The sequence below is a fragment of the uncultured Tenacibaculum sp. genome, from assembly GCF_947502995.1.
Taxonomy (GTDB): Bacteria; Bacteroidota; Bacteroidia; order Flavobacteriales; family Flavobacteriaceae; genus Polaribacter.
In genome coordinates, this window is sequence record NZ_CANNBW010000006.1 from 1 (window position 1) to 191,641 (window position 191,641).

At 29.9% G+C, this 191,641-nt stretch carries 189 protein-coding genes, 3 tRNA genes, 1 pseudogene and 1 riboswitch; of the genes and pseudogenes, 130 read left to right on the forward strand and 63 right to left on the reverse strand.

The features are described 5' to 3' along the window. Positions 1-650: 650 nt before the first annotated feature. From rpsH to Q1A46_RS05950, 17 genes are all read left to right on the forward strand, one after another. Positions 651-1,049: a 30S ribosomal protein S8 gene (gene rpsH, locus Q1A46_RS05870; protein WP_299675231.1), complete on the forward strand. Its 399-nt coding sequence runs from the start codon at positions 651-653 to the stop codon at positions 1,047-1,049. A gap of 17 nt (positions 1,050-1,066) precedes the next feature. Then, positions 1,067-1,612, forward strand: a complete 546-nt coding sequence (gene rplF, locus Q1A46_RS05875; RefSeq protein ID WP_299675232.1) for a 50S ribosomal protein L6 — start codon at positions 1,067-1,069, stop codon at positions 1,610-1,612. A 10-nt stretch (positions 1,613-1,622) separates the two neighbouring features. Then, positions 1,623-1,973 carry a 50S ribosomal protein L18 gene (rplR, locus tag Q1A46_RS05880; RefSeq protein ID WP_299675233.1) on the forward strand — a complete coding sequence of 117 codons (351 nt, stop codon included), beginning with the start codon at positions 1,623-1,625 and terminating at the stop codon, positions 1,971-1,973. Between the two features lie 11 nt (positions 1,974-1,984). Continuing rightward, the gene (rpsE, locus tag Q1A46_RS05885) at positions 1,985-2,506 is read left to right on the forward strand and encodes a 30S ribosomal protein S5 (protein ID WP_373456499.1); all 522 of its coding nucleotides are present in this window, start codon (positions 1,985-1,987) and stop codon (positions 2,504-2,506) included. An 11-nt stretch (positions 2,507-2,517) separates the two neighbouring features. Next, positions 2,518-2,700, forward strand: a complete 183-nt coding sequence (gene rpmD / locus Q1A46_RS05890) for a 50S ribosomal protein L30 (RefSeq protein WP_095074011.1) — start codon at positions 2,518-2,520, stop codon at positions 2,698-2,700. Between the two features lie 13 nt (positions 2,701-2,713). Continuing rightward, positions 2,714-3,163 carry a 50S ribosomal protein L15 gene (gene rplO, locus Q1A46_RS05895; RefSeq protein ID WP_299675234.1) on the forward strand — a complete coding sequence of 150 codons (450 nt, stop codon included), beginning with the start codon at positions 2,714-2,716 and terminating at the stop codon, positions 3,161-3,163. Positions 3,164-3,176: 13 nt separating this feature from the next. After that, on the forward strand, positions 3,177-4,499 hold the full coding sequence (gene secY, locus Q1A46_RS05900; RefSeq protein ID WP_299675235.1) for a preprotein translocase subunit SecY: 1,323 nt from the start codon (positions 3,177-3,179) through the stop codon (positions 4,497-4,499). A gap of 2 nt (positions 4,500-4,501) precedes the next feature. Further along, positions 4,502-4,717: a translation initiation factor IF-1 gene (infA, locus tag Q1A46_RS05905; RefSeq protein WP_068206835.1), complete on the forward strand. Its 216-nt coding sequence runs from the start codon at positions 4,502-4,504 to the stop codon at positions 4,715-4,717. A gap of 12 nt (positions 4,718-4,729) precedes the next feature. Continuing rightward, positions 4,730-4,846, forward strand: a complete 117-nt coding sequence (gene ykgO, locus Q1A46_RS05910) for a type B 50S ribosomal protein L36 (RefSeq protein WP_010181906.1) — start codon at positions 4,730-4,732, stop codon at positions 4,844-4,846. Between the two features lie 2 nt (positions 4,847-4,848). Next, a complete protein-coding gene (gene rpsM, locus Q1A46_RS05915; protein WP_095074007.1) occupies positions 4,849-5,214 on the forward strand; it encodes a 30S ribosomal protein S13 in 366 nt (121 codons plus the stop codon). 35 nt (positions 5,215-5,249) lie between these two features. Beyond that, a complete protein-coding gene (gene rpsK, locus Q1A46_RS05920) occupies positions 5,250-5,636 on the forward strand; it encodes a 30S ribosomal protein S11 (RefSeq protein WP_095074006.1) in 387 nt (128 codons plus the stop codon). A gap of 78 nt (positions 5,637-5,714) precedes the next feature. Beyond that, positions 5,715-6,320: a 30S ribosomal protein S4 gene (gene rpsD / locus Q1A46_RS05925; protein WP_095074004.1), complete on the forward strand. Its 606-nt coding sequence runs from the start codon at positions 5,715-5,717 to the stop codon at positions 6,318-6,320. A 104-nt stretch (positions 6,321-6,424) separates the two neighbouring features. Next, on the forward strand, positions 6,425-7,417 hold the full coding sequence (locus Q1A46_RS05930; RefSeq protein ID WP_299627460.1) for a DNA-directed RNA polymerase subunit alpha: 993 nt from the start codon (positions 6,425-6,427) through the stop codon (positions 7,415-7,417). 71 nt (positions 7,418-7,488) lie between these two features. Beyond that, on the forward strand, positions 7,489-7,989 hold the full coding sequence (gene rplQ / locus Q1A46_RS05935; RefSeq protein WP_299675236.1) for a 50S ribosomal protein L17: 501 nt from the start codon (positions 7,489-7,491) through the stop codon (positions 7,987-7,989). Positions 7,990-8,079: 90 nt separating this feature from the next. Then, positions 8,080-8,745: a hypothetical protein gene (locus Q1A46_RS05940; protein ID WP_299675238.1), complete on the forward strand. Its 666-nt coding sequence runs from the start codon at positions 8,080-8,082 to the stop codon at positions 8,743-8,745. A 250-nt stretch (positions 8,746-8,995) separates the two neighbouring features. After that, the gene (gene carA / locus Q1A46_RS05945; protein ID WP_299675240.1) at positions 8,996-10,102 is read left to right on the forward strand and encodes a glutamine-hydrolyzing carbamoyl-phosphate synthase small subunit; all 1,107 of its coding nucleotides are present in this window, start codon (positions 8,996-8,998) and stop codon (positions 10,100-10,102) included. Between the two features lie 7 nt (positions 10,103-10,109). Then, a complete protein-coding gene (locus tag Q1A46_RS05950; protein ID WP_299675242.1) occupies positions 10,110-10,523 on the forward strand; it encodes a DUF1330 domain-containing protein in 414 nt (137 codons plus the stop codon). A 63-nt stretch (positions 10,524-10,586) separates the two neighbouring features. Here the strand turns inward: Q1A46_RS05950 and Q1A46_RS05955 are convergent, their stop codons facing one another. Further along, positions 10,587-10,970, reverse strand: coding sequence for a hypothetical protein (locus Q1A46_RS05955; protein ID WP_299675244.1), 384 nt, complete (start codon positions 10,968-10,970; stop codon positions 10,587-10,589). A 442-nt stretch (positions 10,971-11,412) separates the two neighbouring features. On the opposite strand from Q1A46_RS05955, the gene eno reads away from it, so the two are divergent. The 3 genes from eno (at position 11,413) to Q1A46_RS05970 (ending at position 15,273) form a co-directional block, all read left to right on the forward strand. Next, positions 11,413-12,699 (forward strand): phosphopyruvate hydratase, encoded by a 1,287-nt coding sequence (gene eno / locus Q1A46_RS05960; RefSeq protein WP_299675246.1) that lies wholly within the window; start codon positions 11,413-11,415, stop codon positions 12,697-12,699. Between the two features lie 309 nt (positions 12,700-13,008). After that, positions 13,009-14,295, forward strand: coding sequence for a citrate synthase (locus Q1A46_RS05965; protein WP_299675248.1), 1,287 nt, complete (start codon positions 13,009-13,011; stop codon positions 14,293-14,295). 63 nt (positions 14,296-14,358) lie between these two features. Beyond that, positions 14,359-15,273 carry a dimethylarginine dimethylaminohydrolase family protein gene (locus Q1A46_RS05970; protein WP_299675250.1) on the forward strand — a complete coding sequence of 305 codons (915 nt, stop codon included), beginning with the start codon at positions 14,359-14,361 and terminating at the stop codon, positions 15,271-15,273. A 63-nt stretch (positions 15,274-15,336) separates the two neighbouring features. Here the strand turns inward: Q1A46_RS05970 and Q1A46_RS05975 are convergent, their stop codons facing one another. Continuing rightward, positions 15,337-15,630 (reverse strand): hypothetical protein, encoded by a 294-nt coding sequence (locus Q1A46_RS05975; protein ID WP_299675252.1) that lies wholly within the window; start codon positions 15,628-15,630, stop codon positions 15,337-15,339. A 163-nt stretch (positions 15,631-15,793) separates the two neighbouring features. Then, positions 15,794-15,888, forward strand: a riboswitch (TPP riboswitch). A gap of 60 nt (positions 15,889-15,948) precedes the next feature. Between Q1A46_RS05975 and thiS the strand changes: the two genes are divergently transcribed. The 14 genes from thiS to Q1A46_RS06045 all read left to right on the forward strand — a co-directional run bounded on the left by thiS (position 15,949) and on the right by Q1A46_RS06045 (position 32,109). Then, on the forward strand, positions 15,949-16,152 hold the full coding sequence (gene thiS / locus Q1A46_RS05980) for a sulfur carrier protein ThiS (RefSeq protein WP_299675254.1): 204 nt from the start codon (positions 15,949-15,951) through the stop codon (positions 16,150-16,152). A 28-nt stretch (positions 16,153-16,180) separates the two neighbouring features. Next, complete coding sequence (gene thiC, locus Q1A46_RS05985) at positions 16,181-18,040, forward strand: phosphomethylpyrimidine synthase ThiC (protein WP_299675256.1); 1,860 nt, start codon at positions 16,181-16,183, stop codon at positions 18,038-18,040. Between the two features lie 61 nt (positions 18,041-18,101). After that, positions 18,102-18,692: a thiamine phosphate synthase gene (locus tag Q1A46_RS05990; protein ID WP_299675259.1), complete on the forward strand. Its 591-nt coding sequence runs from the start codon at positions 18,102-18,104 to the stop codon at positions 18,690-18,692. Between the two features lie 108 nt (positions 18,693-18,800). Beyond that, positions 18,801-19,553: a hydroxymethylpyrimidine/phosphomethylpyrimidine kinase gene (locus Q1A46_RS05995; RefSeq protein ID WP_299675262.1), complete on the forward strand. Its 753-nt coding sequence runs from the start codon at positions 18,801-18,803 to the stop codon at positions 19,551-19,553. Positions 19,554-19,558: 5 nt separating this feature from the next. Continuing rightward, complete coding sequence (thiE, locus tag Q1A46_RS06000) at positions 19,559-20,209, forward strand: thiamine phosphate synthase (RefSeq protein WP_299675265.1); 651 nt, start codon at positions 19,559-19,561, stop codon at positions 20,207-20,209. A gap of 9 nt (positions 20,210-20,218) precedes the next feature. Then, entirely contained in the window at positions 20,219-20,986 is a 768-nt protein-coding gene (locus Q1A46_RS06005; protein WP_373456500.1) for a thiazole synthase, read from the forward strand. A gap of 34 nt (positions 20,987-21,020) precedes the next feature. Next, complete coding sequence (locus tag Q1A46_RS06010) at positions 21,021-21,371, forward strand: four helix bundle protein (protein WP_299675268.1); 351 nt, start codon at positions 21,021-21,023, stop codon at positions 21,369-21,371. Then, positions 21,368-22,516, forward strand: coding sequence for a 2-iminoacetate synthase ThiH (gene thiH / locus Q1A46_RS06015; protein WP_299675271.1), 1,149 nt, complete (start codon positions 21,368-21,370; stop codon positions 22,514-22,516). Before Q1A46_RS06010 ends, thiH begins: the two co-directional genes overlap by 4 nt. Positions 22,517-22,583: 67 nt before the next feature. After that, the gene (locus Q1A46_RS06020) at positions 22,584-23,669 is read left to right on the forward strand and encodes a serine hydrolase (RefSeq protein WP_299675274.1); all 1,086 of its coding nucleotides are present in this window, start codon (positions 22,584-22,586) and stop codon (positions 23,667-23,669) included. 22 nt (positions 23,670-23,691) lie between these two features. Then, positions 23,692-24,573: an alpha/beta hydrolase fold domain-containing protein gene (locus Q1A46_RS06025; RefSeq protein ID WP_299675277.1), complete on the forward strand. Its 882-nt coding sequence runs from the start codon at positions 23,692-23,694 to the stop codon at positions 24,571-24,573. Beyond that, positions 24,573-25,622, forward strand: coding sequence for a molybdopterin-synthase adenylyltransferase MoeB (moeB, locus tag Q1A46_RS06030; protein ID WP_299675280.1), 1,050 nt, complete (start codon positions 24,573-24,575; stop codon positions 25,620-25,622). Before Q1A46_RS06025 ends, moeB begins: the two co-directional genes overlap by 1 nt. Positions 25,623-25,704: 82 nt before the next feature. Then, complete coding sequence (locus Q1A46_RS06035) at positions 25,705-28,716, forward strand: WGR domain-containing protein (RefSeq protein ID WP_299675283.1); 3,012 nt, start codon at positions 25,705-25,707, stop codon at positions 28,714-28,716. Between the two features lie 7 nt (positions 28,717-28,723). After that, positions 28,724-30,349 carry an SWIM zinc finger family protein gene (locus Q1A46_RS06040; RefSeq protein ID WP_299675286.1) on the forward strand — a complete coding sequence of 542 codons (1,626 nt, stop codon included), beginning with the start codon at positions 28,724-28,726 and terminating at the stop codon, positions 30,347-30,349. 260 nt (positions 30,350-30,609) lie between these two features. Continuing rightward, positions 30,610-32,109, forward strand: a complete 1,500-nt coding sequence (locus tag Q1A46_RS06045) for a reverse transcriptase family protein (RefSeq protein WP_299675288.1) — start codon at positions 30,610-30,612, stop codon at positions 32,107-32,109. Between the two features lie 9 nt (positions 32,110-32,118). Here Q1A46_RS06045 and Q1A46_RS06050 read toward each other — a convergent pair whose 3' ends face one another. Next, positions 32,119-32,475 (reverse strand): hypothetical protein, encoded by a 357-nt coding sequence (locus tag Q1A46_RS06050; protein WP_299675291.1) that lies wholly within the window; start codon positions 32,473-32,475, stop codon positions 32,119-32,121. Between the two features lie 165 nt (positions 32,476-32,640). Here Q1A46_RS06050 and Q1A46_RS06055 point away from each other — a divergent pair, with 165 nt between their 5' ends. The 6 genes from Q1A46_RS06055 (at position 32,641) to Q1A46_RS06080 (ending at position 35,855) form a co-directional block, all read left to right on the forward strand. Next, entirely contained in the window at positions 32,641-32,928 is a 288-nt protein-coding gene (locus Q1A46_RS06055) for a hypothetical protein (protein WP_299675293.1), read from the forward strand. A 32-nt stretch (positions 32,929-32,960) separates the two neighbouring features. After that, on the forward strand, positions 32,961-33,896 hold the full coding sequence (gene ctlX / locus Q1A46_RS06060; RefSeq protein ID WP_299675297.1) for a citrulline utilization hydrolase CtlX: 936 nt from the start codon (positions 32,961-32,963) through the stop codon (positions 33,894-33,896). Between the two features lie 127 nt (positions 33,897-34,023). After that, a complete protein-coding gene (locus Q1A46_RS06065) occupies positions 34,024-34,374 on the forward strand; it encodes a hypothetical protein (RefSeq protein ID WP_299675300.1) in 351 nt (116 codons plus the stop codon). A gap of 133 nt (positions 34,375-34,507) precedes the next feature. Further along, positions 34,508-34,864, forward strand: a complete 357-nt coding sequence (locus Q1A46_RS06070) for a hypothetical protein (RefSeq protein WP_299675303.1) — start codon at positions 34,508-34,510, stop codon at positions 34,862-34,864. A 161-nt stretch (positions 34,865-35,025) separates the two neighbouring features. Next, a complete protein-coding gene (locus Q1A46_RS06075) occupies positions 35,026-35,322 on the forward strand; it encodes a hypothetical protein (protein WP_299675306.1) in 297 nt (98 codons plus the stop codon). A gap of 197 nt (positions 35,323-35,519) precedes the next feature. After that, positions 35,520-35,855, forward strand: coding sequence for a hypothetical protein (locus Q1A46_RS06080; RefSeq protein WP_299675309.1), 336 nt, complete (start codon positions 35,520-35,522; stop codon positions 35,853-35,855). Positions 35,856-35,883: 28 nt separating this feature from the next. Here the strand turns inward: Q1A46_RS06080 and pafA are convergent, their stop codons facing one another. Further along, positions 35,884-37,536: an alkaline phosphatase PafA gene (pafA, locus tag Q1A46_RS06085; RefSeq protein ID WP_299675312.1), complete on the reverse strand. Its 1,653-nt coding sequence runs from the start codon at positions 37,534-37,536 to the stop codon at positions 35,884-35,886. A 143-nt stretch (positions 37,537-37,679) separates the two neighbouring features. On the opposite strand from pafA, the gene Q1A46_RS06090 reads away from it, so the two are divergent. The 4 genes from Q1A46_RS06090 (at position 37,680) to Q1A46_RS06105 (ending at position 39,499) form a co-directional block, all read left to right on the forward strand. Continuing rightward, positions 37,680-38,420 (forward strand): ABC transporter permease, encoded by a 741-nt coding sequence (locus tag Q1A46_RS06090; protein WP_299675316.1) that lies wholly within the window; start codon positions 37,680-37,682, stop codon positions 38,418-38,420. 2 nt (positions 38,421-38,422) lie between these two features. After that, on the forward strand, positions 38,423-39,187 hold the full coding sequence (locus Q1A46_RS06095; protein ID WP_299675319.1) for an ABC transporter ATP-binding protein: 765 nt from the start codon (positions 38,423-38,425) through the stop codon (positions 39,185-39,187). Between the two features lie 114 nt (positions 39,188-39,301). Next, positions 39,302-39,374 (forward strand) — tRNA-Lys (locus tag Q1A46_RS06100). 42 nt (positions 39,375-39,416) lie between these two features. Then, positions 39,417-39,499: transfer RNA gene (locus Q1A46_RS06105), tRNA-Tyr, on the forward strand. Between the two features lie 287 nt (positions 39,500-39,786). Here Q1A46_RS06105 and Q1A46_RS06110 read toward each other — a convergent pair. Genes Q1A46_RS06110 through Q1A46_RS06120 form a run of 3 tightly spaced genes read right to left on the reverse strand, consistent with a single transcriptional unit; the run spans position 39,787 to position 41,936 of the window. Continuing rightward, complete coding sequence (locus Q1A46_RS06110; protein ID WP_299675322.1) at positions 39,787-40,974, reverse strand: ATP-binding protein; 1,188 nt, start codon at positions 40,972-40,974, stop codon at positions 39,787-39,789. Then, a complete protein-coding gene (locus tag Q1A46_RS06115) occupies positions 40,971-41,510 on the reverse strand; it encodes a heme NO-binding domain-containing protein (RefSeq protein WP_299675325.1) in 540 nt (179 codons plus the stop codon). Before Q1A46_RS06115 ends, Q1A46_RS06110 begins: the two co-directional genes overlap by 4 nt. A 3-nt stretch (positions 41,511-41,513) precedes the next feature. Continuing rightward, positions 41,514-41,936 (reverse strand): response regulator, encoded by a 423-nt coding sequence (locus Q1A46_RS06120; protein WP_299675328.1) that lies wholly within the window; start codon positions 41,934-41,936, stop codon positions 41,514-41,516. A gap of 198 nt (positions 41,937-42,134) precedes the next feature. Between Q1A46_RS06120 and Q1A46_RS06125 the strand changes: the two genes are divergently transcribed. Then, positions 42,135-43,571, forward strand: a complete 1,437-nt coding sequence (locus Q1A46_RS06125) for a DUF389 domain-containing protein (RefSeq protein WP_299675331.1) — start codon at positions 42,135-42,137, stop codon at positions 43,569-43,571. A 56-nt stretch (positions 43,572-43,627) separates the two neighbouring features. Here Q1A46_RS06125 and Q1A46_RS06130 read toward each other — a convergent pair whose 3' ends face one another. The 4 genes from Q1A46_RS06130 to Q1A46_RS06145 form a co-directional block, all read right to left on the reverse strand. After that, complete coding sequence (locus tag Q1A46_RS06130) at positions 43,628-44,254, reverse strand: hypothetical protein (protein WP_299675334.1); 627 nt, start codon at positions 44,252-44,254, stop codon at positions 43,628-43,630. A gap of 11 nt (positions 44,255-44,265) precedes the next feature. Next, positions 44,266-44,688, reverse strand: coding sequence for a DUF2141 domain-containing protein (locus tag Q1A46_RS06135; RefSeq protein ID WP_299675337.1), 423 nt, complete (start codon positions 44,686-44,688; stop codon positions 44,266-44,268). Positions 44,689-44,821: 133 nt separating this feature from the next. Next, the gene (locus Q1A46_RS06140; RefSeq protein WP_299675340.1) at positions 44,822-46,978 is read right to left on the reverse strand and encodes a TonB-dependent receptor; all 2,157 of its coding nucleotides are present in this window, start codon (positions 46,976-46,978) and stop codon (positions 44,822-44,824) included. A 96-nt stretch (positions 46,979-47,074) separates the two neighbouring features. Beyond that, the gene (locus Q1A46_RS06145) at positions 47,075-47,983 is read right to left on the reverse strand and encodes a GyrI-like domain-containing protein (RefSeq protein ID WP_299675343.1); all 909 of its coding nucleotides are present in this window, start codon (positions 47,981-47,983) and stop codon (positions 47,075-47,077) included. Positions 47,984-48,069: 86 nt separating this feature from the next. On the opposite strand from Q1A46_RS06145, the gene pdxH reads away from it, so the two are divergent. The 17 genes from pdxH to moaA all read left to right on the forward strand — a co-directional run bounded on the left by pdxH (position 48,070) and on the right by moaA (position 63,928). Next, on the forward strand, positions 48,070-48,717 hold the full coding sequence (pdxH, locus tag Q1A46_RS06150; protein WP_299675346.1) for a pyridoxamine 5'-phosphate oxidase: 648 nt from the start codon (positions 48,070-48,072) through the stop codon (positions 48,715-48,717). Between the two features lie 30 nt (positions 48,718-48,747). Continuing rightward, positions 48,748-49,236 (forward strand): histidine phosphatase family protein, encoded by a 489-nt coding sequence (locus tag Q1A46_RS06155; protein WP_299675348.1) that lies wholly within the window; start codon positions 48,748-48,750, stop codon positions 49,234-49,236. Between the two features lie 12 nt (positions 49,237-49,248). Beyond that, a complete protein-coding gene (locus Q1A46_RS06160; RefSeq protein ID WP_299675351.1) occupies positions 49,249-50,142 on the forward strand; it encodes a Ppx/GppA phosphatase family protein in 894 nt (297 codons plus the stop codon). A gap of 119 nt (positions 50,143-50,261) precedes the next feature. After that, a complete protein-coding gene (locus Q1A46_RS06165; protein ID WP_299675354.1) occupies positions 50,262-52,349 on the forward strand; it encodes an OmpA family protein in 2,088 nt (695 codons plus the stop codon). Between the two features lie 147 nt (positions 52,350-52,496). Continuing rightward, complete coding sequence (locus Q1A46_RS06170; RefSeq protein ID WP_299675357.1) at positions 52,497-53,327, forward strand: AraC family transcriptional regulator; 831 nt, start codon at positions 52,497-52,499, stop codon at positions 53,325-53,327. Between the two features lie 113 nt (positions 53,328-53,440). Further along, entirely contained in the window at positions 53,441-54,058 is a 618-nt protein-coding gene (locus tag Q1A46_RS06175; protein WP_299675360.1) for a hypothetical protein, read from the forward strand. Between the two features lie 5 nt (positions 54,059-54,063). After that, positions 54,064-54,543: a (2Fe-2S)-binding protein gene (locus tag Q1A46_RS06180; RefSeq protein WP_299675363.1), complete on the forward strand. Its 480-nt coding sequence runs from the start codon at positions 54,064-54,066 to the stop codon at positions 54,541-54,543. Between the two features lie 4 nt (positions 54,544-54,547). After that, a complete protein-coding gene (locus Q1A46_RS06185; protein ID WP_299675366.1) occupies positions 54,548-56,695 on the forward strand; it encodes a molybdopterin cofactor-binding domain-containing protein in 2,148 nt (715 codons plus the stop codon). Between the two features lie 65 nt (positions 56,696-56,760). Beyond that, complete coding sequence (locus Q1A46_RS06190; protein ID WP_299675369.1) at positions 56,761-57,777, forward strand: XdhC family protein; 1,017 nt, start codon at positions 56,761-56,763, stop codon at positions 57,775-57,777. Between the two features lie 3 nt (positions 57,778-57,780). Then, positions 57,781-58,359 (forward strand): nucleotidyltransferase family protein, encoded by a 579-nt coding sequence (locus tag Q1A46_RS06195; RefSeq protein WP_299675372.1) that lies wholly within the window; start codon positions 57,781-57,783, stop codon positions 58,357-58,359. Continuing rightward, positions 58,356-59,528, forward strand: a complete 1,173-nt coding sequence (glp, locus tag Q1A46_RS06200) for a gephyrin-like molybdotransferase Glp (RefSeq protein WP_299675375.1) — start codon at positions 58,356-58,358, stop codon at positions 59,526-59,528. The genes Q1A46_RS06195 and glp overlap by 4 nt, the downstream gene beginning before the upstream one ends. A 3-nt stretch (positions 59,529-59,531) precedes the next feature. After that, on the forward strand, positions 59,532-60,278 hold the full coding sequence (locus Q1A46_RS06205; RefSeq protein WP_299675378.1) for a sulfite exporter TauE/SafE family protein: 747 nt from the start codon (positions 59,532-59,534) through the stop codon (positions 60,276-60,278). Positions 60,279-60,282: 4 nt separating this feature from the next. Then, complete coding sequence (locus tag Q1A46_RS06210; protein ID WP_299675381.1) at positions 60,283-60,516, forward strand: MoaD/ThiS family protein; 234 nt, start codon at positions 60,283-60,285, stop codon at positions 60,514-60,516. A gap of 12 nt (positions 60,517-60,528) precedes the next feature. Beyond that, complete coding sequence (locus Q1A46_RS06215) at positions 60,529-61,497, forward strand: hypothetical protein (protein WP_299675384.1); 969 nt, start codon at positions 60,529-60,531, stop codon at positions 61,495-61,497. A gap of 18 nt (positions 61,498-61,515) precedes the next feature. Continuing rightward, positions 61,516-61,950, forward strand: coding sequence for a molybdenum cofactor biosynthesis protein MoaE (locus Q1A46_RS06220; RefSeq protein WP_299675387.1), 435 nt, complete (start codon positions 61,516-61,518; stop codon positions 61,948-61,950). A 65-nt stretch (positions 61,951-62,015) separates the two neighbouring features. After that, a complete protein-coding gene (moaCB, locus tag Q1A46_RS06225; RefSeq protein WP_299675390.1) occupies positions 62,016-62,924 on the forward strand; it encodes a bifunctional molybdenum cofactor biosynthesis protein MoaC/MoaB in 909 nt (302 codons plus the stop codon). After that, positions 62,924-63,928 carry a GTP 3',8-cyclase MoaA gene (gene moaA / locus Q1A46_RS06230; RefSeq protein ID WP_299675393.1) on the forward strand — a complete coding sequence of 335 codons (1,005 nt, stop codon included), beginning with the start codon at positions 62,924-62,926 and terminating at the stop codon, positions 63,926-63,928. The genes moaCB and moaA overlap by 1 nt, the downstream gene beginning before the upstream one ends. Before the next feature lie 9 nt (positions 63,929-63,937). On the opposite strand, the gene Q1A46_RS06235 is transcribed toward moaA, so the two are convergent. Together Q1A46_RS06235 and Q1A46_RS06240 are read right to left on the reverse strand one after the other, a co-directional pair. Next, positions 63,938-64,858, reverse strand: coding sequence for an OmpA family protein (locus Q1A46_RS06235; RefSeq protein WP_299675396.1), 921 nt, complete (start codon positions 64,856-64,858; stop codon positions 63,938-63,940). A gap of 127 nt (positions 64,859-64,985) precedes the next feature. Then, positions 64,986-65,070: transfer RNA gene (locus tag Q1A46_RS06240), tRNA-Ser, on the reverse strand. A 307-nt stretch (positions 65,071-65,377) separates the two neighbouring features. Between Q1A46_RS06240 and aroC the strand changes: the two genes are divergently transcribed. Then, positions 65,378-66,439 carry a chorismate synthase gene (gene aroC, locus Q1A46_RS06245; RefSeq protein ID WP_299675399.1) on the forward strand — a complete coding sequence of 354 codons (1,062 nt, stop codon included), beginning with the start codon at positions 65,378-65,380 and terminating at the stop codon, positions 66,437-66,439. Between the two features lie 18 nt (positions 66,440-66,457). Next, the gene (locus tag Q1A46_RS06250) at positions 66,458-67,534 is read left to right on the forward strand and encodes a hypothetical protein (RefSeq protein WP_299675402.1); all 1,077 of its coding nucleotides are present in this window, start codon (positions 66,458-66,460) and stop codon (positions 67,532-67,534) included. Positions 67,535-67,606: 72 nt separating this feature from the next. On the opposite strand, the gene Q1A46_RS06255 is transcribed toward Q1A46_RS06250, so the two are convergent. Both Q1A46_RS06255 and Q1A46_RS06260 read right to left on the reverse strand, forming a co-directional pair. Then, on the reverse strand, positions 67,607-68,326 hold the full coding sequence (locus Q1A46_RS06255; protein ID WP_299675404.1) for a LytTR family DNA-binding domain-containing protein: 720 nt from the start codon (positions 68,324-68,326) through the stop codon (positions 67,607-67,609). 17 nt (positions 68,327-68,343) lie between these two features. Further along, entirely contained in the window at positions 68,344-69,438 is a 1,095-nt protein-coding gene (locus Q1A46_RS06260; RefSeq protein WP_299675407.1) for a sensor histidine kinase, read from the reverse strand. Between the two features lie 210 nt (positions 69,439-69,648). On the opposite strand from Q1A46_RS06260, the gene Q1A46_RS06265 reads away from it, so the two are divergent. Continuing rightward, positions 69,649-71,964: an outer membrane beta-barrel family protein gene (locus tag Q1A46_RS06265; protein WP_299675410.1), complete on the forward strand. Its 2,316-nt coding sequence runs from the start codon at positions 69,649-69,651 to the stop codon at positions 71,962-71,964. Between the two features lie 132 nt (positions 71,965-72,096). Next, positions 72,097-73,160 (forward strand): annotated as a pseudogene (locus Q1A46_RS06270) (PA0069 family radical SAM protein). Positions 73,161-73,221: 61 nt separating this feature from the next. Here the strand turns inward: Q1A46_RS06270 and Q1A46_RS06275 are convergent. Further along, the gene (locus Q1A46_RS06275; protein ID WP_299675413.1) at positions 73,222-74,082 is read right to left on the reverse strand and encodes a hypothetical protein; all 861 of its coding nucleotides are present in this window, start codon (positions 74,080-74,082) and stop codon (positions 73,222-73,224) included. A 23-nt stretch (positions 74,083-74,105) separates the two neighbouring features. Next, positions 74,106-74,792 carry an Ig-like domain-containing protein gene (locus Q1A46_RS06280; RefSeq protein ID WP_299675416.1) on the reverse strand — a complete coding sequence of 229 codons (687 nt, stop codon included), beginning with the start codon at positions 74,790-74,792 and terminating at the stop codon, positions 74,106-74,108. 301 nt (positions 74,793-75,093) lie between these two features. On the opposite strand from Q1A46_RS06280, the gene Q1A46_RS06285 reads away from it, so the two are divergent. The 3 genes from Q1A46_RS06285 (at position 75,094) to Q1A46_RS06295 (ending at position 78,673) form a co-directional block, all read left to right on the forward strand. After that, entirely contained in the window at positions 75,094-75,999 is a 906-nt protein-coding gene (locus Q1A46_RS06285; RefSeq protein ID WP_299675419.1) for a helix-turn-helix domain-containing protein, read from the forward strand. A gap of 93 nt (positions 76,000-76,092) precedes the next feature. Beyond that, on the forward strand, positions 76,093-76,518 hold the full coding sequence (locus Q1A46_RS06290; RefSeq protein ID WP_299675422.1) for a nuclear transport factor 2 family protein: 426 nt from the start codon (positions 76,093-76,095) through the stop codon (positions 76,516-76,518). 1 nt (position 76,519) lies between these two features. After that, entirely contained in the window at positions 76,520-78,673 is a 2,154-nt protein-coding gene (locus tag Q1A46_RS06295) for a DUF5916 domain-containing protein (RefSeq protein WP_299675425.1), read from the forward strand. A gap of 69 nt (positions 78,674-78,742) precedes the next feature. On the opposite strand, the gene Q1A46_RS06300 is transcribed toward Q1A46_RS06295, so the two are convergent. The 8 genes from Q1A46_RS06300 to Q1A46_RS06335 all read right to left on the reverse strand — a co-directional run bounded on the left by Q1A46_RS06300 (position 78,743) and on the right by Q1A46_RS06335 (position 86,344). Continuing rightward, a complete protein-coding gene (locus tag Q1A46_RS06300) occupies positions 78,743-80,380 on the reverse strand; it encodes a pyruvate dehydrogenase complex dihydrolipoamide acetyltransferase (protein WP_299675428.1) in 1,638 nt (545 codons plus the stop codon). Positions 80,381-80,405: 25 nt separating this feature from the next. Beyond that, positions 80,406-81,395, reverse strand: coding sequence for a pyruvate dehydrogenase (acetyl-transferring) E1 component subunit alpha (gene pdhA, locus Q1A46_RS06305; protein ID WP_299675431.1), 990 nt, complete (start codon positions 81,393-81,395; stop codon positions 80,406-80,408). 113 nt (positions 81,396-81,508) lie between these two features. Further along, positions 81,509-82,177, reverse strand: coding sequence for a hypothetical protein (locus tag Q1A46_RS06310; protein WP_299675434.1), 669 nt, complete (start codon positions 82,175-82,177; stop codon positions 81,509-81,511). 65 nt (positions 82,178-82,242) lie between these two features. Continuing rightward, complete coding sequence (locus Q1A46_RS06315) at positions 82,243-82,911, reverse strand: M15 family metallopeptidase (RefSeq protein WP_299675437.1); 669 nt, start codon at positions 82,909-82,911, stop codon at positions 82,243-82,245. Between the two features lie 96 nt (positions 82,912-83,007). Next, the gene (locus Q1A46_RS06320; RefSeq protein WP_299675440.1) at positions 83,008-83,538 is read right to left on the reverse strand and encodes a nuclear transport factor 2 family protein; all 531 of its coding nucleotides are present in this window, start codon (positions 83,536-83,538) and stop codon (positions 83,008-83,010) included. Between the two features lie 30 nt (positions 83,539-83,568). Next, positions 83,569-85,560 carry a PspC domain-containing protein gene (locus tag Q1A46_RS06325; protein WP_299675443.1) on the reverse strand — a complete coding sequence of 664 codons (1,992 nt, stop codon included), beginning with the start codon at positions 85,558-85,560 and terminating at the stop codon, positions 83,569-83,571. Further along, complete coding sequence (locus Q1A46_RS06330) at positions 85,553-85,897, reverse strand: PadR family transcriptional regulator (protein WP_095073895.1); 345 nt, start codon at positions 85,895-85,897, stop codon at positions 85,553-85,555. Before Q1A46_RS06330 ends, Q1A46_RS06325 begins: the two co-directional genes overlap by 8 nt. Positions 85,898-85,909: 12 nt before the next feature. Next, a complete protein-coding gene (locus tag Q1A46_RS06335) occupies positions 85,910-86,344 on the reverse strand; it encodes a DUF4870 domain-containing protein (RefSeq protein ID WP_299675449.1) in 435 nt (144 codons plus the stop codon). Between the two features lie 163 nt (positions 86,345-86,507). Here Q1A46_RS06335 and Q1A46_RS06340 point away from each other — a divergent pair, with 163 nt between their 5' ends. Further along, the gene (locus tag Q1A46_RS06340; protein WP_299675452.1) at positions 86,508-86,963 is read left to right on the forward strand and encodes a DUF4442 domain-containing protein; all 456 of its coding nucleotides are present in this window, start codon (positions 86,508-86,510) and stop codon (positions 86,961-86,963) included. 43 nt (positions 86,964-87,006) lie between these two features. Next, positions 87,007-87,810 carry a TIGR00266 family protein gene (locus Q1A46_RS06345; RefSeq protein ID WP_299675455.1) on the forward strand — a complete coding sequence of 268 codons (804 nt, stop codon included), beginning with the start codon at positions 87,007-87,009 and terminating at the stop codon, positions 87,808-87,810. Between the two features lie 60 nt (positions 87,811-87,870). On the opposite strand, the gene Q1A46_RS06350 is transcribed toward Q1A46_RS06345, so the two are convergent. Then, on the reverse strand, positions 87,871-89,262 hold the full coding sequence (locus tag Q1A46_RS06350; protein ID WP_299675458.1) for a TlpA disulfide reductase family protein: 1,392 nt from the start codon (positions 89,260-89,262) through the stop codon (positions 87,871-87,873). 85 nt (positions 89,263-89,347) lie between these two features. Continuing rightward, the gene (locus Q1A46_RS06355; RefSeq protein ID WP_299675461.1) at positions 89,348-90,739 is read right to left on the reverse strand and encodes a TlpA disulfide reductase family protein; all 1,392 of its coding nucleotides are present in this window, start codon (positions 90,737-90,739) and stop codon (positions 89,348-89,350) included. Positions 90,740-90,983: 244 nt separating this feature from the next. Here Q1A46_RS06355 and Q1A46_RS06360 point away from each other — a divergent pair, with 244 nt between their 5' ends. Then, entirely contained in the window at positions 90,984-91,787 is an 804-nt protein-coding gene (locus Q1A46_RS06360; RefSeq protein ID WP_299675464.1) for an SDR family oxidoreductase, read from the forward strand. 2 nt (positions 91,788-91,789) lie between these two features. Here Q1A46_RS06360 and Q1A46_RS06365 read toward each other — a convergent pair whose 3' ends face one another. After that, the gene (locus Q1A46_RS06365; RefSeq protein ID WP_299675467.1) at positions 91,790-92,596 is read right to left on the reverse strand and encodes an HAD family hydrolase; all 807 of its coding nucleotides are present in this window, start codon (positions 92,594-92,596) and stop codon (positions 91,790-91,792) included. Between the two features lie 384 nt (positions 92,597-92,980). Here Q1A46_RS06365 and fsa point away from each other — a divergent pair, with 384 nt between their 5' ends. The 4 genes from fsa (at position 92,981) to Q1A46_RS06385 (ending at position 96,566) form a co-directional block, all read left to right on the forward strand. Continuing rightward, entirely contained in the window at positions 92,981-93,634 is a 654-nt protein-coding gene (gene fsa / locus Q1A46_RS06370) for a fructose-6-phosphate aldolase (protein WP_299675470.1), read from the forward strand. Between the two features lie 78 nt (positions 93,635-93,712). Continuing rightward, positions 93,713-95,371: a 2-succinyl-5-enolpyruvyl-6-hydroxy-3-cyclohexene-1-carboxylic-acid synthase gene (gene menD, locus Q1A46_RS06375; protein WP_299675473.1), complete on the forward strand. Its 1,659-nt coding sequence runs from the start codon at positions 93,713-93,715 to the stop codon at positions 95,369-95,371. Next, complete coding sequence (locus tag Q1A46_RS06380) at positions 95,371-95,790, forward strand: DNA-binding protein (RefSeq protein ID WP_299675476.1); 420 nt, start codon at positions 95,371-95,373, stop codon at positions 95,788-95,790. The genes menD and Q1A46_RS06380 overlap by 1 nt, the downstream gene beginning before the upstream one ends. 11 nt (positions 95,791-95,801) lie before the next feature. Beyond that, positions 95,802-96,566, forward strand: coding sequence for a transporter (locus Q1A46_RS06385; RefSeq protein WP_299675479.1), 765 nt, complete (start codon positions 95,802-95,804; stop codon positions 96,564-96,566). Positions 96,567-96,642: 76 nt separating this feature from the next. Here Q1A46_RS06385 and Q1A46_RS06390 read toward each other — a convergent pair whose 3' ends face one another. After that, the gene (locus tag Q1A46_RS06390) at positions 96,643-97,914 is read right to left on the reverse strand and encodes an alpha/beta hydrolase (RefSeq protein WP_299675482.1); all 1,272 of its coding nucleotides are present in this window, start codon (positions 97,912-97,914) and stop codon (positions 96,643-96,645) included. Positions 97,915-98,000: 86 nt separating this feature from the next. On the opposite strand from Q1A46_RS06390, the gene Q1A46_RS06395 reads away from it, so the two are divergent. The 6 genes from Q1A46_RS06395 to Q1A46_RS06420 all read left to right on the forward strand — a co-directional run bounded on the left by Q1A46_RS06395 (position 98,001) and on the right by Q1A46_RS06420 (position 109,064). Continuing rightward, positions 98,001-98,840, forward strand: a complete 840-nt coding sequence (locus tag Q1A46_RS06395) for a 1,4-dihydroxy-2-naphthoyl-CoA synthase (RefSeq protein WP_095073879.1) — start codon at positions 98,001-98,003, stop codon at positions 98,838-98,840. Between the two features lie 114 nt (positions 98,841-98,954). Further along, positions 98,955-99,611 carry a hypothetical protein gene (locus tag Q1A46_RS06400; protein ID WP_299675487.1) on the forward strand — a complete coding sequence of 219 codons (657 nt, stop codon included), beginning with the start codon at positions 98,955-98,957 and terminating at the stop codon, positions 99,609-99,611. Between the two features lie 32 nt (positions 99,612-99,643). Further along, complete coding sequence (gene purU, locus Q1A46_RS06405) at positions 99,644-100,513, forward strand: formyltetrahydrofolate deformylase (RefSeq protein WP_299675490.1); 870 nt, start codon at positions 99,644-99,646, stop codon at positions 100,511-100,513. A 30-nt stretch (positions 100,514-100,543) separates the two neighbouring features. Beyond that, positions 100,544-101,152, forward strand: coding sequence for a fumarylacetoacetate hydrolase family protein (locus Q1A46_RS06410; RefSeq protein ID WP_299675492.1), 609 nt, complete (start codon positions 100,544-100,546; stop codon positions 101,150-101,152). Beyond that, positions 101,149-101,475: a hypothetical protein gene (locus Q1A46_RS06415; RefSeq protein ID WP_299675495.1), complete on the forward strand. Its 327-nt coding sequence runs from the start codon at positions 101,149-101,151 to the stop codon at positions 101,473-101,475. The genes Q1A46_RS06410 and Q1A46_RS06415 overlap by 4 nt, the downstream gene beginning before the upstream one ends. A 173-nt stretch (positions 101,476-101,648) precedes the next feature. Next, positions 101,649-109,064, forward strand: coding sequence for a T9SS type A sorting domain-containing protein (locus Q1A46_RS06420; RefSeq protein ID WP_299675499.1), 7,416 nt, complete (start codon positions 101,649-101,651; stop codon positions 109,062-109,064). Positions 109,065-109,130: 66 nt separating this feature from the next. Here the strand turns inward: Q1A46_RS06420 and Q1A46_RS06425 are convergent, their stop codons facing one another. Further along, positions 109,131-110,105, reverse strand: a complete 975-nt coding sequence (locus Q1A46_RS06425) for an NAD-dependent epimerase/dehydratase family protein (protein ID WP_299675502.1) — start codon at positions 110,103-110,105, stop codon at positions 109,131-109,133. Further along, positions 110,105-110,890, reverse strand: coding sequence for an SDR family oxidoreductase (locus Q1A46_RS06430; RefSeq protein ID WP_299675504.1), 786 nt, complete (start codon positions 110,888-110,890; stop codon positions 110,105-110,107). The genes Q1A46_RS06425 and Q1A46_RS06430 overlap by 1 nt, the downstream gene beginning before the upstream one ends. A gap of 218 nt (positions 110,891-111,108) precedes the next feature. On the opposite strand from Q1A46_RS06430, the gene Q1A46_RS06435 reads away from it, so the two are divergent. The 5 genes from Q1A46_RS06435 to ftsY all read left to right on the forward strand — a co-directional run bounded on the left by Q1A46_RS06435 (position 111,109) and on the right by ftsY (position 114,183). Beyond that, a complete protein-coding gene (locus tag Q1A46_RS06435) occupies positions 111,109-112,350 on the forward strand; it encodes a competence/damage-inducible protein A (protein ID WP_299675507.1) in 1,242 nt (413 codons plus the stop codon). 87 nt (positions 112,351-112,437) lie between these two features. Next, entirely contained in the window at positions 112,438-112,677 is a 240-nt protein-coding gene (gene rpmB, locus Q1A46_RS06440) for a 50S ribosomal protein L28 (protein ID WP_075344434.1), read from the forward strand. 26 nt (positions 112,678-112,703) lie between these two features. Further along, on the forward strand, positions 112,704-112,886 hold the full coding sequence (gene rpmG, locus Q1A46_RS06445) for a 50S ribosomal protein L33 (RefSeq protein ID WP_013070733.1): 183 nt from the start codon (positions 112,704-112,706) through the stop codon (positions 112,884-112,886). A gap of 7 nt (positions 112,887-112,893) precedes the next feature. Continuing rightward, positions 112,894-113,046, forward strand: coding sequence for a DUF4295 domain-containing protein (locus Q1A46_RS06450; protein WP_095073862.1), 153 nt, complete (start codon positions 112,894-112,896; stop codon positions 113,044-113,046). A gap of 183 nt (positions 113,047-113,229) precedes the next feature. Then, the gene (ftsY, locus tag Q1A46_RS06455) at positions 113,230-114,183 is read left to right on the forward strand and encodes a signal recognition particle-docking protein FtsY (protein WP_299675514.1); all 954 of its coding nucleotides are present in this window, start codon (positions 113,230-113,232) and stop codon (positions 114,181-114,183) included. 62 nt (positions 114,184-114,245) lie between these two features. Here ftsY and Q1A46_RS06460 read toward each other — a convergent pair whose 3' ends face one another. The 3 genes from Q1A46_RS06460 to Q1A46_RS06470 all read right to left on the reverse strand — a co-directional run bounded on the left by Q1A46_RS06460 (position 114,246) and on the right by Q1A46_RS06470 (position 117,399). Further along, positions 114,246-115,619: a serine hydrolase gene (locus Q1A46_RS06460; protein WP_299675517.1), complete on the reverse strand. Its 1,374-nt coding sequence runs from the start codon at positions 115,617-115,619 to the stop codon at positions 114,246-114,248. Between the two features lie 99 nt (positions 115,620-115,718). After that, complete coding sequence (locus Q1A46_RS06465) at positions 115,719-116,504, reverse strand: LytTR family DNA-binding domain-containing protein (protein ID WP_299675520.1); 786 nt, start codon at positions 116,502-116,504, stop codon at positions 115,719-115,721. Next, positions 116,497-117,399 (reverse strand): SH3 domain-containing protein, encoded by a 903-nt coding sequence (locus Q1A46_RS06470; RefSeq protein ID WP_299675523.1) that lies wholly within the window; start codon positions 117,397-117,399, stop codon positions 116,497-116,499. The genes Q1A46_RS06465 and Q1A46_RS06470 overlap by 8 nt, the downstream gene beginning before the upstream one ends. A 116-nt stretch (positions 117,400-117,515) precedes the next feature. Between Q1A46_RS06470 and Q1A46_RS06475 the strand changes: the two genes are divergently transcribed. From Q1A46_RS06475 to Q1A46_RS06495, 5 genes are all read left to right on the forward strand, one after another. Continuing rightward, the gene (locus Q1A46_RS06475; protein WP_299675526.1) at positions 117,516-119,153 is read left to right on the forward strand and encodes an amidase family protein; all 1,638 of its coding nucleotides are present in this window, start codon (positions 117,516-117,518) and stop codon (positions 119,151-119,153) included. A 48-nt stretch (positions 119,154-119,201) separates the two neighbouring features. Further along, positions 119,202-120,557, forward strand: a complete 1,356-nt coding sequence (gene rimO / locus Q1A46_RS06480) for a 30S ribosomal protein S12 methylthiotransferase RimO (RefSeq protein WP_299675529.1) — start codon at positions 119,202-119,204, stop codon at positions 120,555-120,557. Positions 120,558-120,610: 53 nt separating this feature from the next. Next, positions 120,611-121,345: a diphthine--ammonia ligase gene (locus Q1A46_RS06485; protein WP_299675532.1), complete on the forward strand. Its 735-nt coding sequence runs from the start codon at positions 120,611-120,613 to the stop codon at positions 121,343-121,345. Positions 121,346-121,497: 152 nt separating this feature from the next. Continuing rightward, positions 121,498-123,723 carry a hypothetical protein gene (locus Q1A46_RS06490; RefSeq protein WP_299675535.1) on the forward strand — a complete coding sequence of 742 codons (2,226 nt, stop codon included), beginning with the start codon at positions 121,498-121,500 and terminating at the stop codon, positions 123,721-123,723. A gap of 179 nt (positions 123,724-123,902) precedes the next feature. Continuing rightward, positions 123,903-124,424 carry a hypothetical protein gene (locus tag Q1A46_RS06495; protein WP_299675538.1) on the forward strand — a complete coding sequence of 174 codons (522 nt, stop codon included), beginning with the start codon at positions 123,903-123,905 and terminating at the stop codon, positions 124,422-124,424. A 111-nt stretch (positions 124,425-124,535) separates the two neighbouring features. On the opposite strand, the gene Q1A46_RS06500 is transcribed toward Q1A46_RS06495, so the two are convergent. The 6 genes from Q1A46_RS06500 to Q1A46_RS06525 are packed head-to-tail and all read right to left on the reverse strand — an operon-like array spanning position 124,536 to position 131,268. Continuing rightward, complete coding sequence (locus tag Q1A46_RS06500; RefSeq protein ID WP_299675541.1) at positions 124,536-125,105, reverse strand: PAS domain-containing protein; 570 nt, start codon at positions 125,103-125,105, stop codon at positions 124,536-124,538. 52 nt (positions 125,106-125,157) lie between these two features. Next, entirely contained in the window at positions 125,158-127,629 is a 2,472-nt protein-coding gene (locus Q1A46_RS06505; RefSeq protein ID WP_299675544.1) for a M14 metallopeptidase family protein, read from the reverse strand. A gap of 47 nt (positions 127,630-127,676) precedes the next feature. Further along, a complete protein-coding gene (locus tag Q1A46_RS06510; protein ID WP_299675547.1) occupies positions 127,677-128,441 on the reverse strand; it encodes a TIGR02757 family protein in 765 nt (254 codons plus the stop codon). Between the two features lie 8 nt (positions 128,442-128,449). Further along, on the reverse strand, positions 128,450-129,001 hold the full coding sequence (locus Q1A46_RS06515) for a CPBP family intramembrane glutamic endopeptidase (RefSeq protein ID WP_299675550.1): 552 nt from the start codon (positions 128,999-129,001) through the stop codon (positions 128,450-128,452). Between the two features lie 53 nt (positions 129,002-129,054). Next, positions 129,055-130,539 (reverse strand): S10 family peptidase, encoded by a 1,485-nt coding sequence (locus tag Q1A46_RS06520; protein WP_299675553.1) that lies wholly within the window; start codon positions 130,537-130,539, stop codon positions 129,055-129,057. Between the two features lie 15 nt (positions 130,540-130,554). Next, entirely contained in the window at positions 130,555-131,268 is a 714-nt protein-coding gene (locus Q1A46_RS06525) for a DUF3667 domain-containing protein (RefSeq protein WP_299675556.1), read from the reverse strand. Between the two features lie 211 nt (positions 131,269-131,479). On the opposite strand from Q1A46_RS06525, the gene Q1A46_RS06530 reads away from it, so the two are divergent. The 4 genes from Q1A46_RS06530 (at position 131,480) to Q1A46_RS06545 (ending at position 135,412) form a co-directional block, all read left to right on the forward strand. Then, complete coding sequence (locus tag Q1A46_RS06530) at positions 131,480-132,088, forward strand: hypothetical protein (RefSeq protein WP_299675559.1); 609 nt, start codon at positions 131,480-131,482, stop codon at positions 132,086-132,088. A gap of 78 nt (positions 132,089-132,166) precedes the next feature. After that, positions 132,167-133,900, forward strand: a complete 1,734-nt coding sequence (locus Q1A46_RS06535) for a tetratricopeptide repeat-containing sensor histidine kinase (RefSeq protein ID WP_299675561.1) — start codon at positions 132,167-132,169, stop codon at positions 133,898-133,900. Further along, positions 133,900-134,649 (forward strand): LytTR family DNA-binding domain-containing protein, encoded by a 750-nt coding sequence (locus Q1A46_RS06540; protein WP_299675564.1) that lies wholly within the window; start codon positions 133,900-133,902, stop codon positions 134,647-134,649. Before Q1A46_RS06535 ends, Q1A46_RS06540 begins: the two co-directional genes overlap by 1 nt. A 301-nt stretch (positions 134,650-134,950) precedes the next feature. After that, positions 134,951-135,412, forward strand: a complete 462-nt coding sequence (locus tag Q1A46_RS06545) for an AidA/PixA family protein (protein WP_299675567.1) — start codon at positions 134,951-134,953, stop codon at positions 135,410-135,412. A gap of 113 nt (positions 135,413-135,525) precedes the next feature. On the opposite strand, the gene Q1A46_RS06550 is transcribed toward Q1A46_RS06545, so the two are convergent. From Q1A46_RS06550 to Q1A46_RS06565, 4 genes are all read right to left on the reverse strand, one after another. Further along, entirely contained in the window at positions 135,526-135,924 is a 399-nt protein-coding gene (locus Q1A46_RS06550; RefSeq protein WP_299675570.1) for a heme-binding protein, read from the reverse strand. A 103-nt stretch (positions 135,925-136,027) separates the two neighbouring features. Beyond that, entirely contained in the window at positions 136,028-136,861 is an 834-nt protein-coding gene (locus Q1A46_RS06555; RefSeq protein WP_299675573.1) for an AraC family transcriptional regulator, read from the reverse strand. A gap of 34 nt (positions 136,862-136,895) precedes the next feature. Continuing rightward, on the reverse strand, positions 136,896-137,558 hold the full coding sequence (locus Q1A46_RS06560; RefSeq protein ID WP_299675576.1) for an ABC transporter ATP-binding protein: 663 nt from the start codon (positions 137,556-137,558) through the stop codon (positions 136,896-136,898). Between the two features lie 88 nt (positions 137,559-137,646). Next, on the reverse strand, positions 137,647-140,145 hold the full coding sequence (locus Q1A46_RS06565) for a DUF5916 domain-containing protein (protein WP_299675579.1): 2,499 nt from the start codon (positions 140,143-140,145) through the stop codon (positions 137,647-137,649). A gap of 268 nt (positions 140,146-140,413) precedes the next feature. Between Q1A46_RS06565 and sucC the strand changes: the two genes are divergently transcribed. The 3 genes from sucC to Q1A46_RS06580 all read left to right on the forward strand — a co-directional run bounded on the left by sucC (position 140,414) and on the right by Q1A46_RS06580 (position 143,492). Further along, positions 140,414-141,610 carry an ADP-forming succinate--CoA ligase subunit beta gene (sucC, locus tag Q1A46_RS06570; RefSeq protein WP_299675582.1) on the forward strand — a complete coding sequence of 399 codons (1,197 nt, stop codon included), beginning with the start codon at positions 140,414-140,416 and terminating at the stop codon, positions 141,608-141,610. Positions 141,611-142,000: 390 nt separating this feature from the next. Continuing rightward, positions 142,001-142,345 carry a hypothetical protein gene (locus tag Q1A46_RS06575; protein ID WP_299675585.1) on the forward strand — a complete coding sequence of 115 codons (345 nt, stop codon included), beginning with the start codon at positions 142,001-142,003 and terminating at the stop codon, positions 142,343-142,345. Positions 142,346-143,144: 799 nt separating this feature from the next. After that, positions 143,145-143,492, forward strand: coding sequence for a hypothetical protein (locus Q1A46_RS06580; protein ID WP_299675588.1), 348 nt, complete (start codon positions 143,145-143,147; stop codon positions 143,490-143,492). Between the two features lie 54 nt (positions 143,493-143,546). Here the strand turns inward: Q1A46_RS06580 and Q1A46_RS06585 are convergent, their stop codons facing one another. The 8 genes from Q1A46_RS06585 to Q1A46_RS06620 all read right to left on the reverse strand — a co-directional run bounded on the left by Q1A46_RS06585 (position 143,547) and on the right by Q1A46_RS06620 (position 156,273). After that, positions 143,547-144,380: a hypothetical protein gene (locus tag Q1A46_RS06585; protein WP_299675591.1), complete on the reverse strand. Its 834-nt coding sequence runs from the start codon at positions 144,378-144,380 to the stop codon at positions 143,547-143,549. Continuing rightward, a complete protein-coding gene (locus tag Q1A46_RS06590; protein ID WP_299675594.1) occupies positions 144,350-145,168 on the reverse strand; it encodes a hypothetical protein in 819 nt (272 codons plus the stop codon). Before Q1A46_RS06590 ends, Q1A46_RS06585 begins: the two co-directional genes overlap by 31 nt. Positions 145,169-145,270: 102 nt before the next feature. Then, positions 145,271-147,262 (reverse strand): excinuclease ABC subunit UvrB, encoded by a 1,992-nt coding sequence (gene uvrB / locus Q1A46_RS06595; protein WP_299675597.1) that lies wholly within the window; start codon positions 147,260-147,262, stop codon positions 145,271-145,273. 56 nt (positions 147,263-147,318) lie between these two features. Next, positions 147,319-150,240 (reverse strand): T9SS type B sorting domain-containing protein, encoded by a 2,922-nt coding sequence (locus Q1A46_RS06600; RefSeq protein WP_299675600.1) that lies wholly within the window; start codon positions 150,238-150,240, stop codon positions 147,319-147,321. Positions 150,241-150,340: 100 nt separating this feature from the next. After that, the gene (locus tag Q1A46_RS06605; protein WP_299675603.1) at positions 150,341-153,850 is read right to left on the reverse strand and encodes a T9SS type B sorting domain-containing protein; all 3,510 of its coding nucleotides are present in this window, start codon (positions 153,848-153,850) and stop codon (positions 150,341-150,343) included. Between the two features lie 45 nt (positions 153,851-153,895). After that, a complete protein-coding gene (locus Q1A46_RS06610; RefSeq protein ID WP_299675606.1) occupies positions 153,896-154,744 on the reverse strand; it encodes an ABC transporter permease in 849 nt (282 codons plus the stop codon). A gap of 10 nt (positions 154,745-154,754) precedes the next feature. Then, positions 154,755-155,651 (reverse strand): ATP-binding cassette domain-containing protein, encoded by an 897-nt coding sequence (locus Q1A46_RS06615; protein ID WP_299675608.1) that lies wholly within the window; start codon positions 155,649-155,651, stop codon positions 154,755-154,757. Between the two features lie 121 nt (positions 155,652-155,772). Continuing rightward, positions 155,773-156,273 (reverse strand): hypothetical protein, encoded by a 501-nt coding sequence (locus tag Q1A46_RS06620; protein ID WP_299675610.1) that lies wholly within the window; start codon positions 156,271-156,273, stop codon positions 155,773-155,775. 73 nt (positions 156,274-156,346) lie between these two features. On the opposite strand from Q1A46_RS06620, the gene Q1A46_RS06625 reads away from it, so the two are divergent. Genes Q1A46_RS06625 through Q1A46_RS06635 form a run of 3 tightly spaced genes read left to right on the forward strand, consistent with a single transcriptional unit; the run spans position 156,347 to position 158,668 of the window. Beyond that, on the forward strand, positions 156,347-156,763 hold the full coding sequence (locus Q1A46_RS06625) for a PaaI family thioesterase (RefSeq protein ID WP_299675612.1): 417 nt from the start codon (positions 156,347-156,349) through the stop codon (positions 156,761-156,763). A gap of 7 nt (positions 156,764-156,770) precedes the next feature. Then, the gene (locus tag Q1A46_RS06630) at positions 156,771-157,616 is read left to right on the forward strand and encodes an alpha/beta fold hydrolase (protein WP_299675614.1); all 846 of its coding nucleotides are present in this window, start codon (positions 156,771-156,773) and stop codon (positions 157,614-157,616) included. Further along, complete coding sequence (locus Q1A46_RS06635; RefSeq protein ID WP_299675617.1) at positions 157,613-158,668, forward strand: isochorismate synthase; 1,056 nt, start codon at positions 157,613-157,615, stop codon at positions 158,666-158,668. Before Q1A46_RS06630 ends, Q1A46_RS06635 begins: the two co-directional genes overlap by 4 nt. 76 nt (positions 158,669-158,744) lie before the next feature. Here Q1A46_RS06635 and Q1A46_RS06640 read toward each other — a convergent pair whose 3' ends face one another. Beyond that, a complete protein-coding gene (locus Q1A46_RS06640; protein ID WP_299675620.1) occupies positions 158,745-159,104 on the reverse strand; it encodes a PUR family DNA/RNA-binding protein in 360 nt (119 codons plus the stop codon). A gap of 80 nt (positions 159,105-159,184) precedes the next feature. Next, a complete protein-coding gene (locus Q1A46_RS06645; protein WP_299675623.1) occupies positions 159,185-160,939 on the reverse strand; it encodes an ABC transporter ATP-binding protein in 1,755 nt (584 codons plus the stop codon). Between the two features lie 177 nt (positions 160,940-161,116). Here Q1A46_RS06645 and Q1A46_RS06650 point away from each other — a divergent pair, with 177 nt between their 5' ends. The 12 genes from Q1A46_RS06650 to Q1A46_RS06705 all read left to right on the forward strand — a co-directional run bounded on the left by Q1A46_RS06650 (position 161,117) and on the right by Q1A46_RS06705 (position 170,663). Continuing rightward, positions 161,117-162,217 (forward strand): Glu/Leu/Phe/Val dehydrogenase, encoded by a 1,101-nt coding sequence (locus tag Q1A46_RS06650; RefSeq protein WP_299675626.1) that lies wholly within the window; start codon positions 161,117-161,119, stop codon positions 162,215-162,217. A gap of 75 nt (positions 162,218-162,292) precedes the next feature. Beyond that, the gene (gene nusB, locus Q1A46_RS06655) at positions 162,293-163,231 is read left to right on the forward strand and encodes a transcription antitermination factor NusB (protein WP_299675629.1); all 939 of its coding nucleotides are present in this window, start codon (positions 162,293-162,295) and stop codon (positions 163,229-163,231) included. 41 nt (positions 163,232-163,272) lie between these two features. Further along, positions 163,273-163,737 carry a DUF1573 domain-containing protein gene (locus tag Q1A46_RS06660; RefSeq protein ID WP_299675632.1) on the forward strand — a complete coding sequence of 155 codons (465 nt, stop codon included), beginning with the start codon at positions 163,273-163,275 and terminating at the stop codon, positions 163,735-163,737. A 1-nt stretch (position 163,738) separates the two neighbouring features. After that, the gene (yajC, locus tag Q1A46_RS06665) at positions 163,739-164,050 is read left to right on the forward strand and encodes a preprotein translocase subunit YajC (protein ID WP_299675635.1); all 312 of its coding nucleotides are present in this window, start codon (positions 163,739-163,741) and stop codon (positions 164,048-164,050) included. An 83-nt stretch (positions 164,051-164,133) separates the two neighbouring features. Continuing rightward, positions 164,134-165,069: a YbbR-like domain-containing protein gene (locus Q1A46_RS06670; RefSeq protein WP_299675638.1), complete on the forward strand. Its 936-nt coding sequence runs from the start codon at positions 164,134-164,136 to the stop codon at positions 165,067-165,069. Positions 165,070-165,071: 2 nt separating this feature from the next. After that, entirely contained in the window at positions 165,072-165,653 is a 582-nt protein-coding gene (coaE, locus tag Q1A46_RS06675) for a dephospho-CoA kinase (protein ID WP_299675641.1), read from the forward strand. Between the two features lie 153 nt (positions 165,654-165,806). Continuing rightward, positions 165,807-167,339: a sensor histidine kinase KdpD gene (locus Q1A46_RS06680; RefSeq protein WP_299675644.1), complete on the forward strand. Its 1,533-nt coding sequence runs from the start codon at positions 165,807-165,809 to the stop codon at positions 167,337-167,339. Positions 167,340-167,353: 14 nt separating this feature from the next. Further along, a complete protein-coding gene (locus tag Q1A46_RS06685; protein WP_299675647.1) occupies positions 167,354-168,055 on the forward strand; it encodes a response regulator transcription factor in 702 nt (233 codons plus the stop codon). 83 nt (positions 168,056-168,138) lie between these two features. Beyond that, on the forward strand, positions 168,139-168,759 hold the full coding sequence (locus Q1A46_RS06690; RefSeq protein WP_299675650.1) for an L-threonylcarbamoyladenylate synthase: 621 nt from the start codon (positions 168,139-168,141) through the stop codon (positions 168,757-168,759). After that, positions 168,749-169,447, forward strand: coding sequence for a ceramidase domain-containing protein (locus Q1A46_RS06695; RefSeq protein WP_299675653.1), 699 nt, complete (start codon positions 168,749-168,751; stop codon positions 169,445-169,447). Before Q1A46_RS06690 ends, Q1A46_RS06695 begins: the two co-directional genes overlap by 11 nt. Further along, on the forward strand, positions 169,440-170,162 hold the full coding sequence (locus Q1A46_RS06700; protein ID WP_299675656.1) for a YafY family protein: 723 nt from the start codon (positions 169,440-169,442) through the stop codon (positions 170,160-170,162). The genes Q1A46_RS06695 and Q1A46_RS06700 overlap by 8 nt, the downstream gene beginning before the upstream one ends. 42 nt (positions 170,163-170,204) lie before the next feature. Next, on the forward strand, positions 170,205-170,663 hold the full coding sequence (locus tag Q1A46_RS06705) for a GyrI-like domain-containing protein (protein ID WP_299675659.1): 459 nt from the start codon (positions 170,205-170,207) through the stop codon (positions 170,661-170,663). 29 nt (positions 170,664-170,692) lie between these two features. Here Q1A46_RS06705 and Q1A46_RS06710 read toward each other — a convergent pair whose 3' ends face one another. Then, a complete protein-coding gene (locus tag Q1A46_RS06710) occupies positions 170,693-171,691 on the reverse strand; it encodes a glycosyltransferase family 2 protein (protein WP_299675732.1) in 999 nt (332 codons plus the stop codon). 250 nt (positions 171,692-171,941) lie between these two features. On the opposite strand from Q1A46_RS06710, the gene Q1A46_RS06715 reads away from it, so the two are divergent. Further along, positions 171,942-172,655: a response regulator transcription factor gene (locus Q1A46_RS06715; RefSeq protein WP_299675661.1), complete on the forward strand. Its 714-nt coding sequence runs from the start codon at positions 171,942-171,944 to the stop codon at positions 172,653-172,655. Here Q1A46_RS06715 and Q1A46_RS06720 read toward each other — a convergent pair. Next, positions 172,652-173,098, reverse strand: a complete 447-nt coding sequence (locus tag Q1A46_RS06720) for a type I restriction enzyme HsdR N-terminal domain-containing protein (protein ID WP_299675663.1) — start codon at positions 173,096-173,098, stop codon at positions 172,652-172,654. The two genes, Q1A46_RS06715 and Q1A46_RS06720, sit on opposite strands and share 4 nt — an antisense overlap. 45 nt (positions 173,099-173,143) lie before the next feature. On the opposite strand from Q1A46_RS06720, the gene holA reads away from it, so the two are divergent. Both holA and Q1A46_RS06730 read left to right on the forward strand, forming a co-directional pair. Continuing rightward, a complete protein-coding gene (gene holA / locus Q1A46_RS06725; protein WP_299675665.1) occupies positions 173,144-174,145 on the forward strand; it encodes a DNA polymerase III subunit delta in 1,002 nt (333 codons plus the stop codon). Positions 174,146-174,159: 14 nt separating this feature from the next. Next, entirely contained in the window at positions 174,160-174,612 is a 453-nt protein-coding gene (locus tag Q1A46_RS06730) for a DUF1569 domain-containing protein (RefSeq protein WP_299675667.1), read from the forward strand. On the opposite strand, the gene Q1A46_RS06735 is transcribed toward Q1A46_RS06730, so the two are convergent. Further along, positions 174,613-174,858, reverse strand: a complete 246-nt coding sequence (locus Q1A46_RS06735) for a hypothetical protein (protein ID WP_299675670.1) — start codon at positions 174,856-174,858, stop codon at positions 174,613-174,615. Between the two features lie 171 nt (positions 174,859-175,029). On the opposite strand from Q1A46_RS06735, the gene Q1A46_RS06740 reads away from it, so the two are divergent. Next, a complete protein-coding gene (locus tag Q1A46_RS06740; protein WP_299675673.1) occupies positions 175,030-175,839 on the forward strand; it encodes a DNA alkylation repair protein in 810 nt (269 codons plus the stop codon). A gap of 2 nt (positions 175,840-175,841) precedes the next feature. Here the strand turns inward: Q1A46_RS06740 and Q1A46_RS06745 are convergent, their stop codons facing one another. From Q1A46_RS06745 to Q1A46_RS06765, 5 genes are all read right to left on the reverse strand, one after another. Then, positions 175,842-176,204 carry a DUF1304 domain-containing protein gene (locus Q1A46_RS06745; protein ID WP_299675676.1) on the reverse strand — a complete coding sequence of 121 codons (363 nt, stop codon included), beginning with the start codon at positions 176,202-176,204 and terminating at the stop codon, positions 175,842-175,844. Positions 176,205-176,265: 61 nt separating this feature from the next. Further along, positions 176,266-177,315 (reverse strand): M28 family metallopeptidase, encoded by a 1,050-nt coding sequence (locus tag Q1A46_RS06750; protein ID WP_299675679.1) that lies wholly within the window; start codon positions 177,313-177,315, stop codon positions 176,266-176,268. A 69-nt stretch (positions 177,316-177,384) separates the two neighbouring features. Next, entirely contained in the window at positions 177,385-178,182 is a 798-nt protein-coding gene (locus tag Q1A46_RS06755; RefSeq protein WP_299675682.1) for an ABC transporter ATP-binding protein, read from the reverse strand. A gap of 1 nt (position 178,183) precedes the next feature. After that, a complete protein-coding gene (locus tag Q1A46_RS06760) occupies positions 178,184-179,215 on the reverse strand; it encodes an iron ABC transporter permease (RefSeq protein WP_299675685.1) in 1,032 nt (343 codons plus the stop codon). Continuing rightward, positions 179,216-179,794, reverse strand: a complete 579-nt coding sequence (locus tag Q1A46_RS06765; protein ID WP_299675688.1) for a non-canonical purine NTP diphosphatase — start codon at positions 179,792-179,794, stop codon at positions 179,216-179,218. It lies immediately after the preceding gene. Between the two features lie 176 nt (positions 179,795-179,970). Between Q1A46_RS06765 and Q1A46_RS06770 the strand changes: the two genes are divergently transcribed. After that, entirely contained in the window at positions 179,971-180,501 is a 531-nt protein-coding gene (locus Q1A46_RS06770; protein WP_299675691.1) for a helix-turn-helix domain-containing protein, read from the forward strand. Between the two features lie 108 nt (positions 180,502-180,609). Beyond that, positions 180,610-180,834, forward strand: a complete 225-nt coding sequence (locus tag Q1A46_RS06775) for a hypothetical protein (protein ID WP_299675694.1) — start codon at positions 180,610-180,612, stop codon at positions 180,832-180,834. Positions 180,835-180,905: 71 nt separating this feature from the next. Here Q1A46_RS06775 and rlmH read toward each other — a convergent pair whose 3' ends face one another. Further along, on the reverse strand, positions 180,906-181,379 hold the full coding sequence (rlmH, locus tag Q1A46_RS06780) for a 23S rRNA (pseudouridine(1915)-N(3))-methyltransferase RlmH (RefSeq protein ID WP_299675697.1): 474 nt from the start codon (positions 181,377-181,379) through the stop codon (positions 180,906-180,908). 123 nt (positions 181,380-181,502) lie between these two features. On the opposite strand from rlmH, the gene Q1A46_RS06785 reads away from it, so the two are divergent. From Q1A46_RS06785 to folE, 10 genes are all read left to right on the forward strand, one after another. Beyond that, on the forward strand, positions 181,503-182,882 hold the full coding sequence (locus Q1A46_RS06785; protein WP_299675699.1) for a glycoside hydrolase family 71/99-like protein: 1,380 nt from the start codon (positions 181,503-181,505) through the stop codon (positions 182,880-182,882). An 80-nt stretch (positions 182,883-182,962) separates the two neighbouring features. Further along, positions 182,963-183,823: a carboxylating nicotinate-nucleotide diphosphorylase gene (gene nadC, locus Q1A46_RS06790; protein ID WP_299675702.1), complete on the forward strand. Its 861-nt coding sequence runs from the start codon at positions 182,963-182,965 to the stop codon at positions 183,821-183,823. 3 nt (positions 183,824-183,826) lie between these two features. After that, positions 183,827-184,447 (forward strand): CatB-related O-acetyltransferase, encoded by a 621-nt coding sequence (locus Q1A46_RS06795; protein WP_299675705.1) that lies wholly within the window; start codon positions 183,827-183,829, stop codon positions 184,445-184,447. 9 nt (positions 184,448-184,456) lie between these two features. Then, complete coding sequence (locus Q1A46_RS06800) at positions 184,457-186,565, forward strand: M3 family metallopeptidase (protein ID WP_373456504.1); 2,109 nt, start codon at positions 184,457-184,459, stop codon at positions 186,563-186,565. Positions 186,566-186,657: 92 nt separating this feature from the next. Then, on the forward strand, positions 186,658-187,065 hold the full coding sequence (locus Q1A46_RS06805; protein WP_299675707.1) for a hypothetical protein: 408 nt from the start codon (positions 186,658-186,660) through the stop codon (positions 187,063-187,065). Beyond that, entirely contained in the window at positions 187,046-187,642 is a 597-nt protein-coding gene (locus Q1A46_RS06810) for a pentapeptide repeat-containing protein (RefSeq protein ID WP_299675710.1), read from the forward strand. The genes Q1A46_RS06805 and Q1A46_RS06810 overlap by 20 nt, the downstream gene beginning before the upstream one ends. A gap of 70 nt (positions 187,643-187,712) precedes the next feature. After that, positions 187,713-188,087: a hypothetical protein gene (locus Q1A46_RS06815; protein ID WP_299675713.1), complete on the forward strand. Its 375-nt coding sequence runs from the start codon at positions 187,713-187,715 to the stop codon at positions 188,085-188,087. A gap of 19 nt (positions 188,088-188,106) precedes the next feature. After that, positions 188,107-189,036 (forward strand): YihY/virulence factor BrkB family protein, encoded by a 930-nt coding sequence (locus Q1A46_RS06820; RefSeq protein WP_299675716.1) that lies wholly within the window; start codon positions 188,107-188,109, stop codon positions 189,034-189,036. Between the two features lie 69 nt (positions 189,037-189,105). Then, entirely contained in the window at positions 189,106-190,767 is a 1,662-nt protein-coding gene (gene hisS, locus Q1A46_RS06825; protein WP_299675719.1) for a histidine--tRNA ligase, read from the forward strand. Positions 190,768-190,815: 48 nt separating this feature from the next. Continuing rightward, positions 190,816-191,505: a GTP cyclohydrolase I FolE gene (folE, locus tag Q1A46_RS06830; RefSeq protein ID WP_299675722.1), complete on the forward strand. Its 690-nt coding sequence runs from the start codon at positions 190,816-190,818 to the stop codon at positions 191,503-191,505. Positions 191,506-191,641: the final 136 nt, after the last annotated feature.

A 191,641-nucleotide genomic window follows, 5' to 3' on the forward strand; every position in this document is an offset into this window, starting at 1 on the left:
AGAGAAGTTAAGCCCATTAGCGCCGATGGTACTGCCACTGGTGGGAGAGTAGGTCGTCGCCTTTCTTTTAAACAAAATCCGATTAGAATTATCTAATCGGATTTTTTTATATACAATATCTACTTAAAAAAATATTAAAACCAATATTAACTTATTATCTCTAGCATATAAAATAGTTTTTAACCCATTTTATAATGTCTTTTGAGTAAAAACACTTAAACTGACTGTAACTACTCTTAAAAACTATTATACTTCTATAAAACGCATATCAATATCATTACTAGTCTAAAGTCTATACCTAGAACAATTATAAAAGAATAATTATCTGAATTTTTTTCGTTTTTTATATGATTAAGTGTAATTGTATGTTGATCAGTTATTTGTTTTCTTTGTTGTGGAATTGTTTTTCAATCTATATAATGATTCTTAAATAAGCTTTTAAAACATCAATAAATTAATAGTCAAACTGATAATTAAAAAATCTCTTTTTTTTTAGAAAACTTTATGTATATTTGCACACTGTTTTTACAGGGTAAATTATGTCTTGTAATTACTTAATTAAATATTTTTAACTGGTTTCAGGTTTAATAGTTACGTTTTCGTAGGGACAATAGAAGCTATTAAAAACCAAAACCACAAATTAATTCAATATGTATACAGATCCAATCGCGGATTTTCTTACTCGAGTGAGAAATGCTATTTCAGCTGGTCACAGAGTTGTAGAAGTTCCTGCTTCTAAGTTGAAGAAGGAAATGACCAAGATTTTGTTTGATCAAGGTTACATTTTAAGTTATCAATTTAACGATGATTCAGTTCAAGGATCTATCAAGATAGCTTTAAAGTATGATCGTTTAACAAAAGAACCGGTTATCAGAAAAATTCAGAGAGTATCTACACCAGGTTTACGTAGGTATGTAGGTGCAAAAGAAATGCCAAGAGTTTTAAATGGACTAGGTATTGCAATCGTATCAACTTCTAAAGGTGTGATGACAAACAAGAAAGCACGCCAAGAGAATGTTGGTGGAGAAGTACTTTGTTACGTTTACTAATTTAAACATTTTGTAAGATGAGTAGAATAGGTAAAAGCCCAATCACATTGCCACAAGGTGTTGAAGTTAAAGTAAACGATAACGTGGTTACAGTAAAAGGTAAGTTAGGAGAGTTAAGTCAAAAATTAACTTCTGATATTACTTTAAAGATTGAAGATGGAACTTTAACATTAGAAAGGCCATCAGATAGTAAAGAACATAAAGCTGCACACGGTTTATATCGAGCTTTAATCAATAACATGGTTGAAGGTGTTAGTAAAGGTTATACTAAGGAATTAGAGTTAGTAGGAGTAGGTTATAGAGCATCTAATCAAGGACAAAAATTAGACTTAGCTTTAGGATTTTCTCATAACATTGTTTTAGAGTTAGCACCAGAGGTGAAGATTGAGACAGTATCTGAAAAAGGTAAAAATCCAATCGTAAAATTAACTTCTCACGATAAGCAATTAGTTGGTCAGGTAGCAGCAAAGATTCGTTCTTTCCGTAAACCAGAACCATATAAAGGTAAAGGAGTTAAGTTTGTTGGTGAAGTAATTAGAAGAAAAGCAGGTAAATCTGCATAATATTAGTGTTATGGCATTATCAAAACTTGAAAGAAGACAACGTATAAAGTATAGAATTAGAAAAGATATTACTGGAACAGCTGTTAAACCAAGGTTGTCGGTTTTCAGAAGTAATAAAGAAATCTATGCTCAAATAATTAATGATGTAGACGGTGTTACATTAGCATCTGCTTCATCAAGAGATAAAGAAATTGCATCTGGTTCTAAAGCAGAATCTGCTGCTGCAGTTGGGAAAGCAATCGCTGAAAAAGCTGTAAAAGCAGGAATTGAATCTATTGCTTTTGATAGAAATGGTTACTTATACCATGGACGTGTGAAAGTATTAGCTGATTCTGCAAGAGAAGCTGGTTTAAAATTTTAAGAAATTATATTATGTTAGGATATAAAAACGCAGAAAGAGTAAAACCAAGCGGATTAGAGCTTGTTGATAGATTAGTAGGAGTACAACGTGTTACTAAGGTTACTAAAGGAGGTAGAGCATTTGGTTTTTCTGCTATAGTAGTAGTAGGTGATGGTAAAAATGTTGTAGGACATGGATTAGGTAAGTCTAAAGATGTTTCTTCCGCAATAGCTAAAGCTGTTGAAGATGCAAAGAAAAATTTAGTTCGTATCCCACTTTTAAATGGAACTTTACCTCACGAACAAAAGGGTAAGTTTGGTGGAGCAAAAGTGTTCCTTAAACCAGCTTCAAATGGTACCGGAGTTATTGCTGGTGGTGCTGTGCGTGCGGTATTAGAATCAGTAGGAGTACATGATGTATTATCTAAGTCTCAAGGATCATCAAATCCTCACAATGTAGTAAAAGCAACTTTTGATGCCTTATTACAATTACGTAGTGCAGAGACTGTAGCTAGACAAAGAGGTATTTCTTTAGATAAAGTTTTTAACGGTTAAAAATTAAGACGATGAGTAAGATTAGAGTTACACAAGTAAAAAGTCAAATAGGTCGCCTTAAGAATCAAAAGAGAACGTTAGAGGCGTTAGGATTAAAAAGAATTAATCATACTGTTGAGCACGACGCGTCTGCTACAATTTTAGGAATGGTTAATAAAGTTCAACACTTAGTTTCTGTAGAAGAAATTAAATAAGAAGATAATTAAAATGGGTTTACATAACTTAAAACCAGCAGCTGGATCAACTAAGAGTGGAAAGAGAATCGCTCGTGGTGAAGGATCTGGACATGGTGGTACCTCTACAAGAGGACATAAAGGAGCTAAATCTCGTTCTGGATACTCTCGTAAAATAGGATTTGAAGGAGGTCAAATGCCACTTCAAAGACGTGTGCCTAAGTTTGGATTCACTAACATTAACCGTAAGGAATATGTTGGAGTTAACTTAGATAGATTACAAGAGTTAGTAGATAACGGTAGAATTACTGATACAGTAAATATGGAAGTTTTAGTTCAAAACAGATTAGCACGTAAAAATGATCTTGTAAAGATTTTAGGACGTGGTGAATTAAAAGCTAAATTAAATATTACTGTACACAAATTTACTGCAACAGCAAAAGCGGCTATCGAAGCAGCTGGAGGTGAAGCAGTAACTTTATAATCCCTGTTAAAAGATGAAGTTTATAAACACTTTAAGAGACATTTTTAAGATTGAAGAGTTAAAAGATAAGTTACTTTTAACTATAGGTTTAATCGCTGTATATCGATTTATGGCTGCAGTTCCTTTACCAGGAATTGATCCAACTCAGTTAGCAGCTTTAAAAGATCAAGCAGGAGGTGGACTCTTAGGTTTATTAAATGCATTTACAGGAGGGGCATTTGCTAGAGCATCTGTAATGGCGCTTGGTATTATGCCTTACATTTCTGCATCGATTGTAGTTCAGTTAATGGGAATAGCTGTTCCTTATTTACAAAAGCTACAAAAAGATGGAGAGAGTGGACGTAAGAAAATTACACAAATTACTCGTTGGTTGACAATACTAATTACTTTAGTACAAGGGCCAACATATATTACGGCAATTAAAACTCAATTTGGGTTACCAGAATCTGCTTTCTTAGTTGGTGGTGCTACTTTTTGGGTTTCATCAATGATTTTATTAACCGCAGGTACAATTTTCGCTATGTGGTTAGGTGAAAGAATTACAGATAAAGGAGTTGGTAATGGTATCTCTCTTTTGATTACTGTAGGTATCATCGCAAACTTCCCAGCAGCTTTTATGCAAGAGTTTATTGCTAAAACTACTAACGCTGGAGGTGGTGGTATAATGATGATTTTAATTGAAGTATTAGTGTGGTTTGTTGTAATATTATTAACTGTATTACTTGTTACAGCAGTTCGTAAGATTGCTGTTCAATATGCTAGAAGAACAGCTATAGCAGACATTAAAGATGTTGAAGGAGCTAGACAATATATTCCTTTAAAGTTAAATGCTGCTGGTGTAATGCCAATCATCTTCGCGCAAGCAATCATGTTTTTACCTATGACTTTAGGTCAGAAGTATCCAACTTTAGCTAGTTTGGCTGATATTAACGGATTATGGTATAATGTAATCTTTGCGTTATTAATTATAATATTCAGTTATTTCTACACAGCGATAACTATACCAACAAATAAAATGGCAGAAGATTTAAAGAGAAGTAATGGTTTTGTTCCAGGATATAAGCCTGGAGAAGAAACAGCAAATCATTTAGATTCTGTTTTATCTAAAATTACTTTTCCTGGATCTTTATTTTTAGCAGGTTTATCAATTTTACCAGCTATAGCAACTAAGTTTGGAATTACTCAAAACTGGGCGTTATTTTATGGAGGTACTTCATTAATAATTATGGTAGGTGTTGCAATAGATACTATTCAGCAAATCAATTCATATTTATTAAACAGTCGTTATGACGGTTTAATGAAAACAGGTAATACTAATAGAAAATCATTAAAGTAATTATGGCTAAACAACCAGCAATTCAACAAGACGGAACGATTACGGAAGCATTATCAAATGCGATGTTTCGTGTAGAATTAGAAAATGGACATATTGTTACAGCACACATTTCAGGGAAAATGCGTATGCATTATATCAAACTTTTACCTGGAGATAAGGTGAAGTTAGAAATGAGTCCTTATGATTTAACTAAGGCAAGAATTACTTACAGATATTAAAAAAACACACTGATGAAAGTAAGAGCATCATTAAAGAAAAGAAGTGCCGACTGTAAAATTGTACGCAGAAAAGGCAGACTATATGTAATTAACAAAAAGAATCCTAGATTTAAACAAAGACAAGGTTAGTTATGGCAAGAATCGCAGGTATTGATATTCCAAAGAATAAGAGAGGTGTAATCGCTTTAACATACATCTTTGGTATAGGAAAAAGCAGAGCTAAAGAAGTTTTAGCAGAAGCAAAAATTGACGAAAGCATTAAAGTTCAAGATTGGAACGATGATCAAATTGCAGCTATTCGTGAGCAAGTAGGAAAGTACACTATTGAGGGTGAATTACGTTCTGAAGTTCAATTAAACATCAAACGTTTAATGGATATCGGTTGTCAAAGAGGAATCCGTCACAGATTAGGATTGCCTTTAAGAGGACAAAGAACTAAGAACAACTCTCGTACTAGAAAAGGTAAGAGAAAAACTGTAGCAAACAAGAAAAAATAATCACTAGATTATTTTTACTAAACTAGTAAAGAATCATGGCAAAATCTAAAGTAACTAAGAAACGTAAAGTAGTAATTGAGTCTACAGGTGAGGCTCATATCACTGCATCGTTCAATAACATTATCATCTCTTTAACTAATAAAAAGGGAGATGTAATTTCATGGTCTTCTGCAGGTAAGATGGGATTTAGAGGGTCTAAGAAAAATACACCTTATGCAGCTCAGTTAGCTGCTGAGAACTGTGCTGAAGTTGCTAAAGAAGCAGGTTTACGCAAAGTAAAAGTGTATGTTAAAGGACCAGGTAATGGTAGAGAATCAGCTATCAGATCTATCCATAATTCAGGTATTGAGGTTACAGAAATTATTGATGTAACTCCAATTCCACACAATGGATGTCGTCCACCTAAAAGAAGAAGAGTATAATTATATTTTAACAAAGTAGGAAATTTGATTGTCGAAGGAGTACGCCTTAATTCACAATCCCTACTTAAATTTTAAGAAATGGCAAGATATACAGGACCAAAAACTAAAATCGCTCGTAAATTCGGTGAAGCGATCTTCGGAGACGATAAAAATTTCGAAAAAAGAAACTATCCTCCAGGGCAACATGGTAATGCTAAACGTAGAGGGAAAAAATCAGAATATGCAGTTCAGTTAATGGAAAAGCAAAAAGCTAAGTATACTTATGGTATCTTAGAGCGTCAATTCCGTAACTTATTCAAAAAAGCTCAAGCTTCTGGTGGTATTACAGGTGAGGTTTTATTACAATTATGTGAATCTCGTTTAGATAATACTGTTTACCGTTTAGGAATTTCTAATTCTCGTAGAGGAGCTCGTCAATTAGTATCTCACCGTCACATTACTGTAAATGGAAATATTGTAAATATTCCTTCTTACAGATTAAAAGCTGGAGATGTTGTTGCAGTAAGAGAGAAATCTAAATCTTTAGATGCTATCGAAAATGCATTAGCTTCAAATAGCGCAGTATACGAGTGGTTAACTTGGAATGCAGAGCAAAAATCTGGAACTTTTGTAAAAGCTCCAGAAAGATTACAGATTCCTGAAAACATTAAGGAGCAGTTAATCGTAGAATTATATTCTAAATAATAAATTAATTATAACCATATTGGTGTCCAGCCAAAGGGTCCGTTTGTTCTTCTTCAAACTTACGGACCGCGCAACTGGGTAACAATTAAAACGAAGAAAAATAAATGGCGATTTTAAATTTTCAAAAGCCCGATAAAGTAATCATGATCGAATCTACTGATTTTAAAGGTAGATTTGAATTCAGACCATTAGAACCAGGTTTTGGTTTAACTGTTGGTAATGCTTTAAGACGAGTATTATTATCATCTTTAGAAGGATTTGCAATCACATCTTTAAGAGTTGATGGAGTAGAGCACGAGTTTTCAACTATAACTGGTGTTGTAGAAGATGTAACTGAAATGATCTTAAATTTAAAGCAAGTTCGTTTCAAAAAGCAAATCGAAGAATCAGATAGAGAAACAGTTACTATTGCAATCTCAGGTCAAGAGCAGTTAACTGCTGGTGATTTACAGAAATTTATTTCTGGTTTTCAAGTATTAAATCCAGATTTAGTAATCTGTAATATGGATAAATCTGTAAAGATTAATGCAGAGATTACAATTGAAAAAGGTAGAGGATTTGTACCAGCTGAAGAAAACAAGAAATCAGGAGCTCCATTAGGAACAATTTTTACTGATTCAATCTTTACACCAATTAAAAATGTAAAGTATGCAGTTGAAAATTTCCGTGTTGAGCAAAAAACTGATTACGAAAAATTAGTTTTCGATATTGATACAGATGGATCTATCAATCCAAAAGATGCTTTAACAGAGGCTGCTAAGATTTTAATCCACCACTTTATGTTATTCTCTGATGAAAGAATAACTTTAGAGGCAGATGAAATCGCACAAACTGAATCTTACGATGAAGAGTCACTTCATATGCGTCAGTTATTAAAGACGAAATTAGTAGATATGGATTTATCTGTTCGTGCTTTAAACTGTTTAAAAGCAGCAGAAGTAGATACATTAGGAGATTTAGTATCATTCAACAAGAGTGATTTAATGAAGTTCAGAAACTTTGGTAAAAAATCATTAACAGAATTAGAAGAGTTAGTGAACAATAAAGGCTTAAGTTTCGGAATGGATTTATCAAAGTATAAATTAGATAGAGATTAAATTAATCAAGGTTTGCATATTTTGCTCCTCTAAAGTGAGTTGAGCAAGATGTTAATCTAAAACTAAACGTCATGAGACACGGAAAAAAAGTTAACCATTTAGGTAGAAAAACAGCGCATAGAAAAGCTATGTTAGCTAATATGGCATGTTCTTTAATCGAGCATAAGCGTATTAACACTACTGAAGCAAAGGCAAAAGCATTACGTAAGTTTGTTGAGCCTTTAATAACTAAAGCTAAAGCTGAAAATAACGGTACAGAAGAAAAAAATATGCACAATCGTCGTGTAGTATTTAGTTACTTAAGAAATAAGTATGCTGTTACTGAGTTATTCAAAGAAGTAGCTGTTAAAGTTGGAGATAGACCTGGAGGTTATGTTAGAATTATCAAGTTAGGAAATCGTTTAGGAGATAACGCTCCTATGGCAATGGTAGAATTAGTTGATTACAACGAATTATACAACCCTAATGGTAAGAAAGCTAAGAAGACAACTCGTCGTAGTCGTCGTGGTGGTGCTAAAAAAGCAGAATCAACACCAGTAGCAGATGTTGAAGCTTCACAAGAAGAAGAATAAGATGTCTGGTGATTTGAAATAATATAAAAGGATAAACTACTAAGTTTATCCTTTTTTTTATATATTATTGAAAATTAAAAAATTAATCTTATGAAAAAACTAATCTTCATTTTATCAATCTTTGTTTTTAAATATGTTTATTCTCAAAATTTACCATCTTTAGAAATTTTATCTCCAAGCAATCAACTTACCAATCAGGTAAGCAGCAAAGGAGATAATAATGGAGATCCTATAAAAGGAAGTGTTTATTTAAAAGAGAATTGGACAAACAAACTATCAGTAAAAAGTAACACAGGTAAAATTTATGAGTTCGACAATACAAACTTTAATGTAAAAGAAAATTTATTTGTCGTAAATAAAGGTTCTCAATCTTTTTTCAAAGTTGATGATTCCAAAGCAAAAGAGATATACCTAAATGGAATTCAATTTGTAAAGGTAAATGGAACTTACTATGAAGTTATTGCTGTAGTTAACAATTCAATGATTGTAAAGTTTCATGAATTAACAGTTTTAGAAGGACAAGTAAATCCTTTTTCAAAAGAAAAAGTAGGAGATGATAAGTATAAAATTAATAGTACTTATCATATTGTCCAAAATAATACAGTTGATAAATTTAAATTGAAATCAAAAAAGGTTTTAAGTTTAATGAATGAAGATAAAGTGAAGCAAGTAAAAAAATATGCTAAAGATAATTCTCTATCATTCAAAAAAGAAAATGAGCTAAGAAAGATTATTAAGTTCTATACTTCAATATAATAATTGATTAATATTTTTGCAGACCAAATAAATAATTGAATTTGAATTTAGAGTTAACATATAATTATCAACAACAAAAAGAAAAAAATAATATTAAAGAAAGCAATAAACAGTTATTACTTTTTTTAAAAAAGAAAGGTATTTTAATTAATTTATTAATAAAATATTGTAAAATTTAAATTTTTATAAAAAGGATTAACAATTGTGTTTGTCCTTTTTTTTTAAACTATTTTTGACAAACTTTTTTAACATGAAATACACAACTAGAAAGAAAGCTCTTGTTTTATTAGCAGATGGAACAATTTTTTACGGTAAATCTATTGGTATAGAAGGAACAGTTACTGGAGAAATTTGTTTTAACACAGGAATGACAGGTTATCAAGAGATTTTTACTGATCCTTCTTATTACGGACAATTAATGGTAGCAACGAATGCTCACATAGGAAACTATGGAGTTAATGACGAGGAAGTTGAGTCTGAAGGAATCAAAATTTCTGGATTAATTTGTAGAAACTTTAGCTTTGAGCATTCAAGAGTAGATTCAGATGGTAACTTAAAAGATTGGTTTGAGAAACATAATTTAGTTGCAATTTCTGATGTAGATACAAGAGCGTTAGTGTCTTATATTAGAGAGAATGGAGCTATGAATGCGATCATTTCAACAGATGTAGATAACATCGATAAACTTAAAGAAGAATTAGCCGGTGTTCCTAATATGGAAGGATTAGAGTTAGCTTCTAAAGTTTCAACAAAAGAACCATATTTCGTAGGAGATGAAAACGCTTCAATTAAGATCGCAGCTTTAGATATTGGAATTAAAAAGAATATTTTAAGAAATTTAGCTAAGAGAGATGCTTATATTAAAGTGTTTCCTTACAACGCTAAATTTTCAGATTTACAAGATTGGAATCCAGATGGATATTTCATATCAAACGGTCCTGGAGATCCAGAACCTTTAGTAGACGCACAAAACGTAGCAAAAGAGATAATAGAAAAGAATTTGCCATTATTCGGTATTTGTTTAGGACACCAGGTTATTGCTTTAGCTAATGGTATTTCAACCTATAAAATGCATAATGGGCATAGAGGTATCAATCATCCAGTGAAAAACTTAATTACGAGTAAAGGTGAAATTACTTCTCAAAACCATGGTTTTGCTATCAATAGAGAAGAAACTGAAGCACATGCAGATGTAGAAATTACTCATGTTCACTTGAATGATAATACTGTAGCAGGTATTAAGATGAAAAGCAAGAATGTATTTTCAGTTCAATATCACCCAGAAGCTAGCCCTGGACCACACGATTCAGAATATCTATTTGATCAATTTATAGAGAATATTAAAAAAGTTAAGTAATTGTTTAATGAGAAGGTATGTAGAAGTAACTCAAGAATCAGGTAAAGAGTTTTTCAAGAACTATCAAAGTAAAGGAAGAATTGTTATGCTGAATCTTTTGAAATTTAAAGATGTTGCTGATTATACCGATTTGGAAACAATTAAACCAGATAAAGAAATTTCAGGTAAAGAAGCGTATGAGTTATACATGACTCATACGCTTCCTTGCATTAAGAAATACGGAAGTGAAGTTTTATTCAAAGGAAATAGTGGAGACTTTGTTATTGGACCTACAGAAGAAAACTGGGATTATGTACTTTTAGTAGCACATGAGTCTGTAGAAACATTTATGAAATTTGCTCAAGACAAAGAGTATTTGAAAACTGCAGGTCATAGAAAAGCAGCTTTATTAGATTCAAGATTGTTACCAATTCAGAACTAAAATCTTTATAAAAAAAACAAGATTTTTTCAAATCTTGTTTTTCATTCGATAAGATATTATCGATTATTTATCCTTTTTGTTCTGATCAGTAGGTTTGATATCTCTAAATACATCAGATAAGCCACAATCACCAGAAGTTAAACATTGATTTTGATTACTTGTGTTCTTATCTTGTAAGTATGCTTGATATCCAAGAGTCCAACCTTGTCTTAAACCATTACGGTAAGCAGCAAGATATTCTGGTCCGCCATGAATTCCACCAACAGTGTAACTATTAATTAGAGTTAAAGTCTTTTGATAGTATTTGCTATTGTTTGCTTTACCGAAATTGTAACCATCATTAAACCCTTTTTCATAAGCTTCATGTAAACTAGCTGATTGAGCTTCAGCTGTTCCATTTGATAAGTAAATGCTAAGACACATTAATAAATAAATAAATTTTTTCATAATTGAATTTTTATAATTAATAATAATTTGTTGTTTGATTATTTAACCTCCCTTTTTATTGATTAAGTAATCTTCGACAAAACAACGTCTTTGTTAGAAATCTTGAAACACAAAAATGATAAGTGTCATAAATTAATTGATTAAAATATCAAATGACATGATAAAGTGTAGAAATAAGATTATAATTTAAATATGGAATTAAGATGACCTTTTTTAGGCTAGATGTATTTTTTGAATGAAAAAAACTACACGAAAAGGATAGGAGTTGTTTGTTTTATTTTTGAATATAAAGGAACAGATTTACTAATATTATCTATTGTTTTAGATAATTAGTACTAAATTTGGAGAGTAAAACGATTTCGTAAAAATTAAGTAAAAATCAACTTTAAAAACTGTAGCATTTGTAAATTAGCTACAGCCAAAATAACTAAAAATATAAAAGATGAGTATTATTATCAACATCCACGCACGTCAAATTTTCGATTCTAGAGGAAATCCTACAGTAGAAGTAGATGTAACTACTGAAAACGGAGTGTTAGGTAGAGCAGCTGTACCTTCTGGAGCTTCAACAGGAGAACATGAAGCAGTTGAGTTACGTGATGGAGGAGATGATTATATGGGTAAAGGTGTTGCAAAAGCTGTTGAAAATGTAAACACTATTATAGCTCAAGAATTATTAGGAGTTTCTGTTTTCGAACAAAACTTAATTGATAAAATGATGATTGATTTAGATGGTACGCCAAATAAATCTAACTTAGGAGCTAATGCAATCTTAGGAGTTTCTTTAGCTGTTGCAAAAGCAGCTGCTAACGAATTAGGAATGCCTTTATATAGATATGTTGGAGGAGTAAGCGCAAATACTTTACCAGTTCCAATGATGAATATTATCAATGGAGGTTCGCATTCAGATGCACCAATTGCTTTTCAAGAATTTATGGTAATGCCTGTAAAAGCTGAAAGTTTTACTCATGCAATGAAAATGGGATCTGAAATTTTTCATAACTTAAAGAAAGTATTACATAGTAGAAATTTATCTACTGCAGTTGGAGATGAAGGAGGGTTTGCACCAACTTTAGAAGGAACTGAAGATGCTTTAGATACAATTGCGTTAGCAGTTAAAAATGCTGGTTATAAGTTAGGTGATGAAATCATGATTGCTTTAGATTGTGCTTCTGCTGAGTTTTATGTAGACGGTAAATACGATTATACAAAATTTGAAGGAGATAAAGGACAAGTTCGAACTAGTAAAGAGCAAGCAGATTATTTAGCTGAGTTAACAGAAAAGTATCCTATTATTTCTATCGAAGATGGAATGGATGAAAATGATTGGGATGGATGGAAATATTTAACTGAAAAAGTTGGAGATAAAGTTCAATTAGTTGGAGATGATTTATTTGTTACTAACGTAGAGCGTTTATCTAGAGGTATTGAAAACGGTATTGCTAACTCAATTTTAATTAAAGTAAATCAAATTGGTACTTTAACAGAAACTATTGCAGCTGTTAACATGGCACATAATGCAGGATATACATCTGTAATGAGTCACCGTTCTGGAGAAACTGAAGATAATACAATTGCAGATTTAGCTGTAGCATTAAATACAGGACAAATTAAAACTGGTTCTGCTTCAAGATCAGATCGTATGGCTAAATACAATCAGTTATTAAGAATTGAAGAGCAATTAGATGATGTGGCTTATTATCCACAAACAAAAGCTTTTAAGATTTAAAAAAATCAAATTATATATTTAAAAGTCTCGATTTATCGAGGCTTTTTTTTTGTTTAAAATTTATATTAAAATTGGTTAACCAATTTTGGTTTTCTATCAATAATATCATTATTTATTACGATAATTTTAACGTAATGTTTTTAAAGAATACTAGACTAAAAAACAACGCACGATCTATTTTTTAGTGAAAAAACAAATAAACTAAAGTTATTATTTAGATATCTAAAATCTATCGATGAAGATTTTTTAAATACTTTAAAAAATGGTATCTTCGTGCATCATTTCAATTATTAATAAATTAAATAGAAAATGTCAGAAATAGCGAAATTACAAATTGGCGAAAACACCTACGAATTTCCGTTAGTAAAAGGAACGGAAGATGAAGTTGCAATAGATATTAAAACCTTAAGAGGAGCTACAGGAGGAATTATTACTATAGATCCAGGTTTTAAGAATACAGGTTCTTGTCAAAGTGCTATTACATTTTTAAATGGAGAAGAAGGTGTGTTAAGATATAGAGGGTACTCAATTGAAGAATTAGCTGAAAAAGCTGATTTCTTAGAAGTAGCTTACTTATTAATTTTTGGAGAATTACCAACGCAAGAACAATTAGATAAATTCTACAACGACATCTTAGATAATGCAATTGTAGATGATGATGTTAAAAAGATTATAGATGCATTTCCAAAGAATGCTCACCCAATGGGATTATTATCTTCTTTAACTTCTGCTTTAACTGCATTTAATCCTTCTTCTGTAAATGTTGATTCTGAAGAAGAAATGTATAACGCTATAGTTAAGATTATGGGTAAATTCCCAGTGTTAGTATCTTGGTCTATGCGTAAAATTAAAGGTTTACCATTAAACTATGGTTCTCGTAAATTAGGTTATGTTGAAAACATTATGAAAATGATGTTTGAAAAGCCAAATGAAGAGTACGAAATAAATCCAATCGTTAAAGATGCTTTAGACAAATTATTAATCTTACATGCAGATCACGAACAAAACTGTTCTACTTCTACAGTAAGAGTAGTAGGTTCTTCTCATGCTGGATTATTTGCCTCTATATCTGCAGGGATTTCTGCACTTTGGGGACCATTACACGGTGGAGCTAACCAAGCAGTTTTAGAAATGTTAGAAGCTATAAAAGCTGATGGTGGAGACACGAAAAAATACATGGCTAAAGCTAAGGATAAAGAAGATCCATTCCGTTTAATGGGATTCGGACACAGAGTATATAAAAACTTCGATCCAAGAGCAAAAATCATCAAGGTTGCTGCAGATGAAGTATTAGATGATTTAGGAGTTGAAGATCCAGTATTAGATATTGCTAAAGGTTTAGAGCAAGAAGCATTAAGTGACGATTACTTCGTGAAAAGAAAATTATATCCTAATGTAGATTTCTATTCAGGTATTATTTACAGAGCAATGGATATCCCAGTAGAAATGTTTACAGTAATGTTTGCTTTAGGTCGTTTGCCAGGATGGATTGCTCAATGGAGAGAAATGCGTTTACGTAAAGAGCCGATTGGTCGTCCTCGTCAAGTTTATACTGGTGAGAATTACCGTCCTTTTGTAAAAATCAATAAAAGATAACAACAATTAAAATGATATAATGTCATTCTGAAGTTTTACTCAGAATGACATTTTTTTTGCTATATGTTACAACTAAATGTAAAAAACGAAACCTCTAGGTTAAGAGCTGTAGTTTTAGGAACTGCAGAAAGTAATGGTCCAATTCCTAAGGCAGAAGACTGTTATGATCCTAAAAGTAAACAACATGTTTTAGCCGGAACTTATCCAGCAGAAAAAGATATGGTCATAGAAATGGAAGCAGTAGCTGAAGTTTTTAAAAAATATGATGTTCAAGTTTTTCGTCCAGAAGTAATTAAAGATTATAATCAGATTTTTTCAAGAGATATTGCTTTTGTAATCGATGATAAATTAGTGAAAGCCAATATACTTCCTGATAGAGATCGTGAATATGAAGCAATTCAGCATGTTGTAGCTCAAATCGATCCAGATAATGTGATTGAGTTACCAGAAGAATGCCATGTTGAAGGTGGGGATGTAATGCCGTGGAATGATTATATTTTTATAGGGACATATTCAGGTTCAGATTATTCAGATTACATTACAGCAAGAACAAATACAGATGCTGTTATTGCTTTGCAAGAATTATTTCCAGATAAAATTGTAAAAGCATTTGAGTTAAGAAAATCAAATACAGATCCTAAAGAAAACGCATTACATTTAGATTGCTGTTTTCAGCCTATAGGAAAAGATAAAGCAATTCTACATAAAAATGGATTCTTGGTAGAAAAAGAATACGAATGGTTGGTAGATTATTTTGGAAAAGACAATGTTTTTGAAATTTCTAAAGAAGAAATGTATAATATGAATAGTAATGTTTTTTCTATATCTGAGGATGTAATTATTTCAGAAAAGAATTTTACTAGGTTAAACACATGGTTACGAGAAAAAGGTTTTACTGTAGAAGAGGTGCCTTATGGTGAAATAGCAAAACAAGAAGGACTTTTACGTTGTTCTACCTTACCTTTAATAAGAGACTAGAAAAATAAATAGTTATAAAATTAAAAAGCCAATTAGAAACTTCTAATTGGCTTTTTTTTAAAATTATAATTTTGTAATTCCAGTAATATGAGGTTCACCTTGTCCTGGTAAAGGTTGGAAAATCTCAACAATAGCTTCCCATTGAATTGGTTCTGGACCAGGTAATGTCGCTTCACACTTAAAACGATAGTTCATCCCAGCTACTACTTGAGTAGATACAGATTGTGGAGTATATTTTACACCTACAAAACCAGCTAATGCTTCATCGAATACTTTTTTATCCTCAGCAGTTACAGGTCCATAAGGAGTCCATCCTCCTACTAATGTTTTTTCGCTTGTTGCAGTTTGATTTGACATGATATTTATGATTTAAGGTTTATGATACTTTAAAGTTCAATAAAGAATTGAGTGAAAAATAGAAGAATACCATTAGAGTTTGAAATTGAGGTATAAGTGTTATAATAAGAGGTAAGAGTTTTTAAAATTATTAAGTTGAAGAATAAAGCCTTATATTTGTCCTAATAAACTTTAGGAGTAGCTAGTTTACTAGTTTGAGAAATATCCTTAGAACCTGATTTGGTTAACACCAACGTAGGGAAAAGTTATCTTAACTTTAGTATACACTTATATATGTGTATATCTTCTATTTCTAGAGTTTACTTTAATTAGTTTTATATGATAACTGTAAAAGTAAACGACACAAACAAAATATTTTCAAAAGAAACCACTATAGATAGAATGATTGAAACGTTACAAATTCAATCAAATGGAATTGCTATAGCTATAAACAATTCAATTATAAAAAAGTCTGATTGGGAAAATCATATTTTATCAGATAACGATAATGTATTAATTATTAGGTCTACTCAAGGCGGATAAACTAACAATAAAACAAACACCTTTCACAATGAAGAAAAAAGATACGGCTCCAAAGCAAGATGGAATTACAAGGAAACCTTTTCCAAATTCTACAAAGATTTATGTAAAAGGTAAATTACATCCTCAAATTAACGTTGCAATGCGTGAAATTTCATTGAGTGATACTGTAGATTCAATGACTAAAGCTCGTACTCCAAATGAACCAGTAACTGTTTATGATACTTCAGGACCATATACTGATCCAGAAAAAGAAATAAACATTCATAACGGTTTAGAGCGTATTCGTGAGCAATGGATTTTAGACAGAAGAAATGTTGAACAATTAGATAAATTCAGTTCAGAATATTGTAACGAGCGTTTAAATGATAAAAGTTTAGATCATTTACGATTTAATCATTTAAATAAGCCGTATAAAGCTAAGGAAGGAAAAAATGTAACACAGTTACATTATGCAAAGCAAGGAATGATTACTCCTGAAATGGAATATGTAGCAATTCGTGAAAATCAGCGTATTGATGAAATGACACGTTTAGCGAAACAACATCCAGGTCAAGATTTCGGTGCTAGTATTCCAGAAAAAATTACTCCAGAATTTGTAAGAGAAGAAATCGCTAGAGGTAGAGCTGTAATTCCTTCAAATATAAATCATCCAGAAGCAGAACCTATGATTTTAGGTCGTAACTTCTTAGTGAAAATCAATGCAAATATTGGTAACTCAGCAACAACATCTTCAATCGAAGAAGAAGTAGAAAAAGCTGTTTGGGCTTGTCGTTGGGGAGCAGATAATATTATGGATTTATCTACAGGAAAAAACATTCACGAAACACGTGAGTGGATTATCCGTAATTCACCAGTACCAATTGGAACTGTACCAATTTATCAAGCATTAGAAAAAGTAAATGGTGTTGCAGAAGATTTAACATGGGAAATTTTTAGAGATACATTAATTGAACAAGCTGAACAAGGAGTAGATTATTTTACAATTCACGCTGGAGTTCGTTTGGCTTATGTTCCAATGACTGCAAAACGTATTACAGGAATTGTTTCTCGTGGAGGTTCAATTATGGCAAAATGGTGTTTAGCACATCATAAAGAAAGTTTCTTGTACACACATTTCGAAAAGATTTGTGAAATTATGAAAGCTTACGATGTGGCATTCTCATTAGGAGACGGTTTACGTCCAGGTTGTATTGCAGATGCAAATGACGAAGCTCAGTTTGCTGAATTAGAAACTTTAGGTGAGTTAACTAAAATCGCTTGGAAACACGAAGTACAGTGTTTCATAGAAGGTCCAGGTCACGTACCAATGCACATGATTAAAGCAAATATGGATAAGCAATTAGAAGCTTGTGGAGAAGCTCCTTTTTATACATTAGGACCATTAACTACTGATATTGCTCCAGGTTACGATCATATTACTTCAGGAATTGGAGCAGCAATGATTGGTTGGTATGGTACTGCAATGTTATGTTATGTAACACCAAAAGAGCATTTAGGTTTACCAAACAAAGATGATGTAAGAACTGGAGTTGTTACATATAAATTAGCTGCGCATGCTGCTGACTTAGCGAAAGGACATCCAGGAGCACAACATAGAGATGATGCGTTAAGTAAAGCTCGTTTTGAATTCCGTTGGGAAGATCAGTTTAACTTAAGTTTAGATCCAGAACTGGCTAGAGAATATCACGACGAAACGTTACCAGCTGAAGGAGCTAAAATTGCACACTTCTGTTCTATGTGCGGACCGAAATTCTGTTCAATGAAGATTTCTCAAGAAGTTAGAGATTATGCTGCTCAAAAAGATTTAGAAGCTGAAAATGCAATTGCAGAAGGAATGAAAGAAAAATCTGAAGAGTTCAAACAAAAAGGTTCAGAAGTATACTTATAAAATAATAAACAATTATCAGTGATCTATTTCAGGTCACTGATAATTTTACAGATTACTGAAAATGCTAATAGTTCTTACTTCAGAAAAGGAGATACAAAATGAAGCAGCACTTTTAAATCAATTGTTTGAAAATGGTTTAGAAGTATTGCATTTAAGAAAACCTTCTTTTGATACAGAAGGATATCGAAATTTATTAAAAGAAATCAATCCAGAGTACTATCAAAAAATTATGATACATCAGTTTCATGATTTATGTGCAGAGTTTGTATTGAAAGGAGTTCATATTCAAGAGCAACCTAGATTAAATTTAGGTGAAAAACTAGAGGGTTATGTTTCCTTATACATGTCTGAGGGTTTTAAAGTAAGTAGTTCTTTTCATGAACCAGAGGTTTTAGATGCTTGCGAAATCAGTTTTGATTATCACTTATTGAGTCCAGTTTTTTCTTCAATATCTAAAAAAGGATACGAAGGAAGAGGTTTTGATGTAAATCATATCGAAAAAACAATCATAGGAATGGGAGGAGTAAATGCAAATACAATTCCTAAAGTATTAGAACTAGGTTATAAAGGTATTGGTGTGCTTGGTGGTGTTTGGAATACAGAAGATCCTATAAAAAGTTTTGAAGAAATCAAACGTCATTACGAAGTGTAGAAGTAAATATAGTCAACCTGAACTTGTTTTAGGTTCTCATTATTGATACTTATGAGATTCTGAAATAAATTCAGAATGACAAATAATCTCAAATAAAAGTTTATAAACTTGAAACAACGCCCATACATATTAACAATTGCAGGTTTTGATCCATCAAACGGAGCAGGCTTAACAGCTGATGTAAAAACATTTGAGCAATTAAAGTGTTACGGATTATCAGTTTGTACTGCCAACACAATTCAAAATGATAAAGATTTTCTGAAATGTGATTGGATTGATATTGAAACTATTTTGGAACAAATTCAAGTTTTGTTTGATCGTTTTTTGATTGCTACTGTTAAGATTGGGATAGTTGAAGATTGGCAAAAATTATCTAAAATTATAGATACGGTTTTACAATTAAATCCAGACACTAAAATTGTTTTAGACCCAGTTTTAAAATCATCCACAGGTTTTGTGTTTCAAAATGATTTCAGTGAAAGTGATTTCGATAAAATTTTAGATAAAATCTATTTAATTACTCCAAATTATCAAGAGATTCAAAATCTATATCAAGACAAAATGATTGAAGAAACGATACATCATATTCAGTCGAAAACTCACGTATTTTTAAAAGGAGGACATCATCCTGAAAAGATAGGAGTAGATTATTTATATACAAACGAAGGAAAAATACATCCTTTCAATCCTAAAAAAGGAATTAAAATATTCGAAAAGCATGGAAGTGGTTGTGTGTTATCTTCAGCAATTGCAAGTTACATTGCTTTAAAATTTCCGTTAGTAAAATCATGTTTTAAAGGAAAACGTTACATCGAAAAAGTATTGAGTTCTAACAAAACATTATTAGGATATCACAACTAAAATAAATGATAAGTAAATTACAATATATATCACAAGGAGAAACTCCTGAAGCACATTTACAAAATATTCAAAGTGCTTGTACAGCTGGAGCAGAATGGATACAACTTCGTTTAAAAAATGAAACAGAAGCGGTTATTCTAGAAACTGCTAAAAAAGCAAGAGAGATTACGAGTCATTTTCAAACAAGATTAATTATTAATGATCATTATAAAGTTGCAGAAGAAGTAAAAGCAGATGGAGTTCATTTAGGAAAGACAGATGCTTGTCCGGCTGAAGTGAGAAAATACTTAGGAAACTTATTTATCATAGGAGGTACTGCAAATACTTTAGAAGATTGTAAAACTTTACTTGAAAAGAAAGTAGATTATATCGGTTTAGGACCTTTTAGATATACAACTACAAAGAAAAATTTAAGCCCGACTTTAGGTCTAGCTGGTTATCAAGTACTTTTAGAGGAATTAAATACTGAAACTCCAGTAATAGCTATTGGGGGAATTGTTTTAGAAGATGTATCGGCATTGTTAGAAACGAATATCCATGGTATAGCAGTATCAGGAGAAATAACTAAAGATTTTAATTCCATTTCAAAATTTCATCAAATTTTAAAAGCAGGAAGTTCACAAGAGCAAGTTTTTAAATTAGATACAAACAACTAACTAATTATTATGAGTTCATTACAAATAGCAGATAAAACATTTACATCACGTTTGTTTACAGGAACAGGAAAATTTAGTTCTTCAGAATTAATGCGTGATGCTTTATTAGAAAGTGAAAGTGAATTAGTAACTGTAGCGCTTAAAAGAGTTGATGTGCAAAATGAAGAAGATGATATTTTAACACATTTAAATCATCAACGAATCAATTTATTACCAAATACTTCAGGAGTAAGAAATGCAAAAGAAGCAGTTTTTGCAGCTGAATTATCTAGAGAAGCTTTAGAAACAAACTGGGTGAAATTAGAAATACATCCAGATCCAAAATATTTATTACCAGATCCTATAGAAACATTAAAAGCAGCTGAAGAGTTAGTGAAAAAAGGATTTGTTGTGATGCCTTACATTCATGCAGATCCTGTTTTATGTAAGCGATTAGAAGAGGTAGGAACACAATGTGTAATGCCATTAGGAGCCCCAATTGGAAGTAATAAAGGATTAAAAACGTTAGAGTTTTTAGAGATTATTGTAGAACAATCTAATATTCCTGTAGTTGTAGATGCAGGAATCGGTTCACCTTCACATGCGGCTCATGCCATGGAAGTTGGAGCAGATGCAGTTTTGGTAAATACAGCAATAGCAGTTTCTCAAAACCCGGTAGTAATGGCAAAAGCTTTTAAGATGGCGGTTGAAGCTGGTAGAATAGCTTACGAAGCAAAATTAGCTCCAGTAAAAAAACATGCAGAAGCAAGTAGCCCATTAACTTCGTTTTTGAGTTAGTCTTGGCTTCTAGCTGTTAGCTATTTGAGTTATTATGAGAAATTATAAAAACCTTGAGGTTTGGAAAAAATCTCACCAACTTGCTTTAAAAGTTTATGAGGTAACTAAAATGTTTTCTTCAGAAGAAAAGTTTGGAATTATCTCTCAACTTAGAAGAGCATCATTGTCCATACCAACAAATTTAGTTGAAGGAGCTAGTAGAAATTCTGAAAAAGAATTTGCCTATTTTATAAATATTGCCTCTGGTTCGTCAGCCGAAGTAGAATACTTATTAGAGTTCTCAAAATCTATAGCATACCTATCAGTTGAAGATTTTGATATTTTAAGTAAAGAGGTGATTATAATTAGAAAAATGTTGAACTCTCTTTATCAAAAACTAAAATGATACAAAAAGAAACAACTAAGAACCAAAAGCCAAAAGCCAAAAGCTTTGAAAATATATTTGATAATTACGACTGGGATTCGGTAATGAAAGACATTCTTTCTAAATCATCTCTTGATGTAGAAAGAGCTTTGGCTTCAGATAAAAGAGATTTAGAAGATTTTAAAGCTTTAATCTCACCAGCTGCAAAACCTTATATTGAGCAAATGGCTCAGTTGAGTAATCAGTTAACCAAAAAACGTTTCGGAAATACAATTCAAATGTATGCTCCGATGTATTTAAGTAACGAATGCCAGAATATTTGCACGTATTGCGGATTCAGTCTAACGAATAAAATTCCTAGGCGAACGTTAACAGATGCTGAGATTTTAAAAGAAATTGAATTCTTAAAAAATAAAGGTTACGATCATATTTTATTAGTTACAGGAGAAGCGAATCGTACTGTTGGAGTAGATTATATTAATAATGCAATTCAATTAATAAAGCCACATTTTTCGAATATTACTATTGAAGTGCAACCTTTAGATCAAGATGAATATGAGTTATTGATAGAAAATGGATTGTATGCGGTTTTAGTATATCAAGAAACATATCATAGAGAAGAATATAAAAAACATCATCCGAAAGGAAAGAAATCTAATTTCTCTTACCGATTAGACACACCTGATCGTTTGGGAAAAGCAGGAGTTCATAAAATCGGACTAGGAGCTTTATTCGGATTAGAAGATTGGAGAGCAGATAGCTTTTTTACGGCATTACATTTAAAATATTTACAAAAGACATACTGGAAAACAAAATATTCCATTTCTTTTCCAAGATTACGACCGCATTCTGGAGGATTAGAACCTAAAGTAGAAATGACAGATGCTGATTTAGTACAGTTAATTTGTGCGTATCGTTTATTTGATGAAGATGTAGAATTATCTATTTCTACTCGTGAAAATGAAATCTTCAGAAATCATATTGTACAATTAGGAATTACTTCTATGAGTGCAGAATCGAAAACAAATCCTGGTGGATACGCTGTTGAACCTCAGTCTTTAGAACAGTTCGAGATTTCAGATGAACGTAGTACAGAAGAGATAACTACTATGCTAAAAGATCAAGGGTTGGAAGTTGTATGGAAAGATTGGGAACATTTTAGTTAATCACTACAATATTATTAATGATAAAATGTTTCTAAATTAGCTAACTATTCTTAAATCCCCATAAGTAATGAGAAAACTAATAACAATATTGTGTTTATCCATTAGTTTGTTGTTTACAAGCTGTAATAAAGCAGGAATCACATTTGGTGACACAAACTACTTTCCCCTAAATGATGATAGTGAATGGGAAACAGTTTCACCTGAAAGTTTAGGTTGGAATACTTCAGAAGTCCCAGATTTATATTCTTTTTTAGAAGATTCTGATACAAGAGCACTTATCGTTTTAAAAGAAGGTAAAATAGTTTTTGAAGAATATTGGGGAACTAATTTTGAAAATACAGGTCCCTTCACAAGAGAATCTAAATGGTATTGGGCTTCGGCAGGAAAAACATTAACAGCAAGTTTAGTTGGAATTGCTCAAGGTGAAGGTTTACTAACAGTTTCTGATAAAACCTCTGATTATTTAGGAGTAGGTTGGACGAGTTTAGAACCAGAAAAAGAAAGGTTGGTTACAATTAAAAATCAATTAACGATGACTACAGGTTTTAGCACTAGCGTTAATTTAAATTGTTATACTCCACAATGTTTTAGGTACAGAGTAGATGCAGGTAAACAATGGTTTTATCATACAGGAACTTCAACAGTTTTAAAGAATGTAATCGAAAGTGCTTCTGGACTTAATTATAATGATTTTACAGATCAAAAACTTGAAGCCATAACTGGTATGAGTGGAGAGTGGATAGAAGAAGATGATAGAAATATATACTGGAGTACTGCTAGAGATGCTGCTCGTTTTGGTTTGTTGTTGTCAGCCAAAGGTACTTGGAGAGGTAATACAATTCTTAGTGGTATTTTCTTTCATGAAATGACAAATACTTCTCAAGATATTAATGAGTCTTACGGATATTTAACTTGGTTAAATGGAAAGTCCTCGATAGTTTTTCCAGGTGTACAAACAATTACAATACGTCCGCTTTCAACTGAAGCTCCTGAAGATACTTTTGCAGCTTTAGGTAAAAATGGCCAAACAATAGCAGTTGTACCAAGCGAAAATATTGTAATAGTACGATTTGGAGATGAACCTAATCAAGGTCAGTTATCTGTAAATTATTTCAACGATCTTTGGGAGAAAGTGAATAAGATTATCAATTAACAAGAATAAAAACAATTCATAAATGCTAAGAAATCTTACTTTTTTAATTATTCGATTGATGGGAATCAAAAAGATATTTTCAAAGAATCCTGTTGATTATAAAAAGTTAAGAAAGTCAGATAGAAAATTACCACCTAAAAGTTTATCAAAAAAGTTTTTAGTTGAGAGTTTAGATTTAGATGATAATAAGGTTTATAAAATAAAAAAGCCGAATACCACCAGTAAGGATTTAATAATTTTTATACATGGAGGTGCTTTTATTTCTGGCCCAGCTGAACATCATTGGAATGCTATAGAAAAAATAGTAAAGCATACAGGCAAAGAATTATGGTTAATAGATTATCCTAAAGCCCCAGAATATAACATTCATCAAATTTGTCAAAACATAGATTGGGTTTACGAGTTTGCAACTCAAACTTTGGCTTTATCTGAAAATATTACTTTGATAGGAGATTCAGTTGGAGGGAATTTAATTATGACTTTAACGCAAAGGCTTCTAGAAAAGAAAAAAGAAATTCCTAAACAATTAATTTTAATTACTCCGGTTTTTGATGCGAGTATGTCAAACCCTGAAATAGAAAGCATAGCTGAAAAAGATCCAATGTTAAATGTATCGGGAATACTTTCTGCAAAAGAGATGTGTGCAAATGGTTTAGATTTAAAAGACAAAATCATTTCTCCTTTATATGGAACGTTTAAAGGATTTCCTAAAACAGAGATTTATATTGGAGCATATGATATTATGTATCCAGATGCAAAAATTGGAGTTCAGAAAATGCAAGAAGAAGAGGTAGATGTAAAACTTATAGATGGAGCTAAAATGCCTCATATTTATCCGTTACTACCAGTTTTACCACAAGCAAAAAAAGCTTTACAACAAATTATTGAAAGTATAAAAGAGTAATGCTAACTAGAGAAGAACAAAAACAATATAACCGTCATCTTATTTTAGAAGAAATAGGAGAAGAAGGACAAATAAAATTAAAACAAGCTAAAGTTTTAGTCATTGGGGCTGGAGGTTTAGGCTGTCCTGTTTTACAATATTTAACAGCCGCAGGAATTGGAACAATTGGTGTTATTGATGATGATGTTGTAGATCAAACCAATTTGCAGCGTCAGATTTTGTATACTATTGAAGACGTTGGAAAATCTAAAGCTGAAACAGCTGCAAATCGATTATCAAAATTAAATCCTTTTATCAATTTTAAGATATATAAAGAGCAGTTAACAAAGCATAATGCGATTGAGTTATTCGAGAAATATGATATTATTGTAGATGGGAGTGATAATTTTCATACTCGATATTTATCCAATGACGTTGCTGTAATTACCAACAAACCTTTAGTTTATGGATCTATCTTTAAGTTTGAAGGTCAAGTAAGTGTTTTTAACTATAAAGGAAGTGCAACATATAGGTGTTTATATCCGACTCCACCAAACCCAAAAGATGTTCCTAATTGTTCTGAAATTGGTGTTTTAGGAGTTTTACCAGGAATTATAGGAAGCTTACAAGCAAATGAAGTGCTTAAAATGATTATTGGTTTAGGTGAGGTACTTGCAAATAAATTATTAGTGTTAGACGTTTTGTCGATGCGTCAATTAGTGTTGAACTACAGTAAAACTGAGAGATCTGAAGTAACTATTTTAGATGAAAATTATGAAGCATTTTGTGGAGTTACGATTATTGAAGACGAAATAACTCTTGAAGATTTGAATCAGAATCTAACAAAATACAATTTGTTAGATGTACGTGAAAATTGGGAACGTGAACAGCATCATATTGGCGGGCAACATATTCCATTAGGAGAATTACCTAATCGTTTTTCTGAAATCGATACATCTAAACCACTAGTTGTGTATTGTAAATCAGGAATGCGTAGTGCCAGAGCTATCGATTTTTTACAAGAGCAAGAATTACAAGGAAACTTTATTAATTTGAAGAATGGACTTTAAAAAAATGAATTAATTTCTATTCCAGAAAAGTCTTAATCATACGAATGGATTTTATATATTTAAACTCCAAAAAATGTAAGACTTGAAATTAATTAAACAAAAAACGCTATACTTCTCAGAAGGAAAGTCAGATAAAGTTTATGAGGTAGATTTATGTGAAAGCCAAGAATTGTTCGTGGTTAATTTCAGATATGGTAGAAGAGGTGCAAACTTAAGAGAAGGTACAAAAACTGTTTTTCCTGTGTCTCTAGAAGAAGCAGAAAGTATTTTTTCTAAATTAGTTGAGAGTAAAGAAAAAAAAGGATATTCAGAAGATTTAGGAACTATTAAAGAAGTTCATAAAGAAGAGAATACAATACAAAAGGATACGATTCTTAAGTATCTTAAACAAGCCTTGTCAGGAACTTATACTCGAAGTTGGAAAGTTTCAAAAATAATTTCTCGAACTACAGTACTTCAAATTAAAGAAGCAGTTCCGTTAGTAAGTCAATTTATCACATCAAAAGATGAATTTGAACAGTATAATGCAATAGCGGCTTTAAGTCATTTCGAGGTTTCCGAATACACATCAACGATTTTAAAAGTATTAAAAGAAAAGAAATTTCAAACAATAACAGGAAGAATAGCTAGTGCATATATTCTGAAATTTGGAAGCGCTTCTGAAAAAGAAGAACTTCATGAACTAGTTAAAGAGTATATCACTTCAGAACAAATTCAAAATTTACCTATGCAACTTTTAGGTGAAAAACCTAGGGATCCAATGTTATTGTATTATGCATATTTATTTTCTTACAAAGAAACTGCTTACCGAGAACAATTATATTCAATTGTAGAGCAGTTACCATTAAAGGTAAATATATTTAAGTCTATTAGATATATGTACAGAACTTCAGTAATTACTGAAGACGCGATGTTCTTTGGATTATTATCGAAACGAATGGCAGTAAGCAACGCGGGTTATACATCGGATTATTTTTATGTAGGAAATCAATGGGTTTCTGCTCAAGAAGAAAAACAAAAGAAAAACCCAGGAGTTGCCTTTTCAGGAAAAACGAAGCAATACTTTATTAAGAATAGTTACAAGAAAATATATAATTTAAGTATTGCAAAAAAAGAAAGTTATGTGAAATTCGCGACGGGAATGCTATGTGCATTAAATGATGATAATGATCGTGTTAGTGAAAGAGTAGATTATAACTATAATTACAATTCAGAAACTAGACGTTACGAAACAGTGAAGAGTTTTTATCCAGCGTATTCTAACTACTTAGGATTAATGTATGTGTTGTATGGAAATTCAAATAGATTTAGTGATCAACATCAAATCTTTTTTTCAGAAGAAGAAAAAAACACAGCTTCCAGAGAAGAAATTTTCCCTGAATTATGGAATGATAAACCAGAAGAGGTTTTATATATTTTAGCGAATGCTAAAAGTACTATTGCTATTAATTTTGCATTACGTATAATTAATGATAATCCGAATTTCTTAAATTCAATTTCCAATGAAAATTTATTAAAATTGTTACAGCATTCTCAAGAGGAAGTATTAAATCTAATAACTTCTTTTTTAGAAGAAAAATATAAAGAAGATAAGCCTGAAAACGTAATATTAATTAATTTATTAAAGTCTAAAAATAATAAAGCAATAACACTAGCTTTAGGCTGGTTACAGAAATTTGAAACTACATATTTGTCCGATGTTACTTTTATAGTAGAGTTATTACATACAGATGAGGTAAGAGTAATTAATTATTTATCTGAATTATTTATTGAAACAGTGAAGTATGAAAATAAGATTGCATTAGCTTCATTAAGTGCTTTATTTGCAATACCATCAAATTTCTCATATTTATTTTTAAATCAGATAAATGAATTAATAGGGAATACTAAATTCGGAACATTAATTGAAAATATAACTAAAGAGAAAATTATAGAATTAGCAAGTTCTAGTTCAATTTCTAATAAACTCTTTGCAATCAATTTAGCTAAACACGCTAATGTTTCTGTTTACGAATTGTTTAAAGATACTTATAGCGAGTATATTATATCAGATGATTCAGCTTTAAGAAAAGTAGGAGTAGAAATTCTAGCACACTTTCCGGATGTCTTTTTATTAGAAAATAAACAGCATTTAGTAATGTATTGTTTTTCTGAATATGAAGAAATAAGAAAAGCTATTCAACCAAGTATACATAAGCTTGTAAAATTAGATGGCGTATTCAAAAAAAGTTTATTAAATCAGTTGCTTTTACAGATCTCAGAAGCAGAAGTGTATGAAGGAATTCATCAAAATAGTTATGAGTTATTAATTGATATTTATGGTGAAGATTTAAAAGAGCTTTCAAAGAAGCAGTTAATAGAGTTAGTCTTATCTAAATATGAATTTGCTCAGAAATTAGGAACTCCTTTGTTTCAAAAAAGAGTGTCGTTAAGTACTTTAGAAATGAATGAAGTAATCCGTCTTTCAGATAGCGATGTAATTGCTGTTAGAAAGTTGATGTATGAATATTTCGAAAAAAATATTCCAAGAATTAATTATGAGTTAGAAACTTCATTAAAAATATTTAATTCTAATTGGGAAGATGTTGTAGTATGGGCATGTGATTATTTCGATAAACATATAGATACTAAAAATTGGACAGTAGATATGTTGGTTTATGTATGTGATCATGTTAAAGAACGTGTGCAATCTTTTGGAAGAAGTTTAATAACTAAACATTTTTCAGAAGAAAAAGGATTGCCTCTATTATTGAAATTACAAGAACATCCAACTAAAGAAATGCAATTCTTTGTAACGAACTATTTAAAAGAATACGCAACAGATAATGTTCCAGTAATTTTAAAGTTAGAAAGTTATTTTAAGACAACGTTGTTTTATATCAATACTAACAGGTCAACTAAAACAAGAGTTTATTCTTTTTTAGAACAGGAATCTAAAAAATATAAAGAAGTTGCTTTAATGTCGATTCGTATTTTGACATCTGTTTTAGGGTCTAAAACAATTACAGACAGAGATTATATCTTAGATATTTTGTTAATGATAACGGAGACTTATAACGACATAGAAGTTCCGCTAATAATAAAAGAAATTTAGAAAAAGAATGAAGTTTAATTTTAAATATAGCGGTAATAGTTCTGTTCAGAATAATGCTTCGTCAACAGGAGTAAGTTTTGCTCCAGATGTGTTAAGAGATCCAACTTATTTTGTAGGTACTCTAGATAAGAAAATTCCTTTTAGAGAAGCTATTTCAGCTTTACATCACGTCGTTACAGCAGATTTTAATTTTCAGCCTAAAGATAATACCGAATATTTGGCATGGTTAAAAAGTAAAGAGGATATATGGGTAGCAGAAGCTTCTGCAAATTTGGTTTCTGTAAAGGAAGAAATAAAGAATTTACAAGAGCAACTAAAAGAATTACGTTCTAAACGAGATGTAATTACTAAACCGTATTACGAAGCACAACGAAAATATTTTAAATATTTATTTGTAAGAGACTATGCAGCTTGGTTTGTGTTAGATCCTGTGATTACTGTTCATCCAGATCAAATTTTCTTTGAGTGTTTTAGTAAAGATGAATCGGTTTATGGAAAGTTATCTTGTGGCTATGATGTATTTAATTCGATAAGTGATTTTAAATGCGGAACAACAAACATTGACTATTCCAAGAAATTATATAATGAATTTCAAAAAATAAGAACATATAAAGAAACAAACTTTAAAGTAGATCCTGGAGGATTTGATGTGCAAACGACAGGTGAAACCGCTTACAGAGAAGTAAAAATAGATTTACCAGATAGCTGGGTAAGAGGATTTTTACAGGTAAGTACTGCAATGACGAATGATAAAGTAACTTTTGATTTGCATCCTATAGATATAACTAATTTTATATCAGTTTTAAAAAGACATAAAGAGAAAACAGGACCAAGAGCTATAAAATATGTTTTAGAGCCAGGTAAACCAATTGTGGCAGTTTTTGAACCGTGGAATATTGAGATTGTATGTTCTCAGTCTATATATACAGGTAATGAAAAACATGAAATAAGAGTTTGGGGAAGAAGAAGAATAACATTACTTGAGCGTTTACTACCTATTACAAACAAGTTTACTGTTCACTTGTTAGGAACAGGTATGCCTTCTTTTTACATAGCACATTTAACTAATGAAATGTATTTTACATTAGGATTATCAGGTTGGACGGCTAACGATTGGACAAAATCTACAAGTCTAGATTTACTTTCTCCTAGGCAGAAAGTGTCAGCAACCACTATGCAAAGTATTTATTTAGCTTTACGTAAAGATTGGTTTAATACATCTCAGAAATTAACTGAAAATTTAGGAATAGATAAATTTTCAGTTCAACAGGCGTTACAAACTTTTACACAAGCTGGAAAAATCGTTTATGATTTAAAAAATCAGGTTTACCGAATTAGAGAACTTAAAAGAGATGGAATAAATATTGAGGAACTTCGTTTTTCAAGTGAAATTGATAAAGAGGCATACCGATTAATGGAATCAGGAGCTGTTAAAAATTTAAAAGTAGAAGAAAATAGAAAAATTAAAATAACAGCTACTGTTGATAATCGTTACGATACTAAAGTTATTATTAATAATGACTTACAAATAGAGGACGCTTCATGTACATGTAGTTTTTACTGCAAAAATAAGATGACAAAAGGACCTTGTGAGCATATTTTAGCTACAAGAATAACATTTGATAAAGATTAATTAATATATTTAAACCTTGGTAGTAATAAGATAAAAACCTTGCAACCCGATTGGTGTATCGCCAATCTTGCACACAGATACCGAACGCGTCACTGACTCGAACTTAACTTGTGAAATAGGTACTATAGTACCATTTCCGGTTATACTTCTGCGAAGTGAAATAGTACTATAGTACCTATTTCACTGGAGTTGTTCAATTCAGTCTTTAGAATCGTACGAAGGGAAACTAAAAAATACATCTTATTGCTACCTTTTTGTTTATGAATAATTCAGCTACGAGAAAACAAGAGATTTACGATAAAATCAAAGAATCATCGAAAGATGAATATATACTTTCTGAAATGAAACGTTTAGGTTTTTGGAAAGAAGGAAGTGTAGATTTTGAAAAAGTGAATGCGTTTTTAAAAGAAGAAAGAGAGCTTTCTAATAAACTTCATAAGTTAACCAGAGAACAAAAAAATCTTACAGATACTGAAGCTTTTATTGCTAGAAAGCATTCAGAACGAAAGAAACTGTCTAAAGAAAGACAAAAGGAAACTAAGTTAAGAAGAGAAGAGTTAAGGAGAGCAAAAGCTGAAAAGTGGAAACAAACCAAAGAAGAGGATATTATTTATTTGGGAAAAGGTTTTTCTCATCAATTAAATCATACTGATTCAAATATTGATAGGCTTAATAAGAATGGATTACCATTATACAGCTCGGTTAAAGATTTAGCCAAGGCTATGGGGATTTCTGTTAATGAACTTAGATTTTTAGCTTTTTCGAGAAAGAATTCAAAAATTTCACATTACAAGAGATTTAAAGTAGCTAAAAAAACAGGAGGCTTCAGGTTAATTTCTGCTCCAATGCCTCGTTTAAAAAAGGCGCAACACTTTATTTTAGAAAATATTTTAAATAAAGTAACGGTACATGAAAAAGCTCACGGATGTGTCCAAAAAAGATCAATAGTTAGTAATGCGGCTTTACATGTGAATAAAGCAGTAGTTATAAATCAAGATCTTCAAAACTTTTTTCCATCAGTAACATATAATAGAATTAAGGGAGTATATAAATCGTTAGGATATTCAGAACAATTATCTGTTGTTTTTGCATTATTATGTTCAGAACCAAAAATATTAGATATTAGTTTGCTTGGGGAAAATTATTACACGCAACGAGGCGATCGTTACCTTCCTCAAGGTTCTCCATGTAGTCCAGCTATAACTAATATTTTATGTAAAAAACTAGATTTTAGATTAGACGGACTAGCAAAAAAATATGGTTTCACTTTTTCTCGTTATGTAGATGACATTACGTTTTCAGGTGATCTTGAACAATTTCCAAATATCACAGCAGTTTTAAAATATTCTAAAAAAATAATTAGAGAAGAGAATTTTAAATTACATCCCGATAAACTTAGAGTGATGAAACAAAATCAGAGACAAGAAGTAACTGGTATTGTTGTAAATGAAAAAATAAATATTAATAAAAAATCTTTAAAAAGATTTAGAGCTTTATTATTTCAAATTGAAAATGAAGGTTTAGAGGGGAAAACTTGGAATGGTGGAGCAAATGTTCTTGCTGAAATAGATGGTTTCGCAAATTATGTTTATCAGGTAGATAAGTTGAAAGGGGAAGTTTATAAAGAAAGAGTCAAAAATATTTTAAATAAATATGAATATAAAGAACAACATAAAGCCAAGTTTGTAAAAGAGAAAAAAGATTCTAGATCTAAAATTGGAAGTATTTTTAAGAAGATAAGTTCTTTTTTTAAAAAGTAATCGATTAAGTTAGTCCAAACGAATAGTATCTTTTATCCTAAAACAACGTTCAGAACCTAAAAAAAATGGATTTCCAAATTCCTCAGACCAAAATCCATCTAATATATCTTTCGTTAAGCATCGATATACTACTACACCTTTATAAGTAGAGGAGTCATTCCCTTCGTATTCAAAATTTATAACTAAGATATTGTCTTTAAAAAATCCGATTCCTTTTTGTTTTTGATCGTTGTTGATTGTCCAATCTGCTAAAATCTGTTGATAATCATTTAATTTTAAAGTTAAAATACCTTTATAAGTTGAATCACTATCATTTTGATTTGAACCAATAATAGAAAAATTCCCAACAAGATCTTTTACAGTCATATTTATTGAATAAAATAGATGACAAATATAACGACCTATATTTAGATCTGTTTAAAGAGTGTTTATCCCCTTTTATGGGTGTAAAACTGCAATTAATCTTTAACATATGTTAATTCTATGTAAAAAAAGCTATATTCAAACGTAAATAAATCTAAAGTTGATATTATGGCTAAAAACATTTACTTCTCGTTATTTTTTATTGCATTTAGTGTATCAACTTTATTTGCTCAAAATGGAGACAAAAAACAAATTAAGAATAGAAATAATATTTCAGATTCTATTAGGCCAGAATATGTTTTAAAAATTAAGTTAAAAAAAGTTCCTAATAGTAAAAAAGTAGTAATTACTTCAATAAAATATGAAAAGAGGCAATCTCAGATATTTAAATTACTGTTAGCCCAAAAAGAAAGAATAAAAGAATTAGAAAAGAAAAATAACGTATACCAGCAGTAGATTAAAAAACTAAAAGAATTACTTTTGCTGGCATGAAACAAACTACCAATACGATTCTAATGATTCGTCCTATTGGTTTTAGGATGAACGAACAAACGGCAGTAAATAACTATTATCAAAAGGTATTAGATAATGTTTTGCCGTCTACAGTTAACGCAAAAGCACAACAAGAGTTCGATAATTATGTAGAGAAATTAAGAAGTTACGGAGTTAACGTAATTGTTGTTTCTGATACTGACGATTCAGACACACCAGATTCTATATTTCCTAATAACTGGATATCTTTTCATCAAGATGGAACAGTAGCCTTGTATCCAATGTTTGCTGAAAATAGAAGATTAGAGAGAAGGGAAGATATATTAGAGATTCTTGAGGAACAAGGATTTGTGATCGAAAATGTTGTTGATTACACTTCTGCAGAAGAAGAGCAAGTGTTTTTAGAAGGAACAGGAAGCTTATTGTTAGATAGGGTGAATAAAAAAGCATATTGTGCTTTATCACCTAGGGCAGATGAAGAATTGTTTATAGAGTTTTGTGAAGATTTTGAGTATACACCAGTGGTATTTACAGCAAATCAAACGGTAAACAATGAAAGAAAAGCAATTTATCATACTAATGTTATGATGTGTTTAGCTGAAACCTTTGCTGTGATTTGTTTAGCTTCTATAGATGATAAGAAAGAAAGAAAAAATGTCGTTAAACATTTAAAGGAAGATGGAAAAGAAGTAATAGACATTACAGAAGCTCAAGTGAATAATTTTGCTGGAAACATGTTGCAAGTAAAAGGGAAAGATGATGAAAGATTTTTAGTAATGAGTCAAGCAGCTTTTGATTGTTTAACTAAAGATCAAGTAAACAAAATAGAAAAACATTGCAAAATTATATCTAGTTCTTTAGATGTAATTGAAGGCTGTGGAGGCGGAAGTGCCAGATGTATGATGGCAGAAGTTTTCTTACCAAAACAATAAACAAACAAAAATCCGCTTTAATAGCGGATTTTCTTTTTCAGTAGATGTTAATTTTAGTGTATTTCAGATATTAATGTGACTTATGAATAAAAATGGTGTCATAATAGTGTAATTAAAATTTATAACTATGACTCTAAAAATAAAATTAATACCAGTTTTAATGTTTTCATTATTAATAGGAATGAAAACTGTAGCTGCTCAAAAAGTTGTAGTTAAAAATGGAGTAGAATACTTAGAAAAGGAAGATGTATCAGAAGATTTAAGTTCTATAGAAGCACCTAGTCAAACATTACATATTAAAGTAAAGAAAAAGAAAAACAAAAAAGTGATTAGTTCTGCTACTATTGAAAGTATTAAGAAAGTATCACAAAAAAGAAAAACAGTATTACGATTTAGAAAAAAAAGAGTAGTTAAGTCATCTAAATGCTATAAAGAGACTGAAAACAACTGTAAATCAATGAAAAAGAAAGCTGAATAATTTAAAAGAGTTCGTTTATAGGTCTTTTTTTTAATTTGAACCATTCATCGATACAATAGTGCGCTTTATCGATATTTACTTTTTTTAAGGCGATTTTTTTCGTAATTTAGATGTATCCCCAAATTAATGAATTATGTATGCTAAAAATCCCCTGTTATTAGTAGTAATCATTTTACTATTTATAAATTCCCAAGAAGCTTTTTCTCAAAAAAAAGTAGTAGTTAAACATGGCGTAGAATACCTTGAAGATTCAGAAGAAGATGGAGGTTTAAACTCGATCACAGCACCTTCTAATACAGTTACAGTAAAGGGAAAAGCCAAAAAGAGTAAGAAATTAAGTAAGGAGGCATTAGCTATTAAAAAGTTAAGTAAAGCTTCACTTAAAAAGAAAAAATTAAGGTTTAGAAATAAGAGAAAATCCGATGCAAATAAATGTGTCAAAGATGAAAAAAAGAAGCAATGCGATTCATCTAAACCGAAGAAAAAATAAATCAAAAGCTACCATAAGGTAGCTTTTTTTATTTAACGGGGTCTATTTAAGATGAAAATTAATACCATTCACCGATACTAAATTTCCATTCATCGATCTTGCTGTAATCTGCTAGAAACTTAAAGTTACATTTAAGTATGTGAAACAATAATCAAAGAAAGATGAGAAGAAAACTACATTTCAGAAAGATCGTACTAATTTTAACTTTAAGTATTGGAGTTGGTAATGCGCAAAAAATAATCCAAGAAAATGGATTGGAGTATTTACAAGATAAAACTCAAGAAAGTATTAATAGTGTCGATCGACCTTCTTTCGTGATGAATGTTAAGATAAAAAAAGTAAAACATGGTACAAAAGACGTTCTAGTCAAAATTGAAAATATATACGAGCGAAAGAATGAAAAAGTATCACTCAGATATAGAAAAAAAAGACAGTCCAATTTAAAAGATAAAAAATAACAAACCAAAATATTCTTAAAAACCACCTAAATGGTGGTTTTTTTATTGTGCTAAATCCATTGATTTTGTTAGGACTAGATGATTGGTATAAGAAAAATTTATTCTTTTTTGTAAAGTTATTGAGAATTATGAGACTATTATAATAAGCATGCTGATATTAAATAATTAGAAGTTTAACCAGATAAAAGTTAATTATTATGAACTCAAAAATTAAAAATATACTAATTCCCCTAGCAGTAGTATTAGTTTTAGGTATTCAGCAATCGAAGGCACAAAAAGTAACTAAAAGTAATGGGGTAGAATACATAGAAGAGAATTCTACAGATGATTTAAGTACAATTAAATTCCCTGAAAAAAAGACTGTCAAGTCAAAAAAGATTACTAAGAACAAAAAGGTAAATAAAAATATAAGAACAATAGCAGATCTACAAAGAATCGTACAAAATAAAAAACGATTAAGATTCAGAAATAAAAGAAGAACAGAAAATAAATGTTACAGTCACACAGATGAAACTTGTACTACAAAAGAATAAAAAAGAGCACCCTTGGGTACTCTTTTTTTTATTTTAATGCTTTCTCAATAACCTTTCCTGTCGATCCATTTGGAAATTCAATTCTTAACAAATTAGAAATCGTAGGTGCAATATCAATCACTTCAAAATACTCTTTAGAATTTCCGTTTGAGATTCCGTTTCCATAAAATATAATAGGAACATGAGTGTCATATGAGTAACCAGAACCATGAGTAGATCCCTTCTTTGGATATATAATTGTAGAAGGATTTGGAATTAACAAAACATCTCCCGAAAATTTCTGGTTATACCCATTTTGTAAATGACTTAAAATACCAGAGTTAAATTGAGTGTTTTGCAAAGTTGAAGCCGTAATAGATTTATAAATTCCTTTGTAATTAATCACATTTTCACTAATCACTTCTGCTACTTCTTTTACAGTTAGTTTTTTCTTTTCGATATTTTCTTTGTTAAGGAATATCTGAAAATTAGATATATTTTCAATGAAATCGTTAGACTTAAAATATTTCTTAGTAATATCATTTACGTAGTCTAGAAGTTTTTTTCCGCTTAAATAATTTGCAGGAATTTTCACTGATTTTAAATAGTTAGGAACTTGAACTGCGGCATGATCTGCAGTTAAGAAAACAGTATAATTATCTTTACCTACTTTTTCATCTAAAAATATTAATAAACTCTCTAGTTCTTTATCAAATCTAAGATATGTGTCTTCAATTTCTTTTGAATCAACTCCGAACTGATGTCCAACATAATCTGTAGAAGAATAACTTAAGGCTAAGAAATCAGTGTGTTTACCTTGTCCTAATTTTTCTCCAATAATGGCAGCTTTAGCAAAGTCAGTAGTTAAAGAGTTTCCAGCAGGGATAGCTTTTATAATGCTATAATTGTTGTTTTTACTTCTTAAGTTCGGAATGTCATGAGGAAAAACAGGGCGCCCTTCTCCCTTAAAAGTTTTTTCAAAATTATTATCGTCAGCAATACTTTCAGTATAAGTACTAATATCATAAAGAGTTTCCCAAGGTTGTTTTAAATATTCATCAGCTTTACCAGAAGTATTAAAATCAGTAACCCATTTTGGTAATTCATTCATGTAAAAAGAAGAGGTAATCCATTCACCTTTACTACCACCATCAAACCAATATGCTGCATTAGCAGTATGTCCGGCAGGTAAAATAGCAGAACGATCTTTAATACCAATTCCTATAGTTTTACCCTGCATATTTTGAGCTAATCGTAATTGATCAGTAACAGTTGTAGTTAGCATTCTGTATGGAGATTTTTTACCTCCATCACCATCGTTACCAACAGTTTTATAATTACTGTCATCAACACAATAAATCGATTTTTTTTCAAATTTATCGTACCAGTTGTTACCAATAATTCCATGATTATTAGGAGTTGTACCTGTGTAAACAGAAGTATGTCCAACAGCTGTATATGTAGGAATATAATTAAAATGGGCATTTTCTAAGGAGAATCCATTATTAACTAATCTTTTAAACCCACCGTTGCCATATTTACTTTCAAAACGAGTTAAATAATCGTAACGCATTTGATCCACAATAATACCTATAACCAATTTAGATTTATTAGTTGAATTATCTTTTTGTTTTTCTTTTTGATTACAACTAAAAAACAGAATAGATAATGAAAATATAATAGGTTTTAAATAATAATTCATTGTTTAAATTTTGAAAAGCAAAATTAAATAATTCATTAATAAAAATAGAGCTTTAACTAGGCGTGTTAATGATTTTTTAATCTTAGAGTATAATTTATACAAATGAATATTCTTTAGTACATTAGCAAAATAAATTGTATTAGATGAATTATATCGAGCATGTTGGTAAGTATTTTATGATGCTTGGTCAGGTTTTTAGAGCTCCACAAAAGTTTCGAGTTTTTTGGGAGGCTTTGTTTAGGGAAATTGAAGAGTTAGGATTAAAATCTATAGGTATAATTGCATTTATATCTTTCTTCATAGGTGGAGTAATAGCCTTACAAACAGCTTTAAATATTAGTGATCCTTTAATTCCGAAAATGTTAATTGGTTTTGCTACTAAAAGATCTGTTATTTTGGAGTTTGCTCCAACTTTTTGTTCTATCATTTTAGCAGGAAAAGTAGGTTCTTATATTACTTCAAGTATTGGAACAATGCGTGTTACAGAACAAATTGACGCATTAGAAATAATGGGAGTTAATTCTTTAAATTATTTAGTATTGCCTAAGTTGTTAGCAACAATCTTCTTTTATCCTTTTTTAGTGATTTTAGGTATGTTTTTAGCCATATTTGGAGGATGGGTAGCAGGAAAGGCTACAAATATGTTTTTTGTTGAAGATTACATTATGGGAATTCAGTTTGATTTTGATCCTTACTTAGTCGTATATGCATTAATAAAGACAATTGTTTTTGCATTTATAATAGCTACAGTTCCATCATATCACGGTTATTACGTAAAGGGAGGTTCTTTAGAAGTAGGAAAAGCAAGTACCCAATCTGTAGTTTGGACTATCGTAGTAATAGTTGTTTGTAACTATTTCTTAACTCAAATGTTGCTTACATAGTTATGATTAAAGTGAATGATATACATAAAAGCTTTGGTGAAGCTAAAGTTTTAAAAGGAATTTCGACTTCTTTTGAACCAGGAATGACGAATTTAATAATTGGTCAAAGTGGAGCAGGTAAAACAGTTTTTTTAAAAAGTTTATTAGGACTTCATACACCTGAAAAAGGAACTATAGTGTACAATGGTCAAATTAATACAGAAATGACTATTGATGATAAGAGAGAGTTTAGAAAAGAGTTAGGAATGGTTTTTCAAGGAAGTGCTTTGTTCGATTCTTTAAATGTAGAAGAGAATGTAATGTTTCCGTTGAAAATGTTTACAAAACAAACTTTAGACGAAATGTTAGAACGAGTAAATTTCGTACTAAAAAGAGTAGATTTAGAAAATTCTAATATGAAATTTCCTGCAGAGCTTTCTGGAGGAATGCAAAAAAGAGTTGCTATAGCAAGAGCAATAGTAATGAACCCAAAGTACCTTTTTTGTGATGAACCAAATTCTGGTTTAGATCCAAGCACTTCAATATTGATTGATAATTTAATTAAAGAGATTACAGAAGAGTATCAAATTACAACGGTAATTAATACACATGATATGAATTCCGTTATGGAAATAGGTGATAAAATTGTTTTCTTGAAGAATGGATTGAAAGCATGGGAGGGTAGTAGTAAAGAGATTTTTAAAACAGATAATAAGGCAGTAGTAGACTTTGTTTACTCTTCTAATTTATTTAAGAAGGTAAGACAAGCATATTTAAACGATAGTTAATCTTTTGGTTTTTAAACAGATGCTTTTTTAGGTGAAAAAAAAGATTTATTTTTTTGAAAATATGTTTGGTGGAATTAAAAAAGCTTTATATATTTGCAACCGCTAAGAAAAAATGACCGGGTAGCTCAGTTGGTAGAGCATCTCCCTTTTAAGGAGAGGGTCCTGGGTTCGAGCCCCAGCCCGGTCACAATAAAGCTTCCTTTTGGGAGGCTTTTTCTTTGAAAATTTTGGGGAGATTCCAGAGCGGCCAAATGGGACGGACTGTAACTCCGTTGTCTTTCGACTTCGCAGGTTCGAATCCTGCTCTCCCCACTACATTTATACTTTAATTAGGGGATTTTTATTAAGGGCGTTTAACTTGAGGGAGTTGGGCGTTTTTTTTTACTGCAACTTTTAAAATCTCTATTTTCTTCATTTGAATTATAAAAAGAACAGTTTTTTACAGGTGTACAAGTTGAGTTGATATAAGCTTTTTAAAGGCGATTAATTTGTAGAATTTATGTTGTTTAAAGGTTTTGTATACTCTTATTAAAAGGTTGCTGAGAAGTTTTAATCTTAAGATTAAGGCTGATGAAAACCGAAAAAAAGTGAAATTTATATTATTTAGGAAGTAAAACTATAAATGTAGCTCCATGTCCATATTCAGATTCTACCCAAATTTTACCTTTATATAAAGCGATAATCTTAGTTACAATAGCTAATCCAATACCTGTAGAATTATGATGATCATCTAGAGTTTGAAAGATGTCGAAAATCTTTTTATGATATTTTTCTTTTATTCCCTTACCGTTGTCTTGAATTCTAAATTCCCAATTATCACCTTTGTCTTGGTAACTAACAGTTACTAATCCGTCTTCTTCTTTAGCATATTTAACAGCATTGCTAATTAAGTTTTGGAAGAGTTGGTGTAATCTAAACTTATCACCACGAATTGTAGGTAATTTCTCTGGAACATGTATTTTAACATGAGAAGGTACGTGAATAGTTTCTGTGATATCGCTAACTACAAAATCTAAATCAACCTGTCGTTCAGAGCGTTCTACTTTGTCAACACCAGCATATTTCAAAATACCATTAATTAAGTGATCCATTTTGTCGATTTTCTTAATTAATAGTTGGAAGTTTTTTTCTATATCTTCATCTTTTATTAAATGACTTAAATCTTCATGAAGCCAAGTAACCAAAGTATTCATACTTCGCAGTGGTGCTTTTAAATCATGAGAAACTACATGTGCAAAATCATTAAGCTCTTTGTTACTAATGGTTAAATGATTTAAAAGCTCTTCACGTTCTTTTTGAGCAATTAAATCTTCGGTGATATCCCTTACTATACCATGAGCAAAAACAGGTTCGCCTTCATCATTATAAACCAAACTAGAATTTATCTCAATCCATCTTATTTCTTTTTTTCTGTTGTATATTCTAGCTCTAAAGTTTCTAAAAGTTCCTTTTTCTAAAAGTGTAGCATATGATTCCATAGCATACTCTACATCTTCCTTGTATAAAGTACTAGTAACATTAAAAGTGTCGTTGTAACCAAAAAAAGCTTGAGAAGCATCATTCATTTTTAAAACATTACCATATAAATCCATTAAGATGTAGGGATCTACAATAGTTTTAAAAAGGCTTTCTAAATGAATTTCTTTTTCATTAAGAACATTTCTTAAGTTTTGATTAGTTTGATAGAGTTCTAAAGATTTGTCTTCAAGAATTTTTTCAGCAGCTTTTCTAGCTTGTCTTTCTCTATTAAGAGCTTTTTCTAAAAGCGCTATTTTGGCCTCACTCATTTCTTTAAGATTTCAAATCGTACCTCAGAACCATCTTCTTTGATTAGTTCATGCTTAATTTCACAATTTTGCCCATAATGAGCAAAGCTCTTTTCCATAAGTCCGTGTGCAAATGTGTAAAGAGATCTTGAAGATCGATAGATTAAAACTAATTTTTCGTCAGTTTGTTCTATTGTTTCAAATTGTGGTAATTCTGCATCTGGGTATAATTTTCTAACCTGTACATGAATGTGCTCTTCTATTGAAGATAATAATTCGATTGGTCCTTTGTAAGATTTTAAAATAGAGCCATAGTTGCTTGCTAATGCATCAAAAAAATGAAGCCCATAAACTTTAAGAAGATCATTAGGAGCTATTTTTGTTACATTGCTTAAGTTGGTGAGTAAAGATACCATTTCAGTAAATTTATAAGTACCAACTGAGGTGTAAACACCGTTTGACTCTAATTCAGATTCATCAATAATTTGTTGAACTGTTTCAAGACCAAATTTAGATTCTACCAAATCTAAGAATTCTGTAAATACGATTCCTTTCATAATTTAACTGACTAATTCACTACTAGTCCAATAATCGAGCATAGTAGAGATGTTTTTGCTGTAATCTTCGTAACGGATAGGTTTTAGAATGTAACCTGCTATACCAAGTTCATAACATCTTTTAAGATCCTGCATGTTGTCAGAGCTGGAAAGAATTATAATAGGAATATATTTTAATCGTTCATCAGATTTTAATATTTCCAAAAATTCTATTCCATTCATTTTTGGCATATTCAAATCTAAAAAAATGAGTTGAGATAATGAAGAACTTTTTAATTTCTCTAATGCATCTTCACCATTAGTAGCTTGCGTAACTTGTGTTGGATGTTCACTTTGCCTACAAACTCTAGTGAATTTCATTCTCTCTACTTCGTCATCATCTATAAATAAGATATTTAATTTTTTCATTATCATCACGGGAATCATTAATTACATCTGCAAAATAGAAAAAATGCTACTTAAAGAGCTTTAGATTATGTTTAATGAGGATTTAAGTTAGATTATTGGTTAATTACTGTAGATGAATGTTTTTTAAAATACTTTAATTAACAAGTGTAAGTATATAAGGTACATATAAAATAATTCATCTTTTTGTATCTTTCGACCAAAAAACAGAATATAGGCATGGATGAAAATAAGCAAGAAGAAAATATCGATAAGTCGAAAGAGGCTGTAAAACAAGATGCTAAAGGTTTGTGGGTGAGTTTTAAAACTTTTATACATGAGCTTTTAGATTTTAAACATGATACAGATCAAGAAGCTACAATTGAAGCTATAAAAGGAGATATACCTTTTAAAGGTGCAACAGCTTGGATTTTAATTTGTTCCATTTTTGTTGCATCAATTGGTTTAAATGCGAATTCTACCGCAGTGGTAATTGGAGCCATGTTAATATCTCCTTTAATGGGGCCAATTTTAGGAGTTGGAATGTCATTGGCTATAAATGACATTGATACACTAAAAAAATCGTTAGTAAACTTGGCTACAATGATTGTGCTGAGTTTAATAACTGCTTTCTTTTTCTTTTTTATTTTTCCATTAAAAGAAGATACATCTGAACTAATGGGGCGTGTAAAGCCAGATATTCGTGATGTGTTAATTGCGTTCTTTGGAGGTTTAGCTTTAATTATAGCAAGAACTAAAAAAGGAACTATAGCTTCAGTAATATTTGGAGTAGCAATTGCTACAGCATTAATGCCACCTTTGTGTACTGCAGGTTATGGTTTGGCTATTGGTAATATCGATTATTTCTTAGGAGCCATGTATTTATTTACTATTAATGCGATTTTTATTGCTTTAGCAACTTTTATTGTGTTAAAGTTATTAGGTTTTACTATGATTCGTTATGTAAACTCTAAAAAGAGAAAACGTGTTGCTCAAATTGCTTCTTTAATAGCTTTATTAGTAATGGTACCTGCAGTTATGACATTTTTAAAAGTGTATAAGGATACTGTTTTAGATGCTAGTTTTAATAAATACATTAAGAAAGAAGTTACAGATAATGATAATTTATGGTTAAATGGAGAACCTAAAAAGGATGATGATTTAAAAGAAATTAGACTTAGGTTTAATGGGGAAATAGCTCCTGCTGTAGAAACAAACTTAAAATTGAAAGTTAAAGATTACGATAAAATTTCTGATTATGAAGTTTTTGTTATTGGAAATAAATCGAGAAGTATAGATGATATTTCTAAATCTTTAGAAAGAGCATATAATAACTTAGATCAGAAAGATTATGTTATTAATGGGTTACAAGATAAGATTAAGGAATTGGAAAATGAAATTTCTGGATTAACATCTACTATAGAAAAAGCAGATAAAAGTAGTATTCCTTTTAGTAAGATTGCTGGTGGAGCAAAGCTTAGATTTAATGATATTCAGGAAATTCGTTTTTCTAAAGTATTATCAACAAAAGATTTTATTAAAATCGATACACTTCCAGAGGCTACTGTAATTTGGAGTAGCAAGTTGAAAAAAGATTATGTAGCCAAAAAAGAAATCGAATTAAAGAAATGGTTACAGAAGGAGATGAAGTTAGATACTTTAATTATTAAGAAATAAAAAAATAGATTATATGTAATTAAAAAGAGCATTCGTTAGAATGCTCTTTTTTGTTTTTATTTATTTTGATTACAATTTTTTAAAATTTCTTCGGCTCTTTCTTTGCCATATTTAGGATAGTACTTAGGTAATTCTTCTTTTTCAAATAAGGCTAAAGCTTTTTCAACATCTTTACAATACGGATCTATAGGTTGACCGAAAAACTTTGCACTTCCCATATCCCATTCAGCCTTTCCTAATATAACTCTAGGATTTTTTGGAGCTAATTTTAAAGCTTCATTATATAAAACCGCATTTTTACCAGATAAAGTCATTCCATATTTTTGTCCATCAAAAGCAATGTAAGCTGTATTTAATAAAGCTTGATTAATCATAATTTCAGGATTTTTAGGAGAAATACTTTTGGCGATATCTAAAAACTCTTGTGCTCTTTTTAATTTAGAGTTTAGTTTGGCTTCATCTTTTAAACCAAAGCTTCCTAGTATTTCAATAGTTGCCACATAGTAAGAAGGTAACCATTCATTTTGTTCAGCTTTGGCTATTCTCTCAAATAATTGAGATGCTTGATCATTTTTTTTCGCTCCCCAAAGTTCGAAAGCTTTTTGCATTCCTTTATCGTATTTCGATTGACTAAAAATTGAAACTGATACAGTTAATAAGAATAAAGTGATTATTTTTTTCATGATAAGCGTTTTTATTTTATAGTAATAGCTAAAGAAATATTTTTATCGACAGTGAATTGTGCATCTTTATATTTTGGAGGTCCAAAAAATCCTTTGGCATCATTAGAAATCCCTATAGGTTCTTTTGGAATACCAAATATTTTAGTGTCCATTTTTTTATTATCATTTTCATCATGAAAAGCAGAAATTGCATAATTTCCTGCTTTAATGTTTTTAAAAACGGCTGTAGCTTTCTTATCACTTATTTTTACGATTTCACCTTTCATAGGTGTTTTTAAGAAAGTATCTTCAGAGTCATACAGAGCAATGTATAAATCACCTTTGTCTGATTTCATTCCAGAAAAATCAATAGTAATAGAATATGTTTCTTGTGCTAAAATGCTTGAAAAAGTGCTTAACACGAATACGAAAAGGAGTAAAATAAGTCTTTGCATAGTTTTAAGATTTAAATTCATTTCAAATATCTTTCGATTTATTTTTATTTAATCAAAATTCTTACCGAGTTGTTATTTTTAGTTACCGAATTGTGATTAGATTATTGTTATTTATAGTTTGCTGATAATCATATTAAAGATTATCTAGCTGATTACTCTTGTTATCGTCACTAATAGACCAGAAAAATCCGATAAAAAAGAATTGATCTGCTGTAGGTCTCAATGCTTGTCTTTCAAAAGTTCCGTTCATGTTCGGTTGGTTACTGTAATTATATCCAAAAACGTTTTCTGTTCCTAAAACATTGTTTACAGATATGTATAATATCTTTTGTTGGCTAATCAAGTAAGCGGCGTTTAAACTTACGGAATTATAATTCTTAGTTTTTTCATTTAAAAAACCGATTTTATTAGGATTTGTATATGTTCTACCGGTTGCAAATCTGTAAGAAACACCAAGTTGAGTTTTCCAAGAATCAACCCAATATTTACCAACTACAGAAGCATTGTGTGATGATGCAAAATTTGGAGTTGCCCTAGTAGGAAAATTTCTATGATCTCTTTCCGTGTCTAAATAAGAGTACGATACCCAGTAATCTAAGTTTTTAATATTTTTATTATCTCTCCAGAAAATATCTACACCTTTTGCAAAACCATCTCCATTATTATCAAAATTAGAAGAAGGAGAAGCAAACTGATCGTCGAATTTAACTAAGTCATCATATTGTTTGTAGTAAGCTTCAATTCTAAATTGTTGCTTGTCTTTCATAAATTGATAGTTAGCAATGTAGTGTGTCGCATTTTCAGGATTTAAATCGGTAGAAAATTTTAAATATTCACTTCTCGGATTCTGGTAAAACTTACCGTAAGCAAAAGAGAATTGAGATTTAGCTCCTGATTTATAGGCTAAAGAAGCTCTTGGAGAAAACGTCATTTGATCAGAAAACTCATTGTTTTCGGCTCTAAGTCCAACTTTAGCTGCTAGTTTTTTAGAAAAGAAAATATCTGTTTCCGCAAATGTTCCAAAAATGTTATTATTGAATCCGTAGTTAAAAGAGTTGGTGTTATTTAGTGTGAACTTTTCTTTAAAGTTTGTGATAAAATATTCAGAACCAAAGTTTAGTTTTATACGACTAGAAAAACGTTTAGAAACTTTTACTTTAAAGTGAGCAGAATTTTCTTGATCATCTATCAGATTATCTTGTAAAGTAAAATCAGTATTTTCATTAGTATAACTCATTCCTCCAGAAATAGACCATCTGCTTCCTAAACGTTGTTTGTATGAACCATTAAAGTAAAGGTTGGTGTTTTGTAAAGCAAAATTGAAACCGTTAGCGAAGTTAATATCCTCTTGAATCACATCTAAATTAGAATAGTTAAAAGCACTATAAAGTTTTAATAATCCATCTTCATTTGGTTGATAGCGATATACCATTTCACCACTTGCACCTTCAAAAGGTTTATTCCATTCTTCTCTTCCCGGAAATGCAATTTGGTAAGGAGCTAAGTTGATATAAGAAGTATTTATACTGAAAGAGTTTTTACCCCAAATTTGAGTATTTCCAATTCCAGCACCAACTGTCATTAATTGGATTTCAGTTTTTTCTTGATCTGGTTGATCAATAGTATTTAAAGTAAGTACGCTCGATAACGCTTGTCCGTATTCAGCAGAATAACCACCAGTAGAAAAAGTCATTCCTTTAAAAAGAAAAGGAGAAAAACGTCCTCTAGTTGGAACATTACTAGATGTTGGAACAAAAGGATTAAAAACTCGAATTCCATCAATAAACATTTGAGTTTCATTTGCGTCACCACCTCGAACAAACAATCTACCATCTTCGTCATTAGCTGAGGTTCCTGGTAATGTTTGAAAAGCTCCAACAACATCACCTAAAGCACTTGCTGTGGTAACAATATCTAAAGGTTTTAAAGCTACAGCTCTTGCTTTTTCTCCAGCATCAAAACTTCCTGCATTAATTACAACTGCATCTAAAGTATTAACATCTTCTCTAAGTTTTATCATTAAATTATTTAGTTTACTTAACACGGCTGTTTTATAAAAAGTTTCAAAAGAGATAAATGAAACTATTATGGTTTGTGTTCCTTCTTCAGAAGTTGTAAAGCTGTATTTTCCATTTTCATCGGTAGAAGCTCCGTCATAAGTTCCGTCTAAATATACATTTGCTCCAGGGATTGGATTTCCTTTGGTGTCTATAACTTTACCAGAAATTTCTACTTGAGCAAAAGTTACAAAGCTCATTAAAAGAGAAAAAATAAATAGTTTGGTTTTCATGTCGTTTTTTTATTTGATGACACAAAGGTGTGTTTGTATTCTTCTTTTTCATAAAAAGAAATACCGAGTTGTAAAAAAAATAAGCTGAACTGTTTTTTAGAGTACAGGAATATAAATAGTAGTATTACATTTTTTTTGAGGATGCGTATTAAAGTCGTTATGATAAATATCAAAAGGATCTAATTCACTGTTAATTTTATATCCTTTATTAAAAATCCAAACGAAAATACCTTCCCACATGTTAGGAAGTTCATCTATTCCTAATTCAAAATTAGCTTCAATATATTTTCCTGAAGGAATAGTTCGAGTATTTATATCAGAAGTGTCAATGTTAATTCCATCTAAACTAATACAAGCACTAACTTTTAGCTTATCAGGTTCAGTGATTTTTGGACTATCATGATAAATTGACATAATTTGATGTTCCCCATTCATTAAGTTTCTAGGGTAAGCCCACTGGAGCAGTTTTTGAAATGCAGTTCCTAAATTTTCAAAAGGTCCTATATGCGGAATATAAGCTACATCAATATCGTTAATGAAAACAGTATCTATTTTTTTAGCGTTACGATCAATAAATTGTAAATGTTCATTCATATTACAAATGTATTGTTCAAGTTGAGTTTCTATTTTACCATTCTTGCTCTCTGTTTTGCAAATCTTGCTAAATCTACTCGAGCTGCTTTCTTGAAATTGTTTAGGACTCATCCCGTAAAACTTTTTGAAGGTTCTAGAGAATGAGGATATTGAACTAAAGCCTGAAGAAAAAGCAATTTCAGAAATACTTTTGTCTGGTTTGTGAAGCAAATAATCAGCAGATTTTTCAATACGTTTTCTAACAATAAAATTATTAAAAGTCTCGCCTGTTATAGCTTTAAAAATACGATGAAAATGGAAAGGAGAAAAATGAGCTTTAGAGGCTACATCTTCTAACAAAAGTTTGGTGCTGCTATTTTCCTCTATGTATTGAATAGCTTTATAAATTCTTACCGCAATATCGTTATTCATACCTTTTGTTTTCAGATCAACAAATGTATACTATTTATAAAGAACTCGTATTTATATTGTATTTTTACAAAGCTAAAAAAATACAAATGTCACAAGATTTAAGCGATTACAGAAAGTCGTATGAGAAATCAGAATTGTTAGAATCTAATTGTCCAGAAAACCCTATAGAATTGTTTAGAGATTGGTTTTTAGTAGCAAATGATTCTGAATTAGTAGATGAAGCTAATGCAATGAGTATTGCGTCAATCGGTTTAGATGGTTTTCCAAAAACTAGAGTTGTTCTATTAAAAAAATATACACACGAAGGTTTTATTTTTTATACCAATTATAATTCTGAAAAAGGAAAGGCAATAGCAGAAAATGGAAGTGTTTGTTTGTCGTTTTTTTGGGCAGGATTAGAGCGACAAATTATCATAAAAGGAACAGCAGAAAAAATCGCAGAGAACTTATCTGATGGATATTTTGAGTCTAGACCAGATGGAAGTAAGTTAGGAGCTTGGGCGTCTAATCAGAGTGAAGTAGTTGCAGATAGAAAAGTGTTGTCAGATAATCTTGCTGAATTTGAGGAGAAGTTTAAAAACAAAGAAATACCAAGGCCAGATCATTGGGGAGGTTTTATCGTGAAGCCAATTTCAATAGAGTTTTGGCAAGGACGTCCTAACAGACTTCACGATAGAATTCGTTACGAATTACAAAAAGATTTTAACTGGAAGCTTGAACGTTTAGCTCCGTAATACTATATTTGAACATTCTTTTTTAGTTGAATGAAAACAATTTACATAGTTCGTCATGCTAAATCATCGTGGAAATACACAAGTGTAAAAGACCACGATAGACCGCTAAAAGAAAGAGGAATTAATGATGCTCATTTAGTTTCTAAATATTTAGCGAAAAATATTCAAAGGCCAGATGTGTTTATTTCTAGTAGTGCAAATAGAGCATTACAAACAGGAATAATTTTTTGTGAAAACTTTGGATATCCTATGGCTAATCTGAAAATTAGCAAACAACTCTACAGTTTTAGTGATGGCTATCTTGTGAAAACAGTAAAAGCATTAGATGATAGCTTTGATAGTGCAATTATTTTTAGTCACGATCATGGTATAAATACTTTTGTAAATAAGTTTGGAAGTAAGCCTATAGCTCATGTAACTACTTGTGGTGTTGTAGGTATTCAGTTTAAAGAAAAACATTGGAAAAATATTAAAAAAGGAATCACAGTTCTTGTTGAGTTTCCTAAATATCATAAATAAAACGAATCACTTTTGAAGATAAGGAAATACGCCGCCATTGATATAGGTTCGAATGCAGTAAGATTGCTGGTAGCGAATGTAATAGAAGATAAAAAGAAAGAACCTAAATTTAAAAAATCATCTTTAGTAAGAGTTCCTATTCGTTTAGGAGCAGATGCTTTTGTTGAAGGAAGTATCTCTGATAATAACATCGATCGAATGTTAGATGCCATGAAAGCTTTTAAATTATTAATGAAAGTTCATGGTGTTGAAAAATATAAAGCGTGTGCAACTTCAGCAATGCGAGAAGCTTCTAATAGTGAAGAAATAGTTGAAAAGATTTTTAGAAAAACAGGTATTGAAATAGATGTAATTAATGGAGCTAAAGAAGCTGCAATTATCTCTTCAACAGATTTAAAACATCTAATAAATTCTGATGAAACTTATTTATATGTAGATGTTGGTGGGGGTAGTACTGAGCTTACTATTTTCTCTGAAGGAAAAATTATTAATTCCAAATCATTTAAAATAGGTACTGTTCGTTTAATAAACAATTCAAAAGAAAAAAATAAAAAGATTTTTGGTAAGGTAGAAGAATGGATTACAAAGCATACTAAAGATTATAAAAGAATTTCTTTAATAGGTTCTGGTGGAAATATCAATAAGATTTTTAAAATGTCCGGTTTAGATGCTGGCCGACCAATCTCATACATTTATTTAAATGCACAATTTGAATACTTAAAAAAGATGACTTATGAGGAAAGAATCTCTGAATTAAGTTTGAATCCCGATCGTGCAGATGTAATCGTACCAGCTACAAAAATTTATCTTTCTGCAATGAAATGGAGTGGGGCAAGAAGAATTTTTGTGCCAAAAATAGGGCTCTCAGATGGTATAGTTAAGAGTTTGTATTTTAATAAGTTGTAATTTTATTTAACAAGTCTTTAACAGTTCGTAAATTTGTTTATATTTGTTAAGCATGTGACTTTTCCCCCGAAATAGTGTCACAAAAATGCTAAGTAATCAAAAAACAAATTTTATCCATTATGAAAAGACTTATGTTATCTGGTGCTTTAATAGCAATCGGATTTACGGTATCTGCTCAGGATCTACCAACGAATGCAGAACCAGGGAAGTGTTACGTAAGATGTAAAACTCCTGAAGTTTGGAAAAACGAAGATGTAACAATTGAAGTAGCGCCTGCTTACAAAAGAATTGTTACTTATCCAGCAAAGTATAAAACTGTTACAGAACGAGTACTCGTAGATGAAGGAGGGGAGAGATTAGTAGTTGTTCCAGCTAGATACGAAACGCAAAACTTTACTGTAGTTACTAAAGAAGCATCTAAGCGTTTAGAAAAAACGTTAGGTAGGCCTTCTGTTGAAAATGTTTCTGTAGTTACAAAAGAAGCTTCAAAGCGTTTGGAAGTTATTCCTGCAAAATATGAAATGCGTGATGTTGTAGTAACAGTTAAAGAAGGATACAAGAGATTAATTAATGTACCAGCTAAGTTTGAAACTCGTGATGAGGTAATAACTGTAAAAGAAGCTAGTCAGCGTTTAGTTGTTGTTCCAGCAAAAATGAAAACCATTACAGAAGAAGTTGTTGTTAAGGAAGCTAGTAAGCGTTTGGTAACAGTTCCTGCAAAGTATGAAATGCGCGATGTTGTAGTAACTGTTAAAGAAGCTTCTAAAAGAGTAGAAGTAGTGCCTGCTCAATATGAAATGCGTGATGTTACTGTTGTTGTAAAAGAAGCGAGTAAACGATTAGAAGTTCTTCCTGCTACTTTTGGAAAAGAAGTAGTTTCTTACAAGAAAAGAGAATATGGTAATAAATTAAGAGTTGTTCCAGCTTCATTTTCTAAGGATAGCGAAGTTATCGAGGTAAGAGCAAAATCAGCAAAATGGCAAATGAGTGAAAGAGCGCCAGACTGTACTTCATCAGATCCTAACGATTGTCGTTATTGGTGTTATAAAGAAGTGCCAGCTCAGTTTACTACAGTTGATAAAACTGTTTTGTCTGCAGATGCTTCGGTTGTTACAACAGCAACATGTAATGATGCTACAACTCCAGGAGGTTGTGGAAATGCAACTTATGTAAAAAGAGTAATGAAAACTCCACCAACTACAAGAACTATTGATATTCCAGAAGTAACAAAAGTAGTTAAGAAACGAGTAATGGTAACTCCACCAAGTACCAGGGAAATTGATATTCCTGCTGTAACAAAAGTAGTTAAGAAGCGAGTAATGGTAACTCCACCAACAACAAGAGAAATTGAAATTCCTGAAGTTAGAGAAACGATAAAGAAAACAGTTGTTGATGTACCAGCGTCAAAAAGAATTGTAGATATCCCTGCTGTAACAAAAGTGGTTAAGAAAACAGTAATGGTAACTCCTCCAACTACGAGAGAAGTAGATGTGCCAGCAATTACAAAAGTTGTTAAAAAGCGAGTGATGGTAACTCCACCAACAACAAGAGAAATTGATATTCCTGAAGTAAGAACTACAGTAAAGAAAACTATCCCTGCTGTTCAAGGTACAAGAGAGATCGAAATTCCAGAGGTAACTGCTACATTAAAAAGAACTGTAATGGCTACGCCTCCATCTACTAGAACAGTAAAAATTGATGAGAAATATGCAACAATTAAGAAAACTGTTTTAGAAAAAGATGCTTATTCTGAAGAAAAATCAGTAAGTGCTAAATATAAAACAGTAACAAAAGAAGTTTTAGTTTCTAAAGGAGGATTAACAACTTGGAGAGAAGTTGAATGTAAATTAGTAAATAATACTCCATTACCAATTAATTGGAATTTAGGAAGTGCGACTTTAACATCTGGAGCTAAAAGAATTATCGATGCACGTTTATTACCGATCTTAAAAGATGGTGTAGCAGTAGCTATTGAATCTCATACAGATGCTAGAGGATCAAAAACAAGTAATCAATCTTTATCAGAAAGAAGAGCACAAGCAGTAGTGAATTATTTAGTTTCTAAAGGAATTAATCCAAGTAAATTAACAGCTAATGGTTATGGAGAAGCTAGATTAACAAACAGATGTAAAGATGGAGTTTCTTGTACAGAACGTGAGCATGCAGCAAACAGAAGAACAACTTTTAGAGTTATTGATCAGAAATAATCAATAGGTCTAACATAAATATCTAACAAAAATCAAGAAAAGTCCGAGTGAAAGCTCGGGCTTTTTAATTTTATATGATTTCTAGATAAGTTTTATTTTGAGTTTTTTAGACAAGTTTTAAAATGATAATGTTTGTAAGTTTGAGATATGGATGAGCATAGAATTAAATATATACAATGCGGAGATTTACAAATAGCAGCGTCGTGTGAAACGAATTGTGAACGGAAAACAGAAGTTTATCACCCAAGTACTTTGTTGTTGTATACGCAAAAAGGGAATTTGCATATTACAACAAAAGATCAATCTTATATAATTGCATCAGGTGAATATGCGGTATTAAAAAAATATACAGAAGCTACGATGTTTAAAACTTGGTCTGAAGAAGAAGGAGAAGCGAAAACATATGGATTTGGTTTAACTAATGAATTCTTAGAACGTGTAATTTCTGAAATATCATTACCGAATAAAAAGAGTTTGTCAGAAAGCTTTTTCAAGTTAAAAGCAACTAAGAAACTCGATGCTTTAATGAAGTCGATAATTCTACATGTAGATACAAATGATGAGTTGGATAAAAAAATAGTAGAACAGAAAACATTAGAAGCTTTAAAAGCATTGGCAGAAGCAGATGTTAAAATATTAGAAATTTTTCATGAGTTTTCAATAAAGCAACAAGGAGATTTAGAAAAGTTAATGAAACATAATTTTTTATATAAAATTCCTTTAAAAGTTTTAGCAGTCCAATCAGGAAGAAGTTTGTCTACATTCAATAGAGATTTTAAAAAGTTGTTCAATGATACACCTCATAATTGGATTAAAAAACAAAGACTTTACTTTGCAAAAAAGATGATGGAAGAACATAAAATGAGACCTTCCCATGTGTATCTAGAATCTGGATTTGAAGATTTAGCTCATTTTAGTAAAGCCTTTAAAAAACAGTTTGATACAACTCCAAGAGATTTTTATAAGTCGATTCTTTAATTTGACTTTTTTATACAACTAATTAAAAATCAAATTGTTTAACTTTATAGGAGTTTGTTTTTTTCCTAAAAAGAAGTGAATCAATATCATTACTAACTAAACCTTATAACTTTATGAACAAAAGAATATTACTTTCTTTGTTGGTGTACTTACTTGTTTTGTTTGTGCTTTATCCTAAAAGTAAAACCAGCGAGATTTATTTACCTGTAAAAGAAAAAACAGTAACAGAAGATTCAGATAAAAATTTTCATTTAATGATGGATGTGTTAACACATAAACGATGTGTGAATTGTCATCCTAATGATAATATTCCTAAACAAGGAGAAGATAGTCATCCACATTATTTCGGAATGTCAAGGGGAGAGAATAATTTAGGTTACGATGCTACAAAATGTACTACGTGTCATCAATCAGAAAATAATGATTATTCCGGTGTGCCAGGAGCTCCTGAATGGAGTTTAGCACTAGCTTCCATGAAATGGGAAGGATTAGATAGATATGAAATAGCTGAATCAATGTTAGACCCTAAAAGGAATGGAGGAAGAACCACAGATGAAACAATGCATCATTTAACAGAGCATGAGTTGGTTTTGTGGGCTTGGAATCCAGGAGTAAATGCAAATGGAGAGCCAAGAGAAAAACCACCTGTTTCTAAAGAAAAATACATTAAAGCTGTAAAACAATGGTTTGAAGATGGTGCAGTAATACCAGAAAACCCTAGTAAAAAGTAAAACGTATGAAAAAAATTTCTTTTACAATAAATGATAAACCTGTTGAGGTTGAAATTTTAGATGAAAATACACCTTTGCTTTGGGTAGTTCGAGATAATTTGAATTTAAAAGGAACAAAATTTGGCTGTGGGAAAGCAGCTTGTGGGGCTTGTACTTTACATGTTGATGGCGAAGCTGTAAGGTCGTGTTCTTTTGCGGTAAAATATGTGCAAGGGAAAAAAGTAACAACTATTGAAGGTTTAGGAACTCCTGAAACCCCTCATCCAGTTCAAGAAGCTTGGATTCAAGAGGTTGTTCCTCAGTGTGGTTATTGTCAACCAGGTTTTATGATGGCGACAGCAGCTTTGTTAGAAAAGAATGCGAGTCCAACTGATGAAGATATCGACAATAATATTATCAATATATGTAGATGTGGAACTTATTATAGAATGCGAAAAGCAATTCATAAAGCAGCAGCATTAAAGAATAAATCTCTAAATATTTAAGATCATGAGTAAAAAAGTATCACGTCGTAAATTTTTAGTAAGAGGAGGTTTAGGAACTTTAGGAGTATTAGCTGTTGGAACTTATGTATTCAGAAATCCAATTCGTCGATCAATTTTAGAAATGGCAGAAACCATGGCTCCAACCTATATGGGAAGTGGAACTGAAGTTGAATTGTGGTTTGAGTTAACAAAAGACAATAAAGTTATATTTCATAGTCCTAAGGTAGAAATGGGACAAGGTTCATTTACGAGTTTTGCTCAGATGATTGCTGATGAAATGGATGTGAGTATAAATCAGGTTATCGTAGTTGGAGCAGCAACAAAAACAGGAATTATAGATGCAATGAGTACTGGAGGAAGTTTATCAGTTGGAGGTTTATGGAAACCTTTACGAGAACTTTCTGCAACAATGCGTGGAATGTTAAAAATTGAAGCTGCAAAAAAGTTAGGAATTGATATCGCAAATTTATCCACAAAAGAAGGTATGGTTTCAGGAGACGGAAAAACTATGACTTATGCTGAAGTTGCAGGTGGAATTACAAAATGGGAAGTTTCAGATACTCCAGAATTAAAACCTACAAAGTCCTATAAATTTATAGGAAAGCCAGTTAAAAGAATTGACTTAAACGCTAAGGTTTTTGGTGAGCCAATTTTTGGTTTAGATGCTGAAATGCCAGATATGCTTTATGCTACTGTGGTTCGATCGAGTTTAGTTGGAGCTAAATTTATGAGCGCAAATATTACCGAAGCTGAAAAAATGCCTGGAGTTGTGAAGATTGTTCAGATGAATGATTGGGTTGGAGTCATTGCTGAAACATATCCGCAAGCTTTATTAGCAAAACAAAAGTTGGAAGTAGAATGGACTAGCGATAAAACTTGGACAGAAGAAGATATTAGAGATCTGCTCAAAGTTGGCAATGGTAATAAAATGATAACGCAAAGTAAAGGTAGTTTTTTAGAAAATGAAGATGATGCGGTTACTATGGAGTTTACAAGTCCTTTAGGAGCTCACGCGCAAATTGAACCTAACGGAGCTTTAGCACATTATGATAAAGATGGAAATGTAACTGTAATTTTATCAACTCAAGTAATTGGAGTTACACAAAAACAAATAGCGGAATCATTAAAAATTGATAAAGAAAAAATTAATGTTATTCCAACGTATTTAGGGGGAGGTTTCGGTAGAAGATTAAATACAGTTCATGCTGTACAAGCTGTTCAAATGTCTAAAGCTGTTGGTAAACCTGTGAAATATATTTTTACTAGAAAAGAAGAGTTTCAACACGATACTTTTCGTCCACCTACACATCATATCTTAAAAGGAAAGTTGAATAGTCAAGGTCTGTTAGATAGTTTAGAGCATCATTATGCCAGCGGAGATGTAGCAATAAATTCTGTAATCATGCCAGATGCTTTGCATACGATATTAGGTTCAGATGTTGGAGCGATGAGAGGTGGGAATATTATGTATGATAAAGTTCCCAATAGAAATGTTGTACAATGGCATACAACTTTACCGTTTGCAACGAGTTGGTGGAGAAGTTTAGGATTGCTAGCGAATACTTTTGCTATTGAAAGTTTTATTGATGAAATGGCAATGAAAGCTGGGAAAAATCCTGTTGATTTTCGTGTGGGAATGTTAAGTGGTGAAGGAACTTCTAAAAGAATAAAAGATGTAATTCAACTTGCGGCTTCTAAAGGTAATTATAAAGATAAACCTGAAAATGGAATGGCAATGGGATTTGCAGCTTCTGTAGATAGTAATTCTCCTGCAGCTCATGTTGTAGAGGTGTCAATTGTTAATAATGAAATTAAAGTTCATAAAGTAACTTGTGCTTTCGATTGTGGTTTAGTGGTGAATCCAGATCAAGTAAAAGCACAATGTGAAGGTTCAATAATTATGGGTATTAGTGGTTCAATGCATGAGAAGATGACATTGAAAGATGGAGAACTATATCCAACAATTTATGGACCTTATGATATGGCTTTAATGAAAAATTCACCAAAAGAAATCGATGTACATTTTATTCAAGGAGCTGATATTCCATTACCTGTTGGTGAACCTCCAATGGGGCCAATAGCTGCTGCAGTTGCAAATGCAGTTAAAAGATTGACTGGTAAAAGACTAACAGATTTGCCATTAAAATTATAATTACTTTTTTCTGTCTGATGCCAAAGAAATTGAGAAGTTAAATTTATAATGCGTAATTTAACGACATGACACATGAATTTGTAGACATAGTAAAACAAGCTGTACTTCATCAAAAAAAAGGGTTGAAAAATGTATTGGCAACTGTAGTTCATTTAGAAGGTTCTTCTTACAGAAAACCAGGTGTTCGAATGCTGATTTGTGAAGACGGAAAAATGATCGGAGCAGTTAGTGGAGGTTGTGTAGAAAAAGAGGTGAAGCTAAGAGCCCAGTCTGTTTTTAAAGATGGAATAGCTAAAGTTATTACTTATGATGGACGATATCGTTTGGGTTGTGAGGGAATATTGTACATTTTAATCGAACCTTTTCATGTTTCAAATGATTTTATCAATGATTTTGAGAAACGTTTATCAGATAGAGAAGAGTTTGCAATTCATTCTTCTTTTGTAGCTGAAGATGAGGCTAAAGGAGATTATGGAAGTGCTATTACTTTTCAAAATGATAAACAATATACGTTTAATGAAAAGTTGGAGTTCTCAAATGATTTACAGAAGTTTTCTCAGAAACTAAAACCACTAACAAAATTATTAATTGTTGGAGGAGAGCATGATGCTGTAAAATTAACATCAGTGTCTAGTTTGTTAGGTTGGGAAGTTGATGTGATTACTTCAATTAAAGATCCAAAATCTAAAACTGATTTTCCTGGAGCAAATACAGTAACTGCAAGTACTCCGGAAATCGTTGATTTAACTATAGATTCTGATACAGTTGTAGTATTAATGACGCATAATTATGTTCAAGATTTAAAATATTTATTGAAAATAATAAATTTCAATCCGATGTATATTGGGATTTTAGGTTCTACAAAAAGAAGAGATCAGTTAGAAAATGACTTGTTTCATTACAAAGAAGACGTGTCCGAAGAATTATTAGATAAAATTTATAGTCCAGCAGGATTGCATATCGGAGCAATAACTCCAGAAGAAATTGCAGTCTCAATTGTTGCTGAAATTTTAGCAGTAATTCGAAAAAAAGAACCGTATTCTTTACGTAAAATAAAAGGAAAAATCCATCTTCAGAAGTAAGATATGAAAATAGCAATGCTAGTTTTAGCAGCAGGGAAAGCTTCTCGAATGGGAAGTGTAAAACAATTACTTCCATATAAAAATAGCTCAATACTAGGAACAGTTTTAGAAAGTAGTATTAAGGTTTTTAATTCAGAAGATATTTATGTTGTTTTAGGTGCAAATGCTCAAACTATAAAAGAAAGCTTACGAAACTACACTGTAAACTATATAATTAATGAAGGTTTTGCTTCAGGATTAAGTTCAAGTATTTATTCAGGAGTAACAAAACTTTCAAATTACGACGCTATTTTAATTGCTTTAGGAGATCAGCCTAAAATTGATGTCACCTACATCAACGAAATGGTAACTTTATATCAGAAAAATAAAGAATGTATTGTTGCTTCTAGATACGATGATTTTAATGGTGTGCCTGCAATTTTTCCTAAAACATTCTATCCTAAACTCTTAAATTTAACTGGTGATAAAGGCGCAAAACAATTGTTAAATTCTGAGTTAAATTTTATAAAAACAGTAGCTTCTTCAGGAAAATTACTCGATATTGATACACCTGAAGATTACCAAAAATTAATCAACCCATGATTTCAGTTTCTGAAGCAATTCAACATATAGAAAATTACTGTCAGCCCAATAAAATTATAGAAAAACCAATACAAGAAGTGTTAGGTTTAGTTTTAGCGGAAGCTATAGTTTCTCCAATTAATATGCCTCCGTTCAAGCAATCTTCAATGGATGGATATGCATTTATTCATAATGAAATATCAAGTTTTACTGTAGTTGGCGAGGTTCAGGCGGGTGATTCAAAAAATGTAGTATTACAAGAAGGTGAAGCTGTACGAATTTTTACAGGAGCTAGAGTTCCTGATCAAGCGGATACTGTTGTAATGCAAGAGCATACAAGTGTTGAAGGAGATCAACTAACAATTGATAAATTACCTGTAAAATCTTCTAATGTAAGACCATTAGGAGAACAAATAAAAACAGGAGCAATAGCTTTAGAAGAAGGAGTAGTTTTAAACGAAGCGGCAATTGGATTTATAGCTGGTTTAGGATTAAGTACAGTAAAAGTTTATCAGAAACCTAAAGTTAGTATTTTAATAACAGGAAACGAGTTAAAAGCTGTTGGAGAAGTCTTAGAAGAAGGTCAAGTATACGACAGTAATTCGATTACTTTAAAATTAGCTTTGCATAGATTAGGAATCGATGAAGTTGAAATTATAAAAGTTGAAGATACATTTGAAGCAACAAAAACAGCAATTAAAAATCAGTTAGATTTTGCTGATGTTATTTTAGTTTCAGGAGGAATTTCTGTTGGAGATTATGATTTTGTAAAACGCGGGTTGGAAGAGAATAATGTGTCGGAAGTTTTTTATAAAGTAAATCAAAAACCAGGAAAGCCTTTGTGGTTCGGACAAAAAGAAGAGAAATTAGTTTTTGCTTTACCGGGAAATCCAGCTTCTAGTTTAAGTTGTTTTTACTCTTATGTGCTTCCGGTGATAAAAGCACAATTAGGTTATAAAAATTATCATTTGCCAAGAAGTACAGCTATAGCAGCAAGTGATATTAAAAACGCTTTTGGTAAAACTTTATTCTTAAAAGGAATAATAGAAAACGAACAGGCAACGCAATTAACAGGTCAAGCTTCTTCAATGTTAAAGTCTTTTGCTGTCGCAAATGGTTTATTGATCGTTCCAGAAGATGTACAAGAAATAAAAAAAGGAGAAGAAATTACATACATAAAATTTAGTTAATCGATGGAAGTATTGCAGCTAGAAGTATTAGTTCCATTTTTATTAATTCTCGTTGTAGTTGCTTTTTTATATGCAAGTGTCGGCCATGGAGGAGCAAGTGGTTATTTAGCATTAATGGCTTTATTTACTTTTCCTGCTTTATTTATGAAACCAATAGCTTTAGTACTTAATATTTTTGTTTCTGGAGTGTCGTTTTGGTTTTTCAGAAAGCATCAACATTTCAAGTGGAAGTTGTTTTATCCGTTTGCAATTAGTTCCATTCCTGCAGCTTTTATTGGTGGTTATATCTCAGTGAATGCTGGTTTTTATAAAAAAATACTAGGCTTTTTTCTGATTTTCGCAATTCTTAAGATGTTAAATGTATTTGGAGGTGAAAAGGAAGAACTAAAAGAGAATAATTTAGTAATTTCACTATTAATAGGAGCTTGTATCGGACTTTTTTCAGGTATGATTGGTATTGGAGGAGGTATAATTTTAAGTCCGGTTATTGTGCTTTTAGCATGGGGAAATATGAAACAAGCAGCTGCAGTTTCAGCCTTATTTATTTTTGTGAATTCAATTTCAGGATTAATAGGTTTTACCATAAATGAAGGAATAGTTCCGTCGGAGGTTTTATACTTTATTCCGGTGGCATTAATTGGTGGAAGTTTAGGTGCTATTTATGGAAGTAAAAAGTATTCTATGAATACGTTGAAATATGTGTTGGCAGGAGTATTAACAATAGCAGCTGTAAAATTATTTTTAGTGTAAGAAAATGAATGTTATTTATTTTGGAAAAATAGCTGATGTTGCAAATAAATCGTCAGAAAATATTAGTTTGAAGGAGAATTCAATAGCTAGCTTAATTGATTTTTTACAAGAAAAATATCAATTAGCATTAGATGATATGCAAATTGCTGTTAATCATAATTTAGTTTCAAAATCTGATGAATTGATATTGAAAGAAACAGATGAGGTAGCAATTTTATCAGCTTTTGCAGGAGGTTAAAATATTGTCAAGATGAGGAGTATAGTAATAGTTTTTGTGTTTTTAATTTATGCTTGTGGAGGTAAGCAATTGAAAAAAGAACTTGTTTCTGAAGATGGAACAATAAAAGATACTATTGTTATTAAAGATACAATCTCACAGGTCGAAACTGTCGTAAAAGAACAAAAAGAGGTAGCGCCTAATAAATTGATAATAACAGATTCAAAATCAATTTATATTAGTCTGCTTACAAAAATAGCTGAAGGAAAAGATTATTATTTACCAGTAAGCTTTAAACCTTTGGTTTCAGATATAAAACAAGAAGATTTTCATAACAATTATACTGATTACACATGTGATTTGATCCTGAAAAATATAGAATATACTAGATATAAAATTGAAGATTCTGTTGCGGATAAATATTTTGAAATTAGTAATCTGAATTCAATTTTAGTTTTTGATGAAAATCAAAATATATTAGATACACTGCATTTGAAAAATTACGAATACTTTTCAGATCAATTAGAAAGTCAGGTCATCGCAACGTACAAAGCTACAGAGAAAGTAAAAGAAGATAAAGAATATGTTTGTATGACTGTAAATGACTTTGTGAAAAAGAATAGTTTTCGGTTTATAAAAGATAGTATTTATTTAAAAGCTACATTAAAGGAAAACAGATTTAAACCGACAGATGTATATGCACATTATAAAATGATAAAGGCTAAGGATACTATTTCCTTTTTGTCTTTTGGTCAGTATAAAGGAGAAACTGCAAAACATGCATTTTATCTATTTAGAAATAAAGAACCTTTAGATTCTATAATTAATAAAAACCTGATTTCTAAAATAATTTCTGTACCAACAACGCTTAATGAAGAAAATATATTTGTAACGCATCAATTTATTCCAGATACAGATGCGTTTTGGATGTCGGTAATTGGAATTGATATTGTAGCAAACACATTAACACAGTACGAAAGAAATAGAGTGTTTTTAAGATAAGTGAAGAATAATAAGAAAATGAAGAAAAAAACAGTTTTCATAGAAGGACAAATTACTTCTGAATTTATTGCTAATGCGATAGCTAAGCATCAAGTAAAAACTCAAATAGGCGCTCATAATATCTTTTTAGGTCAAATAAGAAAAGATGTTGTGGAGGATAAAACCGTCAGTGCAATAGAGTTTACTTGTTATCAAGAAATGGCAGAGCAAAAACTACATGAAATCAGAGAAGAAGCCTTTGAAAAGTTTGATTTAACGTGTATGCATACGTATCACAGTTTAGGAAAAGTAAATGTAGGAGAAGTGTGTTTCTTTGTTTTTGTTTCGGCGCCACATAGACCTCATGTTTATGAAGCAACAGAGTATATTGTAAATAGAATAAAATCTGAAGTTCCAATATTTGGAAAAGAGCTTTTCGAAGACGAATCGTATCAATGGAAAACAAATGTTTAATCTTAATTAAAGCTTAATTTATGTCAGTTCGAGCGGAGTCGAGAACTAAGCATTAAATATTAACAATGGTAGATATTACACATAAATCAAATACATTAAGAATAGCAACAGCGCAAGCAATTGTAAAGGTGAGTTTACAAGCTACAATAGATGCTATTCAAAATGATACTGTTCCTAAAGGAAATGTTTTTGCAATGAGTAAAGCAGCAGGTTTACTTGGTGTAAAAAAAACACCTGAATTATTACCAGATTGCCATCCAATGCCAATTGAGTTTACTGGTATTACTTATGAAATAGAAGGATTAAATGTTGTTGTAAAAGTTACAGTAAAAACGATTTATAAAACAGGAGTAGAAGTTGAAGCAATGCACGGAGCGAGTGTAGTTGCTTTAAATATGTATGATATGTTAAAGCCTATTGATAAAGGAGTTGAAATACATGCAATAAAATTACTTCAGAAAAAAGGAGGAAAAACATCTTATCCAGTAAGAGATGTTTCAGAAGTAAAAGCTGCAGTTATTGTGTGCTCAGATACTATTTCTCAAGGAAAAGGTGAAGATAAATCAGGAAAGCTAATCAAAGAGAAATTGGAAGGTTATCAAGTAACTACAAAAGAAGTAGAAGTTGTTCCAGATGATTTTGATACAATTCAACAAAGGGTTTTAGCTTTAAAAGAAGAATATAGCTTAATTGTATTAACAGGCGGAACAGGTTTGTCGGTACGTGATACAACACCTGAAGCAATTTTACCTTTGTTGGATAAAAGAATCGTAGGAGCAGAAGAGACTATTCGAAGATACGGACAAGAACGTATGCCTTATGCAATGTTATCTAGAAGTGTTGTAGGAACAATTAATAATAGTTGTTTAGTATTAGCACTTCCAGGATCAAGCAAGGGAGTTGTAGAAAGTTTAGATGCGGTTTTTCCACATTTATTTCATAGTTATAAAGTATTAACAGGAGAGCGTCATTAATGAATCAGAGACAAAATATACTAACAGATACTTTTGGAAGGCATCATAATTATTTACGAATTTCACTTACTGAAAAGTGTAATTTACGTTGTACTTACTGTATGCCAGAAAGTGGAGTAGTATTGTCTCCTAGAAATCAAATCATGACGGCTGCTGAAGTTATCGATATTGCAACATTGTTTGTGCAACATGGAGTAACTAAAATTAGATTGACAGGTGGAGAACCTTTATTGAGAAAAGATTTTGAAGAAATTATTTCTGGACTCTCTAAATTACCTATTGAGCTTTCGATGACTACAAATGCAATTCTAGTGGATAGAAATATTGAGGTGTTAAAAAAGTCATTGTTAAAAACAATCAATGTAAGTTTAGATACTTTACACCCTGAAAAGTTCAATACAATAACAAAGCGAGATCAATTTAAAAAAGCTTTTGAAAATACACAGTTATTATTAGACGAAGGTTTTAATGTAAAACTGAATGTTGTGTTGTTAAAAGGTTTTAATGATAATGAAATTATCGATTTCGTAGAGTTTACGAAAGATAGAGCAATTTCAGTCCGTTTTATAGAGTTTATGCCTTTCGACGGAAATAGATGGGATAAATCTAAATTAGTAAGTTATAATGAGCTTTTAAATCAGGTAGAATCTAAGTTTTCGAAAAATGCTGTTATTCCTTTACCTCATGAGGATAATTTTACAGCTAGAAATTTTAAAATTGATACTTATCAAGGTAGTTTTGGAATCATTTCTTCAGTAACGAATCCGTTTTGCGATGTTTGTAATCGTATCCGATTAACAGCAAATGGAAAATTAAAGAATTGTCTATTTTCTACTTCAGAAACAGATTTATTAAGTACATACAGAGCGGGAATTTCTATTGAGCCAATAATTCAAAGCGCAATTCTTAAAAAGAAAGCAGTTCGTTCTGGAATGACAGATAGCAAAGATTTTGAAAACTTAACCAACCATAACAACCGAAGTATGATTACTATAGGTGGTTAAGTATACTTTTTAATTTATAGAAACCGTAGCACGTCTATTTTTCTGTCTTCCTGCTTCAGTTTTATTACTTGCTATAGGTGAACTTTCGCCCTTAGAAGTAGTTTTCACCTTGTTTTCAGATATTCCACTTCTAATAATATAATCTTTTAAGAAATTAGCTCTTTTCAAACCTAAGGTTAAATTACTATCTGTAGATCCAGTATTGTCTGTATGTCCAGTAATTAAACAATTAGAATTGTCAACTTTATCCAAATATGTAGATATATTCACAATTTTTATTCTTTGTTCAGATGTAAATTCAGAGTGTAATCTTCCAGAATCGAATTCTAAGACTAAAGGATTGTCTTCGATTTCTTTCATTATTTTTTCTATAAGTTTACTGTAATCTTTAGATTTTCCAACGCTAAACTTAATAGGTTTTTTCATAACGTTATTATTATCAACTTCAAGGTCGTCATTCACTTCAGAATAAATATCAATTAGTTTTGTAGGTATTCCACGAGAAAACATGTAGTTTTTGATTTTTACAGCACGTGCCAATCCAATATTCGGAAAAATAGAATTATTCGTTTCGTCACTCATATAATATCCTGTAATTGATAAAGCTTTTTTGTTTTCAGGTTGAACCACGAAATCTTTTAATTCACTAAGTTCAGTGTCTAGCCCAGTCATGAAAGAAGGAGAAAAATCCATGCTAGATTTTTTGAATTTAATATTATCAAAAGAAAAATTAATATTGCCGTTTTCATCAATATTTCCAAAAGATAATTTTGGAGTTTCTTCTTTTGTAGGTTCAGGCTTTGGTGTAGGTTGAACTATCGTTTCCTGTAAATCATCTGTGTTTGTGGTACAACAATATTTCCAACTTAAAAATGTACCTAGAATAATTGTTATTAAAATACCTAATAGATAAATTGCTTTTTTTGACATTTTGTTTCTTGATTTATAAAGTTCGTAATAGGGGAGTTACAGTTCTTTAGAAACAAAAAAAGAAGAAAGTCACATTAAGAGAAGTATATAAAAACAAAAAAGCTTCAAGTTTCCTTGAAGCTTTTCGCGGTGAAAGAGGGATTCGAACCCCCGGACCTGTTACAGTCAATGGTTTTCAAGACCACCGCATTCGACCACTCTGCCATTTCACCAGACCGAAAACGTTTAACCGTTTTGCGGGTGCAAATATAAGAACCTTTTTTAATTAGAGAAAATAAAATCTAACTTTTTTGAAAAGTATTTTTAAATAAAATTATAAATAATTTACTTTCAGTTTTTTAATTGGTGAAAATTTTTGACCTTTTTTTAGCTGACAAAGTGTTTCTCTAGAATAAGACTTAGAAATTAATTAAAAATGCTAGTCTAAAATTATGCAGTCAATAATAATTCTCATTTTTCTGAGTGCTTCTTCTTCTCGATTTAAGTGAAATAGTTACCTTCGTTTCAAAATTAGAAAGTATGTTTAATTCCTTTGGAAATATATTACGAGTATCTACTTTCGGAGAATCACATGGAGTAGCAATTGGAGGAGTTATCGATGGTTTTCCTGCTGGAGTAACAATTGATTTTGATGCTGTTCAAAAAGAATTAGATCGTCGTAAACCAGGTCAGTCAAAAATCGTAACACAACGTAAAGAACCAGATACTGTAGAGTTTTTATCTGGAATTTTTGATGGTAAAAGTACAGGTATGCCTATTGGTTTTGTGATTAAAAACACAAATCAAAAAAGTAAAGACTATAATCATAATACAAATGTGTATAGACCTTCACATGCCGATTATACATACGATAAAAAATATGGAATAAGAGATTATAGAGGTGGAGGTAGAACTTCTGCTAGAGAAACTGCAAACTGGGTAGTTGCTGGAGCTTTAGCAAAACAATTACTTGCACATATTTCTATTAACGCATTTACATCTTCTGTAGGAAATATATTTATTGATAAACCTTATCAGGATTTAGATTTCTCTAAAACAGAATCTAATATTGTTCGTTGTCCAGATGAAAAATCTGCCGAGCAAATGATCGAAAAGATTAAAGAAATTAGAAAAGCAGGTGATACAATCGGAGGAACAATTACTTGTGTTGCTCAAAATGTACCAGTTGGTTTAGGGGAACCAATTTTCCATAAACTTCATGCAGAGTTAGGAAAGGCAATGTTGTCTATCAATGCTGTTAAAGGATTTGAGTTTGGTAGTGGTTTCTGCGGAGCAAAAATGCAAGGTTCTGAGCATAATGATATTTTTAATCCAGATGGAACTACACAGTCAAATTTATCTGGTGGAATTCAAGGAGGGATTTCAAATGGAATGGATATTTATTTCAGAGTAGCATTTAAACCAGTGGCTACAATAATGCAAAATCAGCAAACAATTAATTCTGAAGGTGAAGCAACAGAAATACAAGGAAAAGGAAGACACGATCCTTGTGTTGTGCCAAGAGCGGTACCTGTAGTTGAAGCTTTAACAGCTTTAGTTTTAGCAGATTTTTACCTGATGGATAAAACGAGGAAAATTTAATAATAAACGAGAGATAAAATGAGAAGAGGTATTTTTTTAATACTGTTAACAACAGTAATGAATGTTGTAGCGCAAAAAAATATTAAGGGTAAATTAGAGGAGTTAAAAGAATTAAAGTCAAGAGCTTTAGTAGTTGCTATTTTTGAAGAAGATAAAGATTATACTGAAAGACTAGCGAAAAAAATATCAAAAGCAAAAAAAGAAAAAAAGAAAGAAAAATTACAAAGAGAGTTGAGTGGATATGTAGATCATATCAATTATTTTAATAAAACAATTAAAGAGGTTATTCCAGAATATTGGAAGTTGAATTCAATTGAGGATGTTAAATATCTTACGGGTAAAGAAATTGAAGAACTAAGAAAAGAGAAAAATACTGATTATGCGATCTTAGATTTAAGAGAGGATGAAGTAGTTACTACTGATGCTTTTGGGAGATTTTTTGACCTGAATGTTAATGCAGTTACTTATGGATTTTCTGAGAAAAAGAGAAGAAAATCTGTTTATAATAACTATTTTATAAATACTAATTATAATCTTCCAGAGAAATATAAAGGTCAACAAGAAGAGTATGTAGAAGCGCTAAAGAGAGAGAAAGAAGGTAAAGAGAAAATTTTAAGTAAAGAGAATATAGTTTGTACACTTACTTTAATTCAGAACCATATTAATAAAGCTATAGAGTTAAACAAGAAAATTTCTTTTGAAGATTTTGCTTTAGAACAAGTACAAAATAACTGTTCGGAGTTAAAAGGAAAAAAAGTATTGTTTCAATCAGCAATAGTACACGGTAAAATACTAGATCAATTAAAAGAATTTTATAGTTTAGGAGAAATTGAACTTGTTTCTTCAGAAAGAATTGCTGAAGCTTTGAATAATAATGAAGATGTTATTATAGGTTTTCCAATTATAAAAAGATTAGTAAAAATGAAAGGAAGTTTTGGGCCAGTAGGTTCTGTAACGGTTAGACCTATGGATAATAAGGCTTTAATGAATGCTAAAACTAAAGAGTTTGTTGGTTTGGTAAAACATTCTGGCTTATTAGCGTTTAGAGATTTTAGAAAAAAGGATTTTCAAAAGCTAAATAACCAATGTGAATAAAAGTATTATTTACATTGTCTTTTTTAAAAAGAAATCTCAATACGTTTAAATGCATTGAGATTTTTTTTACCCTTAATTTTTTAATTGTTGTAAGAACGAAATAGTATTTTCTTTATAACTAATTCCGATAGGAATTTCTACAGCATTTACTTCAATATCATGAGAAGTAAATGCTGTTATTTTTTTAGTATTTATCAAATACGAACGATGAACTCTTAAGAACGATTTGGTATCTAATTTTTTCTCAATCTCACTTATACGATGCTTAGCTACAATACGTTTATCATCTTCTAAGTGAAAACGAACATAATCTTTTAAGCTTTCGATATAAATAATTTGTTCAGTGAAAACTTTATGATGCTTATTTCCTGATTTGATAATCAAAAAATCATGCTCTTCATTAATTATATTAAAAGTTGTTTCATTGTTAGTTGTGATATGATAACGTGTAAATTTTTCTACAGCTTTAAAAAAACGTTCAAAAGTGATGGGTTTTAATAAGTAATCTAATACTTCTAAATCGTAACTCTCAATAGCATAATCGCGATACGCAGTCGTCAATATTGTTTTTGGTGGATTCTTTAAACTTTTTAAAAAATCAATACCAGTTAAGTTCGGCATGTTTATGTCTAAAAAAAGTAAATCAACAGCAGTGGTATGTATAATTTCGAAAGCTTTTATAGCACTATTGCAAGTTGCAACGATTTCTAAAGAATCAACTTTAGCAATATGATTTTCTATGAGCTTTATAGCCAAAGGCTCGTCGTCAACAATAACACATTTGTAAGACATATGCTTTTCTTTTGCAATTATTTTTTAATGATTAAAGTAACTGTGAATAACGATTTCGATGGTTCGTTACTAATTTCTAAAGAATATTGCGAACCATAAATTAAAGATAATTGTTTTTTAATATTGATTAATCCTAATGGTTTTCGTGTTTTAACTTTTTCGGAATTAGTAATGGAATTCGAAATTGTAAAAATTAGCTGATCTTCTGTACTTTGTAAATCGATATGTATTTCTGGAGCTGTACTATTTGATTTTTCTCCGTGTTTAAAAGCATTTTCAACTAATGATAATAAAACTAACGGAGGGATCGTATTTGAAGCTTGTAAATCTTTAGTAAACGATATTTGTAAGTCGTCGTTATAACGAAGTTTTTCTAGTGTAATATAGTTTTCAATTAGTGAAATTTCATTTTCTAAAGAAACTAGTTCATCATCACTTTTAAATAATACAAAATCTAACATTTCAGAAAGTTTTGCAATTGCATTAGAAGTGTATGGTGAGTTCATTACGGATAATGAATAAATATTATTTAAAGTATTAAATAAGAAATGCGGATTTAATTGACCTTTTAGTGTTTTTAATTCTAAGTTGACTTTTTCCTTATCTATTTCAAGTTGATTTCTTCTTTTTTCCTCGCTTTCAAAATGATATTTTACAGCAGTAAAAATAAAACTAATATAAACTAAAGTAGGAATGTAATTAGGTATTAGGTATTTAGGAGTTTGAATAATTTCTAAAAGAGATTCCTTATGAAATGGAGGTTGTCTGTAAATTTCTTCGATGATTTGAACTGTGTATAATCGATACATAACAGCCATTACGTATATAATTGCTATAAATAAAAGTATACCTGAAACGTATTTTTGCTTTTTAATGAATTTTTCAAAACAGATGTAAACTATTAAGTACGATGTAATAATTGCTGGAATATCACTAAGTATAGAAGTTAAAGGAATTAATTCTTCATAGATAGGATATTTTTCTCCTTTATGTGATCCTGCAGCTATATCTCTAATTAGATTAAAAATGATAAAAACACTCCAAAATATTAAGTGTTTTACAATTCTATTTGACTTTATATAGTTTGCGATTTTATCAAAGAAGTCTACCATATCTCAAAAATACTCAATTGCCTATTTATCCAGTAAAGAATCGATGAATTCGTGCTTTTTACGCCTAAATGTGATTTTTTCTCTCCTGAATTTATGTTTTTGTAGTAAACTTTTAAGTCGTCGACTTTTCCTTAGTGTCTGTCTATTTTATGATTTATCAGTGTGAAAAGTGATGATTTTTATCTCTCAATTTTAATTATAAAATAAAATATGAGGGTAATTATCTTATGTGCTTTGTTACTTAATATTTGCGTTTTTAGTCAAGTAACAGTAAAAGGAAAAGTAGTAGACAAGAAAACGAAACAACCGTTAGAGTTCGCAACAATTATTGTTATGAAATCAAAATCGGAAAAATTTATAACTGGAACTTCAGCTGATGAGAAAGGAGAATTTTCTGTAGAAGTGAAACCTGATATATATGATATTAAAATAGATTTTGTTGGGTTTAAACCAATAACTATAAAATTTAAAAAGATTGAAAAAGTTGAAGATTTAGGAGTATTGTTTTTAGAAGAAAATAGTACGCAGTTAGAAGAGGTAGAAATTAGAACAGAACGATCTACAACAGAATATAAATTAGATAAACGAATATTTAATGTTGGAAAAGATTTAATAGCAAAAGGAGGAAACGCTAAAGATATTTTAAATAATGTTCCGTCTGTGAATGTTGATTTAGATGGAGCGGTTAGTTTACGTGGAAACGCAAATGTTCGTATTTTAATTAATGGAAAACCTTCTGTGTTAACTTCTAACAACGGATTGGAACAATTACCAGCTTCTACAATAGAGAGAGTAGAAGTAATTACGAATCCGTCTGCTCGTTATGATGCCGAAGGAACGGCTGGAATTTTAAACATTATTTTAAAGAAAAATAAGATAGGAGGTTTTAGTAGTTCTTTACAATTAACAACAGGAGAACCTGCAAATCATGGAATAAATTATAATGTAAATTATAAGAAAGAAACATTTAATGTTTTTGCAAATGCGAGATATAACTTACAAGAGTTTGAATATGAAGGATCAATTTTTCGAGAGAATTTCGATGTAAACGGACCAACATCATTCTTAGATTTAGAAAGAAATACCTTGTTTAGAAGAAATGTATTCAATTTGTATGTGGGAAGTGATATTTATTTCAATAAACAAAACACAACTACATTTAGCTATTTTCTAAGAAGTAATGTCAGTAAACGTTTTGTAGATTTTAAGTTCGATTTTTTTGATTCAGATAAGAATTTACAAAACTCAATTTTAAATAGAGAAAACTATAGAGAACCTCAAAATTTTAGTAGAATTGAATTTAATCATGTGAAAAAGTTTGCTAAAAAAGGACAGCAACTTACTATCGATGTTCAATACGATTTTTGGGATGATGATGAGAATGAATTTGTTGAAGAAGATATTAATGGTAATTCACCAAACATATTACAGAGTAGAGATATAGAAAGTAGTAAAGATCTATTGTTTCAAGCTGATTTTAAATTGCCTTTACAACCAAAAACACATTTAGAATTAGGAATTAAAGGTGAAATAAGAGATATTGATAGCGATTATAAGGTTTGGGATAATGGTGTTTTGATTGACAGTTTGGATAACCTTTTAAAGTATAAAGAACGAATTTATGCTGCTTATGTTCAATATGGAAATAGAAAAAATAAACTTCAATATTTATTAGGTATACGAGGAGAATACACAAATACTTCTAGTACAGATAGGAAGAATGTTTTTGAAACAGATAAACGTTATTCTAATTTATTTCCAACGGTTCACCTGACTTATAATTTTAATGAAAGAACAAATCTTCAATTAAGTTACAGTAAAAGAATTAGAAGACCTCGTTTTTGGCAATTGAATCCTTTCGGCGGAATTGCAGATCGAAGAAATATTCGTGTGGGAAATCCAGATTTAAATCCAATGTTTACAGATGCTTTCGATGTCGGTTTTCTAAAGAAATGGAAAGGTTTTACGATCAATCCGTTTGTGTATTATCAATATACAACGCAGTTATTCGAAACTTTAGTGAGTGCTAATAGCGATGGAGCAATTATCAGTAAACAAATTAATTCTGGAACAGAGCACAGAGTAGGAGCTGAGTTAGGAATTCAATATGCGGCTTTTTCTTGGTGGCGATTAATGGGAGAAATCAATTATTTCAGCTTTCAACAGCAAGGTTTATTCGATGTAAATGATAATGCGTGGACAGCTAAGTTGAATTCAAGAATGAAATTACCTGCGGTTACAATTCAAACCAATTTAAATTATCAAGGAGAACGTGCTTCTGGTCAAATTATAACTGAACCGATTTTTGTTGCTGATTTAGGTTTAAGTAAAGACTTTTGGAACGATAAAATTTCGGTGACTGCGAATATTCAAAATATTTTTAATTCTAGAGTACAAACGCAAACCATTTCTGGCGCTGATTACACTATTTTAAATGAAAGAGCTTTACTCGGACCTCAATTTAGACTTAATGTTACGTATCGTTTCAACAGAAATAAAAAAGATAGAGATCGTTTACCTAATTAATTCAAACATATTTTTGTTAAATTTGTAATATTAAAGAATGGTTTCGGTTTCTTGTCGAGGTTGTATTGAGGAGTTTTTACATCTTTTTCTCAATAAAGATCATTCCATGTGAATTTAATTAAAGTAATTTTTATGGATTATATCAAAGGAAGAGGTGCGCAACATAATACTCATAATAAGTTTTTACAACATAGTCACGAGGTTTTAGATGACTTCTTAAATTATTGTGCTGCTGAAAATGAAGATGCAGACCAGAACAAAACTACATATTTAGAGATTTTTCCAAAAACCATTGTGAATAAAGTAACAAGTCCAGATATCGGAGCTTCATTTTCAATGAATCCTTATCAAGGTTGTGAACATGGTTGTATCTATTGTTATGCAAGAAATTCTCATGAATACTGGGGTATTCAGCTGGATTAGATTTTGAAAGAAAGATTTTATACAAAAAGAATGCAGCAGAGTTACTTGAGAAAAAATTAAGAGGAAGAAATTGGGAAGCGATTCCGATTATGCTTTCTGGAAATACAGATTGTTATCAGCCAATTGAGAAAAAACTAGAAATTACAAGAGAAATATTAAAAGTGTTATTAAAGTTAAAACATCCGGTAGGTATAATTACGAAGAATGCTTTAATACTTCGAGATTTAGATATTTTAAAAGAATTAGCTTTTTTGAATTTATTAAAAGTGAATATTTCGATCACGTCTTTATCTGAACAAACGAGACGTATTTTAGAGCCTAGAACCACAACAATTAAAAAACGATTAGATACAGTTAAAATATTGTCTGAGAATAATATTCCTGTTAATGTTATGATGGCGCCAATTATTCCTGCAATTAATAATCATGAAATTTTACCATTGGTAAAAAAAGTAAGTGACTTAGGGGCGAAATCAGTTGCTTATACTGTAGTGAGATTAAACGGAGCAATTGGTGAGATTTTTAAAAAATGGGTTGAAAAAACGTATCCAGACAGAGCAGAGAAAATATTACATCAAATAGAAGATTGTCATAACGGAACTTTAAATGAATCGCGTTACAGAGTGCGAATGAAAGGTGAAGGGAAGTTTGCAGAACAAATAGCAATGCAGTTTAAATTGGCAAGAAAATTATACTTGAAAGATAAAACTATACCAGAATTTGATTGTACAATTTTTGATAAGTTTCAATCGAATCAAATGTCGTTGTTTTAATTAATAAAATAAAAAGCCTTCCTAAAATACAGGAAGGCTTTTTACGTATGATGAAAATGGTTTACTTAATGTCTAAAAATATTCCTCCTGAAAAAGAAGGGCTTGCGGCAATTATTTTTCCGTCGAAAGCAGAGTCAAAACCTAAAGAAACTCCTAGTTTTTTAGTGATATAATACGCAGCTTCAAAGCCGAAACTACTGAATTCGATATTATTTGCGAAAATACTACCATTACTATTTACAGCACTTAATGTTCCGTTGTTAAATGATTTTACAACATTTAATCGAGTAATTACCCATAATTTAGAGTCAAGAAAATTAATTCCAGCTTCTAGTCCGGTTCTAAATTCATCAGAAAAACCTTCAGTTCTATTATTAAACCCTAAATAAGATTTAGCATAAAAAGGTAAATCTCCTAATGTAGAACTGTATCCTAAATGTGTAGATAAATATTGGTTGAATTCGCCATCTCCATTTTGGTAACTTCCATCACTTCCTCCAGCATCTTCACCAGTGGGTAAACCAAGAATTAATTTTACAGAAGCTGCCCATTTTCCTTTTTTATAAAATCCGTAGTTAATACCTAGATCTACATCTCCAAAAGAAGTTACAGATTCTCCTGGTTGTATAGTTCCTCCATTAGTTCCAGAAATTTGATTGTTCTGAGAAGAAACAGCAACAAAAGGAACGTAAGCTAGAATATCTATTTTATCAGTAATACCATATTCGGCATAAATGTTTGTATTAAATTGTGTTCTTGTTGCGTTAGGATCAATTGCTCCAGTATCTGTGTAATGTTGATCGTATTGTAAATACCAAGCAGATAATTTATAATAACCATTTCCTTTTCCTTTACTCCATTGAGCGTGAATTGTATTTCCTAAAGAAAAAGTAATAACGAATAGTAAAATATATTTTTTCATTGTTTTTGTTTCTTGTTAAATGATTATTGAATTTCAGCTTCTCCTACTTTTACACTAAAAGGTTTACACCAGTATAGAATATGAGAAAAATCGTTTATACCAGTGTCTTCTATGATGTATGTATGTGCGCCATTGAATACTCTAACTGCTTGAATTTCTTTCGCATTATTTACAGTATTCGGATTGTTTGTTAGGTAAATATATAATCCTGGTAAGCTAGATGAAGCTCTATAATTATCATTTATAACAAGTTCTAAATTATTTGTATTAGGTATTTCACGTAGTGTAAAAGTTCCTTCTAATACATAACTACTAGTAGTTCTTATGGTTCCTGTTTTTTCTTGAGTAGTGTTATTGTCCACCTGATCCATAGTTACAGTAACTACTATTTCATCGGTAATTGTTTCACCTTCTTCAGAAACAATAGAGGCCATAATAGTTGCTTGTCCTTGAGCTACAGCTGTAACTAATCCAGAGTTAGAAACTGTTGCAATCATTTCATTTGAGCTCGACCAAGTAATATTTGTTGTGACAGTTTTACCAACATTATCTGTGTATTTTGTTGTTAATTGAAAAGTGTCGTTTAACGTAATTTCAGTAATTGGATTTGTAATGCTAAAAGATGCATCAACTCGATCGTTAATAATATCGTCTTGTACACAGCTTTGTAATAAAAAGATAGATAGGAGTAAAATGGACAGTTGTTTCATTATTTCATATTTAATATTGAGCTATTTGTCGATAGAAATATGAAAGATTTACAAAGAATTAAAAATTAAATTTGAAGTAATGTGAAAAATAAAGCCGTTATAGTAGATATAAATAGTTAGAATCATTTTTTATTTTAGTTGAAAATTTTGTTAGAAGATTATGTTTGATAACCAAGTGTTGTTTTTTATTTGTGGCTTAGGAGTATTTAATGGTTTTCTTGTCGCATTTTATTTCCTTTTTTTTAATCGAGAAAAAAGAACACAGAATCTATTATTTGGTTTATTAGTTCAGTTTCTTAGTATGAGAATTGGTAAATCTTTATACGTGATTTTTACACCAAGAGAAGAACGAAATATTACCTTAATACAAATCGGTTTGTCGGCTTGTTTTTTAATTGGAGTGAGCCTTTTTTACTACACAAAATCATCATTAGAAAATAGAAAAGAGTTTCCCTTAAAGTGGAAATTGAACTTCGTTTTTTTAGCTTCAGTAATTATTATTTTAGGGTTCAATTACCCTTACGAAAATGCTCAAAAATTATGGAGTATGTACATTGTGTATTTCATTTATGCTGTCTGGGGGATTTATGTGTTAGCAACAGGTTTTATTCTAAAAGATACATTTAAAAAGTTATTAAATAAATCTGAAAATTGTACCACTTCCGAACTTTGGTTAATCTGGGTTTATGTAGCTAATCTATTAATTTTTGTAGCGTACTTAATAGGAATGTTTTATTTATATCTAATTGGTACAATTACATTTTCAATTGTTTTTTATGTATTACTGATTTTCTTCTTATCAAAGAAAAATAGAGAAGAAATTTTTAAAGATATTCCAGAGAAATATGCATCAAAAAAAATTATAGAGACAGAAGCAAAAGGTTTGTTAGAAAAGTTAAATGAACTAATTATTGCTCAAGATTTATATAAAGATACTAATGTGAAAATCTCAGATGTGGCAAAAGGAATCAATATTACACCGCATAAATTATCGCAATTATTAAATGATAACTTAGGAAAAAGCTTTGCGGCTTACATGAATGAGTATAGAATTGAAGAAGCTAAAAAATTACTACAAGAACGAACAGAATTAACACTTGAAGCAATAGGTTTTGAAGCTGGATTTTCTTCTAAATCAAATTTTTACGCGACCTTTAAAAAAGTAGTCGGATTAACTCCATTACAATTCCAAAAACAGTTTTTATAGTCTAGTTTTATAATTCTGGACACCTGAATTATAAAAAATCATCTTATTAAAAAAGTCTTTCAAGAGTTTTGAATCAAATTTAAATTCAAAATTATGAAACGAACTTTATTAGTATGTGCATTTATTTTATCTCAAGTTTTATTAGGTCAATCAGAGTTTGGTAATCTAGAAAAAACACTTCAAAATTATATCAAAGGAAGCTCGTATAACGAATTAGATATTTTAAAAAGTGCTTTTGCTGAAAATGCAACTTTATACTTAACAACAAGAGACGGATTTAAAAGATTTACTCCAGAAGAATATGCTGGTTTTTTCAAGAATCGTAAGAAGGGAGAATTTAACGGTCGTGTAGGTAAAGTATTATCAATTGATATTATAAAAGATATCGCTTTTGCAAAGGTTGAAATTGCAGGACCAGATAGAAAATGGGTTTACATAGATTTATTCTTGTTGAAAAAAGTTAACGAGAACTGGCAAATTATTAGTAAAACGGCTACAAAAGTAAACGACAGTAAGTAGTATGAAAATAATTAAAGTTGTTGTTCTTTTTCTTGTCTGTCTAGTTGGTTATGCTCAAAATTCGTCAATTCCATTTAAAGCTGTTGCTATTGAGATAGATGGAAAGTTGAATGAAGAGGTTTGGAAAACAATTCCAACGCATACAAACTTTCATAATCTTTTACCAACAGATGAAGGTTTAGCTAAGAATCAAACAGAAGTTAAAATATATCACGATGGAGAGTTTCTATATATAGGAGCTGTATATCACGATACAACTTCTAAACAACAAGTAAGTTCTTTAAAAAGAGATGTTTCTATAGGTATAAGTGATGCTTTTGTAATGGTTTTAGATACACAACATCAACAACAAAACGGAAATTTATTTGCTGTTAATACTTACGGTACACAAGTAGATGCTTTGGTTGAGCGAAATGAAACGGGCTATGGTTTAAATTTTAGTTGGAATGCAGTTTGGAGAACCAAAACATCGGTTATTCGAAATGACAAAGTTTATGAAATTGCTATTCCTTTTAAAGCCCTAAATTTTGATAAAGAGAATACGATATTTGGAGTTCAATTTTATGTAAGAGATATAAAAAATAACTCATGGACGATACTTACTGATTTAAGTAGAAATTATCCAACATTTGATTTGCGTTTCACAGAAGCCTTTACTTTGGAAAAAGTGCCCGAAACGATTCGTTCTCGATTTGCAGTTTCTCCTTCTGTAACTGTGAATTATCAAAATGTTGATAGTGATGAAGAAACTATGTTTAGGCCGAGTTTAGATGTGCAATATAATGTATCTTCTTCTTTAAAGTTAGATGCTACAATCAATCCAGATTTTTCTCAGATCGATGTAGATCAGCAAGTGACTAATCTATCTCGTTTTTCAGTTTTTTTTCCAGAACGAAGAAACTTCTTTTTAGAGAATGCAGATTTATTTTCAAACCTGGGAACATCAGATGTGAATCCGTTTTATTCTAGAAAAATAGGAGCTGAGAATGAAATTCAATTCGGATTAAAACTATCTGGAAATATAGCTCAAAAAACTAGAGTAGGAGTAATGAACGTTCAAACAGATAAGAATGAAAATATTAATGCTCAAAATTACACAGTTTTAGTTGGAGAACAGCAAATGTTAAAGCAATTATCTGCGACAGCTTTTCTTATAAATAGGCAAGAAACTGCTGGATTTAATTTTGTTGATGATTACAATCGCGTAACAGGAGTTAATTTGAATTTCAAATCGGATAATAAAAAATGGATTGGATTAGCGAATATGGCAATGAGTTTCAATGATGATATTTCAGGAGAAAACAAATTTTTTAATGTCGGAATTGATTATAACGACAGAGGGTTACAAGGAGGTTTTTCTATAAAAAATGTTCAAGATAATTATCTAACTGATGTAGGTTTTACACCAAGATTGTTTACTTACGATGCTATAAATGATTTGCTAGTTAGAGAAGGTTATTATCAAACTTCAAGTAGCTTACAATACACTAAGTTTTATGATGAATCTAAAAACTTGAACTCTATTCGATATGTGAATTATGTTAATGATACTTATTTTGATATAGATGGAAGTTTAAATCAAATGAGTCATTTTTTGAATTCTGCTGTATTTTTTAAAGATTTTTCAGCAGTATACTATGTGCTAAATTATGATGATATTGATCTGAAATATGGTTTTGATATTCTGGGGAACGGTAATGCAATCTCGCCTGATAATTATCAAAACTGGAATGTAAAAGTTGGATATAATTCTGCAAATAATCAACAATTTCGTTATCGAGTAAATATTCAAAAAGGAAAGTTTTATGGAGGAGATAAAGTTTCAGGAGGAGTATATCTGAATTATCAATTATTGCCTTTTGCAAACTTAGAATTATCACATGATGTAAATTCTATTGATTTGCATGAATTAGGAAAAGAAGTATTTCATTTGAATCGATTCACAGGTCAGATTTTTTTCAATAATCGTTTGAATTGGACGACTTATGTTCAATACAATAATCAACAAAATAACTTTAATGTGAATAGTAGATTACAATGGGAATACAAACCATTAAGTTATGTTTATCTGGTGGTCACCGATAACTTCGATGATAATTTTAATCGAACGAATTGGGGAGTTGCTTTTAAAATGAATTACCGATTTGATTTTTAATTAATATTAGGAACAAAAAAACTCGAAGAATTTTCTTCGAGTTTTTTTATATATGTGTTTAAAAACTAGTTACACTAACATGGTAACAGGGTTTTCAATAAACGTTTTTAATGTCTGTAAGAATTGAGCTCCTACAGCACCATCAACAGTTCTGTGATCACAAGCTAAAGTCAGCATCATTGTATTACCAACAACAATTTGTCCATCTTTCACTACTGGTTTTTGAACAATAGCTCCAACAGATAAAATCGCTGAGTTTGGTTGATTAATGATTGAAGTAAAGCTCTCAATACCAAACATACCTAAGTTAGATACTGTAAACGTACTACCTTGCATTTCGTTTGGCTTAATCTTTTTACTTCTAGCTTTTCCTGCTAAATCTTTAACGCTTGCTCCAATTTGAGTTAATGTTAAAGCATCTGTGTGTTTCACTACAGGTACAACTAAACCTTCATCTACAGCAACGGCAACACCAACATGAATATGACTGTGGTATTTCGTTACATTTTCTTCCCAAGAAGTATTTACTTGAGGATGTTTTCTTAATGCCATTGCACATGCTTTAACTACCATATCGTTGAATGATACTTTTACATCTGGAATAGCATTTATAGTTTTACGAGAAGCGATTGCATTATCCATATCTACTTCAATATTTAAGTAGAAGTGAGGAGCAGAGAATTTAGAGTTACCTAAACTTCTAGCAATAGCTTTACGCATCTGAGAATTCTTAACGTCTTCAGTTTTTTCTTCACCAGCTATAGCAAAACTCGTAACTTGAGGAGCTGCTGATGGAGTAGAAGCTGTAGCAGTTGACTGAGGTGCAGCAGAAGGAGTGTAGTTTTCTACATCTTTCTTTACAATTCTACCATTTTCACCAGAACCTTTTACATCTGCTAAATTGATTCCTTTATCCTTAGCTATTTTTTTAGCTAAAGGAGAAGCAAAAATTCTACCTCCAGTATTTGTGTTAGTATTTTCTACAGCTTTTGGAGTAGTTGAAGTAGTTTCTGAAACAGGCTTACTTTCTTCTTTTTTTTCTTCTGCACTGGGAGTGGCTGTAGCAACTCCGCCATTTTTATGAGCTTCAATAACAGCAGATACATCAGTACCTTCATTTCCGATAATAGCTAAAAGACTATCTACAGGAGCACTGTTACCTTCTTCTATACCAATATATAATAATGTACCTTCATAGAAAGATTCAAATTCCATTGTAGCTTTATCAGTTTCGATTTCAGCTAAAATGTCACCTTCTTCAACTTTATCACCTACGCTTTTTAACCAAGATGCTACAGTACCTTCTACCATAGTATCACTTAATCGAGGCATAGTAACAACCTGAACTCCTTCAGCAATTGCAGTTGAATTATTATTAGTGCTAGCAGTTTCTTCTTTTTTTGGAGCTTCTTTAGCTTCCTCAACTTTAGGAGTTGATTTTCCGTTTAATAAAGCAGAAACGTCTTCACCTTCTTCACCAATAATTGCTAATAAAGTATCTACAGGTGCGCTGTCTCCTTCTTGAACTCCAATATGTAATAAAGTTCCTTCATGGAAAGATTCAAATTCCATTGTCGCTTTATCAGTTTCAATTTCAGCAAGAATATCTCCTTCTTCTATTTTATCACCAACTTTTTTTAACCAAGAAGCTACTACTCCTTCTTCCATTGTGTCGCTTAAGCGAGGCATATTTACGATTGTTGCCATTTGTACTTAGTTTTGTTGGTTATTATTATTTAATGAAAGGGTAATCTTCTTGTTCGTAAACTACATCGTGTAAAATATTAAGTTCTGGGAATGGAGATTCTTCAGCGAATTTTTCACATTCTTTCACCATTTCTTTAACTTCTTTATTTACAGCATCGATTTCTTCATCGGTAGCATACTTCTTTTCTTTAATGATATCTAATACTTGTGTAATAGGATCAATTTTACGGTACTCTTCAACTTCATCTTTTGTACGATAATGTTGAGCATCTGACATAGAGTGACCTCTATATCTATATGTTTTCATTTCTAAGAAAGTAGGTCCTTCACCTTTTCTTGCTCTTTGGATAGCTTCATCAACAGCTTCAGCAACTTTAACAGGATTCATTCCATCAACAGGTCCACAAGGCATTTCGTAACCTAAACCTAATTTCCAAATATCTTCATGGTTTGCCGTTCTTTCAACAGAAGTTCCCATAGCATAACCATTATTTTCACAAATAAAGATTACTGGTAATTTCCAGTTCATTGCCATATTGAAAGTTTCATGTAATGAACCTTGACGAGCAGCTCCATCTCCAAAATAACATAAAGTAACAGCATCACTATTGTGGTATTTATCTCCAAAAGCAATTCCTGCTCCTAAAGGAATTTGTCCACCTACAATTCCGTGACCTCCGTAAAACCTGAATTCTTTAGAAAAAATATGCATAGAACCACCTAAACCTTGAGATGTTCCTGTAGCTTTTCCATATAACTCAGCCATTACCCTTTTTGGATCTACACCCATTCCAATAGGTTGAACGTGATTACGATAAGCAGTAATCATTTTGTCTTTAGTTAAATCCATCGCATGTAAAGCTCCAGCTAAAACTGCTTCTTGCCCATTGTATAAGTGTAAAAAACCTCTTACTTTTTGTTGGATGTATACTGCTGCTAATTTGTCTTCAAATTTTCTCCAAAATAGCATGTCTTTATACCAATCAAGATAGGTTTCTTTAGTTATTTTTTTCATTCTGAATGTTGTTTGTTTCTAGTTGCTTAATATAAATGCAAGAACAAAAATAACTGTTTTTTGTAGAATAAAAAACGCAATAAGTATGATTTATCTCAAACGTTTTCGCTGAGTTATTTGCTTTTAGCAACTACAAGTGTGGCTTTAGCGCCTGTTGCTAGATTCCATTCGTTAGAAGAAAGGACCATTCCTGCATCGTTAAAAACCTTAAAAGCTGCAGTATTTGGGCCAGAAGCCCCTTGATTAAGAGCTACAATTTTGATTTTATTTACACCTTCTTCTAAAGGAATATTGAAAGATTGATAACTCTGTTTTAAAGTTAAATTTGTTATTACAGGAATATCATTTACATAAATACTTACTCTATCTCCATCAGGATATTGATGATCTCGGCAAATAATATTTACAGTTTTTGAATTGGTAGTAATACTTCCTAAATCTTGATCAATTACGGGATATGTAAATTGACCATTTATTCTTTGGAAGTTTTTTAAATATCTTTCTTCAGCTATTTTAGCTTTAGTTAAAATACCTTTGTTTTTTAGATCTTCTTCTGCTTTTTCTCTTTTTTTCTTTTTTTGTAATTCGTCATTAGCCTTTTTAAATCCATCATTATTACCAAAGCCTAAAGATTTTGGTTTGGTTACTTTTTTAGCAGGAGCTGCAACAATTCCGATAGATGTACCTTTTTTTGTACCGCTAGTACTTCCGTCAACTTGAGCTAAAACACAAAATGAATTAGTCAATAAAGAAAAAATAAAAATGTTTAATAGTAATCGCATAATAAACAAGTTATCGCAAAGATAGTGCCGATTTGTTGAATTTAGTCGATAAGAAATGTTAATTCTTACTTAATTGGAAAATCGAAGTAGGTTTTAGGAAAAGGTTCATTACGTAAAGTAAAATGCCACCATTCATATGAGTAAGGTTTAAATCCATTAGCTAACATAACATTACGTAGTAACATCCTGTTTTCTTTTTGTTTTTTAGTAATGTTTTTATAAAAAACATGAGAAACCTTTCCAAAGAAATCATAAGGTCCACCCATGTCTAGTTCTTTATTAGTTTTTAAATTAACAATAGTTAAATCTATTGAACTTCCTCTAGAGTGACCAGATCTACTTGAAATATAACCTAATTTAAAAAGATTACGTTTGTTTAATTTTGGATAAAATTGTTGTTTGGTAAGAGTGTCTTTTGGAGTTCTTGCCCATCTACCAAAATGATTTACTGCGCGTTGTGGTCTGTAAGCATCGAAAATTTTTAAACTAAGCCCTTTTTTTATAAGTTGATCTTGAACTTTTTTTAATGCAAGTGCAGCTTTTGTAGAGGTAATTAATATTGGTTCTTCATATCCTTCTACAGAAGTACCAACAAAATTGTTAGTGTAACAGTAGCGTAATTCTTGTTGGATGCTAGGAGCAATATCTTTTATGTAAGAAAAACCCTTTGGAAGTTCTTGAGTAAAAAGAATTAATGATGTCCAATAATAAAAGAATGTAAAAATTTTCTTCATGTAGTAAAATTAAGAAAAGAAACAAAAAAGCCAAAGCTCTTTAAAGCTTTGGCAAAGTAAACCAAGTATTAGTTTAGAAGTTAGCTAACCGATAAACTAATTTTGTACAGGAAGATGATTGTAGCTTAAAACTCGTTTCAGCTTCCATATGTTGTTATTTAGAATCCATACATGGGTAAATAATGCAGACCCTGTAGGTATGAGTTTGTTATTCTTTTTTATATGAAATGTATGTTTGCCTTTTTGAATGGCACCATATAATTTTCCGTTTTTTGTTAAAGGATATACTTTTATACTATTATCAACTAATTTTCTTATTGGTTTTTCGTTTTTGTTTCCGCAAATATTTTTTTGAACAGACTTGAAAAAATCTTCTCGATTTTCAATACCACCTAAATCATGATAAAACTCAAAATCTTGGTCGATAATATCATCTAACTTTTGTAATTCACATTTGTTAAATGTACGTTCGAAAATTATACTGTCTTTACTTTTTAAAGTTTTAAATAGTTCCGAGTTCCGATCAACTTGAGCATTTACAAACAAAGTTGATAATAGAGACCAAATTAATAAAACTATTTTCCAAAATAGGTCTCCTTTAAAGAAAAAGTCGAAAAGTTCTTTCATAGTTAGTTATTTTTTGAGTTAGCTTATCAATTACCAGATTTTAAATGCTAAAATTCCTTCATCTTCATCATAATTTCTAAGGAAACCTTTAGGGATATTTGATAAAGTTCCATTTGTAATTTTTAATTCGCCTTTATGTCCATCATTACAATCTATTTTTAAGGTGATTCTTTTGATTTTATCTTCTGAATCAAATAGAGGATCGTAAATGTCGATATCAATATTCTTTTTGTCTTTAAACCAGTTTATTAAACGGTTTAATTGTTTTTCAGTTGTTTGTTTGCTGATGATGAATTCTGCTTTTACATCGTTTATTGTGCTATCGAATAAAAAGGTTAATTCATCATCGTTGTTGTCGTCATTATTTTCGTCGTTGTCGTCTTTAAAACGCGAAGGAGCATCTTCCTGTTTTGTAGATTCACAATCTGTACATTCTAGTCCTTCTTTTGTCATTTTAAAATGATGACTTCCCATATTTCTATCATAAATATCTTGAGTGTTTTCTATTTCGTATAAAAACTTTCTCGAAGATTTTTCAAAGAAAAGAGTAGTGCCTTCAGGAATATAAAGTGTTAAGTATACTTCTTCTCTCTTCCAAATATTTTTATAGTCAGATAAGAAATAAGCGTCAAAAACAATTTTGTTATTCTCTAAATCAAACTTATAAATAATGTTTTCTGCATTCTTTATAGCTAATCTCTTCTTTCTTCCTTCAGATTCTTTTTTAATTTCAATGTAAGCTTCATTTGTTTCGCTCTTTTCAACATCAATTTTAATGTTGTTAGAGTATTTCATCTTTTTATCATCAACATAAACCTCTTTAGAGTTTCTTCTTCTTTCTAAATTATGTAGGTAGTAAATGTCATTATCATTTTGAACTCCTATTTTTAAAGGAGAAGTAGCATTATATTGAATATTCTTTTTACTAGCTTTAATTCCTGTTCTTGCTCTTGAAGTTGCGTATTCTATTCCCGAAAATCCAACAATAAGTAATGCGGCTAACCAAATACCGAATAAACTTAATGAAGTAGTTGTGTTAATTCTTTTAATATTAGGAGAAAGAATTCTTAAACCTAAAATTAATAACGCGAAAAATGGAACAGCTACAACAATTAAACCGAAGACAGTTAATAACCATTTAGGAAAAACTGAATCATAAAAGAAAGGTGGAGCATCTACAAAATCACCTTCAAATCCTAATATTTCCAAACTACTTATAGAAAATAGAGCAAATAATAAAGAAACTAGAGTTATACTAGAAATAAATACAAGTAAAGCACCAATGAACTTTCCAAAAACTTTAAAAAGTGAGGATAGAATTTTTCCTACAGTATCCAGAAAATCTTGCAGACCAGATTTGGTATTTGTGCGTAATTTCTCATAATCAGCACTAGAAATCTTGTCTGTGAGCTCATTGGCACCATCTTTTAGCTTCGTAGAGAGGAATTCAAACTCGTTACGAATTTTTTTTTCAATGCTATCGATATTCACAGGCTCGCCTTCCATCTGTAATTTCTCGCTTGTTGTCTTAGCTTCAGGTAATAAAACCCATAATAAAATGTAAGCTAAAACTCCAACTCCAGTTGTTACTGCTGCTAGAATAAATGCTAAACGAATCCAAATGATATCAACATTTACATAATGTGCGATACCAGAAGCTACACCACCTAAAAATTTACTATCGCCATCTCTGAATAATTTCTTATTGGTGTTTCTTTTTCTAGTGTATGTATAGTTTTCGTTATACGACTCTTCAGCTTCCGTGTAATCTTCAGGTTGTCCCATTATAGCAATAACTTCATCAATATCACCTTCATTAACTACTTGTCTCGCGTCAGTAATTCTTTCTGATAACAATTCGCTAATTCTAGCTTCAATATCTGCTATAATTTCATTTTTTCCTTGAGGATCATCGCTTAACGATCTGGATATGGCATCCAAATAACGTTTTAATTTTTGGTAGGCATTTTCATCTATATGGAAGAAGAATCCACCTAAGTTTATATTGATAGTCTTATTCATCTGATGTTGATTTTGTACTTGTTACTTGATTTACTGCATTTACTAAATTATTCCACGTTTTATCGAGTTCCTTTAAAAACATATTACCGTTTTCGGTTAATACATAATATTTTCTTGGAGGTCCAGATGTAGATTCTTCCCATCTGTACGATAAAAGTCCAGCGTTCTTAAGCCTTGTTAGTAGCGGGTAAATTGTACCTTCTACTACAATCATTTCTGCACTTTTCAATGTTTCTAAGATTTCTGAAGTATATGCGTCTCCTTTTTGTAAAATGGAAAGTATGCAATACTCCAAAACTCCCTTTCGCATCTGTGCTTTTGTATTTTCTATCTTCATTAATAAGGGATGTTATTTTATAAATTTTATAATAAATGGATACTTGTAATGTTCTCCATTATTTGCTTTCATTGAAGCTATAATTACCAAGGCAATTTTAATAAGCGACACAATTCCTACGATAGAGAAAATTCCGAAGAAACTGAAAAAATCACCATTAAAGCTAATTTGGTTACCAAAGTCGACATGATCGAATCTGTCTAATATTCTAAAAATGTTTCTCATGAAAAACGTGAAAAAAGAAGCACTTAGAATAAAAAGATATAGACCAAAACTAATATTAAAATTCACCGCTTCTTTACCATGTTCATCTAAAAACTGACTTCTGTCTTTTTGTGCTTGCCACAAAATAAGAGGAGTAATAATACTTCCTAAAGGAAATAAATATCCTGCGAAAGATGAAATGTGTATCAAAAAAGCATTAGTGTTTTCGTTCTGATTTTTCATAATAAAATGATTTATATAATACTTTACATTGCAAATATATATCTAAAAAAAGGTATTATGCAATACATAGTACTGTAATTTAACATAATTTAACATTTTTTAAGTGATTTTATGATAATAATTAAGAAATAAAAAGACTTAAATTGCGATTAAATACATTTTTATGAAGTTTACACCTAGAAAAATTAATCTTTACTTATTATATAAATTGCCTTCTGCTTTTATTACAGGTATACGAGTAAAAACAATATCTGATAAAAATGCAGTCATCACAGTAAAACATAAATGGATTAATCAAAACCCATTTAAATCTATGTTTTGGGCAATACAAGGAATGGCAGCTGAATTTTCAACAGGTATTTTGATGGTAAAAAGTATTAAAGATTCTGGTGAGCGTATTTCTATGTTGGTAACTAATATGAACGCTACTTTTACTAAAAAAGCGACTGGTAGAATTATATTCGAGTGTAATCAAGGAGAATTAATTCAAAAAAAAATACAAGAAGCTATTGAAACTAAAGAAGGGCAAACAATAATTTTAACTTCAGAAGGATTTAATGAAGATGGAGTTTCTGTATCTAAATTTGATTTTGAATGGAGTATTAAAGTAAAATCGTAACAAATAGAAATGTTTTTAGTCTAATCAAATAAAAATAGAATTTATGTTTTTAAAAAATGCTCACGAAATAGATTATCGCATTTTTGGTGAGGAAATGCAATTTGTAGAAATAGAACTTGATCCAGAAGAAGGAGTAGTAGCAGAAAGCGGGAGTTTTATGATGATGGATTCAGGAATTAAAATGAACACTATTTTTGGAGATGGATCAAATCAAGAAAAGGGTTTGTTGGGGAAAATTTTCTCAGCAGGTAAAAGAATATTAACAGGAGAAAGTTTGTTTATGACTGTTTTTACCAATGAAGGTCATGGAAAAAAACAGGTATCATTTGCTTCGCCTTATCCAGGAAAAATCATTCCTATAGACTTAACTCAGTTTGGAGGTAAGTTTATCTGTCAGAAAGATTCGTTTTTATGTGCAGCTAAAGGAGTGTCTATTGGTATAGAATTTTCGAAAAAATTAGGAAGAGGTCTGTTTGGTGGAGAAGGTTTTATTATGCAAAAGATGGAAGGTGATGGTTTGGGTTTTATACATGCAGGTGGAACTATGGCTAAAAAAGAATTGCAACCAGGTGAAGTTTTAAAAGTAGATACAGGTTGTATTGTTGGTTTTACACAGAATGTAGATTATGATATAGAATTTGTAGGTGGAATTAAAAACACAATTTTTGGAGGAGAAGGTTTGTTCTTTGCAACACTAAGAGGTCCGGGTACAGTTTATATTCAATCTTTACCTTTTAGTAGATTAGCAGGAAGGGTTCTTTCTTCTATTCCTGGTGGAGGAAAGAGTAAGGGAGAAGGAAGTATTTTAGGAGGAATTGGAGATTTATTAGATGGAGATAATTATTAGAAATAAAAAGAAATAAAATTAAAAAAGGTATAAACTTAGTTTATACCTTTTTTAATTTTATTATTTAACATTTAACTTATTGAGTAAGTCTTCTAATTTATTCCCTTCGCTAGGTCTAGGGGCGTTAGCTGTTACAATTTTTCCATCTGGGTCAATCAAGATAAATCGAGGTAATCCTTTAATCAAATAATCATTTGTAAACTTAAAGTCTTCTTTAGTTTCACCAGCAAATAGTTGCATTCCTCCAAGTTCTCTATCTTTTATAATAGATTCCCATTTCTTTTTATCTTCTTTTTTGTCTACACTAATACTTATAAATTCAATATTTGTACCATGATATTTTTGTTCTAATCTTTTTAAAAGTGGAATTTCTCTTTTACAGATGCCGCACCAGGTAGCCCAAATATCAATGTATTTATATTTGCCATTACCAATTAAATCATCCAGAGAAGTTGTTCCTCCGTTATAGTTAACTAAATTTTCAAACTTAGGTGAAATCTCTCCTTTAGCAGTAAGTTTTAGCTTGTTGTATATTTTGGTAATTTCCTTTTTATTTTCTTCGTTAGTAGAGTAAAGCATATACTTTTTATAATACTCATTTAAATTATCAACTCTATAGATAATTTCTTTTGCAGCATTATGTAGTAAGTCATTTTTTACTAAAGTGTCAAAAACTTCAACATGTATAGTTTCTAGGTAAGCTAAATTGAAATCTCTTTTTTTAGATTTTCTTTCATTTGCTTTTTTTTCTAAAAGTTCTTTTACAAGTAAACGATATGACAAGGAGTTTGTGTAATCATCGTTTTTATTGATGTCTATTTCTTCTACCAATTCAGAAGGGAAATATTCTGAGACAACAAATTTGTTATTACCATAAAGCATTCTATGATAAGGTTGATAATTTTTAATGTTACGAACAAATTCGTAGTGAATATTTCTTTTTTCTTTAATAAAATATTCTTTAGGCAGTTTAGAACTCAAGGCTAAATCATCTAAAGCAGATTTGTATTTATCCATTTTACTAAGAAATTCATTCTCGTCTAAAGAGAATAATTTCTCTGCACTTCCAAGAATAAAGCTATGCTTTTTAATTTTCTTGGTTAGATAGTTGTTTATACTTTCATTTTTGCCATTAAATACTGGGTCTTTTAATCGCATTTTAGCATCTATAATCAAGTCTAGATCATCAAAACTAGATAAATACATATTGACGATTCGCTGGTTTACTTGAAGTTTGTAATGTCCAGGTTTTATGTTTCTTAAAGTATCAGAAAAGCTGTTGGTTTTTTTGTGAAAGCGAATGCTTTTGTCATAGTTATAGCCAGAAAGTTTTATTTTCCTTTTTTTGAAGTTTTCTACTTTACCAGATAATACTAAATAATCTTTTGGTTTTTCTTGTTTGCAACTTGTAAGAAAAACTAATACACCTAATAGGCAATGTTGGAATTTCATACTTTTTTTAATTTTAGGGGTGTTTCTTTAGGAAAAAAAAAGAGTTATGATATCATAACTCTTTTTATCTTATGTTGTCAATTACTTAAATTCCTAAGTCTTCAAATAATTCGTTAAGTTCTTCACTACGGCTAGGTCTAGGAGCGTTAGCTGTTACGATTTTTCCATCAGGATCAATTAAAATGAATCTAGGTAATCCTTTAATTAAATAATCTTTTGTGAACTGTAACTCTTCCTGGGTTTTTCCAGCAAAAAGTTGAACACCACTCATTTCTCTATCCTTAATAGTTTGTTTCCACTTTTCTTTACTAGCAGGTCTATCAACACTTAAGCTAACAAACTCAATGTTTTTTCCATGGAATTGTTGCTCGAATCTTTTTAATAATGGAATTTCTTTTTTACAGAAACCACACCAAGTAGCCCAAACATCAATGTAAACGTATTTACCTTTACCGATTAAATCATCTAGAGAAGTAGTTCCTCCATTATAATTCTCTAAATTGTTAAACTTAGGAGAAGGTTGTCCTTTAGCAGTTAATTTTAACTTGTTATAAAGATCTCCTATCTCAGCTTTATTTTTAGCGTTAGTAGAATAACTATTATATTTTCTGTAGTATTCTTTTAAGTTAATAGTAGTAGTGATTTGCTTCTCTGCAGCTTTGTGTAATAAATCATTTTTAATTAATGTGTCATTAATTTCTGTATGAACAGATTCTAAATATGATAAATCAAAATCACCATCATTTCTATTTTTCTTATTGGTAACATCATCTAATCTAGCTTTAATTAAATCTCTGTAAGGCTTAGAGTGAACATAATCTCCACTATTGTTTAAATCAATGTCCATAGGAATATCCATTGGGAATTGATTAGAGACTTCAAACTCTTCATCTCCATATAATATTCTATGGAAACCTTGGTAGTTCTTAATAGCTAGAGCAAATTCGTAATTAATGTTTCTTAACTCCTTGTCTAAATAATCAGCAGGAAGTTGAGCAGCATTAGCTAAATCTTCAAGTGTAGATTTATATTCGTCCATTTTGCTTAAAAACTCTTCTTCGTTCATAGAGAAAAGTTTGTTAGCATTTCCTAATACAACACCTAACTTCTTAGCTTTTTCAGTAATGTAGTTATTGATGTTAGCAGTAGGTCCTTCAAAAACAGGATCTTTTGTTCTTTTTTTTGCGTCAACAATTAATTTTAAATCATCAATTGAGCTTAAATATACTTGAACAGGTCTTTTTCCAATTTTTAAAATGTAATGACCAGGAGTAATATTTGTTAAAGTGTCAAGAAAAGTTTTCGTCTTTCTGTCGAAGCGAATTTTCTTTTCAAAATTATGACCAGTAAGTTCAATCGTACGTTTTCTAAAATTATCAACTTCACCAGAAAGCACTAAGAAATCTTTAGGCTTTTCTTTTTTCTCACAAGAAACTACAAGTGAGATCGCGAATAGTATAAGCAACAATTTTTTCATAATTATAAAATTTACTTTATAGGGAATAATTAAATTACGTGTTTCAACACCGAAAGTACCTAATTTTTAAAAGACCTCAAAATCTTTCAGGGAAAAATTTGGAAAAAATACAATGATTGCGGACTTTTGATCAGTAAAATCAATCAAAAACACCTTTTCTTCTGAAAAAGAGTTAAATATTTGTAAATAAGAATGTTTTGTTTTTTTAGAGGAATGTTAGTTTTAAAACATTCAATTTCCGAATATGAAAAAAGTGGTTTTTATCACAGGAGCATCTTCAGGTATAGGAAGAGCTATTGGAGAATATCTTAATGAAAAAGGATGCATCGTTTATGGGACATCCAGAAACCCAGATCGTATTAAAGATTCAAAATTTCCTTTAGTAGCATTAGATGTCTTAAAATCTGAAACTGTTTTTTCAGCTGTACAAGAGGTTGTAAATAAAGAGGGGCGAGTAGATGTTTTAATTAATAATGCAGGAAAAGGTATTATGGGAGCTATGGAAGATATTTCTATAGAAGAAGTTGAAAACGGATTTGACACAAATTTTTTAGGACCAATTCGTGTAATGAAGGCTGTTTTACCGTTTATGAGAAAACAAAATAGAGGTTTAATCATTAACATAACATCTTTAGCAGGATATTCTGGATTACCTTTCAGAAGTATTTATTCTTCGAGCAAAGGGGCTTTAGAATTATTAACAGAATCTGTCAGCATGGAGGTCAAAAATTTTGGTGTAAACGTAGTTAGTGTAGCTCCTGGTAGTTTTGCTACAAATATTGCTTCAGGAAGATATTACACTCCAGTTTTAGAAGATTCTGCCTACAAAGAAGCTTACGGTAAGAATTTAAAAGTGAGTGATGAATATGTAAATCAGGGGCTTGATCCGTTGGTTATGGCAAAAGCAATTCATAAAATAATTTTAACGAAAAAACCAAAACTTCATTACAAAGTTGGTGCTTTTATGGAGCGTTTTTCAGTAGTTTTAAAAAGAGCTTTACCAGATAGGATTTACGAAAAACTAATTATGAATCATTATAAGTTATAAGTCTATTTTTCTTTTAATTCAAGTAGTTGTTTTAAAATAGATTCTACACCAAAATTATTATTGCTTTTTGTAGAAAAATTAGCTGTTTCTTTTACTTGAGGATGCGCATTTTCCATGGCATAACTAAAATGAGCTCTTTTCAACATTTCAAGGTCGTTGTTGTAATCACCGAAAACTAAAGTTTCTTCGTATGAAATATCATATTCTTTTTGAATTAATGCTACAGCATGACCTTTGTTTGCTTTCATCTCAGAAATATCAACCCAATGATTTGCAGAGACTTTAACTTTGAAGTTTTCTTCTAAATGTTTTAGATGAGGATACAAAAACTGTTCGGTGCTAACTTCGTGGTAAATAGCTACTTTATAAACAGGTTCGTTTATATCATTAACAGAATTAATGGCATCGTAATTTTTATAAAATTCAGCTAGAAGTTTTATTAATTCAGGATTGCTACTAGTGGTGAATGCTTTGTCTTTTGTGCAAAAAACAGGATGTGCTTCAGGTAGTGTTTTTAATAATTTATCAATCATTAATGAATTAGAAGTTTCCATAGCTGTTGATAGTAAGGTTTTATCTTTCTTTACAGCCAAACCTCCGTTTTCAGCCACTATAATAATGTCGTTTTCAATTTTAGCTAACTTATCTTTCATGCTATATAAAGGCCTTCCACTCGCAGCAGTAAATAAGATATTATGTTTTTTAATTTTATTAAATAACTCAAAAAACAAATCACTTACTTCATGATTAGAGTTTAAAAGCGTTCCGTCTAAATCTGTAACAATTAGTTTAACATTTGATAAGTCCATAAAAAAGAATTAAGCGATAAAAATAAGTGTTGATAAATGTAAAGAACTAATTCTTGTGTTAACTAATCACTAACTTATTTTTTTTGAAAGAAAAATTACTTTTAACCATTATACTATGTTAAAAAAAAGGTTCAATCATTTTTGTAACATTTATTTCACATTTCAAATAAAGAAAAGCAATAATTTTGCAATTAATATTTGAATTAGTGATCCTCCTTATTACGAACAAGCAGCTTTTATGTATGGCTGTTTGTTCTTGTTTGTCGTATTTCTTTCCATATTAATTATCCTAAAATAATTCTTATAACTTTATTATAAATAGGTTTAGAGAAATCGTTTAAAGTTGTAGTTTTGCGCGAAACACAACTGTAAAACAAAAGATCGATGAAATTTTTTATAGATACGGCAAATTTAGATCAAATTCGTGAAGCTCAGGCTTTAGGTATTTTAGATGGAGTTACAACAAATCCTTCATTAATGGCAAAAGAAGGAATCACAGGAGAAGAAAATATTAAAAATCATTATAAGGCAATTTGTGAGATTGTTGATGGTGATGTTTCTGCTGAAGTAATCGCTACAGATTTTGAAGGAATGGTTAAAGAAGGTGAAGCTTTAGCTGCTTTACACTCTCAAATTGTTGTAAAATTACCAATGATTGCTGATGGAGTAAAAGCATGTAAGTATTTTTCTGATAAAGGAATTAAAACAAATGTAACGTTAGTGTTTTCTGCAGGTCAAGCTTTATTAGCTGCTAAGGCAGGTGCAACTTATGTATCACCATTTATTGGACGTTTAGATGATATTTCTACAGATGGATTAAACTTAATTGCTGAAATTCGTCAGATTTATGATAACTACATGTTTGAAACTGAAATTTTAGCTGCTTCTGTACGTCATACAATGCATGTAATCGATTGTGCTAAAATTGGAGCTGATGTAATGACAGGACCATTAAAAGCTATTGAAGGATTATTAAATCATCCTTTAACAACTATTGGTTTAGAAAAGTTTTTAGCAGACTACAAAAAAGGAAACTAAATAATAATTAGTATAAATAATTAAGAAGTCCACACATATTGTGTGGATTTTCTTTTTTAGTAATACTTTTGCAGACTAATGTATCCAGAAAAACAACTTGCACAGTTAGTAATTAAAGCTTGTCAATTTTATGATGTTGACAAGGTTGTGATTTCTCCAGGTTCGAGAAACGCACCATTAACAATCGGGTTTTCAAATGTTGGTGAAATTGAAGTATATAGTATTGTAGATGAACGTTGCGCAGCTTTTTTTGCTTTAGGAATGGCGCAGCAAACACACAAACCTGTGGCTATAATTTGTACTTCTGGGTCTGCTTTATTGAATTATTATCCAGCAATTGCTGAAGCTTTTTACAGTAGAATTCCTTTGTTGGTAATTTCTGCAGATAGACCTAAACATCTTATTGATATTGGAGATGGGCAAACAATTCGTCAAGAAAACGTATTCAAGAATCACATTTTATATTCAGCAAATCTTATTGAAGATGAAAGCAAATTAGAATATAATAAAGCAGAAGTAGAAAAAGCTATTTTTACTTGTGTTTCAGAAAGTGGGCCAACACATATTAATGTGCCTTTTAATGAGCCGATTTACAACACGATTGAAGCTTTATCAGATTTTGAGTTTAACACAAAGCTTAAAAATCCAGATGAAAATCATATTAAATTAGATACAGAAATCGTTGATGTTTGGAATGCTGCGGAAAAGAAGTTGATTTTAATCGGAGTGAATTTTCCAGATGAAAAGCTTCAAGAATTATTGAATTATTTTATAGAAGATGCTTCTATTTTAGTTTTTACAGAAACTACTTCAAATATTAATCATCCAAGATTTATTAATTCAATAGATCAATTAATTACCAAGTTAGGAGTAGAAGAGTTTACAGATTTACAACCAGATTTATTAATTACTTTGGGAGGAATGGTAATCTCTAAAAGAATAAAACAATTTTTAAGAAAATACCAACCTAAGCATCATTGGCATATAGACAAGTTTGTGAAAATGGATACTTATTTCTGTTTAACCAAGCATATCAAAGAAAAGCCAGTAGATTTTTTTGAAGTTATAAAAACTAAAGTAATCATCAATAAATTTAGTAATTATCAAAAAAGATGGGTTCAAGAGAAAATGCAACGACAAATTGCGCATCAGAATTTTACTGTTGAAACTGAATATTCAGACTTTAGAGTTTTTAAAAATATTTTAGAAACGCTACCTGACTTTTCCCAAGTTCAAGTAAGTAATAGTGCGGTTATACGTTACATGCAATTGTACGATGTAAATCCTACTTTAAAGGTGTTTTGTAATAGAGGTACAAGTGGTATTGATGGAAGTACATCAACAGCGATTGGAGCTTCGGTGGTAGAAAATAATAATACGGTTTTAGTTACAGGAGATTTAAGTTTTTTCTACGATAGCAATGCATTGTGGAATAATTACATTCCTTCAAATTTTAGAATTATTTTGATTAACAATTCAGGTGGAGGAATTTTTAAAATTATACCTGGACCACAATCTACAAATGCATTACGATATTTTGAAACACCGCATAGTTTAACAGCAGAGCATTTGGCTAAAATGTATAACTTAGAGTACTCTAACGCTTCGTCATTAAATGGTGTGGAGAGTGAGTTAAATAGTTTTTATGAGAAAAGTGAAAAACCTAAGGTTTTGGAAATTTTCACACCATCTGATAAAAACGATACAATATTAAAATCATATTTTAAAAATTTATAATGGAATTACAGGAAGGAGATAAAGTAGATTTAATTATCGGAGTTCAAACAGACCTTGGGTATACAGTTTTAATTAATGAATCTTATGAAGGCTTGTTATATAATAATGAAGTTTTTTCTGATGTAGAAGAAGGAATGAAAACTTTTGGTTACATAAAAAAGATTAGAGAGGATGAAAAAATCGATGTCTCTCTTAGACCTCAGGGGGTTAAAAATGTAATTGATGAAGATGTAGAAAAAGTATTAAGAAAGCTTGAAGAAAAAGGGGAGTTAATGTTAACGGACAAAAGTTCTCCAGAGGCAATTAAGTTTCGTTTACAAATGAGTAAAAAGGCATTTAAAAGAGCAGTTGGAAGCTTGTATAAACAACGAAAAATTCAGATTTTTGAAGACCGAATAGAATTAATAAAAAAGAAATAAATTTTACTGCTATGAAAAAAATTGTCTTAACGATTGCAATGTTGTTTACATTGTCAATTACCTACGCGCAATTTCAAGAAAATATAGATTCAGGAAGACCAGGGAATGCAATTAGTGTTTTTACTGTTGGGAAAAATATTGGCCAAGTAGAATTAGGTTTAGATTATGCTAATAATATAGATGTATTCTCTTCTAGTCCTTTTTTAAGATACGGAATTACTGAAAAAGTGGAGATAAATGGAGGTCTGAGCTACGATTTTTCAAATTCTAATCTATTGTCATATAATTTAGGTGCTAAATTCAATATTTTTGAAGGAGATACAATGATGCCTTCTTCGGCATTCTTCATAAATTTTAATTTTCCTAACAATAGCATAACAAACTCTTCTGGAACAGCTTTATTTATTTTTAATCATAAATTTTATAATGGTTTAAATATTACAGCAAATTTGGGGGTAAATATAGATTTGGAAACTACAACAAGTGTCGGAGAAGATGGAGATGGAAACCCAAAAACAAGTGAAGTGGTACAATATCAAGGTTTGTATACATTAAACTTTTCTTATGGATTAAATGAAAAATGGACGGTTTTTATTGAGCCTTATGGGAGTTATGATAAGTTTAGTGAAACTGATTTTAATTTAAGTGTAAATACAGGAGCTTCTTATTTACTAAATAAAAATCTTTTAATTGATTTTCTTGTGGGGCATGGAATAAGTACAAATAAATATTTAACTGTAAGCACGGGAGTTTCTTGGAGAATACCAACGAAGTAAAGATATCTTATAATCAAATAAAAAAGGAGAGTAATTAATTACTCTCCTTTTTTTATTACTACATTAAAACAACAAGTTATTTATTGTCTTCATTATTATCGTCTTCTTCGTTGTTGTCCTCTTCTTCTTGGTCTTCTTGAGGTTCATCTTCTAAAGGTAATGATTCTTCTTTTGGTGCGTTCTTCATCATACTTTCTATGCGAATTATATTTTCATAAAAAGCTTCAGCGTTAGGGTCTGAAAGTTCCATTTTTCCATAAGCTTCTTTATAATAGAATAATGCCTGTTCGTAATTTTTTCCTGTCTCATGAAATTTTCCTACGTAGTATTCTCCTAAGTGAGATTCAGGATGTTTAATCATTACAAAGTCTCCAAGAACTCTTAAATAATCACCATCTAATTTATCTATTACGATGCCTTCAATAGCGTAAATATCTTCGAAGCGAACATTTAAATTTGTTCCATATAAATACTCAATATCTAAGTATTTTTTTTCTAAATATTTAATAGCATCTAAAGGTTCTAAATCTTTAATTTTCTCTTCGTATTCTTGTTTTGATATTCTTGGATATAACCCGAAAATATTAGTAAAAGCATCAGGTAAAGCTTTTACTAATGCTGTTGGTTTATTAGCTTCATCTTTAAAATCATTAAAAGCAATATGAAGTTTTTCTGTTTTTAAAGTTTCTAAACCTGTTTTTAATTGTTCATGTAAATCTTTACGTTCTTTTTTCTCGTATGGATTCGAACTTACATACAGGTAAAATTGATTATCAATTTCATCTAAACGTTTCAAATCAAAAGTACTCATCAAGCGAAGTGTTTGATCGGTCAGTCGAGGAGAAATAGAAACGTAAGCATTAAAAATTGGATTTTTCTCTTTCAAATAATGAAGTAAAAAGTTACCAGCATCTTGATCTCCTACAATTGTTAGGTAAGGAGAAGTTCTATAATTTGCTTCTAAATAAGGAATCAGTTCTTTTTTGATGTAGTTGTAAAACTTTTTCGCATTAGAGGTTAAGTTTCCGCTCTTAGTAACTACAGAAACATCTTGGTTTTTTCTTGAGTCTACATCTAAACCAACAACAATTTGTTTCGGTGTTAAATCTGCATTAGCATATATTTTAGAGTTACCAACATAAATGTCAAAAAGGTAATCGTCATCTAAAACAATTGCAATAGGATATTTTCTAATCGTATCACGATCATGTTCTTCAGGAACATATAATTTAATATTGCGATCTCTATTAAACTCCACAGAATTTACCTTTTTATTTGTAATTCCTTGTGAGAAAATAGTGAGATTTATAAATAAGATAGTTAATACAAGTAAATTTTTAATCGACATATTTTGTGTTTCTTGTTTAGTACTGAACTACTAAACTATAATTATAGTATTTTTGCTTTCCTAAATAACGAATTTTTTTTCAAATTATGATGCACATCGACTGGAAAACTGCAAAAGAATATACAGATATCACGTATAAGAAACATAACGGTGTGGCTAGAATTGCTTTTAACAGACCAAATGTTAGAAATGCTTTCAGACCACATACTACAGCTGAATTATTAGATGCTTTTAGAGATGCTCACGAAGATACATCGATTGGTGTTGTTTTATTATCTGCTGAAGGTCCGTCTACTAAAGATGGAATTTGGAGCTTTTGTTCAGGAGGAGATCAAAAGGCAAGAGGTCATCAAGGTTATGTTGGACAAGATGGTTATCATCGTTTAAATATTCTTGAAGTTCAAAGATTAATTCGTTTTATGCCAAAAGCGGTAATTGCTGTTGTTCCTGGTTGGGCAGTTGGTGGAGGACATAGTCTTCATGTAACTTGTGATTTAACTTTAGCAAGTAAAGAGCATGCTATTTTTAAACAAACAGATGCTGATGTAACATCTTTTGATGGAGGTTACGGATCTGCTTACTTAGCAAAAATGGTAGGGCAGAAAAAAGCAAGAGAAATTTTCTTTTTAGGAAGAAATTATTCTGCTCAAGAAGCTTATGAAATGGGAATGGTAAATGCAGTGATTCCTCACGATGAATTAGAATCAACAGCTTATGAGTGGGCTCAAGAAATTTTAGCAAAATCACCAACATCAATCAAAATGTTAAAGTTTGCTATGAATTTAACAGATGATGGAATGGTTGGGCAACAAGTTTTTGCTGGAGAAGCAACTCGTTTAGCTTACATGACAGATGAAGCTAAGGAAGGAAGAGATGCGTTCTTAGAAAAAAGAAAGCCAAGTTTTGAGAAAAAATGGATTCCATAGTAGATAGAATTTTAGGAGAATAACAATTCATCCTTTATTTTAATCAATTCGGTAATAAAAAAATCTTAATTGTTTTTTCTTCAGTTAAGTTTGATAAAAATTAATCAAACAATAATGGAAGGAACAATTAAGATTTTTATTTATATACACGCTTTTTTTGGTGGTTTGGGTTTAATATCTGGTTTAGGTAGTATTCTTGTAAAAAAAGGAAATACCAATCATAAGAAATTAGGAAAACTTTTTTCAATTAGCATGATTACAAGTTGTTTAATTTCTTTAGTGATTGCATGCCTTCCTAATCACGAAAATCCTTTTCTCTTTTTAATTGGTTTGTTTACTGTGTATTTGGTAGTTTCTGGTAAATTGATGTTGTCTTTCAAATCTAAGACTAAAGAAAAAGCAAACACTTTAGATAAAACAGTGTCCGCTTTCATGTTAATTATTTCTACTGGTATGATTTTATTTGGTACTTATGGATTATTAACTGTTGGAAACGGATTTCTATTATTTGTGTTTTTTGGTGGCTTTGGAGTGTCGTTATCTATCGGAGACTTTTTATTCTTCAGAAAGTTTGAAAAGATTAGAAATAACGGATGGTTGTCTAATCATGTAAGCAAAATGGTTGGAGCATTTATTGCTTCTGTAACTGCTTTTATTGTCGCAGGAATTGGATTAGGAAGTTTTGTTTTTTGGATTGTTCCAACAATAATCGGATCATTTTATATTGCATATTGGAAAAGGAAATTAAAAATAGTAGAGAAAAGAAAATAGAAATTAATAATTTTGAGGAATAATTATTTCTGATGAAATCGCAAATAGTAACATTCCTAATTAAATGTCCTGATCAAAAAGGACTTGTCGCAAAGTTTACTTCATTTTTCTATGAAGAAGGTTTTAATATTTTAAGTTGTCAACAGTATGTAAATGGAATTGCAGATCGTTATTATATGCGTATTCGTTTAGATGCTGAAGATGCTGGGATTTCTAAAAAAGATCTAGAAAATAAATTTTCTAATCTAGCGAAAGTTTTAGATTGTACATGGTCGGTTCATTACGATAGTGAAAAACAAAATGTCGCAATATTAGTTTCTCATACAAGTCATTGTTTATATGATTTGTTAGAAAGACAAAGAGAAGGAACAATCGATTGTAATATCAGTTTAATTATTAGTAATCATAATAAGTTAAAACCGATAGCTGATATGTTCGGTGTGCCTTATTATCATTTGCCAATTACAAAAGAAACAAAGGCTGAACAAGAAGCGCAAGTAACTCAATTATTATCTGAACATAATGTAGATTTAATTGTTATGGCGCGTTATATGCAAATTCTTTCTGAAGACTTTATTAATCAATATCCACAGCGAATTATTAATATTCATCATTCTTTTTTACCAGCTTTCCAAGGAGCAAATCCTTACAGAAGAGCATATGAAAGAGGTGTGAAATTAATTGGTGCTACTGCACATTATGCAACGGTTGATTTAGATGAAGGGCCAATTATAGAACAAGATGTTGAAAGAATTACTCATGAGAGTACTCCGAAAACACTAAAGCAAATTGGAGCAGATGTTGAACGTTTAGTTTTGGCAAAGGCTGTAAAGTGTCATTTACAACATCAAATCATTGTTTCAGATAACAGAGCTATTGTTTTTCCAGAATCTGGAGAATAATATTTATATAAAATTAAGTAAAGAAACCACATGAAAATAATTTGTATTGGTAGAAATTATGCAAAGCATATAGAAGAATTAGCGAATGAAAAACCTGAAAGTCCAGTGATTTTTTTAAAGCCAGATTCTGCAATACTTCCTAAAAACATCCCTTTTTTTATACCTCCATTTTCTAATGAGATTCATTACGAAGTAGAGGTTTTAGTAAAAATTAATAAAGTAGGAAAACATATTTCATCAAAATTTGCTCATAAATATTATGATACTGTTGGTTTAGGGATAGATTTTACAGCCAGAGATGTTCAGGCTGTATGTAAAGAAAAAGGATTGCCATGGGAAAAAGCAAAAGCATTTGACGGAAGTGCAATTGTAGGACAGTTTTTTCCAAAAGAAGATTTCGATTTAGAAAATTTATCATTCCAATTACAAAAGAATGAAGAAGTTGTTCAAGATGGAAATACATCATCAATGTTGTGGAAGATCGATGAATTAATTGCATATGTTTCTCAATATTTCACATTGAAAAAAGGGGATCTAATTTTTACCGGAACTCCAGCAGGAGTTGGAAAAGTTGAAGAAAACGATATTTTAACGGGTATTATAGATGGAAAACAATCATTTCAAATTAAAGTAAAATGAGTTTAATAACCATTTTATTAATCATAATTCTAATAACTATAGGTTGGGCTTTTTATAGGCTTGCTAAGAAGTATGAAAAAAATAAATGGGTTTATACTTTAGTTGGTGTTATAGCTTTTGTAGGGGTAGTTCTTGTTAACGCTGTTTTATATGCTTTTTTTAGCGTGATTTCAAATAATATAGATATTGAAACACATCGATTTATTGCCTTTTTAGTAGGGGTTTTAACTTCAATCTTATTGCATTTTGTTTTAGAGAAAAAATGGTTGAAAGGAAAAAATGTAGAAGCGGAAGAAGCTATAAATGAGATAGGTGAAAGTTAACTCAAACATTAGTATTTTTTTTATTCTAAACTTTAAGATTAAATAGTTTTTTTGTTGTTAACAAAAACTTTAAATAAGATTAGTTGTTTCTTTTCAATTTTATGTTAGATTTGTCTCGCTAATCAAAAAAAAATGCTATGTTAAAAAACTGCTACGTTTTTTTATTCGCCCTTATGGCGAACTTTTCTGTATTTTGTCAAAATCCAGATCAAATCGTTAATATTCCAGATCCTGTTTTTAAAGAATTTTTAGTCTATAACCATGATGTAAATGGAGATGGAGAAATACAATATGGTGAAGCCTATTTATTTACAGGTGAAATAGATATTTCAAGACGCGAAAGGATTACAGATCTAACAGGTTTAGAAGCTTTTGAAAATATAACAAAACTTAATTGTGATTTTAACGATATAGAATATCTCGATAAAGTACTTTTCAATTTAAAAAAATTAGAAGTTTTAAAATGTTCTCACAATTCTCGTCTAAAGAGTTTAGATGTTAGTAAGAACATTAATTTAAAATTATTGTACTGTGGTGGAGGTTACCTTTCACATCTAGATTTATCCAAAAACTTATTGTTGGAAGAGTTCGCTTTAGATAACAATAAAGATATGGATTGGGTGAATTTAAAAAATGGAAATAACTCAAATTTAAGAGCCTCATTTTATACTACAGATATAGGGTGTATACAACAAGATAGAGAAGAAAGATATAGTCATTGGCAGTTTTCTTCTAGTTTTAAGGGAACATTTTCTGCCAATTGTGATGCTAATTTGCATATTCCTGATCCTATTTTCAAAACTTTCTTAGTAGGAAATAATTTAATTAATCTTAATGGTGATTCTGAAATTCAAAAAAATGAAGCAGAATCGTATACAGGAGAATTACTACTTGATGGTTTAGGTATAAGTGACTTAACAGGCGTTGAATATTTTTATAATATAAGGACGTTGTCTTGCGCAAATAATTCTATCTCTATTCTAAATGTCGATAATAATATACTACTGGAAAAGCTTAATTGTAGTAATAACACAATTGGGTATTTAGATATATCAAAGAACATATTATTGAAAGAATTAAATTGTGAAAATAATGCGTTAGTATTTTTAAACTTAAAAAATGGTGCAAATTCTGAAATAGAGAGGGGTAAAATAACTATAGCACCTAATGATCTTTTATCGTGTGTGGCTGTAGATAATGTTCAGGAATTTAGTGATATACATAGAGGTAGTTTGGTGAATTTAAATGCAAGTTTAAATGAGGAGTCATGTATAGGTAAGGGAGATTTTATAGATATACCAGATGTAAGTTTTAAGTCAGCTTTATTAAATATTCCAGAGATAAATTTAAATGGAGATGATGAAATTCAAATTTTAGAATCGAAGTACTATGAAGGTTCAATTAATGTAAATAATAAAAATATTGAAAATTTAGACGGTATAGAATCATTCAGATATTTAAAAGAACTTTATTGTATTGGAAACAAAATCAAAAAAATAAATGTTGAACATAATGAATATCTAGAAGTTTTGTCTTGTGGAAATAATGAATTAGAAAATTTAGATTTATCTAAAAATACGTCATTAACTACGGTTTATTGTGCAAATAATAAACTATTAAGACTAAATATGAAGAATGGAAAAAACGGACAAATTGACGCTAGGTTTAATAGTTTTGGTAATCCAAATTTAACCTGTATTCAAGTGGATAGTCCTGATTATGTAGAAAGTTTAGGTTGGGTTAAAGATAGTACTTCAAGTTTTAATTCGACATGTGATTATAATGATTTAATAGTTTCTATTCCTGATCCAATTTTTAAGAATGCACTTGTTACAGATGACAGCGTTAATCTTAACGGAGATTCTGAAATTCAATTAGTAGAAGCGGAACAAGTATCAAGTTTAGGTGTGAGTGACTTAGGTATACAGGAACTTACAGGTATAGAAGATTTTATCAACTTAAAAGTCTTGAATTGTAGTGGTAATGAATTAACGTCTTTAGATCTGTCTGAAAACAGGAAATTAGAATATTTAAATTGTTCAAACAATAAACTAGATTTTATTAATATTAAAAATAGGAATAACGAAAAATTAAAGGATAATGATGTTGATTTTTCAGGTAATGAAACATACGCTTGTATTCAAGTTGATAATAGAGAATATGCTGTAAGCGAATGGCGATTGAAGAAAGATAGAGGAGCAGTTTTTAGTATTGATTGTGTAGATACAAGACTTGTAGTTAATATTCCAGATGATGAATTTAAAAGGATTCTATTGATAAATAATGAAATAAACACCAATAATGATCATGAAATACAAGTTAGTGAAGCTTTAGTTTTTGCTGGAGAAATAAATACATTTAGTAATGGAATATCTGACTTAACAGGAATAGAAGCTTTCGAAAAAATAACAGGTCTAAAATGTAAAAATAATAATTTGACTAGTTTAGATATTTCAAACAATAAAGAATTAATTAATTTAGAATGTACGGGGAATGAATTAATATATATAAATCTTTCAGAAAACTTAAAGCTAGAAAGGTTACTTGTAGATGACAATAATTTACAAACTTTAGATATATCTAATAATACTGAATTAACTAGTTTAGATTGTTCAAAAAATGAGTTGACTTCAATCAATATAACTGGAAATTTAAAATTAGAAGAATTATTTGCTAATAATAATAATTTGCAGACTATAGATACTTCTGCGAATACATCACTATCAATTTTTAGTTGTATATCTAATGAAATAGATGAATTAAATCTAACTAATAATACTTCTTTATTAGGATTTAGTTGTGAAGGAAATAACCTAACTACTTTAGATGTAAGTAACAATTTGAATTTAAGAATTCTTTATTGCAGTAATAATGAATTGACAGATTTAGATGTATCACAAAATACAGCGTTAGTAGAATTACTTTCAAGATCGAATAAGTTAGAATCATTAAACCTTAAAAACGGGAATAATGCTAATTTTACGAATATGAACGTTACTGGTAATTTGGATCTTACCTGTATCCAAGTAGATAGTAAAACGTATTCAGATAATACTTGGAGTACTTTAAAAGATGTAACAGCAGAATATAGAGAAGATTGTAACATTTCTTCGGATGCTGTTGTAATTATACCAGATGCTAACTTTAAAGATTTTTTAGTTAGTAATACAGCTATAAATACAAATGGAGATGGAGAAATTCAAGTTGCTGAAGCAAAAGTATATTCAGGAACAATAGATGTGTCAGATTCTAGAATCACAAATTTACAGGGAATAGAGTATTTTACAGAAATAACAAACTTAAACTGTAGTAGAAATGATTTAACAGAATTAAATGTTACTCAGAATACTAAACTTATTAATTTAAACTGTAGCTCAAATGATATTTTAACACTTGATATAACTGAAAATCATGTTTTAGAAAATTTAAATTGTAGTTCTAATATATTAATAGGTTTATACTTGTATAAACGAACTGCATCTGGTGCATCAACTAACAATTCTTTAGTATCAGTTGATTGTAGTTCAAATGAGTTATCTAGTTTAGATATTTCTTATAATGCTTCTCTAGAAAATTTAACATGTAGTTATAATAAGCTAGAGAGTTTAGATGTGTCTCGAAATAATCAGCTTAAATTTTTGAATTGCTTTTCAAATAAATTAGAACAGATTTCTTTGTCTAATAACTCATTATTAGAAGAATTGTATAGTGGATCAAATAACTTAACAAGCATAAATGTTTCAGCTAATACTTCGTTAGTTAAGTTAAATTTGAAGAAGAATAAATTACAACTTTTAGATGTTTCTAACAATTTATCATTAGTAAGTTTAGGATGTGATGAAAACGAATTGTCTAGTTTAGATCTCTCTAAAAACTCTAAACTAATTAATTTAGATTGTAGAAGTAATAATTTAGTCACTCTAAATGTTAAAAATGGCAATAATGTAAATTTTGAAAAGTTTAGAGCTGAGTCAAATTCAGAATTAACTTGTATACAAGTAGATGATGTAACAGTGGTTACTAATGATGTAATATGGCGTAAAGATTCTTCGGCTACATTTAATGAAAATTGCGGAACATCATCTGAAGATGTTGTTTACATACCAGATGCAAATTTCAAAACGTATTTATTAGGAAATACAGCTATTAATACAAATGGGGATGATGAAATTCAGGTAAGTGAAGCAAAAATATTTGATGGAAGAATCGATTGTTCTTCTTTAAATATTAATGATTTAACAGGAGTAGAAGCTTTTGTTGCTTTAAAAACTTTATGGTGTAGAAATAATCAAATAACTGATTTAGATATATCAAATAATGTAAACTTAGATGGTTTAGATGTTTCTGATAATGAATTAACCAATTTGGATGTTTCTAAAAATACAATTTTAAGATTTTTAAATTGTAGTGAAAATAAATTAACAGATTTAAATGTATCTAATAGTTCAATAAAAACAATAGATTGTTCAGATAATTCATTAACGAATTTGAATACTAATAATGCAAGTGCTTTAGAACATATTACATGTTATAAAAATAAGTTAACTAGTTTAGATTTATCTACTAACGAACCGTTGTATGCTCTTTATTGTTTTTTCAATAGATTAGAATCTTTAGATTTATCTAATAATCCTAATATGAAGTACCTTAATTGTTCGTATAATAAAACTACACTTACTAGTTTAAATTTAGCGAATGGTAATAATACAAATATCGATACTTCATCAAGTATAACAGGTTTCTTTGATGCTACTAATAATGATAAATTAACTTGTATACAGGTTGATGATGTAACCTATAGTTCTGAAAATTGGACAAATATTGATAGTAGAGCAAGTTTTAGTGAAAACTGTAATATCTCTTCAGAGGATGTTGTTTATATACCTGATACTAATTTTAAAGAATGTTTATTGGCAAATACAGCTATAAACACCAATAATGATGATGAAATCCAAGTTTCTGAGGCATTGGCTTTCACTGGAGAAATTTCTTGTAATAATAGTGATGTATCAGATGCTACAGGATTAGAAGCTTTTGTTAACGTATGGAGTATTAATATGTCAGGTAATAATCTAACAATTCTGAATGTTTCTGCTCATAAAAGTTTACAATATTTGTATTGTGAATCTAATAGCATAGAATATTTATTTTTAGATAATAATTTAGACTTAGTAGGATTGTTCTGTGATTTTAATAGGCTGACTCATTTAGATTTGTCAAAAAATGTAAAGCTAAATACTATTTTCTGTACGAATAACGAATTAGAAAGTTTAAATATTAAAAATGGAAATAATGATTATAATAGTGATGGCTATCACTTTACGGATAATCCTAATTTAACTTGTATTCAGGTAGATGATAAAGTAGGTGCGGATAATGCAGAATTTTGGTTTAAAGATGCAACTGCAACATATAGTGAAGACTGTGGTGTATCATCAAGCGATATCGTTTACATACCGGATACAAATTTCAAATCAGTTTTATTGGCAGACTCAAATATTAATGCAAATGGAGATGACGAAATTCAAGTTAGCGAAGCATTAGGTTATAATGGAACTATAAAATGTTCTTCTAAAGAAATTGTCGATTTAACAGGGATTGAAGCTTTTGAGAATATTACAGAATTAGATTGTAAGTTTAATGATATTGAGACTATCAATTTATCAAAAAACACAAAATTAGAAATTCTAGATTGTAGCCAGAATGAATTACGTAATATCGATGTTCGAAATAATACACTTCTAGAAAGATTAACTGTTGGAGATAATGAAATATCAATATTAGATGTGTCAAATAACTCACGTTTAACTTGGTTGTCTTGTGGTAGTAGTAAATTAACAAGTCTTGATGTTTCTAATAATTTAGAGTTAAGAACATTATTGTGTTTAGGAAATGAGTTGACAACTTTAGATGTAAGTAAAAACTTAGAATTAGAAGGATTGTACTGTGGAATTAATAAGTTAACAAGTTTAAATGTTACTAATAATACAAAGCTAAGAAGTCTATCATTCTTATTAAACGAGGTTAAAACAATAGATTTATCAAAAAATATCGATTTAACAGATGTTGATTGTTCTAACAATCAGTTGAGAGGTTTAGATTTATCTAATAGTCCTGAGTTAAATAGTATTAGATGTAATGATAATCGATTAAGAAGTTTAAATGTTAGAAATGGAAATAATACAAACTTCTTTGATTTTTCTATAGATTTTACAAGAAACCCAGATTTAACGTGTATAGAAGTTGATGATAAAGCGTATTCAGATGATGTTTGGGCGACATACAAAGATGAATCTGCAAGTTATAGTGAAGACTGTGGAGAAACTCCAGAAGAAGTAATTTACATACCAGATGCTAATTTTAAATCAGTTTTGTTAGCAGATCCAAATATTAATACAAATGGAGATGAAGAAATTCAAATTAGTGAAGCGATAAATTACAGTGGAGAAATCGATTGTCGTGACAAAAGTATAAAAGATTTAACTGGAGTTGAAGAATTCGTTAACCTGAGTCTGTTAGATTGTAGTAACAATGAAGTAGAAAGCATAAATGTTTCAATGCTTAAAAAATTGGAAGGTTTATATGCGGCCAATAATCAACTTACAAGTTTAGATTTACGAAATGGTAACAACTACAATTTTTCAGGTGTAGATTTTATAGATAATCCGAATCTAAGATGTATTCAGGTAGATGATAAAGATTTTTCTAATGATGTTTGGTCTTCTTTAAAAGATAGCACAGCATTTTATAGTGAAAACTGTAGTGCAGATCCAGAAAATATAGTTTACATTCCAGATGAAAATTTTAAAAACTTTTTATTGAATAATAATTTTATAAATACAAATGGAGATAATGAAATTCAATATACTGAAGCGATAGCATATAAAGCAGCTATCTTTTGTCCATCAAGATCAATTGAAGATTTAACAGGTTTAGAAGCTTTTACAGAAGCTAAAGGGGTGTTTTGTTATGATAATAATATTAGTGTTTTAGATGTTTCTAAGAATACGAAACTTACTGAATTATGGTGTAGCGGGAATCCAATTTCTGAATTAGACCTTTCTAATAATCCATTAATTTTTGGTTTAAGGTGTCAGAACAATAAAATAACAAGTTTAGATCTTTCTAATAACCCAGAGTTAGTTTATGTAATTGCAAGAAATAATGAGTTAACAACTGTAGATCTTAAAAATGGAAATAATAGTAAATTAACAGGAGATGTGGCTTTAGAAGGAAATCCAAATTTACTATGTATTCAAGTAGATGACGTTACGGTTTCAACTCGCTCTAACTGGGTAAAAGATGATACCGCAGTTTATAGTGAAAATTGTGATGCTACATCTGGAGTTGATGAAGAATTCAGTAATGAGATTTCAATTTATCCTAATCCAGTAAAAAATAAAGTAATTGTTTCTTTAAAAAATAATACAGAAAAGGTTCAGTTTAAAATATATACTCTTTTAGGAAATGAAGTTTTAATTACAGAAAATAAATCTATTGATGTTTCAAATCTTTCAAAAGGAATTTATATACTAAAAATTGTAACAGAAAATAATAAAGTAGGCGTAAAAAGATTTGTAAAAAAATAATTGTCTGCTACTGTAATAAAAAAAAAGACTAAGAGTTTATATTCTTAGTCTTTTTTTTGTTGTTATTTAAAGTAATTTAAACCATTCGATGGCTTCTGAAATTCCGTTTTCAATTGGGTTTTGTTCAAGTTTTAATTCTTCTTTAGCTTTTTGATTCGAATAATAATTATTCACACAAAGTGTTTGAACGTTAGTTAAGGAAATATCTGTCTTAACTTTAAAAAAACGTAATAAATTTCCGAAGTAACCAATACCATATAATAAAAACTTAGGAATCTTTACATAAGATGATTTTTGTTCGAGTTGGAGTGTAACCTTTTTATAAAATTCCTTGTAACTTAAGTTTTCTCCACATAAAATATAATTCTCACAATGTTTACCTAAATCTATAGCTTTAACAACGGCATTAGCGGCGTCGGTTACATTAATAAAACTTTTTCCTCCAGGAGGGTAAAAAATAATTTTTTTATTGTGTGCACTTAAAACTAATCGTCCAGAACTAGGTTTTGTGTCATAAGATCCAATCATAAAAGTTGGATTTAACGTTACAAGTTTTGTTTCAGAATTATCTTTTGCAAGTTGAAGAATCCTTTCTTGTCCTTCTAGTTTACTTTTTGCATATAATGATTTAGAAAAAGGAAAGCGAATAGATTTCTTTTCATTACCCAAATCATTCAAACTTCCAAAACCAAAACAATTGGCTGTACTTATATATATAAAGGTTTTAATATTATGCTGTAACGCTTTTTTATATAATGTCTCTGTAGCTGTCGCATTTACGTTTTTGTATACGTTATAATCTATAATGTCTTGTCCAGTAAGAGCAGCTGCATGAATAATACAATCAATTTCAGGTAAAAGAGATTCAAAAGATTCGCTTTTGGTAATATCGCCAATATGAAGTTTTAAGTTTTCATGAGCAGGTAAAGCAAAACTTTTCTCATTTCGTAATAAACCAATAACATGATATTTTTTTTCCAGTAAAACTGCGATAATATTTGTAGCTAATAAACCATTAGCACCAGTAACTAAAACTTTCATTAGGCTTGAATTTCTTTTCTCATGGCATTACTTAACATCTTTATTTTAGTGTTAGATGGTAAAACGCTTAAAATAAATTTACTAATTCTGTTTAATCGACCAGGAACAACACGTCTTTTACCTTTAAACATTCTAGAAATACTCATTCTTGCAATTTCGTCAAGTTCAACTACACCAAGATTTACAAATTTACTTTGACTCTCAATTCGAGAAGTAACTTCATCATTTGTTTTCATCGGTCCAGGATACACAACAGTAACCGAAACATTTTTGTCTTTTAATTCTTCTCTAAGTCCCATAGAAAAATGATCGATAAATTTTTTAGATGCAGGGTACACCGTTTTATATCCCATCGGACTAAAAGCTGCCATACTAGAAATATTCATAATATATCCTTCTTTACTTTCGATTAAATTAGGAAGTAAAAGTTTTGTCAACATTGAAGTTGATGTTACATTCAGTTGAATAATTTTTTCAATATATTCTAAAGAAACTTCAGTAATACGTTTCGAACCACCACTTCCGGCGTTATTAATAAGGATAGATACTTTATAATTATTAGCCCATTCACCAAGCGCTATAACATTGCTTTTTTCTGTCATGTCTGCTTCAAAATAATCAACAGTAACATTAAAATCGTTAGCTATTCTTTTAGAAGTGTCACTTAAATTTTCATTAGGAAGCGCAGCTAAAAGCAGATTGAATTTTTGTTTAGCTAGTTCTTCAGCTAATGCCAAACCTAGTCCCTGACTAGCTCCCGTAATTAAAGCAAAGTTGTTTTTCATTATTGGTTTTTCAGAAAAGACTATTCACATCACATTCAGTTACATTACTACTTATGATTTTTAATCATTTTTTACAAAACGTTTAGAAAATATGTGAGTATTTTTGTCTTTGGTTGATTGCAAATGTATTCTTGAAATGTTTTCGAAACAAGAAAACAACTAAGTTTAATAAATAATTAGGATACAATTTGCTGAAAATCAAAAATAGAATAAGACATATGAAAGCAGAAATCATCACAATTGGAGATGAAATCTTAATAGGACAGATAGTAGATACAAACTCACAGTGGATAGGTAAGGAGTTAAATAAGATTGGAGTATCGGTATATCAAATTTCATCAATTCAAGATGAAAAAGAACATATATTGAATGCATTAAAAGAAGCTCAAGATAGAGTAGATATCGTCATCATAACAGGAGGATTAGGTCCAACCAAAGATGATATTACTAAAAAAACAATAGCTGAATACTTTAATGATCATGAAATAGTAGAATATCCTGAAGTTATAGAAAACATCAAGAGATTATTTAAAAAGGTGAATCATCCTTTTAATGAAGTGCAAAAGTACCAAGCACATTTACCATCAAAAGCGACGTTGCTCCCAAATAGATACGGAACAGCTCCAGGAATGTGGTTTTATGAAAGTGAAACTGTATTTGTTTCGTTACCAGGAGTACCTTATGAAATGAAAGGATTAATGACTCATGAAGTTTTACCTCGAATTCAAGAAAAGTTTGAATTACCACATATATTACACAAGACAATTCAAACCTATGGACAAGGAGAAAGTGTAATTGCTGAAAAAATTGAAGATTTCGAGAATAATTTACCCAATCATATAAAGTTAGCATATCTGCCATCTTTCGGAAAAGTAAGGTTACGATTAAGTGCTAAAGGAAATGATATTGATTTTGTAACTAAAACTTTAAATGAAGAAGTAAAAAAGCTATCGGTTTTAATTTCAGATATTGTTGTTGGGCTAGATGAAGGATTAACAATTGAAAAATTAGTAGGAAATTCTTTAAAGGAAAAAAATAAAACAATTGGAACAGCAGAAAGTATGACAGGAGGTAAGATAGCCTCGTCTTTAATTTCAGTACCTGGTTCTTCAGCATATTTTAAAGGTAGTTTCGTGGTGTATTCTTCTGAATTAAAACAAAGACTATTAGATGTTCCAAAATCTATGATTGATGAATTTTCTGTCGTGAGTAAAGAAGTTGCAGAAGCAATGGCAAAATCAGCTTTAGAAAAGTTAGATACAGATTACGCAATTTCAATTACAGGTAATGCAGGCCCAACAACGGATCATAACGACAAAGATGTAGGCGTTGTATATATAGGTATAGCTTCAAAACAACAAGTTGAAGTTCACGAATTTAATTTTGGGCAACCAAGAGAAAAAGTAATAAATAAAACAGTAAATAAGGCTTTAGAGCTCTTATTGAAAAAGAATATGTAAAATTAATGTTATATAGTTTGTTTTATTGAGTTTAAAATACGTATATTTGCACCTCGTTTAGAAATAACAACAAAAACTGTCAAGAAGATGTCTAGAGTTTGTGAATTAACAGGAAAAAAAGCGATGGTAGGTAACAATGTATCTCACGCTTTAAACAGAACAAAGAGAAAATTCAACGCTAATTTAATGACTAAGCGTTTCTATATTCCAGAAGAGGATAAATGGGTAACATTAAAAGTATCTGCTTCTGCATTAAAAAACATTAACAAAAAAGGAATTACAGCTGTAATTAAGGAAGCTAGAGAAAAAGGTTTCTTAACTAAGTAATTACTTCTAGATAAAGTATTAGAGAGATGGCAAAAAAAGGAAACAGAGTTCAAGTTATATTAGAATGTACTGAGCATAAAGCTTCTGGTCAACCAGGAACTTCTCGTTACATCACAACTAAGAATAAAAAGAATACTCCTGATAGAATGGAATTAAAGAAATTTAATCCAATCTTAAAGAAGATGACAGTTCACAAAGAAATAAAATAAGTAGGTCATGGCAAAGAAATCAGTAGCAACGTTACAAACAGGTTCTAAGAGATTAACTAAGGCTATCAAAATGGTAAAGTCACCTAAATCTGGTGCTTATTCTTTTGTTGAAGCTATTATGGACCCTACACAAGTTAACGACTTTTTAGCAAAAAAGTAATTCTTGTATACAGTTTACAAAAAAGCTGCTTTCATTACGAAAGTAGCTTTTTTTGTATATGCTAAAAAGATGTATTTTTGAAGAAATTGTATTGGTATAAAGCAAAATAAAATGACATTTTGGCTGTATTTTAATACTGGTAGGATTTTTTACACCAAACTATTACGATTATAACTGTTAACTATGAGTTTTTTTAAAAAAATATTCTCGAAGGAGAAAAAAGAAACTTTAGACAAAGGATTAGAAAAATCTAAAGAAAGTTTTTTCTCTAAATTGTCTAAAGCGGTTGCTGGAAAATCTAAGGTAGACGATGATGTGTTGGATAATCTTGAGGAGATTTTAGTCTCTTCTGACGTAGGTGTTAATACTACTTTAAAGATTATTGAAAGAATTGAGGAACGTGTAGCTAAAGATAAATATTTAGGAACCGAAGAATTAAATAAAATATTACGTGAAGAAATAGCAGGATTGCTTTCTGAAACGAATATTGGAGATGAAACTGATTTTACTATTCCAGAGAATAAAAAACCATATGTTTTAATGGTTGTTGGAGTAAATGGTGTAGGTAAAACTACAACTATTGGTAAGTTAGCTTCTCAGTTTAAAAAGAAAGGCTTAAAAGTTGTTTTAGGTGCGGCAGATACGTTTAGAGCAGCAGCAATAGACCAACTTCAAGTTTGGGCTGACAGAGTTGATGTTCCTATTATTCGTCAAGAAATGGGGTCGGATCCAGCTTCTGTAGCTTTTGATACTTTACAATCAGGAGTAAATCAAGATGCAGATGTTGTTATTATTGATACAGCTGGACGTTTACATAATAAAGTAAACTTAATGAATGAGCTGACGAAGATTAAACGCGTAATGCAAAAAGTAGTAGGAGATGCTCCACACGATGTATTGTTAGTTTTAGATGGTTCAACAGGGCAAAATGCATTTGAACAAGCAAAACAGTTTACAAAAGCAACAGAAGTAACTTCTTTGGCAGTTACTAAATTAGATGGAACAGCAAAAGGTGGAGTTGTAATTGGAATCTCAGATCAATTTCAAATTCCTGTAAAATATATTGGAGTAGGAGAAGGAATAGACGATTTACAAGTTTTTAATAAATATGAATTTGTAGATAGTTTCTTCAAATAATCGATATACATAAAAACTAAAAAAGCTACTTTTTAAAAAGTAGCTTTTTTAGTTTAATTATTTTATGTTTTTGCTGTTGTAGAAAAATAATTTAGTAGAAACGTTAGCGATAAAAAAAGTGAAATAAGAATTAAACTATATCCACTTGCAGGATCAAACTGTATAGCAGTTTTTAAATCTACTCCATTAAGTTTAGGGAAAATATTTATAAAAGTAATACATATGATTAGTCCTAAAATTAATAATAAATTAGGTAGTATTTTTTTAGAAAACTGTATTGGAAATTTTAATCTTTTCCACTTCATAAATTGGATCAAAAAGACGAGTGCCAAAACAAAAACAATAAAAGGTAAATTTCTATAATATTTGAAAGATGATTTGTTCTTAAATTTTTGGTTTAATAGAATGCTTGCAATACCATCAATAATTTCCGCATCAGGAGCTTGGTTAGAATTAATTAATACGACAATAGCCTTATTAATAGAAGGTAGTATATACATGCTAGATTCAAAGCTTTTATTTGTCCCGTAATGATAAAATATATCATTAACAATTCGCCATCCAAATCCATAATTAGATTTTTCATTTGCAGTAAATAATTGTTTGATAGAATTACTATTTAAAGTAGAGTTTGTGTTATTATTATAGCTATTCATCAAGTTCCTTAGATAATTAGACATATCATTTGCTGAACTCGATATTAATCCTGACGGAATTTCTTGACGATGAAAACTCTTGTTAAATTTTATACTAGGATAGTATAAAAAATATTGATAACTATCGATCAATTTTGGAGTTATGCTAGCTGATGTGTCATCTAAATTCAAAGGTTTAGTAATATAAGTTTCTAAACATTCTTTATAACTCTTACCAGTTGCATTTTCGATTATTAAACCTAACAATCTGTAGTTTGCATTAGAATATTTATAACGTAATTCTGAAGAATCAATTAAATCAATTTTCTTTAGTGTTTCTGTGTAATATTGAGTATAATCAAAATCACTATTGCTTTCTAAAAAAGTGTTACCTATCTCAGTACTTATTCCAGAAGTATGCTGCAGTAAATCCTTAATTGTAACCTGATCAGAAATTTTTTTGTTTTTATAAGTAAACCATTTTAAGAATTTATGTACAGGATCATTAATATTTAATACCCCTTTTTCTTCCAAAATAAGTGTAAGTAATGCTGTAAAAGATTTAGACATAGATCCAATTAAATATCGATCTCCTTTCTTTCCATTTCCAAAGTGTTTAAGATATATTGTATTATTTTCATCCGTAATGGCTACAGCAATATTCGGAGAATTATAAAATTGCTTTTTACTTTCAATAAAATTTGTAATATCATTTTCAATATCCTTTGAAAATTCAGAAGTGACTTGAGAAAATATTGAAGTAAAAATAAAAAGTGCTTTAAGCACGAAAAGTGTTCTCATAGTATGTAAATATTTTGCGATAAAAGTATTGGGTTGTACACTACGAAAGTCTACGAGAACAGCTGATAGTTGCGAAAGGTTTGTTTTTAGGTGCGAAAATCAGATTGACCTAAGGTTGTTTTTAAAACTTTTAGATACAGGGATTTCAATTTGTGTAAGTAAAATAGTATTTGAGTTTTTCCAAGATTTAAAATGAGAAGGGTTTATCAAATGAGATCGATGTACTTGAGTAAGAAAATTGAAATCGGAATGAATTTTTTTCAAGGATGATCTAATTAATTTAGAATTGATATTGTTTTGATCTAAAAAAAAGACTTCAACATAATTTTGAGATTTAGAAACACAGATTAAATCTTCCTTTTTAATCTTTAAAATATCTAATTTATATTCACCTTTTATAGTAATTTTTTTCTCTTCTTTATTTATAGATTTAGGTTGTTCTATTGTTATTTCTTTACTCTGTTTTGGTAGTTGTTTAAGGGTTAGGTTTCTTGCAAATATTATAATTGGGATAAAAATTAGAGCCGATTTTAAATTGCCATAAAAGAACTGATTAAATGACCAAATCCCATTTAAAAAGGGACTTTTATAATACAAGAAAGCAAGAGTTAAATTCAGAAAAAGAAAACATAAAATTGATAGAACTTCTAGTACAATGTTCCATTTTTCAAATCTTTGATAAATAGAATCTTGTAATATCGAAATGATAAAGTAGCTTAAAAAAGTAATCAAGCTAAATCCAATACTTAAAAATTCCCACCAAAGATAATTTCCAAAATTTCCACTATCGAAAGGTCTTATATAGTATGTGAAAATAAAAATCCAAAGACTTAAAAAAGTACCTACATAAGTATGAAGTTTTATGGAAGGATTTAATTTATTCATTTAAGATTTTTTCAGTGAATCCATCAAAAACATAACCTATGGTCCATTTATTATTATTGTAGTTTTCTACTTTGATCCAGTTTCCTTTTATAATTTTCCCTTCATCATAAAGTTCTAGCTTTTTATCTGTTACTTCTTGAACAATAATTTGAGTTCTAAAAGGGAATTTGTCTATTTTATTTCCTTTAAGACTAGGTTTGTCACGAACAACCAGACCTTTTTTGGCTGTAGTAATTAATAAATCTTGCGATAAATCATGTTTTTCTATAATATCCAATCCACCCCAAGTAAGTTTTTTTTGTCTCAAAATAAGATCAACTTTTGGTTTACCATCTAAATATTTATAAGTTTTTAATGTATTATATATGGTGTTTTTTTTACCAAAAGTATAGTAAGATTCTGGTTCTCCGAATTCTTCAATATCGAAAGTTACATCAGGTAGTTTTATATATTTGCGATCAAGAGTTTCTAAAATATAAACTTTAGTTATAGTACAAGCACAAGGACATTCATCTATATCAAAAGTGATAACTCTATTTATATTATCTAGATTATGATGCCTAATTTCAAAAACTTCAGCATCGTTTTCATAAAATTCAGCATCAATCTCTAAAGCAGAAATTACTTTTCCAGTTTTATCATATAAGTTAAGGGTTCTTTGACTGTCAGAAATGTCAACATTACTTTTTTCAATTTTTGAAATACGAAAATCTTTAGATTTAACGATTGTATCATTCAAAGCAGTGCCATTTTCAACAGGTTTTTCAGTTTCTTTAGCTTCCACAGTCTTCTCTAAAGTAGTACTCGTTGTAGTTGTTGTTTTTTTGTCTTCTTCATTTTTGCATGAAAAAAATAAAAAGCACATCATAAATATCAAGAAACCTTTCTTTATCATAACATAGTATTTTCAAACTCAAATATAAGATTTTCACAATAACCTAATTTGACGTAGTTTTTAGCGACTTAAAATATTCATATCTTTATAAAGTCAATCAATTTAAAAACCACTTCGTGAAAAATATAATACTACTACTCTCTATATTTGTTTTAATAGGATGTAAAAAGGAAGAAGAGAAGGAGATTCAATACTTTACAAAGTATGATGAAACTGCTGAATTAAAAGCACAGCAAGAACATGAGAACCCAAGAATGAAGTTTAAACTGTTACGATCTAAATTCTTGGATATGAATGAAGTTTTTAAACCTTTTCAAAAAGATTTGAAGCAATTTTCAGAAGAAAATTACAAAAGTTTAAAACCATTAATTATCGAACAATCTATTCCTTCAATTCAGCAATCAATTAAAGAAGGAAAGTTAACATATGAAAATCTTACACTATTTTATTTGTATAGAATTAGAAAGTTTGAAAGTGATTCCACAAAATACTTAAACGCAATTATTAGTTTAAATCCTAAAGTAATTGAGGAAGCGAAACAAAAAGATAAAGAATTAAAGCAACGAACAGTTGCGAATGAATCTGTATTTGGAATGCCAATTTTATTAAAAGATAATATTAATACAGAAAATTTGCCTACTACTGCAGGAGCTGTAGCTTTAAAGGATAATAAAACCAATAATGCTTTTATTACAAAACAATTAAAAGCTAATGGAGCTTTAATTTTAGGAAAGGTAAATTTAAGCGAATGGGCATACTATTTTTGTGCTGGTTGTCCGTTAGGATATAGTGCGATTGGAGGCCAGACTTTAAATCCTTATGGAAGAAAAATATTTGAAACAGGAGGTTCAAGTTCTGGAAGTGGTGTCGCAACTGCTGTAAATTATGCCGTAGCAACTATTGGAACAGAAACAGCAGGTTCAATAACATCACCTTCAAGTCAGAATTCAGTTGTAGGACTAAAACCAACAATCGGTTTGCTAAGTCGTTCAGGAATAGTTCCAATTTCCAGTACACTAGATACGCCAGGTCCAATGACAAAAAATGTAATAGACAATTATATTCTTTTACAAGCATTATTAGGAAAAGATGCATCAGATGAAAAATCATTTGCCTTATCGGAAAATGAAAAACAATTTCAAAATCAAAGTTTAGAAGGTAAAAGACTAGGAGTTTTTAAAGCTTTACTTGCTGACTCTATTTACAAAAGGACTGTAGAGAAAATAAAAAATACAGGAGCTGTTTTAGTTGAAATTTCACCAAAGCAAACAAGTTTAGAAGGTTTTTTAACACTTTTGAATATAGATATGAAACATGATTTGCCAATTTATTTAAAAGATAAAAATGTAGGTGTAAGATATGTTAAAGATGTCATAGCATTTAATAAAAAAGATACAGTTAAGAGAGCGCCTTATGGGCAACAATTATTTGAAGGGATTGTTAAGGATTCTACAAGTTTGAAAGAAGTTGTAGCTTTAATTACAGATCCTCTTAACAGTGAAGGTAGAATGTACTTTAAATCATTAAAAGAAGAAAACCTAGATGCAATTCTTTCTATTAATAATTTCCACTCAGCATATTCAGCAGTAGCAGAGTATCCTAATTTAACAATTCCTATGGGATACAAAGAAACAGGAGAACCAATTAGTTTGACTTTCATTGGTTTACCAAAAACAGAATTTAAACTATTATCTTTAGGTATGGCTTTTGAAAAATTATCGAAAGCTAGAAAATTACCTAAAGACTATGAGTGATTTATGACGAATAAATCATAATTTTGCACACCTTAAATTTTTAGATAGATGCGTACTAAATCTACAAAACAAAATAAGATCAATGTGGTAACCTTAGGTTGTTCTAAAAACGTTTACGATAGTGAAGTGTTAATGGGACAGTTAAAAGCTAATGGTAAAAATGTTGTACATGAAGATCCTGAAGATGATGGAAACATTGTAGTAATTAACACTTGTGGTTTTATAGGTAAAGCCAAAGAAGAGAGTGTTGATACAATTTTACATTATGCGCAAAAAAAGGAAAGAGGTGAAGTAGATAAAGTTTTCGTTTCTGGTTGTTTAAGTGAACGTTATAAACCAGATTTAGAAAAAGAGATCACTAATGTAGATCAGTATTTTGGTACACACGATTTACCAAATCTGTTAAAAGTATTAGAAGCAGATTACAAACACGAGTTAATTGGTGAACGTTTAACAACAACACCAAAGCATTATGCATATTTAAAAATCGCAGAAGGTTGTGATCGTCCATGTTCATTTTGTGCAATTCCATTAATGCGAGGAAAACATAAATCGACACCAATTGAAGATTTAGTGATTGAAGCTACAAAGTTAGCAGCAAATGGAATTAAAGAAATCATGTTAATTGCTCAAGATTTAACCTATTATGGTTTAGATATCTATAAGAAAAGAGCTTTAGCAGATTTATTAAGAGAGCTAGTAAAAGTTGATGGAATTGAATGGATTCGTTTGCATTATGCATTCCCAACAGGGTTTCCAATGGACGTATTAGAAGTAATGAAAACAGAACCTAAAGTTTGTAATTACTTAGATATTCCATTACAACATATTAATACAGAGATTTTAAAATCGATGAAACGTGGAACAACTCACGAAAAAACAACAAGCTTAATTCATAAGTTTAGAGAGTTTGTTCCAGATATGGCAATTCGTACGACATTAATTGTTGGATATCCTGGAGAAACAGAAGAGCAATTCCAAGAGTTAAAAGATTGGGTTGAAGAGATGCGTTTCGAACGTTTAGGTGCTTTTGAATATTCTCACGAAGAAAATACTGGAGCTTATGTTTTAGAAGACGATGTTCCTGTTGATGTGAAATTCCGTAGAGTAAATGAAATCATGGAAGTTCAAAGTCAGATTTCTTGGGAATTAAATCAAGAAAAAATAGGTAAGACTTTCCGTTGTTTATTCGATAGAAAAGATGGAGAATATTATTACGGAAGAACAGAGTTTGATTCGCCAGATGTTGATAATGATGTTATTGTTGATGCAACAGAACATTACATTAAATTAGGGGAGTTTATTGATGTTGAAATTTATGATGCAGGAGATTTTGACTTATATGGAAAACCAACAGTAAAACAAGAACCTTTCGTACCAATGAATCAACGAAAGAAAAAATAAAAAGACCAAAAATTAATCCTGCAGTAGCAGGATTTTTTTTGATCTTTGTTTATATGAAACAAGCATTTTTTAATTGGAGCTCAGGTAAAGATTCTGCATTCGCATTGTATAAAGTATTACAAGATAAAGAATACGTCATCAAGAAATTATTGACAAATGTTAATGAAGAGTATCGTAGAATCTCTATGCATGGATTAAGAGAAGAACTACTTGATGAGCAAGTTAAAGCTATCGGCTTTCCTTCAGAGAAATTATATTTTCCTGCTCAAGTAACTATGGAAATGTATAATCAAAAGATGAAAGAAACTCTAACTTCTTTTAAAGATGAACATTTAGATTATGCGATTTTTGGTGATATTTTTTTAGAAGATTTAAAAAAATATAGAGATCAAAAGTTAGCAGAAGTTGGTTTAAAAGGAGTGTATCCATTATGGAAAAGAGATACTAAAGAATTGCTTAAAGAGTTTTTGCAATTAGGATTTAAAACTATTACAGTTTGTGTAAATGCCAAGTTATTAGGGAAAGAGTTTGTTGGACGTATCATAGATGAAGATTTTATTAATGAGTTGCCTGATAATATAGATCCATGTGGTGAAAATGGTGAATTTCATACTTTCTGTTTTGATGGTCCTATTTTTAAAAATCCTGTAAAATTTGAAGTAGGAGAGAAAGTATTAAAATCATATACACTTAATGAAGATGATGATCAAAGTTGTCACACAGATACTTCAGAAGATATAAAAGAATATGATACAAGTTTTTGGTATTGTGATTTAATCCCAGTTTAATATTCTATTATAATAAAAAACCTCCTTTTTTTAAAAGTGTAAATCTGTTGATTTTTTGAGGTAAAAAACTGATAGATAGTGGTTTTTATCATTAGGTTGGCTTCTTTGTTGTGTTTTAGATTGCAGAGGTAAATTATAAACCTTTTGAAATCATGTCAACCAAAGAAAAAAACACTACGATTCATTTTAAGTCAAGTGAAAAAACGAAATCACTTGAATTAATTGCTTATTTATTTGATAGAAATAAGAAGTTAGTTGAAAAAGTAACTATAAAAGATGATAAAGCTAAGTTTAAAACTAAATTTGATAGAAGGGATAATTCATCAATTTTAGTATTACCAAACGATGAAGCAATTTCAAACGAGAGTGATTTTGCAGTATTAGTGAGTAAACATAAAGCTTATCGACCGAAAATAAGAATTAATAGAAGCAATGAGTTAGAAGTATTGGCTATTCCTGATAAATTAACTGCATTTTGGTTTAGAAAAAAATGTAGAGTTCTTGGGAATGTATCTAAAGTTTTTAATATCAATAATTTTAAAGATAGAAAAGGCTTATGTAATGTTCGAGTTCATATTTGCGAAGTAGATAGGATAGAATGGTTACTGCCAAAAGTACCAGATGATATCATTATTAAAATTCCAGATTTAATATTGTATCCTGAAATACCAATGCCTATTCCAACTATAAAAGAAATCCCTGAAATACCAAGACCATTTCCATTACCAAATTTAAACTTCGATTTTAATTTTTTTGAAGGCACTAAAAGACCTGAATTAAATTTAAAGTTCCCAAAAGAAAATAAATTAATTTTATCCAAGGCTACTCAACCAATTATCGCAAATGAAAAAGTTTTAAACTTACTACAAAGTAAAAATCCAAAATTAATAAGAGAGGCAATTTTAAATAACTTCTCTTTATTTCATCCTGTAATTTGTTTAGTTCCTTGGTTGTGGCATTATTTTTATAAGTGTGATCACTTAACTACTGTATATACTGATAATAATGGAGATTTTGATACTGAAATTTCTTACGCAATATTTGGAGATCATCCTGATTTATATTTCTGGGTAGAAGCATTCATAGATGATCAGTGGGTAACAGTATATAAGCCATGGTTGTCGTGTAATACATATTGGAATTATAAATGTGGTACAGAGGTAAATATAAATGTAACAGATGAAAGAGTTCGTTGGGAATGTTCTAACGATTTAGATGGTGAATTAATTTGGATTAAAACAATTAATTGGGGAACTAGTGTTACTCACATAGAACAAAGAGATGTGGATGGAGTTCCAATTCAAGGTAAAATTTTAAAAAGACAAGGATTAACAGATAAGCATGAAACAAAAGGGAATTTTAGAAGGCCTTTTGGAAAGAATTTATCTTTTATAGTACAATTTAGTAAAGACTTACCTAGTAATAAATACACCTATTACAGATGGTCGTTTAAGAAAGCTAAAAATGCTGATTTATCCGACGTTGTAAGTACATATAAAAGCTTAGATAATTTAGTTAGAAAATCATATTCATATACTTTTAGAGATAGCAATGGGCATTTACATTTTAATTACAATAGTGTTAAGCTAGGTCCTTTTGATGTTGCTTCAGAAAGAAATTTATATTTAATTCCAACGAGTTCACCGCAAGATGCACCATTCAACGCTCCCGAACAAGATGCAGATTGGGATAGAAATACAAGAACAATAGCTTTTGATTCTTCTTTAGAAGGAGATGGTTTATATGAGTTTATATTAGAACTTTTTGATAAAAACGGTAACAAAGTAACTAATATACCGAATCAATTATTCCAAGTTCCAGATTTTGATACGTTTACACCTTCAATAAATGCGCCAGCAATAAATTTGGTTAATAATATAGGAACGAATACTTGTAGTGCATTTAAAATGGTCATGAGAATTGACAATAGTTCTACTCAAGCAGATATTTATAAAATAAAAGTTGATGGAGTAGAGGTAAATCCTACTTGTTGTGGTTTTGTACCTTATGAAAATGTAAACTCTAACATTGAAATTAAATTTAGAGCATATCATCCTCACAATTTTGCTGATTTAAGTTTTGTGGTTCAAAAAGGAACATGTAGTGATTCTGTTCAAACAAGAAAAACGAATGCAAGAGGAATGGTTATTGGAAATGCAATAACAACGACTAGTCCAAATTATGTCAGAAATGAATTTAGTGAATACACAAAAACATTTAAACCTACAGATTTGTTGGGGATTTGTGCTAGTGAAGAGAAAGCAGCTTTTGCACAACGGTTATATGTTAATGCTTTGGCAACTAACGGAGATCATGAAATAGATGCTTATGATTCTTCTAAATTAGTAGCTTTTGCACTAGATAAAAAAGAGAGTTAGAGTTAATAAGATTATATTGTTTGTGTTAATAACAACCTTGAGAATTAAAAATATTCTTGAGGTTGTTTTTTTAGTGAGGATATTATTAGTTAGTTTTACTAAAGTCAAATTTGTTATGATTAGAAAAATATTATTAGTATCGTTATCATTTATTAGCTTTCAAAAAGAAATAATTTAAAATGAAGAAGTTTTTTATCTTAAGTACTTTAGTTTGTTGTTTTTCAAATTGTTCTTTTTTTGAACATAAAAAAATTATAATTACAAAAGATTATATTATAAATGAAAATTGGATAAACGATCACAATGGTATTTTTATTGAGAGAATGAAAGTGAAACAGGACAGTATAATTAATATTTTAGATGTAAATTTTGATGGAGCAGATATTAATAGTATAAATATAGTAAATAAATTGGAAAAAGATAGTTTGTTTTTCTATAGTTATAACGTAGGTAAAACATATGATTCTTCAATGTCTTTATCCAAATTGTCTGAAAAGAAAATTTATTTCCATAAGCCTAACGAAGGTTTATGGGTTAAAGGTCGTTTTTCTGGAGACACTGTTAAAGTTCTTGGTAGTTTAGGTAATAATAAATGGTACAAGTTTTCTAATTTAAAATCAAGAACTAAGTTTTTTGTATTTATTTATGTAGATACTACAGGTCAAGTTCATCGATTTGATCAAGACTTATCAAATTATTAAAATATATTTTGATACATCAAAAAATTCTTTGGTCTACATGAAAATAAAAAAAACCTTGAAATTCTTTTATAGAATTTCAAGGTTTTTTTATGTATTGTGATAACTTAAAAACTAAGCTATTTGCTTTTCTAAAGCTAAAAAGTGAGTTACTTCATTTTTGTCTTTTAATGGGAAAATATGAAGCTCACATTTATATTCTGTTTTATCTTTTTTATGATTTATGATAACCTCTTTAAATGGATTGCCTAATTGAAGTTTTTGTTTAATCCTTTCTCTGACTTCAGCGGATGTTGATCGTCCTTGTAAAAAACTAGGAGTTTTTCTAACTGCATAATTTTTGGGATAACCAGTCATTTTAGAGAAACCATCGTTAACCCAAAGAATATTTCTATCGATATCCGTTAGAATTAAAGCTTCAAAAGAGTTTTTAGTTAAAATACTTTCTATGTTACTTTTCCAAGAAAAATTTTTAGCCACATTTTTTAAAGAAAAAATATCACTTTGAATAGAAGATTCTTCTAATAAAAAATTATAATTCTGTATATGAATATCAAAACTAAGCATGTTAATTCTAGCTTTATCCTTATTAACAAGTAAAGGTTTTATATTCTCGTACTTTTTTTGCGATAAAGAATTAACATATATATCTAAACTCTTCATTTCAGTTATAGCATTTTTCATTGTAGTTTAGTTTTAAAAAGTTAAAAATAGTTAAATATTCTTCATATACAAGTTAATTCACCATAAATATGGCATTTGCAAAGAAAAGTTTTCCATTATCCCAGAAACCTCTAAATAATGGATTATCAGTTAGGTAAGTTATGCTTCCTCTACCAATTGATTCATTTCCGAAGATCAACGAATTTTTTTGCTTCTTTAATGTTTCTGAACCTGCAAAGCCAGAAATAACTGTGTTATTATTTAGTATTGCCACATTAGCCCCATTTTTTAAATAATCATATGTGCTACTACCTAATTTAAGTGTGAAATAATCGTTGCTATATCCAAAACCAAGTGGATGAGAGTTGTCTATTTTTATTTTAAAAATAGCTCCAGTAATTAAGTTCTTAATATATGCTCGTTCTTTATCCTTATGCAAAATTAACTTAGGAGCTTTGTCAGCTTCTTTCTTTTTGTCTTTTTTAGACTTTTTTGGACTTAAACCGAATAATTTACTCGAACTAAATACTTGATTAGCATTTCCAATGGCAATTACTTTACCTCCTTGGCTAATCCAAGATTTTAATGCTTTTAATTTTGATTCGTTTAAAATACTTCGATAACCACCGTTTGGTAAAATTAAAGTATTGAATTTTGAAAGTAGTTTAGCAGATAAATTTTGAGCTGGGATAGCACTATAATTATAATTTAAATCTCTCTCTAAGAAATAACGCACTTCGCCATAACTTAATGTAGAAATTCCTCTTCCAGATAAAACAGCAATCTTATTTTGTTTAATTTCTTTAACACTAGAAGATCCCATATCCACACCTTTTGTAGATAAACCTGTTGTTATATGATGATTTACTTTATCATGTTTTTTACTGATTTTTAAAACTAAAGCATCAAAGTTTTTAATGTGTTTGTTATCTCTTTTAGTTACAATTAAAGAACCTGGAGCTAAATTATGACCGCTATTAACCATCATTTTTTTATTCGTTCTAACACGTATTTTATTATTTAACAAATCAGCTAATAAAGCAGCATCTGAAATGTGGTTCCAATCAAAAACATAAGCATATACGTTATTTTTCAAATTAGCTTTAGGTGTAAATGAACTATAACTAGTTGTATTAACTTTATTTTTACTAGCAATAGTGTTTAAGCCATAAGCATATGGTAAAGACCAAGCAGTAATATCATAAGTTACAGTGTCTTTAATTGTTGCTTTAGGTTCAAATAAAACTTCTACTAATTTTCCTTTGGGCTGATCTGTATTGATAGTAATGTTGTTTTGATCTATCTTAAGTTGACCATTTCCTTTTTTTGAAAAAATATATCCTGAAACTGATTTACTCGTTGTTTTTCCATATTTAATTTCATGACGATCTAATAACTTTTTTAATTTCTCAATTTTATCAGAGTTTCCTTGTAATACATAAGAAGCATATTTATAGTTCTTGTTATCGTAATACTTTTTAAATTCAGAATTTAATTTATTTGTGTTTTTAGATGCTACTTCTACAGTCGAAAGCCCTGTTGTTGTATGATGTAATAATCGGTCTTTTAAAGTTAAAATATCTCCTTCAGCAGTTTTTATACCTAAACCAGCCATTCCGTGTCCAGCTTGTTCGTATGTCATACCGATAGCACCATTAAAAGTTGGATAAGTATCTCCGTAACTTGGGTATAATAAATCGAAACTTTCTTTAGTGAAGTATAACCAACCATTTTCATCAAAATATTTTGCGTGATTTTTACCAATCTCTGCCTGGAAATCTTTTTGAAATTGAGTGATCACTTCATGAAAAGGTTCAGCAGCAGGTGCAAAATAATAAGGATTATTAATGTATTGCTCGTGAAAATCTACATGGATATGTGGTAGCCACTTGTTGTAAACTTTTAAACGTTGTTGAGATTCTATTTGTGTTGCCCAAGCCCAATCTCTATTTAAATCGAATAAATAATGATTTGGTCTACCTTGAATCCAAGGTTCATTATGTTCTATCGCAGAAGGATTCGGATTTATGTTTCTATTTGAAACTTGTGTAAACCAGTTTACATATCGATCTCTACCGTCTGGGTTAATACATGGATCTAAAATAACAATCACATTTTCGAGCCAAGATTTTTTTTCTGTCAATAATTTATAAGCGGTTAAAATTCCAGCTTCTGTTGCAGAAGCTTCATTACCATGTACATTGTAACTTAACCATACTATAGCTTTATCTTTTAAAGGAGACGTGTTTTCTAATTTAGTATTTGTTAAATGTTGTTTTCTTATTGTCTCTAAATTTTCAATATTACTTTTACTACTAATATAAGCTACTTGTAAAGGTCTTCTTTCGTATGTTTTACCGTATTCTTCAAGTATAATATTAGGAGAGTTATTTGCTAAGTGCTTGAAATAATCAACAACTTGATGATGTCTTGTAAATTGAGAACCTAGTGGATATTCTAGGAATTCAGAAGGTGATTTAATATTTTGAGAAAATAGATTTATGGTAATTGTACATAATACAATTAAGGTAATTTTTAAACGCATAAAGCCAATTATTTGATTGATGATCAAATGTAATGAAATAATCTCATCTAAAACTTCTCAAAAACACCCAAACCGAATAAAGCAAAGTCATATTTAACAGGGTCGTTAGCGTCAAATTTCCTTAACATTAGATCTAATTCTTTAATTGCTTTCCAATCATTTTGTTTACGATTTAAAACACCTAGTTTCCTTGCGATGTTACCAGTGTGAACATCTAAAGGACAATGTAAGTTACTTGCTTTGTGGTTTTTCCAAATACCAAAGTCAACCCCTTTTTTATTGTCTCTAACCATCCAACGTAAAAACATATTAATACGTTTTGCTGCTGAACCTTTTACAGGGTCGGAAATGTGTTTTTGAGTTCTTGGTAAATGAGGGATTTCAAAAAATATTTTTTTAAAGTTATGAATAGCAAATTGATAATTATCTGCTTCTTCTGAAGGAAGTAAAACAGAGGCTAATCCATTATGATTTTCGTAAATGTTTTTTAATGAACGAATAAAAAATTTAAAATCTTCAGCATTAAAAGTTCGATGGACAAATCCATCAAAATTATCAAGTTGATCTTCAGAATGATGTAAAACAAAATCATAAGGAGAATTCCCCATTAAATCCATCATGCGTTTTGAATTTTTTATAATCATTGTTCTATTTCCCCAAGCAATTATAGAAGATAAAAAACCAGCAATTTCGATATCTTCTTTTAAAGAAAATGAATGAGGAATTTGAATAGGGTCGCTATCAATAAATTGATTATTCTCGTATAAATCAGCTTTTTCGTCTAAAAATTCTTTAAGCTCCTTTGTAGTCATGTTTTATTTTATGTTGGAAGACCTGCAAAGCTAAGGCAAATAAAGAAACCATTATATGTAGCGTGTAATAAAATACTCCAACCTAAGCCAAAGCGTACTCTAAGAAAACCTAAATATCCACCTAAAACTAATTGAGGAGCTACTAAAATAGGAGCAAGAATTAAAACATTGTTAGTAATCGTATAATTTGATAAATGTACTAGAGCAAAAAGAATGGCAAAGCAATAAAAAGCAATTCTAAATAATGTTTTTCCTTTAAATAAAGTTAAAGGAGCTCTAAAAACAACTTCTTCAAGTAATGGAGCTAAAATAGCAGCATAAAAAAATACCAGTAATTTAGAATGTTGATTAATCATTTCTGCAACAGCATGGTTTTCCATGTCTACCAAACCAGAAGCTTCAACTAAACCTAATAAAGGAGTTAACAAGCCAATAGAAATAATACTGATCACTAAAATGTGAAAAAACTTTTTCAATCTATATTTAGGATCAGTATTAGGGTCTTGTTCTAAAACAGGATTTCTTAAATAAGAAATTAATTCATTAAAGGTTTCTCGCATAACTTTGGTATTTACCAATAAGTATGTAGAAACTCAAAAAAGTTACAGATTAATTAATATTTGGCAGCACCAACGTTTTTAGAACTTTTTAAAATGAAAGCTCTTAAATCATCATTAGCTTTTTCTAAATCTTCTTTTCTTAAATACATCATATGTCCACTTCTGTATCCTTTAAAAGACATTCTGTTTTTTAACTTTCCACTAGGGTCTATTTTCCCCATAGTATATTTAGCAGCGCTATACGTAGTTGCTCCATCGTAATAACCAGATTGTACTAACAATTGTAAATAAGGATTTTCTGCCATAGCTTTTCGTAAATTTTCTCTAGCATTATTATTAGAAAAATCCCAAGGTCTTACAGGACCAAACATATTATATTTTACGTCTGTTTTAAAGTTCAAAACATTTTGAGTGTAATAATTTATAGCTGGAGTAAAAGAATGTAACCAAGAAACTAATTCAGGGCTATAATCTGGTCGTGTTCCGGTTTCAGTTCTGTCTAAACCTAAATACCTACTATCTAATCTTCCAACTGTTTTACCTGAAGAATTTCGTAATAATTCTTTCCAGAAGTAAGAAGTAGGAATTTCTAAATTTTGTTGAAGAATTACTTTTTTATCTATTCCAGAATAATAAGCCATTTGTTCTGCAATAGAATTTTTTTCTGTTTCACCAATATAACCGCCTTTTGCTAAAGCTGGAAGAAGTTTATTTATTGCAAAGTTCTCAGATTCTGGAAGAATTTCTAGTAAATCTTTTTGTTGCAGTGCAGGAGGTAATTGTTTATGATACCATGCTGCAGCAGTGAAATACGGGAAATTTACTGCTAAATTCTCTGAACTTTCAGTACGGATGATTTTATAATCTGCAGGAGAAACCATAATAACTCCGTTTAAGTACATCCATTGTCTGCTTTGTAGTTCATAGGCTAACTGCATTACTCTTGTACCTCCATAGCTTTCACCAATAATATATTTAGGAGCTTTCCATTTGTTATTTCTTGTAACAAAAGTATTTAACCAATCCGCTAAATATTTTGCATCCGCGTTTACTCCAAAAAAGTATTTTTTATCTACTTTTTCTCCTTTTTTTACTACAGGTCTAGAATATCCGGTGTTTACAGGATTTATAAAAACAATATCAGCAACATCTAAAACAGAATACGGATTATCTTTTATTCCATATGGTTGAATAGGATTACCTTCATCATCTATTTTTAAAACTTTAGGTCCAGTATAAGCAATATGCATCCAAACAGAAGCCGAGCCAGGTCCACCGTTAAAAGACATAATTAAAGGGCGTTCCGACTGATTTGGAACATCTGTTCTTTGATAGTACGTATAAAATAAAGTAGCTTTTATATTTCCATTAGCATCAAAAACAGGTTGTGTACCTGTTTGAGCTTTGTAGCTAACTTTTTTTCCTTTTATTGTAACTGTATTACTAGTTATTACAGTAGTATCTACAGGAATTCTCATGTCTTGAGCATTTATAAATAGAAATGAGAAAAAGGATAATAATAGAGTGAGTTTTTTCATTTGGTATATAGATTTTTAAATAAGGTTGATTAATCCCAGTATGACGATTATTGCAAATAAAGTTATGATAAAAAATAATACGGAAGCAAAGGCGGTTATAAATGATCCTATTTTATCATTTTTTTGATGAAATACTCTATAGATGTACCACGTTAAAGCGATAAAAATAAAAGGGTTTAAAATTAATGGTATTCTAAAGATTAGAAAACTAATGCTACCAACAATTAAAGTTAAGTGGCCTAGTATAAATGAATTTATAGTAATATGCTCAGCAAAATTATATCGCCTGAAAAATAGTTTTGTAATTAACGAGAGAGGAATTACGGTAAATACCCAAAAGAATTTAAAATAATTATAAATAAAAGCGGCTCCAGTAGAACCTATTCTGTAAGGTAAAGTTCCTTTAACGGCATTTACTTGTTTTTCTGAAGCTATAGATGCTATACTAAAAAAAGATTCAAGAACTAAATAAGCAGTAATAGCAATGATTAAAAAGGAAATAGGATTAAAAATTCGTTTTCTTTTTCCTTTTAAATATTCTTCAATAGTATGTTTAGGATTTAAAGTTAGGTTTTTTAAGTTGTATAGAAAACCTTTATCCATGTTAGTAACTGTAGCAACAGTACTTGTAATAGTAGAGGCAAAAGTTATTTTAGGAGTGTCTCTTTTCTCACCACAATTTGGGCAAAATTTTTCATCATGTTCATGACCACATGAAATACAAATCATATAATTTAATATTTCCGATAAAATTAAAGAAAACTTTTAAAGTGATCTTAACAACTTTTTTTATGTATTAAATAAGTTGTTTTATGCAGAGATATTAATGCTTTGTAACATTTCAATCAAGTTCAGATGTTTTTTCTTTTCTCTTTGTTATAGAATTGTTCATTTAAAATACAATTCTATAACATTAATTAATAACCTTAAAATATTTAGTATGAATACAGAAGACTTTTATTTAAAAAAGATTTTAGAAACTATAAAAGAAATTAAACAAGATGATAAGTTTGAGAAAGATAGAAAAAAGAGAAAATGTAAACATTTAATGCAAATACCAGGGAAGAATATTTTATACAATTCAAAAATAAATTTCAATCTGGGGGAAGTAGGTGAGATTCCTCAGATAAAAATAAATAATAGAGATTCAGATAGTTTATTGCCTACAGTTGTGAAAGCTTATTTCAAAGGAGGAATCAAAGAAGATTGCGAGTGTGATACATCAGAAGCTTTATTGGTTTATGGTGTAGCTTTTATCAATAAAAGTTTTGGGATAATTAATAATTTTGAAGTTTTTTATAATTTCGGATTAGATTTTTCTGGAGACTATCAAATGAATATTTATATCACTTTCACGCATGCTGAAGAATTAGCAAGTGAATATAATTACTATCCTTTTGAGGTGAACTTTAATCAAGGCGCTGTTTGTTGTGCTGCAGGTAACCCTGTACCATTAGAAAAAATAAAAATGGTTCGTACATATTTAATTAATAGAGATCCAGAAACTTCAAGAGGAACAGAAACAGCTGTTCAATCAGGAGATAATTAATTTATATTTAATTTATGATATTGAAAAGAGGGGTTTTTCTCCTCTTTTTGTATTTTAAGGGTAAAATTAATTTTCTCTGTGTTATTCTATAGAAACCTCCTAATTCTATTCATACTATTACAGAATAATGTATATAGTCAATCTAAAATTGTTCTTTCCCCTTTTTTTAAAGAGGTAAAAACACATACCGATGAGTTTAAATCGAAAAGTTTTAAAAAGGTTCAATCTTACTTTTTAAACAAAGAATGGGATTCAACTTTAATTTATTCATTAAAAGAATTGAGTATACCTCAAAATGATAGTAAAATTATAGATTATTGTCATTTTTTCAGAGGGTATAGTTTTAAACAGAAAAAATTATTTGAGGATTCAAAAAATGAGTTTCAATCAGTGTCTAAAGATTTTTTTTTCTACGAAAGAATCGATATGTATTTAGGAGAGATGTTATTGGTGGAAAAGAACTATAAAAAAGCATTAAAATATTTTCAAAAATTTCAAAAGACTCAAACTTACAAAGGAAAAACTATTAAAAGAACTAGTGTCTTAGAAAATATAGGAACCTGTTACTTACACTTAAAACAATATGAACTCTCAAAAAAGTATATTGAAGAAAGTTTAAAAATTTTAGAGCAAAAAAAAGATACTCTAGGTTTAATTAATTCTTATGGAAATGTAGCCACTTTGTATTATGATCAGTATCAGGATGATATTGCAATACCACTTTATCAAAAAGCTTACGATTTATCTTTAAGTATAAACGATTTCACTGTTAAAAGTAGAGCTGCAAAAAATATGTATGTTGTAGAAAAAAATCGTAAAAACTATAAGAAAGCATTACCTTATTTTGAAGAACATAAGAAGTGGAAAGATTCTGTTCAAAGCGAAGCAAAAAGAATAGCTACAATAAAAAGAGAGAAAGAATATTTAGTTCAACAAAAACAAAGAGAATTAAATGATTTACAGGCTGAAAATAAGATACAAGAAGCAGAGCGAAAATTTCTCCTTTATTCAGCTGGATTTTTAATCTTGTTGTTGTTAGCAGGAAGCTATTTTTACAGCGATAAACTAAAAACAAATAAAGTTATTTCAGCTCAAAATAAAAAATTAGATGAGTTAAATGAAACGAAGAATAAACTCTTTTCTATTGTGAGTCATGATTTACGTTCTTCGGTTAATACGTTAAAATTAAGTAATAAAAAATTATTGAAGAATGTAACAGCAAATGATACTTTATTAACCCAAAAACTTCTGAAAGAGAATAGTACTATTGTGAATTCTGCTTATCAATTATTAGATAATTTATTAAATTGGGCGTTACTTCAAACCAAACAATCTTATTTTGAAGTTAAAGAAATACAATTATTTAGAGCAATAGAACATATTGCATACAATTACAAACCATTATTTATAGAAAAAGAACTGAACTTCGAAAATAACATAGCAACTTCAGTTAAAATTCTGGCAGATCAAGAGTCGTTAAAAATTATTTTTAGAAATTTATTAGATAATGCAATTAAATTTTCAAATCAGCGTGGTGATATTAAGCTTTATACCAATGAAGAAGATAAGAATTATGTTACGATAATACTTGAAGATACTGGTATAGGTATGGATGAAACGACTCGATTAAAACTTCAAAATTCCACAACACTTACTGTAAATGAAAGAAGTCATAAAAAGATAATAGGTTCTGGTTTAGGATTGCAATTGTGTAAATCGATGATTCAAAAAAATAAAGGTAAATTTTCAATAGAAAGTCAATTAGGTAAAGGAACAAAAATGATTGTATCTTTACCAAAAGCCGCCTATTAATGGAAAAAATAAATGTTTTAGTTGTAGAAGATAACCCTTTGGAAAGAGAAGCTCTTGTAGAGGTATTAGAGGGAAATGATTATAATATAATTGGTTCTGCTGATAACTTTAAAGATGCATTGGCTATTTATATACAAGAAAAAGATATCGATTTGGTTATTATTGATGTTTTCTTAGGAGAACATCCTGAAGGAATTCTATTTGCAGAAACTATAAATCAGTTAGAAAAACCTAAAAAACCATTTTTATTTCTAACAAGTTCAATAGATAAAGAATTGTTTGAAAGAGCCAAAGCAACTATGCCTTTCAATTATATGGTAAAGCCTTTTAATGAGCTAGAGTTGTTGTTTTCTATAAGTAGTGCTATGGAACAATTTTATGGACAAAAAGAAGCTGTTACTAGTGGAGATAAAGATACCATTATAACCCAAGATCATTTATATATTCAAAAAGGTAGTTCATTAAAAAAAGTGCTGCTTAGTCAAATTATTTTTATTGAAGTAGAAGGTCGTTACTGTAATATCATCACAGAGAAAGGAAAGTTTGTGATTTTAATCTCGTTGACTAAAATTCTAGAGTTACTAGACACAAGTATATTTAGTAGAGTAAATAGAAATACAGTAGTTAATATTCAAAAAATAGAAGAGATATTTATGGATGATCGTTTAATTCTATTATCAGAAAATTATAAAGTAACACTCAGCGATAAATATAAAGACCTTCTTAAAAAAGCATTAGTTTTAAAATAGTTTTTAAATTTTCTCCTTTATTTATTAGTTCAGGTATAATTTAATACAATTATATCACCATTTCATGTAGCATATTTTCAACTTCATAACAACGCTGCAATATAAACCCTTGTTTCTAAATAATTTAGCATCAGAAATTAAACGCTAGCAATCTATTTCTATAAGTAAGTTCAATAGTTAAAAGTTTAAACACTACTGAGTATTCAGGAATTTTAAAATGAAACTTTTTTGACTACTTGGACTGAAAGCAACCAAAGGCGGAATCTGAAAAGCCGAATTATAAATAGAGTAGGGAATCAAAATGCCAAACAAAGTAATAAACATTAACATTATAATAGATACAACTCAAATTATGAGTGATTTTAATGGAAATGAAGTTAGTAAAGATGCACTTAACCCAACTCCAATAGGTCATCAATATCAATTTATGGTAATTTCTGATGGAGGTAGTAATGTACAAGTAGAAGGAACAGGTGATTTAAGTTTTTCTGCAACTCAAGGAGATGTTGTACGTTTTTATGCAACATCTGAGTTCAATAATTTTGATCAGCCTGTAATTTTATATGACATGTTTAAGTACGGAGGAGATGATGTGTTTAATAACCCTAATTTTAATCTTCAATCTTTTGGGTTACATACAACATTAGCTCCAAAAACTTTTAATCCTTTAACTATTAAAATGATAGACCAAGATTTTTGGTTTGCTCAAAATACAGTTAATAATAAAGGAACAGAAAATTACGGATTGAAGTTTTGTCTATAATACAGATTTAAGTATTTTCGGATATTTTCAATGGGATCCAACAATTACAGTACAACAATAAAAGAAAAGCCGACTTATTTGTCGGCTTTTGTTATTGAATTTCAAAATAAATTTTAAATAGTTGTTGCACCAGCTTCAGCTACAGCATGATCATTTTCAACAGTACTACCACTAACTCCAACGGCTCCAATAATATTTCCATTAGCATCTTTTACAGGAACTCCACCAGGGAAGGTAATTAGCCCTCCATTAGAATGTTCAATATTGTAAAGTGAACCGCCAGGTTGAGATAATTCACCAATTACTCCTGTATTCATATCAAAGAAACGAGCTGTTTTTGCTTTTTTTATTGAAATATCTAAAGAACCTAACCAAGCTCCATCCATACGAGCAAAAGCAATTAAATTAGCTCCAGAATCTACAACGGCAATGTTCATTTTAGTATTTAATTCAACTGATTTAGTTTTAGCAGCAACAATTATTTTTTCTGCTTGTTCTAAAGTAATATTCATGTGTTCTATTTTTTAGTCTTAAAATTTCTGAGGCAAAAATAGAATCAGACTGAAGAAACGAGTTAACGATTAAAGTCCATATTGTTATGAAAAAAGGTCAATTTTAAATTGAAGATGGAGAAATACCAAATCTTGATTTAAAGGCACTACTAAAATTTTGTAAGTTACTATAACCTAATTCTAAATAAATATCAGAGGCTTTAAGTTTTCCTTCTTCTAAAATAGTTTTGGCTTTCAATAAACGTTTTTCACGAAACCATTTTCCTGGAGATAAATTATATTCTTTTATAAAATGACGTTTAAAAGTAGATAAACTCATATTGCATAGAAAAGCAATCTCTTCTAATGATAAAGAAGAATAAACATTTTGTTCGATGTTATGTTTAAAAGAAGTCTTTTCTTTATGAACTAGAGAAAGTAAATAGTTGTTAAATTTATCTTTGTATTTACTTTGTAGATATAGTAATAATTCTTCAAACTTAACAGCAAGTAAGTTCTCTGTAAATTCCAGAGTAGAATTACTTATAGATGTTAATGAGTTTAGATAAGCTGTAATGTATGCGTCATTTTCAATAACAAAATAAGAAGGAATTTCTTTTGAAGAATTTTCTTTGGTAACATGCTTGTTCAAAAAATCAATTAATTGTTGTTCTGAAAAGAAAAGTAATTTACAATAGTATGTGTTTTCTTTATCAAGTAACTCGCTCCATAAACAATTTCCTTTAGGAATAAGTATCGATTGTTTATTGTCTACAATAACAGAAGTATCAAGGAAATGAACCTGTTTTTTTCCTACTTGTAAAAAACTAAACATGTGCATATTTAAATTTACCTTAGTTTTAATAGCAGTTTCGGTCATTTTTAAGTCATAAATAAATAAGTTTTTATTTAGGTTGCCGTTTGCTATGTAGCTTTCAGGTATATTTTCTATGCGCATTAATGCAAATGATTTACAATTTTAAAGTAACTTGTTATTCAACAATAACACCGTCTTTCATTTCTAAAGTACGATCGGCCATGTTTGCCAATTCTTTATTGTGAGTTACTAGTACAAAAGTTTGCCCGAATTTATCACGAAGTTCAAAAAATAATTCATGTAAGTTTTTGGCAGAACTTGAATCTAAATTACCAGAAGGTTCATCTGCAAAAATTACAGAAGGACTATTAATTAAAGCTCTGGCTACAGCAACACGTTGTTGTTCACCACCAGAAAGTTCGCTAGGTTTATGATTTTCTCTATGAGAAAGTCCAAGGAATTCAAGTAGTTCTTTTGCTCTTTTTTCTGTTTCTTTTTTTCCTTTTTTAGCAATAAAAGCAGGAATACAAACATTTTCTAGAGCAGTAAATTCAGGAAGTAATTGGTGGAATTGAAAAATAAAACCGATGTGTTCATTTCTAAAAGCTGCGAGTTCGTTTCCAGAAAGTCCTTTTATAGAAATATCGTTGATAAAAAGTTGATAGTTTTGTTCTTGGTTAGCCTTATCTAATGTTCCTAAGATTTGTAATAAAGTGGTTTTACCTGCACCAGAAGGTCCAACAATAGCTACAATTTCTCCTTTTTCAATTTTGACGTTTACACCTTTTAAGATTTCAACATCACCATAACTTTTATGTATATTTTTTCCTGTAATCATGTTACGAATTCGATACAACGAATGTAAAAAAAAGAAATCAGACTAAAAGATATAATCTGATTTCTTACAAAAACAAACTAACGCATGGTTAGAAAAGATTTTTAATATTGTTATAGTCGATAAAGTATACCAATCGTAAAGAGAATGTATGTCTCATATTTTCATCAAAAAGACGATTAATATTATCTGAAAAACCAATATCGGCAGGAGCAAAGTCTGAATTCGGATTAATAGAATTTCTGTAGAAAGCAATTAATTGACTTCCAGGAGCAAATTGCCAAACATAGTTTAAGTCTAAATTCCAGCTATTAAAGTTTCTATCGTAATTTCCTGTGTGTGTACTTGGAATTAATTGTCCATTAGTCGTATTTAATTTTAATAATTGCTCTTGATAAGGAACTTTACTCCAGTTATGTCTAAAAGTTAAGGATAAAGAAGCATTAGTGTTAAAACTATATTTTCCAGATAAAGAATTTTCATAAGTACTTCTGTTACGATCACCAAAAATAATATCTCCATTGTCTAATTGATCTACATATCCTAAATCATTATCTACCTGATTGTACTCAAAAGAATATGTCATAGAAAAGCGATTGTTGAAACGATATCTAGGAGTAAGCCCGAAACCATAAGCATCTTTTTCTATATTATCAAAGAAAGTATGATAGAAAAAGTAATCTAAAGACAGCTTTTTTCTAAAATCAGTATTTCCCCAATGATTAAAATTTACTCTTGTTGGACGTTCAAAGAAAACTCCAGAAGTACTTCCTTGTCTTGGTTCAAAATAATCTTTTGTCGTAGTTCTGATGTTTAAATTTCCACCAAAATTAAATCGATTACGAGTTTCAGACCAAAATGATAATCCAGTATTTGTACCCGTATATATTCCAGATTCATGTTGAAAGTTAACATTATACCACCAGTTCACACCGAAGTTATTAAAAATTCCAACAGGTTTTAATTGACGATAACCTGTGAAACCATAAATAGTTTGTTCATTATTACTGAAAAGAATTCCTAAATCGTTTGGATTAAAATCTTTATTTTCAAAATTATATCCAATTTCCCAGCGCCAAGCACCCGATTGTTTACCAATACTGGTATCGAAAGAATAACCAGTTGTTGCATTAGCAGGATCGTCACTAATATCTGTCATTCTAAAACTACCATCAATATTATATGTACTAGATTTATCTTCAACATGCCATAATAATCCAGTAGCGTTTGCATCTCTAAATCTTCCATCTCTAGTAACATTAGTGTTAATTAAAGTGATAGAAGAATTTTGATTGAATTGTTTATCTAATACCATAATATTGTAATTGGTAAAAGGTTCAGTGACTGCTTTACGTTGACTTTTAGTTGTGATAACTTCGGTACCAATTTGAGTTTGTTCTGTTCTTTCAATTGTAGCTTCTGTTTTTTCAGTAATTGCATTAAAAAAACCAATACCTAATCCATCTTTTGTTCTTCCTGAAATTTTTATAGCATTCAACATTTGAACTTTATTTGGATTATCAACTATTTCCTCATTTATTTTTTTTCCAGCAATAAAATCATCATCATTTTGTAAGTTTTCACCTACGTTAAATTGATCAGTAGGAGAACCACCAATTCTTCTTGAATAAAACAAGCGACCTTTAGAAAACAACTCTGTTCCTTCAGTAAAAAACTGGCGTTGCTCTGTAAATTGTTGTTCAAACGGGCCTAAGTTTAATTGTACATTATCAAAACCAACTTGACTAAAATCTGGAATTAATGTAGCGTCTAATGTGAAGTTTTCTGTTAAACCATATTTAATATCCATACCAACACTCCAATCTGTATCTGTATTTCCATTTTCAGTAATTACTGTTCCAGATGCGTAAGGATATAAGTTTAATCGAGTAGGTGGAGAAATATTTTTAAAGTTTTCAATCAATCCATCATATTGAGTCCATCTTCCAATACTATTGTCTATGTGATTCCAAGTGTACTGTGAGTTTAAATTTTGGATTCTTCTATGGTAGTTTATTCCCCAAGATTGTATTTCACGATTAGCAAAACGTAAAGCTCTGTAGGGGATTTTCATTTCAACAACCCATCCATTCTCTGTAACTTTAGCGTTACTATCCCAAACAGCACTCCAATTAAAGTCTTCATTACCATTAGAAATTTTAGCATCTGCTTGAACTCCTGAACTTGTGACTATAAATTCAAAAGGATTTTGTCCATCATCATTAGGGTTTATCGTAATTAGAAAAAAATCGGTGTTACCAATATTATCTCTATTAGTGAATTCTGAAGGGATTTTATCTGGATTGGGATCAAACATTTTCGCAGCAATATAAATTGCATTATCATCGTAAATAAGTTTTACTTCTGTTTTATAATCAGATAGTTCACTCTTACCATTGTCTGGTCTAAACTCAACAAAATCTTTAGCAATAGGTATATTTTGCCAAACAGTGTCATCTAAATTCCCATCAATTTTAGGAGATGAGCTTATTCTTGTAGCTGAAAGTTTTTTTCTTTTGGTGTTTACTTGGGCATTTGTATGGATTATATTTAATACACAAATGATTAGTAATATAGTTAGTTTTTTCATTTTTAATATAGCACTTGATAATAGTTAAATAGTGTAATAGATTTATAGTGTGTTTGTTTTTCTAGAAAAAAATGATCGATTACAGTAAAGACCAGCGAAAAAATAGACCGTTACAGATTTATTTTTTTTTAACAAATTTTTAGGAGAGCTAGAATTCAAAGAAAAATTCATCTAAAAGAAAAGTGAAATGATAATTTTTTAATGTGTCAAAGCTATTTTAGTTTGAATTGAATTTGTATTTTTGTTCGACTTTTAAAATTCATAACGAATGAACTTACACGAATATCAAGGTAAAGAAATATTAAGTAGTTTCGGCGTTCGTACACAACGCGGTATCGTTGCTAGTACTCCTGAAGAAGCTGTAGAGGCAGCAAAAAAATTAACTGAAGAAACAGGAACTGGTTGGCACGTAATTAAAGCTCAAATTCACGCAGGTGGACGTGGAAAAGGTGGAGGAGTTAAATTAGCTAAGAATTTAGATGAGGTAAAGAGCATTTCTGACGATATCTTAGGAATGATGTTAATTACACCTCAAACTTCTGCTGAAGGTAAGTTAGTAAATCAAGTTTTAATTGCTGAAGATGTTTACTACCCAGGTGATAGCGAGCCAAATGAATTTTATATGTCAGTTTTATTAAACCGTGCTACAGGAAGAAACATGATTATGTATTCTACTGAAGGTGGTATGGATATTGAAGCTGTTGCAGAAGAAACTCCACATTTAATTTTTACTGAAGAGGTTGATCCAGGAACAGGATTATTACCATTCCAAGCTCGTAAAATTGCTTTCAACTTAGGTCTAAGCGGTGGAGCTTTAAAAGAAATGGTAAAATTTGTTACTGCTTTATATACAGCTTACGTTAAGTCTGATTCAGCTTTATTTGAAATCAATCCAGTATTAAAAACTTCTGATGATAAAATTTTAGCTGTAGATGCTAAAGTAACTTTAGATGAGAACGCTTTATTCCGTCACAAAGACTATGCTGCTTTAAGAGACGAGCGTGAAGAGAATCCTATCGAGGTTGAAGCTAAAGCTGCAGGATTAAATTATGTAGATTTAGATGGAAATGTTGGATGTATGGTAAACGGAGCTGGTTTAGCAATGGGAACTATGGATTTAATTAAGCAAGCAGGTGGTGATCCAGCTAACTTTTTAGATGTTGGTGGTACAGCTGATGCTAAGCGTGTTGAAACTGCTTTTGAAATCATTTTAAAAGATCAAAATGTAAAAGCAATTTTGGTAAATATTTTTGGAGGTATTGTACGTTGTGATCGTGTAGCACAAGGTGTTGTAGATGCTTACAAAAACATGGGAGATAAAATTAATGTGCCTATCATTTGTCGTTTACAAGGAACAAATGCTAAAGAAGCAAAGGAATTAATTGATAATAGTGGAATGGAAATCATTTCTGCTACTGAATTCCAAGAAGCTGCTGATAAAGTAGGTGAAGTGTTAAAAGCATAAAGATATTAGTGTGTAAACTAATTCTTAATTAAATATAGTAAACCTCATTCTTAACGGAATGGGGTTTTTTGTTGGACTTTTTTAAATATTATACATTCATTATCTAGAATGTTTTGCGAGGTTAATAATAAAATTGGATTTGAATTAAAGTGTTGTTTTTTAGGTGTTTAATTTTATGTTAAACTAAAATATTATTATTAACATTAATATTTGTTTTTGATAACTAATACCTATCTATTTGTTAATTGATAGGTAACTTTTTGTTTGGTAGACTGTTATATTTTTGTGATGGTTAAGCGCTATAACTAAGCCCCCCGATTAACAAAAGTTAAAGAGAAGAAACGTAATCAATTTAATTAAAAAAACAGAAACAAAAAAAAGTCTACCACTATGAAGTCAATCAAATCATTATTAATTGCTATAGCATTTACATTTAGTTCTATTGTTTATGCTACGAACACAAATCCTGCTGATAAGAAAATATCATCAACAATAAGTCAAGAAATTCAAAAGTTATTAAAGAATCCTAATTTTTTAGTAGAGAAGGATATGAATGTTACTGTACGTTTAACAGTAAATAAGAGAAATGAAATAGTAGTTTTGTCGGTAAATTCTACATTAAACAATTACCAAGTAGAAGAATTCATTAAAAGTAGATTAAACTATAAAAGATTATCTGAAAAGATAGATGCTAAAGTTTATACATTACCAGTTAAAATGGTTTCTAAGAAATAAGTTACACGATAACTAATTTTTAAAGCTTCATAATATATTATGAAGCTTTTTTTTTGCTATAATTTTTAATTCTTCAGCACGATTTATACTTCCCTATTTTTTAAATTCAATTTTATCTAAAAGAATACGTTTTGAATCTCCTTATGAGAATTTATTACATATAATAAATTCTGTTTTTTCATTGTAAAGATTTTATCTTTAATAATATTCTTATCTGTAATTATTTTTACCTCTTAATTAAGCATCAAAAATTTATTGTTTTCAATTAAAAAAATAGTTTCATTTTATTCAATTAAGACGAAACAAGAATTCTTTTGCGGTTTAGTATCGTTTTTAAGTGGTAAAATTCAAGTAAAAAACTGCTTTAAATCATGTTTTAATATGTTATGTGTTTGATTTGGTTAAAATGCAAACGTTGTAGTATATAGGCTTGTTTTTTATTGTAAATTTAAAGTTAATAAAAAGTAAATTTAATGTAAATTAAAATAAGGCTTAATTACATGAGATTGATAAAATAGCGAAAAGAAATTTGTGAAATCATAATTTTATAACTCAACTTTTTTACAAATTGACAAAGAAATGTTTTTTATTGTTTTTCAGGGTTTACGATCGAAAAAATTTCAACCGTTTTCGTAAGAATAGTGCCGTTTTTTGTTAAAATAGGGATAACATTGGTATTGTTTTCCTGTTGTAGTTTTACATCAGATTTGCAAGTCAAAATAGAGGATCATTATTAACACAATGTTAAATGTTTTATTAACAGAAAAATCATTAAATGACAATTAAAAAAACGATCACTATGAAATCAATTAAATTATTATTATTAGTATTTGCATTTGCATCTAGTTCGATGACATTTGCCACAAACCCAACAGAGGAAAACAAAAAGGTTAGTATAGAGGTGAGCCAACAAATCCAGAGCTTATTAAAGGATCCAGGATTTGAAGTAGAGAAGAATATGAATGTAACTGTAAAGTTTACTGTTAATGATAATAACGAGATTGTTGTATTATCAGTAAATTCTTATTCTAATGTAAAACAGATAGCAAGTTTTATTAAGGATAGATTAAACTATAAGAAATTATCTACTAAAGTTCAATCTAAAGCAATTTATATATTGCCAGTAAAGATGATCTCAGTAGTTTAGATAGTTATATATAATTTTAAGTCAGAAAAGCCTCACATAGTGAGGCTTTGTTGTTTATCTTAAGTTCTTAATTTTTTTATCCCATTCAATTTTATTTTTTATAAAATAACTTTTATTATTCTTTAATTTCTTTTGATTTCTCCAATAAGTCTCTGTGTATTTAATAAGGTAATGTCCATCAGGAAAAATTATAATACTGGAAGGATTTTTAAATGTATTCTTGAAAGTTTTTTTAATAATTTTATTAGGATCGTTAAAGTAGTTTCTAATTTCTAAATCTTGATAAGGAAATCCTTTATTGATATCGTATATACTAAAAAAAACTACTTTCTTATTTTTCTTGGATTTTTTTCGGTTACCTCCAATTTCTTCTAAATAGTTTTTATACCCTATTACTCTCTTAACTTTGAAAGCTTTTCTCTCGAATTCTTTTAGTTTTTTCTTTTTTGAATTATAAGGTAAATAGCCTATTTTATTATTTAAAGAATCGAGATAAATATATGCCGATTGTTCTGGCATATCATTTTTATTAGGAATTGTATCCTTGTAATTGATAGACCAAGTTTTAGTACTGTCAATTTTATTTCTAAGTGCAAATAATTTCTTTATTTGTTGGTGTTTTTTCTTGTCGAGTTTGCCAAATATTTCATTAAGAAAAAGTTTTTTTAAAATGACTGTATCGTTTTCTAGTTTAACATAACTAAAAAGATCACTATTAATTCTATTCGTAAATTTTTCTTCAGATATTTCATTAAGCTCATGATCTAATAAATACACTTTTTTATCAGTAGAATATGTTTGGCCTTTTGATGCAATACTTACAAAAAGAAAGAAAATGATTGTTATTTTATATGTTATTATTGTAATTGTTTTACTTTTTGTTTCCATTGTTTTCTTTTTCTATTGAAAAAACTTTTCTTCAATAATTTTTTAGTGATATTTTTTCTTCCGCTAAAAGATATATAATTTCTATTTCCAAAGAAAGAAAGGTAAAATTGTCCATCAGGATGAATAACTATAACTTCATAATTTCTTACAGCTTCTCTAAAAGATTTTTTTAAAATTAAATTATCATCTTTAAAATAACTAAGATTATATAGCACATTTTTAGGAAAACCATGATTCTTATTGTAAAAGTGAATTAATTCTGACGTTTTTTCTTTTCCAAAAGAACTGATCTCTTTTTCTATGTGGTGAACATAATCGTTATAACTACTCAAATGAGCATGATAAGCAGCTTTACTGTAATCTTTTTTAGGAGTTTTAGAGTCAGAACCATAAGGAACAAAGCCAATGACTTCTTTTTGTTTGTTATAGTAAGCTATACCCGATTGAGCCGGCATTTTTTCTTTATTAGGAATTGAATCGACATAATGAATAAACCAAGCTTTAGTAGTGTCTATTTTATAGCGTAAACTATATAATTTTTTAAGCTGATGATGTCTTCTTTTATCTAATTTACCAAAAACTTCCTTATACATTAATTTTCGTATAAATGAAGAATCGTTTTCGTAATTTACAGTTTTAAACAATTCTGAGTCTTCGTTTTGTTTGAAGTTTAAAAATGATATTTCTTTAAAGTCAGCATTATAATAGCGATATTTTTTTTGGTGAGTTGTTCTTTGTGCATTTATAGAAATAAATGCAAATAAAGAAACAATAATAATTTGTTTCATTTTGATTTTATCAGTTTAAATTTTGTTAAGAGTTACTTTAATTGGAAAATGTTACCCAATTGATTATTCAAACAATTTTAGAAATATGAAATACGAAAATAGTTAAGTTAAATGTTCTTTTAAAACTTTTATTTCATCACGTAACTTTGCAGCTTCAATAAAGTCAAGTGCTTTTGCAGCAGTTTCCATTTGTTTACGTTTTTCTCTAATTCTTTTTTCTAATTCTGGTTTTGGTAGGTATTCTAAATCTTGTTCTGCGGCTTTTTGTGTAGCCGATTCATATTGATAAGAAGTGGTTGTGCTTTTAGATAAAGTATTGTCTATCTTTTTGTTAATTTGTTTAGGAGTAATACCAAATTTAGTATTGTAGTTTACCTGTTTTTCTCTTCTCCTGTTAGTCTCATCAATAGTTTGTTGCATGCTATTAGTAATTTTATCAGCATACATAATTGCTTTACCATTTACATTACGTGCAGCTCTACCAACAGTTTGTGTTAAAGATCTGTGCGAGCGTAAAAAGCCTTCTTTATCAGCATCTAAAATGGCAACTAAAGAAACTTCAGGTAAATCTAAACCTTCTCTTAGTAAGTTTACTCCAATTAAAACATCAAATAAACCTTTACGTAAATCTTGCATAATTTCAACACGTTCAAGAGTATCTACATCAGAATGAATGTAACGACAACGTATTTGAATTCTAGTTAAATATTTAGCCAGCTCTTCAGCCATTCTTTTCGTAAGAGTAGTTACTAAAGTTCGTTCATCTTTCTCAACACGAATTTGAATTTCTTCAATTAAATCATCAATCTGATTTAAACTCGGGCGAACTTCAATTTCTGGATCTAATAAACCAGTTGGACGAATAACTTGTTCTACAAATAAACCTTCTGTTTTCTGTAACTCATAATCTGCAGGAGTAGCAGAAACATAAATGACTTGATTTTGTAACGCTTCAAACTCTTCAAATTTTAGAGGGCGGTTATCCATTGCTGCAGGAAGTCTAAATCCGTATTCTACCAAGTTCTCTTTACGACTTCTATCTCCACCATACATAGCATGAACTTGCGGAACTGTTACGTGACTCTCATCAATAACCATTATATAATCATCTGGAAAATAATCTAGCAAACAGAACGGACGTGTTCCAGCTTCTCTACCATCTAAATATCTTGAGTAGTTCTCAATTCCAGAACAGTATCCAAGTTCACGAATCATTTCTAAATCGAATTCTGTTCGTTCCTTTAAACGTTTAGATTCTAAATGTTTTCCTATTTCAGAGAAGTAATCGCATTGTTTTACTAAATCATCTTGAATTTGATGAATAGCGTTTTGTAAAACATCTGGAGATGTTACAAATAAGTTTGCTGGATATATATTTAAATGTTCAAATTCTTCTACAATTTGATTATTTTCAATATCAAAAGCTTCTATTTCTTCAATTTCATCACCAAAGAAATGAACACGATATCCGTTGTCTCCGTAAGAAGGGTAAATTGTAACCACATCTCCCTTTACTTTAAATGTCCCGCTTTTAATTTCTACTTCAGAACGCGCATATAAACTAGTAACTAATTGATGTAAGAATTTTGTTCTTGAAATTTGTTGTCCGACTTCAATCTCAATCACATTCTTTTTAAATTCAATTGGATTTCCAATACCATACAAACAAGAAACTGAAGCGATTACAATGACATCTCTTCTACCAGATAAAAGAGAAGAGGAAGTGCTAATTCTTAAACGTTCAATTTCATCGTTTATGGAAAGATCTTTTTCTATATAAGTTCCAGTAACAGGAATATACGCTTCTGGTTGGTAATAGTCATAATACGAAACAAAATACTCAACAGCATTATTCGGAAAGAATTGTTTAAATTCTGAATATAATTGTGCTGCTAAAGTTTTATTATGAGCTAAAACTAAGGTCGGACGATTTACTGTTGCAATAACATTAGCAACACTAAATGTTTTTCCTGATCCTGTTACACCTAATAAAGTTTGATATTTTTCGTCTGCGTTAATTCCATCAGCTAATTGTTTTATAGCTTGTGGTTGATCTCCAGTTGGTTGAAATTCTGAAACTAGTTTGAAATCCATACAACAAAAATAAGCATAGTTTGGGGGAAAATCTATGCTTATTCATGTTGATTCTATTATTTTCTTAGTAACGAAAAATGTCCTCTTCTGGTAAAAGTTTTTCCGTTTCTATCTGTAAGTTCTATGTTGAACCAATAATCGTTAGAAGGTAAATTTCTTCCATTGTATAAACCGTTCCAACCTTCTCCGTCAATTTGTAATGAAGTGATTAGTTTTCCGAATCGATCAAAAATATTGATGCTACTTTTGGGGTAGAAGAAAGAACTGATTCCTTTTACATTCCATAGATCGTTTATTCCATCATTGTTTGGAGTAAAAAAGTCTGGAAATTCTAAAACAGAAACATCTAATTGAGCTATACCACAATTATTTTTATCTCGAATTAGGAGAGTGTAAACACCTCCTTGTAAGTTTTCAAATCTAGGTGAATCTTGAAAATCAACAACAATTTGATTGTTTTCATCTTGTAAAGCAAATTCATATTCACCAATACCTAAGTTAGTTCCAGAGTTATTAATAGAAATTGTATTGTTTTCAGAATCATCAACAATAGTAACATCATTTTGATTTACAGAAGCTATAATAGATTCATTAATAATAATGGTTTTAGATCTTCTGCATAAAGTTGTTGTGTTAATTGCAGTAACTTTATACGCTCCTCCTTGTGTTAAACTAAGTGTTTGATTATTACCTATTATGGTTGGATCACCATTTCTAGTCCATTCGTAATTGTAATTTCCATCAGGATTTTCAGCTTCAATACTCGAAAGATTGTTCAAACATAAAATTTGAGGAGATGTCACATCAAAATTCGGAAGCGGTAGTGTTCTAATAAAGAGTTTACTTAATCCTGTACAGTTATTATTGTTTTTATTGACAATTTTAATGAAAATGGTTTGCTGTGTATTTGCAGGAATATTAGTGTTTCTATAATTACTAATATCAGCGATTTGATTTGTTACTGCATCTCTATCAGTTTCAGTTTCAAAAAATAAAACATTTAGATCATTTCTAATTGCAGGAGCAAAAAGGTTTTTAACTTCAGTTTCAGCAGCAGACATATCAAAAGCAGTAATACCATCAGTGTCGTCATTATTTAAAGTGTTATTTCCGTCTGCATCCAGAAAATCATCACATGAAGTAAATTCTCTATCATAAAGAATATCTGCAGCAAAGTTGATAGAAATATCAAGTTGAGAAATTCTATAACAATTTTTATCAGATATAGTTCTTACCCAAACCGTATCTCCATTGTTAGCAGAAAAATTAACAGGGTCAGAGATTTCAGCAGAATCAGCAATAGCATCAGCTTGAGAAGGATAATATTTAAAAGTTTCGTTAGTGTGATTGTTAGAAATATTTATTTGTGCTTGAGTTAAATTAATAGTTGCAGCAAGGTCACCGTCATTTTCACATTGTTCAATCAGCACATTAGGATTTACTATAACAGGTAGAGGATTAACAACAAGTTTAAAAGGAAGAAAACTTGTTCCAGGTTCCGAAACAGTAAAACAATTCGTATTAGCTCTGTTTTCTACTCTAACGTAAATAGTTTGTTCATTAGTTATGGTATTTCTGTAAGCTGAGTTTTTATTAATACTGTCAGTAGAGTTGTCAGTTTGAGCTCCAGTAAGAGTAGTATGATAACTTACATTATATTGTGTTGAAGAAAGACTTCCAAGAATTTCATTGTCTTTAGAAGAAAGTATAAAATTATTGAAAAACCCATCAGTATCACCACCATTTACAATATCATCACAAGTTTCATAATCTGCAGGTTGAGTTGGAGTAGGTAAAGAATTTACATTTAATTCAAAAGAAGTTGTGTCAAAACAAGCGTCTGGATTTCCGTTATTGTGTATGCGAACAAAAATTGTTTGATTACTATTTGGAGTAGGGTTTGTGTAAGGATTAGGTAATGCGTTAGCTGTATTGTTAGCGTCAGCATCAGCTTGACTTAAAAAATAAATCACTTCAAATTGACTAGCAGATTGAGTTCCTAAAATTTGAGGAGTAATATCATTTTGTAAATCAAAACTATTAAAACCATCACTATCTATGTCACAAAAGTTTACGTTGGTGGCGGGATTAGCAATAGGTACGGGCAAATATGTAATTTCAACTTCATCTTCGGCAGTACCACCTACATCATCAGTAATAATAACTTTGTAAATTCCAGATCTGTTGTCGTTAATTGTTAAAGTAGCGTTAGTTTCTCCTGGAATTGTAGTGAATCCAGATCCAGTATCAATTTGCCATTCAAAAGCAGTGGCAATACCTCTAGTTGGAGTTCCGTCTAATGTGATTGGAGTTCCGTCACAAACAGTTTGATCAGGTCCTAATTCTCCTGTAACAATAGAACAATCTGTTGCTCCAGCTCCGGTCATACCAAAATTACTTTGTTCTAATTTTATTTTACCAGATGAGCCATCAAAATTTGTAATAAGTAATATGTAAAATTGACCAGCTTGTGCATTATTTATGGTGAAACTTTCTATTGGAGATGGATCAAAACTACAGTCTACTATGTTAGTGTTGTCTAAGTTACCAGTGTAATAATTTGGAGAACCAGTATTACTTGGACAAGCAGTTGGTGTGCCAGAAGCGTCTGTACATGTTTGTGCTAAATTTGCGCAATTACTATCTGGAGTAGCAAAAGGTCCCCAAGCTATAAAATCAACGTCAATTGTTCTTCCAGTTGGGTTACCCGAAGCATCAAAATCTGCAGCTTGAATAATCTGAAAATTTAAATCTCCTGTTTGTTCTACTCTAATAAAAAACCAAGCAGGATTTGGAGTTTCAGATAAACAACCAAAAGTTCCACTATTAGGAACTCCTGTAACATTAGAGAAAATTTTAACTCCGCTACTATCAGAACACATAGGTTCTGAGGCATCACATGAAGAAGCTCCGTCTTGGGCATAAGACCCAAATAAAGTAGAAAATAGAAAACAGATGTAAAGTAATTTTCTTACCATAGTTTCATAAAAGTGGGATTATTCAATTGAAAGTTAGTTTATAACTCTCTAAATATAACATTTAAAGTTATTGAATTCCTACCTTTTTTAGAAACTATATTTATTTTCTTAGTAACGAAAAATGTCCTCTTCTGGTAAAAGTTTTTCCGTTTCTATCAGTAAGTTCTATATTGAACCAATAATCGTTAGAAGGTAAATTTCTACCATTGTATAAGCCGTTCCAACCTTCTCCGTCAATTTGTAATGAAGTAATTAGTTTTCCGAATCGATCAAAAATATTGATGCTACTTTTTGGGTAGAAGAAAGAACTGATTCCTTTTACATTCCATAAATCGTTTATTCCATCATTGTTTGGAGTAAAAAAGTCTGGAAATTCTAAAACAGAAACATCTAATTGAGCTATACCACAATTATTTTTATCTCGAATTAGGAGAGTGTAAACACCTCCTTGTAAGTTTTCAAATCTAGGTGAATCTTGAAAATCAACAACAATTTGATTGTTTTCATCTTGTAAAGCAAATTCATATTCACCAATACCTAAGTTAGTTCCAGAGTTATTAATAGAAATTGTATTGTTTTCAGAATCATCAACAATAGTAACATCATTTTGATTTACAGAAGCTATAATAGATTCATTAATAATAATGGTTTTAGATCTTCTGCATAAAGTTGTTGTGTTAATTGCAGTAACTTCATACGCTCCTCCTTGGGTTAAATTAAGTGTTTGATTATTACCTATTATGGTTGGGTCACCATTTCTAGTCCATTCGTAATTATAATTTCCATCAGGATTTTCAGCTTCAATACTCGAAAGGTTATTCAAACATAAAATTTGAGGAGATGTCACATCAAAATTAGGAAGTGGTAGCGTTCTAATAAAGAGTTTACTTAATCCTGTACAGTTATTATTGTTTTTATTGACAATTTTAATGAAAATGGTTTGCTGTGTATTTGCAGGAATATTAGTGTTTCTATAATTACTAATATCAGCGATTTGATTTGTTACTGCATCTCTATCAGTTTCAGTTTCAAAAAATAAAATATTTAGATCGTTTCTAATTGCAGGAGCAAAAAGGTTTTTAACTTCAGTTTCAGCAGCAGACATATCAAAAGCAGTAATACCATCAGTGTCGTCATTATTTAAAGTGTTATTTCCGTCTGCATCCAGAAAATCATCACATGAAGTAAATTCTCTATCATAAAGAATATCTGCAGCAAAGTTGATAGAAATATCAAGTTGAGAAATTCTATAACAATTTTTATCAGATATAGTTCTTACCCAAACTGTATCACCATTGTTAGCAGAAAAATTAACAGGGTCAGAGATTTCAGCAGAATCAGCAATAGCATCAGCTTGAGAAGGATAATATTTAAAAGTTTCGTTAGTGTGATTGTTAGAAATATTTATTTGTGCTTGAGTTAAATTAATAGTTGCGGCAAGGTCACCGTCATTTTCACATTGTTCAATCAGCACATTAGGATTTACTATAACAGGTAGAGGATTAACAACAAGTTTAAAAGGAAGAAAACTTGTTCCAGGTTCCGAAACAGTAAAACAATTCGTATTAGCTCTGTTTTCTACTCTAACGTAAATAGTTTGTTCATTAGTTATGGTATTTCTGTAAGCTGAGTTTTTATTAATACTGTCAGTAGAGTTGTCAGTTTGAGCTCCAGTAAGAGTAGTATGATAACTTACATTATATTGTGTTGAAGAAAGACTTCCAAGAATTTCATTGTCTTTAGAAGAAAGTATAAAATTATTGAAAAACCCATCAGTATCACCACCATTTACAATATCATCACAAGCTTCATAATCTGCAGGTTGAGTTGGAGTAGGTAAGGATGTAACGGAAAGTTTGAACTGAGTAATGTCAAAACAAGCATTTACAGCATCTTTATTATGAACTCTAACATAGATGTCTTCTGAACTAAAAGCAGTTCTATTGGTGTATGGAGAAGTAATTGCACTGGCAGTGTTATTATTCTCTGCATCAATTCTATCTAAATAATAGAAAACTTCAAATTGAGTGTTACTTAAAGTTCCTAAAGCAATAGGAGAAATGTCGGTATCGAAATCAAAAGAATTAAACCCATCTCCATCGATGTCACAAAAATTAATGTCTGCAATTGGACTAGCTGTTGCAGGAGCAAAAGCTTCAATAGTGAATGTTCCTTCAAGTTTTGTTACTTCTCCACAATCGTTAGTTAGGTTAACAGTTAAGGTATATATACCATTATTGTTTGTGTCAATATTATTCAATGATAATTTAGGTTGATTAGAAATCGTACTTACAGTAGTTCCATTATCAAATGTCCATTCATAAGTTATTCCTGTACCGGTTACACTTCCAGAATCTATTTCTATAGAATCACCAATACAATATTGGCGATCTTGATTATTGATTACATCACCAGATGTTAAATCAATAATTTCAATAGGTAATAAAAGAGAAGAAATGAAAGGAGGAAATCCTTGAGTAGATAATTTTCCGCCTAAATCTATAGCGTCTTTTGTAAAAATAATATCTCTAGCGTTTGCTGTAGGGTTTTCAATAACATCTAAATTAGGGTCGTCACCTCTAGGATCATCAAAAGCTAATGGAATAGTTACATATATTCTACTGTCAGGTCCAAGTTGTAAACCACCTCTAAAACCGATCTCTTGATGAATTAAACTTTTAGAAACAGGAATGTTTGTGCTGTTTAAGTCAAACTGAAATAATCTATAAGTTGTTGGAGGATCGTTTAAATCTAATCTAAAACCAGCAACTGTTGAAATATATAGTTTTCTCGAGTCTACAGAAAATTCAACTCCATAAGAATCACCGTCTGTTCGAGCTGTTAAAACAACTTCAGAACTAGGGTCAATAGTACCATTTGTAGCATTAAAATTATATAAATTAGCTGTTCCTAATTGGTTTGCAATAGCAAGTTTAGTTCCGTCAGGAGATAATTTTAAACACCCTCTTCTTGTAATATTTCTACGAACAGTAGAGAGTATTGGGGTTGTATTTACACCTGTATCATCAACCTTAAAAGCATAAAAAGTATTATTAACAGCAGAAACAACCCAAAAAGTATCACATTCAGTTCCTCTAACTGCAGCAACTTTTTCGGACCAAACATCTGCTAACCCTCCAGATAAAGCTACCGGTCCACTAATTACTTCACCAAGACCACCATTTTTAGAAATATCTATCGTGTAAAGGTTTAAACCATTTCCAGGAGAAGAAGGTCCGCTAGGTCCATCATCAACTGTAAATAAATAATAAATAGTTGAAGATTTTGGTTTTGGTATGATCATACCAGATTGACTACTAGAAGGGTTTCCAAGTAAGTCAACAGCTAATCGACCATCAGAATATTTCATGATATTATGATTTTTATCCCAAACAGTAATTCCGTCAGAATAAAAAAGTAAATTTCCATTAGTGTCAGAAAATGTAGAACACCCCTCAAGTGTATTTACTTGTCCGTCTGTTAAAGCAGTAGGAGGAGAGGTGTTAAAATCTATACCAGCATTTCTTCCAAAGTACCATATGTTGGCTTCTTTTTGAGCGAATAAATGAATACTTGAGATGATTGTTAATAATAGTAAAGCTTTTTTCATTTTTGAACGTCCCGATTTAAGAAGATCAAAAATAAGGAAAACTCCCTATAAATCACGCTTTTTTAACAAGGCGTAAGAAAGATATATAAATACAGCTGTCCATATCAAAACAATAATAATATCTGTGTAATGTACTGAATGATCAACTGCTATATCTTCACCTATTTGACGTGCTACTGATTTTACAGCACTTAGTCTTGTAATAGGCTCTCGTATTAAGTTAGACATTGCTTCTAACGGGAAAAATTGCATAATATCATTAGCGTGAGCAAAAGCTTGTTGTTTCATATCCCTGAAACTCCATAATAAATACCCCTTAAATAAACTCTCAGCAACCAGCCAAACAATCATTCCAGCTACAGCAAAAGCAGATCGTTTAATTAAAATACCTAAGAATAATCCAAAAGAAAAGAATCCTACTAATTTTACGAAGAAAGCTAATAAATACTCTAAATCAGAAAGAATAATGCTGATCTCGTTAAAATCAGAATAAATTAAACCTAAAACTAATGAAACTATAAAAACGAATACAGTAGAAATTAAAGCAAAAGCAATTACAGTGTAAAATTTTGATAATATAAATTCTTTTTTACTTAATCCATCTATAAGGTTTTGTTTTAGTGTTTTGTAGCTATATTCATTAGCCATCATAGAAACTATAACCAATAATAAGAAAAACTTTAAAATAGCAGCGACATAAGTGTTGAAATGCCATATGTAAGGGAAGTTAAAAATTCCTTGATCTGCTAAATGAAATTTTACTGGACCAATATCAAACTTGATCGCGGCTATTAATGCTATGGATGTTAATAATCCGAAATATATTAAGGATAAAACTTTACTTGCACGATTGTGCATCAGTTTGTGAAATTCTATTTGTAAAAGACGTAACATAGTGATTTTTTTAGTAATTAGTAAGGTTAAGGAATTGTTCTTCTAAGCTTGGTTTGCGTTTTACTAAGTGAGAAACAACTATTCCCTTGTCAAACAAATATCGGTTAATGTCGGTAGCTGAAGTTTCATTTTCTAATCGAGCGATTATTAAATTATCTTCAATATTAACAGTAGCGATATCATAATAATTCTTTAGAGCATTAACTAAAGCTTCTTGATCACCATCGGTTTTAACTTCTATAATTCCATTAGAAGCAACCATGTTTTCTACACGTCCACTATATAGTTTTTCTCCTTTTCTAATGACAACTACATGAGAACAAACTTTTTCTACTTCGTCTAATAAATGCGAAGCGAGTAATATTGTAGTTCCGTTTTTAGCAATTTTTTTTATGATTTGTCTAATCTCATGAATACCTTGAGGATCTAGCCCGTTTGTAGGTTCATCTAAAATTAAAATTTCAGGATCATTCAGTAATGCAGAAGCAATAGCAAGTCGTTGTTTCATTCCTAAAGAATAGGTCTTGAATTTACTGTGTCTGCGTTCAAACAAGTTAACAACTTTTAATTTGTCATTTACATTTTCTTTAGAAACTCCTTTAATTTTACAAATAAGTTCTAAGTTTTGAACTGCTGTCATGTAAGGATAAAAGTTTGGGCGTTCAATTATAGCTCCTACTTTTTTTAATGCTTCGTGAGTAGACATGGCTCCATTGAACCAAGTAAATTCACCTGAAGTTTTATTGACAACATTTAATATGATTCCTAAAGTAGTTGATTTACCACTACCATTTGGTCCTAATATTCCGTATACATTTCCTTTTTCTATATCAAAAGAAAGGTTTTTCACTGCATGAACTCGTCCAAATTTCTTGTCGAGATTCTTAATAGATAAAATAGTATCCAATCGCAAAAAGTTTAGTTAATTTCTTATATGACGAACAAGATACCAAAATGTTACTATTAACAATGCTAGCTTAACGAAAAAATAAAATCACTTGTTAAGTTAAAGGTTTGATATTTAGCAGCTAGTATTTGTCGAAGTCAATATCATCTATATTGTCAAAATCATTAAATGAGTCGTTAAATTCAGAATCAAAATCGTCAACGATTTTGTCAGATTCAAAAACTTTATTTGGAGCTTCTTTAGGAACATCTCCAACGCTTAAAATAATTTTAGTTTCAGGAATTTTTTCTTCTGTTTTTTCAATTACTTCAACATAGAATGTCCACATTTCAAGAAAATCATAGACATAAATTAATTTATCATTTTGGTGAGGTAAAATTTCATTTAAAATACAAGTGGTCATAGATAAGCCTACACCTGTTTCTGACATATTGAATAGAGGTATCTCTTCTCCTTGATTCCAACCATTATCACTAGTGTAAAAAGAAGCCATTTCGTTCCCATCGAAACCAAAAGCATTTGCTATTTGTATGTGTAGCTTTTCTAATGTTTGATGTTCATCTACAACTAATGTTCTAATCACATCTTCTTCTACGTCTAATATTACCCGAACTTTGTACATTATTCAATTTTTAATCACTACAAAAATACGTATTTTTATCCTCCATAATTTTATATTGATATTTTTATCAAAAATGAATTTAGAAGAAACGTTACAAAGACTTAATTCTTACAATAAAAACACGCTAATGGAAACTCTAAGTATAGAGTTTACAGCTGTTGGAGAAAAGTCGATTACAGCAAAAATGCCAGTGAATTCTACTGTTCATCAGCCTTTTGGTATTTTACATGGAGGAGCCTCTGCGGCTTTGGCGGAAACAGTAGGAAGTGTTGCTTCTTTGTTTTTTTTAAAAGAAAAAGATAAAGTTGTAAAAGGTATTGAATTGAGTATAAACCATCTTAAAAGCAAAAAAGAAGGTGTGGTTTATGCAACAGCTTCACCTATCCATAAGGGAAAAACAACACATTTGTGGGAAGTTAAAATTACTGATGAAGAAGATAATCTTATTTCTATATGTAAACTCACAAATATTATTTTAGATAAAAAGTAATAAAATAATGCTTAAGAAAGTGCTTAAAATTATTGGTATAATTATTCTTTTAATTTTTATAGGATTGTATTTTGCTTTTAGAACTTTTACAGCTCCTAAATCCGATGCTAAAATTCTTGAAGCTTATCAAAACAGTCGTTTAAAGCCTGTTTTAACAAATGAAACATATAACGGTTTTAACTATAGAAAGCTTTCTTTAGTAGTAAATGATTCTTTGCCAACAATGGTTTTTGTTCATGGCACGATTGGTTCTATCAATGATTTTTCAAAATATATATCAAATAGTGATTTACAAGCAAAATGTAACATGGTTGCTTATGATAGGATAGGATATAATTACAATGATAAAAACCACGTACAAGAAAGCATTAATTTTGAAAGAAATATGCTAAAAGATGTAATAAAAGATTTGCCTTTTAACAAAACTATTTTAGTCGGGTATTCATATGGAGGTCCAATTGCTTTAGCAGTTAAGAAAAAAGTTAAAGAAATTATTTTGTTAGCTCCTGCGGTTCATAGTAGTGTAGAACCTATGCCTTGGATGGTTAATTTTTATAAATGGAAATTAACACGTTGGTTGGTGCCAAGAATTTGGAAAGAAGCATCTAAAGAGAAACTTTCTCATAAGAAAGATTTAAAGCTTTTTGAAAGTGATTGGGAAAATACACCTAATAAAATAATTAGTATTCACGGTTCAGGAGATTGGATTGTGCCTTATGAAAATTCAAAGTTATTGGAAGATCAATTTCCAGAAGACCAATTTCAACTAATAACTATAGATAAAGCTAACCATGGATTAGTTTGGTCTAATTTTGATGCGATTAAAAGTCAATTTTTAAAGATTTTAAATTGAAAATATTTAAAGAAATAGAATCGTCTTTGAAAGATGATTTACCTTTTGCGGTTTACAGAAAGCCAAATTCTAAAGAAGTAAAAAGTTTTTTTCAAAATAATGCTACTTTGTTTTTGTCGAATGATTTTAATGAAGAGGGTTTTGTTTTTGCTCCTTTTGATAATTCTAAACAGTCTATTTTAATTCCTTTACGACAATCCAAAATCCTTAAAGAAAAAGTTGATGTTTCAGAAGTAGAAACAAAGATTTTAGATAATCATGATTCTCTTATTAGTAATAAGGACGGACATATTGAATTGGTGAAAAATGGTATTGAAGCAATTAAGGATAATCATTTTAAAAAAGTTGTTTTATCTAGAAGAGAATTGGTCGAAATAAATAATTTTGATGTTGTTACTGTCTATGAACGATTATTGGCTAATTACCCAACAGCTTTTTGTTATGTATGGTTTCATCCAGAAGTTGGATTATGGATGGGAGCAACTCCAGAAACTTTATTAGATGTTAAAGAAAATGAGTTTTCTACAATGTCTTTAGCCGGCACACAAGTTTATAATGCTGAAAAAGGAATTTCCTGGGGCGAAAAAGAGCTAGATGAACAACAATTAGTAACGGATTATATAGCAAAAAAATTAGAAGAAGTAAGTGTTAATTTGAATGTTGAGCAGTTAGAGACTTTTAAAATTGGAAACCTACTTCATTTAAGAACTAAAATTTCAGGTAAAGCTAAAGATGACATAGCTAATGTAATTAAAGTTTTACATCCAACTCCAGCGGTTTGTGGTTTTCCAATGCAAGAATCAAAGACATTCATATTGGAGAACGAAAATTATGACCGAAGTTTTTATACAGGTTTTCTAGGTGAATTAAATATTCCTAAGAAGAATGATGAAAAATCCTCAAGCTTATATGTGAATTTAAGATGTATGCAAATTAAAGAGGATAAAGCAATTCTTTATATTGGAGGTGGAATAACAAAAGATAGTAATCCAGAAAAAGAGTGGGAGGAAACTAAGGTGAAATCTTTAGCAATGAAAAAAGTACTACTGTAAAATAAAAACCACCAATGTAACTTAAAAAGTTAATTAGTGGTTTTACATTGTGTAAATTGAATTTGAACTAAATCGTTTATATATCGTCAAATGAAACGTCTGTAAAACTTTCTGTTGTTTGTTCTACAAAACTTTCAGTATTCTTTTTAAAATCCTTTTGATGTCTTTCGCTAATTACTTCGCTACCTTTTTGAGTAACAATGTAATCTGTAGCTTTGTTTAACATCTCTTTAAAATCATTAAAATCTTCTTTGTAAAGATAAATTTTATGCTTTTGGTAATGAAAAGATCCATCATCATGTGTGAATTTCTTGCTTTCAGTTACCGTTAAATAATAATCGTCAGCTTTAGTTGCTCTTACGTCAAAAAAGTACGTTCTTCTTCCTGCTCTTAATACCTGTGAAAAGATCTCTTCTTGTTCAACTCTCTCGCCCATAATTCAAATCTTAAAATACTAGTTAATTGTTTTTTTCACTAACAAATCTAACAAAATATTTCACTTAAGCATACAAAACGCTAAATTTCTTTTTCTAAAAGTTGCTGCTCATAAAGTGAATTATATACGCCTTTTTGGTTTATTAATTGATTATGAGTTCCTTGTTCTATGATTTTTCCTTCGTCTAAAACAATGATTTTATCCGCGTTTTTAGCAGATGAAACTCTGTGACTAATAATAAAAGTAGTTTTGTCTTTAGAGATTCGCTGTAAATTATTAAGGATTTTTTCCTCAGTTTCAGTGTCTACAGCTGATAAACAATCATCAAAAATTAAAATTTTAGGATCTTTAATAATTGCTCTAGCAATAGATGTACGTTGTTTTTGTCCTCCTGAAAGTGTAACTCCTCTTTCTCCTAAAATAGTTTGATATCCATTTGTGAAACCAGAAATATTATCATGAATTACAGCGTTTTTGGCTGCTTCTATAATTTCATCCTGAGTTGCATCATTTTTACCGAATTTGATGTTGTTTTCTATAGTGTCAGAAAAAAGGAAAGGATCTTGAGGAACAAAACCTATCTGATCTCGAATATCGTTTAAGTTTAAGTCTTTTATAGGTTGATCATCTATAAATATTGTTCCTTCGGTAGTATCATACATTCTCGAGACTAAATTAGCAATTGAAGATTTACCACTTCCAGTTTTACCCATAATAGCTATGGTTTCCCCTTTATTAACATTAAAGTTGATTTTATTTAAAGCGGTAATATTCGTGTCGTCATAAGTTAAAGAAACGTCTTTAAATTCTATTTTTCCATGAACATTTGTCTCTGAATTATTAAAGTTTCTAATTTCAGGAACTTGTTGTAAAAACTCATTAATTCTTTGTTGTGAAGCTTCAGCTTGTTGTACAATTGATGTAACCCAACCTACAACTGCAACTGGCCAAGTTAAAATATTCACGTATAGTATAAATTCAGCTATAACACCAATTTGTATTTCTCCTGCGATATATTGTTTACCTCCAATGTATAACACTAAAATATTACTAATACCAATTAGTAAAATCATTAAAGGAAAAAATAAGGCTTGTATTTTAGAAAGTTCAATATTTTTTTCTTTCGCTTTATCGGCTAATTCATCAAAATTATTTAACACTGATTTTTCAATAACATAAGACTTGACAACGTTAATTCCTGAGAAAAATTCTTGATTAAATGTGGTTAATTTCGATAGGTATTCTTGTACAACAGTTGTTTTTTTGTTGATTTGTTTACTCAATATAAAAATAGAAACAGATAAAACAGGAAAAGGAATTAATGTGTATAATGTAAGTTCAACATCTGTTTTTAGCATTTTAGAAAAACCAATTGTAAATAGAACAATCATATTCAAAGAATACATAATAGCAGGTCCGAAATACATTCTAACTTTAGAAACGTCTTCAGAAATACGATTCATTAAATCTCCAGTTCTATTTTTCTTGTAAAAATTAACAGAAAGCTTTTGGTATTGTTCGTAAATCTCATTTTTAAGATCAAATTCGATTAAGCGAGACATTACAATTAAAGTTTGTCGCATTAAAAAAGTGAAAAAACCAGCCAGTAAAGTAATTCCAATAATTATTAAAATGTTTACTAAAAGTTGTTGTTTTACATTACTCAGATCTGTAGTTTTTCCATTCAAATAATCTTCAACAATATTTAGTGAGTTTTTGATTATCTCAGGAATTTTTAGAGCTAACAGCTTCGATAATACTGTGATAAGAATTCCAATTAACAATCTCCACTTATATTTTATAAAATATTTATTTAAGTATTGTAAGGCTTTCAATTTTAATAATGAATTTTTTTGTTTGTTTTTTTACGATTTTGCTAGCAGAAAACGTTTTCTTGTTAATAAATTCTCAAATTAAGGGTCTTTTTTTGGTTTGTAATTACGAAATCTGTATTTTAGCAGTCCTAATATTAAGGAATAGTTAAATTCTTTTTAAGTAAAACGTAATATACTATGATGTCTGAAATTATTGATACTAAAGACCTTAAAAATGATCCTGTTTTCGGACAGTTATCTTTTGACGGTCACGAACAGGTTGTTTTTTGCAACGACGAAGATACAGGTTTAAAAGCAATTATTGGTATACACAATACAACTTTAGGTCCGGCACTTGGAGGTACAAGAATGTGGCAATATAAAACAGAATGGGAAGCTTTAAACGATGTGTTACGTTTATCAAGAGGTATGACTTACAAGTCTGCTATCACTGGTTTAAATTTAGGTGGTGGTAAGGCTGTCATTATCGGAGATGCTAAAACTCAAAAGAACGATGCGTTAATGCGTAAATTCGGTGAGTTTGTTAACTCTTTAAGCGGAAGATATATTACTGCTGAAGATGTAGGTATGGAAACAAGAGATATGGATGTTATTCGTGAAGTAACTCCACACGTAACTGGTGTTTCTGAAGCTATTGGAGGATCAGGAAATCCTTCTCCTGTAACAGCTTATGGTGTTTATATGGGAATGAAAGCTGCTGCTAAATACAAGTTTGGAACAGATAATTTAGAAGGAAAGAAAGTTTTAGTTCAAGGAGTTGGTCATGTAGGTGAAACTTTAGTTAAGCATATTACTGATGAGGGAGCTCAGGTAATTTTAAATGATATCAACGAAGCTAGATTAGAAGAGCTAAGTAAAAAATATAACGCAAATGTTGTTTTAGGAAATGATATTTATGGTTTAGATTTAGATATTTATGCACCATGTGCTTTAGGAGCAACTGTAAATGACGATAGTATTGCTCAATTAAATGCTAAGGTTATTGCTGGAGCAGCTAATAATCAGTTAGCGAATGAATTAAAACATGGTAAGATGTTACAAGAAAAAGGGATTGCTTATGCTCCTGATTTCTTAATCAACGCTGGAGGAATTATCAATGTTTATGCTGAAGTAGCTGGATATGGTAAAGAAGAGAGCTTGAAAAGAACTGAAAACATATATAATACTACGCTAGAAATTTTTGATTTAGCGGAGAAAGAGAACATCACAACTCACCAAGCAGCTTTTAATATTGCACAAGGAAGAATTGATGCACGTAAAAAAGAACAAAATAGCTAAGGTAAGTCGATAAAAGTTTTATTTTTGCAAGGCGATAGAAAAAATTCTATCGCCTTTTTTAAAGTCCTCAATTTAATGATAAACAGAAGACATATTCGTTTAAAGGTGATGCAATCTGTATATGCAATGCAACAATCACACAATACCGATCTTGTTAAAGAAGAGAAGTTCTTAAAATTTAGTATTCAAAAAATGTTTGATCTATATGTTTTGAATTTCCAATTACTTCTTGAAGTACAAAAATTGGCTCATAAAAAAATTGAGCTTTCAAAAAAGAAAATCTTAGCCACAAAAGAAGATTTAAATCCAAACACAAGATTTATCGATAATACACTTTTAAATCAAATAAGAGAAAGTGTAAGTTTAGAAGGTTATGTAGAATTAAATAAACTAGATAACTGGGAGTTAGATGCCGAATATGTTAAAATAGTTTGGGAAGAATTAAATAAAAGTGATTTTTATAAGGAGTATATGGCTTCTGATGATAGTTCTTACAACACTGAAAAGAACTTTGTGATCACTTTTTTTAAAGAGATTATCGCGCCTAATGAAAAGCTAGCTGATTATTTTGAAGATAAAATGATTTCTTGGGTAGATGATATTCCTTTTGTAAATACTTGGGTTGTAAAAACGCTTAATAAACAAAAAGCTACTTCTCCTTTCGTTTTAGGAAAATTATACAAAGACGAAGAAGATAAAATATTTACATCTGATTTATTTAAAAAAGTGGTTCTTAATCAACATAAGTACGATGAAGATATAAAAGAGAAAACTCCTAACTGGGAAACAGATAGAATTGCAGATATTGATATGATTTTAATCAAAATGGCAATTACAGAGTTTTTACATTTCTCATCTATACCAAGTAGAGTAACAATTAATGAATATATAGAGTTAGCTAAAGACTATTCTACCAATAAAAGTGGATATTTTATTAATGGAGTTTTAGATAAACTATCTAAAGATTACCAAGAAAGTAATAAAATGGTAAAAATTGGTAGAGGTTTGCTATAGCTATTTCAATTAGTTATTTTTAACCAATAAATTTATACAAAATGAAAAAAGCAATTATAACATTAACAACTGTACTTTTATCAGTTGTGTTAGTATCTTGTAAAGAAGGTAATGCTGCATCTAAGGTAAAAATAGGAAACGTAGAGGAAGCTCAAAAGAGAGATAAAGCAATTAATGTAGGAGCACCAGAAATAGTTTTCGATAGAGAATTACATGATTTTGGAATTGTAGATGAAGGTTTTGTGGTAGAAACTTCGTTTAAAGTTACAAATACAGGTAAATCTGATTTAGTAATTACAGATGCAAAAGCTTCATGTGGATGTACAGTGCCAACTTGGCCAAGAAATCCTATTAAGCCAGGAGAAACTAGCGAAGTTCAAGTGAAGTTTAATACTTCAGGTAAACCAAACAAGCAAAGTAAAACAGTTACTTTATACACGAACACTGTAAAAGGAAGAGAAGAGGTGAAAATCTCAGGTATGGTAACTCCAAAAAAGAAAGCATAACATGTTTAATATGATTTTTTTACAGGCATCAGAACCAGGTATGATGAATATGCTGATGCTAGTTGCTTTTATAGCTGTGTTTTATTTCTTTATGATTCGCCCACAAATGGCTAAACAAAAGAAGGAAAAACAATTTCGAACAGAAATTAAAAAAGGAGCTAAAGTTGTAACTACAAGTGGTATTCATGGGAAAATTTCAGAAATTAATGATACGAACAATACAGTGGTTATAGAAACAGGTGCTGGAAAAATTAGATTTGAAAGAGCTGCTATTTCTATGGAGTTAACTAATAAGTACTCAGAAAAGAAGTAAATTGTATTACTCTATTCAAAATAAAAATTTTGGTGAGCTTTTGCTCACCTTTTTCTTTTTAATTAGATTGCAATAAAAGACTATTGGCTAAAACATTACATATACCTAAGATATTTTTTGGTTTTTTAACAGCTTCATTTTTAATGTGGATGCTAATTAATTTGTCAAAAAAATATACATCTAAAATTGTATATGCTATAGAATATAAAGATTTACCTCAGAATAAAATACTTCAGGAAGAACCGCTAGAGAAGATTTCAGTTACAGTTGAAGGAAGTGGATTTAATTTATTTGCGGCTAGTTTTTCAACTAAAAAAATATTTCTCTCTTTAGATAAGTTAGTAAAAAAAGCAGATAATGATTTTTATTTACTAACGAGTTCTCAAGAAGAGCAAATTCAAAAAAGATTAAATTCAGGATTGAGTTTAGTTAAGGTGAATCGAGATTCAATTTACTTTAAATTAGGTACGCTTGCTTCTAAAAAAGTACCAGTTAAGTTAGATCTTAATTTAAATTACAAACTTGGCTATGGAATGGAAAGTATCAATCTAAATGAAGATAGTATCCTTCTTTCTGGCCCAGAATTACAATTAAATAAGATAGAATATATCAAAACGAAACAGTTAACATTACAAGAAATTAGTGAAGATGTTAATGTTGATTTAAATATTGAGTTACCGAAAGAGGCAACAGGAGTAAAGCTTAATTTAGAAAAAGTTAAAGCAGAAATTTTAGTTGATAAATTTACAGAAGGTAGTTTTGAGGTTCCTATAAAAATCGTAGGAATTCCTAAAGGAACAGAATTGAATACTTTTCCGAAAAAGGTAAAAGTTATTTTTAAGGTAGGTTTAAAGAATTATCAAAAGATCACTGAGGATTTATTTGAAATAGTTTGTGATTATAAGAGAACAAAAAAAGATAATCTACAATATTTAGTTCCAGAAATTAAAAATAGGCCGGAGTTAATTTCATCGGTAAGAATTACACCGCAACGTATAGATTTTTTAATCCGTAAATAAAAATGTTAATAGGTATTACAGGAGGTATTGGTAGTGGAAAAACTACAGTTTCCAAAATGTTTTCAGAATTTGAAAACGTTCAGATTTATCATGCAGATGAAGAAGCAAAAAAACTCATGAATACTTCTGAAGTGATAAAGAGAAAAGTTATTCAAGAATTTTCTCAAGAAGCGTATAATGAAGAAGGCTTAAACAGACCTTTTTTAGCAAAAATTGTTTTTGAAAATAAAGAAAAATTAAGAAGACTAAATTCTATAGTGCATCCTGAAGTACATAAACATCTTCAAGAATTTATATTAAAGCATAGTGATAAAGATTATGTTTTATATGAAAATGCGATTCTTTTTGAAAATGGAAGTCATAAATTATGCGATAAAATTATCATGGTATCAGTTCCGCAAAATATTAGAATTGAACGTGTAATGAAAAGAGATGGTATTAGTGAAGGAGCTGTTTTAAATAGGATAAAAAATCAATGGGCAGACACCAAAAAAACTATACAATCTCATTATCTGATTGTTAACATGAATTTGAACGATGTTAAGTTAAATGTGCAAAAAATTCATAATAAATTAACATATTAATTTTAATTAATTATAGATATCTTAACATATTTCTTAAATTTCTCTTAAAAACATATTATCTTTGTTAATCTAAGTTAAAAGCGATTAGGCTTTAGCTTATTAGTTTATTTTTGATCGATGGGAAAAAGAATTTTTATTCTGATTGTTCTGCTTATGAGTATTTCCTTAACAGGAATAATAGCGGTTCAGTTATATTGGGTTAGAAATGCAGTAGATAGCAAACGTGTTGAGTTTGAGAATAATGTGAGGATTGCTTTAGCAAAAACATCCGAAAGAATAAAAGAGAGAGAGTATAATGAATTTGTTGATAAACATAAAAAGGTCTTTGAAAACAGTGAATCTATAAGCACAGCTGAGCTTAAGAATTACCTATTCCAACAAATAGATACAGTAGCAAAAAAGAAATTTACATTTGGAGCTACTATTCTAGAAGAAAACTTTAAAATCCCCGTTGATTTTGTAAATAGTGATACAATAATCATCAAAAGGTTTTCAGGGAAGGAGGATTTTTCACAAACCATTACTTACAGTTCTGATAATGGAGACTTTAAAAGTTACACAGATGAAAATAAATATTCAAGACTTTTAAAATATCCTAGTTGGCAAAAAAAGCAAGTTGAATATTTGTTTAGTCAAAATCAGAAGCACATGCCTATTCATAAAAGAATAAGTAATAGAGAGTTAAATAATACTCTTAAAGATGAATTAGGTAAAAGAAATATAGATCAAGAGTTTAAATTTGGTGTATATGAAGGTGGTTTGGCTACGAAAATTAAATCTGGTTATTTTAAAATAGATGAAAAAAATAGTTATTTCTATCCGTTATTAGAAGATGATAGTGGAAATAGTAATTATAAGTTATATGTTACTTTTCCAAACGAAAAAAAGAGTCTTCTTTCTAGTATGATGTATGCGCTATTATTATCATTATTTTTTATAGGTATTGTTATAGCAGCTTTTTCTACTTCTTTATATCAATTAGTGAGACAAAAGAAAATATCTGAAATAAAAACAGATTTCATCAATAATATGACTCATGAGTTTAAAACACCTATTGCTACTATAAATTTAGCTTTAGATGCAATTAAAAATCCTAAAATTATTAATGATGAAGAAAAAGTAAAACGCTATGTGAAAATGATTCGTGACGAAAATAAACGAATGCATGGTCAGGTAGAAAATGTATTAAGAATATCTAAGCTAGAGAAAAATCAAATAGAAATAACAAAAGAAGCAGTTGAAGCTACAGATATAATTGAAGAAGCAATAGATCATGTTAGTTTATTAGTGTCAGACAAACAAGGAACAATAAATACACATTTTAAGGCGATTTCTTCTGAGGTTTTAGGGAACCAGTTCCATTTAACTAATGTAGTTGTAAATATGTTAGAAAATGCAATAAAATATTCAGAGGAAGCACCCAAAATAGATGTATATACAGAAAACACGAACAAGTATTTTATATTTAAAATAAAAGACGAAGGAATAGGTATGAGTAAAAATGCCCAAAAATATATTTTCGATAAATTTTATCGAGAACATAAAGGTAACATTCACAATGTGAAAGGGCATGGTTTAGGATTAGCCTATGTAAAAGAGATTATCGATAACCACCATGGCACGGTTCATGTGGCAAGTGAGAAAGGTAAAGGAAGTACATTTACAGTTAAACTACCATTAATATAAATTGAAGGGTAACAATGGGAACTAGAAAAATTCTATTAGTAGAAGACGATCCAAATTTTGGAACAGTATTAAAAGATTACTTAGCATTAAATGATTACAATGTAACTCATGCTAAAGATGGAATCGAAGGTTTAATTATGTTTAAAAATTCTGAATATGATTTATGTATTTTAGACGTAATGATGCCAAGGAAAGATGGTTTTTCGTTAGCGCAAGATATTAGAGCGACTAATAAAGAAGTGCCAATTATTTTCTTAACTGCTAAAACAATGAAAGAAGATGTTTTAAAAGGATATCAAGTTGGAGCAGATGATTATTTGAATAAACCTTTTGACTCAGAAGTTTTATTACATAAAATTAAAGCGATTTTACAAAGAAAAGAAACTGAAAAATCTAAAGATGATGATCAGTTTGAGTTTACAATAGGTAGATTTGCTTTTAACTCAAAACTAAGACATTTATCTTTTAATGGAGATGATCCATTAAAGTTATCTCCTAAAGAGAGCAAGTTATTACGTATGTTAGCTGTTCATAAAAACGATTTAATGCCAAGAGAATTAGCATTAACTAAGATTTGGAGAGATGATAATTATTTTACATCTAGAAGTATGGATGTATATATAGCAAAACTTCGTAAATATTTAAAATTAGATGATAAGGTTGAAATTTTAAATATTCATGGAGAAGGTTTCAGACTAATAGACAACGAAGCTTAACTACTAAAAAATATTAAAAAACTTCCAATATGATTTCATGTTGGAAGTTTTCTTTTTAGCTTTATATTAAAGTTCAATTTATAATGACTCAATTTTTAAAAATATATAACGACAATCCTAATCCGAGAGAAATAGATAAAGCTGTAAAAGTTTTACAATCTGGTGGTCTAATTATTTATCCTACTGATACAGTTTATGGGTTAGGTTGTGATATTACCAATATGAAAGCAATGGAAAAAGTTGCTCGTATTAAAGGAGTGAAATTAGAAAAATCTAACTTCTCTTTTGTATGTAATGATTTGAGTCATTTGTCAGATTACGTCAAACAAATAAGTACTCCTGTTTATAAAATTTTAAAAAGAGCTTTGCCAGGACCTTATACTTTTATTTTACCAGGAAGTACAAGTTTACCTAAAGCATTTAAAAAAAGAAAAACAGTTGGTATACGTGTACCAGACAATAATATAGCACGAGCTATTGTACAGCAATTAGGGAATCCTATTGTTTCAACGTCAATTCATGATGAAGATGAAGTAATTGAATACACTACAGATCCTGAACTTATCTTCGAAAAATGGCAGCAAATTGTTGATGTTGTTATTGATGGAGGATATGGAGATAATTATGCATCTACAGTAATTGATTTAACACAAGATGAACCAGAAGTTATTAGAGAAGGTAAAGGTAGTTTAGATGTTATTTAATCTCATACAAAAATTCCCAAACGACAGCGGACCAATTTATCAAGAAACTATAGAAGGAAGATTGCCTGTAGAACCTTTCAATACGTTTAGTAATCTAATATTTATAGGTATTTTAATTTATTTTGGATTTAAGATTTATAAGAATCCTAAAAAACATCCTTTTTTTCTATTTGCAATCCCTGTAATTTTTATTAGTTGGATAGGAGGAACAATGTTTCATGGAACAAGAAGTCATGAGTTTTGGTTGGTTTTAGACTGGTTGCCAATTATGATTGTTTGTTTAGGAGGGATAATTTATTTTGTCGGTAAAATTGAAAAGTTATGGTGGAAAAGGATATTGATTATTTTAGGTTTTTTAGCATTATCGATTCTTCCCAGAAGAATTCCTTTACCAAATGAATATAGAATATCATTTGGGTATCTAGTAACAGCTTTAACAGTTGTAACACCTTTTGTTTGGTATGCTTATAAAACAAAATGGAAAAATTCTAAATTTATTTTATACGGATTTTTAATATTCGGAATTGCAGTGTCGTTTAGAACTTTAGATAATTTAGTTGTAAAAGGAGCTATAGAGCCAATTTTGCCAATGGGAACGCATTGGTTATGGCATTCTTTTGGAGGAATTGCTGTTTTTTTCTTACTAAATTATATCTACAAAGACAGAGAAGAATTGCCCAATGAGTAACAAACCTCGCATTTCTCGTTTAACAGCTATCATCACACAACTTCAATCAAAAAAGATAGTAACAGCTACTTATCTTGCTGAAAAATTTGGAGTTAGTGTTAGAACAATATACAGAGATATTAGAACGATTGAAGATTCTGGAGTTCCTGTATATACAGAAGAAGGAAAAGGATATTCACTGTTAGAAGGATATTATTTACCTCCAGTAATGTTTACAGAAGAAGAAGCTAATGCCTTAATTACCGCAGCTTATTTAATTGGAAAAAATAAGGATCAATCTTTAGTTGAAAATTATGAAAATGCTATTACTAAGATTAAGTCAGTTTTTAGAAAACGACAGCAAGAAAAATCAGAACTATTAGCCCAACGAATAGAGTTTCGTTATAACCCAGAAAAGGCAACTACGAGTAAAAATTTAATTAAACTTCAAACTGCAATAACAGATTTTAAGTTGTTAGAGATCGAGTATAATTCTTTAGAAAATAACTTTACCAAAAGAACAGTAGAGCCGTTTGCGTTATATAGTACAAATGAAAATTGGCTTTTGATAGCATATTGCAGATTAAGGAGTGATTTTAGAGTTTTTAGAATTGATTTAATTCATCGAATTATTAATCTAAATGAAAATTTCACTCCCCATAAAATGACATTAAAAGAATATTTTGAAATTTGCAAAGCAAAATTTTATAAAACCCCTGACACACCTTTGACATAGGTCTCTTTTAGATTTGTGATAAATAATTTTAAAACTTAAAAAATGGACAAAACACAAATCGATTCGTTTAACATTGTTGGAATTAAAACAAGAACTACAAATGCAGATATGCAAGCTGCTAAAGATATTCCTGCTTTATGGCAAAAGTTTATGGAAGATAATATTGCTAATAAAGTAGAAAATAAACTCAATAATAAGGTGTATGCAATTTACACGAATTATGAATCTGATTACACAGGAGCTTACGATATTATTATTGGTTGTGAGGTTGGTATTTTAGGTGAAATACCAGAGAATATGATTGGTATTCAAATTCCTGATTGTAATTATGAAGCATTTTCAGCCAAAGGAAAATTGAAAGATAATATTGTTTATAATAAATGGATGGAGATTTGGAATTCAGCTATAGATAGAAAATATAAAGCCGATTTCGAAATTTATCCAGGTGATACAAATGAAACAGATGATACAGAAGTGAAAATTTATATTTCCACTAATTAAAGAAATAAATAAGCTCAATTAAGTTGGGCTTATTTTAATGAATTAAATTTTTTTCTCTGTAAAACAAAATGTTGCCAAACCACAGAAGTATGAATGCTGTAATTTGATTTACGTTGAATTTGTTTACGCTTTTTTATGAATTTATTTAAATTTCTATAAAAGCTTAAATGTGCTTTTAGTACAGACCATGTGTGAATTGGTCTTAGTTCTAAAGCAAATTTTAAACCTGCAACTCCATCTAGTACTAAGCGAATAAAAATAACTAAGAACAAGTTTTTGCTTGGAACATTTTTTAAAGCGGTTAATAAACTATTTCTAAAATTAAGGTAAGTTTTCCTGGGATTAGATTCTTGTAATGTTGCTCCACCTACATGATAAACTGTAGATTCACCAATATATTTAATTGAAAAACCTTCATTTTGAGCTCTCCAACACAAATCTATTTCTTCTTGGTGTGCAAAATAATCTTCATCAAAACCTTTTAATTGATGAAAAACAGCGCTACGAATAAAAAAACAAGCACCTGAAGCCCAAAAAATATCAGAAGTTAAATTGTATTGTCCTTGGTCGGTTTCTAAACTATTAAAAACTCGTCCTCTACAATAAGGATATCCGAAAAAGTCAATGAAACCACCAGCTGCTCCTGCATATTCGAATTTATTCTTGTCTTTAAAGTCTAAAATTTTGGGTTGAATAATAGCGGTATTTCCTTCTTGTTTAAAAATATTCAAAATAGGCGGTAACCAGTTTTCAGTTACTTCAATATCAGAATTAATTAAACAATAAATGTCAGCTTTAATATGTTGTAAAGCATCGTTATAACCTTTGGCGTAACCGCCATTTTCTTTGTTTATAACAATTTTTACTGTTGGAAAGTTATCTTTTACAAACTGAATAGAATTATCTGTAGAAGCATTGTCGGCAACATAAATAGCAATGTCTTCAGAACTATGTTTTACAATGGAAGGTAAAAATTGTTCTAGTAATTTTTCTCCGTTCCAATTTAATATGACTACAGCAGTTTTCAAGTCTGCAAACATACATCAATAATATTATTTTAAAATGTAAAGAACTATTAATTTTTACAATAGATAAAAAAAGTAGAATGTTAGGGTAGGAGTTTTAAGACTTCAACTGTATTATATATGTACATGGAATTCTTTGGGGAGAGAAGCGAATAGAAACAAAAATGTTGATATACATAATATAAAATCTAAGTTTTTGTAAGATTATTCAAAAATGTACGACTAGAAATTAGGGGGCAAAAAATATATTTTAATGAGGTCGATAAAAATTTTATTGATAGATGAAGATGTAGACTTTGGAATGGTCTTAAAGAATTATTTACTTTTAAACGGGTACAATGTTACATTTACGAGTACTTTAAGTGATGTTTCTTTAATGGCAAGTAATTCTAAATTCGATTTATCTATTGTTGATTCTAAGTTAATCACAACAAGCAGAACTGAATTTGTAAATTCAGTAAGAAAGTACAGTAAAGATTTTCCAGTAATTTTCCTTTCAGAAGAGATTTTATTAGAAGATGTTTTCGAAATAAATAAAATACCATTAGTTGATTATTGTTTCAAGAAACCATTTTCTACAGAAGTTTTAATCGAGAAGATTAAATCAATCTTAAAAAATAAGGAAAGAGAACATAATAAAATGTTTAGCACTATAGAGTATACCATAGGAGATTTTACATTTAATTATAGAACTCGTCAGCTTTCATTCAAAGGAGAAGAGCCGAGAAGATTAACACCTAAAGAAAGTAAGTTGTTAAAGTATTTATCTGAATACAAAAATGCAATAATGCCAAAAGCAATTGCATTAACTAAGATTTGGAGAGATGATAATTATTTTACATCTAGAAGTATGGATGTTTATATCACCAAACTTAGAAAGTATTTAATGTACGATGAAAATATTGCTATTGTAAATGTTAGAGGTGAAGGGTATAAATTATTAGATAATACTGCACAAAGCGCTTAACGCTTGTAAGTAGGAATATCTCTTAAAAAAATATAATTTTCGTCCTCAGAATTCATCATACAGTAATAGTGTTCTAAACCATTGGTCACTATTAAATACTTAGCGTTTAGTTTTAAATTATACCGCGCAATTTGATCAAAAGTATCTTGAGTTATCTTAACTGAAGGAGCTTTACATTCCACAATAATTTCAGGAGTGCCATCTGAACTAAAAATCAAGATGTCGCTCCTTTTCTTTAAATTATTTATTGTTAATTGTTTTTCAATAGCAATTAATGAAGTTGGGTATTTTTTTTCTTGAATTAAAAACTGTACAAAATGCTGCCTAACCCATTCTTCTGGAGTTAAAACAATATATTTTTTTCTGATTTCATCAAAAATCAGATAGTGTTTTTCATTACTTTTGATTTTGAAAGTATATGAAGGTAAATTCAATTTTTGCATCAATCAAAAGTACTAAAAGTTTGATTTAAATTTTGTTGAAAATTAATGAATGAAGTAAAACAAATTGTTGACGATATAAAAGCAGGAAATCTTAAACCGATTTATTTTTTAATGGGTGAAGAACCATATTATATTGATAAAATTTCGAGTTATATAGAAAACAATGTATTAGATGAATCTGAGAAAGGATTTAATCAAATGGTTATGTATGGTAGAGATGTAACAGTAGATGAAATTGTTTCTTCAGCAAAAAGATTTCCAATGATGGCAGAACATCAGGTTATTATTGTGAAAGAAGCTCAAGATTTAAGTAGGTCTATTGAAAAGCTAGATAGTTATGCTGATAATCCGCAAAAATCTACGGTTTTAGTCTTCAATTACAAATACAAGAAGTTAGATAAAAGAAAGAAAGTATATAAAGCAATTGCTAAAAATGGATTGATTTTTGAAAGTAAGAAGTTATACGAAAATCAGGTTGGTGATTGGATTGCTAGAGTTTTAAAAAGTAAGAAATTTACGATAGAGCCAAAAGCAGCTCAAATGTTAGTAGAGTTTTTAGGAACAGATTTAAGTAAAATAAGTAATGAACTAGATAAGCTTACTTCTGTTTTAGAAGCGGGGACAATTATTAATCCAAGCCATGTAGAAGAGAATATAGGAATCTCTAAAGATTTTAATAATTTTGAGTTACGTAAAGCTGTTGGAAATAAAGATGTTGTAAAGGCAAATAGAATTATTAATTATTTCAGCCAGAACCCAAAAAATAATCCTTTAGTAATGACAATTTCATTATTAAACAGTTTTTTTACACAACTTTTATCGTATCACGGATTAAAAGATAAATCTAAAGCTTCAGTTGCGCGTACATTAGGGGTAAATCCTTATTTTGTAGATGACTATGTAAATGCAGCAAGAAATTATCCAATGCGTAAAGTATCTCAAGTTATAGGATTGTTAAGAGAAGCAGATGTGAAAAGTAAGGGAGTAGGAGCAAATCAATCTCATGGAGATATTTTAAAAGAATTAATTTTTAAAGTATTACACTAAATAAAGCTCTTATTATGAAAAATATCTTTAGTAAAGAAATTACAGAAGAAGTGATTTCTAGAATTAATACATTAACTCCAGCAACTCAACCTAAATGGGGAAAAATGAATGTGGCGCAAATGATGGCACATTGTTCAGTATCCTATGAGGGAGTTTACACAGATAAACATCCAAAACCAAATGCTTTTATGAGGTTTGCTTTGAAGTTATTAGTTAAAAATCAAGTTGTTTCAGAAAAACCTTATCCAAAAAACGGTAGAACAGCACCTCAGTTTTTAATTACAGAAGAGAAAAATTTTGAAAAAGAAAAGCAAGTCTTAATCGATTATTTACATAAAACTCAAGAATTAGGTGAAAGTCATTTCGATGGAAAAGAGTCAACTTCATTTGGTAAATTAACCAAACAAGAATGGAATAATTTATTTTACAAACATTTAGATCATCACCTAACACAGTTTGGAGTATAGCTAGAAAAGGCCTATGGAGTATAAGTAAATTAAAGAAGTTATTATAATTATAGAAATTACAGAATACTTAATAATAGATTCTTTTTTTTGAGATTTCTTAGCTTCTTCACCATATTTTTTAATGACACTTTTAGAAGCCTTAGGAAAGTTAAATCCAGTTTTCGAATAAACACTAGAACTTAGTTTTTTATCTCTAGCGTCTTTTAGTTTTTTCTTTCTCTGTTGATTTCCTTGTTGTCTATTCATCAACATTTTTAGTGATCCCCATCCGTCCATAATAAACAATTTTTAAAATTTAATTTTCAATTAGCAATACTTTAATATAAGAAAAATAAAGCTTTTTTCTAAATTTATAGAAAACTAAAACTTTATTCAATTAATTTTTCTAGTTAACAACATTACATAAAAAGTTATTTTATGCAAAAAATTCCAGAAGCTATTTTAAATAGAAAGGGAGCCAGAAGTGCTAAAGATTTGAATCCAGAAGCAATAGAATATTTAAATAGAGGATTAATAGAGACTAAAAATTTAATGGAATGGTTAGCTGTTGATCAATTAACTTTATTACAATTGGTTTTAAAATCTTTAGGTAAGGAAACATGGTTTTCTGATTTTGAACAAGCGGTTAATAATCAAAAGAAACCTACTGCAAATAGTAATACAAAAGTAATTGGGCACACTTTTGGGGTGTTAACTAAAGATAAAAATGTTTACGATTTTTTAAAAAATCATACTTCTGATGTGGTAAGATGTTGGGCTTGTTGGGCTGAAAGTTTACATTTTGATGAAATAGAAAAACTATTGAATGCAATGCAAGTTTATGCTGCAGATACTCATTTTGGAGTACGAGAAGTAGCGATTTTCACAACTAAAGAAAGAATGATTGAAGATTTAGATAAATCTATAATTATTTTATCCTCTTGGACTACTCATACTGACGAAAATATAAGACGTTATGCTGTAGAGTCGTTAAGACCAGTTGGAGTATGGACTAAAAAAATAGCAGCTTTTCAAGAGAATCCTGAGAAAGGAATTTCTTTATTAACTCCATTAAAATCAGATACATCAAAATATGTTCGAGACGCAGTAGCAAACTGGTTAAATGATGCGAGTAAATCTAAACCAGAGTGGGTTTTAAATGTTTGTAAACAATGGGAGAAAGAATCTTCTTCTAAAGAAACAGCTTACATTATAAAAAGAGGATTACGAACAATAAATAAGAAATAAACTTATTTTAATAATATAATAATAAGACCTATTATAGCAGGTAGTCCTTGAACAAAAAAGATTTTTTTACTTGCTGAAATGGCTCCATAAATTCCTGCAATCGCAACACAACTTAAAAAGAAAATAGAAACATTAATTTTCCATTCTGTATTCTCAATAAAGAAAGTCCAAATTAATCCTGCTGCTAAAAAACCATTATATAATCCTTGGTTGGCTGCAAGAGTTTTGGTCTTAGGAAATAATTCTTTAGGGAAATGGCGAAATACTTTTGGACCTCTTGTTTCCCAAGCAAACATTTCAAACCATAAAATATAAAGATGAAAAAAAGCTATAAATCCAATTAATACATTGACTAAAATATTCATATGAAAAGTTTTCTCTAAAATATGAAAATAAAAAAACTCGCCAAACGACGAGTTTTTTTATTTATTCAGCTTTATCAACTATAAGTCTTTTTTCTCTATTGGCTACTTCCCATGCGGTATAAAAAACTAAACGAGTTCTTTTTTCTAATAATTCGTAGTTTATTTTATCTGGAGTATCTGAAGGTTGATGATAATCTTTGTGTACTCCGTTGAAGTAGAAGATGATTGGAATGTTGTGTTTAGCAAAGTTATAATGATCAGATCGATAGTAGAAGAAATTAGGGTCAGTTCTTCTATTGTATCTATAGTTTAGTTTAATATTAGTGTATTTTTTATTTATATTTTCTGAAATATTATGTAATTCAGTACTTAATCTATCAGAACCAATTAAATAGATGTAATTAGGATCGTCTTTGTGTCTTGCATCAACTCTTCCTACCATATCGATATTTAAATCGGTAACAGTATTTTTTAAAGGAAAAACAGGATGTTCAGTGTAGTATTTAGAACCAATTAGCCCTTTTTCCTCAGCAGTAACATGTAAAAAAAGGATAGAACGTTTAGGTCCTTTTCCGGCATCAGCAGCCTTCTTAAAAGCCTGAGCGATTTCTAAAACAGCTACTGTACCAGATCCATCATCATCAGCTCCATTATAAATTTTCCCATCTTTGGCACCAACATGATCTAAGTGAGCTGAAATTACAACGATCTCATCAGGTTTTTCTGTACCTTTAATGTATGCTAATACATTTTCAGAATCCTTTAGTTTACCGCCTCTGTGATTTTTAGTTAAATAAGAAGAAGGTACTTCTTGGAAATAATCATCACCACCCAAAGGGGAAGCAATTCCTTCATTGACATAAAAATCTTTTAAATAATTAATAGCTTTTTTCTGACCAGGTTCCCCCGTATCTCTACCCTCAAATTCATCAGAGGCATAAATATAAAGGTGTTTGCTTAAATCTTTGGCTGTGATTGTTTCGCCAAAAACAGTTATACTGTCTTTAATAGTAGTATGCTGTTGTGGAGTTGTCGTAGATGAAATTACTTGTTTTCCGGAAGTACAAGCAAACATTCCAAATACGCATGTTGCATAAATAAAATTCTTCATAATAAATATAATGGTTTTTGTAAAATAAGAGGGATTTCAAAAATAAGAGAAAACTAATACACCTCAAACTTAATTTTTGTTAATTACAAATTGTTGTAATTCTTTGTTGAAGCTGATATTTTCTTTTGGGAATAGTTGAGAGAATGCATTTTGCTCAATTAAACTAGTTGCGTTACCATTAAAAACACGTTCTTTTGTTAGTAAAATAAATTCATCTGCTAATTGCATAGCTAGGTTTACTTCATGTGTGGAAATAAGAATCGTTTTATTTGTGTTTTTTACTAAGGTTTTTAATAAAGAAAATACTTTATAGGTGTGGTGAATATCTAGGTGAGCTGTTGGTTCATCTAAAATTATTATCTCAGTATCTTGAGCTAGAGCTCTGGCAATAAGAACTCTTTGTAGTTGACCATCACTAAGTTGATGAAAAGGTTTGTTTTTTAAATGAGTAATATCTGTTAAATCTAAAGCAGTCTGAATTTTTTTCATGTCGTTTATAGACAAACGATCTAGCCAGTTAGTGTAAGGTTGTCTTCCTAAAGCAACAATTTCAAATACAGAAAGCTGACTTTCAGGTAAACGTTCCGTGAGTACGACACTTAAAATTTTAGCTAATTCAGGTTGGGTATAATTTTTTATAGAAGCATTTTCAATAAAAATATCACCTGATATAGGTTGTTGAACTTTACTTAATGTTCTAAGTAGTGTAGATTTTCCAGCGCCATTTTTTCCTAGTAAAGCTACTAATTTACCTTTTGGAACAGATAAATCAATATTTGAAACTATAGTGTTCGTCTGTTTTTTTGAAACGTAGCCAACAGATAAGTTTTTAATTTGTAGGATTATATTTTTTTGTTCGATATTCAAACTACACGTAAATTTTTTTCTTTCTAACTAAAAGCCAAATTACAACAGGTGCACCAAATAATGATGTAATTGCGTTTATAGGTAATGTAAATTGGTGTTTTGGTAATTGTGCAATTGTATCACAAACTAATAAAACAATAGCTCCAGTAATAGTAACTGCAGGAATTAGTATTTTATGATTAGAAGTTTTAAAAGCTAATTTAGTAATGTGAGGTACGGCTAAACCAACAAAAGCAATTGGTCCACAAAATGCTGTTATAACTCCAGTTAAAATACTAGTAATAATAAGTATTATATTTCTACTCCTATTTGTGTTAATTCCTAAACTTTTAGCGTAATTTTCACCAAGTAAGAAACTGTTTAAAGATTTAATAGAAGTAAAAATTCCCAGCCCACAAACAAAATAAATTCCAGAGAAAATTAAGATTTCATTCCAGGTTAAGTTTCCAAGGCTTCCAAATCCCCAAAAAACAAATTGCTTTACTTGTTCAGCTTCACTAAAATATGAAAGAACATTTATTATAGCAGATGTAAGTGCTCCAAACATTAACCCAATAATTAAAATAGACATGGTATTTCTAACTTTATTAGCCGCAAGTATTACAGCTATTAAAACTAGAAAAGCACCAAAACTAGCAGCTATTGGTAAACCGATATTTTGAATACTTAAACCTAAAAATCCGCCGATAAATCCAGATCCTAAAACAAATAATGCGACTCCTAAACTAGCTCCTGAAGAAATACCTAATACAAAAGGACCTGCTAAAGGATTTCTAAATAATGTTTGCATTAATAAGCCGCTAACAGACAACCCCGAGCCAACTAAAATAGCAGTGATTGTTTTTGGTAATCTGTAATTAATAATAATAGTTTCCCAGCTAGCTTTAGATGGGGTTTCTCCAAATAAAGTATTAATAATCTCTTTTAGTGGAATAGATACGGACCCTAAACTAATGTCTACTAAACTAAAAAATAATAGAGCTAAGCAAAGAATTGTAAAATGAAAATAATATGTTTTTTTTAAGCTACTCAATTAATGAAGTTTTTTAAGAAACTCAACAAGTTTTTGAATAGCCAAACCTCTATGACTTATTTTGTTTTTTGCTTCTGAATTCATTTCTGCAAAGGATTGTTGATATCCTTTAGGTTGAAAAATAGGGTCATAACCAAAACCTTTTTCTCCTTTTTTACTAGGTAAAATATCTCCTTCACAAATGCCATCAAAAAGGAATTGCTTTCCATTTAAATTTAAACAAATAGAGGTTCTGAATTGTGCAGTTCTATTATTACTTTCTCCAAGATTTTTTAAAAGTTTAGTCATATTATTTTCAGCATTGGCAGGTTCACCAGCATATCTTGCAGAATATACTCCAGGTTCGCCATGCAAAGCTTCTACTTCTAATCCTGTATCGTCAGCAAAACAATTGTAATTATACTTATTGGTAATATGATTAGCCTTTATTTTTGCATTACCTTCTAAAGTTGTAGCAGTTTCTTCAATTTCTTCGAAACAATTAATATCTTTTAAAGATAAAAGTTCAATAGAATCAGGTAGCATTTCTTGAACTTCTTTTAATTTATTTAAATTATTGGTAGCAAAAACTAATTTCATATCTAAAGGTTATCATACAAAAGTAGGATTTTTTATCATCTTTGTCTTTTAATTTCTAATAAATAAAAACATAGATTTACATCCTGTATGCATTGTAAATAAAGGAATGTCGGGTGAAAGTCGGGTTAAAATCAAACAAAATGTTTCCGAAAAACAAAAACCTAAAGTAAGATTGTATGAGAAATGAAAATATATACAACATGAAACAACCAGAATTAGGAGAGAGAATTTTAAGCCTAAGGAAACAGCAAGGTTTAACTCAAGAAGAATTGGTAGCAAAATGTAATATAAATGTAAGAACTATTCAGCGTATTGAGGCAGGAGAAGTTACTCCAAGAAGTTACACCTTAAAAGTTATTTTAGATGTGTTAGGAGAGCAGTTAGAAAGTACAGTGGAAAAAGAAACAATTAAACCTGTTAGTGATAAAGCTATAATTTCTAAAGGTTGGAAGATGGTGTACTTACCTACAGTTTCTATTATTTTTTTATCGGCATTCATACTTCATTTTGCTTTTAGTATAAAAAGTAGTTTAATAATTTGGATGACAGGAAGTGCTTTAGGTTGGTTTTATTGGGATTTTGCTGTAAAAGAATGGATACGATTAGCATATAGAGAAGGTATTAACAAAAAGAAAATTGTGGAGATTTCTAAAACAGGTTGGTTGTTTGTAGATGATAAAACAGTTGATAAAGCTTTGCAAGAGTAAAACTTGAATAAGTTATTAACATAAAATCGTTTTCGTAATTTAAAAGAGTTGGTTTAAAGAATTTTATAAAATAGATTTGAGTTTATTAACCTTAAAATCAAGTCGATAATGAAAGAAAACGTTTTAAAAAAAATTAAAGGAGCAGTATTGCTAAGTAAAGAAGAAAGTAAGACTATTTCTGGCGGATATGGAGGTGGTGGAATTCCAATTAATACATGTGGTTATTCTCCTTGTATTGCAAAGTTTTATAGTGTCGGGCAATGTGGATCGTTAAAAATCTATAGAGGGACTGTAGCTTTTAATGGAGGATATACCTTTTGTGTAGGAGCTTAAAATATAATTAAATACAGAGTGTTTTTGTATTCTTTTGAATTAATAGCAGGTAGTTTTAATTACCTGTTTTTTTATTCATGGTGATAGGGTTCGTTTTTAAGAATAGTATATCCACGATAAATTTGTTCTACAATAAATAAACGAATCATTTGATGAGAAAAAGTCATTTTCGATAAAGATAATTTTCCATTAGCTTTCTTGTAAACAGTTTCAGAAAAACCATAAGGTCCACCAATTACCAAGACTAATTGCTTAATTCCAGAATTCATCTTTTTTTGTAAGAAATTAGAAAACTCAATAGAAGTGTAATGTTTCCCTTTGTCATCTAAGAGTATTAGTTGATCTGTATTTTGAAGTTTTGAAAGAATAAGTTCACCCTCTTTTTCTTTTTGTTGTGCTTCTGAAAGATTTTTAGCATTTTTTATGTCAGGAATAACTTCTAATTCAAATTTCACATAATGTTTCAATCTTTTTTGATAAACATCAATTAGTTGAATTAAATTTTTATCATCAGTTTTTCCTACAGCAAGTAACTTAATTTTCATGTTTAACGATTTTGGGCAAATCTAAATCAAAAAATCAGTTAAATCCCTCTTTCTTTTAAAGAATCAAATAAATAAATTTACAATGTAAACATTTGAATACTAACTATTATGAGATTCCCCCCGATGAGTTGCATAATAATCTTAATGGGCTTTTTTCTTACTTCATGCTCAGAAGATTATTTAGTGCAAGATACTGACCAACAATTAAAAATATCAAAAAAAAGAATAGAGAAAAAGTTTTACGAGAACTGGAATTTGGAAAATCAAGACTACGATTTACAAAAGGTAATGATAGAAGAAGAAAATAGTCCAACAATAGAAATTAGCGATGAGCTCTTACGCCGAGGAGGTGCTACAAGAAGAGGAAAAAAAAATTATGTTCATTATATGCCTTGGTTTCAATCAAAATCTATAGATGGTTTTTGGGGGCAACATTGGACAATGACTAACAAAAATCCAGATTTAGTCGATGCAAATGGAAAAAGAGAAATAGCTTCACATTATTATCCAAAAATAGGGCCTTATTCAACAAATGATATCGATTTACAAAGATATCACTTAATGTTAATGAAATTAAGTGGTGTAGATGGCGTTATCTTCGATTGGTATGGTTCTAGAAATGTTTTAGATTTTGAATTAATAAAAGATGGAATGAATAGTTTTATTCCAGAGTTAGATAAAACAAAGATGAAATTTGCAATTATGTACGAAGATAGGGTGATAAGAGAACAGGCAAGAGCTTTATCTAATCTTCAATTAAATCAAGCAAAAGAAGACATTAAGTATATTAAAAGAAATTATTTTAAAAAGAGAAATTATATAAGAGTAGGAGGAAAAAAAATGTTAATGATTTTTGGACCTAATTATATTACAGAATCATCAGATTGGCAAGAGATTTTAGAGCCAATAAGAAAACAAAGTAGAGTATTAGCTTTATGGAATGCTAGAGAAGTTATAGGGAATGAAGTATGTTCTGGTGAGTATACATGGATAGATAAAAATCATTTACAAACATTAAGTGGTTATTATAATTTCGAAGCTAATTTTAAAAATGAAATTATAGGAGGAGTTGCGTATCCAAGGTTTAATGATTTTTATAAAGAAGGAGGATGGAGAAGTCATGGTGCTTATGAATGGGAACTAAAAGGAAATGGATTACAAACTTTTGAAGAATCATTTTATGAATCTAGAAGTCAAAAAACAGATTTTATCCAAATAGCTACTTGGAACGACTTTGGTGAAGGAACAATGATAGAACCAACAGAAGAATTTGGTTTTGATCATCTAGAAAAATTACAAGAATTCACAGGAGTAGCATATCGTAAAGAAGACTTAAGAATACCATATTACATTTATAAATTAAAGAAGCAATTTCCTGAAGATCGAATAGTTCAGTTTTTATGTAAAAGAGCAGAATATTATGTTGTTAGAGGAAAGCTTAAAAGATCAAAATTTTTACTAAGTATTTTGTTTCATTATTACGGAGATGAGTTTATTTCATAGTTTTTATTATAATTATTAGTTCGAGTTGAATTTTATTTATAGAGGTAAAATATTATTTTTACCTCTATAATAAAATTTACATGATATCTCAAGAACAATTTAATAAAGAACTAGAGTTAATAATAGCAAATGCAATCCGTGAAGATATAGGAGAAGGAGATCATACGTCATTATCTTGTATTCCAGCAGACGTTACAGGTAAAGCAAAATTATTAGTAAAAGATGAAGGTGTAATTGCAGGTGTAGAATTTGCTAAGCAAGTTTTCACTTATGTAGATAAAGATTTAAAAGTAGAAACTTTAATAAATGATGGAGAAAAAGTAAAATATGGAGACATTGTTTTTTATGTTTCCGGAAAATCTCAATCTATACTTCAAGCAGAACGTTTAGTTTTAAATGCAATGCAACGTATGAGCGCTATTGCAACTAAAACAGGATACTTTATGGGATTGTTAGAGGGAACAAAAACTAAAGTATTAGATACGCGTAAAACAACTCCAGGAATTAGAGCATTAGAAAAATGGGCTGTAAAAATTGGAGGAGGAGAAAATCATCGTTTTGCTTTATATGATATGGTTATGATTAAAGATAATCATATCGACTTCGCTGGCGGAATAACACAAGCCATTACAAAAACAAAAGCTTATTTAGCAGAGAAAAATTTAGATATTAAAATTATAGTAGAAGCTAGGAATTTAGATGAAATTAAAGAGATTTTATCTAATGAAGGAGTGTATAGAATTTTAATAGATAATTTTAATTATGAAGATACACGAAAAGCTGTAGAGCTTATTAGTGATCAGTGTTTAACTGAAAGTTCTGGAGGGATTAATGAAAAAACAATTCGTAAATATGCTGAGTGTGGTGTTGATTTTATCTCTTCTGGAGCATTAACACATTCTGTATATAATTTAGATTTAAGTTTAAAAGCAGTAGATTAATTTATGGTTGGACCTGATAAGAATATCAAGTTTCCTTTACCTAATTATGATAAATTATGTTTTCTGAAAAATGTAATTAAAAATCCGAATATTATTGTTGGAGACTACACTTATTACGATGATTTTGAAAATGTAGAAAATTTCGAAAAAAATGTAAAGTATCATTTTGATTTTACAGGAGACAAGTTAATCATTGGTAAGTTTTGTATGATTGCTTCAGGAGTTAGTTTTATCATGAATGGAGCAAATCATTTAACTGATGCAATTTCTACGTATCCTTTTGCCATTTTTGGAAATGGATGGGAGAAATCAATGGAAGGAAAATCTTATCCAAATAAAGGAGATGTGGTAATTGGTAACGATGTTTGGATTGGTCATAATGCAACAATAATGGCTGGAGTTACCATTGGAGATGGAGCTATAATCGCTACAAATTCAACCGTAATTAAAGATGTTGCACCTTATTCAATTGTAGGTGGGAATCCAGCAAAAGAAATAAAAAAACGTTTCAATGAAGAAACTATAGATGAATTATTAATGTTAAAATGGTGGGATTGGCCAATTGAAAAAATCACGGAAAATCTTCAAAATTTAACTGGTAATTCAATAGATAAACTTAAATAACAATCCAAAATGAAAAAACATATACTAATGGTTACAGTTTTAGCTCTAGCATTTAGCTGTAATACAAAAGAACCAAAAAAAGAAAATACCGAAGATATGAGTACTTCTGAAAATCCTTTATTAGTAAAAAGTAGTTTAGATTACGGAGCTCCAGATTTTACCAAAATAAAGAATGAACATTTTATGCCTGCTATTTTAAAAGGGATGGAAGTTCAAAATTCTGAAATAGCAAAAATCGTAGCGAATACAGAAGCACCAACTTTCGAAAACACAATTTTAGCTTTAGAAGAAAGTAGTAAAACATTAGATAATGTAAATGCTATTTTTTCTGCATTAACTAGTGCACATACAAACGACGTTATTCGTGAAAATCAAAAAGAACTAGCGCCTAAATTTTCTAAACATGGAGATAATATTTTATTAAACACAAAATTGTTTGAAAGAATCAAAACAGTTTATAATAGTTTAGAAAGTTTAAATTTAGATCCAGAGTCTAAACATTTAGTAAGTGAATACTACAAGAATTTTGTAAAAGCAGGAGCTAATTTATCAGAAGATAAAAAAGAAGAATTAAAAGCAATTAATGCGCAATTAGCTAGCTTATCTAACGATTTTGGGAAAAAAGGAGTAGACGCTATGAAAAAAGGAGGCGTTATAGTTGCTGATAAAGGTGAATTGAAAGGTTTTTCTGAAGAAAAGATTAAATCTATAGAGAAAGATGGGAAGTATGAAATTCAATTAATTAATACAACACAACAACCATCTTTACAAACATTAGAGAATAGAGAACTTCGTGAAAAATTATTCAAAAAATCTATTTGTAGAACTGAAGGAGGAACTTACGATACTTCAGATTTAGTAAAACAAATGGTAGAATTAAGAGCTAAAAAAGCTGAAATTTTAGGTTTTGATAATTATGCAAGTTGGAGTTTGCAAGGAACTATGGCAAGTACACCAGATAAAGTTTTTGAAATGTTTAAAAACTTAATTCCAGGTTCATTAGAAAAAGCAGCTTCAGAAATAAAAGAAATTCAAACAGAGATCAATAAAGAAGGTGGAGATTTTGAATTAACGCCATACGATTGGAACCATTATGCAGAGAAAGTTCGTAAATCTAAATACAATTTAGATGAAGAAGAAGTAAAACAGTATTTCGAAATTAATAATGTTTTAGAAAAAGGAGTCTTTTTTGCAGCAAACAAGTTATATGGAATTACGTTTAAAAAGCGCGAAGATATTCCAGTATACCATCCAGATGTTGTAGTGTATGAATTATTCGAAGAAGATGGAAGTAAACTAGGTTTATTTTATGGTGATTTCTTTGCTAGAGATAGCAAAAGAGGAGGAGCTTGGATGAGTGCTTTTGTGAAACAATCAAAATTACGTAATCAAAAACCTGTAATTTATAATGTTTGTAATTCACCAAAACCAGCAGAAGGTGAGCCAGCTTTAATTAGTTTTGATGAGGTAGAAACAATGTTTCATGAGTTCGGTCATGCGTTACATGGTTTATTTGGAGATCAAAAATATGCTTCAATTTCAGGAACAAGTACAGCAAGAGATTTTGTTGAGTTTCCATCGCAGTTTAATGAAAATTGGGCTACACATCCAGAAGTGTTAAATAATTATGCTTTACATTACAAAACAGGAAAAGTAATTCCTGATACTTTATTGAAAAAAATAAAAGCAGCAGGAACTTTTAATCAAGGATATTCGATCATAGAGAATTTATGTTCATCAAATTTAGATATGCAATGGCATACTATCGGTAAAGATGTAAAAATCGAAGATGTTGCAAAGTTTGAAAAAGAAGCCTTAGAAAAAATGAATTTAAATATAGATCAAATTCCTCCAAGATATAGATCTACTTATTTTGCTCATATATTCAGTGGAGGTTATGCTTCTGGTTATTATTCGTATTTATGGACAGAAATGTTAAGTCATGATGCTTATGATTGGTTTAAAAATAACGGATTATTAACTCGTGAAAATGGAGATAAATTCCGTAAAGAAGTATTGTCTAAAGGAAATACAATGGATTATGCTGAAATGTATAAAGTGTTTGCAGGACGTGATCCGCAAGCAGAACCAATGTTAAAAGCTAGAGGACTGAAATAGGTTATAATTTAGCATATATAAATTTAAAACGATCAGAAGAATATTCTTTTGATCGTTTTTTGTTTATATCTACTATCTTTAATAAAAAAAGAATGACGAGATTAGGTGTACTTTTTATATTAATTACTTCAGTTCTTCAAGCACAAAATATTAGTATAATCGGAAAGCAATTCATTGCTAATGTAAATTCTGTTTGTGAAGAAACTCCAGATGATAATCCTTGCGCAGGAGAAGAAATTTATGTGGTTGTTAAATTTTTAAAAGATATGGTTGAACTTGCAGAAAAAGGAATTTCGTCTTGTGATAAAGAAACATATATACGAAAGTTTAAGTATAACTATGAAATAAAAGAGAATGACATCCTAATAACTTTAAAACCAGAAGAAGTTGAGTACACTCATCTTAAAGAAATAAAGTTTACTATTGAAAACAAAAAATTATTTGGTGCTATAACTTATCCGAATGGAAAAATTATAGTTTATGAATTTAAAGAAGAATAATACGATGAACGATTATTACGATAATGAAACATTTAAAAAAGTAGCTTTTACAAATGATCAAATAAGTAGATCAGATTTTGATTCTTGTACATTTGAGAATTGCGATTTTTCAGATATGCACGTTGTAAATTCAGAATTTTTAGAATGTGAATTTATCGATTGTAATCTGAGTAATACAAGATTGAAAGAAAGTAGTTTTAAAGATGTACATTTTTATAGTTCAAAATTATTAGGAATTAAATTCTACGAAATAGATCCTTTTTTACTGAAAATAAATTTTACCGATTGTCAAGTTGATTACTCTTCTTTTTATCAGTTAAAAATGCAAAATTTTCAATTTGTAAACTGTAGTGTAAAAGAAGTAGATTTTACAGAAGCAAATCTTCAATTTAGTTATTTTGACGATTGTGATTTACTTGGGTCAATTTTCGAAGCTTCAGATTTAAGAAATGTAAATTTTAAAACTGCGCGTAACTTTTCTATCGATTTAGAGTCTAATAGAGTAGAAAAAGCAATTTTTTCAAAAGATAATGTTGCTAATTTGCTAGAAAAGTATAAAATCAAAATTGTTTCATAAATTGGATATAAACTCCATCATTTCAACTTTTTTTATTTCTATCATGATCTTGTTTTTTATAACAGGTGTAATGTATACGATGAATCAAAAAAAGAAAACAATGCGTTTACTTTCTGATGAACCATTAATAAATTCATTTGCAAATGTTGAAATAAAAAATATTGAATCCATAAAGAGAAGCTTTTGGATTGGTAATGTGAAGTTATTTAAAAATTATATTCTAATACAGAGTAAATTTAATTACGATGTAATCCAATTAAATCCGAATTTTAAAAATGATGTAAAGTTTAAAATTTTGTATCAATCTTCATCAATAGAAAGTAGAACAATTAAAATTATTGGAACCAAAAACAGACTATTTGAAAAGAGTTCTATTCAATTAAAAATTAAATTTGATAGTGAATCAGATTCAAAAATGGTCTATTCATTTTTAAATCAGGGATAAAAATCAGATTTTTGCATTAATGTCAAAAAGAATAGAAGAAAATCTAGAGAAAATTCCAGTAGTAAATTGGCTAGTTAAAATCGGAAAAGAAATTAAAATTCCCGGTTTAGAAGGCTTATCCTTATACGATGTTATAGAAATGTATATCATCGGAATTGTTAAAGGAGCATTAACGACTAGAGCAGGAGGAATTGCTTTTAGTTTTTTTATGGCAATTTTTCCATTTTTATTATTTATTCTAACCTTAATTCCATACATACCTGTTGATGGTTTCCAAGAAGGATTATTCGATTTAATTCGAGAGGGGTTACCACCAAAAACTTTCGATGCTGTCGATGGAGTAATTAAAGATATTTTAAACAATCAATATGGAGGTTTATTATCGTTTGGTTTTTTAACTTCTATTTTTTTAATGACCAATGGCGTAAACGCAATCTTTGGTGGATTCGAATATTCGTATCATGTTCAGGAGTTTAGAAACGTGTTTAAAACCTATTTAGTTTCTTTAGGTGTGTCTCTATTAATGTCTTTTTTCTTAATTATTGTAGTTTGTTTGGTAGTATTGTATCAAATAGCATTATCAAGAATAGATGAAATTGGTTGGTTCGATACTAGCGAATTGAATTTATTTTATTTAGGAAGAGGTTTTCTTTTCTTAGTTATGATTTACACAATTGTGTATTTATTATTCAGATACGGAACAAAACAAGGAAGTACAGTAAAATTCTTTTCAGCAGGAGCTTTTTTAACAACAGTAGTGTCTTTATTTACATTTTATCTTTTCGGAATTTATGTATTAGAGTTTGCTAAATACAATCAACTTTATGGTTCTATTGGAACATTATTAATCTTAATGTTATTTGTTTGGTTAAACGCCATAGTGTTGCTTTTAGGTTTCGAATTAAACGCTTCTATCTATCAATTAAAACGTAGAAATAAAACTTCATAATCCGCCGATAAATTCGGATATTTGCAGGCTTAAAACGAAGTAATTAAAGAATTAAATAGCATATTCTATATGAAACCAGGAATTCCAAAGGGAACAAGAGACTTTTCATCAACAGAAGTAGCCAGAAGAAATTTTATTTTTAACACAATAAGATATGCTTTTGAGTTGCATGGTTTTCAGCCAATTGAAACACCAAGTTTTGAAAATTCTTCAACCTTAATGGGAAAATATGGAGAAGAAGGTGATCGTTTAATTTTTAAAATTTTAAACTCTGGAGATTATTTAAAAGAGCTAAAGTTAGAACTAGGAAATTCTTCTAAATTTAGTGTAATTTTTAGTGAGTGTCTTTCAGCTATTGAAGATTTTATAAGAAAGTTTGGTAATATTCCTGATTATAAAGATTTTGTTAACAGTTTTTTAAACCTTTACCCTAATTTAAATAAAGGAGAAAAAGAGATATTACTAGGCTTTTTCATAGATAAATATTCAGAGATAATTCAGTTGTTTAAGATTGATATTGATGTATCTGATGCAGAATCTACCGCTAAAAGAATAGATATCAAGAGAAATTTAATGATTGATATTTTTAAAAAATACATTGGAGATATCTTAGATTCGAAAAAGGCAACTGCTAAAATCTCTGAAAAAGCTTTGCGTTACGATTTAACGGTTCCATTTGCGCGTTACGTAGTGCAACATCAAAATGAAATTACATTTCCATTTAAAAGATATCAAATACAGCCAGTTTGGAGAGCAGATCGTCCTCAAAAAGGAAGATTCAGAGAGTTTTATCAGTGCGATGCAGATGTAGTTGGTAGTGATTCTTTATGGCAAGAAGTAGAGTTTGTTCAACTTTACGATGCAGTTTTTAGTAAGTTAAATGTAAAAGGAACGACTATCAAGATCAATAACCGAAAAATACTTTCAGGTATTGCAGAAGTTATTGGAGCTAAAGATAAGTTGATAGATTTTACAGTTGCTCTAGATAAACTTGATAAAATTGGTAAAGATGGAGTTGTAAAAGAAATGCTTTCGAAAGATATTTCTGAAGAAGCTATCGAAAAAGTACAGCCTTTATTTGATTTTACAGGAAGTAATGCAGACAAATTGGCATCGTTAAAATCAATGTTGTCAGATTCTGAAGAAGGATTAAAAGGAGTTGAAGAATTAACTTTTGTAATAAATAGCATTGCTGAGTTAGGTTTACAAACGGCTACATTAGAGTTAGATGTTACTTTAGCAAGAGGTTTAAATTATTACACCGGAGCAATTTTCGAAGTTGCGGCTCCTAAAGAAGTGAAAATTGGTTCTATTGGTGGAGGTGGTAGATACGATGATTTAACCGGGATATTTGGCTTAAAAGACGTTAGTGGAGTAGGGATTTCCTTTGGTTTAGACCGTATTTATTTAGTTATGGAAGAGCTTGGGCTCTTTGAAACAGTAGCTTTACCAAAACCTAAAGTTTTATTTTTAAACTTCGATGAGAGCGAAAGTTTAGCTAAAATGAAAGCGATTAATGAATTAAGAGCTAACGGAATTAAAACAGAATTATATCCAGATGTGGCTTCTAGTAACAATCAACAGAAGAAACAATGGAAGTATGTAGATAAAAGAGGCATAGAGTTTGTAGTAACCTCTATAGAAAAAGATGGTAAGTTTAAGTTCAAAAACACTCAAACAAGAGAAGAAAATGATCTTACTATCAAGGAAATAATAAAAAAAACACAATAAAAAGAACTTTTTGTTTTATCTTTACATAAAAACATTAAACAAAAAGTTATGTTCGAGATCCACAATAATATGACAGACGAAAGAATAGACGAAATAGGAGAAAACCACGTAGGTACATCTGCTACAACACCACTACGTGCTGATGCTTTTGATATTTCGGACGAAGAGAAGATAAAAAGAATCCAAGAAAGTGTAAAAGACATACTTGAAACTCTTGGAATGGATTTAACTGATGACAGTTTGTATGGTACACCTAAGCGTGTAGCTAAAGCTTTTGTTAATGAATTATTCATGGGATTAAACCCTAAGAATAGACCTAAAGCATCTACTTTTGATAATAACTATAAGTATGGTGAAATGTTAGTAGAAAAAAACATTGTTGTTTATTCTACTTGTGAACATCACTTACTACCTATAGTAGGACGTGCTCATGTAGCTTATATTTCTAATGGAAAAGTAATCGGATTATCTAAAATGAATAGATTAGTAGAGTATTTTTCTAAAAGACCACAAGTTCAAGAGCGTTTAACAATGCAAATTGTACAGGCAATGCAAGAAGCATTAGGTACAGATGACGTTGCTTGTGTTATCGATGCAAAACACTTATGTGTAAATTCTCGTGGAATTAAAGATATTGAAAGTTCTACAGTAACAGCAGAGTTTGGTGGTAAGTTTAAAGATAAAGATACTAAAAGAGAGTTTTTAGATTATATAAAGCTTAATACAAGTTTCGACTAACAAACCGGTCGAAGTATACTATAAATAAAAGAAAAGTGCGGTGTAAACCGCACTTTTTGTTTTTATTGGTCTCAACTTAGGGTCTAAAAGTGCTGCAATTTTATTGCAGCACTTTTAGTTATATGAAAAATTAATA

Coding starts and splice junctions, on each gene's coding strand:
- rpsH (WP_299675231.1), top strand. CDS start 651: ATGTATACAGATCCAATCGCGGATTTTCTTACTCGAGTGAGAAATGCT.
- rplF (WP_299675232.1), top strand. CDS start 1,067: ATGAGTAGAATAGGTAAAAGCCCAATCACATTGCCACAAGGTGTTGAA.
- rplR (WP_299675233.1), top strand. CDS start 1,623: ATGGCATTATCAAAACTTGAAAGAAGACAACGTATAAAGTATAGAATT.
- rpsE (WP_373456499.1), top strand. CDS start 1,985: ATGTTAGGATATAAAAACGCAGAAAGAGTAAAACCAAGCGGATTAGAG.
- rpmD (WP_095074011.1), top strand. CDS start 2,518: ATGAGTAAGATTAGAGTTACACAAGTAAAAAGTCAAATAGGTCGCCTT.
- rplO (WP_299675234.1), top strand. CDS start 2,714: ATGGGTTTACATAACTTAAAACCAGCAGCTGGATCAACTAAGAGTGGA.
- secY (WP_299675235.1), top strand. CDS start 3,177: ATGAAGTTTATAAACACTTTAAGAGACATTTTTAAGATTGAAGAGTTA.
- infA (WP_068206835.1), top strand. CDS start 4,502: ATGGCTAAACAACCAGCAATTCAACAAGACGGAACGATTACGGAAGCA.
- ykgO (WP_010181906.1), top strand. CDS start 4,730: ATGAAAGTAAGAGCATCATTAAAGAAAAGAAGTGCCGACTGTAAAATT.
- rpsM (WP_095074007.1), top strand. CDS start 4,849: ATGGCAAGAATCGCAGGTATTGATATTCCAAAGAATAAGAGAGGTGTA.
- rpsK (WP_095074006.1), top strand. CDS start 5,250: ATGGCAAAATCTAAAGTAACTAAGAAACGTAAAGTAGTAATTGAGTCT.
- rpsD (WP_095074004.1), top strand. CDS start 5,715: ATGGCAAGATATACAGGACCAAAAACTAAAATCGCTCGTAAATTCGGT.
- Q1A46_RS05930 (WP_299627460.1), top strand. CDS start 6,425: ATGGCGATTTTAAATTTTCAAAAGCCCGATAAAGTAATCATGATCGAA.
- rplQ (WP_299675236.1), top strand. CDS start 7,489: ATGAGACACGGAAAAAAAGTTAACCATTTAGGTAGAAAAACAGCGCAT.
- Q1A46_RS05940 (WP_299675238.1), top strand. CDS start 8,080: ATGAAAAAACTAATCTTCATTTTATCAATCTTTGTTTTTAAATATGTT.
- carA (WP_299675240.1), top strand. CDS start 8,996: ATGAAATACACAACTAGAAAGAAAGCTCTTGTTTTATTAGCAGATGGA.
- Q1A46_RS05950 (WP_299675242.1), top strand. CDS start 10,110: ATGAGAAGGTATGTAGAAGTAACTCAAGAATCAGGTAAAGAGTTTTTC.
- Q1A46_RS05955 (WP_299675244.1), bottom strand. CDS start 10,970: ATGAAAAAATTTATTTATTTATTAATGTGTCTTAGCATTTACTTATCA.
- eno (WP_299675246.1), top strand. CDS start 11,413: ATGAGTATTATTATCAACATCCACGCACGTCAAATTTTCGATTCTAGA.
- Q1A46_RS05965 (WP_299675248.1), top strand. CDS start 13,009: ATGTCAGAAATAGCGAAATTACAAATTGGCGAAAACACCTACGAATTT.
- Q1A46_RS05970 (WP_299675250.1), top strand. CDS start 14,359: ATGTTACAACTAAATGTAAAAAACGAAACCTCTAGGTTAAGAGCTGTA.
- Q1A46_RS05975 (WP_299675252.1), bottom strand. CDS start 15,630: ATGTCAAATCAAACTGCAACAAGCGAAAAAACATTAGTAGGAGGATGG.
- thiS (WP_299675254.1), top strand. CDS start 15,949: ATGATAACTGTAAAAGTAAACGACACAAACAAAATATTTTCAAAAGAA.
- thiC (WP_299675256.1), top strand. CDS start 16,181: ATGAAGAAAAAAGATACGGCTCCAAAGCAAGATGGAATTACAAGGAAA.
- Q1A46_RS05990 (WP_299675259.1), top strand. CDS start 18,102: ATGCTAATAGTTCTTACTTCAGAAAAGGAGATACAAAATGAAGCAGCA.
- thiE (WP_299675265.1), top strand. CDS start 19,559: ATGATAAGTAAATTACAATATATATCACAAGGAGAAACTCCTGAAGCA.
- Q1A46_RS06005 (WP_373456500.1), top strand. CDS start 20,219: ATGAGTTCATTACAAATAGCAGATAAAACATTTACATCACGTTTGTTT.
- Q1A46_RS06010 (WP_299675268.1), top strand. CDS start 21,021: ATGAGAAATTATAAAAACCTTGAGGTTTGGAAAAAATCTCACCAACTT.
- thiH (WP_299675271.1), top strand. CDS start 21,368: ATGATACAAAAAGAAACAACTAAGAACCAAAAGCCAAAAGCCAAAAGC.
- Q1A46_RS06020 (WP_299675274.1), top strand. CDS start 22,584: ATGAGAAAACTAATAACAATATTGTGTTTATCCATTAGTTTGTTGTTT.
- Q1A46_RS06025 (WP_299675277.1), top strand. CDS start 23,692: ATGCTAAGAAATCTTACTTTTTTAATTATTCGATTGATGGGAATCAAA.
- moeB (WP_299675280.1), top strand. CDS start 24,573: ATGCTAACTAGAGAAGAACAAAAACAATATAACCGTCATCTTATTTTA.
- Q1A46_RS06040 (WP_299675286.1), top strand. CDS start 28,724: ATGAAGTTTAATTTTAAATATAGCGGTAATAGTTCTGTTCAGAATAAT.
- Q1A46_RS06045 (WP_299675288.1), top strand. CDS start 30,610: ATGAATAATTCAGCTACGAGAAAACAAGAGATTTACGATAAAATCAAA.
- Q1A46_RS06050 (WP_299675291.1), bottom strand. CDS start 32,475: ATGACTGTAAAAGATCTTGTTGGGAATTTTTCTATTATTGGTTCAAAT.
- Q1A46_RS06055 (WP_299675293.1), top strand. CDS start 32,641: ATGGCTAAAAACATTTACTTCTCGTTATTTTTTATTGCATTTAGTGTA.
- ctlX (WP_299675297.1), top strand. CDS start 32,961: ATGAAACAAACTACCAATACGATTCTAATGATTCGTCCTATTGGTTTT.
- Q1A46_RS06065 (WP_299675300.1), top strand. CDS start 34,024: ATGACTCTAAAAATAAAATTAATACCAGTTTTAATGTTTTCATTATTA.
- Q1A46_RS06070 (WP_299675303.1), top strand. CDS start 34,508: ATGTATGCTAAAAATCCCCTGTTATTAGTAGTAATCATTTTACTATTT.
- Q1A46_RS06075 (WP_299675306.1), top strand. CDS start 35,026: ATGAGAAGAAAACTACATTTCAGAAAGATCGTACTAATTTTAACTTTA.
- Q1A46_RS06080 (WP_299675309.1), top strand. CDS start 35,520: ATGAACTCAAAAATTAAAAATATACTAATTCCCCTAGCAGTAGTATTA.
- pafA (WP_299675312.1), bottom strand. CDS start 37,536: ATGAATTATTATTTAAAACCTATTATATTTTCATTATCTATTCTGTTT.
- Q1A46_RS06090 (WP_299675316.1), top strand. CDS start 37,680: ATGAATTATATCGAGCATGTTGGTAAGTATTTTATGATGCTTGGTCAG.
- Q1A46_RS06095 (WP_299675319.1), top strand. CDS start 38,423: ATGATTAAAGTGAATGATATACATAAAAGCTTTGGTGAAGCTAAAGTT.
- Q1A46_RS06110 (WP_299675322.1), bottom strand. CDS start 40,974: ATGAGTGAGGCCAAAATAGCGCTTTTAGAAAAAGCTCTTAATAGAGAA.
- Q1A46_RS06115 (WP_299675325.1), bottom strand. CDS start 41,510: ATGAAAGGAATCGTATTTACAGAATTCTTAGATTTGGTAGAATCTAAA.
- Q1A46_RS06120 (WP_299675328.1), bottom strand. CDS start 41,936: ATGATTCCCGTGATGATAATGAAAAAATTAAATATCTTATTTATAGAT.
- Q1A46_RS06125 (WP_299675331.1), top strand. CDS start 42,135: ATGGATGAAAATAAGCAAGAAGAAAATATCGATAAGTCGAAAGAGGCT.
- Q1A46_RS06130 (WP_299675334.1), bottom strand. CDS start 44,254: ATGAAAAAAATAATCACTTTATTCTTATTAACTGTATCAGTTTCAATT.
- Q1A46_RS06135 (WP_299675337.1), bottom strand. CDS start 44,688: ATGCAAAGACTTATTTTACTCCTTTTCGTATTCGTGTTAAGCACTTTT.
- Q1A46_RS06140 (WP_299675340.1), bottom strand. CDS start 46,978: ATGAAAACCAAACTATTTATTTTTTCTCTTTTAATGAGCTTTGTAACT.
- Q1A46_RS06145 (WP_299675343.1), bottom strand. CDS start 47,983: ATGAATAACGATATTGCGGTAAGAATTTATAAAGCTATTCAATACATA.
- pdxH (WP_299675346.1), top strand. CDS start 48,070: ATGTCACAAGATTTAAGCGATTACAGAAAGTCGTATGAGAAATCAGAA.
- Q1A46_RS06155 (WP_299675348.1), top strand. CDS start 48,748: ATGAAAACAATTTACATAGTTCGTCATGCTAAATCATCGTGGAAATAC.
- Q1A46_RS06165 (WP_299675354.1), top strand. CDS start 50,262: ATGAAAAGACTTATGTTATCTGGTGCTTTAATAGCAATCGGATTTACG.
- Q1A46_RS06170 (WP_299675357.1), top strand. CDS start 52,497: ATGGATGAGCATAGAATTAAATATATACAATGCGGAGATTTACAAATA.
- Q1A46_RS06175 (WP_299675360.1), top strand. CDS start 53,441: ATGAACAAAAGAATATTACTTTCTTTGTTGGTGTACTTACTTGTTTTG.
- Q1A46_RS06180 (WP_299675363.1), top strand. CDS start 54,064: ATGAAAAAAATTTCTTTTACAATAAATGATAAACCTGTTGAGGTTGAA.
- Q1A46_RS06185 (WP_299675366.1), top strand. CDS start 54,548: ATGAGTAAAAAAGTATCACGTCGTAAATTTTTAGTAAGAGGAGGTTTA.
- Q1A46_RS06190 (WP_299675369.1), top strand. CDS start 56,761: ATGACACATGAATTTGTAGACATAGTAAAACAAGCTGTACTTCATCAA.
- Q1A46_RS06195 (WP_299675372.1), top strand. CDS start 57,781: ATGAAAATAGCAATGCTAGTTTTAGCAGCAGGGAAAGCTTCTCGAATG.
- glp (WP_299675375.1), top strand. CDS start 58,356: ATGATTTCAGTTTCTGAAGCAATTCAACATATAGAAAATTACTGTCAG.
- Q1A46_RS06205 (WP_299675378.1), top strand. CDS start 59,532: ATGGAAGTATTGCAGCTAGAAGTATTAGTTCCATTTTTATTAATTCTC.
- Q1A46_RS06210 (WP_299675381.1), top strand. CDS start 60,283: ATGAATGTTATTTATTTTGGAAAAATAGCTGATGTTGCAAATAAATCG.
- Q1A46_RS06215 (WP_299675384.1), top strand. CDS start 60,529: ATGAGGAGTATAGTAATAGTTTTTGTGTTTTTAATTTATGCTTGTGGA.
- Q1A46_RS06220 (WP_299675387.1), top strand. CDS start 61,516: ATGAAGAAAAAAACAGTTTTCATAGAAGGACAAATTACTTCTGAATTT.
- moaCB (WP_299675390.1), top strand. CDS start 62,016: ATGGTAGATATTACACATAAATCAAATACATTAAGAATAGCAACAGCG.
- moaA (WP_299675393.1), top strand. CDS start 62,924: ATGAATCAGAGACAAAATATACTAACAGATACTTTTGGAAGGCATCAT.
- Q1A46_RS06235 (WP_299675396.1), bottom strand. CDS start 64,858: ATGTCAAAAAAAGCAATTTATCTATTAGGTATTTTAATAACAATTATT.
- aroC (WP_299675399.1), top strand. CDS start 65,378: ATGTTTAATTCCTTTGGAAATATATTACGAGTATCTACTTTCGGAGAA.
- Q1A46_RS06250 (WP_299675402.1), top strand. CDS start 66,458: ATGAGAAGAGGTATTTTTTTAATACTGTTAACAACAGTAATGAATGTT.
- Q1A46_RS06255 (WP_299675404.1), bottom strand. CDS start 68,326: ATGTCTTACAAATGTGTTATTGTTGACGACGAGCCTTTGGCTATAAAG.
- Q1A46_RS06260 (WP_299675407.1), bottom strand. CDS start 69,438: ATGGTAGACTTCTTTGATAAAATCGCAAACTATATAAAGTCAAATAGA.
- Q1A46_RS06265 (WP_299675410.1), top strand. CDS start 69,649: ATGAGGGTAATTATCTTATGTGCTTTGTTACTTAATATTTGCGTTTTT.
- Q1A46_RS06275 (WP_299675413.1), bottom strand. CDS start 74,082: ATGAAAAAATATATTTTACTATTCGTTATTACTTTTTCTTTAGGAAAT.
- Q1A46_RS06280 (WP_299675416.1), bottom strand. CDS start 74,792: ATGAAACAACTGTCCATTTTACTCCTATCTATCTTTTTATTACAAAGC.
- Q1A46_RS06285 (WP_299675419.1), top strand. CDS start 75,094: ATGAGAATTGGTAAATCTTTATACGTGATTTTTACACCAAGAGAAGAA.
- Q1A46_RS06290 (WP_299675422.1), top strand. CDS start 76,093: ATGAAACGAACTTTATTAGTATGTGCATTTATTTTATCTCAAGTTTTA.
- Q1A46_RS06295 (WP_299675425.1), top strand. CDS start 76,520: ATGAAAATAATTAAAGTTGTTGTTCTTTTTCTTGTCTGTCTAGTTGGT.
- Q1A46_RS06300 (WP_299675428.1), bottom strand. CDS start 80,380: ATGGCAACAATCGTAAATATGCCTCGCTTAAGCGACACAATGGAAGAA.
- pdhA (WP_299675431.1), bottom strand. CDS start 81,395: ATGAAAAAAATAACTAAAGAAACCTATCTTGATTGGTATAAAGACATG.
- Q1A46_RS06310 (WP_299675434.1), bottom strand. CDS start 82,177: ATGCGATTACTATTAAACATTTTTATTTTTTCTTTATTGACTAATTCA.
- Q1A46_RS06315 (WP_299675437.1), bottom strand. CDS start 82,911: ATGAAGAAAATTTTTACATTCTTTTATTATTGGACATCATTAATTCTT.
- Q1A46_RS06320 (WP_299675440.1), bottom strand. CDS start 83,538: ATGAAAGAACTTTTCGACTTTTTCTTTAAAGGAGACCTATTTTGGAAA.
- Q1A46_RS06325 (WP_299675443.1), bottom strand. CDS start 85,560: ATGAATAAGACTATCAATATAAACTTAGGTGGATTCTTCTTCCATATA.
- Q1A46_RS06330 (WP_095073895.1), bottom strand. CDS start 85,897: ATGAAGATAGAAAATACAAAAGCACAGATGCGAAAGGGAGTTTTGGAG.
- Q1A46_RS06335 (WP_299675449.1), bottom strand. CDS start 86,344: ATGAAAAATCAGAACGAAAACACTAATGCTTTTTTGATACACATTTCA.
- Q1A46_RS06340 (WP_299675452.1), top strand. CDS start 86,508: ATGAAGTTTACACCTAGAAAAATTAATCTTTACTTATTATATAAATTG.
- Q1A46_RS06345 (WP_299675455.1), top strand. CDS start 87,007: ATGTTTTTAAAAAATGCTCACGAAATAGATTATCGCATTTTTGGTGAG.
- Q1A46_RS06350 (WP_299675458.1), bottom strand. CDS start 89,262: ATGAAATTCCAACATTGCCTATTAGGTGTATTAGTTTTTCTTACAAGT.
- Q1A46_RS06355 (WP_299675461.1), bottom strand. CDS start 90,739: ATGAAAAAATTGTTGCTTATACTATTCGCGATCTCACTTGTAGTTTCT.
- Q1A46_RS06360 (WP_299675464.1), top strand. CDS start 90,984: ATGAAAAAAGTGGTTTTTATCACAGGAGCATCTTCAGGTATAGGAAGA.
- Q1A46_RS06365 (WP_299675467.1), bottom strand. CDS start 92,596: ATGGACTTATCAAATGTTAAACTAATTGTTACAGATTTAGACGGAACG.
- fsa (WP_299675470.1), top strand. CDS start 92,981: ATGAAATTTTTTATAGATACGGCAAATTTAGATCAAATTCGTGAAGCT.
- menD (WP_299675473.1), top strand. CDS start 93,713: ATGTATCCAGAAAAACAACTTGCACAGTTAGTAATTAAAGCTTGTCAA.
- Q1A46_RS06380 (WP_299675476.1), top strand. CDS start 95,371: ATGGAATTACAGGAAGGAGATAAAGTAGATTTAATTATCGGAGTTCAA.
- Q1A46_RS06385 (WP_299675479.1), top strand. CDS start 95,802: ATGAAAAAAATTGTCTTAACGATTGCAATGTTGTTTACATTGTCAATT.
- Q1A46_RS06390 (WP_299675482.1), bottom strand. CDS start 97,914: ATGTCGATTAAAAATTTACTTGTATTAACTATCTTATTTATAAATCTC.
- Q1A46_RS06395 (WP_095073879.1), top strand. CDS start 98,001: ATGATGCACATCGACTGGAAAACTGCAAAAGAATATACAGATATCACG.
- Q1A46_RS06400 (WP_299675487.1), top strand. CDS start 98,955: ATGGAAGGAACAATTAAGATTTTTATTTATATACACGCTTTTTTTGGT.
- purU (WP_299675490.1), top strand. CDS start 99,644: ATGAAATCGCAAATAGTAACATTCCTAATTAAATGTCCTGATCAAAAA.
- Q1A46_RS06410 (WP_299675492.1), top strand. CDS start 100,544: ATGAAAATAATTTGTATTGGTAGAAATTATGCAAAGCATATAGAAGAA.
- Q1A46_RS06415 (WP_299675495.1), top strand. CDS start 101,149: ATGAGTTTAATAACCATTTTATTAATCATAATTCTAATAACTATAGGT.
- Q1A46_RS06420 (WP_299675499.1), top strand. CDS start 101,649: ATGGCGAACTTTTCTGTATTTTGTCAAAATCCAGATCAAATCGTTAAT.
- Q1A46_RS06425 (WP_299675502.1), bottom strand. CDS start 110,105: ATGAAAGTTTTAGTTACTGGTGCTAATGGTTTATTAGCTACAAATATT.
- Q1A46_RS06430 (WP_299675504.1), bottom strand. CDS start 110,890: ATGAAAAACAACTTTGCTTTAATTACGGGAGCTAGTCAGGGACTAGGT.
- Q1A46_RS06435 (WP_299675507.1), top strand. CDS start 111,109: ATGAAAGCAGAAATCATCACAATTGGAGATGAAATCTTAATAGGACAG.
- rpmB (WP_075344434.1), top strand. CDS start 112,438: ATGTCTAGAGTTTGTGAATTAACAGGAAAAAAAGCGATGGTAGGTAAC.
- rpmG (WP_013070733.1), top strand. CDS start 112,704: ATGGCAAAAAAAGGAAACAGAGTTCAAGTTATATTAGAATGTACTGAG.
- Q1A46_RS06450 (WP_095073862.1), top strand. CDS start 112,894: ATGGCAAAGAAATCAGTAGCAACGTTACAAACAGGTTCTAAGAGATTA.
- ftsY (WP_299675514.1), top strand. CDS start 113,230: ATGAGTTTTTTTAAAAAAATATTCTCGAAGGAGAAAAAAGAAACTTTA.
- Q1A46_RS06460 (WP_299675517.1), bottom strand. CDS start 115,619: ATGAGAACACTTTTCGTGCTTAAAGCACTTTTTATTTTTACTTCAATA.
- Q1A46_RS06465 (WP_299675520.1), bottom strand. CDS start 116,504: ATGAATAAATTAAATCCTTCCATAAAACTTCATACTTATGTAGGTACT.
- Q1A46_RS06470 (WP_299675523.1), bottom strand. CDS start 117,399: ATGATAAAGAAAGGTTTCTTGATATTTATGATGTGCTTTTTATTTTTT.
- rimO (WP_299675529.1), top strand. CDS start 119,202: ATGCGTACTAAATCTACAAAACAAAATAAGATCAATGTGGTAACCTTA.
- Q1A46_RS06485 (WP_299675532.1), top strand. CDS start 120,611: ATGAAACAAGCATTTTTTAATTGGAGCTCAGGTAAAGATTCTGCATTC.
- Q1A46_RS06490 (WP_299675535.1), top strand. CDS start 121,498: ATGTCAACCAAAGAAAAAAACACTACGATTCATTTTAAGTCAAGTGAA.
- Q1A46_RS06495 (WP_299675538.1), top strand. CDS start 123,903: ATGAAGAAGTTTTTTATCTTAAGTACTTTAGTTTGTTGTTTTTCAAAT.
- Q1A46_RS06500 (WP_299675541.1), bottom strand. CDS start 125,105: ATGAAAAATGCTATAACTGAAATGAAGAGTTTAGATATATATGTTAAT.
- Q1A46_RS06505 (WP_299675544.1), bottom strand. CDS start 127,629: ATGCGTTTAAAAATTACCTTAATTGTATTATGTACAATTACCATAAAT.
- Q1A46_RS06510 (WP_299675547.1), bottom strand. CDS start 128,441: ATGACTACAAAGGAGCTTAAAGAATTTTTAGACGAAAAAGCTGATTTA.
- Q1A46_RS06515 (WP_299675550.1), bottom strand. CDS start 129,001: ATGCGAGAAACCTTTAATGAATTAATTTCTTATTTAAGAAATCCTGTT.
- Q1A46_RS06520 (WP_299675553.1), bottom strand. CDS start 130,539: ATGAAAAAACTCACTCTATTATTATCCTTTTTCTCATTTCTATTTATA.
- Q1A46_RS06525 (WP_299675556.1), bottom strand. CDS start 131,268: ATGATTTGTATTTCATGTGGTCATGAACATGATGAAAAATTTTGCCCA.
- Q1A46_RS06530 (WP_299675559.1), top strand. CDS start 131,480: ATGAATACAGAAGACTTTTATTTAAAAAAGATTTTAGAAACTATAAAA.
- Q1A46_RS06540 (WP_299675564.1), top strand. CDS start 133,900: ATGGAAAAAATAAATGTTTTAGTTGTAGAAGATAACCCTTTGGAAAGA.
- Q1A46_RS06545 (WP_299675567.1), top strand. CDS start 134,951: ATGCCAAACAAAGTAATAAACATTAACATTATAATAGATACAACTCAA.
- Q1A46_RS06550 (WP_299675570.1), bottom strand. CDS start 135,924: ATGAATATTACTTTAGAACAAGCAGAAAAAATAATTGTTGCTGCTAAA.
- Q1A46_RS06555 (WP_299675573.1), bottom strand. CDS start 136,861: ATGCGCATAGAAAATATACCTGAAAGCTACATAGCAAACGGCAACCTA.
- Q1A46_RS06560 (WP_299675576.1), bottom strand. CDS start 137,558: ATGATTACAGGAAAAAATATACATAAAAGTTATGGTGATGTTGAAATC.
- Q1A46_RS06565 (WP_299675579.1), bottom strand. CDS start 140,145: ATGAAAAAACTAACTATATTACTAATCATTTGTGTATTAAATATAATC.
- sucC (WP_299675582.1), top strand. CDS start 140,414: ATGAACTTACACGAATATCAAGGTAAAGAAATATTAAGTAGTTTCGGC.
- Q1A46_RS06575 (WP_299675585.1), top strand. CDS start 142,001: ATGAAGTCAATCAAATCATTATTAATTGCTATAGCATTTACATTTAGT.
- Q1A46_RS06580 (WP_299675588.1), top strand. CDS start 143,145: ATGAAATCAATTAAATTATTATTATTAGTATTTGCATTTGCATCTAGT.
- Q1A46_RS06585 (WP_299675591.1), bottom strand. CDS start 144,380: ATGGAAACAAAAAGTAAAACAATTACAATAATAACATATAAAATAACA.
- Q1A46_RS06590 (WP_299675594.1), bottom strand. CDS start 145,168: ATGAAACAAATTATTATTGTTTCTTTATTTGCATTTATTTCTATAAAT.
- uvrB (WP_299675597.1), bottom strand. CDS start 147,262: ATGGATTTCAAACTAGTTTCAGAATTTCAACCAACTGGAGATCAACCA.
- Q1A46_RS06600 (WP_299675600.1), bottom strand. CDS start 150,240: ATGGTAAGAAAATTACTTTACATCTGTTTTCTATTTTCTACTTTATTT.
- Q1A46_RS06605 (WP_299675603.1), bottom strand. CDS start 153,850: ATGAAAAAAGCTTTACTATTATTAACAATCATCTCAAGTATTCATTTA.
- Q1A46_RS06610 (WP_299675606.1), bottom strand. CDS start 154,744: ATGTTACGTCTTTTACAAATAGAATTTCACAAACTGATGCACAATCGT.
- Q1A46_RS06620 (WP_299675610.1), bottom strand. CDS start 156,273: ATGTACAAAGTTCGGGTAATATTAGACGTAGAAGAAGATGTGATTAGA.
- Q1A46_RS06625 (WP_299675612.1), top strand. CDS start 156,347: ATGAATTTAGAAGAAACGTTACAAAGACTTAATTCTTACAATAAAAAC.
- Q1A46_RS06630 (WP_299675614.1), top strand. CDS start 156,771: ATGCTTAAGAAAGTGCTTAAAATTATTGGTATAATTATTCTTTTAATT.
- Q1A46_RS06640 (WP_299675620.1), bottom strand. CDS start 159,104: ATGGGCGAGAGAGTTGAACAAGAAGAGATCTTTTCACAGGTATTAAGA.
- Q1A46_RS06650 (WP_299675626.1), top strand. CDS start 161,117: ATGATGTCTGAAATTATTGATACTAAAGACCTTAAAAATGATCCTGTT.
- nusB (WP_299675629.1), top strand. CDS start 162,293: ATGATAAACAGAAGACATATTCGTTTAAAGGTGATGCAATCTGTATAT.
- Q1A46_RS06660 (WP_299675632.1), top strand. CDS start 163,273: ATGAAAAAAGCAATTATAACATTAACAACTGTACTTTTATCAGTTGTG.
- yajC (WP_299675635.1), top strand. CDS start 163,739: ATGTTTAATATGATTTTTTTACAGGCATCAGAACCAGGTATGATGAAT.
- coaE (WP_299675641.1), top strand. CDS start 165,072: ATGTTAATAGGTATTACAGGAGGTATTGGTAGTGGAAAAACTACAGTT.
- Q1A46_RS06680 (WP_299675644.1), top strand. CDS start 165,807: ATGAGTATTTCCTTAACAGGAATAATAGCGGTTCAGTTATATTGGGTT.
- Q1A46_RS06685 (WP_299675647.1), top strand. CDS start 167,354: ATGGGAACTAGAAAAATTCTATTAGTAGAAGACGATCCAAATTTTGGA.
- Q1A46_RS06690 (WP_299675650.1), top strand. CDS start 168,139: ATGACTCAATTTTTAAAAATATATAACGACAATCCTAATCCGAGAGAA.
- Q1A46_RS06695 (WP_299675653.1), top strand. CDS start 168,749: ATGTTATTTAATCTCATACAAAAATTCCCAAACGACAGCGGACCAATT.
- Q1A46_RS06700 (WP_299675656.1), top strand. CDS start 169,440: ATGAGTAACAAACCTCGCATTTCTCGTTTAACAGCTATCATCACACAA.
- Q1A46_RS06705 (WP_299675659.1), top strand. CDS start 170,205: ATGGACAAAACACAAATCGATTCGTTTAACATTGTTGGAATTAAAACA.
- Q1A46_RS06715 (WP_299675661.1), top strand. CDS start 171,942: ATGAGGTCGATAAAAATTTTATTGATAGATGAAGATGTAGACTTTGGA.
- Q1A46_RS06720 (WP_299675663.1), bottom strand. CDS start 173,098: ATGCAAAAATTGAATTTACCTTCATATACTTTCAAAATCAAAAGTAAT.
- holA (WP_299675665.1), top strand. CDS start 173,144: ATGAATGAAGTAAAACAAATTGTTGACGATATAAAAGCAGGAAATCTT.
- Q1A46_RS06730 (WP_299675667.1), top strand. CDS start 174,160: ATGAAAAATATCTTTAGTAAAGAAATTACAGAAGAAGTGATTTCTAGA.
- Q1A46_RS06735 (WP_299675670.1), bottom strand. CDS start 174,858: ATGAATAGACAACAAGGAAATCAACAGAGAAAGAAAAAACTAAAAGAC.
- Q1A46_RS06740 (WP_299675673.1), top strand. CDS start 175,030: ATGCAAAAAATTCCAGAAGCTATTTTAAATAGAAAGGGAGCCAGAAGT.
- Q1A46_RS06745 (WP_299675676.1), bottom strand. CDS start 176,204: ATGAATATTTTAGTCAATGTATTAATTGGATTTATAGCTTTTTTTCAT.
- Q1A46_RS06750 (WP_299675679.1), bottom strand. CDS start 177,315: ATGAAGAATTTTATTTATGCAACATGCGTATTTGGAATGTTTGCTTGT.
- Q1A46_RS06765 (WP_299675688.1), bottom strand. CDS start 179,794: ATGAAATTAGTTTTTGCTACCAATAATTTAAATAAATTAAAAGAAGTT.
- Q1A46_RS06770 (WP_299675691.1), top strand. CDS start 179,971: ATGAGAAATGAAAATATATACAACATGAAACAACCAGAATTAGGAGAG.
- Q1A46_RS06775 (WP_299675694.1), top strand. CDS start 180,610: ATGAAAGAAAACGTTTTAAAAAAAATTAAAGGAGCAGTATTGCTAAGT.
- rlmH (WP_299675697.1), bottom strand. CDS start 181,379: ATGAAAATTAAGTTACTTGCTGTAGGAAAAACTGATGATAAAAATTTA.
- Q1A46_RS06785 (WP_299675699.1), top strand. CDS start 181,503: ATGAGTTGCATAATAATCTTAATGGGCTTTTTTCTTACTTCATGCTCA.
- nadC (WP_299675702.1), top strand. CDS start 182,963: ATGATATCTCAAGAACAATTTAATAAAGAACTAGAGTTAATAATAGCA.
- Q1A46_RS06795 (WP_299675705.1), top strand. CDS start 183,827: ATGGTTGGACCTGATAAGAATATCAAGTTTCCTTTACCTAATTATGAT.
- Q1A46_RS06800 (WP_373456504.1), top strand. CDS start 184,457: ATGAAAAAACATATACTAATGGTTACAGTTTTAGCTCTAGCATTTAGC.
- Q1A46_RS06805 (WP_299675707.1), top strand. CDS start 186,658: ATGACGAGATTAGGTGTACTTTTTATATTAATTACTTCAGTTCTTCAA.
- Q1A46_RS06810 (WP_299675710.1), top strand. CDS start 187,046: ATGAATTTAAAGAAGAATAATACGATGAACGATTATTACGATAATGAA.
- Q1A46_RS06815 (WP_299675713.1), top strand. CDS start 187,713: ATGTATACGATGAATCAAAAAAAGAAAACAATGCGTTTACTTTCTGAT.
- Q1A46_RS06820 (WP_299675716.1), top strand. CDS start 188,107: ATGTCAAAAAGAATAGAAGAAAATCTAGAGAAAATTCCAGTAGTAAAT.
- hisS (WP_299675719.1), top strand. CDS start 189,106: ATGAAACCAGGAATTCCAAAGGGAACAAGAGACTTTTCATCAACAGAA.
- folE (WP_299675722.1), top strand. CDS start 190,816: ATGTTCGAGATCCACAATAATATGACAGACGAAAGAATAGACGAAATA.